The following is a 196,158-nucleotide window of genomic DNA, read 5'->3' as shown; positions in this document are numbered from 1 at the left end:
ACTGACAACTGGATCAAAGCTCATGTCCAGATGTTTGATTTCTTTGGCGGTGTCACACCTATGCTCGTTTCTGATAACTGTACAACCGCAGTGAATCATAAAAAGAGTGACTGGTACAACACTGCCTTAAACACAACTTATCATGAGATGGCAGAACATTACAATCTTGCCATCCTTCCAGCCAGAGTCCGGAAACCCAAGGATAAACCGAATGTAGAGGGAGCAGTAGGAAAGATATCCACATGGATAACAGCAGCCCTTCGCAATGAGCAGTTTTTCTCTCTTGCAGAATTGAATGCCTCAATCCGTGAAAAACTGGATGCCTACAATGCTCGTAAATTCCAGAAAAAGGAATGTAGCAGACTCAGTTTATTTCTTGGGGAAGAAATGCCATTACTGGCTCCGTTGCCTGCTACACCTTTTGAACTGGCTGAGTGGAAACAAGCCACCGTCCAGTTTAACTATCACATCGCAGTAGACAGAATGTTCTACTCCGTGCCTTATCAGTATATCAAAAATAAGGTTGATGTGCGTATAACAGATACAACGGTTGAAATATTTTATAATCACAATCGTATTGCCTCCCACAGACGACTCTATGGAAGAAGCGGTCAATATTCTACAGTGACAGAACATATGCCACAGGAACACCAGAAATATCTGGAATGGAATGGTGACCGATTCCGTAAGTGGGCTGATTCGATTGGAATTAACACAAGTAAGGTTGTCAATGCGATACTTACCTCCGGCAGAATTGAACAGCAATCCTACAGAAGCTGCATGGGATTATTGAAACTGGCAGAAAAACATTCGCCAGAAAAACTGGAACAGGCCTGCGCCACGGCGCTCTCTTATTCCGGTAAACCCAGCTATAAAAGTATCAAAAATCTATTGGTTGCAGCAAAGGATGAACCTGATACCGGATCAGAATCATCTCAGGCAGTAAAACCACACGGCATAACCAGAGGAGCCAGATACTATGGAGGTAAACAATCATGACAAATCAAAGTACAATCGATAAACTTATTGAAATGCGTCTGACTGCTATGGCAGATGCATTCCGTATCCAGATGGATGATCCTGCAATGAAGGAAGTTCCATTCGAAGATCGGTTCGGTATGCTTGTTGATGTCGAATATAGCAACCGCAAAAACAATCGTCTGAAAAGGCTGATCCGCCAGGCTGAGTTTGAACAGCCAGATGCCAGCATTGCAGCGATTGATTACCATTCTGGACGAAAGCTGAACAAAGCACTGATCAACCGTCTGGCAACCTGTGAATACATTACAGAATACCGGAACATCTTTATTACTGGAGCAACCGGAAGTGGTAAAACTTACATGGCCTGTGCCTTTGGCATGGAAGCATGCAAGCACTATTACTCAGTACGGTATGTACGACTTCCTGATCTATTATTGGACTTACAGGCTGCCAGGGACAATGGAACTTTCTCGACTGTCCTGAAGAAATACACCAAGCCAATAGTACTGATCCTTGATGAGTGGCTGCTTCTTAAACTGACAGAAGCTGAAGCCAGAAATCTTTTTGAACTGATACATAAAAGACGTAAAAAATCTTCAACAATCTTTTGTTCTCAGTTCCGTGAAAGTGAGTGGTACCAGCAAATCTGTGATGGTGAAAGTACTCTTGCCGATGCCATCATGGATCGCATATCGTATGATTCCTATAAGATCGATATTGAAAGTGTTGACCCAGCTAAAGATCTCTCTATGAGAGAAGTATATGGACTGGACCCAGCAATGGCAAAGTAACTTAATAAAAAAATGGGGTGGCTCCGTTAGTCCGGACAGGTGGCTCTCGCCACACCGGACTGGCGGCTCTGCCGCACCGTAATATTCACTCATTCACCAAAGAATGTACAAAAATTATTTGAAAATATTTTAAAATAGGAGAAAAAGGTATGAAAAAAATTGCTGTAATATTATTGATGAGTACAACATTTATTTTAGGTGGTTGTAATTCTTCTAAAACAAACGTAAGAGTTACTTCTACGATAGCTACTGTTACCAGACCCGAAGAGACAGAAAGCGAACCTACATCAGAAGCTGATAAGGAAATTATTGAACACAGAGAAGGATGTACATTTAGAAGTAGTATTTGGGGTGATGATACAGACACAGTAAAAAAATATGAAACCAAAATAAACTTGGAACCTACAGAGGACGGAGGACTTTTTGGAGAAACAACCGTAAGTGGATATGATGCTTATACATTTTATCGTTTTGAAAATGAAAAATTATATGAGGGTTTGTATTTATTTAATTTGAATTATACAAGTGGAGGACAATTTATAACCGCTTATAATTCATTGAAAAATTCCCTTATTCAAAAATATGGAACGCCTAGTATAGATACAATTATGCCTAATGAAAAAGAAAGCCTAATTGAACACGCCGGTCCTTCAAAAGCATTAGAATATGGATATGTTGTATATACAGCAACTTGGGAAAAAGATAATACATCAATTATGCTTACAATGTCGAGTCAAAAGTACAAAGTAGGTATGGTAATACAATATCGTGATATAAATTACAAACCAGATGTAAATAATTCTGGATTATAAATAAAAGACCTACCGTTTTTATCATTTATTTTTATGATTTAGAACGACAGGTCTTTTATTTTTGCCTAAATATATAGTATAATAAAATATATGGTTTTCTTGACCATAATCTCCTTTTTATACATATAAATCAACTTCCAATTCATTGAGAATTGTCCATCCGATTTTATATTTAATTAGGATTTAAAATTTAATAAAAGGAGCGATATTATATTTTGAAAATACCATTTTATAAAGAAAGAAAGGTACTAACAGATGAAAATAAAAAACTTATAGCTTCATGCTTTTTAAGTTCATTTTTTACAGCAATATTTAACAACGGCTTTGAATGCATTTTAAGTTTTTTAAAACATATAATATCATACTCAAGATAACCATTACGCCTCGGTATTCACAATGCCGGGGCTATTTTTATATATTTAGTCGATAACAATAGCTTAAAAATTTACTTTACGAATTGAAGGTGAAAAATCAAAAGCGTTGCAATTCTTACGAATTTTTTGTATACTGTAAATAGTCTTTAAAATCAGAGAACATATGTTCTCTGAGAACGTTTTATGGAAATGGGAGGCTATGATTTGTGGCTGATTCAGTAAAAAAACAGCAGGGAAGAACGGGTAAACCGGGAAGACCTAAGGGAAGTACGACAAAAAAAGAAACCACAGCAGGAAACAGCAGAAAACGATCCACGGCATCCGGCACAAAAAGAAGTTCCTCAAGACAGGCGCCGGAAGCGGTTTATGAAGAAGACGATTTAGGGTTTATGAGGGCAGAAGTGATCATTATCTGTTCTTTTGCCGTTGCCATCCTTTTATTTTTAAGTAACTTTGGTTTATGCGGGATCGTAGGACAGATCCTTAAGGGGATACAGTTAGGACTGTTTGGCATCCTGGGATATCTTTTACCGATCCTGATCTTTGTAGGAACCTGTTTTCATTTATCAAATCAGGGAAATATCCATGCAGCTATTAAATTAGGAGCTGTGATCGGGGCGCTGATCACTCTTTGCGGACTGTTCCAGTTGCTTTTTGGAAGGATGCCTCAGGGCGGATCTGTAATGCAGATCTATGCAGATGCTTCGAATGGAGGCGCCGGAGGCGGTCTGGTAGGCGGAGCGCTAGCTATGGCTCTTATGTTCTTTGTTGGAAGAGCAGGCGCTTATCTGGTATTTTTAGTAATCCTGATCCTGTGCATGGTATGTATAACAGGTAAATCCTTTGTTTCGGCAGTTAAGCAGGGCAGTGGACGGGCTTATCAGTATGCAAGAGAAGATATGGACCGTAGAAAAGAGATCCATGCCCAGAGAGCAGAAGAGCGTAAACTGTTAAGAGAAGAACAGAGAGTACGTGGTGTCAACTTAAATGCCACCAGACTGACGGCTGTAGATGAAGGCAGACGCCCTGTTCCGGAAGATGCAGAATACGATGAGGAAGCCTTTGAGCGGGAGTTTGGTACAAAGCAGCAGGCTGCTAAACCTGAGATGGATGAGATCCCGGAGGAAAAACCGGCAGCTACAGGAAAGAACCGGGTAGTCTATGAGGAAGAAGAGGAGATCCCTTCTCCAGCAGACGAGTTCAGGGGCAAGATCCAGATGCCATCCGGCTATGAGAAAAATAAGGATGAAAAGGATGAGACAGAGGCTCTTGCTGATGAGTTAGAACAGCAGTATGAGACGATCCACGTTCCAAAAGATCGACGGACCTTAGAGGAGATGGAGATACCGGCTCCTGATGTGATCCCTGCCGGACGGCCCACTGCCTGGGAGCAGAAAGTATCTGCTGTGTCTGAACATGCGATAAAAGAAGAGGAAGAACCCCTTCCAAAAGAAATACAGAGAGTTCCTGTTGAGGAACCGTTGTGGGATGAAGATCTTCCGGAAGAAACAGTCAGTCTGGCTGATCTGGAGGAAGAGAAAAGAGCAGCTGAGAAAGCAACGGAGACACCTATATACAACAGCGGAAAAGCTGAATATGAGGAAAAATCTCACATAAATGATGAGAAAAAACCTCAAACGCAAAGAGACTTTGAACAGTCAGAAGACTGGGAAGAGATCACAGAAGAGCCAGAGGAGTCCCCCTGGGATCCAAAACTGGATGAGAGTGTTTCTCCTGATCCACTGGCTGCTGCTTCCGGTTCCATCTATGTACCGGAGGAGAAAAAGCAGATAGTGACAGCTTCCGGAAAAGTGATCGAAGCAGAAACAGATCTGTTAAAGAAGAAGCTGGAAAGCACCCGGGCGGCAGAAGCTGCTGCATCTGTGCCAAAGGCAGATCCTTTTATGGCACCTCGATCTTCCAATGAAAAAGTACGGATCACTCCGCCTTCAGAAGAAGAGTCATCTGAGGCAGTTGCCAAAGAGATCGCAAAACAGGAAGTAGAAAAAGAATACATATTCCCGCCAACGGATCTTTTAAAGAAACCGGTGAGAAATAATAATGCCTTCTCAGAAAATGAATATAAGGCAACTGCTATTAAACTGCAGCAGACGTTACACAACTTTGGTGTCGGTGTTACGGTTACCAATATCAGCTGCGGTCCTTCTGTTACCAGATATGAATTACTGCCGGAACAGGGGGTAAAGGTAAGCAAGATCGTAGGCCTTACAGATGATATCAAGTTAAGCCTTGCAGCTGCGGATATCCGTATTGAGGCGCCGATCCCGGGAAAATCTGCGGTGGGTATTGAAGTTCCGAATAAGGAGAACAATATCGTATACTTAAGAGAACTTCTTGACTCCGACTCTTTTAAGAACCATAAATCCCGCCTTGCCTTTGCAGTAGGTAAGGATATCGGCGGACAGGTAGTTGTTACAGATATTGCCAAGATGCCACACCTTTTGATCGCAGGTGCTACCGGTTCTGGTAAATCCGTCTGTATCAATACCCTCATCATGAGTATTATCTTTAAATCCGATCCAAAGGATGTAAAGATGATCATGGTAGATCCGAAGGTAGTAGAGTTAAGTGTATACAATGGTATCCCTCATCTGCTGATCCCGGTTGTTACAGATCCGAAAAAGGCATCCGGAGCATTAAACTGGGCAGTTGCGGAGATGACAGACCGATATAAGAAGTTTGCAGAATGTAATGTAAGAGATTTAAAGGGATACAACGAAAAAGTAGACAAGCTGACGGATATTCCAGATGATAAAAAGCCAAAGAAACTGCCTCAGATCGTTATCATCATCGACGAGCTGGCAGACCTTATGATGGTTGCGCCGGGAGAGGTGGAAGACTCTATCTGCCGTCTGGCACAGTTAGCCCGTGCGGCCGGTATCCATCTGGTAATTGCAACCCAGAGACCATCTGTAAATGTCATCACCGGTCTGATCAAGGCCAATGTACCATCCAGAATTGCCTTTGCGGTTTCTTCCGGTGTAGACTCCCGTACCATTATTGATATGAACGGTGCGGAAAAACTGCTTGGAAAGGGCGATATGCTCTTTTATCCTGCAGGTTTCCCGAAACCTCAGCGTGTTCAGGGCGCCTTTGTCTCTGACGAAGAGGTAGGACGGGTAGTAGAATTTTTAACAGAACAGGGAATGACTGCCCAGTATAATGAAGATGTGATCAGCCGTGTGGCTGCGCCTTCTTCGGATGGAGGCAGTTCCTCAGCCGGACGGGATGAATATTTTGCCCAGGCTGGTAAATTTATTATTGAAAAAGACAAGGCATCCATTGGTATGCTGCAGAGAGTCTTTAAGATCGGTTTTAACCGGGCGGCCCGTATTATGGACCAGCTGGCAGAAGCCGGAGTTGTAGGCGAAGAAGAAGGAACCAAGCCGAGAAAAGTATTAATGAGCCCGGAGCAGTTTGAAGAACTGCTTGAACAGGGCAGATAATATCATTATCATATCATTATTCATCAAGGAGGAAGTACCTATGAAAACAGATATTGAGATCGCACAGGAAGCGGTAATGAAGCCAATTAAGGAAGTAGCAGCATCTTATGGTATTGGAGAGGATGATCTGGAGCTTTATGGAAAATATAAAGCAAAACTTTCAGATGAACTCTGGGAGAAAGTAAAAGGACGTCCGGACGGCAAGCTGGTCCTGGTAACAGCCATCAATCCTACACCGGCTGGTGAGGGAAAGACTACGATTACTGTAGGTCTGGGAGAAGCTCTTGGCAAGATGGGCAAAAATGCCATCATCGCCTTAAGAGAACCATCCCTTGGACCGTGCTTTGGCATCAAAGGCGGAGCAGCAGGCGGCGGCTACGCACAGGTACTTCCTATGGAAGATCTGAACCTTCATTTTACAGGTGACTTCCATGCGATCACATCTGCAAACAATCTGCTGGCAGCTCTTCTTGACAATCACATCCAGCAGGGAAATGCACTTGGCATTGATCCAAGACAGATTCTCTGGAAACGCTGCCTGGATATGAATGACCGCGTTTTAAGAAATGTAGTAGTAGGTCTTGGCGCAAAGGCTGACGGTATGGTACGTGAAGACCATTTTGTTATCACTGTTGCATCTGAGATCATGGCCATCCTCTGTCTTGCAAATGATATGGAAGACTTAAAAGACCGTCTTGGCAAGATCATCGTTGCCTACAACTTTGCAGGAGAGCCTGTAACTGCAGCAGATCTTCACGCAGTTGGTTCTATGGCAGCTCTGTTAAAGGATGCTTTAAAGCCAAATATGATCCAGACCTTAGAGCATACAGGTGCTTTAGTACACGGCGGACCATTTGCAAATATCGCTCATGGCTGTAACAGTGTACGTGCTACAAAGACAGCGTTAAAACTTTGTGATATCGTTGTTACAGAGGCTGGTTTCGGTGCTGACCTGGGTGCAGAGAAATTTATGGATATCAAGTGCCGCAAAGCAGGCATCCATCCAGATGCAGTTGTATTAGTAGCAACCGTAAGAGCATTAAAATATAATGGCGGTGTTCCAAAAGACCAGCTTTCCGAAGAAAATCTGGATGCATTAAAGAGAGGTATTGTAAACCTTGAAAAGCACATTGAAAATATCCAGAAATTTGGTGTTCCGGTAGTTGTTACCTTAAATTCTTTCATAACCGATACAGAAGCTGAGTATGCTTATATCAAGCGCTTCTGCGAGGACAGAGGCTGTGAATTTGCCTTGGCAGAAGTCTGGGCAAAGGGCGGCGAAGGCGGCATGGCCTTAGCTGAGAAGGTATTAAATACCCTGGAAAATAAGAGGGGTGACTTTAAGCCACTTTATACAGATGAGATGCCATTAAAAGATAAGATCGGAACCATTGCTTCTGAGATCTACGGAGCAGATGGCGTATCTTATGCACCGGCAGCTTCCAAGGCATTAAAGCGCATTGAAGAAATGGGCTTTGGCAATCTGCCTGTATGTATGGCAAAGACCCAGTATTCCCTGTCTGATGATCAGACAAAGCTTGGAAGACCGGCTGGCTTTACTATTAATGTAAGAGACGCCTATGTCTGTGCCGGAGCTGGCTTTGTAGTGGTTCTTACCGGTTCCATCATGACTATGCCGGGACTTCCTAAAAAACCGGCTGCAGAAGGCATTGATGTGGTAAACGGAAAGATCACCGGCCTGTTCTAAAAGTGGATCCCCCTTTTTGGGGGATCACCGGCAAATATAGCAGAAACAAGAGGTTTAAAACATGATTTTTCGTGATTGGCTGAAAGAACTTGACTATACGCTGCTTCAGGGAAGCGTAGATGTAGAAACAGAAGATGTGATCTATGATTCCAGAAAAGCAGCGCCTGGAAAGGTATTTGTAGCAATGAAAGGGATCCGGGTGGATGGACACAGTTTCATTCCCCAGGTGTTAAAAGCAGGTGTGCGTGTCCTGGTAACAGAAAGACCGGTGGAAGAAGAGCTGAAAAACAGCGGCCTCTCTGAGGAAGAATTAAAACAGGTAACAGTGGTCATGGTAGAAGAAGGCCGTCATGCCCTGGCTCTTTTATCAGCTGCCCGTTTTGACCATCCGGCTAAAAAGCTGGTAATGATCGGTGTAACAGGAACCAAGGGAAAGACCACCACTACCCATATGATCCGTGCTATTTTACTGGCTGCAGGAAAGAAAGTGGGTATGATCGGAACCACCGGTACTGTGATCGGGGATGTGGTGACCCCTACCTTAAATACCACTCCGGAGTCTTATGAACTGCACCAGGCATTTGCGCAGATGGTAGAAGCCGGCTGTGAGTATGCAGTGATGGAAGTATCCTCACAGGGTATTAAAATGCATCGTACAGATGGGCTGTATTTTAACTATGCCATCTTTACCAATATTTCCCCGGATCATATTGGACCGGGAGAACATGCGGATTTTGAGGAATATCTGTACTATAAGACCAGATTGTTAAATATGTGCGGTATTGGTCTTGTAAATAAAGATGATAAACATGCACCGCAGATCATAAAGGCAGCAAACTGTGAACTTTATACTTACAGTGAAGAAAGCAAAGAGGCTGATTTTGTGGCATCTGATATCCGCTATGTATCCCAGCCTGATTTTGTGGGAACAGAGTTCCACATTTCCGGTAAATATGATATGGAAGTAAGACTGGGTATCCCCGGTCTCTTTAATGTGGTAAATGCCCTGGCGGCTGTCAGTGTATGCAGCTTTTTGGGACTGGATCAGGCGCGGATCAGCCATGCCTTAGAAAATATCCGTGTAAATGGCCGTATGGAGATCGTCTATACCAGCGAAAGATGTACAGTTCTTGTGGATTACGCCCATAATGCAGTGAGCATGGAAAGCCTGTTATCCACACTCCGGGATTATAAGCCAAAACGTCTGGTATGCGTGTTCGGCTGCGGTGGAAACCGTTCTAAGGACCGCCGTTATTCCATGGGAGAGATCGGCGGAAAGATGGCAGATCTGAGTATCATTACAGCAGATAACTCCCGCTATGAGAAAGTAGAAGATATCATTGCGGATATCCGCGGAAGCATTGAAAAGACAGGCGGAAAGTTTATTGAGATCCCGGACCGCAGGGAAGCCATCCGCTATAGCATCCTTCATGCACAGCCGGGAGATATGGTAGCTGTCATTGGAAAGGGACATGAGGATTATCAGGAGATCAATGGTGTCCGCCATCATTTCCTGGACCGTGAAGTGATCGAAGAAACAGTAAAAGAACTGGGAGAGAAGGCATAAAGATGAAAAAGATAACAGCAAAGGCTCTTGCGCAGGCAGCAGGAGGCGTTCTGGCCCATGAGGGAAATGAGCCGGTAGCAGAGCATATCAGCCTGGATTCCAGAAAAATGGCAGGAAATGACCTGTTTGTCCCTATTATCGGCGAGCGGGCAGACGGACATGATTATATCTGCATGGCCATCGGAAATGGCGCAACCGTTGTATTTACCAGCCGTCATAAAACCGAAGAGGAAGTACAGGAAGCCATTCTTACCCAGTGTAAAGGTGACAAAGAAAAAGAGACAGCTGCAAAGGCAGCTGCCTGGATCTGCGTTCCTGATACCAGAAAAGCACTTCAGGATTTTGGAGCTTATTGCAGAAGAAACAATCCGATCCCGTTAGTTGGCATTACCGGAAGCGTAGGAAAGACAACGACCCGTGAAATGGTAGCGGCTGCTTTAAGTGCAGGTTTCCTTGTATACAAAACACCTGGAAACAGCAACAGCCAGGTAGGTGTTCCTATTACTGTTGCGGAAATTCCGGAAAATGCAGAGATCGGCGTGATCGAGCTGGGAATGAGTGAGCCGGGAGAAATGACCCGTATTGCAAATGTAGCCCAGGTAAACTGTGCGGTTATGACCAATATTGGAGTAGCCCATATTGAACAGTTAGGCTCTCAGGAAAATATTTTAAAAGAGAAACTGCATATCCAGGATGGAATGTCTGAAAAGGGAACTCTGTTCTTAAATGGAGATGATCCCCTTCTTAGAGATGTAGTTCCGGAAGGCGGCAGAAAAAAGGTTCTGTACGGACTTTCTGAAGGCTGCGATTACAGAGGCGAAGACCTGCACTTAGAAGAAGGTTATCCTGTATTTACAGCAGTTCATGGAGATGAAAAAGTACAGCTGCGTCTTCAGGTCATGGGTGTTCATATGGTACAGAATGCCCTGGCAGCTCTGGCAGTAGCAGGAGAATACGGTATTTCCATGGAAATGGCAGCAGAACCGCTGTGCCGTTTTGAAGGCTTTAAGGGACGTCAGCAGATCGTACATCTGAATGGTGTCACTGTGATCGATGACAGTTATAACGCAAGCCCGGTTTCCATGAAAGCGGGGATCGAAGTACTTGGCTCTTTGCCATGTGAAGGAAAGCGGATCGCTGTTCTTGCAGATATGAAGGAATTAGGACCGGATACTGTAAAATTCCATCAGGAGGTAGGTGCTTTCTTAAAAGAGCATCCTGCAGATCAGGTAGTTTTATATGGTGAACTGGCAAAAGAGATCGGTGCCGGTTTAAAGGCAGCCGGTGGAGATATTCCTCTGACAGAAGTAAAAAGCCTGGAAGAACTGGAACAATGGTTGGATGACCATGTAGCTTTCGGGGACTGCCTGCTGTTTAAGGGGTCCAACAGTATGGGACTTTCTAAGGCAGTAGCATATATGAAAGAAAAGTAAGCAGAATAAATATCCGTCTGCTTTTGCAGGCGTGGTTTCTAAACGCGATATTTAGGAAATATGATAGTATTATAAGGAGAAGTTATTTATCATTATGGAATTAACAAGAGAAAACTACAACGAAACAGCAAAGGAACTGCTTACATTTTTACAGAACAGCCCTTCCTGCTTCCATGCAGTGAAAAATGTAGTAGATATGCTTACAGCAGCCGGTTTTACAGAGGTGAAAGAGGAAGAAAGTTGGAAACTTGAGGCTGGCGGCCGTTATTTTGTGACCCGCAATCAGTCTTCTGTGATCGCATTTAAGGTACCGGGAAAAGATTTTAAGGGCTTTCAGATCATAGCAAGCCACAGCGATTCCCCAACCTTTAAGATCAAGGAAAATCCGGAGATGGAAGCAGCTCACTGCATCAAGTTAAATGTAGAAAAATACGGCGGCATGATCTGCGCACCATGGTTTGACAGACCATTATCCATTGCCGGAAGACTGGTAGTTTCTGAGGGAAGCCGTCTGGTATCCAAGCTGGTAAATGTAGACCGTGATCTGGTGATGATCCCAAATCTGGCCATCCATATGAACCGTCAGGTAAATGACGGCTATGCTTACAATGCACAGAAGGATATGCTTCCTGTATTTGGCAGTCTGGAAGCAAAGGGAACCTTCATGTCTCTGATCGCAGAAGCTGCAGGTGTAAAAGAAGAGGATATTTTAGGACATGATCTGTTCTTATACAACCGTCAGCCAGGAACTATCTGGGGCGCAGATGAGACCTTCCTTTCCTGTGGAAGACTGGATGACCTTCAGTGTGCCTTCTCTTCCGTAAAAGCAGTGATCGAAGGAGAAAACAGCTCCAGTATTTCTGTAGCAGCTATCTTTGACAACGAAGAAGTAGGAAGCGGTACCAAGCAGGGCGCAGACTCTACTTTCTTAAAGGATGTTTTAGAGCGGATCAACGACAGTTTAGGACGTACCAGAGAGCAGTATCTTATGGCAGTTGCTTCCAGCTTTATGATCTCTGCAGACAACGCTCATGCAGTACATCCAAACCACGCAGATGTAGCAGACCTAACCAACCGTCCGGCTATTAACGAAGGTATTGTAATTAAATACAACGCAAACCAGAAGTACACCACCGATGCTGTATCCGCAGCTGTTTTCAAAGCATTATGCAAGAAAGTACAGGTTCCGGTACAGACCTTCACCAACCGTTCTGACATTGCAGGCGGTTCCACATTGGGAAATATCTCCAATGCCCATGTTTCCTTAAATACCGTAGACATTGGACTTCCTCAGTTTGCAATGCATTCTCCTTATGAGACGGCAGGCGTGAAAGATACCTGCTATCTTATCAAGGCAGCAACCGAATTTTTCAACAGCTGTATTGTAGCTGAGGGAAATGGAAATTATAGTCTGGGTGAGTAAGAGACAACTCCTCTGTTGGGAAAGGTAAAATAGAATAAATTCAAAAAAGCAGGGCATTCTATAAATAGGAGGCCCTGTTTTTGTATGTAAATGCGCATGGCCACTTCAGCCTCTTGGGGACTACCCTGGTTCTCGCTCGGCTCCCCAGGGCTTTGCCCATCTGCGCCCGTCAGGGCGCGGCCTCACTTCTACTTGAAAAAACTTCCCTATAAGCCACATTGCGTTTGCCACCCAACTATGCTAAAATATTAACGGTTAGAAATGACTAACTAATGTGAAATGATCATGGCTAAGTCCCCCGGTATGACCTGCCGGGGGAAAACTCCGTTGCCAGAAAGGACAAAATTATGAAGCATTTGGAAATCGAAAAAGTAATCGGAAGAGAGATCATTGATTCAAGAGGTAATCCTACTGTAGAGGCAGAAGTTTATCTTACAGACGGAACGGTAGGCAGAGGAACCGCACCAAGCGGCGCATCTACAGGTGAGTTTGAAGCACTGGAGCTGCGTGACGGTGACAAGAGCCGTTTTGGCGGAAAAGGTGTTTTAAAGGCAGTTGAGAATGTAAATACCGTTATTTCACAGGTATTAAAGGGAATGGATCCTTCTGATGTTTATGCAGTAGACCGTGCTATGATCCAGGCAGACGGAACAAAAGATAAATCAAATTTAGGCGCAAACGCTATTTTAGCTGTATCTATCGCAAGTGCAAGAGCAGCAGCAAATGCACTGCAGATCCCGCTGTACCGTTTCCTTGGCGGAGCAAACGGAAACAGACTTCCACTTCCTATGATGAACATCTTAAACGGCGGCGCTCATGCAGCAAATACCGTAGATGTGCAGGAATTTATGATCATGCCGGCAGGCGCTCCAAGTTTCAAAGAAGGACTGCGCTGGTGTGCAGAAGTATTCCATGCATTAGCTGCCTTATTAAAGGAGAGAAAACTGGCAACTTCTGTTGGTGATGAGGGCGGTTTTGCACCAGACCTTGGAAGTGATGAAGAAGCCATCCAGTGCATCTTAGAGGCAGTAAAACGTGCAGGTTACGAGCCGGGAAAAGACTTCGTACTGGCAATGGATGCAGCTTCCAGTGAGTGGAAGGGCAGTGTAAAGGGCGAGTACATCCTTCCTAAGTGCGGAAAGAAGTTTACTTCCAAAGAACTGATCGCACACTGGAAAGATCTGTGTGAGAAATACCCGATCTACTCCATCGAGGATGGTCTGGATGAGGAAGACTGGGAAGGCTGGCAGTTAATGACCAAGGAACTGGGCGACAAGGTTCAGTTAGTTGGTGATGACCTGTTTGTAACCAATACAGAGCGTCTGTCCAAGGGCATCAGCCTTGGCTGCGGCAACTCCATTCTGATCAAGTTAAACCAGATCGGCAGCGTTTCCGAGACTTTAGAGGCTATTAAGATGGCTCATAAGGCTGGCTATACAGCAATCGCATCCCATCGTTCCGGTGAAACTGAGGATACCACCATTGCAGACCTGGCTGTTGCGTTAAATACCTGCCAGATCAAGACCGGTGCTCCAAGCAGAAGCGAGAGAGTTGCCAAGTACAATCAGCTGCTTCGTATTGAGGAAGAATTGGGTGCAGCTGCACAGTTCCCAGGCTTTGGCGCTTTTAATACAAAAAGATAAATACAGCCGAAACAGTATATAAACGAACTGATACAGATAGGTACTTGTTTTACAGATAAAGAGTGTGCTAGAATAAAAGCCGGACTGGCTGAAAGCCAGCAGACAAAAGATAAAAGTTGAGGTAGTTCTTATGAGTTTTTCCGGCTTATTTCAGACACAGGGAATGCTGTTTCTGCTTTTGCTCATCGGGTATATTTTCGGGAAGAAGGGACTGGCAGATGGCACAGGCAAAAATCTGCTGACTGATCTGGTGATCTATGTTACTCTTCCCGGAAGTATTATCAAATCCTTTCAGATCGAGTTTAACCACCAGATCCTGATTGCCTGTATGACCATTGCTATTGCGGGGATCGTAATACAGACAGGAAGCTCTGTTCTTGGAATGTTTCTTTATAATCACTATGGAGACAGCAAAAAGAAAGTGCTGCAGTATGCCACCATCTGTTCCAATGCGGGAATTCTGGGAAATCCTATCGCGGAAGGGATTTTCGGACAGATGGGAATGATGTATGCGTCCATTTATGTGATCCCACAGCGTATTTTTATGTGGTCTGTAGGTCTTACTTATTTTACAGAGGCACCGGATAAGAAAACGCTCTTTAAAAAAGTAGCCACACATCCATGCATCCTGTCTGTATTTATCGGATTTTTCCTGATGGTAACACAGATACAGCTGCCGGAAGTACTGAACGTGACCATAAAAAATATTGCCGGTGCAAATACATTTCTTGCAATGGCACTGGTGGGCGTGATCTTATCCAGGGTAAAAATGAAGGAACTGGTAGATCGTGATACTATCTACTATGCATTTATCCGTCTGGTATTCATACCCCTTCTGGTGTATGTTGGATGCAAACTGGCTGGTTTAGATGATCTGGTAACAGGTGTATCTGTAGTTTTAGCGGCAATGCCTGCAGCCAGCACAACAGCGATCATAGCGTCCAAATATAAAAAGGATGAGAAATTTGCTACCCGGTGCGTAGTGTCTTCCACACTGCTTTCACTGGTAACAGTACCTGTATGGTGTCTGTTTTTAGTATAATTGGATATGGAACGTGAAAAAAGCAGCGTACCTGTTAATCTTAGGAAAGATCCATAAGACTAGGTATGCTGCTTTTAGTTTATATGTTCACAATACGCATTCAGCGCAGCCATATTTATTTGCTGGCTTTTTCTATTAGATTTTTAAATAAGCCACGCATTCTTGGTTCGCTGTCCTGAAGCTCTTCCGGATGCCACTGCACCAGGATAAACTGTCCGCCATCTGTTTCCATTGCTTCGGGAATTCCATCAGCTGTATGGGCGGTAATCTTCAGACCTTTTCCAGGTTCTTTTACGCACTGGTGATGCATGGTGTTGGTATACACCGGTTCTGCACCTAAAATAGAAGCTAAATGGCTGTCAGCATCCATGGTAACCTGATGGATCAGATAATCGCGGTTCTGTTTCTGGGAATGGAGCATATGGTCCTGGTTCTTATAGGAAAGATCCTGATAAAGACTGCCACCAAAAGCTACGTTTACAAGCTGCAGTCCACGGCAGATGCCAAGGACCGGCATTTTATGCTCTAAGGCATAGTTTGCAGCATGAATCCAGAAACGGTCCATGGCAGAGTCCAAAGAACCTAAAAGGGGAGATGGATCTTCGCTGTAAAAACGTGGATCCACATCTACTCCGCCTGGGATCAGAAGTCCGTCACACATGGCAAGAACCGGATCCATATCTGCCGGATCTTTTAAAACAGGCAGAAGAATGGGGATGCCTCCTGCATTTTCCACACCTGCACAGTAAGCATGATTTACATAGTCAGCAGGCACCGGAGCCGGGCCGCCGTTATTTGACATATGGGCACCAAGGATGCCGATGATCGGTTTTTTCATTTGTATATATCCTCCTGGGTAGTATTTTTCAATGCACTGATTTATATTTTACACTTATTTTGTGAAAAATAGAAGTAATTTATAATTGACTAACCGGCTGATATGGGAATACAATATTGGTACAACAAAGGAAATTAACTGACAATATTAGTTATGAATAACTTAAGTTAGTCAATATTAATTGATTTAGGGGGCATATATATGCAGGCATTAACAGAAATAAAGCCTGGAGAGAGCTGTACCGTTAAATGGATGGTGACAGGCGCAAGGATAGCAGAATGGATGGAAAAACATAGTATTACAGAAGGGAGCCGGATCCGGGTCATACAAAACTGTATGGGGGATCTGATCATTGGAACTGAAAAGGAGAAAGTAGCGGTAGGAAGAGAGATTGCTTTTAGGATAAAGGTATAAAATTCATGTAAAGAAGAGGTAAAAGACAGGACAAAAAATGTAAGTTATTGAGAAATGTTGGAATTGACTAACTGTGGGTTGATTTGTTAGAGTATCAAATGAAAAAAATAAATTATAAAAACACCTGATAATTAAGGAGGATAAAAATATGATGTTAGATATCGGTAAAGTAAAGAAGATTGGTTTATTCGCAAGTGGTGTACTGTTCGGTACAGCTGGTGTTAAGGTTTTAGGAAGCAAGGACGCTAAGAAGTTCTACATCAACTGTCTGGCAGCTGGCCTTCGTGCTAAGGACTGCGTTATGACTACTGCAACCAACATCCAGGAGAATGCAGAAGATATCCTTGCAGAAGCTAAGGAGATCAACGAGCAGAGAAACAAGGAAGAAGTTTTCGAGGATGAGAGCCAGGCAGAAGAGTCCTTCAATGAAGAAGAAGCAGCAACCGCTGAGGCTTAATTAAAAACTAATCGGGGCCTGGGGAGAAAAACTTCCCGGGCTTTCTTTTACAGGGAGCGATATACGTATGAAATTTTCTATTAAACATGAGATTAACGGAAGAGTCCGTATCCATGTATTTCAGAGAGGCGTTATGAGCATGCGCCAGGCGGATCTGCTTCAGTACTATCTGGAAACACTTCCGGGAGTACTGAATGCGAAGGTATATGAAAGAACCGCAGACGCAGTTATTGTTTATAAAGGTGACAGAGTGGAGATCCTGGAAGGAGTCAGGACCTTTTCTTATGATAATGAGGAATTAGAGGAGATCGTACCGGTAAACAGCGGACGTGAATTAAACAGAGAGTACCAGGAAAAGCTGTTTAAGCATGTAGCTGTACGTATGGTTACAAAGACCTGTTTCCCATTCTGGCTAAGAGCAGTTTATACCACAGCAAAAGCCATCCGTTATGTATTTAAGGGTATCCGTTGTCTCTTAAAGGGCAAACTGGAAGTAGAAGTTCTGGATGCAACTGCTATTACCGTTTCTATTATAAGAAGTGACTTTAATACAGCCGGTTCTGTTATGTTCTTACTGGGAATTGGCGAGCTGTTAGAGGAATGGACCCACAAGAAGTCTGTTGGCGATCTGGCAAGAAGCATGTCCTTAAATATCGAGAAGGTATGGCAGAATGTAGATGGCACAGAAGTATTAGTTCCTGTATCCAATATTAAAGAGGGCGATCTGGTAACCGTTCATGTTGGAAATGTGATCCCGTTAGACGGTGAAGTTGTAACCGGTGAAGCTATGGTAAACCAGGCTTCCATGACCGGTGAGTCCGTTCCTGTAAAGAAGGAAGCCGGCTCTTATGTATACGCAGGAACAGCCGTAGAAGAGGGAGAGATCACTCTTAAGGTAAAACATGCAGCTGGTTCCACCCGTTTCGAGCGCATTGTACAGATGATCGAAGACTCTGAAAAGTTAAAATCTTCTGTAGAAGGAAAGGCTGCAAGCCTGGCAGATGCCTTAGTTCCGTGGAGCCTTGGCGGTACTGCTCTTACATGGCTGCTGACCCGCAACTCTACAAAGGCACTGTCTATCCTGATGGTAGACTTCTCCTGTGCATTAAAGCTTGCAATGCCATTATCTGTTCTTTCCGCTATGCGTGAGGCAAACAGCCATCACATTACTGTTAAGGGCGGAAAGTTCTTAGAGGCTGTATCTGAGGCGCACACCATCGTATTTGACAAGACCGGTACTCTTACAAAGGCAGAGCCGGTACTGGCTGATATTGTTGTGTTCAATGATATGACCAAGAATGAGATCTTAAGAATTGCTGCCTGCCTTGAGGAACATTTCCCTCACTCCATGGCAAATGCAGTTGTAAAAGAAGCAGTAAACAGAAAACTTGTCCATGAAGAAATGCATTCCAAAGTTGACTATATCGTAGCTCACGGTATTGCAACTTATGTAAATGGCGAGCGTGTTGTTATCGGAAGCCATCACTTTGTATTTGATGATGAGCAGTGTATCATCCCGGATGAGCATAAACAGGCATTTGATGAACTGCCTCCATATTATTCTCATCTGTATATGGCGATCGGCGGAAAGCTGGCAGCTGTTATCCTTATTGAGGATCCTCTTCGTGATGAGGCAAAGGATACCATTGATGCATTAAGAAGCCTTGGTATCAAGAATATTGTTATGATGACCGGCGACAGCGAGAGAACCGCAAGAGCCATTGCTGAAAAAGTTGGCGTTGACCAGTACTTCTCCGAGGTACTTCCGGAAGACAAGGCTGGCTTTGTAGAGCGCGAAAAGGCTTTAGGTCACAAGGTCATTATGATCGGTGACGGAATTAATGACTCACCTGCACTTTCTGCTGCTGACGTAGGTATCGCCATCAGTGAAGGCGCTGAGATCGCAAGAGAGATCGCAGATATTACCATTTCTGAGGAAAATCTGTACCAGCTGGTAACATTAAAGGCGATCAGCAATGGTTTAATGAAGCGTATCCATGGAAACTACCGCTTTGTGATCGGATTTAACCTGGGACTGATCCTTTTAGGTGTTGCCGGTGTGATCGCACCTGCTACCTCTGCGCTGCTGCACAATACATCTACACTGGGCATCAGCTTAAAGAGTATGACCAACCTGTTAAATGAACAGGAAAAAAGAAAAGAATATGAAGAGGCAGAGGCTTAATAAATAAAGATCTGTCTGGCAGAGACCGGAATGGAGTATTAGAAATAATACTTTGTTCCGGTCTTTTTTTGTGCCAATGATGTGCGTGCTCGCTTTTCCCGGATTTTGATCTGTATAATTTGCCTGCTGATAACACATTCTAAAGAAAAGAGGTTTGCAGAAAAGAAAGGCAGATGAATGGATATGGAGCAGAAAAAGGGAAGAGCCAGCATTTTATTTGAGCATCCACCGGTTATCAAAAGTGTAGGAACAGTGTCAGGTACCAGGGAAGGACAGGGACCTTTGGGACGCTTCTTTGACAGTGTGGAACCGGATGATAAGATGGGAATGGAAAACTGGGAAGAAGCGGAAAGTGCCATGCAGGAAAAGGCAGCAGGTCTGGCTTTGAAAAAAGGAAAGCTGACAGAGCAGGAGATGGATTATTCGTTTGCAGGAGATCTTTTAGGGCAGCTGATCGCTACATCCTTTGGTTCCGGAAGTCTGCATGTGCCATTATTTGGCCTGTATGGCGCCTGCTCTACTATGGGAGAAGCTTTAGGTCTTGGGGCAATGACCGTAAATGCAGGATACGGAAAAAATGTCCTTGCCATGGCATCCAGCCACTTTGCAACAGCAGAGAAGGAATTCCGTTTTCCTCTTGCCTATGGAAACCAGCGGCCTAAATCAGCAACCTGGACTGTAACCGGCTGCGGGGCGGCGGTAATAGGGAAACATGGGGAAAAGGGAATTGCCCAGATCGCAGGGATCACTACAGGGCAGGTAGTAGATGCCGGGGTCAGAGACTCTATGAACATGGGTGCTGCCATGGCACCGGCGGCCTTTCATACGGTAATGCAGAATTTAAAAGATCTGGAGATCACAAAAGAGCAGCTGGAAGGTGGCTGGTACGACAAGATCATTACCGGGGATCTGGGAAAAATTGGAAAACAAGCATTGGCAGATCTTTTACGGAATGAGGGTCTGGAAGCGGAAGGATTTTTAATGGACTGCGGCGTAGAAATCTATGACAACCAGAAACAGGATACCCACGCAGGAGGAAGCGGCTGTGGCTGCAGCGCCTTAGTCCTTGGGGCTTTGATCCTGCCAAATATCCAGGCTGGTATCTGGAAACGGGTACTTTTTGTCCCTACAGGAGCCCTGCTTTCTACTGTCAGCTTTAATGAAGGCCAGACCATACCGGGGATCGCCCATGGGGTGATACTGGAACGTATGGGAAAATAAAATTTTTGTACGAAGGCAAAAGATGTAAAAATAGATAGAAGTATGAAAGGCAGGATGTGAAAATGGATTATATAAGAGCATTTCTTGCAGGAGGTGTGATCTGTGCCCTGGTGCAGATCTTAATGGAAAAAACAAAAATGATGCCCGGCCGTATTATGGTCCTTTTAGTAGTATCCGGTGCGATTTTAGGTGCCATCGGTATCTACGAGCCCTTCAAAGAATGGGCCGGAGCAGGCGCCAGCGTTCCTCTCTTAGGCTTTGGAAACACCCTGTGGCAGGGGGTGAAAAAAGCGGTAGGAGAGGACGGTATCCTGGGCGCTTTTAAAGGCGGGCTTACGGCATCCTCCGGCGGTATTACCGCAGCCCTTGTGTTTGGATACCTGGCATCGCTGGTATTTAAGCCAAAGATGAAGTAAAGAGTGGATCAGATCAAAAAAACAGGGACTATTGTGTTATCAAATACAACAGTCCCTGTTTTTGCGCAGTCAACAGATCACGGTTTTATGTTTGCAGTTTAAAAGCTTAATGTTTGGCTCCCGGTCCTGTATATTCCCATTCCGGCGCAGTGGTAGGCTGATAGCCTGGTCCTACAGGCACTACGGTTGCTTTGGTAGGAGCCGTGGTTTCATCGCCGGAATTATCATTATCTTCAATGGTAGGAGAGATGATGGTGGAATTGCGGCCGTGGATGTTACAGTAACCTGGGATGGAGAAAACAGAGTCATCCGTAGCCAGATCCTCTTCACCTTCCGGAAGTACCATACATACCTTGGTGGTCTTGGTCGGGCAGTATTCGGTGGAACGTTTTCCGGACTCTGCACATACGGTTACTGCCACATGTTTGTCGCAGACTTCAGTAGGAGCCGTTCCTTTTGCAAAATATTCAGTGTAGACAGCATCTCCTCTTGGATCATGGTCACATACGCCGGATACAGCACGTTTTCCGGATTTGCGGCAGATCTCAGCAGTCTCCACACTGTCAGGAACCGTAAATCCGGGATCTTCCAGACCTTCATGTACCCGGTTCATGATATTGCGCCAGATATCTTTGTGGAAAGAGGTTCCGCCGTTGTCCACGCCGCCATGCTTTAACTTCTGGTTGTTGTCACAGCCGCCCCATACACCGGCAGTGTAATAAGGGGTAAAACCTACGAACCATACGTCATTGTTGCTGGTGGTGGTACCACTTTTACCTGCTGCAGACATACCTGTAAGGGCTGCACGGGTACTGGTGGAGTTAATGGATACACCGGAGCGGGCAAATTTCCTGTTTGCTTTCATGGACTCTGACATGGCATCTGTTAACAGGAAAGCAGTGGAGTCCTTTAATACCTGCTTGGTCTCCGGTTCATTGTCGATCAGCACCTTGCCATCGTGGTCTAATATCTTTGTGAAAAATCTTGGGGTGGTGTAAACACCGCCGTTTGCAATAGCTGCATAAGCAGCAGTCAGTTCCATGTTGGAAACACCTTTTGTAATACCGCCTAATGAGAGAGCAGCGCCCAGATCATCCTTGGTAAGAGAAGTAATGCCTAGGTTTTCTGCATATTCCACACCAAGCTGGGGAGTAACAGTTTCCATTAAAGTACGGACTGCTACAATGTTCATGGAGTAGATAATACCTTCACGGATGTTGGAATAACCGGTAAATCCACGGCTCTCTCCCCACCAGTTGCGGAAAGTTTTAGTGCCAATGGTATAAGGCGCGTCATAGTAAACGGTTCCCAGGGTGGCTCCGCAGGTATCAATAGCAGGAGCAAATGCAGTAAGTACTTTAAAAGAAGAACCTGGCTGGCGGTAAACATTGGTAGCACGGTTTAAGGTACGGCTGGCTGTTTTCTCGCCGCGGCCGCCGGAAAGGGCTTTTACCTCACCTGTGTGCTGATCCATGATAAAGAAGGATGCCTGAGGCTGCAGAATCAGGTTCTGACGTTCTGCGATCACATCATCCCCGTCTTTTAAAAGCCATTCTTTGTACCGGTCAATATCTGCCTGGACTTCTTCTTTGCTGTTGTAAAGTCCTTCGAAAGAAGTGTCTCCTAAAGTGTTCTTACGGTAGGCACGTAAATTTTCTTCTGAATAATGCTGGGTAGTGCCATCTGCATGGTTGACAGAAAGACGGTATTCCACAGAGTATTTAGCGACTGTATAATTGCCTGGATCATTGACTTCTTCATCTACGATTGCCTGGATCTTCGGATCCTGGGTGGTGTAGATCTTAAGTCCGCCGGAATATACCAGATTGCTTGCCTGGCTTTCGGTGTAGCCTAATTTCTTCATTAAGGCTTCTGTCACCTGTTCGATCAGTTCGTCTGTAAAATAGCTGTAGTGGGAGTTGGTCTCCTTGGTAGCGGTATTTACATTCTGGATCCGGTCATATACATCATCAGAAAGAGCATTTTCCATATCCTGTTTGGAGATATAATTCTGGTCTACCATGTTCTGAAGGACGATCTGACGTCTTGTATTGTTGTTTTCAGGATTGGTAATGGGATTATATCGGGAAGGATTGGAAGTGATAGATGCAAGGACGGTACACTCTGCAAGAGTAAGGTCAGAAACTTCTTTATTAAAATACCGCCGTGCGGCAACCTTAACTCCCAGGGTATTGCTGCCCAGGTTAATGGTGTTCAGATAGTTGGTGATAATAGTTTTTTTTGTTTCTTCTTTGTTTAAACCGGAATTTTTTTCCAGCTGGACTGCCAGGTACTGTTCCTGGAGCTTTCGCTCAATACGGGCGCCCCAGCTTGTCTCCATACCGCCGGAAAAAATATTATTTTTGATCAGCTGCTGGGTAATGGTACTTCCACCGCCGGAATAATCATCACTGACTACGCCTTTTACAGCTCTGGCAATGGAACGAAGATCAATGCCGTCATGGGTCCAGAAACGGGAGTCTTCAATGGCAACAAAGGCATTGACCAGATTTTCAGGAAGTTCTTCGTAAGTGGCTGACTCACGGTTGGAGCCGCTGGTAACAAGAGTTTCTGTCAGATTTCCATCTGCATCATAAACCGTAGTAGCAAAACGGTCCGGCTGGATGTTCATAATATCCACAGAAGGGGCATTATCAATAATACCCTTGATCATTCCGAAACCAACTGCAGCACCTGCAACTGCCAGGAAAAGGAACAGGATAAAAAATGCCTTGAAAATATTAAAAACAAGTTTGGATGTGTACTTTCCGGTCTTAGATGAAAGGGACTTAAGCCTTCGCTCAGTCTCATATTGTCCGTAGTTCATATAGTCTCCTTTACGCAGTGTGTCGGCATTTTGAACAGAAAATAGCCGATTAAACTCCTACGATTATACAACAATTTTCAGAAAATGAAAAGGGGGATACTAATAGCCGCTTGCAAGAGTGGGATAACTATATTATGATGATACCAGGGACAAAAGGTCGTAAATCCGATGCAAGCTTGCTTGCAGGAGGATTTTTGAACTTGGGTCCCGCCAAAAACATGAGTAAGAAGCCATTTTTTGAAGAAAAATGAGCGGATTACGAATGTTTTTATAAATGTTTTTATAAGGAGCGTATAAAGTGGCGGAAAACTGTAAGATTATATATAAGGAAGGAATGGGAGAACTGGTGGAGAAAAAATCCCGGTTCATTGCCCAGATACGGCCTGTAAAGTCAGAAGAAGAGGCTTTGGCCTTCGTAGAAGAGACCAGAAAGAAATACTGGGATGCAAGGCATAACTGTTATGCCTATATTCTTAAAGGAGAAGGGGCAACGCCTACAGCAAGATGCAGCGATGACGGAGAACCTTCCCAGACAGCGGGAAAACCTATGCTGGATGTGCTTATGGGAGAAGGACTGATGGACGTGTGTGCTGTAGTCACCCGATATTTTGGGGGCACACTTCTTGGCACAGGGGGCCTGGTAAGGGCTTATTCCGGGGCAGTAAAAGAAGGTCTTGCAAATGCACAGATCCTGGAGAAAAAACAGGGAGTGCGTATGGAAGTGATTACCGATTACAATGGAGTGGGAAAAATCCAGTACCTTGCAGCCCAGGAAGGCATTGACACACTGGACAGCCAGTATACAGATAAAGTGGTATTTATCTTTTTAGTGCCGGGAGAGCAGGAAGAAAGTTTTAAGGCCAAGCTGGTGGAAAGCACAAACGGCAGGGCAGTGATCCGCACAGACGGGGAAGTGTACTATGGAAAGTGCGGGGGAGAACTAATATTGTTATAAAGTACAAAGAAAATACAATGAAAAAATCCTTGCAATATGGAGTATGGAATGCTATACTACAAAATTGTGGCTGAGACAAAAAGATTCGTATATATAAAAGGAAGATAATCACTATGAAGACAAAAAGAGAAGATGTAAGAAACATTGCCATTATCGCCCACGTAGACCATGGTAAAACAACTCTGGTAGACCAGCTGTTAAAGCAGAGCGGTGTATTCCGTGCCAACCAGGAAGTTCAGGAACGTGTAATGGACTCCAACGATATTGAGCGTGAGAGAGGTATCACCATCCTTTCCAAGAATACCGCTGTATACTACAAAGATACAAAGATCAATATCATCGACACACCAGGACATGCAGACTTCGGCGGTGAAGTAGAGCGTGTACTTAAAATGGTAAACGGTGTTGTACTGGTAGTGGATGCTTACGAAGGTCCTATGCCTCAGACAAAGTTCGTGCTTCAGAAGGCTCTGGAATTAGACCTTTCCGTTATCGTCTGCATCAACAAGATCGACCGTCCGGAAGCAAGACCGGCAGAGGTTATTGATGAGACTCTGGAACTGATGATGGATCTGGACGCTTCTGATGAGCAGTTAGACTGCCCATTTATCTATGCATCTGCAAGAGCAGGTTTTGCAAGATATGAATTAGATGATACCAACAATGATATGGAACCTCTGTTTGAAACCATCGTTAAGCATATCCCGGCTCCGGAAGGTGATCCGGAAGCTCCAACCCAGGTTCTGATCAGTACCATTGACTACAATGAGTTCGTAGGACGTATCGGTGTTGGTAAGATCGACAACGGCAGCTTAAAGGTAAACCAGGAATGTGTTCTGGTAAACCATCATGATCCGGATAAGTTCAAAAAGATCAAGATCGGTAAGCTGTATGAGTTCGATGGCTTAAAGAGAGTAGAAGTACAGAAGGCAGAGATCGGTTCTATCGTAGCTATCTCCGGTATTGCAGATATCCACATTGGAGATACTATCTGCTCCCCTGAAAATCCGGAAGCGATCCCATTCCAGAAGATCTCCGAGCCGACTATTGCTATGTATTTCATGGTAAATGACAGCCCGTTAGCCGGACAGGAAGGTAAATTCATCACCTCTCGTCACTTAAGAGACAGACTGTTCCGTGAGTTAAATACAGACGTCAGCCTTCGTGTAGAGGAAACTGACTCTGCAGACTGCTTCAAGGTATCCGGTCGTGGTGAGCTGCATCTGTCCGTTCTGATCGAGAATATGCGTCGTGAGGGATATGAGTTCGCAGTAAGTAAGGCAGAAGTTCTTTACAAATATGACGAGCGCAACCGCAGATTAGAGCCAATGGAATTAGCTTATATTGATGTTCCGGAAGAATACACCGGTGTTGTTATCCAGAAGCTGACCTCCAGAAAGGGTGCTCTTCAGGGTATGAGCCAGGCAGCTGGCGGCTATTCCAGACTGGAATTCTCCATTCCTTCCAGAGGCCTGATCGGCTACAGAGGCGATTTCATGACTGATACAAAGGGTAATGGTATCTTAAATACAATTTTCGACGGCTACGCTGAGTACAAAGGTGATATCGCATATCGTCAGACCGGTTCCCTGATCGCATTTGAGGCTGGTGAGTCTATTACTTACGGTCTGTTCAATGCACAGGAGAGAGGTACTCTGTTCATCGGACCTGGTGTTAAGGTATATTCTGGTATGGTCATCGGACAGAGCCCGAAGGCTGAAGACGTTGAGATCAATGTCTGCAAGACCAAGAAGCTGACCAACACACGTTCTTCCAGCGCTGATGAAGCATTAAAGCTGACTCCGCCTAAGATCATGAGCCTGGAGCAGTGCCTGGACTTCATCGATACAGATGAACTTCTGGAAGTAACCCCAGAGAGCCTGCGTATCCGTAAGAAGATCCTGGATCCAACTCTTCGTAAGAGAGCTTCTTTCAAAAATAAGTAGAAATATATGCGAGCCGCCTGCGTAAGCAGGCAGTAGAGCGCGTAGCGCGGGGCTCGTGAGTAATATAATACCCAACTGAGGGAGTAGTGGCACTGCCTGTAAGGGCAGTGTGACAAGTCAACATACTGGTCAAGGACCTGGCTTGTCTTAAATAACGAGACTCATGTATGGCTTATTTGCCATACATGATGTCTCGTTTTTTAATATGATAATACAGGGTCCCAAGTTCAAAAATCCGATGCAAGCTTGCTTGCAGGAGGATTTTTGAAGATTGCGTGAGTGCGAAGCACGGAGCAATCTGGTATTATTGATAACAATAAAATACAAGGAGAAGAAAAATGAAAGACGCGTACACCAAAACCCCTGAACAGGTACTTTCAGACCTGCATTCAGACGGAAGCGGCGGCCTGACAAAAGAACAGGCAGAGCAGTCCCGCAAAAAGTATGGTTCCAATACCTTTATCCGGGAAAGTCATGAATCCCTGCTTAAAAAGATCTGGGATGCTTCCACAGAGCCTATGCTTTTGATGCTGATCTTTGCGGCAGTGATCACCTTAGGAGTAAATATTGCCCGCTATATGACAGGTGGAGAATATAACTTCCTGGAATGCGCCGGTATTTTCGCGGCGATCGCATTATCTGTAGTGATCACTATTGTTACAGAGGGAAAAAGTGCCAAAGCTTTCGAGGCATTAAACCGCATCAATGAAGATACACTGGTAAAAGCATTAAGAGATAATTCTCCCCAGCTGATCCCGCAGAAGGACATTGTAGTAGGTGATATCCTTTTAGTAGAAACGGGAGATAAGCTGGTAGCAGATGCAAGATTATTAGAGAGCAATGACCTCAGCACCGATGAGTCTTCTCTTACAGGAGAAAGCCTTCCTGCAGCAAAAGAGGCAGATTACGTCTGTCCCCAGTCCACACCTGTGGCAGAGCGCAGAAACATGCTGTATTCCGGCTGCTTTGTATCAAGCGGTACAGGAAAAGCAGTGGTAACTGCAGTAGGAAACAATACAGAGTTTGGACAGATCGCAAAAGAATTATCCTCAATTGAAAAAGACACCACACCTCTTCAGGAAAAACTGGACCGTCTGGGAAAAGTGATCACAGTTTTAGGCGCTACAGCAGCCTTTATCGTATTTGCCATCCAGATCATCGGTTTTGCCATGTCCCATACCATGAACTGGGAAACAGTGTCTGATGCTTTTATCACCAGTATTGTCCTGATCGTAGCAGCAGTTCCGGAAGGTCTTCCTACCATCGTGGCTGTATCACTGGCATTAAACATTATTAAAATGTCCCGTGAAAATGCTCTGGTAAAGAAGATGATCGCCTGTGAGACTGTCGGCTGTATTAATATCATCTGTTCCGATAAAACAGGAACTTTAACAGAAAATAAGATGACCGTACAGCAGATCTACGCCAAAGGAGAACTGTTAGAGCCTGAGAAGCTTACGGACGTCTGTCTTTTGGAAAACTTCTGTATCAACAGCAATGCCAATGTGACGATTGAAGACGGAAAAGACAGCTTTATCGGAAATCCTACGGAATGTGCTCTTTTAGTAGCAGCCAGAAAAGCAGGCTGGGATTATACAAAGAAAAGAGAAGAGACAGATATTGCCCACATTTTCCCATTTTCTTCCCAGAAAAAGGATATGAGTACGATCCTGCGTACAGCAGAAGGTTATATGCTTTATGTAAAGGGAAATCCGGAAAAGATCATGAACCTGTCGGTTAATCTGTCTGATGAAGAGAAGAATGCACTGGAAGAAAAGATCACTTCTTTCCAGAGCCGCGCAGGACGTATCCTTGCTTTTGCACATAAAAAGCTGGATCAGTACACCGGGGAAGAAACACAGGAAGAACTGGAAACAGACCTGATCTATGATGGTTTCGTTGTTATTTCCGACCCATTAAGCCCTGATGTTTATGGTGCCATCGGCCGCTGCCGCAAAGCAGGTATTGAAGTAAAAATGCTTACCGGCGACAATATTTTAACTGCAAGAGCTATTGCAGATGAGCTTCACATGCTGGATGCAGACCACATTGCAGTAGAGGCATCTGAGATCGAAAACATGTCCGATGAAGAACTGGCACAGGCACTTAAAAAGATCCAGGTTATTGCCAGAAGTACCCCTCTTGTAAAGATGCGTGTGGTAAAAGCATTAAAGGCACAGGGAAATGTAGTGGCAGTAACCGGTGACGGTATCAATGATGCCCCTGCTATCAAGAATGCAGACGTAGGTATTGCCATGGGTATTGCAGGTACAGAAGTTACCAAGGAAGCCAGCGATATTGTCCTTTTGGATGACTCCTTTTCTACCATCATGAAGGCTGTGCAGTGGGGACGTGCTATTTATGAAAACTTTAAGCGCTTTATCCAGTTCCAGCTGACTGTAAACGTATCATCTGTAGTAGTTGTAGTCTGTTCCATTTTAGCAGGCTTTGAAACACCATTTACAGCTCTTGAACTGTTATGGATCAACATTATCATGGACGGTCCGCCAGCGCTGACCTTAGGACTGGAACCCATCCGTGATGATATTTTAAATCATCCGCCTACAAGAAGAGATGAAAATATTATTTCCAGGTCCATGATCAGCCGTATTTTTGTAAACGGTATTTTTATCTCTATTGTATTTATGCTCCAGCATTTTACTAACTTTTTAGGGGCAGCGCCGGAACAGGAGTCAACTGTATTATTTACCCTGTTTGTAGTATTCCAGCTGTTTAATGCTTTTAACTGCCGTGAACTGGACCGCACACCAATGTATAAGAACCTGCTTAATAATAAGCTGATGCTTGGCATATTCTTACTGGTCCTGATCCTTCAGATCATCATTACACAGGCCGGAGGCGCTGTATTTGAGACAGTTCCCCTGTCTGTAGGATTGTGGTGCAAGATCTTAGGTGTATCCTGCAGTGTGATCGTACTGGACGAGATCTGGAAATTATTTGAAAAATAAATATTGTTAGGAAATCATATGTAAGATCCACCGCTGTTTCTCCTGTCGTTTTATGTCGGAAAACAGAGGTGGATTTTTATGCATATCCGGTCTATTTCTTTTCATCTTTTCATAAATTATCTATGTAGGTGTCCAAAGGTACATGGCCCCCAAGATACCGGATTGCTACGTGCGTTGCACTCACGCAATCCTAAAAACATTCGTAATCCGCTCATTTTTCTTCAAAAAATGGCTTCTTACTCATGTTTTTGGCGGGTCCCAAGTTGATAAATCCTCCTGCAAGCAAGCTTGCGTCGGATTTCCCACCTTTTGACCCTGGTATCATAAAATAAAAATGGAAAAGAAGAGGAGAAGTACTATGACAGAAAAAATGATCGAAAACAACAAGGTAAGTGTGATCGGAGAGATCGTATCAGATTTCACATTCAGCCATGAGGTCTTTGGAGAAGGCTTTTATATGGTAGAATTATCTGTCAACCGTTTAAGTGAACAGGCGGATATCATTCCTTTAATGGTTTCTGAGCGGCTTGTGGATGTACATAAGGACTATAAGGGCTGTACCATGGAAGCCGTTGGCCAGTTCCGTTCCTATAACCGTCACGAAGGTACTAAAAACCGCCTGATGTTATCGGTATTTGTACGTGAGATCCATTTTATGGATGAATTTACCGATTACACAAAGACGAACCAGATCTTCTTAGACGGCTATATCTGCAAGGCGCCGATCTACCGCAAAACACCTCTTGGAAGAGAGATCGCAGACCTTCTTTTAGCTGTAAACCGTCCTTATGGAAAATCAGATTATATCCCTTGTATCAGCTGGGGCCGTAATGCCCGTTTTGCTTCTGGCTTTGAGGTTGGAACAAGGGTCCGTATCTGGGGAAGAGTCCAGAGCCGGGAGTATACAAAGAAGATCACGGAGACAGAATGTGAGAAGCGTATTGCTTATGAAGTATCCATCAGCAAGCTGGAGTGTGATGAATTTTAAATAAATTTTCATATTTAGGCAGGAAAATCTTCTGGAAATCGTAAGAAATATTTGCATTATTACATAAATTGTGCTAGAGTGGTTTTGAAAAATGCTCACATGAGAGAACAGACATGAGGTGCAGAATGATGAAAGAAAATCTGATACAGGTGATCTGCGGACCTGGAAAAGGAAAGACCGCAAGTGCCTTAGGACGAGGTGTGACCGCTCTTTTAAAAGGGAAAACAGTCATCATGGTACAGTTTTTAAAGGGTTCCATGGAAACAGAAGGTATGGAGATCGTAAAACGACTGGAACCGGAGTTCAAATTATTCCGATTTGAAAAATCACCCATCTTTTTTGACCAGCTTTCAGAGGAAGAAAAGGACGAAGCAAGGATCAATATCCGCAATGGTTTGAATTTCGAAAAAAAGGTACTGGTTACAGGAGAGTGCGATATCCTGATCCTGGATGAGATATTGGGGATCCTGGATGAAGGCATTATTTCATTGGAGGAGTTAAAGGCGCTGATCTGTCAGGCAAGACAGTCCGAAGCAGAACTGATCATGACAGGAACCGTTTATCCTCAGGAATTAGATGAGTACGCAGACGAGATCACCAAGGTTCAGACACGTTATGAACACTGTGAGGGTTAAATATTTACAGTTGACATCTGCAACTGATAATGCTAATATTAAGAACATAAAACAGAGTAGAGGTTGCGCTGATCAAAAGTAACCGGCCGGATGTGACAGGCACAGAAGAAGGTCTGGTGAAAGGGAAAAGCGCCGAAGAAAAGAGGAAACCTGAAAGAGTCTTTTCTGGGCACAAGGTTAAGAACTTTGTGACTGTCATCCGGGTGGATGGAGAGCTACCGAAAGAGCAGATTCGTGAAGATGCGAAACCGTTGGAAGAGCTGACATTTACCTCAGCCCTTCCTTTTCTTTTGATGTGATCACCAGATTTTTCCAGATCACGTCGCGATAGGAACACTCTGGTGGATCCGGGGACGCGTACTGCGTGTTTCCAACAATTTTACTATATTTAGGAGGAGAAAAGACATGGCAATTTATGAAGGCGCCGGTGTTGCACTGATCACACCATTTAAGGCAAATGGAGAGGTTAATTACGACAAGTTAGAGGAGATCGTAGAAGAGCAGATCGCAGGAGGTACAGATGCCATTGTTGCCTGCGGTACAACAGGTGAAGCATCTACCATGACCCATGAGGAGCACTTAGACGTTATCAAGTTTGTATGTGAAGTTACAAAGAAGCGTATTCCTGTAATTGCTGGTACAGGTTCTAACTGCACAGAGACTGCTATTTATCTGTCCCAGGAAGCAGAGAAGAATGGTGCTGACGGTCTGTTAGTAGTATCTCCATATTACAATAAGGCAACCCAGAAGGGTCTGATCGCACATTTTTCCTCAGTTGCAAATTCCGTAAAGATCCCAATGCTTCTTTACAATATCACCGGAAGAACCGGTGTGACCATCCAGCCTGCTACCATCGCTCATCTTTGGAAAAATGTAGATAATATCGTTGGCGTAAAAGAGGCTAATGGTGATTTCTCTGCTACTGCAACTTTAATGAACTTAACAGACGGCGGTATTGACTTGTACTCCGGAAATGATGACCAGATCGTTCCATTATTATCCTTAGGCGGAAAGGGTGTTATCTCTGTATTATCAAATGTAGCTCCTGCTCAGGCACATGAGATCTGTGCAGCATATTTTGCCGGTGATGTAAAGCGCAGTGCAAAGCTTCAGTTAGATGCGATCCCACTGATCCATGCTTTATTCAGCGAGGTAAACCCGATCCCTGTTAAGGCAGCTATGAACCTGTTAGGAAAAGAAACAGGACCTTTGAGAATGCCTCTTACTGAGATGGAACCTGAGCATCAGGAAGTTCTTAAGAAGGAATTACAGGCATACGGACTGCTGTAAGGAGAAAACTATTCTTTAGGGCAGCAGGAGAAAGGGAAGAAAAATGGTCAGAGTCATCATGCATGGCTGCAACGGCGTTATGGGCCAGGTCATCACCGGAATGGCAAAGGATATGGAAGGGCTTACCATTGTTGCAGGCATTGATCTTAAAAATGATAAAGAAAATGGATATCCGGTCTATGCATCCTTAGAGGAATGCAAAGAAGAGGCAGATGTAGTAGTAGATTTTGCTTCTCCAAAGGCAGCAGACCATCTTATGGATTTCTGCGCAGAAAAGAAGCTGGGACTGGTACTTTGTACTACTGGGCTTTCTGAAGAGCAGATCAAAAAAGTAAAAGAGACAGCAGAAAAGACAGCAGTACTGCGTTCTGCCAATATGTCTTTAGGCGTAAACCTTTTATTAAAACTGGTCCAGGAGGCAGCGAAAGTACTGGCTAGTTCCGGTTTTGATATTGAGATCGTGGAAAAGCACCACAATCAGAAAAAGGATGCTCCAAGCGGAACTGCCCTTGCACTGGCCGAGTCTATGAACGAAGCTTTAGGCAATCAGTATCACTATGTATATGACCGCAGCAGTGTTCATGAAAAGAGAGATCCAAAGGAGATCGGTATTGCATCTGTCCGCGGCGGTTCTATTGTAGGAGATCATGATGTGATCTTTGCCGGAAAAGATGAGGTCATTACCTTTAATCATACAGCGTATTCCAAGGCTATTTTCGCAAAAGGCGCTCTGGAAGCAGCAAAATTTTTAGCTGGAAAAGAGCCGGGATTATACGACATGAGTGACGTAGTGCAGCTGTAGATTTTGTCTGGAAAAATTTAACACTATAAAGCATTCTCTGATGTTACATACTAATAGCAGGTAAACGAAAGGAGAATGTTTTATGAAAAAGATCAGACCGTTTTTATTTGTATGCATGTTTGTGCTTTTGTCTCTTTCCCTTACTGCCTGTGCAGGAAGAAAAAATGGCAATATGAATGGGACGGAGCAGAACAGTGCCACTTCCTCGGCGGCTTCTGAGACTGGAAATGGAACAGGAGCAGGAACCGGGGAAAATGGCATGAATGGAGATACCGCATCCGGCTGGGGCGAAGGAGAAAATGGCACCATGACCGGCGGCACCAATGGAGAGATCGAGACTACCGGAGAAGGGCTGCTCGATGATCTTACAGACGATCTGAGCCGTGGCGCTTCCGATGCAGCAAGTGATGTGGAAGGCAGGTAACTTATGTGATCAATGAGCGTGCAAAGGCACACTTGTCATATGCGCTGCAGTGATGACTGTCAGGAGAAAGATGAAAATTCTTTTTCCTGGCAGTTTTTTGCTTTTTTTTACAGCCTGTTTTACTCTTGAAGGAACGATAAAAATTTTCTATAATAAAACTGGAGTGCGTGGGAAAGGACTCCCATGAAAAAAAGAAAAGCAGTGAAACAATTAAAGAAAATGCGAAAGGCAGGGGTGAGAGCCTGGAAAAAGAAGAAAAAGAAAGGTAAAATGTTAGCTTTCTTTTTATTTCTGACACCTTTTCTGTTTTCAACCTCTGCCACAGGGCAGGAGAACTGGCAGGGGCTTTCTGTGCCATGGCCGGGAAAAGAGAAGATCCTGGAATACCTGATCCAAAAAGAAGTAGTCCGGGAACAATATGTATTGGAAAAATCTGGAAAAAAACAGGATGATGATACAGCAAATCCGGTTTTAAAAGAAGGCGCTGCTGTTTATCTGAAAGAAGGAAAAGTGTTATTTTTCAAGATCCGGGAGGAGAAAAAACAGACTGATTAGAACAGAGGGAATTTATTCATTAGGAATTTTAATGATCCTGTTGCTTGTATTCACAGAAAACGTGTATTATAATTTCTACTGAAAATGACTTCTTTTATCGTTATGACTTATAAATGACAAGACTGTGATAAAAGGCGAAAGCGGAAAGGAAAGACCAATGAACCAGAATCAGATGGACTTTGATATCAGAGGAGATGAAGTGCGGGAGGAATGTGGTGTTTTCGGCATTTATGATTTTGACGGAAATGATGTTGCCTCCACAATTTATTATGGCCTGTTTGCTCTTCAGCACAGAGGACAGGAAAGCTGCGGTATTGCAGTCAGTGATACAGAAGGCCCAAAAGGAAAAGTAAGTGCGCATAAGGGAATGGGTCTTTGCAACGAAGTATTTACACCGGATGTGATCGAACCACTTCATGGAAATATCGGTGTAGGCCATGTAAGATATTCAACAGCAGGAAGCAGTACCAGAGAGAATGCGCAGCCTCTGGTATTAAACTATGTAAAAGGAACCCTGGCGTTAGCTCACAACGGAAACCTGGTCAATGCACCGGAGCTGCGTCATGAATTAGAATACACAGGCGCTATTTTCCAGACTACCATTGACTCTGAGGTCATTGCGTATCACATTGCAAGGGCGCGTATCCATACACCAACCGTAGAGCTGGCAGTGGCAGAAGCTATGAAAAAGATCAAGGGAGCATATTCCCTGGTGATCATGAGCCCAAGAAAGCTGATCGGAGCCAGAGATCCATTTGGATTTAAGCCTCTCTGCATCGGAAAGAGAGATAATGCCTATATTCTGGCATCTGAGACCTGTGCTTTAGAGACTATCGGTGCAGAATTTATCCGTGACGTAGAGCCAGGTGAGATCGTTACCATTACAAAGGACGGCATTGCTTCTAATAAAGAACTTTGCTTTACAGATCATGCAAAAGAAGCAAGATGTATTTTTGAATATATTTATTTTGCAAGACCGGACAGTGTATTTGACGGTGTAAGCGTATATCATTCCCGTATTCAGGCAGGCCGTTTTCTGGCAATGGACTCACCGGTAGATGCAGATCTGGTAGTGGGCGTTCCGGAGTCCGGAAATGCAGCAGCCCTTGGCTATGCAATGGAGTCAGGTATTCCTTATGGAACTGCTTTTGTAAAGAATTCCTATGTAGGAAGAACTTTTATCAAGCCAAAACAGAGTAGCCGTGAATCAGCGGTCCGCATTAAATTAAATGTATTAAAAGAAGCTGTGGCAGGAAAACGTGTGATCATGATCGATGACTCTATTGTCCGTGGAACTACCAGTGCCCTGATCGTAGGCATGTTAAGAGACGCAGGAGCCAAAGAAGTCCATGTGCGCATCAGTGCGCCGCCATTCCTTCATCCATGTTACTTCGGAACCGATATCCCGTCAGAAGACCAGCTGATCGCTCATAACCGTACAGTAGAAGAGATCCGTGAACTTTTAGGGGCAGACAGCTTATCCTATCTGGCTTTGGACCGTCTGTATGAAATGGCAGGAGGAAAGGCGATCTGTACTGCATGTTTCAGCGGGGATTATCCGATCGAGCCGCCAAAAGAAGATATCCGCGGCAGCTATGAGAAGTAGATGGTTGTTTAGAAAACGCAGATATGTTATACTGTAACGAGTGCAGGGGAAAACAAGCGGCTGCGAAGCAGACATTTGTTTTTCACAAACCGTTAACGAATGAACCGTCTGCGGAGCAGACAGTAGAGCGCGTTAGCGCGGGGTTCATGAGTAAAAAAAGCCTACTAAGCAGGCACAGGAGGAAAAACCAATGAGTAATGATAAATACGTAAGCCCTCTTTCTGAGCGTTATGCAAGCAAAGAGATGCAGTACATTTTTTCACCGGATATGAAATTCAAGACCTGGAGAAAACTCTGGATCGCGCTGGCCGAGACAGAGAAAGAACTGGGATTAAATATTACACAGGAGCAGATCGACGAGCTGAAAGCCCATGCAGATGACATCAATTATGATGTTGCAAAGGCAAGAGAAAAAGAAGTACGTCACGATGTTATGAGCCATGTGTACGCATACGGCGTACAGTGCCCGAAGGCAAAAGGCATTATCCATTTAGGCGCTACCTCCTGTTATGTAGGAGACAATACAGATCTGATCATTATGACTGAGGCTCTGCAGTTAGTCCGCAAGAAATTATTAAACGTACTGGCTGAACTGGCTAAATTTGCAGATAAGTACAAAAATCAGCCAACACTGGCATTTACCCATTTCCAGCCTGCACAGCCTACAACTGTAGGTAAGAGAGCAACCTTATGGATGATGGAATTAAAGCTGGATTTAGACGATCTGGAATATCTCATCGGTTCTATGCGTCTGTTAGGTTCTAAGGGAACCACAGGAACCCAGGCAAGTTTCTTGGAGCTGTTTGACGGAGATCATGAAAAATGCCGTCGTTTAGATCAGCGGATCGCAGAGAAAATGGGATTTTCCGGCTGCTATCCTGTATCCGGACAGACCTATTCCAGAAAGATCGACAGCCGTGTGCTCAGCGTTTTAGCAGGTATCGCACAGAGTGCTCACAAGTTCTCCAATGATATCCGCCTTCTGCAGCACTTAAAAGAAGTAGAAGAGCCATTTGAAAAGCACCAGATCGGTTCTTCCGCTATGGCATACAAGAGAAACCCGATGCGCAGCGAGCGCATTGCTTCCCTGTCCAACTACGTAATGAGCGATATGATGAATCCAATGTTAGTTGCTTCTACCCAGTGGTTTGAGCGTACTCTGGATGACTCTGCAAATAAGAGACTGTCCGTACCGGAAGGATTTTTAGCTATCGATGGTATCCTGGATCTGTACTTAAACGTAGTAGACGGACTGGTAGTATATCCAAAGGTAATTGAGAAGCACATGATGGCAGAGCTTCCATTTATGGCAACAGAAAACATTATGATGGATGCTGTAAAGGCAGGTGGAGACCGTCAGGAACTTCATGAGCGTATCCGTCAGCTTTCCATGGAAGCAGGCAGAAACGTAAAAGAAAAGGGTGAGGACAATAATCTGTTAGAGCTGATCGCAGCAGATCCTGCATTCAACCTGTCCTTAGAGGATTTAAAGAAGGCTATGGAGCCATCCCGCTATGTAGGACGCGCACCAAAGCAGGTAGAAGAGTTCTTAGAGGAAGTCATCAACCCGATCTTAAAGGAAAACGAAGAAGTTCTGGGAATGACTGCTCAGATCAATGTATAAAAGATCACAAATTTGAAATAAATGGACGAAGGGGGCTGGAGCGAAAGCATTCAGCCCCCTTTTAATAAGCACAGGGATCCTGCGCTTTATGCAAGGGGAATTTTATGAATATCAATCTGGAATACTACAAGGTATTTTATTATGTATGTCAGGAAGGCAGCCTTACGGCAGCGGCCCAGAGACTTTGCATTTCCCAGCCGGCAGTAAGCCAGGCAGTGCGTCAGCTGGAAAAAGAGGCGGGAACAAAATTATTTTCCCGTACTTCCAAAGGGGTGCTCCTTACAAGAGAAGGAGAACTGTTATACCATTATGTAAAAGGCGGGGTAGAACAGCTGCTAGAAGGCGGACGGATGCTTAAAAGAATGCTGGATATGGATATGGGAGAGGTGCGGATCGGTGCCAGTGACATGACACTGCAGTTCTTTTTACTTCCTTATCTGGAGCAGTTCCACAAAGAATATCCGAAGATCAAGGTGACAGTGACCAATGCGCCGACTCCGGAGACCATCCGCTGCCTGGAAGAGGGCAAGATCGACTTCGGTGTGGTAACAACGCCATTTTCAGGTCATGGAGCTATCCACAGTACAGAGGTAAAGCCGATTGATAATGTATTTATTGCAGGAAGCAGCTTTAAAGAATTGCAGGGGAAAGAGCTGGACTATTCCATTCTCTGTGATCTTCCCTGTATCTTCCTTGAAAAAAATACCAGCACCCGCCTGTTTATGGATCAGTTTTTATCCCAGAAAGGCATTGAATTAAAGCCGGAATTTGAGCTGGCTACCAGTGATATGATCGTACAGTTTGCCAGGCGGAACATGGGCGTTGGCTGCGTGATGGAAGGCTTTGCAGAAGAAGCAATAGAGCGGGGAGAAGTATTTGCCCTTTCCTTTAAGGAAAAAATGCCGTCCCGTTCCATCTGTCTGGTAACAGGAGAGTCGGGGTTAATGTCCATGGCGGGAAAGCACCTGTTGGAACTGCTTACAGGGAAATAAGAAAAATAGATAGCGGATACAGATAACATAAGCTGATATTATGACATTCATAATAAATAATCACTTTACTTATAGCCTATAATATAGTAAAGTAAAAGAAGATTGATTATTTATTATGATACTGGGCTTATGCCCCAAGGAGGAATTTACGTATGGTTAGAGCAATTGTAGGTGCTAACTGGGGAGACGAAGGAAAAGGCAAGATCACAGATATGCTTGCAAAAGAGTCTGACATTATCATCCGTTTCCAGGGCGGAAGTAATGCAGGTCATACCATTATCAATGATTATGGTAAATTTGCGCTTCATCTTCTTCCATCTGGTGTATTCTATCAGCACACTACCAGCATCATTGGAAATGGCGTTGCATTAAACATCCCATATCTGATCAAGGAGATCCAGTCTATCGTAGACAGAGGCGTTCCGAAGCCACACATCCTGGTTTCTGACAGAGCACAGATCCTGATGCCTTACCATGTACTGTTTGATACTTATGAGGAGGCTCGTCTGGCTGGTAAGTCCTTTGGCTCCACCAAGTCCGGAATTGCTCCATTCTATTCTGATAAATATGCAAAGATCGGCTTCCAGGTAAGCGAACTCTTTGATGATGATTTGTTAAAGGAAAAGACAGAGAGAGTATGCGAGATCAAGAACGTACTTCTTGAGCATCTGTACCACAAACCTCTGTTAGATCCAAAGGAACTGTACGATGAGTTAGTAACCTACCGTGAAATGATCCGTCCATATGTATGTGACGTATCTGCATATCTGCACAATGCCATTAAAGAAGGCAAGAAGATCCTGTTAGAGGGACAGTTAGGTTCCTTAAAGGATCCGGATCACGGAATTTACCCAATGGTAACTTCTTCCTCTACACTGGCTGCTTACGGTGCTATCGGCGCAGGTATCCCACCATATGAGATCAAGGATATTACTACTGTTGTTAAGGCATACTCCAGCGCAGTTGGCGCAGGCGCATTTGTCAGCGAGATCTTCGGTGATGAAGCAGAAGAGTTAAGAAACCGTGGCGGTGACGGCGGCGAGTACGGCGCTACTACCGGACGTCCAAGAAGAGTAGGCTGGTTCGATGCAGTTGCTACCAGATACGGCTGCCGTATCCAGGGCGCTACTGAAGTGGCCTTCACAGTATTAGATGTACTTGGCTACTTAGATGAGATCCCGGTTTGCATTGGCTATGAGATCGACGGCGAAGTGACCAGAGACTTCCCAACTACTGCAAAGCTTGAAAAGGCTAAACCGGTATTTACCAAGCTTCCAGGCTGGAAGACAGATATCCGCGGAATCAAGAACTACGCAGATCTTCCAGAGAACTGCCGTAAGTATATTGAGTTTGTAGAAAAAGAGATTGAAGTACCGATCACAATGGTATCTAATGGCCCAGGCCGTGATGATATTATCCTTAAATAAATGAACGGAAAAAACAGGCGTATCCGAAAGATCAGGATGCGCCTGTTTTTTAATAACATTCTATAACTCCCCCAGCTTTGCCAGGCTGCGCCACTCCTTAGGTGTGACGCCGGTACACTTTTTAAAAATAGAGATGAAATAGCTTACATCGTTGTAGCCTGCTTTGGCAGCAATATCATTGATCCGCATATCCGTAAGCCGTAAAAGCTCCATGGATTTTTTTAAACGCAGGTCTAAAAGCAGTTCGCTGAAGGACTGTCCTGTATTCTTTTTGATGAGGCGGGACAGATAAGCGGCGCTGTAGTTCATAGACTGGGCCAGCATATCAAGAGAAACATTCTGCTCCAGATTCTGTTCCAGATAATCAGTAATGCGTTCTGCAATCCCGTCTCCAAAAGAACTGGATCCTGTCTGGATCAGAGACTCTAACAGGGAAAGAGATTCTTTGGACAGTGTTTCCATACTTTCACAGCGGAATAAATGTTCGATAGCATCATATTCATTTTCAGAACTGTTAATATAACTTTCGGCAAAACGGTATGTAAGCACAACAAGATTGATCAGCGTTTTTTTAATATAAGAAAAGTCACCGTGGGCAGACTGGAGCAGTTCATCAAAAAACTGCCGGAAGGTCTGTTGTAATTCTTGTTTCTGATTCTGAACAATACATTTCTGTATTTTCTTTTCATACATGGTCAGATTGAAAATATCATGATCCTGTTTTTTCTGTATTTCCGAATACATGATCAGGGAATTTCCACCTAAAGCGCTCCGGCAGTTAAGGGCCTGGACAGATTGCTTTTTTAACTGATGAAGCATAAAAATATCAGAACTTGGAAGGCTGATGCCAAAAGAAATATGGAACCCCAGTTCCTGCAGCGTTGTCTTCTGGAGCATTTCGCACAGGTGTAAAGAGGCAACCTCACAAAATTCAGGGGAATGCTTTGCATTAAAACAAAGGATACAGCTGATAATATCAATGCCCTGGGCAAGATAAACTTCCGGTTCCATTCCATTTAACAGCTCTTTGATCTGGGCATAGAGGGCAATATCTAAGGAACTTCCGGGAAAGTCACTTTGGGTGGAAATGACCACATAAAGAGCATCCCTAATGTTGCAGGCAGCTATTTTTTCTGAATAATCCCCAATACGTCCCTCTAATAGATCCTGGTAGATCTGCTCTGTGAGAAGAGGAGAGATGAGCTGAAGCTTTTCCTGGATGTATGTCTGCTGTCTGCGCCTGCTTTCCAGGTTATCTAAGGAATGGATACAGGAAAGGAGGGCGGATTCAATATCTTCAAATCGGAATGGCTTTAAAAGGTACTGGCGGATTCCAAGTGATAAAGCCTGTTTGGCGTATTCAAATTCTGCATAGCCGGTTAAAAGTATGATCTCTGTTTCCGGGGATCGTTCTTTTACAGCTTTGGAAAGCTCCAGGCCGTTCATCCCCGGCATACGTATATCGCTGATCAAAATATCCACTTTTTCTGATTCCAGAGTATGCAGTGCATTTAAGCCGTTTTCTGCAAAGCAGGTCACACAACACTGGTGATCAGACCATGGAAATGTTTTTAAACTGTCAAGTACGATAGGTTCATCGTCTGCGATCATTATCTTATACATACATATTTCCTCAAATTCTTTACTGCTTTTCTTTTTCTGCCTTCTCAACATGAAGAGGCATGCGGATGATAATAGTGGTTCCTTTTCCTGGATCAGACAGGATCTTTAAGCCAAAATCCGTTCCATACAGAAGCTGGAGCCGTTTGTGGACACTGGAAAGTCCAAAGCTGCCTTTCGTGCCTGGAGGCGGATCTAAGGCCTTTTCTATCTGGGCCCGTGTCATTCCCACACCATTATCATGGATCATAAAGAGGACGGTTTCTTCCTCATCATTTAAGATCCCGCTTATTTTTATAGTACCGTTTCCATTTTTTTCTTCCAGACCATGGATAAAGGCATTTTCCACAATAGGCTGAAGAATAAGTTTGGGGATCATAACAGGCATAAGTGCCGGTTCTACAGCAATATTTGCCTGTATTTTATCCCTGAAGCGGGCTTTCTGTATCTGTATATAATCACGGATATAAGACAGTTCCTGGGAAACAGTTATATAAGGATCAGTGTTTCCCATAGATGCACGCAGGAGAGAGGCCAGAGAATAGGTAGTATCAAAAATAGCATCGTTGCCTGCAAGTTTTGCCTGCCAGCAGATGGTATCTAAGGTATTATAAAGAAAATGTGGATTCGTCTGTGCCTGCAGGGAAGCATATTCTGCTTCCTTGCGCAAAAGCTCTGCCTTGTATACAGTCTGGATCAGGGAATTGATCTTCTGGATCATGTGATTAAAACCGGTATTTAAGTCGTTAAATTCATTTTTTGAAATGCCTTCTGCCAGATTAACGGAGAAATCGCCTTCTGAGGCTTTTTTCATGGCAGCTGTTACTGTATGGATTTTTTCAGCAAAAGAGCGTGAAAGCCTGTAGGAAATAAATATTGCCACAGCAGATACTAAAAGTACGCCTGTAATAACAGAAAGAGCCAGTTTTCGTACCTGGGCATGCAGGTCAGAAACTGAAATGATCCCCAGGGATTTCCAGCCGGTCTTAGGAGAAGTAGTATAAAAATACTCATAATCCACAGAGCCGATCTTACGGTTAAAACATCCATTTGTGCCGGTAAGAAAAGGATCAAGATCTGTAAGGAAAGAAGGATCCACTTCTTTGATATTAATAGGCTGGTTTTTGGAATCTAAGATAAGGGCAAATCCTTTCTCATCAAAATGGATATTCTTTACCAGATTGTCAATATAGCTGCTGTAGAGAGAAATATATAAGGTGCCCATATGATGAAAATTCCTGGTACTTTCAATGGGCCGTATCATCTGGATGATCTGTTGCCCGGTATCACTGCGCCAGGTAATTGAGGATATATCAGTCAGGTCAGAAGCTGGGTAAAATAGATCCTCTGTATCCGGATCCAGCCTGGCAGGTACACGAAAAAGGGTATTATTGTCTTTAAATGAAGCAGCGGGGCGGATGGTAATATCCCGCATGGATGCATAGTCATATGTAAGGATCATATTTTTTTCCAGCTGATAGCTGTCCACCCGGCTGATAGACTGGCCGTTTGACAGATTTTCCAGTGCATTCTGGATATAGTTATTATAAGAAATGGAAAGAGAGGTATTTTCAATCTGTACTAATAACTGATCCAGGTTGTCAGACAACTGCTGGATGGATTCTGCTGCATAGGAACTGGATTTCTGGTTGATAATCCGGGAAGCTAACAGATAACACCAGAAGGAGATCACAGAAAGCGGTATCACAGTAAAAATAAGAAACCAGATTAAAAGCTGTTCCTGGATCTTGCGGTTTTTCATTTTATGTCCTCCTGTCATAGTCATAGAAAATTTCCAGTTTAAGAATAGCACAAACAAGAAAAAAAGTATGCAGGTTTTTCATAACGTGTCATATTACCCATATTATATCAGATTCTTTATATTGTTTTTAAATCCATGGATATGATACCATAAAGTCATCAGAAATGAAGCAAATAAAAGCAAAAAACGAAGTAAAAAAAGCAAAAACGAAAGGAAAACAGGAAGGAGAAGAAGTTATGAAAAAAAGAAATTGGGTGATCATGATGTCAGCAGCGGCTCTTGCTATGGCAAGCGTGACCGGATGCTCTTCACAGAATGGGGGAGAAACAACTGCCAAGGCGGAAAATGCAGGTGGAAGTAAAGATGGGGCTTCTGCTGATGGGGTAAAGGAGATCACTATGTGGTATCAGGAAAATAAGACCATGATACCTGCTTTTGACCAGAGAGTAGAAGATTTTAACAAGGAATATGAAGGGAAATATCATCTGACCATTGAGTATATTCCAAGAGGTTCTTCTTATGCTTATGAGGATAAGGTAAACTCAGCAGCTGCAGCAGGGATACTTCCGGATCTTCTTTCTTTAGACGGTCCAAATGTTTCTAACTATGCAGCAAACGGAATTATTGTTCCGATCACCAGCTATGTATCAGAGGAAAGCAAAAACGACATGCTTCCGTCAACAGTATTACAGAATACATACCAGAATGACATGTATACAGTCAGCTTCAATGAAGCAGTCAGCCTGTTCTATTACAACAAAGATGTATTTGAGGAACATGGCTTCCGTATTCCGGAAGGAATTGATGATGCTTACACACTGGATGAAGTGTATGAAATGGCAAAAGAAGTTTCCACTCCTGAAATGGTAGGTATTAAGATCATCATGAATAAGGGCGAAGGCCTGATCTACGGTTTATCCCCATTATTTGATTCAGCAGGTGCACCGTTAGTCAGTGAAGATGGTTCAAAGGCAGATGGCTACATCAACAGTGAAAAGAGTGTGGAGACTGCTGTTAAGCTTCAGAAATTCTTTGATGACAAGCTTGCCAATATTGATCCTACACCTACTGAATTCCAGGATCAGAAGGCAGCTATGTGGATCGCCGGAAACATCAATCAGGTCGTTCAGTTTGATGATTTCCCGGATCTGCATTGGGGAGCAACCTATCTGCCAAAAACAGGCGATCATGTAGTTTCCAACTGCGGAAGCTGGACATTGGGAATTTCTAAAGACTGCAAGGATCCGGATGCAGCTTATGTGGCACTGGAATTCATGACTAATTCTGAATCTACCAGACTTTACGGTGAGGTAGGAGGATATCCGCCTGCAAGAAAGTCTGCTTATGAAAATAATACCCAGTGGGATGAATATCCATACAGTCTTGCAAAAGAGCAGCTTTTTGAGGCGGCTGTTCCAAGACCAAAGACACCAGTTTATACTGTATTGACTTCCAAGTTTGCAGAGGCAATGTTAGATATTTTTACCGGTTCTGACGCAAAGGAATCTCTGGATGCAGTGGCATCTTATGTAGATGATGAATATGCAAGAGTGAAGGATTCTATAAAATAGCAAGTATGAAATAGCAGTAAATGGGATGCCTTCTAAAAAGAAGACATCCCATTCTGGTAAAGGGCATTTGTAAAGGAGGAGTATTGTGAGATATAAGATCGATTCCGGAAACAGTACCAGAATTAATATTACAGGAAGAAGAACAGGGGAGCAGCCAGGCTGTGTTCGCATCTTCCACAAAGGACAGTTGTCAGAGGAAGCATATTACAAATTTTCCGGTTTTGAAACTTTTTTATTTATCTGGGAAAAAGAGCAGGAATATGAGGTGGAGATCAGTGAACTGGAGGTTTCTTTAGCCTATTCTTACTGCCCTGATTGTGTGCTGGAGCAGGGAGTAAGATTTATAGAATTTAAAGATAAGGCGTATTTTTATACAAAAGATAATTTAAAAGATGCGCTGACGCAGGATTACAGAAATACTTTCCATTTTTCTCCTTATAAAAACTGGATGAATGATCCAAACGGTCTTTGCTGGTTTAAGGGATATTATCACCTGTTTTATCAGTACAACCCTAATGGTCAGGAATGGGGAAATATGCACTGGGGCCATGCAGTGAGTAAAGATCTTCTTCACTGGGTACATCAGCCGGTTGCAGCTTATCCGCAGATCGAGTTAAATGGCTGCGAAGGAGAATACAGGGGCGGAGCTTTTTCTGGAAGTGCAGTGATCGAAAAAGATGTGATGCATTTATTTTACACCAGGCATTTCGGAAAAACAGACCGCAGCTGGCAAAGACAGTGGCAGGTAACAAAACAAAGCAAGGACGGCGTTCATTTTACTCATGAAGAATGTGCTGTGTGGGGAACACCAGAAGGTGTTACCTGGCATTTCAGGGATCCTAAGGTTGTTCAGATAGAGGATAAGTGGAATATGATCATTGCAGGTAGCTGTTATGACCGTCCGGCAGTATTCCGTTATGAATCAGATGATCTTAAAAGCTGGAAATATGCCGGGATCTTATATGGGGAAACAGATCCCCAGTACGGTATTGCAGAGTGTCCGGATTTCTTCTATTTAGATGGAACATGGGTTTTGATCGTCAGTTATATTTATGCAGACGGGCGTAAAGATGGACGAGATGTAGTATGGTATACAGGAACTTATAAAGATGGAAAATTTGATCCGGAAAACAAGGGTCTATTAGATGAAGGAAAAGATTATTATGCTCCGCAAAGCTTTGAAGTGGAAGGAGAGCGTATAAGTGCCGGATGGAACTGTCACAGGCTGGGGCAGCATATAGCACAGCCGGGAAGTGCCAACGGCAGCTTAAGTCTTCCGAGAAAATTAGCAGTAAAAAATGGAAAACTATACTCACAGGTAATCCCACAGATCCAGGAACTTTTTACAGAAAAAGCAGAAAACGGGCCGTATTTCCTTTCAATGAGAAAGACAAAAGAAATAAAGGAAAGTACAGTTCTTTCTCTGGCTGGATCACCGGCAGGAAAGGTAAATCTGTATATTGGTGAAACTGCTTTAAAACTTACTCTTGAAAAAGAAGATACAGATGCAAAAGATCAGGCACTTCCATTTGTATGCCAGATACAGACAGATCAACCGGTAGAAGAAATAACTGCATATGTAGATAAAGCGATCATAGAGCTGTTTATCAATGACGGTGAACAGGCATGTACAAGAAGATTTTATCTTCCAAAAGCAGTTTTAAGACCTGTAGAAGAAAAGACAGGTGCATGGAGTATTGATATAAAGGGAATGAGATCCATCTGGTGATCCAATCCGGTAAAAGAAGGGAGATATTATAATGAGGGGCAGAAGAAAAAGCTATGCTTACTTTTTCATCCTTCCAGGCTGTCTGATCCTGCTGATGTTTACCATCCTGGCAGCGGCTCTGGCATTTGGATTTAGTTTTATGGATTTTAACCTGCTGCGGCCAAAGGATGCAGCCTTTGTAGGATTTGAAAATTACATCCGCCTGTTTCAGGATGCCAGTTTTTTAAAGGCAATGAAAAATACACTGTATTTTGCAGTTGTTGTAGTTCCTTATCAGGTTACACTGGCATTTGGTCTGGCACTTTTAGTACGTGAAAATATTAAAGGCATTGGAATTTTCCGGTCTGCCTATTTTTCACCGTTAGTAACATCCATGAGTGTTATCGCTATCCTGTGGACCTTTATTTACAATCCAAATCCAACACAGGGCCTTTTAAATGCTATTTTAACAAAATTCGGCCTTCCGGCCTGCGATTTCCTGCGAAGTGCTGATACAGCCATGAATTCCATTATCTTTATGTCAGGCTGGCATGCAGCAGGACATCAGATGATGATCCTTTTGGCAGGTCTTCAGGCAATCCCGGAAGATCTTTATGAAGCAGCTTCCATTGACGGGGCCGGTGCATTAAAAAAGTTTCTTTATATCACAATTCCAGGTATTAAAAATGTGCTGATCTTCGTAGTTATGATGACGACGATCGCTGCCATGAAGCTGTTTACACAGCCTTACATCATGACTAACGGCGGTCCAAAAGAGTCTACTATGACACTGACCTATTATCTGTATCGCCAGGGCTTCCAGTACCGTAATATGGGATATGCTTCTGCAGTTTCAGTTATTTTCTTTATTGTAGTAGTAGGTATTTCAGTTGTAGTAAAGAAGCTTATGAAAGCAAGATAGGAGGATAAACAGATGAATAAGAATAAAAAATATTTTCTGATCTATGTAGTCAATATCCTTCTGGGACTTTTGTATATTTCTCCCCTGATCTGGATGGTGGTATCTGCATTTAAACCGGAAAACCGTATTTTTGCAGATATGTCCAAAGGACTGGCAGCCTTCTGGCCTGCAGGAGCGACCTTAGATAATTTTAAAGAAGTCTTTGTACGAAGCAACATGCCCCGCTATATCCTGAACAGTGTTACTTATGTTACGATCCTTGTGTTTTTAAGCATGGCAGTAAACTCTGCCTTTGGTTATGCACTTGCAAAATTTGAATTTAAGGGTAAAAATGTGATCCTTACAGTGGTATTATCTTTGCTGGTACTGCCGTTGGAAAGTATTTTGCTATCTTTGTTTTTCATTGTAAATAAGCTGGGATGGGTGGATTCCTATCTGGCACTGATCATTCCTTTTATTGTAAAATGTTTTGACGTATACCTGTTCAGGCAGTTTTTCCTGGATGTGCCGGATGATCTGATCGAAGCAGCAGAGATTGACGGAGCCGGACCATTTAAAACCTTTTTACAGGTCATCATACCGGTATCCAAGCCTGTTTTTGCTACTGTCTTTATTCTGGATTATGTGGCTTACTGGTCCGACTTTATGTGGCCTCTGCTTGTTATCACTGATGCAGGAAAAAGGACGGTACAGCTTGGTATTCAGACATTTTTTACAGAACCTCCGGTTTATTATGGTCCTATCATGGCTGCGCTGACTATTGCATCTGTGCCTATGATCATTATGTTCCTGTTTTTACAGAAATATTATGTGCAGGGAATTTCTACCAGTGGTATTAAAGGTTGACAATATCAAGGTTGATAATATTAAAAAGTCAAAAAATATAAAAAAAGGTCTGCTGATGATATTTTATCAAAAGCAGACCTTTTGCATTAAAAATTATAAATAAATTCAGGATCTGGTACACTTTTTCATAAATAACTGGCCCGGCATTGCAGACGAGAGGCTGGCTATTTTTTTAATGATGTATCAGATGTATCCTTACTGTCATCTTTTTTTAACACCCGTGTCATCAGTCCCATAGCATAAAACAATACGGAAATAAACACGATAGAGAAAATAACTGCCATCAGCTGATTGGCCGGGGCGCCGGTTATTGCAAGTACAATGGCTGCAATAAAAAGGCCTGCTAATAATATTACCATAAGGGCAGCTGATATCCGTTTTAATTTCTTCATGGATTTTTATAACTCCTTTTTATTCTGCCAGTTCTTCCCATTTCTCATAGAGAACTTCCAGTTCTTTCTGGATGGACTCTTTCTCTTTGTTCAGTTCCATAAGGCGGGAAACATCAGTATATACATCTTCCTGGGAGAGGAGCTCATCGATCTCCCCGTCTCTTGTTTCCAGTTCGTGGATCTTGTCCTCCACCTTTTTCAGTTCATTCTGGCGTTTGCGAAGACGGGCCTGCTCCTCTTTCTGGGCTTTCCAGTCCATTTTTCCGTCAGCTAAAGAGCCTGCAGCGGAGGCGGTCATAGGTGCCTGGGAAGAAGCGGAAGATACGCCTGAAACAGCGCTGACACTCTGTGCCTGTGTGCCATTTGCACCGGCTGTACGGTTATTTCCAGCTTCAGCCATCTGCCTAGCGGCAAATGCAGCTTCTACATCCTCTTTCTTTTCCAGATAGTAGTCATAATTGCCGATATAGTTGATAAATGAACCATCCGTCAGATCCAGGATACGGGTAGCAGTACGGTTGATGAAATAACGGTCATGGGATACGTACAATACCGTTCCTGTATAGCGGTTTAATGCGCTTTCCAGGATCTCCTTGGAAGTAATATCCAGATGGTTGGTAGGCTCGTCAAGAAGCAGGAAATTGGCATCAGAGAGCATTAATTTCGCAAGGGAAACACGGCCTCTTTCACCGCCGCTTAAGTCACGGATCAGCTTAAATACGTCATCTCCTGTAAACAGGAAAGCAGCCAGTGTATTGCGGATCTGGGTGTTGTTCATGTTTGGATAGGTATCCTGGATCTCCTGGAACAGGGTTTTATCCATATGCAGTACCTGATGCTCCTGATCATAGTAGCCGATATGCACCTTGGAACCTAAACGGATCTGACCGGAATCAGCAGGGATAATGCCATTGATGATCTTTAAAAGAGTGGTCTTTCCGGTACCATTATTTCCAATGATAGCAACACGTTCCCCCCGCTTGATCTCAAAGTCCACATTGGTAAATAAGGTCTGTGTGTCAAAGGATTTGCTTAAATCTGTAACGGTCAGAACATCATTTCCGCTGACCACATCCGGCTCTAAGCGGATATCCATAGAATCATTTGCCTGGGTAGGCTTTTCTAACCGCTCGATCTTATCCAGCATTTTTTCACGGCTTTCTGCACGTTTAATGGATTTTTCACGGTTGAAAGATTTTAACTTGGCGATAACAGCCTCCTGATGGCGGATCTCCTGCTGCTGGTTTAAATAGGCACGGATGGCAGCATCGCGTAGCATGGCCTTTTTATCGCTGTAGGCAGAATAATTGCCTGAAAATACAGTACAATGCCCCATGTCCAGCTCAATGATCTTTGTTACCACACGGTCCAGGAAATACCGGTCATGGGCAACGATGATCACAGCACCGCTGTAGTTTCTCAGATAAGTTTCTAACCATGCGATGGACTCCATATCCAGGTGGTTGGTCGGCTCGTCAAGGAGCAGGATGTCCGGTTTGGTAAGGAGCAGTTTGCCTAAGGAAACACGGGTCTTCTGGCCGCCGGAAAGAGCAGTGATGGGTTTGGAAAACTCATCCTCTGTAAATCCAAGTCCCTTTAAAACGCCGGTGATCTCGCTCTGATAGGAATAGCCGTCTGCCATTTCAAATTCATGGTTTAAACGGCTGTATTCAGAAAGCTTGGTCTCTAATTCATCACCGGAAGCGGATTTCATTTCCAGTTCCAGGCTGCGAATGCGGGCCTCCATCTGGATCACCGGCTTTTTCACCTCTAAAAGTGCATCGTAAATAGTCTCGGCTCCCTCTAAGTCCTGGTGCTGTGCCAGATAACCGATGGAAGCACCTTTCGCCCAGGTAACAACGCCATCATCAGCGTTCAGTTTTCCGATAAGCACTTTTAAAAGAGTGGACTTGCCGGCACCATTAATGCCTACAATGGCCGCCTTTTCGTGGTCTTCTATATGGAAGGAAACCTGCTTTAAAATGTCATTTTCCCCAAATGACTTGCAGATATTGCTGCAGGATAATATCATGATAAACTCCTTAAAAACGTAGTAAAAATGTAGTAAAATTAAGTATTTTCCCGACAAAATGAGCCGGTTCGCACCAAACAGTATAATATAGGAAAATAATTTTTTCAAGAACATACTGAAAAACAGATTTGACATTTATTTAACGTCTGATTATAATGGATACTAGAGTTATCATACCCCGATAATGCAAGGGGGTGAATCATGAACAAGAAGGAGAGGGTTAAAATGGAACGCAAAGAGATATCAAAAGCAGTAATTTCAAGACTGCCCAGATATTATCGCTACCTTGGCGAGCTGATCGAGGAAGGAGTAGAGCGTATTTCTTCTAATGAACTGAGCAGCAGAATGAAGGTAACGGCGTCTCAGATCCGTCAGGACCTTAACAATTTTGGTGGCTTTGGCCAGCAGGGCTACGGATATAACGTAAAATATCTTTATTCAGAGATCGCAAAGATCCTTGGAATTGACCGTCAGCACAATGTGATCATCATTGGTGCAGGTAATCTGGGACAGGCCATTGCCAATTATACGAATTTTGAGCGGAGAGGATTTGTTATCAGAGGAATGTTTGATATCAATCCAAAGCTGATCGGACTGGTGATCCGCGGCATTGAGATCCGTTCTGTGGATGATCTGGAAACCTTTATCAGGGAAAATAATATCCAGATCGCAGCACTTACCATTCCAAAGACAAAGGCTCCGGAGATTGCTGACCGATTGATCAAAGCCGGCATCAAGGCAATCTGGAACTTTGCCCACACAGATCTGGTAGTGCCGGATGATGTAGTAGTAGAAAATGTACACTTATCAGAGAGTCTGATGCGTCTGTCTTACCGTGTGTGCAACATGCAGGAAAAGTCTGATGCAGAGGATACAAAAAAAGAATAAAAAGAGAGTAAACGTGATGATACTGGGAGTAGGAACGGATCTGGTGGAAATTGACCGTATGAGGAAGGCCTGCGAAAAAGAACATTTTGTGTCACGCACATTTACAGAGGCGGAAAGCCGGCAAGCAGGAGGGTCTGCCTCTAAGCTTGCCGGCTCTTTTGCTGTAAAAGAGGCGGTAGCCAAGGTGTTTGGCACAGGTTTTCGCACCTTTATGCCGGGAGATATTGAGGTTTTGCGGGATGAACTGGGAAAACCCTATGTACGTCTTTATGGTGGAGCTTTAGAACAGTTTGAAAAAATGGGAATGGAGCAGATCCATGTTTCTATTTCCAATACAAATGGACTGGCAATGGCTTTTGCAGTAGGAGAAGGAAGAGGAGAGCAGAAAAAATGAGGACTCTTTTATTAGGAAGAAAAATGAAAGCAACGGATGCCAAAACCATTCAGGAGATCGGTATTCCGTCTATGGTATTAATGGAACGGGCGGCTATGGCAGTGGCTGCAGAGGCAGAAAAGGCAGCAAAAAAAGATGAGATCGTCTGGGCTGTGTGCGGCAGTGGCAATAACGGAGCAGACGGTATTGCAGCGGCCAGAATGCTCCATTTAAAAGGCTATCCCGTATGCATTTATATGGCAGGGGATGAAAACAGAGGAACAGTGGAATTAAAAACACAGCTTTCCATTGCCCGAAAACTGGGAATTTCTGTAAAACCATGGCAGGAGATCGAGACAGAAAAGAAAGGAAAACACTGTTGCGTTATCATTGATGCAGTATTCGGAGTAGGTCTTGGCCGTCCGGTAGAAGGAAATTATAAAAGATGTTTAGATGACCTGAACCAGATAAGAGAACAGGAGCATACTTTCTGTGTGGCAGTAGACATTCCTTCCGGTATCCACGCAGATACAGGCGCTGTTATGGGAACTGCTTTAAAAGCAGATGTGACTGTGACTTTTGGCTGGGAAAAAATGGGAACTGCCCTTTACCCGGGAAGAAGTTATGCAGGAAAAGTGCTGGTAAAAGATATCGGCTTTCCTGAAATGGCATTAGAAGGGGAAGCGGAAGAAGGCGGCAGACCGGAACGGGCTTTTGCCTATGAAAAGAAAGATCTTTGCCACATTCCTGAAAGAAAAGCAGACTCCAACAAAGGAACTTTTGGAAAAGTGCTGATCGCAGCGGGAAGTGCAGGTATGTGTGGTGCTGCCTATTTAAGTGCCCTTACTGCCTACAGAGCAGGAGCCGGACTGGTAAAGATCCTCACAGTAGAAGAAAACCGTCCCATCCTTCAGGGACTCCTTCCGGAGGCGATCATTGCATCCTATACTCCGGATCAGCTTCTTCAGGGAAGAGAAGAATTTAAAGAAATGATCGAGGAACAGATGAAATGGGCAAGTGTAGTGGTTTTAGGACCGGGACTTGGAAGTGAGCCTTATGTAGAATATCTGGTAGAGGATATACTTACCAGTGCCTATGTTCCGGTGATCCTGGATGCAGATGGGTTAAATACCATTGCATCCCATCCTTATCTTACTTCTTATTATACAGAAAATATTATCATTACCCCACATCTTGGTGAAATGGCAAGACTTACAGGACAGACCATCAGCCAGCTAAAAGAAGATCTGGTGGGAGCAGCCAGTGCTTATGCATCCCGGTATGGAGTTACCTGCGTATTAAAGGATGCAGCTACGGTAGTTGCAGGCCAGGAAGGCGGCCTTTATATTAATACCAGCGGCTGCAGTGCCATGGCAAAAGCCGGTTCCGGGGATGTGCTTACCGGTACGATCGCGGGACTTTTAGCAATTGGCATGGAAGAGGAAGAAGCAGCCCGCATGGGTGTGTATGTTCACGGTCTGGCAGGAGAGAAAGCAGCCGGGGCAGGAAGCCACAGTCTGCTGGCCACAGAATTATCCCAGGCAGTAGGGGATGTTATGGACGAGGCAGTGAGACGCAATGGGTAAACCGTACCAGTTGCAGCAGAATAAATATGTTGGCAAAAACTGATTGAATGACTGGGAAACCTTCTTGAAAAATGCGGCGTATGGTGTATAATTAAAGCTTAGCGCACTTTAGTGCGTTTTCAGAAAGAGATCGTTTAGGAAGGCATGAATACGCCGGGAGGAAATAAAACATATATGAGACCTTACAGCAGAGTATATGCAACAGTAAACCTGGATGCTGTTGCTTCTAATATGAGATCCATGCGGGACAATCTGCCTGCATCTACCCTGATCATGGGATCGGTGAAAGCAGATGGCTATGGACATGGAAGCGTTCCTGTGGCAAAAACCATTGAACCTTATGTGTTTGGATATGCAGTAGCTACTATTGATGAGGGCATCATCCTTCGCAGACATGGGATCAATAAGACCATCCTTATTCTGGGTGTGACCCATGAGTCACGCTATGAGGATCTGCTGCGCTACGATATCCGCACTGCCATGTTCCAGTATGAAAAAGCAAAAAAACTGTCAGACCTGGCATTAAAACAGGGCAAAAAGGCAGTGGTGCATCTGGCACTGGACACAGGTATGAGCCGGATCGGTATGAAAGCAGACAGAGAACATGCAAAAGAGGCAGCAGCCATTGCAGCCTTAGAGGGCATTGAAGTAGAAGGTCTGTTTACCCATTTTGCAAGAGCAGATGAGACAGATAAATCCGCTTATGAAGAGCAGTACCGCCGTTATAAAGAATTTTTAGGCTACCTTAAGGAACTGGGGGTAAAGATCCCGATCCGCCACTGCTCCAACAGTGCCGGTATCGTTGAGTCATTAGAGTCCAATCATATGGATATGGTAAGAGCCGGTATTGCCATTTATGGCATGTATCCTTCTGATGAGGTAGATCATAACAGCGTAAAACTGACACCAGCTATGGAGATCAAAAGCTGCATTACCTACATCAAGGAGATTGAAGCCGGTACAGCAGTCAGCTATGGCGGCACCTTTGTGGCAGACCATACCATGAAAGTAGCAACCATTCCTGTAGGTTATGGAGATGGTTATGTCCGTTCCCTTTCCGGAAAAGGAGATGTGCTGATCCACGGCAAGAGAGCAGCTATTTTAGGCCGTATCTGCATGGATCAGTTTATGGTAGATGTAACAGATATCCCGGATGTACAGGAAGATGATGAAGTTACCCTTTTAGGCAGTGACGGGGCTGAATGCATTACGATGGAAGAACTGGCAGAAAAGTCCGGCGGTTTCCATTATGAAATGATCTGCGATATCGGAAAACGTATACCGAGAGTTTACTTAAAAGACGGAAAAGTAGTGGGTACCAAAGATTATTTTGATGATGTATTTAAGGGATTTGAGTAATTTTCAGTAGGTTACAATAAGTTTTTTAATATTAAATTCGTGATATACGGGTAAACAGGCTCCGGAAAGCATTTCTCCTCATATGATAACAGTAGTGTATACATTTTAAAAATGTGTCAATACTAAGGGTAAGAATATGACGGAGAGTGAAGGCTGTGATCATCAGACGCGGAGATATTTATTACGCAGATCTAAGACCTGTTGTAGGGTCTGAACAGGGCGGTGTGCGGCCGGTCCTTATCATCCAGAATGATGTGGGAAACCGGCACAGTCCGACAGTGATCTGCGCAGCGATCACATCAAGGATGAACAAGGCGAAGCTGCCTACCCATGTAGAATTAAACAGGGGAAGCTGTGACATGATACGGGATTCCGTGATCCTTTTAGAGCAGGTCAGGACCATTGACAAGCAGAGGTTAAAGGAGAAGATCTGTCACATTGACGGAGAACTGTTACAGAAGGTAAATGAGGCATTAATGATAAGTCTGGAACTGCATACATAGGCTGTGAGTGGTACAGTCCTGCTTTTCCAGGCTGTTCTTATGTAAAGACAACAACAGATAATGGAGATAAAAATGGGAGGAATATTAAAAAGTACCTGGGAAATGCTTCATGACGGGCGCTTCTTAAAAAAGGCACTTATGATCGCATGCCCGGTGGCACTACAGGGAATGTTAAATACCATTGTAAATATGGTAGATACCCTTATGATCGGAGGACTGGGATCAACAGCGATCGCAGCCGTTGGACTTGCAAATAAGGTGTTTTTCGTGTTTTCACTGCTGGTTTTTGGAATTGTCAGCGGCGGTGGTATTTTAGCAGCCCAGTTCTGGGGCAGCGGTGATGTGAAAAATATCAGGAAGGTTTTAGGACTTTGTGTGATGCTTGCTATGGTGGGAGCCATGTTTTTTGTGGTCCCGGCCCTTACGGCTCCCAGAATGGTCATGAGGATCTTTACCACCAGTGAGGGAAGCATTGAACTGGGGGCAAAGTATCTTCGGATCGCAGCTTTAAGCTATCCGTTTATTGCGCTTACCAATGTATATGTGGCAATGCTTCGCGCTACCAATAAAGTAGTATTTCCGGTGATCTGCAGCTGTATTGCCATTGTTGTTAATATCTGCTTAAACTATGTGCTTATTTTTGGAAAGTTTGGCGCACCGACCATGGGCGTAGCCGGTGCTGCCTGCGCTACACTTACTGCCAGATGCATTGAGGTGACTCTGGTACTTTTCTATGTATATGGGAAGAAACTGCCTCTTGCCTGCGGACCGAAGGGAATGTTTGGCTGGCATAAGGCGTTTATCACTCAGTTTTTGGAAACATCCGCCCCGGTCATTGCAAATGAATTTATGTGGGGACTGGGCACTACCATGTATTCCCTGGCGTATGGACGTATGAGCGATGACGCAGTGGCAGCTATTACTATTGCAACCACCATTCAGGACATTGCGGTGGTATTATTCCAGGGCTTAAGCGCAGCCACAGCAGTTATCCTGGGAAATGAACTTGGTGCTGGTAAGTTAAAACGTGCAGAAAAATATGCTACCCAGTTTTTTATCCTGCAGTTTATTGTTACTATAACAGCAGGGGTGTGTCTGATACTTGGAAGGTGGAAGATCATCGGTATTTACAGCATTACACCGGAAGTAGCCATGGATGTAAGCCGGTGTCTGCTGGTATTTGTTGCTTATATGCCTGCAAAGATGTTTAACTATGTAAATATCGTAGGTGTACTGCGAAGCGGTGGTGATACCAGGATGTGCCTGTTCCTGGATACCAGCGGTGTATGGTGCATTGGAGTTCCGCTGGCGTTTTTAGGCGCATTAGTATGGCATCTGCCTATTTACGGGGTCTATGCCCTTGTTATGTCAGAAGAAGTTTATAAGCTGATCCTGGGCTATATACGCTACCGTCAGAAAAAATGGCTTAAAAATCTGGCGATCCAGGTCTGATTTTATCTTGTCAGATAAAAAAAATCGTGTTAGTATAGAAAAGATGTAATATCAGAGATGATATTGTAAAATTTCGTAAACGAAAGAAACAAGAAATAAAGAAAGGGTGTTATACCAATGTCAGGACATTCAAAATTTGCTAATATCAAACACAAAAAGGAGCGTAACGATGCTGCTAAAGGTAAGATCTTTACTGTGATCGGCAGAGAGTTAGCAGTAGCTGTAAAAGAGGGCGGACCAGATCCGGCAAACAACAGCAAGCTTCGTGATGTTATTGCAAAGGCAAAAGCAAACAACATGCCAAACGATACCATTGACCGTGGAATCAAGAAGGCAGCAGGCGATGCAGCTTCCGTAAACTACGAAACACTTACATACGAAGGCTACGGCCCAAGTGGTGTTGCTATTATCGTAGATACTCTGACAGACAACAAGAACCGTACTGCAGCAAATGTCAGAAGCGCATTTACAAAGGGCGGCGGCAACGTAGGAACTCCAGGAAGTGTTTCCTATATGTTCGATAAGAAGGGTCAGATCATCATCGACAAAGAAGAGTGCGAGATGGATGCTGACGAACTGATGATGGCTGCATTAGATGCGGGCGCTGAGGACTTCTCCGAGGAAGAAGACAGCTACGAAGTAATCACTGCACCAGATGATTTCAGTGCAGTACGTGAAGCATTAGAAGCATTAAAGATCCCGATGATGGAAGCAGATGTTACCATGATCCCACAGACATGGGTAGAGCTTTCCAATGAAGATGATATTAAGAAATTAAACCGTATCCTGGATCTGTTAGATGAGGATGATGACGTTCAGGCTGTATATCATAACTGGGATGAGTGATTAAAAACGTTTTAGCACATATAAAACTCTTTCCTGCCGCAGGCTTTTTGCGGTGGGAAAGGGTTTTTTGCGCCTGTGGCTGCACTTGACAATGACTGGTTTTTCCTATATAATACACTGAATGTGTGGGGTATTTTAAGAGATACTGAAGACATTTTTCGTGAAACAAAAACAGGGACATGAAAGGTGCAGATAACGCATAGATTGCAATGGGCAGATTAAAAGATGCCCCTGAATGCATGTTGTAAGCAAATAGCAAAAGGAAGGAAGCAGGAAAAATGGCAGACAAGAAACACATTTTGACATATGCCGGACTGAAGCAGTACGAGGATGAGCTGCAGAACCTGAAGGTAGTCAGAAGAAAAGAAGTAGCTCAGAAGATCAAAGAGGCAAGAGAGCAGGGAGACCTTTCCGAGAACGCTGAGTACGATGCAGCAAAAGATGAGCAGAGAGACATCGAGCTTCGTATTGAAGAGCTGGAAAAACTGTTAAAGAACGCTGAAGTTGTTGTAGAAGAAGAAATCGACGTAAACAAGATCAACATCGGCTGCAAGGTAAAACTGTTGGACGTAGAATATGACGAGGAGATGGAATTCTATATCGTAGGTTCCACTGAGGCAAACAGCCTTCAGAACAAGATCTCCAATGAAGCTCCTGTAGGACGCGCTCTCATCGGCAAGTCTGTAGGAGATGTTGTAGACGTAGAAACACAGGCTGGAATTATTCAGTACAAGGTACTGGAGATCCAGAGAGTATCATAGTTAAATTTAAAACTTTATCACAAAGGAGCAAAAAAACGTGGGAGAGCAGCAGAAGTCAAATCAGACAGAGCAGGATTTAAACCATGTACTGAAGGCACGCCGTGACAAGCTGGCAGAACTTCAGGCAGCTGGAAAGGACCCTTTCCAGATCACAAAATATGATGTAACTGCCCACAGCATGGATATTAAGGAACATTATGAAGAGTGGGAAGGAAAAGAAGCAAGCATTGCCGGACGTTTAATGTTTAAGCGTGTTATGGGTAAGGCTTCTTTCTGCAACATTCAGGACCTGAAGGGAAATATCCAGGTTTATGTGGCAAGAGACAGCATCGGTGAAGATGCATACAAAGATTTTAAGAAAATGGATATCGGTGATATCGTAGGCGTAAAGGGAAAAGCATTCACCACAAAGACCGGTGAGATCTCCGTTCACGCAGACGAAGTGACCCTTCTTTCCAAGAGCCTTCAGGTTCTTCCGGAGAAGTTCCATGGTCTGACTGATACAGATATGCGTTACCGTCAGCGTTACGTAGACCTGATCATGAATGCAGAAGTAAAGGATACTTTCGTAAAACGTTCCAAGATCTTAGCTGCGATCCGTAAATACTTAGGTGGCGAAGGCTTCATGGAAGTAGAGACTCCTATGCTGGTTGCAAATGCAGGCGGCGCTGCTGCAAGACCATTTGAGACCCATTTCAATGCTCTGAACGAAGATCTGAAGCTGCGTATTTCCCTTGAGCTTTATCTGAAGCGTCTGATCGTAGGCGGTCTGGAGAGAGTATACGAGATCGGCCGTGTATTCCGTAACGAAGGTCTTGATACAAGACATAACCCGGAATTCACCCTGATGGAGTTATACCAGGCATATACTGATTACCACGGCATGATGGACTTAACAGAAAATCTGTACCGTTTCGTTGCACAGGAAGTTCTTGGAACTACCAAGATCGTTTACAATGGCATTGAAATGGATCTTGGAAAGCCATTTGAGCGCATTACCATGGTAGATGCTGTTAAGAAGTATTCCGGTGTAGATTTCAATGAGATCCACACTCTGGAAGAAGCAAGAGCCGTTGCAAAAGAAAAGAATATTGCATTTGAAGAGCGCCACAAAAAGGGCGATATCTTGAACCTGTTCTTCGAGGAATTCGTAGAAGAACATCTGTTACAGCCAACCTTTGTTATGGATCATCCGGTAGAGATCTCTCCATTAACAAAGAAGAAACCGGAAAATCCAGACTATGTAGAACGTTTCGAGTTCTTCATGAACGGCTGGGAAATGGCAAATGCTTACTCCGAGTTAAACGACCCGATCGATCAGAGAGAGCGTTTCAAAGCACAGGAAGAACTGTTTGCTGCCGGTGATGAAGAAGCAAACCACACAGACGAAGACTTCTTAAACGCACTGGAGATCGGTATGCCTCCTACAGGCGGTATCGGTTTCGGTATCGACAGAATGTGCATGCTGCTTACCAACTCTGCAGCTATCAGAGATGTCCTGCTCTTCCCAACAATGAAGTCGTTAGAAAAGTAAGAACCCAGTAAAACCAAGGGTTTCAGCACTTGGATGTACTAAAATATATAGTTGGTCAAGGGGTTTTGACCAAGATTTGACCAATTTTTGGCATAGTCAAAAAAAGATTAGTACAGGTTAGTACAGATTGCTTAGTCTGAAAAATTAAAGATTGTATTACTTAGAGGACATTTTCTAAAGAAATTTAGAAGATGTCCTTTTTTGCGTTATAGGAACAATTGAAATACCGAAAGGAGAATAGCATGGAACACACAAAGGCATATCAGGAATTTAAGAAGAATGGTAATACAAAGTTTGTAAGATATAGCGAAGGAGCAGAAATGTATCATATGGGCGTATCAAAGTTTATGCAAATGGCTAAGGATGCCAAAGCAATCTATAAGTTAGGTCAGTTAGTGCTTGTGAATTTAAAAATATTTGATGAGTACATTGAGACATTCCATATAGTTGATGATGAATTTTATAAGTAGGTGAAAAGGATGGTAACACAATTACAGCCGGATGTTAGGGCTTATCTTCATGGTGGGGAGGTAATAAAAAGATACATAAGGGTCGAAGAGGTGGCTCATGAATATGGATTAAGTGTTGAAGAAACTGAATATATTGCTAAGGCGGCAGGTTCTTTATACAAGCTTACCCATATTCATTTAGTAAAAAAGGAAAGGTTTGATGAGTTTATGAAACACATATACAAAGTGCCTGGAACAAATAAACAGATAATTAAAAAGTTTGCGAGAATTGGAGAAGCTTCAATTATATACAGTATTGGCAGACATAGATTTATCGAGTTGGCTAGAGCAGCAGGTGCAACATATAAAATAAATGAGGGAACAGGGGGGACTGTGTTAATCAATTTGGAAATATTTGATAATTATATGGAGCAATTCAGACAACCTGCAAGACCTTTGAAAGAGCCGTTATATGGGCAGGAAGAAGGTGAATTGAATGAGTAACTCATATAAGTTCTATTCAGATACAAAAGACATTATGAAAAAATATGTAAATGCTACTGAGGGTGCCATTATTTATGGCATAAGTAAATCAAGGATTATGGTTTTGGCTTCTGAAGCAGGGGCAGTGTATAAGGTTGGAAATTCAGCGTTGATTAACACTGATATCTTTGAGATGTATTTGGAAAAATTTAAGGAACCAACAAGACCATTGCCCAAGCATATTTGGAATAAATTGTTAGGTGAAGAAAAAAGACCGCAATAGTACCTGTTTTGATAAAAAAGACCCGTGATTGTCACTTTCGGCATTATAGAAACTAATGTAATATATGGACATTCCAAGAAAAACTTGGGATGAACAATTTAATAATCAGTTACAGATTTGCAAAGTAGTTTGCACTGCAGAGTATCTGTAGGTAGTAAATTTACGGGGCATGTACCTGGAAGATGAAAGTCACAGCTATCATATTAGTAGCCTGATGGATCGAAAGATGAAGGGTGAGAAGTTGGATGGAAATCTGGAAAAAGGATTCGGCATGTTGCGTAAGGATAATCAACCACAGAGGGCGAGAAGTTTGTCCTTATCCTCAAAAGGCTAAAAGAGGAGATAGTGCTTCTGATAATTCAGAAGGGCGTCGTGAAACACATTTTGTGGCTCGTCTGTAACTCCCGGAGGTGAGAACACCTCTTTGTACACGGGGCGATATAGGAGTCTAGAAGACTGGCGTGTACCTACATGCTTAGCATTAAGCATAGCCATGTAGACTATATCACTTCCAAATTCAAATTTTGTCTATATGGCAACTAATTTGAAGGAGGATAAAGTGATGATGGGATTTAGCATAGCATTTATAATTATTGTTCTTATCGTATTGTATTCATTAGCAAGGACAGCAGGTGAGTCGGACAGGATATTGGAAAATATAAGAGAGCAATCACTCCTTGGAAGGGAGGAGAGCTCTGGTGGGAACAGTTGAAAAAAGAGATAAGCATAAGAAACGCAGGTTTGTATCTCCAGAAGAAAAGCTTGAAAGAGAATTAAAAGATTGTATGCATTGTAGATTCTTCTGGGGACATAACAACAGATGTGCCAATGGAACATGTTGTAAACCATCTAAGAAAAAAGAACAGAAACTTCCGACGGAATGTGTCGGATGTCCATATTATCAAGGGAATGGTTATTGTTTTCCTTGTATGCGAAAGCTGATAGGAAAGTAGGTGGTTAAGATGTTCAAGTGGCTGTTTAAGGAGAAAGGATGTGCAAAACATATGAATAACAAGTTAGAAGTAATCGGCATTGATCATGGTTGGTCAATGATGAAAACAATTTCTCAGGTATTTGTCACAGGAGTTAAGGAGATTACAACAACTCCGGCACTTTTCGGCGATGTACTTGAGTATGAAGGAAAGTTCTATAAGGTTGGAACTGTGAGGCAGGAAGTAAAGGATACAAAGGTCGAAGATGACAGCTTTTATCTTCTCACTCTTGCAGCAGTTGCTAAGGAACTTAAAAGAAGAGGTCTTGCAGAGGCAAAGGTATTCCTTGCAGTAGGACTTCCACTTACAAGGTTTGGTGCAGAGAAGAATGATTTTATCAAGTACCTGACAAAGAATAAGCGTGTAAGCTTCAAATATGAGAATGAGCCGTATTATATTGAAATGGATGATGTGGCAGTATTCCCTCAGTGTTATGCAGCAGTAGTGGACAAGATTCCTACAATGGCAAAGAAAACGCTGATAGTAGATATCGGTAGCTGGACAATCGACATTATGCCGGTAATCAACAAGTCACCGGATGAATCAAAGTGTGTGACGATACCAAAAGGTCTTATTACCTGTATGCGTTCTATCAATGAACAGTGTGTAAGACAACTTAACGGAGAGGTAGACGAGTCAGAGATACAGAACATCATGCGATATGGCAGGTCAGATATTGATGATGAATACTTTGCCATTATCAAGGCAGAGATAGAGGATTTTGTTGATAAGGTATATAACTCAATTCGTGAGTTTGGGTATAACTTAAAGACTACACCGATTGTATTTGTCGGTGGCGGGGCAGTTGTGATGAAGAATTTTGGTAGCCATGATGCCAAGAACATTTCCTATAACCTTGATGTAAAGGCAAATGCAAGAGGATATGAGCAGCTTGCCACGATGGGGCTTAAAAGCACTAAGCGATTATCATAAGGAGGCAGATGATGGGAAGAAGACTTGAATATGAAGTAAAAACTTCTGTCCGCCTCAACATGAGCAATCCTCAGCATGTGAAAATCAATGATGTGATTCAGAACCTTGATCCGAAGATTTTCAAATCTAAGAACCAGTTCATTATAGATGCGATTCAGTTCTACATTGATAATTATGGAAAAGAAACTTTTGTTATCAAGAAGAAGGAAAAAGAGAGGGCTGAATATATCCGGTCAGAAGATATTGATGACATTAAGGAAGAAGTCATTGAAGCAGCAACCAATGAGGCTAGGAAAGAGGTCATAAGGCTGTTAGGCGGAGTGATATCCGGGATGAATGTTGGTCAGCCGGTAATAATGCAGGCAGCCAATAGTGAAGCACAAGAACCTACAGAAGATGTTATGGACGATGCAGATGTTGCAGGACTTGCAATGGGATGGATGTCGAAAGGAGACTGATTATTATGAGAAGAGTTATGGGAGCCGTAGGAACAGTAATTTTAGAGATATTCAAGTGGATATTAAGGATAATTCTTGGAGCTTTGAAGCTGGTCTTAGGACTTGCCAAAATAATTCTTCTTCTATTCGCTATGGTGGTAAGGGTATTTCTTTCATTCGTAAGAATGGGCACATTTTGAGAGGAGGTGAGCATATATGCAGGCAAAGGGTTTATTCTTGAATTATAAGAAAGACAGACGACTTATGCAGTATTTCTTTAAAATAAGAGAGCTGGTATAATGAAAGGAGTTTAAGATGCACAGAATACGGGACAGTCCGATGTGTCCCGTGCATTACAGATAAATAGTTCACCGCAAGGGTGGATGGCACGGAACACAAAGCCCGTCCCTCTTGCGGAGAAGGGATGGGTGATTACTATGAAGAAGATAAGTATTATCTTATTATCCGCAGTACTGGTCTTTTCAATGGCTGCCTGTAATGGTGGTAAGGAAAAGGCTGATAATCAGACAGAGAAACAGACGGAAAGCGTAAAGCCAACTGAAGAAGTAGCAATGGCAACGGAAGCTGTCACAGAGGTCACAACCGAAGCTGGAAGTGATGAGACAGAGAAAGATATTGCCGAGGCTAAAGATTCAGAAGAGAAGACTGATAAAGAAGATAACCGATCCGCAGATAATGAAACTGCTTCAAAGCAGGAAGAAAAGCCAAAGCAGAATGACGAGCCGGAACAGAAAGCTCCTGTAAATGATAATGAGGAAGCTGGCGGAAATCAGAGTAATGCAGGTAATGGTGGTCAGACTACAGACAGTCCGAAAGACAATGTGAGCAACCCACAGCCTGCATCCGTGGCATACAGTCCACAGAATGTTGTGTCACTTGCAACAGCAAAGTGTCAGGCAGGAGGAATGATTACCACACAGCAGAATTTACAGAACCATTTGAATGATGGCAGTATCACGCAGGAAGAGTACAATGAGTATTATCCTTACGATGGTATGGAAGGCTCTTATTATAGTGTGTTTGTAGAGACAGACCTTAACAAAGCAAGTACCATTGATGGACAGCGGTTATCATCTGAGGATGCAATCGCAGAATATATTGCAAGTATGTTACTTTTGGAAACAGATCCGGTATTCTACATCAGTTATGATGGAGTTTACACGACAGGCGGCACAGACTATTACGAGTTTCGATGTCACAGATAAATAAAAACGAATAGAAGCAGAAGGAAGAAAGATGTAAGCCATAAACTTATGTCTTTCTTTTTTTATGCGTAAATTAAGGAGGAAAGAGCACATGAAACAGAAACTAAAGCGTTTTATGGCAGGATTTATGGCTATGCTCACACTGGTTGGAACACTCTTTACGAATGGTACAACAGCATTTGCAGCCAGTCCGCAGGCAAATATTGCGTTCTGGAATGCATCAGTCAAAAATTCCGGAGAAGTAAGTGAGCTAAAGCCCGGATTTAATCATGGCAAGATTCTGTATTCAATTCTTGACGGAAATTCGGCATATTGTATGAATTTCGGATTAAGAGCAGATGGCGGTCAGCTTATGAACAGCTACGATGATGCAAGCACATCAATGTCAGCACAGCAGAGAAAGCTTTTAAGTTACTGCCTTTATTATGGGTTTAACAGTACACAAAAGGCGGCACCAAGCAACAGCCAGTGTGATGAGTATATCGCAACTCAGGCAATGGTATGGGTAATTGTAGCAGATATTTTTGGAACTGGAAGTGGTGATTCGGCAGCGAGAAAGCTCTGCAACACAGCACCAAGTCCTGATTCTTCATACAGTTATTATGAGAGACTCAGGGACAATATCAGCAGCTCCTACAATGCAACACTTCCAAGTTTTGCATCACGCAGAACCAGTGAGGCACCAACTTATGAGCTGAAGTGGAATGAGGGAAGTCAGAGATTTGAAACAACATTATATGACAGCAATGGTGTTTTATCGGATTTTGATTTTGGCATCAGCGGATATTCTGTTGATAAGAATGGCAACAGTATTACCATATCTTCAACGAGTGTGAATACTACAGCTACAACAGGAACATTCACATCCAATGCAGGCAAGGTTGAGACAACATCAAGCTGTGTATTCTGGCTTACAGGAAAGAGCGGATATCAGGAGTTTATTTCTGAAAGACCGACAGCAGATCCTATCAAAGCCTATATCAAGGTCAAGACAGAGAACATCGGATATGGTGAGCTTACAAAGACAGACGAGTCAAGCGGAGTGAAGCTTTCCGGTGCAGTCTATGGAATCTATTCTGACAGCGGATGCACAAACAGAGTACAGACCATGACAACAGATGGAAACGGATATGCAAAGTCAGCTGCACTTGTTGCAGGCACTTATTATGTAAAAGAAATTACCGCACCAAAGGGATATGTCCTTTCCGGTAAGGTTCATACACTTACTGTAAAAGCAGGACAGACAACGGGAATCTCTGCAACAGATAAAGAGCAGCTTGGAGCAATCACAATCTACAAAGAGGGTGAGGTGCTTAGCTCATGGAATGGAAGCAATTTCACCTATGAGAAAAAGAAGCTTTCCGGAGCAGCATTCAAGGTAACTGCCGGGGCAGATATCTACAAGGCAGATGGTACAAAGGTGTATAGTGCTGGCGATGTTGTAGCAGAAAGCCTAACAACAGGAACTGACGGACAGGTGGTATTATCTGACCTTCATCTTGGAACTTATGTGATTACTGAGATTAAGAGCATTGACGGATATACAATCAATACCACACCTCAGACAGTAGCAGTTGAGTATAAGGACCAGACTGTGACAGTCCAGTATGAATCAACTACGATTGAGAATACAAGACAGAAAGCGGATGTATCTGTCGTAAAGAAGGACTCTGACACAGAGAACCCTCTTGATGGCGGCAAGTACACACTTTATGCCGGAAATGACATCAAAAACTATGCCGGACAGGTTATTGTGACAAAGGGTACAGCTCTTGAGACAGTAACTACAGGTGAGGACGGAAAGGCAAGCTACAGCGCGGATTTGCCAATCTCTAACGGATATTATGTATCAGAGACACAGGCACCATATGCGTATATCAGAAACAGTAAAGATGTTTACAGCTTCAATTTCAATGTATTACCTGAAACACAGGCAAAGGCATCATTCAGTCATACATTTGTGAATGACAGAACGACAGCAAAGATTCATATCTACAAGGTAGACAAGGAATCAGGCAAGGCAGTTGCCCAGGGAGATGCAAGCCTTGAAGGTGCAGTTTATGGTCTTTATGTAAGAAACGATATCGTGCATCCGGACGGAGCAACAGGAGTCGTATTCAAAGCAGGTGACCTTGTAGCAACACTTACAACAGATAAGAATGGAGAGGCAGAGGTCAATAACCTTTACCTTGGAAATTATTATGTAAAGGAAATCACTCCATCAGAGGGGTATCTCTTAGACGAAGAGGAACATGATGTGGTATGTGATTATGAGGGAGACCTTGTAGCAGAGGTATCAAGAAGTACAACTTCAGCAGAGCAGGTAATCAAGCAGCCATTCCAGCTTATCAAGGTATCTGACAATGGCGATGATACTGAAGCAGGACTGCTTGCAGGTGCAGAGTTTACAGCTTATTTGAAATCATCTTTACCTGTAAAGGCAGATGGAAGTTATGACTTTGACAAGGCATCTCCGGTTGTAATCGGGGAAAACGGAGCAACAACAATCACATCCGATGACAAGGGGCATGCAGTTTCCATTGCAATTCCTTATGGAACTTATGTGGTAGTTGAGTCAAAGACTCCGCATAACATGAAGACGATCAAGCCATTTGAGGTAAAAATCAGCGAGAACCATCCTGACAAACCTCAGACATGGAGAGTATTCCTTGACAGGGAGTTTACTGCAAAGCTTCGTGTAATCAAGAAGGATTCCGATACAAAGCAGACAGTACTTGTGCCAAATGCAGAGTTTAAAATCTTCAATATTGATAAGAACGAATATGTAAAGCAGTACACAACTTATCCGTCAAAGGTAGAGCATACTTCATTCTTTACTGATGAGGACGGAGATTTAATCTTACCGGAGGCACTTAAAATCGGTAACTACCGCATTGAGGAAGTGTCTGCACCATTTGGATATGTTGTAAATGATAAGTATGTCAACATCTCGGTTGATACTGATACAGCATTTGAGACAGATGGTGATACAAATGATGCAATCATCACCGTGGAATATTCCGATGCCCCTGCAGTCGGAGAGCTGACTGTAGAAAAGAAGGGAGAGGTACTTGACGGATTCAAGGGTGGACTTCTTGCAAGCTCATATGAGAAAGAGTTTGTTTATAAGGAAGGCTCACTTGCCGGAGCAAAATTCAAAGTTTATGCTGCGGAAGATATTTACACAGCAGACAACCAGAAGGATGCAGACGGAAACCGCATTAAGTATTACAGCAAGGGAGACCTTGTGACAACTCTTACAACTGGCAAGGATGGAAAGGCAACAGCAAAGAATCTTCCTCTTGGACAGTACAGAGTTGTGGAAGTGGAAGCTCCATACGGATATGTATTAAATCCGAATGAGCAGAAAGTGACATTCACATATGTGGATGATAAGACACCTGTTATCAAGGAAAGCCTTACTTTCTCAGATGACAGACAGAAGCTTGATATGTCAGTGACTAAGCTTGATGCAGAAGATAACACACCGATTGCAGGTGCAGTATTTGGTCTTTATGCAGATGAGGATATCAAGAATGCTGATGGCAGAGTTATTATCGAGAAAGGCACACTTCTTGAGAAGGCAACATCTGATGAGAATGGAAAGATTGCTTTTGTTAAGAATTATCCATTTGCAAAATATGTTGCAAGGGAGCTTGTAAAGCCTGCTGGATATGTGACAAATGAGGAAGCAGTAAACTTTGATACAAAATATCAGGGACAGGATGTTAAGACTGCTGTATATAACAGCGAGTATAAGAACACTCCTACAACCTTTGAGTTTACAAAGACAGATATCACAAGCGGTGCAGAGCTTACAGGTGCAACACTTACTGTACTTGATAAGGATGGAAATGTGGTAGACACATGGACATCTGATGCTAAGGAAGCACATGTAATCAAGAGACTTGTAGTTGGAGAGATTTACACTCTTCGTGAGGAATTTGCTCCTTACGGATATCTCAAGGCAGCAGATATCCAGTTTACAGTTGAGGACACAGGCAAAGTGCAGCATGTAGAGATGAAGGATGAAGTTCCTACAGGTTCCATCGTTATCAATAAGGACGGCGAATTTGTAACAGATACCACTCTTATGAAGGGGTACTGGTACGACTTTATCTTCAATTTCTTCAAGGACAGCCTTGCAGGAGTAACTTTTGATGTATATGCAAAAGAGGATATCGTAAGTGCTGACGGACTTGACACTGTATATCATAAGACAGGAGACAAGGTGGCAACCATCGTGACAAATGATAAGGGTATCGCAAGAATTGATGACCTTCCACTTGGCAGATATTATCTTGTTGAGACAAAGACCATTGATGGATTTGTATTAGATGATACACCGATTGAAGCAGACCTTTCCTATATCGACCAGAATACAAAGGTTGTGTTTGCAGGAATGGATGTGACAAATGAGCGTCAGAAAGTGCAGATTACTGTAACCAAGACTGATTCAGAGACTAAGGAAGCACTTGAGGGAGCAGTATTCGGTTTATTTGCGAAAGAAGACATTGTGAACAAAGATGGCAAGGTAATCGTAAAAGCTGATACACAGATTGAGAGAACAGTAACAGGCAAGGATGGAAAGGCTGCATTTACCTCTGACCTTCCGCTTGGACAGTATTATGTCAAAGAGATTGAGGCCCCAAAGGGCTATGTGAAGTCTGATAAGATTTTTGATGTGGATGCTTCATATCAGGGAGATAAGGTAAAGGTTATCGAGTTTGAGGCAGCATTTGAAAATGTACCTATTAAGGTAGAAATTTCAAAGACTGATATCACAGGAGAGAAAGAGTTGCCTGGAGCAAAGCTTTCAGTAATTGATGCTGATGGAAAGCTTGTAGAAAGCTGGACATCTGAGGCTGGAAAGACTCATATGATCGAAAGACTTCCTGTTGGAAAGTACACACTTAGAGAGGAATCTGCACCATATGGATATAAGGTGGCAAGTGATGTAACCTTTGAAGTAAAGGAGACAGCAGAAATCCAGAAGGTATCCATGAAGGATGAGCAGGCAGTCGGTAAGATTGTCATTGAGAAAACTGACAAAGTAACCGGAAAGCCGATTGAGGGTGTTGTATTTGAAGTAAGGGATAAGGACGGAAAGGTGCTTGATACACTCACTACTGACAAGAATGGTCATGCAGAGAGCAAGGAGCTTCCTATCTGTACTTACAATGAGGATGGATCATTCAAAGAAGATATCCATTATACAGTTCTTGAGACTAAAGCAGCTGACGGATATATCCTTGATGGAACAGCTCACGATGTAACACTTCGATATGATGATAATGCACCGGATGTTGTTGTAGCAACTCTTAAGCTTGTCAATGTACCGACAGAGCCTAAGCTTCCACAGACAGGCGACAATGCAAATCCGCTTCTTTATCTTGGAATTGGTGCACTTGCACTTATTACAGGTGTTGGAGTCGGACTTCGTGGAAGAAAGAAAAAGAATAAACAGTAACAATTAACCTTGCGGGGAATGTAAGCCAGTGACTTATGTTCCCTGCTTTTTTAGATTAAGGAGGAACCGTAATATGATGAATTACGAGATTTTTAAGGAAGTAGTAAAAGAAAAGTTTATGGATTATATGCCTGAGAGGTTCAAAGGAATGGAGCTTGTGGCAGAACCCGTGGAAAAGGTGAATGTGACTCTTGATGGCATCATCTTAAGAGAGGAAGGCAGGAATATTTCGCCTACGATTTATATCAATGACATGTATAAGAAGTATCAGGACTGTGGTGATCTTGAGGAAACACTTATGGCTGCATGTGACTTTATGGAAAGGGCATATGAGCAGGTTCCGGTTGTTGATGTGGACAGTATTATGAAGGATGCTAACGAGAAGATTGTATTCCAGCTCATCAATACAGAGCAGAATAAGACATTTTTGGAACAGGTGCCGCACAGAGAGTTCCAGGATCTTTCTATTGTGTATAAGGTAATAATCAGTGCAGATAAGGATGCGGTACAGAGTTCAAAAATTACAAATGAATTTGCGAAAAGACTTGGAATGAGCGAGGAACAGCTCTTTAAGTATGCAGCGGAAAACACAAGAAGACTCTTCCCACCTGTCGTTCGTAGCATGAATGACATTATGAGAGAAATGTTCGCAAGGGATGGGATGCCTCAGGAGATTGCAGATATGATGATAGCCGAGATTCCACCGGAGCAGACGATGTGGGTGATTTCCAATGAAAAGGGTATCAATGGTGCAGCATCCATGCTTTATGAGAATGAGCTTCATGAGCTGGCAGAGAGTTTAGAGAGTGACCTTTATATTCTCCCTTCGAGCGTGCATGAGGTTATTGCAGTATCTTCAGATATGGGAAGCCCTGAGATGCTTGCACAGATGGTAGTCGAGGTAAATATGCAGGAGGTATCTTTGGACGAGAGACTTTCCAATCAGGTATATCACTATGATAAGGATTTAAGAAAACTCACCCTTGCAACTGATACACCGAACAAGAGACTTGATGGTATCGTTGCAGAATCTCCCCTTGTATATGATGCGAAGGAAAAGTCCAGATAGGAGGCAGTTATGGAGCAGGAACTTACAATGGAAGAACTCATTGCTCTCATAAACAGCCAGAAAGGTGACTTTGTTATCCGTGTCGAGTTTGGAGAGGAGGCGGTGTCTGATGCCAAAGAAGAATGACTTCAAGCTTGATGTGGTTTCGGTAAGACTTGTAAAGGATGCTCCGATTTATTCGGAGCATACCTTTAACAATCCGGCGGATATAGCTGCTGTCATGGGAGACTGTATGTGCCAGTTTGACAGGGAAGTAGTGTGTGTGGTCAATCTAAGGTCAGATTTAAAACCTATCAATGTGCATTTTGCAAGTGTTGGCTCTTTAAATGAGGCAATGGCACATCCGAGAGAACTGTTTAAATCAAGTATCTTAAGCAATGCCGCAAGCATGATGTTAATCCATTGTCATCCATCCGGGAACGTATTCCCAAGCAAGGCAGACACGATGATGACGGATCGCATGAACAAGCTGTGTGAGCTGATGGGAATACCTCTCATTGACCATATCATAGTCGGTGGTGACAATCGTGAATTTTTCAGTTTCAGGGAAAAAGGCATGATTGATAATCCTAAGATTACCCTGAGCACGGATTACCGGACACTTGATATCAAGTCACCGCTTGTAGCAGAGCAGGGAAAGGCAAGGTGAAAGCATGGATGGAAGATTTACGGATGAAGAGCTTGCCATAGCAAAGAGTGTTGACCTGTGTGCAGTTGCAGAAAGCCTTGGGTATACAGTAAAGAGGATTGGCAAATACCACACTTTAAAGGAGATGGATTCCATTCGTATCTATAACAGAAGCCATTGGTACAGATGGTCAAGGCAGTTTGACAAAGGCAACAATGGCGGCTCACAGATAGATTTCTTACGGGTATTTTGTGGAATGAGTGTAAAAGAGGCTGTGTTCTGGCTTTTAGATTTTGCAGGATACAGAAGAATCGAGAATCCTGTAAAGCAGCCACTTGTTCATCAGGTATCGCAGAAGCAGGCAGAGGAGAGAAAGCCGTTTGTCCTACCGGAACCTGCAGGAGATAATTCCTATCTTATTTCATATCTGAATCAGGAGAGAGGAATCAGCAGAGCAGTCATAGATCTGTTTTTAAAAGATGGACTGATTTATGAGAGCAGGCATTACCACAATGTCGTTTTCAAAGGAAATGATAAAAATGGAGTGACAAGATTTGCAAGTATGCGGGGAGTGTTTGATAAGCAGGGTAAGCCATTCAAGTGTGATGTCACAGGAAATGATAAGAACTATGGATTTAATGTGGTAAATGAGAACAGTACAGAGCTTGTAGTATTTGAGGCAGCAATCGACCTTATGAGTTATGTTGATATCTTCACGGATTATGAATCAAATAAGCTGGCACTTGGAATGCTTGCAGATGCACCACTTGAGACATTTCTTCGGGAACATCCGCAGATTACTTCCATCCGGTTCTGCCTTGATGGAGATGAGCCGGGGAGAAAAGCAGCTACTGAACTTATGAGAAAGTATTATGAGCTTGGATATGAGGTAGAAGACTGTCCGCCTCCAGCCGGATATAAGGATTACAACGAGTGGCTTGTGGCTGCAAAGCTTAATCTGAACCAGATGAATCAGAGAGCAGATGAACCAGTCAGGGCATGAGAAATCGGATTTTGATGTGTGGGGGCAGAAAGCGCCCCCAAAACAGCAAAGTGGGGGCAGAAAGCGCCCCCAAAATGTCAAAGTGGGGGCAGAAAGTGCCCCCACAATTTGGACACGACAAAATCCGGACTGAAGTAAAAATAAAAGTGGGGGCGGAAAACGCCCCCAAAATAACAAAATGGGGGCAGAAAGTGCCCCCAAAGTAGCAAAGTGGGGGCAAAAAGCGCCCCCACTTTCATAAACAGAGGGTTTTAGGGAGATTTTCTCCCTAACTAGATGGCATTAGGACAGAGATGTCTCTAATGCGTATCTAGCCGTAAACCTAAGAGATTCAGACAGGCGTGTGGGTGGAAGAGATATACAAAACACGGATAAGGGAGGTGCAGGAAAGCAATGGATAAAGAACTTACAATAATCGCAGAACCAGAGGAACTTATTGCCTGGGCAGACACATTTGATATCTTACTAAACCCTTCGATAGAAGATGCTGCAATTCTGCTTAACTATATGGAAGGACATGATTATGCCATTGGCATAGATTCAGATGGGAAGATGTACAGGCAGGATATTGCTGAAGAGAATGGCGAGATAGAACCATATTCGATTGATGATGTTATAGATATTGTCTGTGAATGGAACTATGAACTGATACTTGATGCGGAAGCACACAGGAGTGATCCAAAGGATTTTAACGACTATAACGAGTATCAGAACAAGTATGAAAGTCTGAAAGCAGATGAAAAGAGACTGGACAGATTGTTCGACAAGACCAGTCATGGTAAGGAGCTTATAGCAGTTGCCACAGAGCTTGCAGACAGGGTTATTGCCCAGCTGGGTAATAAAGAACTTGAAAAGGCTGCTGTAACAGTAGCAGAAGGAATAAGAGAATACAGTACGGGTAAGAGAGGAAGGTGATCCTATGGCAGATAAAGTTCATTGTATAAGGAAAACACTAAGACTTATGCCACAGGAAGCGAAAGTGCTTTCTGATAAGGCAAAGGCTAATGGAATGAATGAAGCCGAATATATCAGGCTTCTAATCAGTCAGAAACCAAATGATTATCTGGAAGTAAGGAAACTTCTTAAAGAGCTTATCAATGAGGTAAACCGTATCGGCATTAACATCAATCAGATTGTATTTAACAGTAATGCTCAGATATATTCCAAGAAAGATAAGGAACAGCTTGTGGCATATATGAAAAAGCTGAATCAATCTGTCAGCGAGGCGGTGGTAAAGATTGGCAATCAGTAAGATACTTCACATGAAGGACAGCGGGAATTCTTTTCATGCAAGGCATTTAAAGCGGGCACTGGATTATGTAATGAATCCTGAGAAAACGCAGGGAGGAAGACTTGTGGGAGCCATAAACTGCCAGGCAGATATGGCTTTTGAACAGATGATGGATACAAAGAAGAAGTTTGGAAAAACAGACAAGCGACAGGGGTATCATATCATTCTTTCTTTCAAAGAGGATGAGGTGGAACCAGACAGGGCTTTTGAGATAACACAGAAGTTTGTAGCAGAATATCTTGGTGATGCCTATGAAGCGGTATTTGTGGTTCATGATAATACAGACCATGTTCATTCACACATTGTATTTAACAGTGTAAGCTTTGTGGATGGGAAAAAGTATCGCTACGAGAAAGGTGACTGGGCAAAGTATATCCAGCCGATTACCAATAAGCTGTGTCAGGAGTATGGTCTTTCCATTATAGATGTGGAGGATGGCAGCAAAGAGAAACAGCACGAGAATTATAAGGATTGGAGCGAATATCGTGAAGGCAGCTTTGTGTGGGCAGATATGATAAAAAGAGATCTTGATGCCTGCATTTTACAGGCAAATGATTTCAGTGGATTTCTGGAGCTGCTGTCGGAAAAAGGATATGAGGTCAAGCAGGGAAAGTATCTGGCAGTCAGACTACAGGGGATGACAAGATTCAGAAGATGTAAGACTCTTGGCGAGAATTATTCACAGGAAGCTATTGTGGAGCGTATTGCTAAGGAAGATTTATCCTTTTACCAGTCACAGAATGAGGAAAGGCAGGCAGCGATAGTAAAGTGCTATGTCAAAAGATACCGCAGGGCGAAGATGTCAGGCTTGCAGAAAAGATATTATGCAAAGCTTTACCGGATTGGAAAGCTGAAAAAGAAGCCATATAGTCAGGTATGGAAGTATAAGGATGATATCCGAAAGATGCATAAGCTACAGGAGCAGTATCTATTTTTGGTAAGGCATAAGATTGAGAGTGCGGAAGAACTTGTATCGGTACTTGATAATCTGACGGATAAGAAAAAAGAAGCATCAAAGGAAAAGAGTAAGACCTATAAGGCTAAGGAAAGATTCAAAGATATTTTTGACAAGGCAGAACAGATCCGGGGGCTTGATGATGCGGAATCGTGTTATCAGAGTGGGGATACCTTCTTTGAAGACGAGCACAATGCATGGGAAAGGCTTAACACTGAGCTTCTGGCACAGGGATATAGTGTGGAAGAGGTCGAGAGTCTTAGAAAAAAATATGAGAGCAAGTATGCACAGGACTGTAAGGCAGAACGGGCGGTATCAAAGGAACTTAGCCTTGGAAGATCAATATGGAAGGAACTTACTGTATCAGCTTCGGCAGAAGAGAAGCAGTATGACAAAGAAACAATAAGAGACAGAAAAGAACAGCCGGTACATTAGGCTGTTTTTTTAGTGGTTAGGAGGCATATATGGAAGAAAAAAGAGAGCCATTAAGTGAAATGGCGATTGAGAGAAAGATACAGATTCTTCGTAATAAGCATATGGACAGTGAGGTTATTGCTCTTGTCAAAAGCGATTATGAATATGGACTGACTGATGATGAAATCGGTCTGTATCTTAAAAAAAGTTATGACATTGAGCAGATGAGGGTGTTATCAAAATGTCTGCATAAGGGTGTATCAGAAGAGTTGTTAACGCTGCTGAAAGATAGCAGGATGGCAGCACCTAAGATGCAGACAGCATTGGATTACTATGAAAAAGGTGTGCCGATTGATGCAATCAGAGAGGTAGTCCAAAAAGATGATACAGCAGTAAACATGCGCAGGATGTTTGATGTGGTATTAGATAAGCTTAATAAAGCCAAAGAGCAGATACCACAGGATTTAGAGTATGTGAAAAGTCTTGTAGCTCAGATGGATGAAGTGGTGGAAAAAATCAATCACCAGAATGAAAGGTATGATGCCCTGAATAAGAAGCTTTCTGAAATAGAAACTTCCAAAGATGACGAGGAAGTCAGGGAGCGTCTGGTCAAGGAGAATCAGGATAAGGATGCTCTTATCAACAGTCAGCAGAATGAACTGAATAAGGCAAGCAGTACGATTGCAAGGCTCAGGGATGATATTGAGAAAAAGGATAAGGAGATGAAGCGTATGGGAGACAGAATAGAGTCATTGGAAGATAAGATCATAAGTGTTGCCATAGAGAATAAGAAAGGGGCAGAAAGTAAGGCAGAGCCGCAGGAAAGCCAGTCCGTACCACAGGCAGAAAAAAAGATGGTTGATACAGTTGCAGTTCCGCAGAATATGCAGGCTGTGGCAAACGGGATTCCGGTCTATTATCAGATTCCGGTAGTTGATGGTACTGGAAATGTGGTGCAGAGACTTCCGATTGAGCGAAGTGTGAGAAAGAGCAGCAACAGCGGAGTGGCAAGTCTTTTTGCAAGACTGTCATTTAAGAAAAAGTCAAGAGCAGACATTGTAAAGCTGGTTGCATCGGGAGACCTTGTTCCGGCGCAGCTTGTGCAGATTAAGAGTGCAATAGAAAAGGGACTTACTGAGTCACAGCTTGTAGAGCTCATAAACAACAACATTTCAGCGGAAAAGATGAAGGAGATCATTGAGATTGCTGTGCTTGAAAACAGCATGGCAGATTAGGAGGAACTTATGAATTTAGCAGTAGTAAATGAAGCAGTAACAGAGATGAATGGTGTGGAGCATCAGTTTACAGAGGAAGAGAAAAACTTTGTTGTCCAGTTCGCATTCAGAAGTGGCAGCAAGGAAGACACGATTTCTCTTATTGAAGCTTTGGCACATTCAGCGGATAAGGCTGAGTCGGACGAGATTATGGTCACATACAGGTCTAAATATGATATGAAGCCTGCATGGGTGGAACAGGTGGAAAACCTGCTTGTGGCACTTGAAATGTATCGTATCGAGGAGGAGAAAGCAATCAATCATCTGGCAGATATTTTGACTGCTTATGGTATTGATGTATCAGCCGAGGAAATCCGTACTACAGAGACAGAAACGCTTAAAACAACAGTCAGAGAGAAAGTGGAGGTGCGATAATGGCAGAAGAGATTCAGGAAGCGGTGCAGATCATCCGTGTAGCTTATGATGGCATTGAGATTGCCATGAAGGTAGGAAGCGGCGGCATTGCTGCCATGCAGAAGGCAATAGATTTCTTAAAAGGGATGCTTGATTATGAAAAGTCACTTGGCAAGACATCCATGAGAAAGCTGATCTTAAAAGGTGGCGATTTACAGGTGTTGCAGTTTAATACCGAAGATATGAAAAAGGTTGAAAAGATGGCAAAGAAGTATGGAATCCTGTATTCGGTACTTCCAGACTGTAACAGGAAAGATGGACTGAGTGAGGTAATCTTTCATACAGAGGCAGTTCCCCGTGTGAATATGATGATACAGAAGCTCAAGTTTGGTAAGATTGCCACATTTGACGATTATCTGAAGAATGGAGATGAAAAATCCCTTGGCAAGCTGATGGATTTTTTGAAGAAACAGCAGGGAAACGAGAAAAGCCACACGATAGAAGGGGATAGGGTTAATACCGCTATTGACGGACTGATCGAAAAGGTCGGAATGTTTGCAATGGAAAAGAAAGCTATCAGTGTGGATCAGGTCAAGGAGAATTTCAGTATCAATGGTGAGCAGGCTGAAAGTGTTATCAAACAGCTTGAGACAATCGGTGTGCTTGGAAAGAAAAATGAGGATGGCACCCATACAGTCATGATGGACAAGGATGCATTTATCAACCGTGTCAGAGGCTATCAGGACCTTGCTGAGAGAATGAGGGCAGTTGCAGCATCAAAAAATGCGAACCTGTCAGATGTGACAATCAGCAAGAAGCTGATTATCGAAGAAAATGACCATGCTGTTAAGACCAGAGTTCCCGGCACATGGGGAGAAGAGGCAAGATATGTATGGCTCCGTAAGGAAAACATCATGGAGATTCATGGTGGAAAGACAATGCTTACCTTCCTTGATTCCACCAAGGATTATAAGCTCTACGATGAGCAGAATCGTGTGGTGACAACCCAGAAAGGAACCGAGCTTTATACTCACTACGACAAGGTGGAGTCATCTGTCAGGGAGCGTTACGAGAAAGTGCAGAAGCAGCAGAAAAAGACCACACAGAAGAAAACTGTTACCACAAAGAAAGCGAGGTAGCAGCCTATGCAGACAACAAAGAAAAAGCCGTCACTGATATTCATCCTTGTGGGTGCAGTGTTAGCAGGGTATCTTGGTTATCTGATAAATGGTGCGTGGACGGAAGGGATTGCCTTTAATGAATTTATGGACAGATTCAATGAAGTATGTGCTGTTCCTTTTGCCAATTATTACAATTCCAATACAGTAAAAGCAGTAGCCATTGCATTAGGTATCTATGCGATGGCTATTGTCATGTATTACACCAGTCAGAGAAACTATATGCCTGGCAAAGAATTTGGTACGGCAAGATTTGAAAATCCGAAGCAGGTCAACAAGATACTTGCAGATAAGGATGAAAATTTCAACCGGATACTCAGCCAGAATGTGAAGATGTCGCTGGATTTCAGGAGACTCAAGCTCAATGGAAATATCCTTATCTGTGGTGGTTCCGGAGCAGGAAAAACATTTTATGAAGTAAAGCCGAATCTTATGCAGATGCCGCATAACTGTTCCTTTATCTGTACCGATCCAAAGGGAGAAATCCTTAGAAGCTGCGGGCAGATGTTAAAAAATAACGGATATAACCTGAAAGTCATTAATCTGTTAGAGATGGATAAATCAGACTGTTACAATCCATTTTCCTATATCAGAGAGGAAACAGATGTGGTCAAGCTGATTACAAACCTTATCAGCAATACGACACCAAAGGGAGCGACACCAAGTGATCCGTTCTGGGAAAAAGCGGAAGGATTGTTCTTACAGGCTATCTTTTATTATGTGTGGCTGGAGGTACAGCCGGCAAAGAGAAACTTTGAGACAGTACTGAAGCTTCTTGGAGAAGCAGAAGTGACAGAGCAGGGAAAGGCATCGAAACTGGATGTGCGAATGAAGTTCTTAGAGGAGAGTTCTCCACTTGGAGCTAATCATCCGGCAGTAAAACAGTACAACAAGTGTATGAGAGGTGCAGGAGATACCGTCCGTTCCATTATCATCAGTGCCAACTCAAGACTTGCATTTCTTGAGAATAAGCAGGTTTTACGATTACTCTCAAAAGATGAGCTTAATCTGTCAGATATCGGTATTGGAGTGAATGGGGATGGAGAGACAAAGACAGCACTGTTTTGTGTAATCCCGGATAGTGACAAATCCTATAACTTTATTATTGGACTACTTTATACGCAGATATTTCAGGAATTGTACTATCAGGCGGATTTTAACTGCGGTGGCAGACTCCCGATTCATGTGACATTTATGTTAGATGAATTTGCGAATGTTGCATTGCCAGATGATTTTTGTTCGCTGCTTTCTACAATGCGAAGCAGGGAAATTTCCAGTATTATCATCATACAGAACTTTGCCCAGTTAAAGGCACTTTTCAAGGATACTTGGGAAACCATTCCAGGCAACTGCGATACTTTCATCTATCTTGGAGGCAATGAGCAGAGTACGCACAAGTATGTCTCGGAACTGCTTGGAAAAGGCACGATTGATAAAAAATCAAGCGGAGAGACAAAGGGGAGGCAGGGAAGCTCGTCAAGAAATTATGATGTTTTAGGCAGGGAACTGTTTACACCCGATGAGGTAAGAAAGCTGGATAATAAGAAATGTATTATTTTTATCCGTGGATTTGATCCTATCATGGACAACAAGTTTATTCCATTTAATCATCCGATGTTTAACCAGACAGCAGATGGCAAGGGAGAGCCTTATGTTCACGAGATAAGAGGAGCAAATAATCTTATCGGTCCGCCATTTGAGATTCTTTCAGACAAGGCAGTTAAGTATTATGAAAAACTGAAGGATAAGGGCGAGAATGTGTATATAGATTCTCTAACCTATGAGCAGTTTATGATGCTTGGCGATGTGGAATTAAGCAGAAGATTCTCCATGCAGGATGAAGCAGAGCAGAAAGCAAAGATAGACAGGGAACAGGCAAATGAGCTTGAGTATGTCGATGAATCACAGAAAGCAGATAGTACAGCAACTGCCAGTGGTTCTAGTGGAAACGCTGGTGGTAAGCCTGTAAGGAATCCTGAAAGGGAAAAGCCTAAGTGGGAAGATACTATTACAAACCGAATGCTTCATTGGTCATATACACCTGAGCAGAAAGAGGAGCTAAAGATGGCACTTGCGGCAGGAATTCCTAGAGCAACGATACTGACTTATTTCTATCCAGAGGTAACGGTGGAGAAGATGAGTTCTTATCGAAAGAAGCAGTAAGTTATCGCATAGGCACAGAAGTTGTGGTATACTGTGTCTATGTGAGATTAAAGAAACTTACAAATCGGTAGTTGACAAGGAGTTTTGATAGCGTGAAAAAAATATTTCTTAAAATTGTGATAGGGGTTGTTCTTGTTTGTATTTTATTTGTTTGTTTTCTTTATACGAACAATGAGATCGGCGTGACTTCATCTAAGCTGGAGACAGATATTCGTTCGTCGCAGAAGATTAAGGATGATTGGACGGTCGATGGAAGCGTTTCCAGCACGATGGCTGCATATATTTCTTACCCTCAGGATTTGAGTGACCATTCTTTTTCCGTCTATGTCAACCGCCCTGGTCTTTCCTTTGGATACTTTTTCCGTGGGGGTGGAAAACTTTCGGGGGTTCAAAGAGGAATTGCCGAGTACACTGTAGAAGGATATAATGAGCGAGCATTTATTTCTATGAATCAGCAACAGGTAACACAGCTTGAAATAGATGACGGCAACACAATTCAAGTGCTTGACATTGACAGCAATAAACCTTTTGCGATTGTTTTGCCTATAAATGCGGGAACCATTACATTCTATGATGTGAATGGCAATACTGTGGAATACTGGAACAATTCTCTTTGACAACTTCAAGTTTGTCTGACTGATAAATAATTTAATAACTGTTTTACAAAGCACTTTAGCCAATAATAGGTTAGAGTGCTTTTTTCATGCCATAAAAGGAGGTGGTTGAAGCACAACGCATCGGGGAAAGCCCGATTAATCTTTACAACAGGCATTGCCTGATAATCATATAGTAAAAAAACAAAGACAGAGAGGAATGTATATATTCCATTCGGAAATCAGCCGGATTGGAATGTGTACATTCCTTTCTGGCTTTTTCCATATCTGTCACACATCAAGAAAAAGGAGATTTTTATCATGAGAAAAGAACAGATTACAGTAACTAACAATTCAGTCTGCAATAGTGCAGAAAACAAGGGTTTGGAGGGAAAAGGCATGAAGAGAAGATTACTTCATTTTAAGAAAAGAATGGTTCCGGCAGTATCCGGAGCACTTATGGGAGTAATGCTTATGAGCACTACTTGTTTTGCAGCAGGTACAGGTACTTCCGCAGTAACACAGCCGCTTGAGAATTTAAAGACACTTATCATTGCAGTCATTGGTGCGGTTGGTGTCATCATTCTTGCAAAGAATGTTATGGAGTTCGCACAAGCCTACCAGCAGCAGGATTCATCTACCATGAACTCCGCTCTGAAAGGAATTGTGGCAGGTGTCATGATGGCTGGTATTTCAACAGTTCTGACATTCTTAGGCTTCTAAGATTAGGGAAATGCATTTCCCCTTTTAGTAAAAGGAAAGAGGTGAATAACAAGTATGGATATTTTTAAGCTTGGTGATAAGATCCTTGCACTTCTTGAGGCAGTGTTTGGGTTTTGGAACAATCAGATATCCCTGGTCTTTGCAATGCTTGGACAGTCACCGGTCAGTTTCAAGGGCGGAGGTCCCTGGGCAGTCATTGAGGGTATAGAGCCGGTCTTTGTAGCGGTCGGCTCTTCCCTCGTTGTGCTGTTCTTTGTTATCGGTTTCTGCTCGGAAAGCATAGATGTAAAAGATGAGATGAGGTTTGAGTCTATATTTCGTATGCTTATCCGACTGGGACTTGCAGAATGGTTTGTTGCAAATAATGTCACGATTATGAAAGCGTTTTTTACTTCCATAGGAAATCTGGTGGGACTTATATCTGCGGGGACAACGACGCAGCTTGCCATTGACAGTACACAGGCAGACATCATTAAGGGACTCGGATTTGGTGAGAGTCTGGTAATGCTGATACTTACAGCTTTGCTTGCAATCATCATTATTATCTGTGGATTCTTTATCATTTACACAGTGTATTTCAGGTTCTTAAAGATACTGATTATTGTGCCGCTTGGTGCGATTGCATGCTCCACAATGGCAGGAAACAGAATGGTCAGTCATACAATGGCTACCTACTGCAAATATTTTCTTTCGTGTGTATTCGAGGCAGTAACGATGGCACTTGCAATTGTGGTATGTAATGCATTTATCAATGCAGGACTTCCGGCATTTACAGGAAGTTACGCTGACTGGGCACAGACGCTTATTTATTTGTGTGAAATGACATTTACGATAGCAATGACTGTTGGAAGCGTGAAGGGTGCACAGACACTTACAAGCAAGGCATTTGGATTATAGAGGGAGGCAGAAATGGATAATGAAAAGAAACAGGTTACTTATAATTCAAGCATAACCGGAGAAACGCAGGTGACATTTGATATCCAGCAGTATATGAATAACAGGGCAATGTTTATCGGTCTTATGTGTAATGAAGATGGATATGAGGAGCCTTTTGGGGATGTGACTGTGAATTTGTCGGTTGCAGCACCAAATTACTGCGGATATCTGAATGTGAATGACATGCCGGATATTGAAAAGTTTATTACAGACAATGACCTTGGAGAGTTTACAGGATTCACGCAAAGGAGCGGTTTCTGCGAATATCCGCTTTATCTGTTCAATGTGGATAAGCTTAGGGAACTGTGTCCGGATGGAATGGATAAGTATGAGGCGAATATTGGAATGACAAGAAAGCCGGAAACAAAGGATTTATCAAGATAGGAGGTAGGGACAATGGTAATCGAAGTAAACAAGGATATTGACCGCTATCAGGAATCGGTTGCGATGGGACTTACTGCAAGGCAGCTTATATTTTCCATTGCAAGCGTAGTGGTCGGTGGCAGTATTGTCCTTCTTCTTTACAAGTATATCGGTCTTACGGGTTCTGCTTATGTGGCAATTCCATGTGTGGCACCGATTGCTCTTGGCGGATTTTATTCCTTTAATGGGATGAATTTCTACGAGTATATGGGAAAGAAACTGCATTTTATGTTTGGCAACAGGGCGCTTACCTATGTATCAACAGAGGGAGAACCTGCAATAAAGCAGTTAGAAGCAGAACAGAATGAACAGGTAAAGAAGAAAGGCAGAAAGGCAGAACAGGAGACTGTAACAGCTGATTCGGCTGTAAAGAAGCAGGAGGAGTTTGAAGCAATGAAGAAAAAGACGAGAAACATGCTGCTTGGACTTGTCGCAGTCATTGTGGCGGCAGTAGCAGGCATTGCAGCATATAAGGCAATGCATTAGAAACGAATAGTATCTGACCGCAAGGTCGGGAACATAGCCCGCAGGGTGAAGTTCCCGGCGGGCTTTCATTATAAGAAAGCGAGGTTAGAGACATGGGTTTATTTACAGACGGATTTAAGTTATTAAAGAAGGCGAGTGAGCCTTTGTATAAGACACCTAAATCCATTCAGGAAACCATAGAGATTATGGCGGTGGCTGAAAATGGCATTTTTGAAGTAAGCAAAAATAAGTATTCCAAATGCTACCGCTTTCAGGACATCAATTACACGACAGCAACCGAGGATGAGCAGATCGGCATATTTGAGAGATACTGTAAGTTCTTAAATTCGCTGGACTGTAATTATAAGATTACGATCAACAATAAGAACAAAAACATGGATGAACTCCGTGATAAGGTTCTGATTGCTGAGAAAAACGATGGCTTCAATAATTATAGAAGTATCTACAATGACATCATTGAGGAGAAGATTATTGAGGGCAGACAGGGGATTGAGCAGGAGAGATACCTGACAATCACGATTGAGAGAAAGAACTTCGAGGAGGCAAAGGCACAGTTTGCAACCCTTGAGGCAACGATACACAAGGCTTTCATTGAGCTTGGTGCGGAGATTGTACCACTTAATGGCAATGAGAGACTGAAAGTGCTCTATGACTATTATCATCTTGGAGATGAGGGCAGCTTTGATTTTGATATCAAAAAGGCTAAGAAGGTCGGGGCAGATTTTAGAAATGATCTATGTAATGGAATGGTGAAATATTTCCCGGACCATTTTGAGGATGAGAGTAAATTCTGCAAGGCACTTTTTATCAAAAAGTATCCGAGCAGTTTGTCAGACAGATTCATCAATGAGATTACTTCCCTTCCGGTTCATTCCATCACGAGCATTGATGTGGTGCCCGTACCAAAGGATCTGACCACAAAGGTGCTTCAGAAGAAATACCTTGGTATTGAGTCGGATATCATTAAGCAGCAGAGAGTCCGTAATAAGAATAACGATTTTTCTACGGAAATCTCATATGCCAAGAGAACGGAGAAAAAGGAGATTGAGGAAATCATGGATGATGTCCGTGAGAATGACCAGTGCCTTTTCTTCGTGGGAGTAACCATTATTCTTATGGCAGAAAGCAAGAAGGAGCTTGAGAGTGTATGTGAGACAGTAGAGACTATCGGAAAACGTAACAGCTGCACGATTGACACACACTACTTAAAGCAGAGGGAGGCACTCAACACAGCACTTCCGATTGGTGTAAGACAGGTGGAGACAATGCGTACACTTCTTACCCAGTCACTTGCGGTGCTTATGCCATTTAATGTGCAGGAATTAAATGACAGCACAGGGAACTATTATGGCATCAACCAGATCAGCAAGAATGTGAATATCGGTAACAGAAAGAAGCTTATCAACGGAAATGGCTTCGTTTTCGGAGTGCCTGGTTCCGGTAAATCCTTCTTCTGTAAGATGGAGATGGGCAGCGTATTCTTGTCGGGTGATGATGAAATAATCGTTATAGATCCAATGAACGAGTACTTTGATATAGCTGATACTTATGGTGGAACAGTGGTAAATATGTCTACCTACACGGATAACTATGTGAATCCGCTGGAGATGGATGTATGGAGCCTTGATCCGAATGATTCCAAGGGAATGGTTAGAGAGAAGGGCGAGTTTATGCTTGGACTTTGTGAGCAGTGTATCGGGGACAGTTTAAATTCAAGACAGAAGTCAATCATCGACCGCTGTGTGAGAAAATTGTATATCGACATTGCAAGGAGCAAAGAGAAGTATATCCCTGTAATGAGTGATTTCTACGATATCCTTATGGCGCAGCCGGAGGACGAGGCAAAGGACATTGCATTGTCACTAGAGCTTTTCGTAAATGGTTCACTTAACATCTTCAATCACCAGACAAATGTGGATGTGGATAACAGATTCACAGTATATGGCATCAGGGACTTAGGTACAGAGCTTAGTCCTATCACAATGCTTGTCATGATGGAGTCTATTCAGAACAGGATTGTTGAAAATGGCAAGAGAGGCAAGGCAACATGGCTCTATATTGATGAGTTCCATGTCCTGCTTAATTCCGAGTATTCTGCAAAATATCTGCAGCAGCTCTGGAAGAAAGTAAGAAAGCAGGGAGGACTTTGTACCGGTATCACGCAGAATGTCGTCGATCTGTTGCAGAACTATACAGCAACCACAATGCTTGCAAACTCTGAGTTTGTGGCACTCTTAAAACAGGCGAATACAGACAGTTCCAAGATGGCGGAAGTTATCGGGGTATCAGAGGCACAGCTAAGATTCGTAACCAATACTGCATCGGGAATGGGACTTATCAAGTGTGGTTCTGTGGTGATTCCATTTGATAATCAGATTAGTAAGGATACAGATTTGTACAGGCTGTATAATACCAACATTCATGAGAAGATTGCGGAACAGAAGAAAAAAGAAGCAATGCTGCAGTGATAACAGATGAATTTTTATAGAATCTATAGTATAATCAAGAGGTCGGATGAATATCCGACCTTGATGATAATAAATTAGATATTCCCTGTTTTTAAGAAAAAAGCATATAAGATTCGATATGAAAAATAAATAAGGAAGCAGTTCTAAAATGTATCATTTGTACCGGAGAACATGTGGCTGGATTTTAAGATATGCATATCGTACACTTTGACGAGAATATGTTGATTGGGGATGCAGCAGCGGACCTGGATGCATTTATGGAAATGTATGGTGTGGAAGCAATTTCCAAGGAATATTTGTAATTATTAGGGAAAAGAAAATTGAATTTGCTAAAGGAGGTGGTAAATATGTGGTGGTCTATTGGTGGTGGAATCATAATCTTTGCGTTAGGTATGTTTATCTTCTTAAAGCCGGGCTTAATATGGAAATTAACAGAAAAATGGAAATCTTATTGTGCAGATGAACCATCTGAGTTTTACTTGAAAACAACAAAAATAGGTGGTATTCTATTTGCCTTATTTGGAATTATTATGATTATGCTTCCGGTTATTTTGGAGTAATAAATTCAAGTTTGGAGAATTGAGAAAATCGGAAGTTGTGAACTTAGAATTAGAGGTGTTGAAAATGAAAATAATAATTATATTTATTGATTTACTGATGGCAACTGTTCTCTTTTTTGTTGGAAGATTTTTTATCAAATCAAGGAATACAGAAAGAAGTGTGCTGTTTTTATCAGGAGATTATACTGGATTAAATACAGAGAAAATATGCAGAGTTACTGGAAAACGGATTAAGACATGGGCAATGCTCTTTTGTCTTGGCGGTATAATTGATTTTATCAAGCTGGGCGCAGGAATAATAATAGTTTCCGTTTTTTTTATTATCTTACTTGTATTTCATTTAGTTGATATGACTATAAATCGAGACAAGTACCGGGTATAAATTCAAGTTTGTGATGGTAGATAATATGGAATGGTTTAATGTTTTTGGGCTGATTTTTATTGCAGTCATTATGATACCCAATGTTGTATTTGCGATTAAGTGCAAAGATGGATTTGATAATAAGTGGAACAATAAATATGTTGAGGTCACAGAACAAGTAGGGAGATTGGGTTGTTTCGGATTCATGATAATCAATATTCCGGGAACTTGGTTCGGGTGGTGGTCTGACGAAACATTTGCAGTATATCTGATTGTAGATACCATATTGGTAATGCTTTATTGTGCTATTTGGATTATATGTTTTAAGAAAAACAGCATTTTCAGAGCATTAGCACTTTCTATTATTCCTTCAATGTTGTTCTTATTTAGTGGGATTATGAGTAGGTCAGTGCTATTGATTATTGCATCAGTATTATTTGCACCAAGTCATATTGTGATTTCATATAAAAATGTAAAATGATATTTACAAATTTGAATTTGGAGGGGCAACATGAATTCTTATAAATTACTCTTTGATTGGCAAATTTCTATGCCAGATAACTGGCAAGGCGAATACGATAAAGAGAGTGGTCAGTACATTTTTTATCCTGACAATAGTGATTTGACAATTCGTATAACACCGTTCCACGCAGAAAGGGATGGTATACTTGCACCAAGAGAAGTAATGGAAGATGCTTATATCAGAACAGTGCCAGTATCTGCAAGACAGCGAAATTTAGATTTCTACATTCCAAGCGGATTTGAAGCAAAGATATACGACGATGTATTAACGGAAGATAGCAACACTATTTATGTTGTTTATGTAGGGTATTATTCTGCGGGTGAATTATTGTCTATCAGCATATGGAGTACCAACAGAGATGAAGGTGAACAAGCCTTAAATGTTCTTAATACGATAAGGAAGTAAGCAATCGCCAAATCCCAGTTTCATGTTGCTTTTAATAATTGAATATTGAATGATTTTACATAGCCGTTAAGGAGTAATTTTTGCTCCCTAGCGGCTTATTTTATTTTTCAAAGTAGGAGGTGAGAAAATTGAAAATTAGAAAGGTTGATGACAAACCGATGGTCATTCACACCAAGGAGAAAGCCAAGATTCATGCCCACGAACCGAAGGGAGCCAAGATTAAGGGGAGTAACATCTATACAGTAGAGAGAGGTCCTAAGACAGCTGGTGCAAAGGTAACTGATACGGATAGAAAGAAGTCCTATCGAAAGAGTACCATTCATCAGTCAGAATCGAAGAATAAGGGACTATCAAGATTTAAGCGAAACCTTAAAGAATCCAACACTTCCATCAAGACCAAGAACACGAATCTTCACATTGCAGGAAGAACTGGAGCACTTGCAGCCGGGGCAGTAACAGAGCAGGTAGAAGGTGGGCATGAGGTATCGCAGGCAGCATATCTTGCATATGAAGCAAGCCGCCCTGTTACCGGAACTGCTTCTAAGGGTGCTGCACTTTTCAGGAAAAAGGCGGCAGCCGAGGCAAAGAAGCGTATCAAGAAGGTAGAGGCAGGAAAGAAGCTGGCAAAAAAGACAGCAAAGAAAGCTGCCAAAGATACAGCCAAGACTGTAGCTAAAGAGACGGCAAAAGAAACAGCAAAGACTACTGCTAAGGTTGCAACGAAAACTGCTACAAAGGCAGCTGCTACAGCGGCAGGAACAGCGGTTGCACCGGGAGCAGGCACGGCAATCGGCATGGCAGCCGGATATGCGGCAGGTGCGTCCATAGAGGTCAAGGATGAAAAAATGACCAACCGGAGCAGGAAGATAAAATTCTTTCTGGATAAGATGAAAGCACAGGAGAATCAGACAGACAGCGTGGCAAAGCTGGTAAAGGATCTGATTGTGCGAAAAGCGATTACCTGGGTAAAGGCAGCGGCACCGATTGTTGGATTGGTGCTTTTATTACTTGTTCTTGTAGTTGCCATGATTGCGGTTCCGGTTATAGCGGTGATAGCAATCCTTTACAATTCACCATTTGCTTTATTTCTGCCACCACTTGAATCAGGAGATACCGTGCAGACAGTAACGAGTGCTTATGTGCAGGAGTTTAACCGGGATGTGAACACGAAGGTTAATGAGCATACCGGATATGATCTTGGAGAGCTTGTATATGTGGACTATGAAGGTATGGAAGAAAACCCAAGCAATTACTATGATATCATGGCAGTCTATATGGTCAAGCATGGTGTCGGAGATACTGCAACAGTCATGAATGATACTTCTAAAGGCTGGCTGCAGGCAGTTGTAAATGATATGTGTTCATACACCACAAGCACCGGAACAAAGGATGTGGAAGAAACGGATGCAGACGGCAATGTGACTACTGTCACGAAGTCTGTTCTGTATGTGAATGTAACGCTGAAATCGTACAGGGATATGATTTCGGTCTATGGGTTTAACTCTGATCATGTGGAAATGCTTGAGCAGATCATGAGTCCGGAGTTTATGGGACAGCTTGGATATGCCGGAAGCGGAAGTGGCGGCGGAGGCGGAAGTCCGGGAGTAAGCTCCATGACTGAGGATGAAATCAATGCCATCCTAAACGAAATTACAGACAGCAGGCAGAAAACAGTCTGCTCCTATGCACTTCACAGAGTTGGCTTTCCTTATAGTCAGGATTTAAGAGACAGCGGTAACTATTATGACTGTAGTTCCTTAGCCTATTATTCATGGAAAGATGCAGGCGTGGATATTAGTTACGGCGGTGCAACCACAGCGGCAGCGGAGGCACAGGGACTGGATGAAGCCGGAAAGACAGTCGCCTTTGATGAGTTACAGCCGGGAGACCTTATTTTCTACAGTTTTACAAGCAACGGAAGATATAAGAACATCAGCCATGTGGCAGTATACGTCGGAAATGGCAAGGTGGTAGAGGCGCTTAATGAAAGTCTTGGTGTGGTCTACAGGGATGTGGCAAGCACAGGAAAGATTGTTGTGATAGGAAGACCATAACAGGAAATTTGCAGAGAGGGCATAGTCTCTCTCTGAGACTGGAGGTAAGAATGGATTTAAAAGATATGATACTGGTAACAGAAAACGACAGGGGAACAGAGACAAATATGCTGATGACTCTGGATGATTATAAGAGTTTTATAGCAGTTGATGACATGTCAGAGCTTGCAGACAATTTGTTGCAGCTTGGAAGAACACTTGGTGAAGCAGATAACTTCGCAGAGTATTACAGGGCAGCAAATGTAACTGTATCTGCGAGATTCTGTCTGGATGATATTCAGCTGGGGCACTTTCTTCAGGGACTTTATAACGATTCCAAAGAATTTCGGTTTGATAAAGAAGCCAGTTCTTCTGAATGTGTTGCAAAGCTTAAGGAGATTGGAATGACCGATAAGGGCTGGGTGGATGATTTTAACCTGCATTATGAAAGTGTGGACAGATCATTTGAAAGGGGACAGACATTTCATAACTTCAATGACCATGATTACATGGTGCTTGAAGCATTATCACCAAGGAATCTCGTGGTGATGGATATGAAGTCAGGTTCTCTTACAATCGCCCTTGGTGCGACAGAGTATAAGCGTTATCCGAAGGATGAGAAGCCTACAAAGGACAATACCACAATCGGAGTATCGTGGGAGCATGGCATTTATCTCGGTTCCACACTCTCAACCACGAATTTCAAGGCATACAAGAGGGAGTATGGCACACCGGAAAAGATAGAGGATATCTATGATTACAGGGCAAAGCTAAAGCAGAAGTTCTATTTTTATCAGGATATGTCAAAGGATGATGATGTGCCAAAGAAACTGCAGAATGATTTCCTTCACCAAATGTATGAGGATTTTGGAACGATTGAAGAGGATTGTTTTTACGACAGGCTGGAAGATGGAAAGTACGATGAAGGCTTTAAGGAAAGACAGGTAAAGGAAGAAAAGAGCCGGTGATGAGATTTTTACAGGAGGCGATATCATATGGAACAGGAATTTGATGTTGAGATAAAAGAAGTGCTTTCACGAGTACAGAAAGTAAAGGCAGAGTCGCTTGACGATGCCATCAATAAGGCAATGGATATGTATTATGCAGAGCAGATAGTCCTTGGAGCAGAGGACATGAAGGGAGTTGATTTTGCACCTATCAGCGAAGGTCAGCTCCCTTCTTCATTAAAAAAAAACGGAGGAAAAGCAAGATGAAAAGTGATTCAACAACAGTAATTAAGAACATGGAGTTTTTAGTAAAGGAACTTCATAAGGAGTGGGACAGATCGGGTGCTTCTAAGGCATCCGTTATTATTTCCCTTGAGGAAGTAGATGGTATCAATGATAAGTTAAAAGAGATTATCTATCAGACACAGAAGTCAGTCGATGAGGATGAGCTGACCTTTAAACAGAGCATTGCAAAGTCCAAGGAGTGCTATGTGCTTCTTCGTGTGGTGCGTAAGATTGCAAAGAAAAAGGATAAATGCGAAAAACAGGCAATCGACAATAAATTTGCAATCGAGCTGGATAAGGATGAGTTAAAGCTATTTAAGGGATTGTTTGCAGAGATGTTTAAGTAGAGGAGGACAAAGGTATGGGCGTTGATATGAAGGTCAAAGCGATATACGATTCTGAAATTGGTAACATCACAAGATCAGAAAAGAACTGGAAGGATGTGTTAAAGGTCGCAGGTCAGTTATACCGCTATGAATTTGACAATATCGTTATGGTAACAGCTCAGAGACCTCCGGAAAAAAGCACACTCATGGCAGATTATGATACCTGGAAAAAGGTGGGAAGATATGTAAAGCGTGGTGCGAAAGGCTGCGCCATCTTCCCGTCAAGGGCACTGAATCCACGCATGAGGTATATCTTTGATATCAGTGATACCGGAGGGAAGAATGTTAAGTTGACATGGGACCTTGAGGGAGAAAATCTTAAAGATTATGTGGATTTTCTTGTGTCAGAAGGTCAGATTGAGCAGTACGATAACAGCGACAGGGAGTCTCTAAAAAATATATTAAAACAGTTTACAGGAACAGATGTTTGGTTTATAATAAAAGAAGAGTTCGGAGACCGAATGACCGAGCTTATGCAGCTATCAGGTAGTGTGATAAAGGAAGAAAGTAAGAAACGCAATGGCTTACAGCAGGAAATGGACATGGAGCAGCTTGTATATGCAAGTGTCATGTATGCTGTAGGGACGAGATGCGGATTTGACTTATCTGTGCAAGAACAGGATTTTAGTCAGATCGTAAATATCAAAGACGAAGAGATCATTTACCGTCTTGGTTCCATTGTATGCGATGTCTCCTGTAGTGTTCTTAGAGAATTTAGTCGTAACTTAAAGGCAATCGAGAGCGAAAGGAGAATTGGATATGTTAGAAGAAATGACTTACAAGGAAGTGGATGGACTGCTTTATCCGCAGATAGAGATGCCGGACGAGATGGAGGATCTCACGAAGCTGGGCAAATACGGAAGGATGGCGATGAACTATCTAAAGGAGAACGAGCCGGCAAGATACAAGACGCTGATGAGATTCGGGAAGATGTACGAGAAGATGTCAGCGGTAGAGGCGGAAGCGAATCAGCTGTACGACCAGTTAGAGATGCAGTATCTGGCAAAGCACAAGCCACAGAATCCGTCATCGACAATGGAGATGTGGAAGATAAGAGAGCAGGCGAAGATGCAGGCAGAGGAAGTGGTACTGAATCAGATAGTGATGCGATTCCACTAGAATCTGATGATACAGAACTGAATAGGGAACTTGATGAAATCAATTCATTGGGTGTTAGTAAGGAAGCCGAATATACACAGGCTTCCTTTTTTTTCGACCAGAACGGGCAGGCAAGCATTGGCACCATTCATACTGAGGACGAAAACAATAATCAGTTTATGCGTCAGTTCGAGCAGGACAGAAAAGCTGCATTAGCAGGTAAATACAATTACCTGAATCCCAAAAAGTCTGCAACAGTACCAAGTGAGTATATCAAACAGGTGCTTATGAGAGGTACAGGTTTTATCGGTGGTAAGGGCAGGGTATGCAAGATTTTTGAAACAGAGATTGATGCAGGAACCAGAGCAAAGCGTATCAAAGCAGAATATGGTCAGGGAGGTGCAGGCTGGCCGGTTGACGGACTAGGACTGCACGGATATGACACATTTCATGGGAATGGACTGCGTTTTCAGTGGCGAGATGAGGATGGAGAGGTTGAAGGATATGTTTCGTGGAAAGATATCGAAAAAGAGCTTGGTGTACTTATTCTTACAGGGGAATACCAGCCTGAGACACCTCGTATTGATGAGCTTGCGATGGACGGACTCCGTGAGGATGATGAGGTCATTGATGCCGAATACCGGGAAGTGGAACCGGAAGGGGCAGAATCAGAGATTGATGATTATGCAATACCGGATGAGCCGGAGAGCTATGCTTCTAACAGAGATTATGTAAGTGCAAAAGGCATGACACCACAGGAAGCTGCCGATGAAGACCGCATGGTAACACAGGCAGAATATGGTGCCGAGATAGAAGCTGAAACATCTGAAAAAGATCCATCAGAGCTTAAGTATATTACACCGATTGATTATGCCAAGCGTATTGAGGAGCTTGATGAAGACCTGCGTGATGCGGCGGAGATTCTTGTAACAGATTGCAGCTGCTACACTCCGTTTAGGGCATTCCTTATGGATGTGGTGCAGTCTGATTTTGCATTTATGCCAAATAAACTTGACCTTATCAGGGATATTGCATTAGGGACAGATAATGCAGAAAGAAAGGCATATTCCAACAATAAGTATGGTCTTGTGGAGTACTCAATCAGAAGCGGTTATGTGAAGATCAGCTATAAGAACAGGAATGGTGTGCGTAAGGAAGGTGCACTCGACTGGCGTGAGTTATACGAGATTTTATCCTATATGGTAAAACAGCCATTTTACTGCGGAGAAGACCAGAAGAAGTATTATCAGGAGACAAAACAGAAGGCTGACAGGGATAAGATGAATCCGGTCTATAAGAGATTCTTTGATATCGAGGATAGTGTAAAAGCCAATCGTCTTGAAACCAGGGAAAGAGCAATAGCGAATGGCTGGGAAACCAAGATTGATGAGAATGGACATGTGGTTTCAGATGATGCAGTACAGAAAAAACACAACTTCCACTACAACCTCTGGGAAATGGAAAAAGGCGGAGCTAAGACCAGATACCAGTGGAATATGGATGCAATCCGCACTCTAAAGCAGATTGAATCAGAAAACAGGCTTGCCACACCGGGGGAGCAGAAAGTTCTGTCGAAGTTTGTCGGATGGGGCGGACTGTCACAGGCATTTGATGAGGAAAACGCAGGCTGGAGCAAAGAGTATGCAGAGCTTAAAGAACTTTTATCTGATGAGGAATACAGTGCGGCAAGGGCAACAGTAAATAACGCCTTTTACACTTCACCGGAGATAGCCATGTGCATGAATTCGGCACTTGTCCAGTTTGGTTTCAGAGGCGGCAATGTATTAGAGCCATCCATGGGTATCGGTAACTTCTTTGGAAGTATGCCGGAAACAATGCATGAAGCAAAGCTGTATGGAGTGGAGCTTGACAGCATTTCAGGAAGAATTGCAAAGCAGCTTTATCAGAATGCCAATATCAGTATCACAGGATTTGAGAATACCACATATCCGGATAACTTCTTTGATGTAGTTGTCGGAAATGTGCCATTTGGTGATTATAAGGTTTTTGATCCGAAGTACAACAAGTATAACTTCCGTATCCACGATTATTTTCTGGCAAAAGCACTTGATCAGGTAAGACCGGGAGGCATGGTTGCGGTGATTACCACAAAGGGAACACTTGATAAGGCAAATCCTACTATCCGAAAGTATCTGGCTGAAAGAGCAGAGCTTGTGGGAGCGATAAGACTTCCGAATACTGCATTTAAAGATAATGCAGGAACCGAAGTGACAGCAGATATCCTGTTTTTGCAGAAAAGGGAGAGAAAGATTGATATTGAGCCGGACTGGGTACACCTTGGTGTAACTGAGAATGGCATTGCAGTCAACTCTTATTTTGCAGAGCATCCGGAAATGATGCTTGGATCTATGGAATATGACACAAGGATTTACGGACAGGACAGCAGATACACAGTCTGCGTGAATGATGATGAGAACTTCAATATTTATGAAGCATTAAACAAAGCTATCGGTAATATCAAAGCCCAGATGACAGATTTTGAGAGAGTGGCAGATGAGGCGGAGCAGACGGAGGAAGTTATCCCGGCTGATCCGGATGTGAGAAACTACACTTACACATTTTTTGAAGGAAAACTCTATTACAGGGAAAATTCCGAGATGGTAAGAAAAGAAGTATCACAGACTGCCGAGGAGCGAATCAGAAGCCTTGATGAAATCAGACAGATAACAAGAGATCTGATTGATATCCAGATGGATGGCTGCAGCGAGGAGGAGCTTTCTGATAAGCAGAGACTTCTTAATGTAAAATATGATGCCTTCGTAAAGCAGTATGGAGCCATTACTTCAAAAGCAAACAGAATAGCTTTCAGAGATGACAGCGATTACCCACTTCTTTGCAGTCTTGAAGAAGTAAATGAAGACGGGGAGGTGAAAAAAGCGGATATGTTTTATAAGCAGACGATTAAGGCAAAGACTGTCATAGACAGGGTTGAGACTGCTGTGGAAGCATTGAATGTATCCGTCAATGAATTTGGATATGTAAATCTTGCCTATATGCTCTCTATCTATGAGCCGGATATTACTAATGTAAAGGAAGAACTTGCAGAAAAGTCCGGGCAGACAGCTGATGAGATAACATTTAGTGATGATGCTTTGGCAGAGCTTAGAAGGGCAGTTCTTGTGGAAGAGCTGGATGGATTGATTTTCCTAAATCCCGACCGCTACAACGAGAACAATCCCGACATCGGCTGGGAGACGGCAGACGAGTATCTTTCCGGCAATGTGAGAGACAAGCTTCGTGTAGCAAAGGCTATGGCAGCGGATACAGGCAATCCGCAGGCAGAAAAATTTGCAGGCAATGTGGCAGCACTTGAAAAGGTACAGCCGGAGTGGATTGAAGCCTCGGATATTGATGTAAAGATTGGCACGACATGGATTGAGCCGCTTGATTATGAGCAGTTTATCTATGAGCTTCTCAATACACCAAGACGGGCAAGGGCAGTCAGAAGCCAGTTTTACAATACAGGCATTCAGGTACACTTAAATAAGATGAGCATGGAATGGTTCATCGAGAATAAAAGCATGGATAAGCATTCAGTGGCGGCTACTAAGACCTATGGTACAAGCCGCATGGATGCTTATTCTATTTTTGAGGATACGCTGAATCTAAAGACAGTAACAGTCAGGGACAGGATTGATGACGGTGATGGCAGGTATCATTACGAAGTCAATAAGAATGAGACAATGCTTGCAAGGGAAAAGCAGAACATGATCAAGGAGAAGTTCAAGGAGTGGCTGTTTGCAGAGCCGGAGCGAAGACAGAAATATGTGGAGTATTACAACGAGACATTTAATAACATCCGCCTGCGTGAGTATGACGGAAGTCACTTACAGTTTCCGGGAATGAATCCGGCGATTGAGTTAAAGCCACACCAGAAAAATGCGGTGGCAAGAATTCTTCTTGGGGGAAATACTCTGCTGGCACACTGTGTCGGTGCCGGAAAGTCATTTGAGATGATGGCTGCCTGCATGGAGCAGAAGAGACTTGGACTTGCCAATAAGACAATCATGGTTGTACCAAAGCCGCTTATCGGTCAGACGGCATCAGAGTTTTTAAGGCTTTATCCGTCAGCAAATATCTTAGTTGCCACGGAGCGTGATTTTGAAAAAAGCCGCAGAAAGCAGTTCGTATCAAGGATTGCAACTGGTGACTATGACTGTATCATCATGTCACACTCACAGTTTGAGAAAATCCCAATCTCCGCAGAGAGAAAGGAGCGAATGCTTAACGAGCAGATTGATGAAATCAGCTATGCGATTGATGAGATGAAGGAGCGTAACGGAGAGCGATGGACTGTAAAGCAGATGGAAAGCCAGAAGAAAAAACTGGAGGAACAGCTGAAATCCTTGTCAGATGAGAGCAGGAAGGATGACCTTATTACCTTTGAGGAACTGGGTGTAGATTCTATTATGGTAGACGAAGCACATAATTTTAAGAACCTTGCGATTTTTTCCAAGATGAATAATGTGTCAGGTATCAGCAGTAGCGGAGCTAAGAAGTCAACGGATATGCAGCTTAAATGCCAGTATTTGTCTGAGATAAATGATGGCAGGGGTATTGTGTTTGCAACAGGTACACCAATATCCAATACCATGTGTGAGATGTATGTCATGCAGCTTTACTTACAGAAAGCGGCACTTGAAGAGATGGGGATTTATCACTTTGATTCTTGGGCAGCAAACTTTGGTGAAGTGACAACAGCACTTGAGCTTACTGTAGAGGGAAGCGGATTTCGTTTTAAGAGCAGATTTAATAAGTTTACGAATCTGCCGGAGCTTATGAATATCTTCCGTGAGGTAGCAGATGTGCAGACCGCAGACATGCTTGACCTTGATGTGCCAGCTCTCCGTGGCGGCAAGCCTATTATAGTGGAGTCGGAGCCTGACTGGTATGTGAAGCAGGTCATGGAAGACTTTGTTGTGAGGGCAGAGCGTATCAGAGGCGGTGGAGTTGATCCAAGCGTGGATAACTTTCTAAAGATTACCCATGAGGCAAGACTTCTTGGAACGGATGCCAGACTGATTGATAAGGATGCGCCGAACAATCCGGATGGAAAACTCAATAAGGTAGCGGAGAATGTATGGAAAGAATATGAGAAAGGAAATGCTGATGGTCATATAGGCTGCCAGCTTATTTTTTCGGACATCGGCACACCGGGACCAGATAAGGACTTTACCATCTACGATTATCTGAAAGAAACACTGATCCAGTATGGTATTCCGGCAGATGAGATAGCTTTTATTCATGATGCCAAGACGGATGCACAAAGGGACGCACTTTTTAAGGAGATGAGGACAGGTAAAAAGAAGGTTCTTATCGGTTCAACGGACAAGTGTGGAACAGGTGTCAATGTGCAGACACACCTTGTTGCAATGCATCATGTGGATTGCCCTTGGAAGCCTTCTTCTATTGAACAGAGGGAAGGACGAGGCATACGACAGGGTAATGAAAATGAAGAGGTGGCAATCTACAGATATGTCACCAAAGGGACATTTGATGCATACAACTGGTCGCTTGTTGAAAATAAGCAGCGATTCATCAGTCAGGTCATGACAAGCAAGGCTGTAAGCCGAAGCTGTGAGGATATCGACGAGGCAACACTTTCCTATGCAGAGATTAAAGCGGTTGCCACAGGCAATCCTTTAATCAAGGAAAAGATGGAGATTGACAATGATGTCCAGAGATTAAAGCTCTTAAAGGCATCCTATGACAATCAGAGATATGGCTTGCAGGATAACTTTATGATTAAGTATCCGAAGCTGATTAAGACAGCAACAGAAAAGCTTGCCAATGTAAGAGAGGATGTAAAGGCAAGGGATAAAGAGCTGATTGATAATCCGGAATTTGCCATTACCATAGGCAAAGTAACTTACACAGAGCGTGTGGATGGCGGAACGATGATGCTTGAAGCAATCAGTAAATGTAAGACCGGAGAGACAACTGTAATCGGTAAATTCCACGGATTTGAGCTGCTTGTGGAAAAGAACTTCCTTGGCATCAATTATATGGTGCTTCGTGGAAAGACAGAGTATAAAGCAGAGCTTTCCACAAGTCCTGTCGGCAGCATGGTGAAGCTGGAAAACCTGTTCAATGGACTCCATGAGAACATTGATTTCTTTGAAAAGAAGATTGAGCAGTACCAGAATGACCTTGAAGCATCAAAGGCAGAGTATGACAAGCCATTTGCATACAGCAAGGAACTGGAAGAAAAGCTGTCAAGGCAGTGTGAACTGAATGCCCAGCTTGACCTTGAGAACGCAAAGGCTGTGGATGCAGACCTGAGCGGACCGGAGGAAGAAAGAGAAGCAGATGACAGGATGGAATCTGCAGCAATTGTAGCAGAGGATAAAGGTGCTTATCCAGCCGACAGAGAGGGCAGAACACGATAGGAGAGTGAATAATATGAGCATAAGAAAAGTGGTCGCAGGACTACTGATTGCAGCAGGGATTGCCATTATGGCAGTCCCTTTTTTCTGGCGGACAACCGGAGAAAAACAGACAGAACAGCTCATAAGTGAATTTGAGCAGACATTGGAGGATGATTACGATGAAGAAACAGATGTGGAGGAAGAGCAAACCTCCATTAGTAAAGAGGATGAAGCCATTCTTAAAGAAGGCGGTGTTATCGGCATCATTGAGATACCGGGCTTAGATATCAGGTATCCGGTAATGGAAGGAACCACAAGTAAAGTGCTTAATGCAGGGATTGGTCATATAGAAGAGACTGCAGGAATCGGAGAAAGTGGCAACTGTGTATTGTGCGGTCATAATGGCAGCAGATATGGCACATTTTTTACACCACTAAGTCAGATATCCATAGGTGATGAAGTAATGATAACCGACAAAAATGGGCTGAAGCATATCTATGAGGTAATAGAGACAGAGGTAGTAAATCCGTATGATAACAGCATCAAGACACAGGGTACAGAAAAAGAATTAACTCTTTTTACCTGTTCCCAGAAAGGAACCATGCGTTTTGTGGTCAGGTGCATTTATAAGGAGGCGGTGATGGATGAATAAGAGATACCGATTAGGTGAGATAGAAGAGGCAGTAGCAGAAATGGAAGAGCTAATTGACATCGAGGATGATATTGCTGAGATTGATGATGACTTTCAGATAGTCGTAAGCGGCTGGTCTGTGTATGTCGAAAGCCTGAATCTGACACTCAGACAGGGAATAGCCTGTGTATGGGATGCAGAGGAAGGATTATTTATGCCTGATTTTGATGTGACTATCGTGTATGAGGGGAACATTGAAACACAGGAGTGGCTCTATTACGAGCAGGATGGAATGGTCGTTACACTTGGCAACTGGCTTAATGGCAGATTGTCTTGTGAACAGATAGAACAGCTTTGGTGTGAGCTTATCATACCGGAGCAAAACAAAGAACAAAAAGAAAGCGAGGAATAGCATATGAAGTATTCAATTAAAGTAAACGAAGTAAGAGCAAAAGAGGGCAGCAACATCAAAGGATTTGCAACAGTAGTATTTGGTGATTCATTTAAGATTACCAATATTGCAATCCTTGAGAATAAGGATAAGGGAGAGCTTTTTGTATCAATGCCAAGATACCGCTCCAATGAGCGTGATGAAAGCAACGGTGTGATCTATAAGGATGTGTGCAATCCTATCACAGCAGAGTTTCGAGAGGAACTCTATACCAATATCCTTGATGCCTATGCAAGAATTAAGGAACCGGAGAAAGAGGAGACACAGAAGCAGGAGCGTACACAGGAAATGCCGGAGTTTTCCGTAACTGTAACACCTTATGAGAGGGAAGGTAGTAACATCAAGGGACTTGCACGCATTTATTTTGAAAACAGTTTCATCGTAAATAACATCAATATCGTGCAGGGCAAAGAGAAAATCTTTGTATCAATGCCTTCTTATAAGACAAAGCAGGTGGACGAGCAGGGCAAGCCAATCTACCAGGATGTCTGCTATCCGGTCACAAAGGATTTCAGGGAAAAACTCTATAATGAGATTATCTCTGAATATGAGAAAGCAAAGGATAAGAGCAACGAAAATGCAAGAGAGAGTGCAGAGAAACATCATGGCAATCCCGATAAAGAGAAGGACAAAGAGGCGACGCCCTTTCGATAATCAGTAATCAGAGTACAGGGGCGGCCAAGGCTGCCCCATTTACAGAATGGAGGAAACAGAATGGATATGGAAGCAGGAAAAACACTTACCAATGAGGAGGTCATAAGAGAACTTCTCGACTTATTAAAGAAAAATGCCATGAAAGAGCAGGCAAACGATGTATTTGAGATATGCAGCTATGTGGATGGACTGGAGAAAAAGATTGATTCCATGACGGAAGAACTCACCAATATGCAGAACCAGATCAAAGAAATGCAGGAAGATACTCTTGTCAATAATGCTAAAAAGGGCTTGACAAATAAAGGGTTAAGGAATATAATTAGATTCAGTTTTATACAAGGAGTTAATAAATATGCGGCAAGGTATTCTTAAATAAACTGTCAATTTGATAGTGGGAACAAAAAGTAGCAGTCCCGTTTCACTTTTAATATGGGGCTTAGTTTTTTGTACCCAGTTTAAGAATACTTTTATCATGTAATTTTATATGCCCGAAAACATATAAGTGTTTTGGGGCTATTGGAGTTATTTACCCAGTGATAGGAGTATTTATCACTGGGTATTTTTATGCCCTTTTTTGGGTGTTGATAGGAGGAAAATCACATGAAAATAATTAACTTAGGCATTCTGGCTCACGTTGACGCAGGAAAGACAACATTAACGGAAAGTTTATTATATACCAGTGGTGCAATTGCAGAACTAGGGAGCGTAGATGAAGGCACAACAAGGACAGATACAATGAATTTGGAGCGTCAAAGGGGAATCACTATCCAGACAGCAGTGACATCTTTTCAGTGGGAGGATGTAAAAGTCAACATTATAGATACGCCAGGCCATATGGATTTTTTGGCGGAAGTATACCGTTCTTTATCCGTTTTAGACGGAGCAGTATTATTAGTTTCTGCAAAGGATGGCATACAGGCACAGACCCGTATACTGTTTCATGCACTACAGACAATGAAGATTCCGACAATCTTTTTCATCAATAAAATTGACCAAGAGGGGATTGATTTGCCAATGGTATATCGGGAAATGAAAGCAAAGCTTTCTTCGGAAATTATAGTGAAGCAAAAGGTTGGGCAGCATCCCCATATAAATGTAACGGACAATGACGATATGGAACAGTGGGATGCGGTAATTATGGGAAACGATGAACTATTAGAGAAATATATGTCAGGGAAACCGTTTAAAATGTCAGAACTGGAACAGGAAGAAAACAGGAGATTCCAAAACGGAACGTTATTTCCCGTTTATCACGGAAGCGCTAAAAACAATCTGGGGATTCGGCAGCTTATAGAAGTGATTGCCAGTAAATTTTATTCATCAACGCCTGAAGGTCAATCTGAATTATGCGGGCAGGTTTTTAAGATTGAATATTCAGAGAAAAGGCGGCGTTTTGTTTATGTGCGTATATATAGCGGAACATTGCATTTGAGGGATGTTATTAGAATATCTGAAAAAGAGAAAATAAAAATCACAGAGATGTGTGTTCCGACAAACGGTGAATTATATCCATCCGATACAGCCTGCTCTGGTGATATTGTAATTTTACCAAATGATGTTTTGCAGCTAAACAGTATTTTGGGGAACGAAATGCTGTTGCCGCAGAGAAAATTTATTGAAAATCCTCTCCCTATGCTCCAAACAACGATTGCAGTAAAGAAACCTGAACAGCGGGAAATATTGCTTGGGGCACTTACAGAAATTTCAGATGGCGACCCTCTTTTAAAATATTATGTGGATACTACAACGCATGAGATTATACTTTCTTTTTTGGGGAATGTGCAGATGGAAGTCATTTGTGCCATCCTTGAGGAAAAATATCATGTGGAGGCAGAAATAAAAGAGCCTACTGTTATATATATGGAAAGACCGCTTAGAAAAGCAGAATATACCATCCACATAGAAGTCCCGCCAAATCCTTTCTGGGCTTCTGTCGGGTTGTCCATAGAGCCGCTCCCTATTGGAAGCGGAGTGCAGTATGAAAGCAGAGTTTCACTTGGATATTTAAATCAATCGTTCCAAAATGCGGTTATGGAGGGGGTTCTTTATGGCTGCGAGCAGGGGCTGTATGGATGGAAAGTGACAGACTGTAAAATCTGTTTTGAATATGGATTGTATTATAGTCCTGTAAGTACCCCCGCAGACTTTCGGCTGCTTTCCCCTATCGTATTGGAGCAGGCTTTAAAAAAAGCAGGGACAGAACTATTAGAGCCATATCTCCACTTTGAAATTTATGCACCGCAGGAATATCTCTCACGGGCGTATCATGATGCTCCAAGGTATTGTGCAGATATTGTAAGTACTCAGATAAAGAATGACGAGGTCATTCTGAAAGGAGAAATCCCTGCTAGATGTATTCAAGAATACAGGAACGATTTAACTTATTTCACAAATGGGCAGGGAGTCTGCTTGACAGAGTTAAAAGGATACCAGCCAGCTATTGGTAAATTTATTTGCCAACCCCGCCGCCCGAATAGCCGTATAGATAAGGTTCGGCATATGTTCCACAAGTTAGCTTAACAGCTTGCAAAAGTCATATAAAATGAGATTTGAAAGGATTAGAGACTAATTATGATGAAATGCGAATGGATATTGTGTCCTGTTTGTGGGAGCAAAACCCGTAATAAAATTAGGAAGGACACTGTTTTGGAGAATTATCCCCTTTATTGTCCAAAATGCAGACAAGAAAGATTGATTAAAGTTGACAACTTGAAGATAACTGTCATCAAAGAGCCAGACGCTTAAGACGCAGAGCCGATTATTTTTGTAATATATTAGAGCATCTAGAAGAAACTATTTATCAAATTTTATGAAAAGGAATGAGCATATGTTTGGAGAAACATTGCATTGCGGTGAACTTATAAAGAGACTTAACGATGCACTTGGAAGAAAGGCTAATAATACGTTGATGTGCAATGATGTCACCCTTTCGCAGATTAAGGTCCTCGCAACTATCAGCGAGGCAGCCGATGAGACGATAACGCTAAAAGAACTTGAAAAGCATTTTGAAGTTAAACAGGCAACGATGGCAGGAATTGCTGCACGTCTGGAAAAAAATGGGATGATAGAGGGGTTTTATGATTCAAATGATAAAAGAATCAAACATGTAAAGCTCACGGCAAAAGGTGAGGAGATATGCAAGACGGCAAGAGCTTCAATGGATGAAAATGAGAGGGAACTTTTAAAGGCACTTAATGATGATGAAAAAGGACAGCTTAGAAATCTTTTGCAGAAAGTATATGACAGTATCAAGTCATGCTGACTGTAGACTTATAAGGTGAATTTAATCGAAGGGAGAATGATAAAAATATGATAAAAACATTAGCAAAATGTATGGGCAAATATAAAAAAGAATCAATTATAACGCCAATATTTACTGCAGTTGAAGTTTTTTTGGAAATTCTTATTCCATTTATAACAGCCTCAATAATTGATAAAGGAATACAGGCCGGAGATATGAGAAAGGTTGGTATTTATGGTGGAATAATGCTTATTATAGCATTTTTGAGCCTTTTTTGTGGTATACAGGCAGGAAAGTATGGGGCGGCAGCATCAACAGGATTTGCGTGTAATCTGAGAGAGAAAATGTATGAAAATATACAGACATTTTCATTTTCTAATATTGATAAATTCAGTACAGCAGGTCTTGTAACACGTATGACAACTGATGTAACTAATGTACAGAATGCTTATCAGATGATAATAAGGAGTGTTGTGAGAGCACCTCTCATGATGATTTGCAGTATTACAATGTGTGTAATAATAAGTCCGAGATTAAGTATTATATTTCTTGTTGCACTTATATTTTTAGGATTTGTACTTTTCTTTATTATATATAAAGTAACACCGGTTTTTACATCAGGTTTTGAAAAATATGATGAACTCAATGCGAGCGTTCAGGAGAATATTTCAGGAATCCGTGTTGTTAAGGCATTTGTATGTGAGGAGCATGAAAATAAAAAGTTTAATAAAGCGGCAGATAATCTTTATAAAACATTTGTTAAAGCCGAGTCATTTCTTGCATTTAACAATCCGACTATGATGCTTGTTGTATATGGATGTATTGTTGCATTGTCATGGTTTGCTTCACATTTTATTGTGTCGGGTTCAATTACAACTGGTAATCTTACATCAATGTTCAGTTACGTAATGAACATGCTTATGGCACTTATGATACTTTCAATGATATTTGTAATGGTTTCAATGAGTGCGGCAAGTGCAAGGCGTATTTCAGAAGTTCTTAATGAAAAAGCGGACCTTGCCAATCCGGAAAAACCTTATGAAGAAGTGGAAGACGGAAGAATCGATTTTAATCATGTTAATTTTTCATACAGAAAAAACAGTACAGAGGATACTTTACATGATATTGATATTCATATTAATGCAGGTGAGACAATTGGTATTATTGGTGGTACAGGATGCGGAAAATCAAGTTTTGTGAGCCTTATAAGCCGTCTTTATGATGTTACTGAAGGTTCTGTATGTGTTGGCGGAAAAGATGTAAGAACTTATGATATGGATGCACTCCGTAATCAGGTGGCTGTAGTATTACAGAAAAATGTCCTGTTTTCAGGAACAATACTTGACAATCTCAGATGGGGTGATGACAATGCTTCATATGAAGATTGTGTTGAGGCATGTAAACAGGCATGTGCTGATGAATTTATCGAGAGAATGCCTAAGAAGTATGATACATGGATAGAACAGGGCGGTACTAATGTTTCAGGTGGTCAGAGACAGAGACTCTGTATTGCGAGAGCATTGCTTAAAAAACCAAAGGTTCTTATTCTTGATGATTCGACAAGTGCTGTAGATACTGCAACAGACGCAAAAATCAAACAGGCATTTGCCCAGAAAATTCCGGGAACAACAAAGCTTATAGTTTCGCAGAGAATTTCAAGTATTCAGGATGCCGACAGAATTATTGTTCTTGAAGATGGAAAAGTCAGTGGCTTTGATACACATGAGAATCTTATGGAAAATAACAAAGTTTACCGCGAAATCTGTGAAGTTCAGATGCAGGGCGGCGGCGATTTCGACGAATCGGCAGAATAGTGAGAATAGGAGGAAGACATGAAAAATAAAAATGAGAACAAAGAGAAGAATCCGCTTTTATTATTAAAAAGACTTCTTTCTTATATAGTAAAAAATTATAAATTGGCATGTTTCATGGTGGTCGTTTGCATATTGGTTTCGGCACTTACGACATTATGTGGAACTTTATTTATACAGAAACTTATTGATAATTACATTGTGCCTCTTACCCAGATGGCAGTTCCTGATTATTCACCGCTTGCACAGGCTCTTTTAAAACTTGTAGCAATATTTGCAGTGGGTGTTTTATGTTCCTACGGATATAACAGAATTATGGTAAATGTTGGTCAGGGTACTATGAAAAAGCTCCGTACAGAGATGTTTACTAACATGGAATCACTTCCAATCAGATATTTTGATACACATGCACATGGAGATATAATGTCGGTATATACAAATGATATTGATACATTAAGACAGCTTATAAGCCAGAGTATTCCACAGGTTCTTAATTCACTTATAACACTTGTATCAACATTTGTAAGTATGATAGTTCTTGATATACCACTTACAATTGTATCTGTTATTATGGTTGCAATTATGCTTTTTGTGACATCAAAGCTTTCCGCTGCATCTGGCAGATATTTCATTGAACAGCAGAAAGATATCGGTAAAGTAAATGCTTATATTGAGGAAATGATGGAAGGGCAGAAGGTTGTTAAGGTATTCTGTCATGAGCAGGAAAGTCTTGAACAGTTTAAGCAGATTAATAACAAGTTAAGAGAAAGTGCCAACAATGCTAATAAAATTGCAAATATTACAATGCCTATTAATGAAAATATAGGAAATATAAGTTATGTTTTGTGTGCACTTGTAGGTGGTGTGCTTGCATTAAGCGGCTTTTCAGGACTTACAATTGGTACACTTGTAGCATTTCTTTCATTAAACAAGAGTTTCACACAGCCTGTAACAGAGATAAGCCAGCAGGTAAGCAGTATTGTAATGGCTATGGCAGGTGCCGGCAGGGTATTTGACCTTTGTGATGAAGTACCAGAGACAGATGAAGGTGATGTTGAACTTGTAAATATATGTTATGATTCAAATGGTGAAATCCATGAAACTGAAGAACTGACAGAGATGTGGGCATGGAAAAAACCAAATGCTGCAAACAAAGATGAAATGTATACAAGACTTCAGGGTGATGTTACATTTGATGGAGTTGATTTTGGATATAATCCTGACAAAATCGTGCTTCACGATATAAAAATGTTCGCAAAACCTGGTCAGAAGCTTGCGTTTGTAGGTTCTACCGGTGCCGGAAAGACAACAATTACCAACCTTATTAACAGGTTTTATGATATACAGGATGGTAAAATCCGTTATGATGGAATTAATATTAATCATATTAAAAAAGACGATTTACGCCGAAGCCTGGGCATTGTTTTACAGGATACCAACCTTTTTACAGGCACGATTATGGACAATATCAGATATGGAAGACTCAATGCAGCTGATGAAGAATGTATAGCTGCCGCAAAGCTTGCTAATGCTGATGGATTTATAAAAAGACTTCCTGATGGTTATAACACAGTGCTTACCGGCGGTGGTGCGAACCTTAGTCAGGGACAGCGTCAGCTTCTTGCAATAGCGAGGGCGGCAGTTGCAGATCCTCCTGTTCTTATTCTTGATGAGGCGACTTCTTCTATTGATACACGTACAGAAAAACTTGTACAGCGTGGTATGGATGCACTTATGACAGGAAGAACTTCATTTGTTATCGCTCATCGTCTTTCTACGGTACGGAATGCAGACTGTATTATGGTTATGGAACAGGGAAGAATTATTGAGCGTGGTACACATGACCAGCTTATGGAAGAAAAAGGCAGATACTATCAGCTTTACACAGGAAAGTCAATCAGTGCGTAAGATTTTGATTAATTGGTATTAAATAAACATTTCAAAAACACGGGGTATAAAAATATGAAATATGCTTATATTAACGGAAAAATACTTGACGGAACCAAAGATATGCAGGTAAAAGAGGGCTTCGTCATACTTACGGACAATGATAAAATTGAGGATATTGTCAAGGCAGGCACGGATTTGAATGGATATGAAAAAGTTGATTTAAAACGCAGATATATTATGCCCGGTCTTATAAATATGCATGTTCACCTTGCAGGTAATGGCAAGCCGCAGAAAAAACAGCGTGATAATGAGAAACTTGTAAAAATACTTATGGGAAATGCACTTATGCGTTCAATTGCATACGGTATGGTTGCCGGATTTGCAAAAACAGAGCTTATGAGCGGTGTGACAACAATAAGAACGGTTGGCGGACTTGGAAGTTTTGATACAAAATTAAGAGATGAGATTAATGCAGGAACAAAGATGGGACCTAGAATACTTGCCGCTAATGAAGGGATTTCCGTGCCTGGCGGACATATGGCTGGCTCTGTTGCTGTTGCGGCGGACAGTATAGATACAGCCTTAAAACATCTGGAGCAATCGGAAAAAGAAAAGGTTGATTTGATAAAGCTTATGATTACTGGCGGCGTAATGGACGCAAAAGAAAAAGGTGTTCCGGGTGAACTGAAAATGTCTCCGGAAATGGTAAAGGTAGTCTGTGACAAGGCACATGAAAATGGCTATTTAGTTGCTGCACATGTCGAATCTCCGCAGGGGGTGCGTGTTGCTCTTGAAAATGGTGTTGACTCAATTGAACACGGTGCAAAAATTGATGATGATACAATTAAGTTATTCAAGGAAAGAAAAGCATTTCTTTGCACAACAATTTCGCCTGCACTTCCGTATGCATTGTTTGATCGTTCGATTACCAACGCAACTGAAGTTGAACAGTTTAACGGAAATGTTGTGTTTGAGGGAATAATTGCATGTGCGAAAGCGGCACTTGAAAATGATATACCTGTCGTTCTTGGCAATGATGTCGGATGTCCGTGGATTACACAGTATGATTTCTGGAGAGAATTGTATTATTTCCACAAATATACGGGCGTTTCCAATGCGTTTGCACTGTATACGGCAACCGCAAGAGCTGCCGAAATGGCGGGAATCGGTGATATTACCGGTACGCTCGAAAAAGATAAATGTGCAGATATGATTGTAACCGAGGAAAACCCACTCGATGACCTCAGAGCATTACGACATGTAAAAATGGTTGTCGCAAGAGGAACGATTATGGAAAATCCTAAAGTTAAAATAAATAAGCGTGTCGAGACTGAACTTGATAAATTCCTATAAAAAAACCCCGCTGCGGCGGGGCTTTTTTATTCATATAAACACATATAATTTGTCAAATACTCTGTTATAATTTCTCCATAATAATTGTTCATCTGCAATTTCGCATAGATAAAAGGTTTTAATAAATAACGGATTATGATACATATAACAGGACAAATAAAAATCCAGTTTTTATTAACTAGGGATGTTGCCACTCCTTTACTCCATTGTACTGGAATTTCTGTCGGCAACTTAGAATAAGACAAAGCCCCAATAATCAAGCATAGTGCGGTAATCATAGTCCAGGTAAGCATACTTCCCCATATATACAAAAAGCTGACTGAATCCAGTTTGAAAACAGTTCGATTATCTTTCCAATAGTCATGAAAATCTGTTACATACTGTTCTACCTGTAATTTTTCATAACTAATACTTCCTTCATCCAGCATTTTTTCGCACATGAGTTTCGCCTTATTCAAATCAGTAATCTGATTTTTTAATACTTCCTTTTGCTTCTCAAGCATTTCCTGCAATGTTACTTTTTCGGATATAATATTTCGTATATCTTCAATAGAAATTCCCAATGTACGTAGATATGCAATCTTCTTTATATTTTCCACATCATTTTTAGAATAATCTCTATAACCATTACTTTCATTTCTCGAAGGCTCAATAAGTTTTTCCTTTTCATAAAAACGGATATTAGAACGGGATAAACCTGTTCGCTCTTCTACGTCTTTTATAGTCATATTATGCCCTCCTTTCGAGCAACTCTATTTTACTTAATAATAAGCTATAAACAAGGTTTACAGTCAAGCATTTATCAAAAAAACTATAGTTGTTGATAAGGACATGAAAAGCTGTCCAAAATAGAAGGTGAACCGGATTGCTGCTCCGACTCAATCTTCCACATGGAATACATCTTCCACCAGCATATTAAAGTACTTTGATATCCGCAGCATAAATTCGGCAGATGGGGTGCTGTCCCCACGCTCTATCCTGCCGACAGTTTTGGTGCTGTATCCAATAGCAGCGGCAAGGTCATCCTGGTAAATGCCTCGCTGTTCACGTATTTCTCTTATATTATTGGTAACCGCCATAAAAATCCCTTCTTTCAGTTCTATAGATATTTTCTTATTGTCAATTATGCAAAATAATGTGTCCGATAAAAATGACTTGCAATTTTATCGGCAATGTCCTGTAATAGCACAAGCATCAGATTTTCCAAGAACTTTTCCAAATATGTCTAAGCGGTCATTTTCACTAACCTTGATAGGTGCATACTTTTCATTGAGTGAGATAAGGAAAATTCCTTCTTTATCGTTTTGTAATTTCTTAATATAGGCTTCTCCGTTTAGAGCGAAGATGCCGATTTCTCCATTAGCAACAGATTCCTGCTGTAATATCCATGCAATCTGACCATCGTGGAATTCTGGTTCCATACTGTCACCACTAATACGGACACCGAAAGTAGTATCTTCTGGCAGGATAGATTCATCTATGCGTACAGTCTCTTTCGGTCCATCTACAAGGAAGTTACCGGTTCCGGCTGATACAGCATTTTCAAAAATATCAATGCTACGGAATGGAATTATCTTAGCAGTCTGCTTTTCATACATTCCGGATGCGTGGAGCAGATTGATATAATCCATAGCTTTTTCCCTGCCTTCATCAGTTAGTGATGAGAAAGGATCGGCAGGATTTACTCCAAAATATGCCTCATACATGTTAGTAATACCAAGGATTCTACACACTTTGTAAAATATGGTAACGCTTGGTTCAGCAAGATTTCTCTCCCAGTTGGATATGGCTTTATAGGAAATGGTAATGCCTTCCTTTGCCAGTTCATCAGCGAGATCCTGTTGGAGCAAGCCTTTCTTTTTTCTATATGTTGAAATGATTTCTCCGATTGAGTACATACATACGCCTCTTTTCTTTCATTTTGTTGATTTCTAATGTCTCTTTTCACTCCATAGTATATAGCAACAGTACCAATTATTCAAGCTAAAAATCCAATATAATGAGAAAAAGGACACATGTGTCCGTTGACAGTCGATTATTCTTGGGGTTATACTATGCCCTGTAAGAAACATTACCCATATACTTGGACTAAAGTTATGGTAATGACAGATTAAATGCAGGAGGTGATGCAGATGGGAGACAGGGTAATACTTCATTCAGATATCAACTGTTGTTATGCTTCGATTGAACATCTGCATCATCCTGAGCTTGCAGGAAAGCCATTGGCAGTAGGCGGCGACCCGGAGGCAAGACATGGGATTGTCTTAACAGCTGACTATATTGCCAAGAAGTACGGTGTGAAAACAGGAATGGCACTCTGGCAGGCAAAGCAAGTCTGTCCGGACATAACATTTGTTTCACCAAGAATGGACTTATATCTTCGGTTCTCAAGGATGGCGCATGAGATATATGCAGAATATACGGACAGACAGGAGCCATATGGGATTGATGAGTGCTGGCTTGATGTTACAGGGAGCAGCTCCCTTAAAGGGGATGGATTGCTCATTGCACAGGAAATCAGCAGGAGAATGAAGTCAGAGCTTGGCATCACAGTAAGTGTTGGTGTTTCTTTCAATAAGATATTTGCAAAGCTTGGTTCAGACTATAAGAAGCCGGATGCAATCACAACTATGTATAAGGGTGAGTTTAAGCAGAAGGCATGGTCACTTCCGGTGGCAGATCTTCTATACGTTGGCAAAAGTACGAACAGAAAGCTTGCATTATTTGGTATCAAAACCATAGGTGATCTTGCAAGGGCAGATGAAGATGTGCTTAACAGTCACCTTGGAAAGAGGGGCAGTATCTTATGGTCGTTTGCTAATGGCTATGATGATTCACCTGTCAAGCTGGAGAATACCCACGCTCCAATCAAATCGGTGGGAAACAGCATAACGACGCCAAAGGATTTAGTATGCGATGAGGATGTAAAGATTGTTCTTTATATTCTGGCTGAGAGTGTTGCAGCAAGACTTCGTGAGAATGGATTCCGGTGCAGAGTGGTTGAGATAAGTGTCAGGGATAATGAGTTATTCTCTTTTACCCGTCAGAAAAAGATTGACCATGCAACGAATATCACCGGAGAGATAGCTGCATATGCTTATCAGATATTTAAGGAAAACTATAACTGGAGCAAGCCAATCCGCAGTGTTGGTGTCCGAGGTGCAGACTTAGTAACAGATAATTATTGGGAACAGATTGATTTATTCTCAAGTGTGGAGAAGCGTGAAAAGCAGATGAAGATGGATTCAGCGGTGGATGAGATACGCAGAAGATTTGGATTTTACAGTATCCAGAGGGGACTCATGTACCGGGACAGGATTCTATCGGCAGTCAATGCAAAAGAAGAACACACAGTACATCCACATGGGTACTTTTCAGGTTAGCAACGAGAAGTGCCAATAGAGTAAAGAAGAGGGAGGCGGAACATGAGCGAAGCAGCAAGAATTAATCTGGTAGACAGAGCACCATTGACGGAGAAGCAGCAGAATGTGTATGAAAGCATTATGCAATATCAGCGTGTGAATGGCTATGCTCCTACTATCAGGGAGATATGCAAGATGGTAGGGGTGGCATCGACTTCAAGTGTTTATGCACATCTGAAAATATTAGAAGAAAAAGGCTATATAGCAAGGAAGATGGATGCTTCCAGAGCAATAGCAATCTTGTAAGGAAGGTGATTACATTGAGCAATAAGGTATATGTTGATGTACTTGCAGAGTTTTCAAGGGACGGACTGCTCATTCCAAAAGAGATAACATGGGAAGATGGCAGAAAGTATGAGATTACACGAGTAAAAGACAAGCGCAGAGCTGCCAGTACAAGGGCTGGTGGCGTTGGAGAGCGTTATACCTGCGTGGTAGATGGAAAGGAAATATTCCTTTTCTATGAAGATAACAATATGTGGTTTATGGAAAGAGCCGGAGCCTGATGTGATTGTGTGCTTACAGCACAATTCATATCAGTTGGCTTTAGATCAGCAAAGCCGGGGAATGTGCAGACATTCATCGGAACTCTCGGCAAAAGGCTTGCAAAGGTGATTTCCCTTTCCTTTACGAGTACAGAATTGTAGATTGATGATTTTGTATGAATAAGGAGCGAACTGAATTGAACAAAGAAAATGTTATAGAAATTAGATGTAAAAAATGCAACAAGTTAATGATGGAATATTTTGTATGCGGTGATGATTCCACTGTGGCACTTCAGAATATTGGAATTAAGTGTGACAGATGCAAGCGAGTGATGATACTCAAGAAGTATTCCGAGGGAATGATGAAGGAACATTCTGAGAATGGAACTTTCAGAATATAACGATTGAAAATTAAATTATAGCCCACCTGATAAGGGCACATCAAAAGATGGAAGCACCAGAGACGCAGGGGAAACGAACAGTATTTATGATACTGGTTTCCTCGTGCGTCTTTTTGTGCTGTAAAGGTAATCCGACTTGTTCGTTTCCAAGGGCGGCAAGGAGGATTTATGAGCAGTAAAGCACAGGCAAGAGAAAAGGATTATGAGAGAGGATTACGAATTGCTGATAGAAGAAAGGCGATTGGATTGTCACAGGATGAGTTAGCTCATAGAGCTGGCATAGGCAGACAGGCATTGTCGGCTATTGAAAATGGTGGAGATTTTAAGACAAAGACATTAGATAGTCTGGCAATCGTACTAGGTGTATCTGTTGATTTCATTATGTATGGGGAGAATGAAGAAAAATCAGAACTGTTATCTGAGGCAATGGATGTTCTTTCAGATATGGATGAATTGCAGATAAGACAGTGCCTTGCAATGATGAAAGCGATGAAAAGAGTGTCAGTTGAAAAGTGATTGTCGTGTTTACACGACATAATTGTCGCCTGTACACGGTCGGCAATTAAGGTGTGGCAGATTACAATATACTTGTGCTTGAGATACAGCACACCACGAGAGTGGAGGCGCCAAAACTCTCCAATACGAAATCGTAAAGGAGATAACAAAATGAAAAAAAGAGATTTTAACTTAGTAGGAAACGAAGGTACAGATAATCAGGAGCTTGCAAAGGGTATTGCATTTGTAAAGTCACGCAGAGCGGAACTCAATGTAGTCCAGATGGTTGAAAGTATGCGTGATCAGGCAATACCTAATGGAGTAATAATAAATGATGCGTATTGTGATCGCTCAATGACAAGGGACTATGACAGAGAAGCACTGAATGCTTTCTTTGCAACACTTAAAGAGGGATATTTTGAGGTTGTAGTAGTCAGAAGCCTGAATGAGATCACCGATGATATTTATGATCTGGAGGAATTTGTGAAGACCATCACAGATATGGGCATATGGCTCTATTCTCTTGAAGTCGGTCCGGTGCCAATTACTGTATCTCATGCAGAGGACTTTGGATGCTAATGGAGTCCTTTGGTAGATCGACAACAGAAAATCATTCCGGTCGGGACAAACAAGTCCCGGCTGTGAAGGATTGCAGATTTACGCAGACTGCATTCGGAACAGTAGTACATGATTCGAGAGGGAAGTGGCTTGGTCAGTATGAAACAGAAGATGCAGCTGTAGAGATGTTAAGAGAAATGGCAAAGGACGATGGAGGATATAGCGATGAAATATGATGGTTATCAAGTTGGAATCGTGATTAAGTCGTTACGAATCCAAAGAAATCTTACAAAAGAAGCCCTTGCTGCTGAGCTTGGTATTAGTGAGTCAACTATCAAAAAGTATGAGAATGGAGAACGTGCATTAAGTATCACAAATCTATTTAAGATAATTGATTATTTCAAAGTAGATGCCAATACAATCCTGAATGTGGCAGAGGGTAAGAAAGAAAATTCAATAGACTCTAGGTTGGAATTAATGGATTATAGCAGGAAGGCATATTTTCAAAAGATATTTAACGAGATGCTTGATAATGCAGAGATGCTTGTTTCATAGGAGGTTTGGCTATGAGAAGAAAGAAAAAGACGATTGAATGTATAGAGTATCTGTCAGTAAGTGCACCATTGGATAAAGTGGATCGCTTAGAGGACAAGCAGAGTAAATATATTCATGAGTATGTAAAAAATAAAGAATACATGATTGTTGGCACTGAACGCCGACATGGATTTTCACAGAAAGATGTGGACAGACAGTGGCATCAGATTGTGGATAAGATTAGAAAAAAGCAGGTAGATGGTGTAATAGTCGCAAACATGAGTGTTATTACAGACAACCTTATTGATGCATTTATAAAAATAGCACAGGTTCAGGATGCAGGAGGAATTATTGTTACAGTAGATGATGGCAGACTGGCTATGCAGTTAAGGGGGTTTTAGGTTATGAATAAGAATAAAAAACGATATGACAAATATAAAAAATTTGACGTTGTATATGCAGACTTTGGTCGTAACCCACATGGAGTACAGGGCGGAATCAGACCTGGAATTGTGGTATCGTGTGATGCAAGTAATCATGGTGGTGCACCTCAGATTTCAGTTGTTCCATTATCATCAAAATTGAAAGATAATCCTGTGCATGTGATAGTTGAGCCTTCAGAAATAAGAGGGTATGCATTGAGCAATAGATCTGATTTTATGCCGGAGGATATTCAGACCTTGAATAAGGGCTGTGTTCGTTTTAAGTCGGGATATATTCCGGGAGAATCAGAGATTAGGGAAGCAATGGATAGAGCAATGATTATGCAGTTTAATCTGTTACCAGTAGCACGTAAGATGGTATTAGAGGAATTGGAGATGAAACAAAATGGATAGCAGAACAAGGAAAACAAATAATAAGAGATTTGTCAGATATCCAGAGGGTGCAGAGATGTACTCAATGAGTTTATCAAAGTTCCAGCAGTTAGCTAAGGATGCGAAAGCATGTTATAAGATGAATAGACTGGTGCTTGTGAACCTTGATATTCTTGATGAATATCTGGAGACATTTCATATAGAAGACGAGGAATTCTACAAATAAATTGAAAAGAATATGAAAGAGTATGCATTAATATACTTGACTTTATGTCCGACATAAAGTATACTATGTTCAGATGGAGGTGATATATTGGCAAAGATGGGACGACCAAAGGCTGAAAATCCTGCTGATAAGAGGATTACAATCAGACTGAATGGTGAAGAACATGAATTGCTGCTTGAATACACCAAAAATCATAACATGACTATGACGCAAGTAGTTAAAATGGCAGTGTTAGAGAAACTAATGGCTGACCAGAAGTAATGCAGGCTCTTTTCTTTTTGAGAAAGGAGAAAAGATGGCTTGTAGAAAAGATGGTAAAGGAAGAGTATTACGAAAAGGAGAGCATTATCGTAAAACTGATGGTAGGTATTCATATATTTATACTGATCCATTGGGAAAACAAAGGACGATATATGCGAAATCTCTTGTAACACTTAGGCAGAAAGAAGACGAACTTGTTCGTGACCAGATGGACGGGTTAAATGTATATGTTGCTGGAAGTGCAGATGTAAATTTTTTGTTTGATAGATATATTTCTACCAAGACGGAGTTGCGAAGCACTACAAAAGCAAATTACTTATATACATGGGAACATTTTATCAGGGATACTTTTGGAAAGAAAAAGATTAAGGATGTAAAGTATTCTGATGTCTTATTTTTCTATACGGATTTGATTACGAACAAAGGATTGCAGGTAAATACTTTGGAGAGTATCAATACTGTATTGCGACCTACATTTGAGCTGGCAGTACGAGATGATATAATAAGAAGAAATCCTGTAGATGGAGCTTATGCCGAGGTGAAAAAAAGAAATGGTGGTGCTAGAAAGAGTCGAAGAGCACTGACAGTAGAGCAGCAGAGAGAATTTATTGATTATGTTGCGAAGAATCCGTTTTTCTTCCATTGGTATCCGTTTTTTGTATTTCTGCTTGGAACTGGATGCAGAATCGGTGAGGCAATAGGCATCAGATGGGACGATGTTGATATGAAGAAACGAACAATCAATATTAACCATAGTCTTACTTATTACACAAGATCTGACAATTCATTCAAGTGTGAGTTTAGGGTTTCAGAACCTAAAACAGAAGCAGGAATAAGGACAATTCCAATGATGGGACCGGTGTATGAAGTGCTCAAGTCTGAATACCAGCGTCAGCAGGAAGAAGGTTTTTGTGTTGCAGAGGTTGATGGAATGACAAACTTTATATTTACTAATCGGTTTGGAAATCCACATAATCCGCAGGCAGTAAATCGTGCAATCAAGAGAATCGTTGATGCTCATAATGCCGAAGAAGAGGTAGAGGCAAAGAAAAAGAAGAGAGAACCTATAATGTTGCCCAGGTTTTCATGTCACATTTTTAGACACACATTTGCTTCAAGGTTTTGTGAGAACGAAACCAATGTAAAAGTTATTCAAGAAGTAATGGGACATGCTGATGTCAGCACAACCATGAACATTTATGCGGAGGCAAATCCAGAGGTTACTAGAGAGGCTTTGGAGAAACTTGCCAAGAACATGGATGTATTTTAGAAACAACGATATAATATAGAAAAGAGTCCTCTGATTTGAGGACTAGGCAATTGACCAAAAAAATTTAATATGACTAATATATGACCAAAAAAGACTGCAAATTTGGTTATTTTAGTACAGCTTGCTAAAGAAAATATTGTAATGATTTAAAGAAATGTAAATCATCTTACAGCTCTTTACAGCAGGAGCGAAAAAGCTCCCAACCATGAAGACACAGGGCGCTGCAAAGAATGAAGCAAACAATGCAGCACAGGCAGCTGGTGCAGCAGAAGCAGGCGCAACTGCTGGTGACAACAATGGTTTCTTTACACCAAACGAGAAGATCGACTTCTCCAAGGTAAAAGTAGAGCCATTATTTGAAGAGCAGGTTGACTTTGAAACCTTCTCCAAGTCTGATTTTCGCGCTGTAAAGGTAAAAGCCTGCGAAGCAGTAAAGAAATCCAAAAAGCTTCTTCAGTTCACTCTGGATGACGGAACCGGCACAGACCGTACCATCTTAAGTGGTATCCATGCTTACTACGAGCCAGAAGAACTGGTAGGGAAGACTCTGATTGCCATCACCAACCTGCCACCAAGAGCCATGATGGGAATTGAGTCCTGTGGTATGCTCTTAAGTGCAGTATGTGAAGAAAACGGCGAAGAGAAGCTGAATCTGCTGATGGTAGATAACCATATCCCGGCAGGTGCAAAGCTGTACTAATCATACAATAAAGCAATTTGTGCAAAACGTGTATAAAAAACAGGGGGCTGTCGCACTAAATGAAAATTAGTGTGGCAGCACTTTTTTTGAAAAAATTTAAGAGCCCGGCTTCGAAAAGTCGGGCTCTTGGTGTAAAATTAATGTATGACCAAACACATTAAATTACAGAAAGATTATACCGCATCTTGCCTGTACTATCAAATTAAACTTCCTTTGGATATCGAAAAAAACATTCCATCAGATGATCCGGTCCGCCTGCTGAGTACTTTTGTGGAGGGAATGAAGCTCTCAGATCTTTATAATACTTATGGAAAGATCAAAAAAGATCAGGTTTCGCCGAAACAGTTGTTGAAAATCGTTATCTATGCAGGAATGAACCGGATCTATTCCAGCCGCGATATCGAGAAATCGTGTAGACAAGATATCAATTTTATGTATCTTCTGGAGGGAAAGCCGTTTCCGAATCATGCGACTATTGCGCGGTTCATCTCACTGCATCTGTCCCAATGTTCCTCAAACATTCTCGCAGAAGTTTCAAATATCTTATACGAATTAGGAGGAATTTCTGGAAGACATATATTTATTGACGGCACAAAAATTGAGTCAGCTGCTAACAGATATACATTTGTCTGGAAAAAGGCCGTTACCAAAAATCAGACAAAACTGTTTGCAAAGATTATAGAAGACATCAATGGAACAGCGTAATAAAACACTGTATGTTTCAAAAACCATGAAACAGAAAAGGGCAGAAGATTTTGAACGCATAACCAGTCCATACGGAATTCAACTTAGAGTGAATCGAAGTATACAGGCAGAAAGGTCCTTCGCTTCTGTAAAACAGGATATGGAATTCAGACGATATATGTACCGCGGAAAAGAAAACGTCACTGCACAAAGTGTCATTCTTGCAATCGCACACAATATCAATAAACTACATAATAAAATACAGTCTGAAAAAACAGGACAGCATCTGTTTAGGCTGAAAGAAACAGCATAAATTTAGATAATTCAAAAAAAGAAAAAGAAATCCCAGGCTTTCTTCAAAGAAGGTCTGGGTAAGTATGCTCAAAATCAATAACGGGTAGAGAAAAGAGCTAATTCTAACTATAAAGTCTTACTTTTCGGGGTCACCTCATAGAGTTTAATCGGAGAAGTGCATTTTTCTACATTTTTTTATAGGCGTTACCCCATTCGACCATTGAGTCGAGAATCGGTTTCAAAGTAAGTCCAAGTTCGCTGAGACTGTACTCAACTCTTGGTGGAACCTCCGGGTAAATTGTGCGAATAATGAGACCATCATTTTCCATGGAGCGCAAACTATCGGTGAGAACTTTCTGACGGATTCCTTCAAGATTTTTCTTTAATTCATTGAATCGCCAAGGGCGTTCCAGCAAATTTCGGATAATCAGTAATTTCCATTTACTGCCAATGAGCGAAACTGTGGTTGCAACCGGACATTCCGGTAATTCTTCTTTTGTTAACATGTGATCGCCTCCTTATATAATATCCTTTTTTATTGTTATATTTAATTTTAATTTAACAATAAAAAAGAAGCAATAGGTTACAAAAAAGTAACTAGGGTTACCTTTTTATGCCTATGTAATAAAATTGTGCGTACTTTTGCCGGTTAAAAATTCTTGATATTATAATCTTGCAACAAAGATAACAACAAACAAAAATATCAGGAGGTAACAAAATGGCATTATCAAATCTTTTCGGATGGAAAAAATCAGAAACAGAAGCTGGTTCAGCATGCGGAGCAGCGTGTGGAGCAGCAGACAAACCAGCGGAGAAACCGGCAGCATGCGGAACAGCATGTGGAGCAGCAGACAAGCCGGAAGGCTCAAATCGTCCGGGGGACGATTGCTTTGAGCGGACCGGAGCGGAGCGTAGACAACCAGCAGCGTGCGGAACAGCATGTGGAGCAGCAGACAAGCCGGAAGAAAAATCAGCAGCATGCGGAACAGCATGTGGAGCATCTGACAAGTAAAATAAGTTAAGGAAGGAGTTGGATAGGATGAGTCAGTATTTTTCTTTTCAGTGGCATATTACAGATGAATGTGATCAGCGGTGTAAGCATTGTTATATTTTCTCAGGCGAAGGCTGTAAGGAATTAAAGTCTATGACATGGAAGCAGATGACAGAGGTAGTAGCAAACTGTGAGGATTTCTGCAAAGTATATGGCAGAGTACCATATTTTTATATTACCGGCGGAGATCCTATCCTTCATCCGGACTTCTGGAAATTAATGGTATTACTGAAATCGAAAAAGATACCTTTTACCTTAATGGGAAATCCATTTCATTTGAACGACGAAATTTGCAGAATGTTAAAGGTTTGTGGTTGTGAGAAGTATCAGATGTCCCTTGATGGAATGAGAGAAACTCATGACTGGTTCAGAAAGCCGGGAAGTTTTGATCTGACGATTGAGAAAATCGGATGTCTGAACAGAGCAGGAATAAAAAGTGTAATTATGAGTACGGTATCCAAAACAAATATGGATGAGATACCGGATATTATTGATGAAGTTGTAAAAGCGAAAGTAAAGGTTTTTGCATTTTCGCGCTATGTGCCTACAGGTGGTGAAGTTGACACAAGCATGACACAGGAAGAGTACAGAAAACTTCTGGAAGTCTGCGATGCAAAGTATAAGGCATATGAAAAGGCAGGATGCGAGACCTATTTCAATAAAAAGGATCATTTGTGGACGCTGTATGAATATGAAACGGGACAGTTTAAGCTTCCTGAGAGTACAGAGGCAGGAATGATCTATGGTGGCTGTAACTGTGGAAACTGTCATATTACCATATCTTCCAATGGAGATATTATGGCATGCAGAAGGGTAACTGACAGTAAAGTGGCCAATATTTTTGAAGACCGGCTGGCAGACGTCTGGATCTGTCAGATGGAAAAATACAGAGATTACGATAAATTTGTAAAATGCAGCAAATGTGAACTTAAGGCATGGTGTCGTGGATGTCCGGCAGTTGCCAATGGAACAAGCGGTAACTTTTACGGGGCGGATCCGCAGTGCTGGAAAACAAGAAATGAGATTACCGGGGAGGTGCTTACATGTTAATAGATATCATCAAAGCAAGGCATTCCATTCGGAAATATACCGGTGAGCAGATAAGACGTGATGACCTGGAAAAGATTCTGGAAGCCGGAAATTTTGCACCGAATGCCGGAGGCGGACAGAGAAGTATGATGGTTGCGATACATAATAAGGAACTGGCAGCTTACGTGGGAAAGTTGAATATGGCAGATTTTGACCGTTCACACCTGGCAGGTAGTTTTGTCTCAAAGGAGCAGCCAAGCACAATTGATGATCCAACTATAAAAAATGGGTTTTATGATGCGCCTACGGTTGTGTGTGTATTCTGCCAGAATAATTTTCTCTTCAAGACAGCAGATGCCTTTTGCATGATGGAAAACATGATTCTGCAGGCAACAGAGCTTGGAATTGCATCATGTATTATCTCAAGAGGCTATGAAACATTTGATTCAGAAGAAGGAAGAAGACTGATGAGCGAATGGGGAGTGCCGGAAGGATATGCATGCCAGGGATTTGTTATATTAGGATATATAGACGGGAAACAGCCGAAAAGTAAGCCAAGAAAACCGGGAAGAATTAAAATTGTAGAATAGTATTGGATTTATTGAAAAAAACACTTGATTATATGGAGAGGTGGAGAACAGATGGATTTAGCAACATGTCTGAAAAAAATGGAATTGGTGGGAGTGCTTGCATTCGCAACAGTGGACAGTGAAGGGGCACCACAGATACGGAATATCAGTGCGATTCATTATGAGCCGGATGCACTCTATTTTTTCACCGCCAGAGGTAAAAATTTTTGTAAAGAATTAATGGAAGATGGCAGGGTTCAGATTCTTGTTTATACCAAATACAAAGAAATGATTCGTTTGTCAGGAAAGGCTTACGCAGTAGCAGAGAATGAGCAGAAAAAATGGATGGATATCGTTTTTGAAGAACAGCCATATCTTGCCAATGTATATCCGGGGGATACAAGAGAAATCGGAATTATTTTCTGTATTGATCAGGCGGAAGTGGAGTATTTTAATCTTGGCGTAAATCCAATTTTCCGGGAGACATATATTCTGGGAAATGCTAGTGTAAAAGAAAAGGGATATTACATAACAGAATCCTGTATCGGCTGTGGCACATGTATGAAACATTGTCCACAGAAATGTATTGAGAAGGGGACACCTTTTGTCATCCGGCAGGAGCACTGTCTGCACTGTGGAAGCTGTTATGAAAAATGTCCGGTGAAAGCGGTGATCAGGAAATGAATCAGGATGACAGAAGAAAATATTTAATTGAAGGATTGTTGAAAGAGCGGCCGGAATATGAGAACATGCAGATTCCATCAGATGCAGGCAAGCAGAAAATACTGCTCCGATCGCTTATGAATATAAGAATGCCGAAGAAAATGGATTATGCATTTTTGCAGATTCAGGATGCGTACCTTTCGGAAGAAAATGAGAAGAAAGGGATTGTCACATTGGCAGATATCAGGGAGGCACAGCCTGATCTTTATATCTGGAAGGGCGATATTACAAGACTTAGAGTGGGAGCAATCGTAAATGCAGCCAACAGCGGCATGACAGGCTGCTATCAGCCCTGCCATAATTGTATTGATAATTGCATTCATACCTATGCAGGAATTCAGCTTCGAAACTATTGCAATAATATGATGATAGAACAGGGACAGGAAGAACCGACAGGGCAGGCAAAGATCACCCCGGCATTTAATCTGCCCTGTGATCATGTGATTCATACAGTTGGCCCAATCGTACAGGGAAAGCTGACAAAGGAACATGAACGTTTACTGATATCCTGCTATGAATCGTGTCTTAGGATAGCTGATGAGAATGAGGTAAAGAGTATTGCTTTTTGTTGTATTTCAACCGGTGTGTTTATGTTTCCGAATAAAAGAGCTGCTGAGCTTGCAGTACAGACAGTAAAGCAATATAAAGAAAAGACAAAATCAAAGATAAAGGTGATATTTAATGTTTTTAAAGAGGAAGATGAACGACTCTACAACCAGTTACTCAGATAAGATATTACAGATAAAAGAAAAAATTGAGGAAGCAGAAGCAGTTGTAATTGGGGCTGGTGCGGGATTTTCCACATCAGCCGGTTTTGTGTATAATGGAGAAAGATTTGAAAAATATTTTTCGGATTTCAGAAAGAAATATGGATTTTCCGATATGTATTCAGGAGGCTTCTATCCATATAAAACATTGGAAAAACACTGGGGATACTGGTGCAGATATATCTATATTAATCGATATATGGATGCACCAAAACCGGTATATCAGAACCTGTATGATCTGGTAAAAGAAAAAGATTATTTTGTACTGACGACAAATGTGGATCATTGTTTTCAGAAAGCAGGATTCGCTAAAAACAGAATCTTCTATACACAGGGAGATTACGGCTTGTTTCAATGTAGTGAGCCTTGTCATAAAGAAACCTATGACAATGAAGAAATCATAAAGAAAATGGTGCTGAGTCAGGGATTTCAGATGAAAGACGGGGAACTGCAAAAACCGGAAGACGGAGAAATAAAGCTTACGGTTCCGACGGGTCTGATTCCATATTGCCCGCGCTGCGGTAAGCCGATGAGTATGAATCTCAGATCTGATCAGACATTTGTTGAAGATGAGGGATGGCACTGGGCAGCAGAACGGTACGAGAAATTTATACAGGATCATAAAAAGCAGAAAATAGTGTTTCTTGAACTTGGTGTAGGATATAATACCCCTGGTATTATAAAATATCCGTTTTGGCAGATGACAAACACATTTCAACATGCATTTTATGTGTGTCTGAACCAGGGTGAAGCATATGCACCGGAAGAAATAAGGAAAAAATCTGTCTGCATGAATGAAGATATTGGAGAGATCCTGAAAGAACTGTAGACTTGTGATAAAGGGCGGCTGTGAACAGAGTGAATAGTGACAAGAGAGGGGATGATAAAATGATAATACAAACAGGAATGAGAACAGATATACCTGCATTTTATTCAAAATGGTTTTTGAATCGGATAAAAGAGGGATATGTATGCGTGAGGAATCCCTATAATCCAAAACAGGTGACGAAATACAGCCTTTCACCAGAAGTTGTGGATCTGATCGCATTCTGCACGAAGAACCCTCTTCCAATGCTGCCGTTTCTTGATGAGTTAAAACCGTATGGTCAATACTGGTTTGTAACAATTACACCTTACGGACGGGATATTGAGCCAAACGTTCCGGATAAAGAAACTGTGATGGAAGGTTTTAAAGAATTGTCGGATGTCGTGGGCGCAGACAGTATGGGATGGAGATATGATCCGATTTTTATAGATAAAAAACATTCTGTGGAGTGGCATATATCTGAATTTGAAAAAATGGCTGAAATTCTTGCTGGATACACAAAGACTTGTGTAATCAGCTTTATAGATATTTATAAAAAGGTGGAACGCAATTTCCCAGAAGCAAAATCGGTACGGGCAGAAGACAGGGCTGTGATAGGAAAAGCATTTGTAAAAATAGCGTCAAAGTATGGAATGGTGTTAAAGCCTTGTGCAGAAGGAGAAGATCTTGCAAAATATGGTGCAGATTGCTCCGGATGTATGACTGTTCATACATTTGAGACAGCTCTCAATAGCAGACTGGAAGTTCCAAAGAGAAAGAAAAATCAGAGAAATGGGGAATGCGCATGTCTTTTGGGGACAGATATAGGTGCCTATGATACTTGCGGACATTTATGTAAATACTGTTATGCGAATGTAAATCCGGTTTTGGTCAAAGAAAATATGAGAAAGCATAATCCGGACTCTCCGTTTTTAATTGGTGGATATATGCCAGGTGATATTGTTTGTGAGGCAATTCAGAAAAGCTGGATTGACAGACAGATTCGATTGGAGTTTTAGAAAAGGTCAGGTGTCGTCTGTCAGCGCATGAAATTATGAAAATAGATTGCGAATCGCCTGCGTAAGCAGGCAGTAGAGTGCGTCAGCGCGGGGAACCTGAGTATAAGATATGATAAAGTAGGTGATTGCGAAACTCAAACCTGTGAATGAGCGTTTCAGGCTTCGAATGTATTTGTGGCAGTTGATTTTATCAGCAAGAACAACGGTAATGAGTTGGGTGATTCCTGTAAGGATGAGATCTGCATGGAGTGTTTCATTCTGGGTTCGGCGCCCGGCGAGGCAGAGATGCTCTTTGATGTGATAAATCCCTCGCTCAACAACAGTTCTGATTTTGTATGTATTATCCCATTCTTCGGTGCCACGGATTGCTCCAGGATAAGCACGGAGATCTTTTTCGGGATAAATATAGACCATACGGCCACATCTTGAAGTGGTACAGGGATTTTTACAGCAGCATTGTCTGTGAGCCCGCCGGATGGATTTGTCATAGATCCAATTCATTTTGGGACAGACAAATTTATATCGAACAACTCCGTTTTTGGTTTTGGAAGTACATTCGTATTTCATGGGAAACGTAGCATCGTGTGGACAGCAGGGAATGCCATTTTCATTTATTGTATAATCCGGATTTTTAAGGCCGGATCGTATATTAAGTGGAATGTATGCTTTCTGAAAATGACGTTTTTCGCCAAAAGTATTTCCGGAAAGAAGGGCTTTGTAAAGTTCCATGGCATCAAATGCAGCGTCTCCCAGAAATGTTTTGGGATTGATCAGAGGATGTTTTATGAAAAGGTCCTTCAGAGTTGGGATTAAAAGCCTTGAATCATGGACGCTTTTATCTTCATCTGGAGAATCCGATTTCTTTTGTACAAGAATCTCAGGATGGGAAGCCAAAAAATCTTTGTTGTAAAACGAAATGTGGCGAATAATTCCCAGACCATTTGTGATGATGCCAAAGACGTAACAAAAATGACTATTGATGTATAGCTGTTTAAATTCAGGATTGGCAGAGGCGTGGGAAGGCATGGAACCATAAGCAGCTTTATAAGGATCATAGGATTTCCCTAAGGCACGAGATTTTGCAAAAGTCTTAAGCTGCCTGATAATACGGTTAGCATACTTGGGATTGTTTTCTGTAACAAACGCTTCGATGCCAGAAGAATCAAAGATGGTCATGTCCGCTTTAGCAGAATCGATGGCCTGGCAGACTGGTTCTGTGATATCAACGAGGTTATCGAAAACAAGCTGCAGATCATCTAAAAAATCCTGTTTAAAACGGGTGATCTTAGAGGCATCAGGAACTTTGGTAAAACCACAAAAATCACGAAGAGGTTTTGAGTAAGCAAGAAAAGTTAAAAGAAGCCTATTATACCATATCCGGTGAGGAGTTATTTTTATTTAGGTAACAAAAAATGCCGCATTTCTGCGGTTTGTGGTGTTTCGCAAACGCCTAATTCGTTTTAAAGGAAAGAGGAATATCAATTGGGAAGAAGTTGAGCAGTATTTAAAAGAATACATAGGAGATTGCTATGAAGTAGTCGAAACCTCGGATCAAGTCTATATTGGTTCAGATTTTCCAGGAGAATTAAAAGGATCTGAAGATACCAAAAGATTATATGGAGCGAATGCGAAAGCAAAGGCTAATGCTACCCAGGGAATTCCTATGCTTCTTCAATGTGCTACGAATAGACGATGGCAGGAAAACTTTAAAGGAAAGCATAATGTTGATGCAAAGTTTGGCTGGTATAGGTTTACGACAAGGTTTGCACTCCCAGTATATAACAATGATACTGGAGATCTTGAAAGGAGGGCTACCGCAATCCCACTGGCTTTAGACGGTGGGTTAAGGTAGCCCAAAATGGAAAATTGTTATATACTTGTGGTATGGGAACATGGAAATCAAAAAACAGACACAAGTACATGGAAACTGACAAAGACCATATTCATTATATGATAGAAACAGAACCGGCAATGTCTGTTAGTAGGATTGTAAACCTGATGAAAAGTTATACGACATATCATATATGGGAAAGCTATCCGAATTACTTACGGAAATATTTTTGGAAAGAACATATCTTTTGGACAGATGGATATTTTGTCTGCAGCGTAGGAAATGTATCAGAAGAAATGCTAAAAAGGTATATAGAAGACCAAGGTTAAGGAGGTGGCAGCAGATGTTAAAAGCATATAAATACAGAATATATCCCAATAATGAGCAGAAGACACAGATGGCAAAGACATTTGGCTGTTGCCGTTTTGTGTATAATCAGACACTGGCATACCGGAAAGAAGTATATGAGAAAGAGAAAAAATCAGTTAGTAAAACTGACTGTAACAATTACTGCAACAGACAATTAAAGAAAGAATATGAATGGCTGAAAGAAGTGGATAAATTTGCTCTGACAAATGCGATTTACAATATGGATGCCGCATACCGGAAATTTTTTAAGGAACATGCAGGTTATCCGAAATTTAAGAGTAAACACGATAATCATAAGTCATATACAACAAATTTTACGAATGGCAATATAACAGTAGATTTCGAGGGTAATAGAGTAAAACTGCCTAAATTAAAAGATGTAAAAGCAAAACTGCATAGAAATTTTAGCGGGCAGATAAAATCGGCAACGATATCACAAGTTCCCAGTGGGAAATATTATGTATCAATTTTAGTGGAAACAGAACATATGGAACTGCCACATACAAATCAAAATACAGGAATAGATTTAGGTATTAAGGAGTTATGCATTACTTCTGAAGGAAAGAAATACGTTATGCCTGCTGCTTAATTGTCATGAATGGTAATCCTCGTAAGGAAGTAATCGCCTTGGGACAGACATATTTTGCAATGAAGACATGACAGCAGGAATTGATTGATGAGTATGAGCAGTTGAGTGAGGACCAGAAACGTCTTGCAATCAGAAATGAAATCTGTGAACATAATAAATCATTGGCGGAAACGGCAAAAAATGCAGGAGATGTACATTTTCAGGTTGGACAAAAGGTCCGTCAGACAATAAAAGAATTAGGCGGAACTATGCCGGAAGATTTACCGATACCGCAAAAGAGTATTAAGCAGATAGAAAGAGAAGAAGCAAAACGATTAGAAACCACAGATTAATCAATTAGCATTATGAAAGTATCTGAAAATTAAATTGGAGAAATTTCACGGCATCTTCTTTATGACAAACCTTCTCTCATAAGGTATAATACTAAGCAGAGTATTTTTGTTTTGCTCATTGCGCTATGAGAGGAAGATTTTACAATGGATGCGAATGCGATCAATGAATTAAAAAATGGCTTAAGTGCCGCTTATATAAATGGCTCTTTGGCGGCAAATCTGGTATACAAGCCGGCATTTATTTCGAATAATCCGGAAGAAGGAAAGAAGGTTATTTCATCTGTAGAGGATGAATTGCTGCGCTGTGAAGAATTTCAGATCAGTGTTGCATTTATTACGTTGGGAGGAGTTACACCGCTCCTTCAGACGTTAAAAGAGCTTGAGAAAAAGGGCGTTAAGGGACAGATCCTTACGACTAATTACCTGGATTTTAGTGAACCGAGAGCTCTTGAGAAACTCAATGGATTGAAAAATATTACATTGAAAATGTATGATGTGGAAGCGGCTGGGAATGGCTTCCATACGAAGGGATATATTTTCAAAAAAGAAGAGATTTATCGGATCATCATCGGAAGTTCTAATATGACAAGTGCTGCGCTGACTGTAAATAAAGAGTGGAATACAAAATTAGTCTCGACAGAAAATGGTGAGGTGGCAAAAGAAATCGTAGAAGAGTTCCAGAAACTTTGGGACAGCGAGAATGCTTTGTTGTACGATGATTTTTATGAAGTCTATAAAGAACGCTACAATATTATAAAACATCAGCGGGAAATTGCAAAAAGCGAAGAGATTCCGTCTCTGGAACAATATAGATTAAAGCCAAACTCTATGCAGGAGCGATTTATCGCGAATCTGCGAAAAATTCTGGAGCAGGGAGAAGAGCGGGCGCTGTTGATCTCTGCTACTGGTACGGGAAAGACCTATGCATCTGCCTTTGCAATGCGAGAACTTGGATTTAAGAGAGTATTGTTTTTAGTTCATCGCGGCCAATTGGCAAGACAGACAAAAAAATCTTATGAAAAGGTGTTTGCAAAGTCAGTTTCTTTGGGATTGGTGGGAGCTGGATATCACGAATATGATGCGGACTATGTGTTTGCAACGATACAGACTTTGAACCGAGATGAGCATTTACTTCAGTATGATAAGAATGCGTTTGATTGCATTATTTTAGATGAAGCCCATCATGTTCCTGCAGATACATATCAGAAAGTAATGAAACATTTCACTCCAAAACTTTGGCTTGGAATGACTGCAACTCCGGATAAGCGAGATGATAATATTGAAGGCAGAAATGTTTATGAGCTATTCGATCATCAGATTGCATATGAGATTCGATTACAGCAGGCAATGGAAGAAAATCTCCTTTGTCCATTCCACTATTTTGGAATCACGGATTTAGCAATTATTGGAGATGATGAAGAAGCTAGTCGTGACTTTTCCGTGCTTACCAGTGATGAACGAGTAAAGCATATTATTAATGAAGCGGATTATTATGGATATAGTGGTGACAAGGTTAAAGGGCTGATTTTCTGTAGTAGCATCAAAGAAACGGAGGAACTATCAGAAAAATTTAATCATATGATCAATCCGTCTACAGGACAGAAATTTAGAACGATTGCGCTGAATGGAAGTGCCTCTGAACAGGAACGACAGAATGCATTTGAGAGACTTGCCATGAATAAAGAAGATGCAACAGCAGATCATGAGCCATTGGATTATATTTTTTCTGTTGAAATACTAAACGAAGGTGTAGATATTGTTGAAGTCAATCAGGTTATTATGCTTAGGCCAACACAATCGCCAATTGTATTTATCCAACAGCTTGGAAGGGGCTTACGAAAAGCATATGGAAAAGAATATGTGGTAATTCTTGATTTTATTGGAAACTATAATAATAACTTTATGATCCCGATTGCATTATCAGGAGATAGAACTTACAATAAAGACAATATCCGTAGATACATCATGGAAGGTGGAAGAGTGATTCCGGGGGCATCTACAGTGCACTTTGATGAGATTAGCAGAAAGAGAATTTTTGTATCTGTAGATAAAGCGAATTTTAGCGATATAAAGCTTATAAGAGAGAATTACACGAATCTGAAGAATAAACTTGGACATATTCCTAGATTACTCGATTTTGATGATTACGGAGAGATGGATGTTATCAGAATTTTTGATAATAACAGTCTTGGATCATATTACAAATTTTTAGTGAAGTATGAGAAAGAATACAAAATTCGTTTATCAGAAAATGAGGAGAAAGTAATCGAATTTGTTTCGAAAAAGTTAGCAAATGGGAAAAGAATCCAGGAACTTAGAATGTTAAAGAGGATGCTTGCATATGCAAGAGGAAGTTCAAAACTTGGTTTGTTTGCGGGTCTTTCTGAAGATATGAAGGAATATGGGAAAATTGTTAGTCAGAATCAGAAGGAAAACATAGTGAATGTTATGACGAATGAATTTCCTGCTGGTTCAGGAAAGAAGACATATTCTCAGTGTGTATTTATTGAAGATGATGGAACTGATTATAAGCCAACAAAAACCTTTATGCAGATGCTGTTAAATGATAAGTTTTATGAAATGCTTCAGGAACTTGTTGAGTTTGGTATTCGTCGTTATGAAAGAAATTATAAAAATACATATAAGCAGACGGATTTGGTTTTATATCAAAAATATACGTATGAGGATGTCTGCCGCCTTTTAAATTGGGAACAGAATGAAGTGCCATTAAATATTGGTGGCTATAAGTTTGATAAAAAAACGAAAACATTTCCGGTATTTATCAATTATGATAAATCAGAAAATATCAGTGACACTACTAAATACGAAGATCATTTTATACCGGGATCTAGAGATCGGCTGATTGCTATTTCAAAGTCAGGAAGAACTTTGAAATCAGAGGATGTGCAGAACTTTTTGAAGGCAAAGGAACGTGGCATTCAGGTAGAACTCTTTGTGAGAAAAAATAAAGATGATAAGATTTCAAAAGAGTTCTATTACCTTGGACATATGACAGCAAGTGGAAATACTAAGGAATTTACTATGGTAAATACAGAGAAGACTGCAGTAGAAATCGAGTGGATTCTAGATGTTCCAGTGCGAGAGGATATCTATGAGTATATTGTAAATTCGTAAATGGAGGAAATTATGAAAACAATAAGAGTGGTTGCAGCTGTTATAAAAGCTGTTAATAAAGACGGAGAACCAATTATTTTTGCTACACAACGAGGATATGGTGCGTTAAAAGACGGCTGGGAATTTCCTGGAGGGAAGATTGAAGTTGGCGAAACACCACAGGAAGCATTAAAGCGTGAAATTATGGAAGAGCTTGATACAGAGATAGAAGTTGGAGAATTAATAGATACGATTGAGTATGATTATCCAGAATTTCATCTTTCTATGAATTGCTTCTGGTGTGAAGTAATAAACGGAGATTTGGTGCTGAAGGAACATGAGGCTGCAAAATGGCTAACTATGGCTCAGCTAAATGATGTAGAGTGGTTGCCTGCTGATATTACATTAATAGAAAAGATAAGAAGTGTTTTGACGTAGATGAATCAAAAATAAAAAAGTGAGGTGGTGAGTATGGAAAAAGGTATTTACAAACACGCCGGAAAGATCAGAGATTATAACATAACCAAAAAAGAGTGGGTGCTTGATGGAGCAACTGTTATATATGGAAGTGCTTCAGAATTGAGAGCAACCCTTGAATATGATTTTTCACAGGAGAAAAATTTTAGTTATAAATATCTTTCGATGGACGAGATTATTCATCATCTTGCGGTATTTATTTCAAATTTATGGCAGATCCATATTTTTGGAGAAGGCAATACGAGAACAACGGCAGTGTTTTTCATCAAATATTTGAGAATACTTGGTTTCTCTGCAACCAATGATATTTTTGCGGAAAATGCATGGTATTTTAGAAATGCGCTTGTCCGTACAAATTACACGAATCTGCAGAAAGGTATTCATGAAACAACAGAATATCTTGAAGTATTCCTCCGAAATCTACTTTTAAATGAGAAGAATGAGCTCCATAATCGCAATCTTCACATAAGTGGACTTTTAAATGAAGAAAAAGTGGACATTGGAAATGTAAAAGTGGACAGGTGCTTCCAAACTTCTTTCTAATTTAGTGCAGGCGGATATTATTAGACCGGTACCTGGTTATGGAAAAGGAAAGTATAAATTTAAAAAAGTAATTTAAACGAAGTTTTAAAGGATATGATCATAAGACATTATTCGCAAGATATCCTGGGGACTTAATATTTTGCCGCAATATATCCAAACAAAATTGATATATTGCGGTAAAATGTTTATAATTTGCGGATATTGAAAGGGATATTGCAGTCGGCAGGATGATCTGCAAATTAAATCAATTAAAATACAAAAGGATGGGGCACACACAATGAACACAGCAAGCAAAACAAGAATGACAGAAGGAAGCATCTCCCAAAAGATCATCTTTTTTGCCATTCCACTGCTTTTAGGAAACCTGTTTCAGCAGCTGTATAATACGGCGGATTCACTGATCGTGGGGAATTTTCTTGGAAGTAATGCACTGGCGGCGGTCAGCTCATCCAGCAATCTGATCTTTTTAATGGTTGGATTTATTAATGGTATTGCAATGGGAGCCGGTGTTGTCATTGCAAGGTATTATGGGGCGAAAAACAGTGACAACCTGCACAAGGCGATCCATACCACAGTGGCTTTTGGTTTTGTGGCAGGAAGTGTGCTGACTGTAGTGGGTATGTATTTTGCGCCGAAGATCCTGGTTTTGATGGGAACGCCGGCAGAGGTGCTTCCTGAGTCAGTGGCATATTTTCGCACGTATTTTGCAGGCTCCCTTGGAGTTGTTATGTACAATATTTTTGTAGGAATTTTGCAGTCTGTAGGTGACAGCCGTCATCCGCTGATCTATCTGATCTGTTCTTCCTGCATCAACGTTGTGCTGGATATATTTTTTATTGCAGGTCTTGGCAAAGGTGTTGGGTCAGCGGCCCTTGCGACAGCTATTTCCCAGTTTACAAGTGCGATCCTTTGTATGATCCATTTGATACGGACAAAAGAAGAGTACCAGCTGCAGGTTGGTAAGATCCGTTTTGATGGACCGAGTTTGAGCCAGATCATTCAGAATGGTGTACCTTCCGGCTTCCAGAACTCTGTGATCGCTCTTGCAAACGTGTTTGTACAGTCAAATATCAACGCATTTGGAAAAATGGCAATGGCAGGCTGTGGCTCATATTCTAAAATCGAGGGATTTGTATTTCTGCCTGTAACCTGTTTTAATATGGCACTGACCACTTTTGTCAGTCAGAATTTAGGTGCGAAGCAGTATGACCGTGCAAAAAAAGGGGCATGGTTTGGTATCCTTTGTTCTATGTCCATTGCGGAACTGATCGGCTTTGCAATTTACGCAGTATCTCCGGTTCTGATCGCAGCTTTTAACAGCGACCCGGAGGTAGTCCATTATGGCGTTATGCAGGCAAAAACCATTTCGCTGTTTTATTGTGTGCTGGCTTTTTCACATTGTATTGCAGCTGTGCTCCGCGGTTCAGGAAATGCTTCTGTTCCTATGGTAGTTATGCTTTGCGTATGGTGTTTATTCCGTGTAAGTTATATTACAGTGGCAGTCCATTTTATCCCGGATATCCGTATGGTATTCTGGGCGTATCCTCTGACCTGGAGCATCAGTTCTGTTATTTTCCTGTATTTGTTTCTCTGTGGAAAATGGATCTATGGTTTTGAAAAAAATGCAAAGACCTGAATATCTGGATATAAGATATGAATGAAATTTATAAATAAGTATGTTATACTAACAGACAGGTTCAATATTCTATGAAACAGGATGCATGAAACGCGAATATAAATAATAAAGGAAACAACAATACATGAGCAACCAAAGAAATATAATCGTCATCGGAGGCGGTGCCGCAGGTATGATCGCGGCTATTGCAGCAGCAAAGGAAGACTGTGCAGTAAGCCTCTATGAAAAAAATGAAAAGCTGGGCAAAAAGATCTTTATTACAGGAAAAGGCCGCTGCAATGTGACAAATGCCGGTGATATGGACGAGCTGTTTGCAGCTGTGATCACCAATAAGAAATTTATGTTCAGCAGCTTTTACGGCTTTACCAATGAAGATATGATGCAGTTTCTGGAAGATGCAGGACTGCGCCTGAAAACAGAGAGAGGAAAGAGGGTATTCCCTTTATCGGATCATTCTTCCGATGTGATCGCAGCCTTAGATCGCACATTAAAGAAAGAAAATGTAAAAGTATATCTTCGCAAGGAAGTAAAAGGTTTAAACTTTATAACAGAAGAAGATAAGACCATCTGCAAAGGCATTTTCCTGGAAGAAAATGGAAAAAAGACAGCTGTGGATGCGGATTGCGTCATCGTAGCAACCGGCGGAATGTCTTATCCATCTACAGGATCCACAGGAGATGGTTATCAGTGGGCCCAGGCTGCAGGACTTAAGGTAACAGCCCTTTCACCAGCCTTAGTGCCATTTGAGACAGCAGAGCTTGAGATTGTAAAATCCCTTCAGGGCCTTTCTCTTAAAAATGTGGAAGCTACTGTATCTAACGGCAAAAAGGAACTGTACCGTGACTTTGGGGAAATGCTGTTTACACATTTTGGAGTCAGCGGCCCTCTTATGTTAAGCGCCAGTTCTTTCTGTGCCAAGGCCATTGCCAAGAACCTGTTAAAGCTGTCTATCGACTTAAAACCGGCTCTTACAGAGGAACAACTGGATGAGCGCATTTTAAGGGATTTTGCAGAGGCAAAGAATAAACAGTTTAAAAACAGCTTAAACCATTTATATCCTGCCAAATTGGTCCCTGTGATCATAGAGCGCAGTGGCATTGACCCGGATAAGCAGGTAAATGAGATCACCAAAGAAGAACGCCGCCGCCTGGTAGAAACTACCAAAGCGCTGACGTTCACACTGACAGGGCTTCGGCCGTTTAAAGAGGCTATTATTACACAGGGCGGCGTAGATGTAAAGGGGATCAATCCGTCTACTATGGAAGCGAAAAAGGCAGAAAATCTGTACTTTGCAGGAGAAGTCCTGGATGTGGATGCAGTGACCGGCGGATTTAATCTGCAGATCGCCTGGTCTACCGGCTGGGCAGCGGGAAAGGCGGCAGCGGAGAAGATACAGGAAAGCTAAACAAAATTAAATAAAACAGACAGATCGCCAGACAGGCGGTATTGCTATATGAAAGTTAAAGGAGAACACCCAGATGAACCATTTTAATATTGCAGTAGACGGACCTGCAGGAGCAGGAAAAAGCACCATTGCAAAGCTGGTGGCAAAGGAACTTGGCTTTGTATACGTAGATACAGGGGCAATGTATCGCGCTATGGCCCTTTATTTCTTAAGAAAGGGCGTAGATCCAAAGGCAGCAGAAGAGATCGAGCGCTCATGCCCGGAAGTAGATGTGACTATCCGTTACCAGGACGGTGTGCAGCAGGTACTTTTAAATGGTGAAGATGTTTCCGGCTTGATCCGTACAGAAGAAGTAGGAAACATGGCATCTGCAGTATCCGGCTATATGCCTGTAAGAGAAAAACTGGTAGAGCTTCAGAAACAGCTGGCAGCAAAGGAAAATGTGATCATGGACGGAAGGGATATTGGTACCTGTGTTCTTCCAGATGCACCTGCAAAGATCTATCTTACAGCTTCTGTAGAGGTAAGAGCAGCTCGCCGTTATAAGGAATTGTTAGAAAAAGGAATGAAAGCAGATTTAAAAGAGATCGAAAAGGACATTGAAGACAGAGATTACAGGGATATGCACAGAGAACATTCTCCGTTAAAGCAGGCAGAGGATGCAGTGTTGTTAGATACTTCTTCTATGACTCTGGCCCAGGTAGTAGAAGAGATTTTAAAGATCGTCCGTGAAAAGGGATACAAAGCAGACGGAGGACAGGCATAATGGAGCGCCAGGTCATTGTTGCTAAAAGTGCAGGTTTTTGCTTTGGAGTAGAACGGGCAGTAGCCCGGGTCTATGAGCAGATCCAGGCTGTAAAAGAGGGAAAAGCCCAGGGTCCCATCTATACCTATGGTCCCATCATCCACAATGAGGAAGTAGTCCGTGATCTGGAAGAAAAGGACGTCCAGGTATTAGATACGGAAGAAGACCTTGAAAACCTGCCGGAAGGTCAGGGAACCGTGATCATCCGTTCTCACGGAGTCAGCCGTCATGTTTACGATATCTTAAATTCCCGTGGGGTAAATGTGGTAGATGCCACCTGCCCTTTTGTAAAAAAGATCCATAAGATCGTAGATGAACATTCGCGGGCCGGAGAGGCTGTTATCATCATTGGAAGCCCGGTGCATCCGGAGGTGGAAGGTATCCGGGGCTGGGGCAATGGTGACACTGTTGTTGTGGAAAATGAGGCTGATGCAGAAGATTATAACCTTCCAGAGGGCAAAAAGCTATGTATCGTATCCCAGACGACATTTAATTACAACAAATTTCAAGAATTAGTTGAAAAAATTTCAAAAAAGGGTTATGATAGTAGTGTTTTAAATACGATTTGCAATGCAACACAGGAAAGACAAGTGGAGGCAGCCCGGATAGCATCTTCGGTGGAGGCTATGATCGTCATTGGTGGCAGACATTCTTCCAACACCCAGAAGCTTTACGAGATTTGTCTCAAGGAATGTAAAAATACATTTTACATTCAGACACTCGGCGATTTAGATCCTGACAGTGTATCTTCTGTGCGCAGCGTAGGTATTACAGCTGGGGCATCCACCCCAAAAAAGATTATTGAGGAGGTTCATACCAGAATGGCAGAGCAGAGTTTTGCAGAGTTATTAAAGGAAGAGGAAGAATCCACCAAACCAATACGTACAGGAGAGATAGTTACCGGTCAGGTCATCGAAGTTAATAAAGATGAGATTATTCTGAGCATTGCGGGCAACAAGTCTGAGGGTGTTATCACCCGTGACGAGTACAGCAATGACAATAGTGTAGATTTAACTACCAAGGTACAGGTTGGTGAAGAAATGGAAGCTAAGGTTATCAAGCTGAACGATGGTGTTGGCATGGTATCCTTATCTTACAAGCGTATGGCAGCTGACAGAGGCAACAAGCGTCTGGAAGAAGCATTTGAAAATCAGGAAGTTCTGACTGCGAAAGTAGCTCAGGTATTAGACGGCGGTTTAAGCGTTGAAGTAGAAGGCTCCAGAGTATTTATCCCAGCAAGCCTTGTATCTGATACTTATGAGAAGGATCTTTCCAAGTACGCAGGACAGGAAATCCAGTTCGTAATCACTGAGTTCAATCCTAAGAGAAGAAGAATCATTGGCGACAGAAAGCAGTTGTTAGTTACTGAAAAGGCTAAACTGAAAGAAGAACTGTTCTCCAAGATCCAGGTTGGTGATAAGGTAGAAGGAACTGTTAAGAACGTAACAGACTTCGGCGCATTCATCGATTTAGGCGGAGCTGATGGTCTCCTTCACATCTCTGAGATGAGCTGGGGCCGTGTTGAAAATCCTAAGAAGGTATTCAAGTCCGGCGATAAGGTAACCGTTCTGATCAAAGATATCCAGGGCGAGAAGATTGCATTAAGCTTAAAGTTCCCAGAGGCTAATCCATGGGCACATGCAGCTGAGAAGTATGCAGCAGGCAGCGTAGTAACCGGTCGTGTTGCTCGTATGACTGACTTTGGCGCTTTCGTAGAGTTAGAGCCAGGCGTTGATGCACTGCTTCATGTATCCCAGATCTCCAGAGAGCACATCGAGAAACCAGCTGATGTATTAAAGATCGGCCAGGAAATCGAAGCTAAGGTTGTAGATTTCAACGAAGATGATCACAAGATCAGCTTAAGCGTAAAGGCTCTTCAGGCAGCTCCTCAGAACGAAGATGTTGCTGACGTAGATATCGATTCTTACGCAAAGTAATAACTGAATGTAAATGATGAAAGGGCAGTTCCTTGCGGGGCTGCTCTTTTTGTTTTGCATTTTGGAAAAACAGCCGACAGCAGGTGCCGTCTCAGTGTTTCCTGAATGATTTCCTGTAAAAAGGGCATACTTCTTATAACAGACCAATGAAAATACATCACGTATTAAGGAGTATAGACCTATGGGAAAGTCAAAAAAGAAAAAAGAATTTGATGTCCATAATATGACACCGGATGAACAGTTAAAATTTGAGATCGCCCAGGAACTGGGATTAGATGAAAAAGTATTGCAGAAAGGCTGGAAAAGCCTTACTTCCAAGGAAAGCGGCCGCATTGGAGGGATGATCACCGGCCGGAAACGGCAATTAAAAGAGGAAGCATTGAAAGAAAGCTGAAAATCCAGTATACTGATACCAGAATGTAGGAAAAGCTGGTGATCAGAATGAAACTATATGTTCTGATCCGGATTTGATCCAAGAAGGTACAGGTAGCAGGATGAAATATGCAGTGATCTGTTTTACAGAACGAGGCGCCTGGGTTTGCAGGCGTCTTTTTCATAAATTAAAAGAAACGGGCGAAGAATGTGAAGCGATTATTCCCAAGCGTTTCTTAAGGGAAGAGTGGAAAAAAGAAGGACTGAAAGAACGGGAAGAAGAGTCTTTATCCCAATGGACAGGCAAGATGTTTGCAGAAAAGCGTGCAATGATCTTTGTAAGCGCCACAGGTATTGCAGTGCGGGCTATTGCGCCATGGATCAGGGATAAGATGACTGATCCGCCGGTAGTTACAGTGGATGAAGGAGCGCAGTTTGTGATCCCCTTGCTATCAGGGCATGTAGGCGGGGCCAATGAACTTGCAAGGCACATTGCAGACTGGCTGGAGGCAGTGCCTGTGATCACGACAGCAACGGATGTAAATGGGAAGTTTGCGGTAGATCTGTTTGCGTCTGCCTATCATATGACGATCACAGACCGGAAAGAAGCGAAGAACATATCAGCAGCAGTATTAGAAGGAAAGCAGATCGGTGTTTTCAGTGATCTTCCAATAAAAAAATTGCCAGACGGCTTTGTGATGGATAGATGGTGTGAAGAAAATATTTGTATCACAGTAAAGGATCCTTCTTTTCCGGAAAAAAAAGCTTCTTATTTGCGTCTTGTTCCCAGGGCGGTTGTCCTTGGTGTTGGGTGCCGCAGGGGAACAGATCCGGAATTTATGAAAGAAAAAGTTTTTGCCTTATTAAAAGAACATGGGATCGATCCGGCCGCTGTGAAAGCTATTGCTTCTGTAGATGTAAAACAGGATGAACCTGCGGTATTAGACTTAAAACAGCTATTTGACGGAGAATGTTTACATCAACCCTGTGAGCAGCGTTTCTATACGCCAGAGCAGTTAAATCAGGTTCCAGGCGATTTTAAAGAGTCTGCCTTTGTAAAAAAACAGATCGGGGTAGGAAATGTATGTGAACGGTCGGCCTGCGCAGCAGGTGGGAAATTGTTGGTTGAAAAACAGGCAGGCGATGGGATCACTTTAGCTGCTGCACTGGAATGGCAGGGTGAACTTGATTTTTCAAAAGGGTTTGGAACGACTGTGCGGGGGAAGGAATGTTTATGGGACCGAAATACTCAGTTTTATATTTTAAAGAAAATTTAATGCAAAGAAAGAACCAGATGAATGACAGGCTGCAGAAAATGTTGTTGAAGAAGTATGCTTTGACCAAAAATCAACGTTATCTTGCCTGATTAGAGCAGCAGTCCCAGATGCATATTTCCACCATAGACAGTCTGGCATATGATCTGTTTAAACGGTTTGGAACCGATGTTGGTTTTGGAAGAGATCTGAGCATTAAAAATCTGGAAAGGGATAGAAAGTAAGTGAATACAAAGTATGAAAGACCGGAAGAGCTGTGAATGGGAGTCACAGCTCTTCCGGTTCTTATATTGTTATGCAGATAAAAAGATATTAATTCGACAATATCAACGTCCTAAGCCCATCCGTACTTGACGGCCCGTTAAACATATATAATGTATAAGATCCGCCGGTCTTTAACGCTGCTGAAGCTGCTGCAATGGCATTATTGTTGTTAAATGCATTGGTGCGGAATACGTAGATGGAATACCAGCCGGATGCGAAACTGGAGAACGGGGTTACTTCCTGGAAGCGGACGTTGGTGAAGGTGCGGTAGGAATTGCCGCGGTTTTCTAAAGCTACATCAAAAGGCCCAAGGTCCGGGGAAAGGTTGCAGGCACGGATGCAGGCAGTGCCGGATGGTCCGTTGCAGGAAAGGTCGGATATTTCCATCAGATCCAGCCCGGTGCTGGTATTGATGATCGCAACGGTAGAGGCAGAACCGGCACGGATGGTGATCATTTTCTGGATATAGATATAACCGTTAGTGCCGGATACTGTAACCGTCTGGAAGCCGGAGGCTGCCTGTACATAGCTGGTGAGATCCCCGTTATCCAACTGCTCTCCAATGCGCCAGTTTCCTAAAGATACGTTAAATGCCGGATAACCGGAAGAAGCATTTAAAATGCGTACCCGGCCAAGGCTTGAGGAGGTAGTGCAGTTGTAACAGGGGAAACTGATACCTGGGAGAACGGTAATGGAGCCATTAGACGGGAAGACAGGACGGTATACCGGTATCTGGGAATTCCCCGGCTGTCCCATACCGCCAGATGGACGGTTGTAATTAGGACCATTGTATACAGGTCCGCCCTCTCCTGGATTTGGCAGGGGGATAACAGGAACAGAACTCAGATCATCGCCGAACGAGCCGTTTCCGCCGGAGCCATTATCCATGGGATCATTATTCATGGAACCATCATATACAGGTCCGCCTTCTCCAGGGTCCGGCAGAGGAGTTACAGGAATATCTTCTTCATTTGTCTGAGCTGCTTTTACCATGGAAATGGCTTCAGAAGCAGGATTTAACTTAGAATTAGTCATAAGAACCTCACAATCATTCTTTCCCTATTAGTGTATTCTTAAAAGAAAAAATGGGTGCAGAAAGCCGTAAACAGCCAAACTGGCATTTCAGGGCCGGGGATGTCATATAATAAAAGGAAAAGGCTCCGGGAGAAACGGTATGAGAGAGGACAGAAAACGGGCAGCAGTGGAAGCTCTTGGACTTCCAAGAGATGTAATACTGGGGGATGTTCTGCTCCATTTTACAGGTCCTTATGAAGTAGTAGCGGAAAATTTCAGGAGCCTTCTTATCTACACAGATACGTATGTGAAAATAAAGGCAGCAGGCTGTATGGTAGTGTTTAAAGGGCCTCATCTGGAGATAGAGACTTATACGGAAGATGCTTTAAAGATCAAGGGACAGATACGATCGGTAGAGTTTGATGATCTGTTATCAGAAAGGAGGGTGGAGGGATGATCCGGTATTTTTTTCGCCTTTTAAAAGGTTATGTAAGAATACAGATCAAAAGCATCAGCCCGGAATATTTTCTGGAACGGTGCAGGATAAACGGGATATTTTTCTGGGAACTGGTATGCTTGAAAAAGGGAGAGTACCAATGTTCCCTTTTTTTAAAGGATTTTTACCGGTTAAGGGGCTGCGCCAGAGGTAAGGGTGTCCGCCTGCGTATCTGCGAACGCCGGGGACTGCCGTTTTTTCTTCAGAGAAACCGGAAACGATGGTATGCGGCAGCAGGTCTTTCCAGTTTTTTCCTTTTGCTCTATATTATGTCTTTGTTCATATGGGATATCCATTTTCAGGGCAATCACCATTATACTGCAGATACATTGGTGCGCTATCTGGATACACAGGATGTGCGCTATGGGATGAAAAAGAAAAAGATAAACTGTGAGGAGCTGGAAGCTGGGATGAGGGAAGCGTTTCCTAAGATCACCTGGGTATCGGCCAGAGTATCCGGCACCAGGCTGGTGATCCAGATCAAGGAAAATAAGATCATACAGGCTAAAACAACGGTAAAGGAAGATCCCTGTGATCTGGTTTCAGATGTAACTGGCACGATTACCTATATCATGGTGCGCCAGGGAATTCCTAAAGTGAAAAAAGGAGAAGAGATCCAGCAGGGACAGGTCCTTGTCAGTGGCCGTGTTCCTGTGATCGGGGATGATGAGCAGGAGATATCTGCTTTTTATGTGCAGTCACAGGGGGAGATACTGGCAGAAACAGTAGAAACTTATGAAAAAGAACTGCCTCTGACCCGGGACGTGCGTTATCCTACAGGAAGGAAACGCTATGGTCTGCGCCTGATCGCAGGTCCTTTTTCCTTTTCATTTCTTATGCCTGAATGTTTGATCCCTGAATTGGGGAAAAATGGAAATAAAGAAAACTGGGATTACACCGCAGATATGATCCAGTTAAAGCTGTTTTCAAATTTTTATCTGCCGCTTTTTGTGGGAAAGATAGCAGGGGAATATATGACGGTTTACGAGAAAGGTTATACAAAAGAAGAGCTGGAACAGACAGCTTCAGAAACAAATCGGCAATTTGTTGAAAAATTAAGGGAAAAAGGGGTACAAATTCTTGAAAATAATGATAAAATAGAAAAGAATATATCTGGTTACAGGATCAGCGGAACGCTAAAGGTAATAGAGCCTGCGGCAGTCAGCGTCCCTGTTTCTAAAACTCAAGGAGATTAAACAGACGGATGAGTGTAATTGAAACCATGATCGACATTCCGGCAGAACATGAGAGAAATGTCTGCGGGCAGTTCGATGCATATTTAAAGAAAATAGAACGGACCCTTCATGTGACCATGATCGCCAGGGACGGCGAGATCAAGCTGATTGGTCCGGAAAAGACCATTGGTCAGGCAAAAAGCGTATTTAATAACCTGATCCAGCTTTCCATGCGGGGGAATACTATTACCGAGCAGAATGTGGACTATGCCCTGTCTCTTTCCTTTACGGAAAATGATGACCAGATCTTGGAGATCGATAAGGACATTATCTGCCGTACCATTATGGGAAAGCCGGTAAAGCCAAAGACTTTAGGCCAGAAGCATTATGTGGACTCCATCCGCAAGAAGATGATCGTATTCGGCATTGGACCGGCTGGTACCGGTAAGACCTATCTTGCCATGGCTATGGCCATCCAGGCTTTTAAAAACGGGGAAGTAGGCCGTATCATCCTTACAAGACCTGCGATTGAGGCAGGAGAAAAGTTAGGTTTTCTTCCAGGTGACTTACAGAGTAAGATCGACCCTTATCTGCGCCCGTTATATGATGCCTTATATCAGATCATGGGAGCGGAAAGTTATCAGCATAATTCCGAAAAGGGTCTTATTGAGGTAGCACCTCTTGCATACATGAGAGGACGTACCCTGGACAATGCATATATCATCTTGGATGAGGCACAGAATACCACACCGGCCCAGATGAAGATGTTCTTAACAAGAATTGGTTTTGGCTCCAAGGTCATCATCACCGGAGACCAGACCCAGAAAGACCTTCCTTCCGGTGCAACTTCCGGTCTGGATACAGCTTTAAAAGTCCTTAAAAACATTGACGATATTGGTTTCTGCTATCTGACCAGTTCTGACGTAGTCCGTCATCCTCTGGTACAGAAGATCGTCAAGGCATATGATGATTATGAGAAGAAAACAGCGTCAAAGACCGCCAGAGGGGAAAGAAAAACTCCGGCAGTGAAAAATACACGAAAGGGGAATAATCGGTAATGACAGTTTCCATTGAGTATGAAGCAGAGAAAAAACTGGATCTTCCCTATGAGAAGATCATAAAGGAGATCGTAGAGGCGTCTCTTGATTTTGAAAAATGCCCTTATGAGGCAGAGGTGAATGTGATTCTGACAGACAATGATGCCATCCAGGCCATCAATAAAGAGTACCGTCAGATCGATGCGCCTACGGATGTGTTGTCTTTTCCAATGGTTGATTATGAGAAACCTTCTGATTTTGACCATGTGGAAGATGCAGTGGAAGATTATTTCAATCCGGAAACAGGAGAACTGATGTTGGGGGACATCGTGATCTCTGTAGACAAGGTGGAGGAACAGGCTGAAAAGTACGGTCATTCCCAGACAAGGGAATTAGCATTTTTAGTAGCGCACAGTATGCTTCATTTATGTGGATATGACCACATGGTAGATGAAGAGCGGCTGGTTATGGAAGACCGTCAGAGACAGATACTGGACACAAGGGGGTACACCAGATGAAAAAAGGGAGCAGAAGTAAAAAGGCAGTACGAAGGAAAATGATGTTAGGAACGATCCTTTGCATAGCGGCGCTGTGCGCAGGATGCGGGAAGAAAGCGTCAGAAGAAGCAGCACAGACGCAGGTTCCCACAACACAGGAAACAACCACTCAGGCAGCCACTTCTGCTCCCAAAATCCTGATCCAGTCGGATGAGGAACAAAAGGAAGAAACGAAAGATTTGCCGGACTATAACTTACCAGAAGAACGGGAAGAAAAAGACGGCATGATCCGAAGCTTCCTTACAGGTCAGATGGTACCGGTAGAACAGGCAAACCGTCGTCCTATCGCTATCATGATGAGCAATGACAAAGAGGCAAGACCTCAGTACGGTATGAACCGGGCCGGTGTGGTCTATGAGGCACCGGTGGAAGCGGAAATGAACCGCTATATGGCAGTGATCGAGGATTATGATGATCTGGACCGCATTGGTTCAGTGAGAAGCTGCCGTACCTATTATACTTATTTTGCAAGAGAGTTTGATGCGATCTATGCCCATTTTGGCCAGAGTACCTTTGCAAAGCCTTATCTTAATAATGTGGATAATATCAATGGTCTGGATGCTATTGGAAATACTACGTATTACAGAAGCAAGGATAAACATTCTCCTCACAATGCCTACACAAGCGGAGACCGTCTGAAAAAGGCGATTGCGACTTTAGGCTACAGTACAGAGTATGATGAGTCTTATACGGGGCATTATCTTTTTGCCAGAGATGGCGTGGAGATGTCTTTAGACGGAAAACCAGGCGTGATGGATGCTGCCCATGCAAAACCTGGATATACTATGAACAAGCCGGATTTTGTGTATGACAGCAGTGATGGCCTGTATCACAGATACCAGTATGGGGATGTACACCGCGGAAGTGAAGGCCCTGTAGCAGTGAAAAATGTGATCTTCCAGTACTGTCAGAGCGGTTTCTATGCCTCTACCCAGTATTTGAACATCAATGTACATACCGGTGAATACGGGTATTATATCACAGACGGAAAAGCCATCCCTATCACCTGGGAGAAAGACGGGGAATTTGGTGTGACCCATTATTACGATCATGACCACAATGAGATCGTATTAAATCAGGGAAAGACCTGGGTCTGCATCATCCCTACTAAAGACTTTGATAAGTCTGAAATTAAATAAAAAACGTGGCGATACACGTTTTAAGTAATAAACATGGAGCACAGTAGAAGATAAATGAAAGCAGTACAGGGAAAAAAGAAAAATAAGGCAGCAAATTTCGTAATACAGGGAAGTATCCTGGCTATGGCCGGTATCCTGGTGCGTATTATCGGTATGCTTTACCGTATGCCTTTAAATGATATTATCGGAAAGCAGGGAAATGGATATTATACATCTGCGTATAATGTATACAACATTCTTCTGATCCTTTCCTCTTACAGTATGCCGGTGGCTATCTCAAAAATGATATCCGCAAGGCTTGCAAAAGGAGAATATGAGAACTGCCGCCGCATCTTAAAGGCAGGCCTTCTCTATGCAACAGTTACCGGCGGACTTGCAGCCATTATTCTTTGGTTTGGTTCTGACTTCTTTGCAGGACTGATCAAGACGCCTTATTCCAGTTACGCCTTAAAAACACTGGCACCTACCATCTGGATCATGGCGTATCTGGGAGTTTTAAGAGGTTATTTCCAGGGAACAGGAACCATGATCCCTACTGCGGTTTCACAGATCTTAGAGCAGATCGTTAATGCCATTGTCAGCGTAGTTGCAGCGGGACTTTTATTCCACGTAGGAGAAGGGATGAATGCGGCCCAGGGAGCAAAGAATTATTCCTATGCGTTAGGTGCTGCAGGCGGAACCATTGGTACAGGTGCAGGCGCTCTTACTGCATTTATCTTCTTTATCTTCCTGACAGCAAAAAGCGGCCGTTCTGTTTTAAAACAGCGTATTGCGACAGAGGAGTTATCAGAAGAAGCAGCGAAATATGCAAGAAGAAAGCGGACACGCTATAGAAAACTGATCTATGCCCTGACGATCACAGTACTTCCTATTGTAGTCAGCAGCGGTATTTATAATTGTTCCAATGTAGTGGACAACTTCCTCTTTGGACAGGGAATGGACAAGTTAGGATACAGCGGGGAAGAGATCGCTGTATTCTGGGGAGCTTTAGGACAGTATCAGCTGTTATTTAATATTCCGGTAGCTGTTTCTAATGCCCTTTCTTCCTCTCTGATCCCGTCTCTTACAAGAGCGGTATCTGCAGGAGACAGGGAACAGACTTTAAAAAGGATCGCAGCAGCAGTACGTTTCTCTATGCTGATCTCTATCCCGGCAGCAGTAGGTATTGCGGTTTTAGCAGATCCTGTGTGCAATCTGCTGTTTATCAGCGAAGATAACAGTCTTTTAATTAAGCTGACTATGGCAGGTTCTCTTGCGGTTGTATTCTTCTCTCTGTCCACAGTGACCAATGCAGTGCTTCAGGGATTAAACCGTATGGAAGTGCCGGTACGCCATGCAGCTGTTTCGCTGGTGATCCATGTGGCAGTATTGTGGGTACTTCTTATGGTATTCCATATGGGTATTTATGGTGTTGTATTTGCAAACATTGTATTCGCCTTTGTAATGTGCGTTTTAAATGCCCGTACTATTGCAAAGCATGCAAGATATCGTCAGGAGTATAAGAAAACATTTGTACTTCCGGCGATCAGCGCCTGCGTTATGGGCGGGGCAGCCTGGGGTGTATACAAGGTTCTTACCTTTATCCTTCCGGCAGCGCTTCTAAGAGGACGTTCCGGCAGAGCGATCGTGGTATTCCCGGCAGTGGCAGTAGCAGCTGCTGTTTATGCAGTACTTTTAGTGGGACTTAAGGCAATTGATGAAGAAGAACTGCGGGATATGCCTATGGGAACAAAAATGATCCGCATTTTAAAGAAAGTAAGATTACTGTAAATGGTATTGCAAACAGTGCCAGGACATGTTTAAAATGGTCTATTATGGCAGATACTATTTCTGAAAAGGTCAGTAAATGAACGTATATGACTTGATACAGGAGGTAGTATCCATGAAACATTTTTTATTTGCCCTGGGACTGTTCAGTATATCAGCTGTAGTATCGGTTCTTGTGATCTACGGGGCGGCACGTTACCAGATGAGGGAAGAAGCGCCGGTACCTAATACAGTGATCGAAACAGAAAGTGTGAATGAAATGGAAGGAAGGGCAGCTGCCAACCAGGAGAGCATTACTCCGGTAAGTTCCCGGTATTTTCTCGTCAGTGAGTCCGGTTTCCTTCTTGTATTTTGCAGTGATAAAAGCACCGTCTGTCTGTACACCCATATTCCGGTAACTGATTTCCCGGAAAGTGAAAGAGCCCGACTGATGGAAGGCATCTGGTTTTCAGATATGATGGACGTATACCATTATCTGGAGTCGTATACAAGTTAAAACAGGAGTTAAAAAATATGAAGAAAAGAGTAGGAATTATTGGCGGTGGCGCATCCGGGCTGGTGGCTGCTATAGGAGCAGCCCGAAACGGGGCGGAAGTGACTGTCATAGAACATATGGACCGCGTGGGAAAAAAGATCCTTTCTACAGGCAACGGCAGGTGTAATCTTACCAATTACAAAATGGAAGAAGACTGCTACCGCTGCGGCAGGAAGGATTTTCCTATGCAGGTAATAAGGGGCTTTGATGTAAAAGAGACGCTGGATCTCTTTATGGGACTGGGGATCGTTCCAAAAGACAGAAACGGTTATGTTTATCCTAATTCCGACCAGGCTGCTTCTGTTTTAGATGTGCTAAGGACAGAATTAGAGAGACTGAAAGTCCGTATCCTCCTTTCCTGTCAGATCGAAAAGATCGAAAAAAAGAAAAACGGTGGCTTTCTTGTACATACAGATCAGGGAAAGGTAGAAACAGATGCCCTGATCCTTGCGGCTGGTTCCAAAGCAGCGCCTTCTACAGGTTCAGATGGCAGTGGTTACGAATATGCCAGACAGTTAGGACATTCTGTGATCAAGCCACTTCCGGCTCTGGTCCAGCTTCGCTGTCAGGGAAATTTATACAAACAGATGGCAGGGATCCGCACGGAAGCAGAAGTGAGATTGCAGGCAGACGGTATTACCCTGGCAAGTGACAGAGGAGAGCTGCAGATCACAGATTACGGTCTTTCCGGTATTCCTATCTTCCAGGTAAGCCGTTATGCCGCAAGGGCGTTAGATGAAAAGAAAAAGGTAAGAGTTTATGTGGACTTTATGCCGGGCTGGGATGATAATGAAAGTTTCCGGCTTTTAAAAAAAAGAGCCCTTTTGCTGGCTTACAAACCGGCAGAAGAACTGTTTACAGGAATGTTAAACCGCAAACTTGCCCAGGCTCTTTTGAAACTGGCAGGCATTGATCCAAATACGCCCTGTGGCTCTTTAACTGGAAAACAGTTGGAAAAGATCCGCAAAGAATTAAAAGAATATGAAGCAGTTGTCATGTCCGTTAATCCTTTTGCCAATGCCCAGGTGTGCTGCGGCGGTGTAGATGCTAATGAGGTGGATGGAACTACTATGGAGTCAAAGATCTGTCCGGGGCTTTATCTGGCAGGGGAGATCCTGGATGTGGATGGTATCTGCGGTGGCTACAATCTTCAGTTTGCCTGGTCCAGCGGCATGATCGCAGGAAGATGTGCAGCGGGAAATGCCGAGAAGAAGAGTATAGAGAAGAAAAGCATAGAAAAGAAAAATATAGAAAAAAAGAGAAACATAAATAAGAAACCGATGGAAAAGAAACCTGTTAAAAAGTACGCAGAGAAGAAATATACACAGAAAACCAGGAGGACTGCAAGAACATGATACGTATCAGTCAGTTAAAAATGCCTCTGGGACATACCAGAAAGGACCTGCTTTTAAAGGCGGCAAAAGAACTTCGTATCCAGCCTGAGATGATAAAAGAAGTAGAACTGATCAAACAGTCTGTGGACGCAAGAAAAAAGCCGGAGATCCATTATAGTTATATTGTAGATATTGCTTTAAAAAGCGGTGGCAGAAAAGAAGAGGAGCGCATTGTAAAAAAGAAAAAGGACAGAAATATTACAGTTCATGAGGAAAAGCCCTATTCTCTTCCTGAATGTGGAAATGAGCCTTTAAAATATCCTCCTGTGATCATTGGAATGGGACCTGCAGGACTGTTTTGTGGCCTTGCCCTTGCAAGAAAGGGGTACCGTCCCATCCTTTTAGAACGGGGAGAAGATGTAGATACCAGAACAGAGCGGGTGGCAAAATTCTGGAAAACGGGAGAGTTGAACCCTTCATCTAACGTACAGTTTGGAGAAGGTGGTGCAGGTACTTTCTCCGACGGAAAGCTGAACACCCTTGTAAAAGATACCTTTGGAAGGAACAGGGAAGTTTTACGTATCCTGACAGAGTTTGGAGCAGACCCGTCCATCTGCTATGCCAATAAACCTCATATTGGAACGGATGTGTTAAGCCATATTGTAAAATCTATCCGAAAAGAGATCGAAAGCCTGGGAGGACAGGTCCGTTTCTTAAGCCAGGTAACAGATTTTGAGATAACAGAAGGGAAACTGACGGCGGTTACTGTAAATAATACAGAACGGATCCCGGTACAGGCAGCAGTTGCAGCGATCGGCCACAGCGCCAGAGATACCTTTGAAACTCTTTATGGAAAACAGGTATCTATGGAAGCAAAGCCATTTGCTGTAGGTTTCCGTATCCAGCATCCACAGACCATGATCAATGAAAGCCAGTATGGAATGGCAGAATGCAAAGAATTAGGACCTGCAAGCTATAAGCTGACAGCACAGACTTCTTATGGAAGAGGTGTGTATTCTTTCTGTATGTGCCCCGGCGGCTATGTAGTTAATGCTTCTTCTGAGGAGAAACGTCTGGCAGTAAATGGAATGAGCTATCATGACAGAGCAGGGGAGAATGCCAACAGTGCTCTGATTGTCACAGTAAATCCTGAGGATTTTTCTCACGATATTAAAGGCCGGGAAGAGGTACATCCTCTGGCAGGTATTCATTTCCAGAGAGAGCTTGAGGAAAAGGCATATGAGGCAGGAAATGGAAAAATACCGGTTCAGCTGTATGGAGATTTTAAAGACGGAAAAATCTCAGAAAAATTTGGCAAAGTTCACCCGGCTTTCTGCGGAGAATATCAATTTGCAGACCTGAGAAAAATCCTCATAAACGAACTTTCTGAAGCATTCATAGAGGGAATGGAAAGTTTTGGCAAAAAGATCAAAGGATTTGACCGCCCGGATGCAATTTTAGCAGGTGTGGAAAGCCGTACCTCCTCTCCTGTGCGTATTCCAAGAGGAGAGACATTAGAAAGTTCTGTCAGGGGTTTATATCCCTGCGGGGAAGGCGCCGGATATGCAGGCGGTATTACTTCCGCAGCTATGGATGGTCTTAAGGTAGCGGAAGAACTGATCAGAAGATACAAATTGACGGAGTAATAAAATTGGTGTAAGATAGTGGAAAAGTCCAGTCCTGCGCTGATTTATGTGATAAGATGTGTTGCAAGCTTGCTTGCAGAAACAGCTTATTGCAGAAATCAGCATATGCTTGACAAAGCATGCTTCTTGGTTTCATGGAACATGAAGCCAAGAAGATAGGCAGGACGAAACCTATGCAGAAGGGAGCTGACAGAAGATACCTATGGAAGCTACAAAACGTAACAGTTTAAAAGATAAAAAAAGAATTGTAATAAAAATCGGTTCCTCTTCCCTGACCCATCCGGAAACGGGAGAACTGAATTTAACAAAGATTGAGAAGCTGATCCGTGTGCTCAGCGACCTGAGGGGCGAAGGCAAAGAGGTAGTCCTTGTTTCTTCCGGTGCTATTGCAGCAGGCAGACAGGCTTTTGGACATCATAAAAGACCGGACAGTTTAGCGGAAAAACAGGCTTTTGCAGCAGTAGGACAGGCCAGACTGATGATGGTCTACCAGAAGCTTTGCAGTGAGTATAACCAGACAGCGGCCCAGGTCCTTTTGACAAAGGATACTATGGTCAATGACAGTTCCCGCTATAACGCACAGAACACCTTTGATGAACTGCTGCGTTTAGGTGCAATCCCTGTTGTAAATGAAAATGATACGGTATCTACCTCTGAGATCCCTTATGTGGACAGTTTCGGTGATAACGACCGCCTTTCTGCTATTGTTGCAGCTCTCATCGGAGCAGACCTTCTGATCCTGCTTTCTGATATTGACGGCCTTTATACCGATGATCCAAGAAGCAATCCGGACGCTAAATTTATCAGTCTGGTGCCGGAGATCAGCCAGAAGTACTTAAATATGGGAAAAGAGACTTCCGGAAGCAGTGTGGGAACCGGCGGAATGTCAGCAAAACTGGCAGCAGCCCGCATTGCCACAGACAGCGGAGCTGATATGGTGATCGCCAATGGTGACCAGGTAGATGTGATCATGGACATTATGAGTGGAAAAGAAAAGGGAACTTTATTTTTAGCTCATCCTAATCTGGACTTTGATCTGATGCATTATCTGAATAACGAGTATTAAAATGCTGTGGCAGAACTACAGCAATATCATTAAGGAGTAAAATTATGGACTCAAGCAAGATCGACAGAATTAACGAACTTTATCATAAATCCCAGTCTGTAGGCCTTACAGAGGAGGAAAAAACCGAGCAGGCAGCTTTAAAAAAGGAATATCTGGCTGCCATCCGTGCGAATTTAAGAAGCAGTTTAAATAATATCTCTATTAAAGAGAAAGATGGTTCTATTACAGACCTGGGCAAAAAATACGGTGGCATCAAGGAAGTATAAGCAGTATAAAAAAATCCGAGAGTATATTTATAGCCAGAAGGAGAGATGGTTATGACACTGGAAGAGATCGGAAGCCGCGCAAAAGCTGTTTCCAGAACATTAAATAACTTAGGTTCAAGAGAGAAAAATATAGGACTGGAAGAAGCAGCCAGAGCCCTGTTAGAGGGAGAAGATGAGATCCTGGCAGCGAACCAGGCAGATTATGAAAAAGCAGAAAGTTCCGGCATGAGCAAAGGCATGTTAGACCGTCTGGCTTTAAATCCGGGACGGATCCAGTCTATGGCAGACGGCCTTTTAAAAGTAGCTGCCTTAGATGATCCGGTAGGAGAAGTGATCTCCATGAAACTGCGTCCAAATGGGTTAAAGATCGGCCAGAAGAGGGTGCCTTTAGGTGTCATTGCCATGATCTATGAGGCCCGTCCTAATGTAACAGCGGACGCTTTCGGCCTCTGCTTTAAATCTGGAAATGCAGTGATCTTAAAAGGCGGCAGCGATGCCATTGAGTCTAATAAAGCGATCGCAAAATGGCTGCGCACTGGTCTTACCAGAGCCGGACTTCCAGAGGATGCCCTGCAGCTGATTGAAGATACCAGCAGAGAGACTACAAAAGAACTGATGCGTTTAAACCGCTATGTGGATGTGCTGATCCCAAGAGGCGGCGCAGGACTGATCCGTTCGGTAGTGGAAAACAGCACCGTTCCTGTGATCGAGACAGGTACTGGAAACTGCCATATTTTTGTAGATGAGACGGCTGATTTTAATATGGCATTAGATATTATCTATAACGCAAAAACACAGCGCATTGGTGTATGCAATGCCTGCGAGTCCCTGATCGTCCACAGAAAGATTGCGGACCAGTTCCTTCCACTTCTTAAAAAGCGTCTGGCAGAAAAAGAGGTAGAAGTAAGAGCAGACGAGGCAGCCAGAGCGGTTGTACCGGAATTTACTCCTGCAACAGAAGAAGACTGGGGTACAGAATATCTGGACTATATCTTATCTTTAAAGATTGTAGACTCTGTAGAAGAGGCCATTGAACATATCAATAAATACAATACCGGACATTCTGAGTCTATTATCACATCGGATTATTTTAATGCCCAGAAGTTCTTAGACGAAGTAGATGCTGCAGCAGTGTATGTAAATGCATCCACCCGTTTTACAGACGGAGAAGAATTCGGCTTCGGGGCAGAGATCGGTATCAGTACCCAGAAGCTTCACGCCAGAGGCCCTATGGGCTTAAAAGAACTGACTACCACCAAGTATATCATCTATGGTGATGGCCAGATCCGTTAGGTATAGAAAAGAAAGAAGAGGAAACCACCAACATGTCAGAAGAAGAAAAGAAAGGCCGCAATCGGAGAAATTCCGAGGAAGAGCCGCAGGAGGAGACCAGTCTGGGAAAAGAGATCTTAAGCTGGCTTCAGATCATTGTGGCTGCGGTAGTCATTGCTTTTGTTTTAAATAATTTTGTCATTGCCAACAGCCGCATCCCAACCGGATCCATGGAAAATACCATTATGTCCCACAGCCGTGTGATCGGCTCCAGATTGTCTTATATAAAAGATGATCCGGAAAGAGGAGATATTGTGATCTTCCGTTACCCGGACAATGAAAAAGTATATTATGTAAAGAGAGTCATTGGACTTCCGGGAGAGACCGTTGAGGTGAAGGATGGAAAGGTCTATATCAATGGTTCTGATACACCTCTTGATGAGCCTTATCTGCCGGAGCCAATGGAAGGTTCCTACGGACCTTATGAAGTGCCGGAGGGCTGTTATTTCATGATGGGCGACAACCGGAATAATTCCCTGGATGCCCGTTTCTGGGATAATAAATTCGTTGCCAAGAACAAGATCGTGGCAAAAGTGCTGTTCTGTTATTATCCATTTAACAGGATAGGAAAAGTAAACTAATTACAGAAAGCAAAGATACAACTGGCTGGGTGATATTCTGCCCGGCCTGCTTGTGTGTTTTAGATAAAGAAGATTTTTAGATAATTGAAAGGTGAATTTAAAGGAGATCTATATGGAAAATAAGACCCCATTTATGACGGAGATACCGGAACAGGAACCACAGCGTCAGCAGTATTTTATGGCTCACGCAAAGGAACAGTTACACATTTTAGAAGAAAACCTGGGCAGACCTCTTACCTGCTGTATTAATACCTTTGGCTGCCAGATGAATGCAAGAGACTCTGAAAAACTGTTAGGTATCTTAGAGACCATTGGCTACCAGGCAGTAGAAACAGAGGATGCAGACTTTGTTCTTTATAATACCTGTACAGTCCGTGAAAATGCAAATCTGCGTGTTTACGGAAGACTGGGCCAGTTAGGTGCCAGAAAGAAAAAACATCCACACATGATGATCGCTCTCTGTGGCTGCATGATGCAGGAAAAGGAGGTAGTAGAAAAGATCAAAAAGACTTACCGTTTTGTTGATCTTATTTTCGGAACCCATAACATTTTCAAGCTGGCAGAATTAGTAAGCCTGTGTCTGGAAGAGCGTTTAGAGGAACTGGAAGCCCAGGGCCGGGAAGACAAGAAGCCAAAGCACAAAATGGTAGTGGATGTATGGAAAGATACAGACCAGATCGTAGAAGACCTGCCGGTAGAGCGAAAGTATTCCTTTAAATCCGGTGTCAATATCATGTTTGGCTGCAATAATTTCTGCAGCTACTGCATCGTACCATATGTACGTGGCCGTGAAAGAAGCCGCAGACCAGGTGAGATCATTGGTGAGATCAAAAATCTGGTGGAAGACGGCGTAGTAGAAGTTATGCTGTTAGGTCAGAATGTAAACTCCTACGGAAAAGGACTGGATGAGCCTTTAAACTTTGCTGAACTTCTGGAAGAAGTAGAAAAGATCGAGGGACTGGAGCGCATCCGTTTCATGACCTCTCATCCAAAGGATCTTTCTGATGAACTGATCGAAGTGATGGCAAAATCAAAGAAGATCTGCCGCCATCTCCATCTGCCTTTACAGTCCGGTAGCAGCCGTATTTTAAAGGCCATGAACCGCCGTTATACAAAGGAACAGTATCTGGCACTGGCTGAGAAGATCAAAACAGCTATTCCGGACATTTCATTGACAACGGATATTATTGTAGGTTTCCCGGGAGAAACAGAGGAAGACTTTCAGGAGACCTTAGACGTAGTAAGAAAAGTACGCTTTGACAGCGCCTTTACCTTTATTTATTCCAAACGTACCGGTACACCGGCAGCTGCTATGGAAAACCAGGTACCGGAAGATGTGGTAAAGAACCGTTTTGACCGCCTGTTAAAGGAAGTTCAGGATATTTCTGCTGAAGTCTGTGGAAGAGATGTACACACCGTTCAGACTGTCCTGGTAGAGGAAGTAAACGACCATTCACCGGAACTTGTAACTGGAAGAATGTCAAATAATACCATTGTACATTTCCCTGGAGATGCATCTCTCATTGGAAAGCTGGTAGATGTATACTTAGAGGAAAGCAAGGGCTTTTATTATATGGGACGGCTGAACCAGTAATCTGATGACCCGCCCATACCTGTATTTTTACAATTATGACAGACAAACGGACAGATAGAAAGGTTACAGTTTGGCCATGGGTTGGTTTGTATGAACTGTAACAGATGGACAGATACACATAGAAGAGAGGAACACCATTGGAAATCGATTATTCACAGCTGTCTCCCATGATGCAGCATTATATGGAGACAAAAAAAGAGTACCCGGACTGTATCTTATTTTACCGCCTGGGGGATTTTTACGAAATGTTCTTTGATGACGCACTGAAAGCATCCAAAGAACTGGAGATCACACTGACAGGTAAGGAATGTGGTTTAAAAGAACGTGCGCCTATGTGCGGCGTACCTTTTCACGCGGTAGACTCCTATCTTTACCGCCTGGTACAAAAGGGCTATAAAGTTGCTATTGCAGAGCAGATGGAAGATCCCAAGCTGGCAAAAGGACTGGTAAAACGAGAGGTGATCCGTGTGGTAACACCGGGAACCATTACCAGTGCCCAGGCTTTGGACGAGACAAAAAATAACTACCTGATGGGCATTGTATATCTGGACAGCCGTTATGGTATTTCCACAGCGGATATCAGTACCGGTGAGTTCCTGGTAACAGAGGTGGAGTCAGACCGGGAATTATTTGACGAGATCAATAAATTTTCTCCCTCTGAGATCATCTGCAACAATGCCTTTTATGTATCCGGTGTAGATCTTGACGAGTTAAAGAACCGGTATCAGGTGGCGATCTCTGCTCTGGACAGTCATTTCTTTTCAGATGAGTCCTGCAAAAAGGTATTAAAAGAACATTTTAAAGTAGGTTCCTTAAGCGGACTGGGACTGGATGATTATCCTACCGGTGTGATCGCAGCAGGTGCTGTGATGGAGTATATGTATGAGACCCAGAAGAGTACCCTGGAGCACATTACAACCATAACCCCATATTCTACCGGCCAGTACATGGTCATTGACACTTCTACCAGAAGAAACCTGGAATTGGTGGAGACTATGCGTGAAAAGCAGAAGAGAGGAACTCTTTTGTGGGTGCTGGATAAGACCAAGACAGCTATGGGAGCCAGACTTCTGCGCAATTATATTGAGCAGCCTCTGATCCACAAGAATGAGATCCTGCGCCGTCAGGATGCAGTGGAAGAACTGAATATGAATTATATTTCCAGAGAAGAAATCTGCGAATACTTAAATCCGGTGTACGATCTGGAGCGCCTCATCGGCCGTATCAGCTATAAAACAGCCAATCCAAGGGATCTTCTGGCATTTAAGACTTCCCTGGAAATGCTTCCTTATATCAAAAAGCTGTTAGGAGAGTTTCAGTCAGATCTTTTAAAGGAATTAGAGTCAGAATTAGACCCATTAGAGGATATTTATGAGCTGATCGGAAAAGCCATTGTAGACGATCCGCCTATTACCATCCGTGAGGGCGGCATGATCCGAGAAGGCTATGATGAAGAGGCAGACCGCCTGCGCCATGCAAAGACAGAGGGCAAGACCTGGCTTGGTGAACTGGAAAACAGGGAAAAAGAAAAGACCGGCATTAAGAATTTAAAGGTCAAATTCAACAAGGTATTTGGCTATTACTTTGAAGTCACCAACTCCTTTAAAGATATGGTTCCTGATTATTTTGTAAGAAAACAGACCCTGACCAATGCAGAGCGTTTTACAACAGATGAGTTAAAGCAGTTAGAAGACGTGATCATGGGAGCTGAGGAAAAGCTGGTATCTTTGGAATACGATCTGTTCTGTCAGGTCCGTGACTCCATTGCAGCCCAGGTAGTGCGGATCCAGAAGACTGCAAAAGCCATTGCAGGTATTGATGTATTCTGCTCCTTATCTTCCGTTGCAACCAGACGGAACTATGTAAAACCTTCTATTAATGAAAAAGGCGTCATCCAGATCAAAAACGGCCGTCATCCGGTGGTAGAGCAGATGATGCGGGATGACCTGTTTGTGGCAAATGATACTTTCCTGGATAATGGAAAGAACCGCCTTTCTATTATCACCGGCCCTAACATGGCAGGTAAGTCTACCTATATGAGACAGACGGCCCTCATCGTGCTGATGGCCCAGCTGGGAAGCTTTGTACCGGCCCAGGAGGCAAATATCGGTATCTGCGACCGTATCTTTACCAGAGTAGGCGCTTCTGATGACCTTGCAAGCGGCCAGAGTACCTTTATGGTGGAGATGACCGAGGTTGCCAATATCCTGCGAAATGCCACCAGAAACAGCCTGTTAGTCTTAGATGAGATCGGCCGTGGAACCAGTACCTTTGACGGTCTTTCTATTGCATGGGCCGTAGTAGAACATATCAGCAATACAAAGCTGTTAGGCGCAAAAACCTTATTTGCCACCCATTACCATGAACTGACAGAGTTAGAGGGAACCATTGCCGGAGTAAAGAATTATTGCATCGCTGTAAAAGAACAGGGAGATGATATCGTATTCCTGCGCAAGATCGTCCGTGGCGGCGCTGACAAGAGCTATGGTATCCAGGTAGCAAAGTTGGCAGGTGTTCCGGACTCTGTTATTTCCAGAGCAAAAGAGATCGCCAGTGAGCTGACGGAAAATGATATTACAGCAAAGGCAAAGGAGATCGCCTCAGTCAGCGCCAATGTGGTACAGCACAAGGCAGTTCCAAAGCCGGATGAGGTAGATATGCAGCAGATGTCTTTCTTTGATACTGTAAAAGATGATGATATCATCAAAGAGCTGGACGGACTGGAACTGTCTACCATGACACCGATTGATGCCATGAATACCTTATACCGCCTTCAGACCAGGCTTAAGAACCGTTGGAAGGAGAATTTATGAATTTCCATATATTAACATTATTCCCTGATATGGTGGAAAATGGTTTAAAGACCAGTATCACCGGCCGAGCTATTGAAAGCGGCGCCATTTCCGTAGAGGCAGTGGATATCCGGGATTATACAACTGACAAGCACAGACATGTAGATGATGCCCCCTATGGGGGCGGCGCCGGAATGGTGATCCAGCCGGCACCTGTGTGTGATGCATACGAGGCTCTTTGTAAAAAACTGGGAAAACGTCCAAGAGTGATCTATATGACTCCACAGGGTCGTGTGTTTAACCAGTCCATTGCAGAAGAACTGGCAAAAGAAGAAAATCTGGTATTTTTATGCGGCCACTATGAGGGCATTGATGAGAGAGCGTTAGAGCTGATCCAGGCAGAATATCTGTCTGCAGGTGATTTTGTCCTTACAGGAGGAGAACTTCCTTCTATGGTGATGATCGACTGTATTTCCCGTCTGGTACCGGGCGTGCTGGGAAATGGGGACTCCGCAGAGGTAGAGTCTTTTTACGACAATCTGCTGGAATATCCTCAGTACACAAGACCGGAGGTTTATGAGGGAAAGCCTGTGCCGGAAGTCCTTCTTTCCGGACATCATAAAAATATTGAAAGCTGGCGCAGGGAGCAGTCCATCCGCAGGACTCTGGAAAGACGGCCGGATCTGTTAGAAGATGCATCCCTTACATTAAAGGAGCAGAAGTTTTTAGACAGTCTTTTAAAAGAGCAGGGAGAGAGCCGGTTAAAAGAGTTAGAACAGCTGGTAAGAGAAGCAGTAAAAAGCGATGAAACTCCTGGAAGCGACCGGGAATATTACCAGCAGATGAAGAAAGTAAAAAAACTTCTCAATGAAAAAAAGGCTACCTTACAGGAACTGAAAGGCTATTATAAGGTTCTTGGAGCGTTAAAACAGGAAATATAAGTTATATTAAGATTTAAGGAGATTGTGAGAAATGGATCCATCAGGCAATACGATTGTCCTGCGTATCATTATTATTGTTATTTTACTGGCGTTATCTGCGTATTTTTCCTCTGCGGAAACAGCACTTACCATGGTAAATAAGATCCGTATGCGTACCCTTGCTGACGACGGAAACAAGGCGGCGGCCTGTGTTTTAAAACTTCATGAAAATAAAAGCAAGATGTTAAGTGCCATCCTCATTGGAAATAATGTGGTAAACCTGTCCACTTCCTCTATTATGACCATTCTGGCAGCTGATATTTTCGGAAATGCAGCTGTTGGTATTGCTACCGGTGTGCTTACGATCCTGATCCTGATCTTTGGTGAGATTACACCAAAGACCATGGCTTCCTTAGAGGCTGACAAGATCGCAATGAAAAGTGCAGGAAACATTTATCTTTTAATGACGATCCTTACACCTGTGATCTGGGCGGTCAATAAGATGTCAGGCTGCATCCTTCGTCTGCTCCATGTGGATCCCAATAAAAAGACGGATGTCATGACAGAAGACGAGCTTCGTACCATTGTGGCAGTGGGTCATGAAAAGGGAGTTATTGAGACAGATGAAAAGAACATGATCAATAATGTGTTCGACCTGGATGACTCCGTTGCAGGGGATATTATGGTTCCCCGTGTAAATATGACCTTTATTGATATTGACGCAAGCTATGAAGAACTGATGGAGAAATTCCGCAAGACCCGGTATACCCGTTTCCCGGTTTATCAGGACAGCAAGGATAATGTAGTAGGAATTATCAATATCAAGGATCTTTTACTGGAAGAAGAGGGAGAAGTCTTTTCTATTAAAGACCACCTGAGAAAGCCGCTGTATACCTTTGAGGCAAAAAAAGTTTCTGAGCTGATGCTGGAAATGCGGAAAACTTCCAATAACATTGCTGTAGTCTTAGATGAATACGGAACCACAGCAGGCCTGATCACGTTAGAGGATATCCTGGAGGAGATCGTAGGCGATATCCGTGATGAATATGATGCTGACGAGGAAAAGGATTTTGTAAAACTGGGTCACGGCGTTTATCTGGTAGACGGTGCCATGAGCCTGGATGATGTAAATGACAGACTGGGACTTTCCCTGTATTCTGAGGATTACGACTCCATTGGCGGTCTTATGATAGAAAAATTAGACCATATCCCGGTCCAGGGAGAAGTAGTGACAGTAGGAAATATCCGTCTGTCCGCCCACAGGGTCAATGGAAACCGTATTAAGAAGGTCTGTATCCAGATTTTAAAGACAGATGGAAAATCCGGGAAAGAAGAAGGAAAAAACAGCGAAAAACAGTAAAAAAACGTAGAAAAGTGCTTGCATTTAGCAGGAAACTATGATAATATTAATTCGTTGTGACAAGAATAGATGGTCCTCTGCTACTGAAGTATTATGAACGGGATTTTATGATACAGAGTATTAAGAACATCCAATAGATGAAGGAGGTTCACACCATGAACGAAATTATTAAGAATATCGAAGCAGCACAGTTAAAAGAGAACGTACCTAGCTTTAATGTTGGTGATACTGTAAAGGTATACAACAAGATCAAAGAGGGTAACCGCGAAAGAATCCAGATCTTTGAAGGAACTGTTATCAAGAGACAGAACGGCGGAGCTAGAGAGACTTTCACAGTAAGAAAGAATTCCAACGGTATCGGCGTTGAGAAGACCTGGCCATTACATTCCCCAAGCGTTGACAACGTAGAAGTTGTTCGTAAGGGTAAAGTAAGAAGAGCAAAACTGAACTACTTAAGAGACAGAGTAGGTAAGGCTGCTAAGGTAAAAGAGTTAGTTAAATAATTGAAGTAAGAATGATCAAAAAGGGGCAATGAAAATTGCCCCTTTTTAGCTCGTAATGTACTCTCGGAATCTTTTTGTACTTGATTTTGCGAGAAGATTTTTTGTCAGTTGTGCCCAAATTTTTGAGGCGTACGCGGTGTGTACGTTGATAAAATTCGGGTGCGACTGGCGGAAAATCGGCCGCAAAGGCAAGTGCATGAAAGACTCCGAGAGTACATCATATAAGACAGGTTGCAGACAGGTTTATTTTTCGGGGGTAACAGTGGATTTCTATATTAATGATGATACAGCCTGGCTGCGAAAAGCTGTAGGCTGGGTAGTGAATATTGTGGTAGCCATCGCCTGCGGCTGGTTTTTAGTTTATGGATTTGGAGAGCAGATCCTTATATCCGGCAATTCCATGCAGCCCCAGTTAAGTGCCCGGGATGTGGTCCTTATGAACCGTATCACCTATGTAACAAGAGATCCGGGACGCTTTGATGTGGTGGTATTTAAGAGGGAAGACGGAAAGAAAAATGTAAAACGTATTATCGGTCTTCCGGGAGAGACGGTGCAGATCAAAGATGGTCTTGTATATATTAACGGGGAAGCTTTAAAAGAAGATAAAATGGGGGAAGTATCCCTGGCAGGAAGAGCGGCAGAACCGGTGCGTTTGGGAGAAAAGGAATATTTTCTTTTAGGAGACAACCGCAGCAGCAGTGAGGACAGCCGTTTTCCAAATATTGGAAATGTAAAAAGAGAACAGATACTGGGCAAAGTGTGGTTTCGCATGCTTCCGCTGCTGAAGCTGGGCTTTGTATCGTAAAGGAGTTAAATAGTATGAATATACAGTGGTATCCAGGTCATATGACCAAGGCAAGAAGGGCAATGCAGGAAGATATCAAGCTCATCGACTTAGTGATCGAGCTGGTGGATGCCAGAGTCCCTTTTTCCAGCCGTAACCCGGATATTGATAAACTTGCAGCAGGAAAGGCAAGAATGGTCCTGTTAAATAAGGCAGATCTGGCAGATGAGGCAGAGACCCGTAAGTGGGCTCAGATGTTTGAAGACATGGGGATCCATGTAGTAAAGATCGATGCCCGTAACAAGGGAACCTTAAAGCAGGTACAGGCTGCCCAGCAGGAAGCATGTAAGGAAAAGATTGAAAGAGACAGACGCAGAGGTATTTTAAACCGCCCGATCCGTACCATGGTAGTAGGTATCCCTAACGTAGGAAAGTCTACTTTTATCAATTCCTTTGCAGGAAAAGCCTGCGCAAAAACAGGAAATAAGCCTGGTGTTACCAAGGGTAACCAGTGGATCCGTTTAAATAAGACTTTGGAGCTGTTAGATACCCCTGGTATCTTATGGCCACGTTTTGAGGACCAGCAGGTAGGTCTGCACCTGGCTCTCATTGGTTCTATTAATGATCAGATCTTAAATAAGGACGAACTGGCTTGTGAACTGATCAGCCTTTTGGAAAAAGATTATCCACAGGTGGTAAAAGACCGCTTTGGCATTGAAAATGTGGAAGAGGACCGTGTGAAAGTATTAGAAGAGATCGCAAGAAGCCGTGCCTGCCTGATGAAAGGCGGGGAATTAGATCTTGCGAGAGCTTCTGCATTGCTTTTAGATGATTTCCGCGCAGGCAAATTAGGTCGTATCAGCCTGGAAAAGGCAGAGGATTACAAAGACAGGATCAAGGTGAAATAAATGGTCAGAGAGTTAAAAGGGGAAAAACTGGAAAAAGAGCTTTTAAGGCTGGAAGAAATGAAAGCCTATGAAAAAGAAAATGCCCAGTATGAGTTGATCTGTGGTATTGACGAAGCCGGAAGAGGACCTTTAGCAGGTCCGGTAGCGGCAGGGGCTGTTATCCTTCCAAAGGACTGTCAGATCTTATATCTGAATGACTCTAAAAAGCTTTCTGAAAAGCGCAGGGAAGAGTTGTTCTTGGAGATCAAGGAAAAGGCTCTTGCCTGGAGCGTAGGAATTGCCACACCGCAGCGCATCGATGAAATCAATATCCTGCAGGCTACCTATGAGGCTATGCGTGAGGCAATCAAAGGACTTGGCGTACAGCCGGGACTTTTGTTAAATGACGCTGTGACCATTCCCGGGATTGAAATTCCTCAGATCCCTATTGTAAAAGGCGACGCAAAAAGTGTATCTATTGCAGCAGCCAGCATTTTAGCCAAAGTTACCAGGGACCATATGATGATGGAATATGATGAGATCTATCCAGGCTATGGCTTTGGAAAACACAAAGGATATGGCACAAAAGCACATATCGAGGCATTAAAGACACTTGGCCCATGTCCTATCCACAGAGGAAGCTTTATCGGCCATTTTGTTGAAGTATAGGGGAAAATATAAAAGATTTGATGAATAAAAGAAAAATTGGCAGCCGTTACGAAGAAGCAGCGGCTGCTTTTTTGCAAAAACAGGGATTTCGCATTTTAGGGAAAAACTTCCGCTGCAGACAGGGGGAGATCGATCTGGTGTGCAGGGAAGGAAAAGAACTGGTATTTACAGAGGTAAAATACAGGTCCGATGCATCCTGCGGTTCACCTTTTGAGGCAGTAGATTTTCGCAAGCAGGAGAAAATACGGCGCACAGCCCTGTTTTATCTGTGCCGCTACGGCTATCCGGAAAATACGCCCTGCCGTTTTGATGTGGTGGGAATAACCGGAAGTAATATACAGCTGATACGAAATGCTTTTTAAACAAAGTATCCTTGTAAAGGATCTTTATATTGATTTATATAGAAAAGAGGCAGACAGATGATCCCATGGAACTATAAAAATGAGAAGAATATATTTATACAAAGGGAAGAAAATGGGGTTCCCTATCTTTCTTTTGCTGCCTTGGAAGAGACAGGCCTTGTGGTAAATGGATTTTCCACCCGTTTAGGAGGGGCAAGCAAGGGAAAATATGCTACTATGAACTTTGCCTGGAATAAAGGAGATGATCCGGCTGATGTGCTGGAAAACTACACCCGTATGGCAAAGGCATTGGGAGTTGACAGGGACCGTATGGTGGCATCCCAGCAGACCCATACCACCAATGTGCGCCTTGTGACAGAAGAAGACGCTGGAAAAGGTGTAGTGAGAGAACGGGATTACACAGATGTGGACGGACTGATCACCAATGTGCCTGATCTTACACTGGCAACCTTTTATGCAGACTGTGTGCCTTTGTATTTTGTGGATCCGAAACATAAAGCCATCGGCCTTTCCCATTCCGGTTGGCGGGGCACTGTAAACAGAATGGGACAATGTACCATAGATGCCATGAAAAAAGCCTTTGGAACCAGCCCTAAGGATCTGATCATCTGCATCGGGCCAAGCATCTGCCAGGACTGTTTTGAAGTAGGAGAAGAAGTGGCAGAGGCATTTATGGAAAGTTTTAAGCCGGAGTGGCACAATGAGATCATTGCCCCTGGAAAACGTCCGGACAAATACCAATTAGATCTGTGGCGGGCCAATGAGATCATTTTTATGGAAGCCGGGGTAAAGCCGGAAAATATCCACACTACCAATATCTGCACCATGTGCAACCATGAATATCTCTTTTCCCACCGTAAAGTTGGAAATGAAAGAGGCAATATGGGTGCTTTTCTGTGCCTTAGGTGATGTATTTTTTAAGGAAATGTCCTGGAATACTTGACCCTTATCGTGGAAAATGGTATAAAACAATAGGATAAAGGACTATTATTAGGACTATTAGGACCATTATAGGACAAAGGAGTATGCTTTCATGGCTAATAATTTTGTATTCAATGACTCTCTTCCAGTAGCACCTTTAAAGTTAGCTGCACTGGAAAGCTGCAAGGACTTTGCATCTAAGGTAGATTCTCACATCGTTCAGTTCCGCCGCAACGATATGGAGGAATTAAAGCGCCGCAAGGCAGATCTGCATTATCGCGGTTATGATGTGGACTCTTATCTGTTGGATTTTGAGTGCCCGAGATTTGGTACCGGTGAGGCAAAGGCAGTGATCAATGAGTCTGTCAGAGGTACAGACATTTTTGTAATGGCAGATGTAATGAACTACAGCATTCCTTACACTGTTTGCGGCTACACCAATCACATGTCACCAGATGACCATTTCCAGGATATGAAGCGTGTGATCGGTTCCTGCGTGGCAACTGCGCACCGCGTAAATGTAGTTATGCCTTTCTTGTATGAAAGCCGTCAGCATAAGAGAAGCAAACGTGAATCCTTAGACTGTGCTATGGCATTAGAAGAGTTGATCCAGATGGGCGTTGAAAACATTATTACTTTTGATGCTCATGACCCAAGAGTACAGAATGCCATCCCGCTGTACGGATTTGACAACTTCATGCCAACTTATCAGTTTGTAAAGACACTGTTTACTCATGATAAGACCACTCAGATCGACAAAGATCATCTGATGATCATCAGCCCGGATGAAGGCGCTATGAACCGTGCTGTATACCTGGCAAACAACCTGGGAGTTGATATGGGTATGTTCTATAAACGCCGTGACTACTCCAAGGTAGTAAACGGACGTAACCCGATCGTTGCACATGAATTCCTTGGTTCTTCTGTAGAAGGAAAGACCGTTCTTATCATCGACGATATGATCTCCTCCGGTGAGAGCATGTTAGACACCTGTAAGGAATTAAAGGAGAGAAAGGCAGCAAAGGCGATCGTATGCTGCACCTTTGGTCTGTTCACCAATGGTCTTGAGAAGTTTGACGAATATTATGAAAAGGGATATCTGGACTATGTAATTACCACCAACTTAAATTACCGTCCAAAAGAACTTTTCGACCGCAAGTGGTATCTGGAAGCTGATATGAGCAAGTACACTGCAGCAATCATCAACTCCTTAAACCACGACCGTTCCATCAGCGCATCCCTGTCTCCAACAGACAAGATCCAGAAGCTGGTACAGAGACGCCACAATGGGGAGATCTAACGACCCATCTGCGACAGCAGGCAGTGGAGCGCGATAGCGCGGGGGTCGTGAGTGTATATACTAGCAATCATCATGCCGCAAAACAGAGGGTAAATCTGCTTTGCGGCATTTTCGTGCTGTAAATCTGGTTTACAAAACTTTCTAAAATTGTTATGATGTAATGAGCGAAGGGAAAAATAAGCGACGCCGAAAGGTGGCATTTATTTTTCACGAGCCATTAACGAAGGTTCTGCCTGCGACAGCAGGCAGTGGAGCGCGTCAGTGCGTGAACCTAAGTGAACTAACGAAATACACAGAGGTTATATGAATATGAATAAAAAACTGGAAGGACATCCGATCTCAAAAGTAGATCCGGGTTCCATTGGAGAGGAACTGGAGCTGGAGCCGGGAGACAGGGTCCTTACCATCAACGGAAATCCCGTTGAAGACATTTTTGACTACGAATATTATGTAAACAGCCCGTCTATGACTATGGTGGTGCGAAAGGCCAACGGGGAAGAATGGGAACTGGATATAGAAAATGATTATGAAGATCTGGGACTGACTTTTGAAAATGGTCTGATGAGCGATTACCGTTCCTGCAGCAACAAATGTATTTTCTGCTTTATCGACCAGATGCCGCCGGGAATGAGAGAGACCCTTTATTTCAAAGATGATGATACCCGTTTATCGTTCCTTCAGGGAAATTATGTTACACTGACCAACTTAAAAGATAAAGATGTAGAGCGTATCATCCGCTTCAAACTGGCGCCCATCAACATTTCCGTACAGACGACCAATCCGGAACTGCGGTGTATGATGCTGCACAACCGGTTTGCGGGACGGGCCTTAAAGATCATTGACCGCTTATATGAAGCGGAAACTCCTATGAACGGCCAGATCGTTCTCTGCAAGGGAGTAAATGACGGGGCAGAGCTGGAACGTTCCATCAGTGACCTGTCCAAATATGCCCCTGTTATGCAGAGCGTTTCCGTAGTTCCTGTAGGACTTTCCAAATACAGAGACGGCTTATATCCATTAGAGCCTTTTACAAAAGAAGACGCCTGCGCTACTATTGATATGATCGAACGGTGGCAGAAGAAGATCTACGCAGAACACGGGATCCATTTTATCCATGCCAGCGATGAGTTTTATACACTGGCAGAAAGGGAACTGCCGGAGGAAGAACGCTATGACGGCTATATCCAGCTGGAAAATGGCGTGGGAATGCTGCGTCTTATGGCTACAGAGGTAGCAGATGCCTTAGACAAGGTAGAAGGAAATGACGAACCGGGACTGGTATCCCTTGCAACCGGCCGTCTTCCTTATCCTTATATGGAAAAATATGCTGGATGGATCCGGAAAAAATTCCCAAACAGGACCATCAACATTTATCCCATCCGGAATGATTTTTTTGGGGAGCGTATTACGGTTTCAGGTCTGATCACTGCAAAAGACCTGATCGCCCAGCTGAAGGATAAAAATCTGGGAGAATATCTCCTTCTTCCTATTAATATGTTCCGTATCGGTGAAACTGTATTCTTAGATGACTTAACAGCAGAAGATGTAGAAAAGGCTTTACAAGTTAAGATACGTATAGTAAAATCAGACGGGCAAGATTTTGTCCACGCTATCCTTGATCCATCTTCAGAGCCGGAGCCTGAACCAAAGGAAGAAGGGCTTCCTGGAGAAGAATATGGTTATGAAGGCTATGAGTTAGATGAGATATGGGAAGATGAGGATGAGTATATAGAGGACGATGAAACAGAAAGTGAAAGATAATAAGGTCGTCGGCAGCTGTGAATGCTGCGGAAACTATGTATATGATGAAGAAAATGAATACTATGTCTGCGAAGTAGATTTAGATGAGGACGATATGGTGCGCTTCTTAAAAGGAGATGTGAGAGCCTGCCCTTATTACCAGTCAGATGACGAGTATAAGATCGTGCGCAAACAGATATAGTGGTGATAAAGCGCAGGCAAAGCATGGCGCTTGACAAAGTAAGGAGGAAAACAATTGAGTAAACCGGTAGTGGCCATTGTAGGAAGGCCAAACGTTGGAAAATCCACCCTGTTCAATGTAATTGCAGGGGATACTATTTCCATTGTAAAAGATACACCAGGTGTTACCAGAGACAGAATTTATGCAGACTGTACCTGGCTGAACATGAACTTTACACTGATCGATACAGGTGGTATTGAGCCTGACAGCAGCGATATCATTCTTTCACAGATGAGAGAGCAGGCGGAGATCGCGATTGCTACTGCAGACGTGATCGTATTTATCGTAGATGTACGTCAGGGTCTGGTAGACGCTGACTCGAAGGTAGCAGATATGCTGCGCAAGTCCCACAAGCCAGTGATCCTGGCTGTAAACAAGGTAGACAGCCTTGCAAAATTCGGCAATGATGTATATGAATTCTATAATTTAGGTATCGGTGATCCGATCCCCGTATCCGGTGCTTCCCGTTTAGGTATCGGCGATCTGTTAGATGAGGTAGTAAAACATTTCGATGCTTCCCAGATGGAAGAAGAGGAAGATGACCGTCCAAGGATCGCAGTAGTAGGAAAACCAAATGTGGGTAAATCTTCTCTTATCAATAAGCTGTTAGGTGAGAACCGTGTGATCGTTTCCAATATTGCAGGAACCACCAGAGATGCAGTAGATACAGAGATCATCCACAATGGTGTTCCCTATGTATTTATTGATACAGCAGGACTGCGCCGTAAGAATAAGATCAAAGAAGACCTGGAGCGCTACAGTATCATCCGTACTGTAACAGCAGTAGACCGTGCGGATGTAGTCATTATTGTAATTGATGCAAAAGAGGGCATCACAGAGCAGGATGCAAAGATCGCAGGTATTGCCCATGAACGTGGAAAAGGTATCATTGTTGCTGTAAACAAGTGGGATGCCATTGAAAAGAATGACAAGACCATTTATCAGTATACCAATAAGTTAAAAGAAACTCTCTCTTTTATGCCATATGCAGAGTATATCTTTATCTCAGCAGAAACAGGCCAGAGACTTCCAAAACTGTTTGAACTGATCGATGCAGTGCGCCAGAACCAGAATATGCGTGTAGCTACCGGTGTGTTAAATGAGATCGTATCCGAGGCAGTTGCCATGCAGCAGCCACCGTCTGACAAGGGTAAGCGCTTAAAGATCTACTATGTGACCCAGGTCGCTGTAAAGCCGCCTACATTTGTAGTCTTTGTAAACGACAAGGAACTGATGCATTTCTCTTATACCAGATATATAGAGAACCAGATCCGCAATGCCTTTGGTTTCAGAGGTACATCTTTAAAATTCATTATCCGCGAGCGGAAAGATAAGGATAAATAGTTAATAAATAGACAATGTAGATCAGCAGGGCCTGCTGCACACAGCTTTTAAAAACAGCTGGCGCAGCAGTCCCTGAATTGCGTTTTGGTTGCAAAAGCAAATGTGCGTATTACACGGACAAATATCTATGCTAAAAAGTGTAAAAACATGTGAAAACGCAAAAAATAAAATGTGATAAAATTACATAAGGGGTATGAAAATGGAACGTCTTGTATGTTTGGCAGTGGGGTATCTGTTTGGTATCTTCCAGACTGGTTATATTTATGGAAGGGTCCACGGGATCGACATCCGCAAATACGGAAGCGGAAATTCCGGCAGTACCAATGCGCTGCGTGTAATGGGAAAGAAAGCAGGCCTTACTGTATTTTTGGGAGATTTCTTAAAAACAGTGATCCCCTGTATGGCAGTGCGCTTTGTTTTTAAAGACCAGCCGGACTATGCATATGTGTATATGCTTTATATTGGTTTAGGAGTTATCTTAGGACATAATTATCCTTTTTATCTGCATTTTAAAGGCGGAAAAGGAATTGCGGCAACAGCCGGTATCATTTTCTCAATTGACTGGAGACTGACTGTTTTATGTCTGGCGGTATTTGTACTGATCGTGGCTGTAACACGTTATGTTTCTTTAGGTTCCCTGGTGGTTTCTGTGATCCTTCTGGCATGGAATATCTACATGGGAAGATGCGGAGCTTACAGTTTAAGCGCTATTTCTTCTATAGAATATAGCGCAGTGACAGCAGTGATCGCTGCTATGGCATTCTGGCGGCACAGGGCAAATATCGTCCGTCTGATCCATGGAAATGAAAATAAGATCGGCGCAAAAAAATCATAAAAAATGGCAAAGGATGGTGGGGTTATGGCATCAGTTGGAGTAATCGGATCAGGAACATGGGGAACATCACTGGCGATCCTTTTAAACGGAAATGGTCATAAAGTGCAGCTCTGGTCAGCAGTTCCCGCAGAAGTGGAAAGTTTATCAGTAAACAGAAAGCATCCCAATTTAGGAGATACGCCAATACCGGAAGCAATTGAGATCACCGGTGACTTAAAGGCGGCTATGAAGGACAAAGATCTGTTGGTCCTGTCCGTGCCATCTGTCTACGTGAGACAGACAGCAGCAAAAATGAAACCATGGTTAAAACCAGGTCAGATCGTTACAAATGTAGCAAAGGGAATTGAAGAGGCAACTTTAAAAACTCTTTCAGAGGTCATTGAAGAAGAACTTCCAGAAGCAGAGGTAACCGTCCTTTCCGGACCGAGCCATGCAGAAGAAGTGAGCAGAGGTCTTCCTACCACCTGTGTAGCAGGCGCTCACAGCAAGGCAGCAGCAGAATATGTGCAGAGTTTATTTATGAGTCCTGTATTCCGCGTATACACGAGTCCGGATATGTTAGGCATTGAGCTGGGCGGAGCATTAAAGAATGTCATTGCCCTGGCGGCAGGCACGGCAGATGGTTTAGGATGTGGGGATAACACAAAGGCAGCCCTGATCACCAGAGGTATTGCAGAGATCACCCGTTTAGGAACGGTTATGGGCGGAAAGCCGGAGACCTTCTCAGGACTGACTGGTATCGGCGATCTGATCGTTACCTGTGCCAGCATGCACAGCCGTAATCGCAGGGCAGGTATCCTCATCGGCAAAGGCTATACCATGGATGAGGCAATGAAAGAAGTAAAGATGGTAGTGGAAGGCGTTTATTCTGCAAAGGCAGCTTTAAAGCTGGCAGAAAAATACCATGTGACCATGCCCATCGTAGAACAGGTGAATGAAGTTTTATTTGATGGCAAGTCTGCAAAAGATGCCCTGGCAGAGCTGATGCTGCGGGATAAGAGGATGGAAAATACCTGTCTTGTCTGGGATAAGGAATAACTCCCATAACTACAGGTTATGAAACAACCTATCCTTCTCATATTTTTTTATAAAAAGGTATTGACAAGGCAATAGTCAGTTTTTATAATGTAAAAAGTTTAAGAACAAATGTATCTGTATGAAAGACATATCAGATACAGTCATGTGAGGAGGAAACTATTATGAAAAAAAGATTCTTAAGCGCTGGTTTAGCAGTAGTTATGGCAGCATCTTTAACCGCATGCGGCGGCTCTGACTCCGCATCTACCACAGCAGCAGCTGCTGGTGAAAGCAAGGCAGAGGGAGAAAGCGCAGCAGCAGGCGAAAGCAGTGCAGCAGCAGATGGCGCTGTATTTAAAATCGGTGGCATCGGCCCTGTAACCGGTGGTGCAGCAGTTTATGGTCTGGCTGTACAGCATGGTGCAGAAGTTGCTGTTAAGGAGATCAACGAGGCTGGCGGTATCAATGGCGCACAGATCGAATTCCAGTTCCAGGATGATGAGCATGACGCAGAGAAGTCTGTTAATGCTTACAATACTTTAAAAGACTGGGGCATGCAGGCTCTGGTAGGAACTACTACCTCCGCTCCATGTATCGCAGTTGCTGATAAGACCGCAGCTGATAATATGTTCCAGATCACTCCATCCGGTTCCGCAGTAGAGTGTGCCGCAAATCCAAACGTATTCCGTGTATGCTATTCTGACCCGGCTCAGGGTACTGCATCTGCTAAGTACATTGGTGAGCACAAACTGGCAAGCAAGGTTGCTGTAATCTATGACAGCTCTGATGTATACTCTAGCGGTATCTATGAGAAGTTTGCTCAGGAAGCTCCAAACCAGGGCCTTGAAGTTGTTGACGCAGAAGCATTTACCGCAGACAGCAACAAGGATTTCTCTACTCAGTTACAGAAAGCAAAAGAGTCCGGCGCAGAGCTGGTATTCTTACCAATCTACTATACAGAGGCTTCTCTGATCTTACAGCAGGCTAATACCATGGGCTATGCTCCACAGTTCTTCGGATGCGATGGTATGGATGGTATCTTACAGGTTGAGAACTTTGATGTAAAGCTGGCAGAAGGACTGATGCTGTTAACTCCATTTGCTGCAGATGCTACCGATGATCTGACAGTAAACTTTGTAAAGAGCTACGAAGAAGCATATGGCGAGACTCCAATCCAGTTCGCTGCAGATGCTTATGATGCAGTTTACATCATCAAGGCTGCTATGGAAGAAGCAAATGTAACTCCTGATATGTCCGCAAGTGATATCTGCGACGCTATGGAAGGCGTTATGACCCAGATCAAGGTAGACGGTCTGACCGGTTCCAACATGAGCTGGACTGAAGACGGCGAGCCTGAGAAGGATCCTAAGGCTGTTCAGGTTGTAGACGGCGCTTACAAGGCAATGGAATAATCAATTTCAGAAGGTTTAAAATCTGATCAATAACCCAAAGGAGGGTTGTCGTTAAGACAACCCTCTTGGTTTTATAGGGGAATTTAAACTTTCAATATTTAATGAAGAGGTGTATGTATGAGCTTTATCAACTATTTGATCAATGGCGTCAGCCTGGGCAGTGTATATGCGATCATCGCACTGGGATATACCATGGTTTATGGTATTGCGAAGATGCTGAATTTCGCTCACGGTGATATTATTATGATAGGAAGCTATGTTGTGTTCGTCACAGTCAGCTCCATGGGGCTTCCGCCTATGTTAGGCGTCCTGCTGGCAGTAGCAGCATGCACATTGTTAGGTGTTGTCATTGAGCGGGTGGCATATAAGCCATTACGTAGTGCGTCACCTCTTGCTGTACTGATCACAGCCATCGGTGTCAGCTACCTGCTCCAGAACGTAGCACTGCTGATCTTTGGCGCGGATACAAAATCATTTACTTCTGTTGTAAAGATCCCGGCATTAAAGCTGGCAGACGGCCAGTTAAATATTACCGGCGAGACCATTGCAACCATTCTTTCCTGTATCGTGATCATGGTATGCCTGATGGCATTTATTAACCGTACAAGAGCAGGACAGGCTATGTTAGCTGTTTCAGAAGATAAGGGTGCGGCAACCTTAATGGGTATCAATGTAAACGGAACCATTGCTTTAACTTTCGCTATCGGTTCTGCACTGGCAGCCATTGCAGGTGTGCTGTTATGCTCCGCTTATCCGTCCTTAACCCCATATACAGGTTCCATGCCAGGTATCAAGGCATTCGTGGCAGCAGTATTTGGCGGTATCGGATCCATCCCAGGCGCTTTTATCGGAGGCGTTCTCTTAGGTGTGATCGAGATCCTTTCCAAGGCGTATATTTCTTCCCAGCTTTCAGATGCCATCGTGTTCTCAGTACTGATCATTGTACTGTTAGTAAAACCCACCGGTATTCTTGGCAAGAAGATCAGTGAGAAAGTGTAGGTGCGGGTATGAAAAGTAAAGCAAAGCAGAAGACATTTATCAACAATATGATCACATATGCCATTGTGGTTGTGGCATATATCGTTGTTCAGATCTTAATGGGCACCGGACATATGTCCAGCCTGATGAAAGGACTTTTAGTTCCTTTCTGTATCTATGTTATTATGGCAGTTTCCTTAAACCTGACAGTAGGTATCCTGGGTGAGTTAAGCCTTGGACACGCAGGTTTTATGTGCGTAGGCGCTTTCGCCGGAGCGTTGTTCTCCAAGTGCATGAAGGGCTCTATGAATCCGACGGTTTCTCTGATCATTGCAGTAATCATCGGAGCGGTAGTAGCAGCTGTTTTCGGTATTCTCATCGGTATCCCGGTACTCCGATTAAAAGGTGACTACCTGGCTATCGTAACTCTGGCGTTTGGTGAGATCATTAAAAATATCATCAATGCTGTATATCTGGGAAGAGATGGTTCCGGCTTCCATATTTCTTTAAAAGACTCCATGTCCTTAAATATGGATGCAGACGGCGAAGTGCTGATCAAGGGTGCCCAGGGTATTACCGGTACACCTCAGGCAGCAACTTTTACCATTGGTGTGATCCTGGTACTGATCACTTTATTTATTGTAATGAACCTGGTCAATTCCCGTACAGGCCGCGCTATCATGGCTATCCGCGATAACCGTATTGCAGCAGAGTCTATTGGTATCAACATCACAAAATATAAACTGATGGCATTCAGTATTTCCGCAGGTCTTGCTGGCGTGGCAGGTGTTCTCTATGCACACAACCTGACAACACTGACCGCTCTGCCAAAGAACTTTGGTTATAACATGTCCATTATGATCCTGGTTTATGTAGTTCTTGGCGGTATCGGAAGCATCCGCGGTTCTGTGATCGCTACCGTTATCCTGTATCTCCTTCCAGAGATGCTCCGAGGACTGAGCAATTACCGTATGCTGATGTACGCCATCGTGCTGATCTTAGCGATGCTGTTTAACTCTGCACCTCAGTTTGTAGTTATTCGTGAGAGAATGTTTGCAGCATTAAAGGGAAATAAGAAACCGGCAAAGGAGGCAAAATAATATGGCATTACTGGAAGTAAAGAATTTAAGTATATCCTTTGGCGGCTTAAAGGCAGTTGATAATTTCCATATCAACATTGAAAAGGGACAGCTGTATGGACTGATCGGACCAAACGGTGCCGGAAAGACCACCATTTTCAACCTTCTTACAGGTGTATATAAGCCAAATGCAGGAAGTATCGTTTTAGACGATGTAAATATTACCGGAAAAAGTACCATTGAGATTAATCAGGCCGGTATTGCAAGAACCTTCCAGAATATCCGTCTTTTCAAGGATATGTCCGTTCTTGATAATGTAAAGGCAGGACTTCACAATCATCATAAATATTCTACAGTAGAAGGTATTTTCCGTCTTCCGAGATATTTTAAGATTGAAAAAGAGATGGACGAAGAGGCCATGAACCTGTTAAAGGTATTTGACCTGGATAAGGAATGTGATTTTAAGGCTTCCAACTTACCTTATGGTAAGCAGAGAAAGTTAGAGATCGCAAGAGCCCTGGCAACAGAGCCAAAGCTCCTTCTGTTAGATGAGCCGGCAGCGGGCATGAACCCTAACGAGACAGCAGAACTGATGGATACCATCCGTTTTGTACGTGACAATTTTAACATGACTGTACTTCTTATTGAGCATGATATGAAGCTGGTAAGCGGTATCTGCGAGAAGCTGACCGTTTTAAACTTCGGACAGGTCTTAAGAGAAGGCGCTACCAGTGATGTACTGCATGATCCGGAAGTTATCAAGGCATATCTGGGTGAATAAGGAGGAGAGATAGTATGGCAATGCTTGAAGTAAAAGACCTGGAAGTATACTATGGTGTGATCCAGGCTTTAAAGGGAATCTCCTTTGATGTAGACCAGGGAGACATTGTAGCGCTGATCGGTGCCAATGGTGCAGGAAAGACCACCACTTTGCATACCATTACCGGCCTGTTAAACGCAAAAGCAGGAAAGATCATTTACGAGGGAAAAGACATTACCCACATTCCGGGCTATAAGCTGGTAAGTATGGGAATTGCCCATGTTCCGGAAGGACGCCGTGTATTTGCGACCCTTTCTGTTTTACAGAACCTGATGATGGGCGCTTATACCCGCAGGGATAAAAATGAGATCGAAGAAACATTAAAGATGATCTATAAACGTTTCCCACGTCTGGAAGAGAGAAAGAATCAGTTAGCAGGAACCTTATCCGGCGGCGAGCAGCAGATGCTTGCTATGGGCCGTGCTCTTATGAGCCATCCGAAGGTAATGGTATTAGATGAGCCGTCTATGGGACTTTCACCTATTTATGTAAATGAGATCTTTGATATTATCCAGCAGATCAACAAAGACGGCACTACGGTCCTTTTAGTAGAGCAGAACGCAAAGAAAGCACTTTCTATTGCTAACAAGGCATATGTTCTGGAAACAGGAACCATTGCCCTTTCCGGCGATGCAAAAGAACTGATGAATAACGACCGTGTAAAGAAGGCTTATTTAAGCGAATAAAGATCATACCCTCTTGCATATGTTATATAAACGTGCAAGGGGGTATTTTTATGGACAATTTTAATGTATACAAGGATATTCAGGCCAGAACAAAGGGAGAGATCTACATCGGTGTGGTGGGACCGGTGCGTACAGGAAAGTCTACCTTTATCAAGCGTTTTATGGAGCTGGCTGTGCTTCCGGCTATGGAAGATGAAAGTCTAAAGGCAGTAAGTACCGATGAACTTCCCCAGAGCGCAGGGGGAAAAACGGTGATGACAACGGAACCGAAATTTATCCCCAAAGAGGCGGTGCAGATCACTTTGGGAGACGGGATCCAGGCGAAAGTGCGCCTCATCGACTGTGTAGGCTATATGGTAGACGGGGCTGCAGGCCATGTGGAAAATGGGGAAGAGCGGATGGTGAAAACGCCCTGGTCTGAAAAAGAAATCCCCTTTACCCAGGCGGCCCAGATCGGCACCAGGAAAGTCATAGGGGATCATTCTACCATTGGCATTGTAGTGACTACGGACGGCTCTGTTGGGGAATTAAAGCGCTCTGCCTATATAGATGCGGAAAAACAGACTGTAGATGAATTGAAAAAGCTGGGGAAGCCATTTATCCTTCTTTTAAATTCTACGAAACCCTATTCAGATGAAACCTTAAAGCTGGCAGAACAGCTGGCAGCTGATTATGGGGTGACAGTTCTTCCCGTCAGCTGCGAGCAGCTGAAAAAAGAAGATATTTTCCATATTCTGGAAAGTGTTTTAAAAGAATTTCCTGTTACGCAACTGGATTTTCATATTCCCAAATGGCTGGAAGTCCTTCCGGCTACCCACTGGCTTAAAACCCAGGTGATCGATATGGCAAGGGAACTTTTAAAGAAAGTCAGCCACATGAAAGATGCAGCTTCTCAGATAAAGACATTTGGCGGCTCATCAGGACCTGTGGAAAAGATCACGATCGAAAAAATGGAAATGGCAGACGGTACCGTATCCTTACAGGTACAGATGGATGACAGCTATTATTATCAGATATTAAGCGACTATGTAGGACTGCCTATAGAAGGTGAGTACCAGCTGATGCAGACTTTAAGCACTTTAGCAGGTATGCAGAAAGAGTATGATAAAGTAAAAGAGGCCCTGGCCCAGGCCAGATTAAAGGGATATGGGGTCATGATGCCTCAGAAAGATGAGATATTATTAGATGAACCGGAAGTGATACGTCATGGAAATAAGTACGGCGTGAAAATGAAGGCCCAGGCGCCCTCTGTAAACCTGATCCGGGCCCAGATCGAGACCGAGATCGCTCCTATTGTGGGAAGCGAGCAGCAGGCAAAGGACCTGATCGCATACATAAAATCCAGTTCCAAAGACAGTGAAGAAGGCATCTGGAATGCCAATATCTTCGGCAAATCCATTGAACAGATCGTAGAAGACGGCATCCAGGCCAAGATCTCCCAGATGACCGATGAGTGCCAGCAGAAATTGCAGGATACACTGCAGAAGATCATTAATGACAGTAATGGGGGGATGATCTGTATTATCATATGACACACCAGGGGACAAAACTCAAAAATCCGATGCAAGCTTGCTTGCAAGAGGATTTTCGAGCTTGGGACCCGGTGGCATATGCGTAGTAAGCGACATTATCAGAAAACTTGTCTAATTTATGCAAAATAACTGAAAAAGTTTGCAAATAAACATGCAAATGTGCTATACTAGAGTCAGCAAAAACGAGACCCTTATAATAACAATAAAAAGGGGCAACAGAGGGGAGAATGCTTATGAAACTGACCTTTATCGGAGCAGACCATGAAGTTACAGGCAGCTGTCATTTTCTGGAAGTAGGAGATACAAAAGTCCTTATTGACTGTGGTATGGAGCAGGGGAACAATCCTTACCAGAATGCGGAACTTCCGGTCAGTTACAGCGACATTGACTACGTATTTCTGACCCACGCCCACATTGACCATGCAGGCATGCTTCCCTGGATCTATGCCAGAGGATTTAAGGGGCAGATCATAACCACCTATGCGACTGCAGACCTGTGTGGCATTATGCTTCGGGACAGTGCCCACATTCAGGAGATGGAGGCAGAGTGGCGCAATCGTAAAGCACGCAGAGCCGGCAAAACAGAGGTAGAAGCCCTTTATACCATGCAGGATGCAGAAGGAGTTCTGGGCCATTTTGAAGGTGTGGCTTATGGACAGAAGTTTAAATTAAACGAAAACATCACCCTGCGTTTTACGGATGTAGGCCATCTTCTTGGTTCAGCCTCTATTGAGATCTGGGCGACAGAAGGGGATGAACAGCGAAAGATCGTCTTTTCCGGTGATATCGGAAACAAGAATAAACCGCTGATCCGGGATCCCCAGTATATTTCTGACGGCGATTATGTAGTGATGGAGTCCACCTATGGAAACCGCTATCACAAAAAGGGCGAAGACCATGTAGTAGGTCTGGCCCGTATCATCCAGCAGACCTTAGACCGCCAGGGCAATGTAGTGATCCCGGCCTTTGCAGTAGGCAGGACCCAGGAACTTCTTTATATGATCCGCCATATTAAGGAAGAAAAGCTGGTTACCGGTCACGATGGCTTCCAGGTATATGTGGATAGCCCGTTGGCAGTAGAAGCTACCCATGTATTTAAGCAGAATATGGTGGAATGCTATGACGAGGAGACAAAGGCGTTGGTAGAACGGGGTATCAACCCAATTGATTTCCCGGGATTAAAGCTTTCCGTTACCAGTGAAGAGTCAAAAAATATCAACTTTGATATGACCCCGAAGGTGATCATTTCCGCAGCAGGTATGTGTGATGCCGGCCGTATCCGCCACCACTTAAAACATAATCTGTGGAGGGAAGAATGCAGTGTGGTATTTGCCGGATACCAGGCAGAAGGAACCTTAGGCCGTCTGCTTCAGGATGGTGCCCCTGCTGTAAAGATCTTTGGTGAAGAGATCGATGTGAAGGCGCATATTGAGACTTTGGATGGTATCAGCGGCCATGCAGACAGAGACGGCCTTCTTACCTGGGCTGCAGCCTTTGAACAAAAGCCCAAATATGTATTTGTAGTACATGGAAATGACGAGTCCTGTGAGTCTCTTACGGATGCTTTAAATACCCAGCTTGGCCTTACAGCAAAAGCACCTTATTCCGGTTCGGAATTTGACCTGATAAAGGGTGTATGGATCAAGGAGACCGAGCCTGTTCCGGTAGAGGCAGAAACTCAGGCAACCAGAAAGGCAACAGGCGTTTACACCAGACTGGTGGATGCAGGACAGATGCTTATGGATGTGATCGCACGCAACCAGGGCGGGGCAAATCAGGATCTGACCCGTTTTACAGAGCAGATATTAGCTCTTTGCGAAAAATGGAACCGATAAACAACAGGAGTACAGAGAAAAATGACAGAAGTAAAGATCTACACAGATGGATCAGCAAGAGGAAATCCAGACGGACCGGGAGGTTATGGAGTGGTCATGCATTATGTGGATAAAAATGGCCAGTTACATGAAAAGACCTTATCTGCAGGTTACAAAAAGACCACCAATAACCGTATGGAGTTAATGGCAGCCATAGCAGGCTTGGAAGCTTTAAATCGCCCCTGTAAGATCGAGCTGTATTCAGACTCGAAATATCTTACAGATGCCTTTAACAAAAACTGGATCAGCGGCTGGATCGCCAAAGGCTGGAACCGGGGCAAAAGCGGACCGGTGAAAAACATTGACCTGTGGAAGCGCCTTTTAAAGGCAAAAGAGCAGCATCAGGTCACATTCATCTGGGTAAAAGGCCATGCCGGACATCCACAGAATGAGCGGTGTGACCAGCTGGCTACTACAGCGGCAGACGGAAATAATTTAATAGAAGATGAGGGCTTATCCTTATGATCCATGGGGCTGTTTCAACACAGCCCCAATTTTTACGCAAATCTTACAAAATATTACTCCTTTCGAATTTGTATTCACAAGCACCTGATTTTGTGGTACTGTATGACTGGAAAACATTACTCTTTATCAGGGATGTGAAAGAATGAAAGACAGAAGGATATGGGTCATCATCGGTTGTATCCTGGTAGTAGGGATCGCCATTACCAGCTATACAAGTTCCGTTGTAAAAAAAGTCCCACAGGAACAGAAAATACAGGTTCTTTCTGAGACCACGGCTGAAACAGCAGTGGATAGTGACTCTGCGCCTTTGCAGGCAGTCCCCCGGGAAGCACAGGCAAAAATGAAAGCAGGTGATCCGGAACAGACAGAGGCAGCGGGTGCCGGGATACGTTCTGAGAAAGAAACAGAAGCCAGGACGGCAGAGGAAACAGAAGAAAGCAATTCCTCAGAAGATCAGGTGCAGGTCCAGGCGGCAGATCCTCCGGATGAAGGTTTGGAGCCGGTTTTACATGATGCAGAACCGGAACAGGAAAGCTATACAGACCGCCTGAGAAACTTAGACAGCCAGATCCAGAAAATGCAGGAACAGGAAACAGACTCCAATGTTTATTCCGCTAAAACTTCTGCAGAAACCCAGTTGAAAATGTGGGATGGGGAATTAAGCACTGTATACAATGCATTATTAGAAGCCCTTCCCCAGGAAGAGGCCCAAAGCCTTGCAAATGAGGAAAGAGACTGGCTGAAAAAAAGAGAGTCAGACGCAGCTGACAGCTCCGGAAAAAGCGGAAACAGTTTAAGTTATGCCTCAAGCATGGTCAATCAGACCAGAGAGAGGGCCTATGAGCTGGCAAAACGGTGTGATGCACTGGCAGAAGAAAATTAAATAGAGATCTGTTACAATGAAAAAATGACTCTGGACATAGTTCCGGAGTCATTTTCTCTTGCTAATTCAGCGCTTATATGGTAAAATTCCGATTATGAGTTTATATACATGGTTTGTTTTAGGAGGGCATTCACAGGCGAAGTCTGTTCTGCCCGGATTTTTGCTGTCCTGAAATATTTACTGAAAAACCCTAAATCAAATTTATATAATGGAGGAAGAAAAAAGTGAAACAACCACAGTACCGCGGAGTGAACGAGCTGCGCCGTATGTTCCTTGAGTTCTTTGAGAGCAAGGGTCATCTGGCTATGAAGAGCTTTTCACTTGTACCGCATAATGATAACAGCCTTCTGCTGATCAACTCCGGTATGGCACCTTTAAAGCCTTACTTTACCGGACAGGAGATCCCGCCAAGAAGAAGAGTGACCACCTGCCAGAAATGTATCCGTACAGGTGATATTGAAAATATTGGAAAGACCGCACGTCACGGTACTTTCTTTGAGATGTTAGGAAACTTCTCTTTCGGTGATTACTTCAAGACAGAAGCGATCCACTGGTCCTGGGAATTCTTAACAGAAGTAGTCGGACTGGATCCAGACCGTCTGTATCCATCTGTTTACCAGGATGATGATGAAGCATTTGATATCTGGAACAAGGAGATTGGTATTGCACCAGAGAGAATTTTCCGTTTTGGTAAGGAAGACAACTTCTGGGAGCATGGTTCAGGTCCTTGCGGCCCATGTTCTGAGATCTACTACGACAGAGGCGAAAAGTACGGCTGCGGCAAGCCAGGATGTACCGTAGGCTGCGAGTGCGACCGTTACATCGAAGTATGGAACAACGTATTCAGCCAGTTTGATAATGACGGTCATGGCCATTATTCCGAACTGAAGCAGAAGAACATTGATACAGGTATGGGTCTGGAGCGTCTGGCAGTTGTTGTCCAGGATGTAGACTCCCTGTTTACTGTAGATACCAACAAGGCTCTGTTAGACAGAGTATGTGCTCTTTCTAACAAGGAATACCAGAAAGACCATGAGACCGATGTTTCCCTTCGTATTGTTACAGACCATATCAAGTCCTGTACCTTCATGATCTCTGACGGTATCATGCCTTCTAATGAAGGAAGAGGCTATGTCCTGCGCCGTCTGCTGCGTCGTGCGGCACGCCACGGAAGAAAGCTTGGCATCGAAGGCAAGTTCCTTGCAGAGCTTTCCAAGACTGTAATCGAACTTTCCAAGGACGGATATCCGGAACTGGAAGAAAAGCAGTCCATGATCTTTAAGGTACTGACGGAAGAAGAAGATAAGTTCAATAAGACTATTGACCAGGGTCTTGCTATCTTAGCTGAAATGGAAGATGCTATGGCAGCTGCCGGTGAGAAGACTCTTTCCGGTGAGAATGCATTTAAGCTGTATGATACTTATGGTTTCCCTGTAGACCTGACCAAGGAGATCCTGGAAGAAAAGGGCTGCACCGTTGATGAAGAAGGCTTCGCAGCAGCTATGAAGGAGCAGAAGGATAAGGCTCGTAAGGCTCGTAAGACTACCAACTACATGGGCGCAGATGTAACTGTATATCAGTCTATTGACGCTGCGATCACCTCTGAGTTTGTAGGATATGATAAATTAGATGTAGACTCCAAGATCTCTGTTCTGACTACAGAAGATGAGATCGTAGAAGCTTTAACAGATGGCCAGAGAGGAACCATTATCGCAGACCAGACCACATTCTACGGAACCATGGGCGGCCAGCAGGGCGATAAGGGTACCATCCACAGTGCAAACGGTGAATTTAAGGTAGAAGAGACCATTCATTTACAGGGCGGAAAGATCGGCCATGTAGGTGTTATGACTAAGGGAATGTTAAGCGTTGGCGAGACAGTTACCTTATCTGTATGCCCGAAGAACCGTGCATTAACAAGCAAGAACCACAGTGCTACCCACTTACTGCAGAAGGCACTGCGTACTGTATTAGGAAGCCATGTAGAACAGGCTGGTTCCTATGTAGATGCAGGACGTCTCCGTTTTGACTTTACCCATTTCTCTGCTATGACTCCAGAGGAGATCAAAAAGGTAGAGGATATTGTAAATGAAGAGATCCAGGCTGCGCTTCCAGTTGTAACAGAAGTTATGACTATAGATGAAGCAAAGAAGACCGGTGCTATGGCACTGTTTGGTGAGAAGTACGGCGAAAAGGTACGCGTTGTAAAGATGGGAGATTTCTCCACAGAGCTTTGCGGTGGTACCCATGTAGCAAATACAAGCACCATCGGATACTTCAAGATCCTTTCTGAGGCAGGTATCGCAGCCGGCGTAAGACGTATTGAGGCTCTTACCTCTGACGGTCTGATGAAGCATTATGCAGAAGTTGAAGCAGAGCTTCACGAAGCAGCTAAGGCAGCTAAGACAACTCCTGCAGCTCTTACAGCTAAGATCCAGTCCCTGTTAGACGAGATCAAGGCATTAAACTCTGAAAATGAGAAGTTAAAGAGCAAAATGGCAAATGACTCCTTAGGCGATGTATTAAGCCAGGTAAAAGAAGTAAATGGCGTTAAGGTACTTGCTTCCAAAGTAGCTGATGTAGATATGAACGGTCTTAGAAATCTGGGTGATCAGTTAAAGGATAAGATCGGTGAAGGTGTGGTTGTGATTGCTTCCGTTATGGACGGAAAAGTAAGTCTGATGGCAACTGCAACAGATGAGGCTCAGAAGAAGGGCGCTCATGCAGGCAACCTGATCAAGGCTATTGCTGGTCTTGTAGGTGGTGGCGGCGGCGGCCGTCCAAACATGGCTCAGGCAGGCGGAAAGAACCCGGCTGGTATTGAAGAAGCCTTAAAGAAAGCCGTAGAAGTAGTAGAAGAACAGACCAAATAAGCCTGTTTGAATAAAAAGTGCAAAAAACGCAGAAAAATATAAAATTTTTCTTGACGTATGGGAATTTTATGCTATAATCATAGCAGTGCTAAAAATACCCAAACAGTTGTATTATGCACAATTACACAACTGGAGGGAGGTTAGGTGTGAGCGATGTCAAACGTAATTGTTAAAGATAACGAGAGCTTAGACAGTGCTTTACGCAGATTTAAAAGAAACTGCGCAAAGGCTGGCATTCAGCAGGAAATTCGTAAAAGAGAGCATTACGAGAAGCCAAGCGTAAGACGTAAGAAAAAGTCTGAAGCTGCTCGTAAGCGTAAGTACAACTAATTCTCGCACGGAATTGGTTCACTTGAAGTAAAATAAATCGGCCGGTCGTCAGGTTTGCCTGATGGACCGGCTGTTTTATTTTTGTATAAAGTTTTGATTTATGCCCCGCCATCTGACGGGGCATGCTTAGCTATTTTACTTCTTTTAAGTCACATCTCGGTGAAGCTACCAGGGAGTAGTTAGTATGATAGATTACAAATCCCGGTGCAGCTCCTGCCACTTTCTTAATGTTCTTCTTCTGGATGTAGTCGATCTCAACCTTATCATTTTCACGGCCTTTGGAATAATAAGCTGCTAAAGCACCAGCTTCTTCAAAGACCCGGTCTGGCAGATCTGCCTGCCCGTTGCTCTTTACGATCGCATGGGAGCCTGGAATACCTTTTGCGTGGAACCACCAGTCGTTGCCGCTTGCCACTTTGAAAGTAAGCTCTTCGTTCTGATAGTTGTTCTTTCCTACGAAAATATCATATCCGTCAGAAGAAATATAATGGAAAGGCTTGCTTGTGATCTTTGGCCGCTTTTCGTTGGCACGGCGTTTCTTCACATAACCAAATTCCATTAATTCTTCCTTGATCTGCACCAGATCATTTTCCTCTAAGGCAATATCAAGGGCAGAACTTACAGACTCCAGATGGTCAACTTCGGCTTTGGTTTCCATGGTCAGCTGGCTTAAGGCTTCATAAGTACGTTTTAATTTATTATACTTGTCAAAATGCTTCTGGGCATTCTCACGGGCTGTCAGCTGCGGGTCTAATGGGATCGTGATCTCTTCATTATCATAATAATTAATACATTTAAAAGATTTTTCCCCACCCTTTAACTCGTAACCATAGGTGTTTAACAGTTCTCCGTAGATCCTGTATTTTTCACGCTTTTCGGTATCTTTTAACTGCTTTAACTGCAGGTCGTATTTTTTGCAGCTGCGCTCTAAGGCAGTCTGAACAATACGGCGCAGGTCAGAAGATTTCTGACGGATACGGGTAATGGTATCTCTGGAGGCGTAATAATTTTCCAGGAGAGTACTTATAGACTCAAACGTTTCCCTGCGGTATCCCTTTCCTTCATAGCAGGTCAGGGGAACAGAAGCATATTCTACAGGTGTATCCCCGTCATATACAACGGCAGGGCTGAAACGTCCTTCTTTGACATCCTCCATCATCAGCTGGAATGTATGATACAGATGAGTCAGTTCCGGGTCTGTCAGTTCGCCGGCGCTTCGGTCGGAGTCGATGGAAGCCAGATGGCAAAGTTCCTCCGCAACAATAGGGCTGATGCCGGTAAGGTGACCGTATAATGCTTTCTGCACAGAAGTAGGAGAGGATAAAATACAGCTGCGGAACACAGTTTCTGTAACGGTCAGAGGATTTTCCTTTGCAATGGTCTGCGGAATAAAATATTCCCGTCCCGGAAGCACTTCACGCACAGAACTCATGCTGGCAGATACATGCTTGATACTGTCAATGATGGTTCCATCTTCCTTACAGAAAATAATATTACTGTGTTTTCCCATGATCTCTACGATCAGGCGCTTTTTGCACAGATCCCCCAGCTCATCTAAATGTTCCAGCTCAAACTCTAAAATACGTTCCAGACCCGGCTGCTTTACAGAAACAATGCGGGCGCTGCCAATATGCTTTCTTAAAAGCATACAGAAATTAGGCGCAGTGAGAGGGCTGGTCTTATTATTTGCAGTAAGATAAATAAGAGGAAGACTTGCGCTTGCAGAGATCTGCAGCCGGTAGTTTTCTCTGTTGTTTTTTATAGTAATAAGCAACTCATCCTTTTCCGGCTGGGCGATCTTTGCGATCTTCCCGCCTTCTATGGTATGGGCAAATTCCCATCTTAAGTTTGCTATGGTAATACCGTCAAATGCCATGTATATTCACTCCTGTCGATCAAAAATAGGCAATACTGTATGAAACAGACTGCTCTTATAAGGATACCACATTTTCTTTCATTAGAAAAGTATTACAACAATATGGAAAAACTGCTGTACACTGGAAAAAAATAACCTATAATAAAATGTAAAAGTTCTGTAAATGCTTTCATTAATGCGTATTGGAGGAATTTCCTATGAATAATTTTATACAGCATGTGACAGGGCAGCTGGTGTGGTTGGGAGAACACAGAGGCCTGTTTTTGCTGTTGATCGTAGAATTGTTTGCCGGTGTGTGTTTACTCATCGGTTTTTTTCAGTTAAAGATCAAAAAACAGAATGAAGCCGCAGGGGTGTTTAAAGGCGGTTCTGGATCCTTTGGTGTACCGGGAAACGGAGATCCGGTAATGATACTTCGCTGTAAAGATCTGTATCCTGTATACATAACAGAAAGCTTTGAACAGCAGCTTGACGTTACCGGTGATGACATAAAAACAGATATAGGTATATTTTTGGATAAAGTAGGTTCGGGAAAAGACTGGAAGCTGTGGAAAAAGTATCGTTCCTGGGATGGAAAACAGCCCTTTACTTCGGATTTTTATCTGGAGAGAATGAAAAGCTGGTACAGACTGGAGATTACCCGCAGTAAGGACGGTTTATATGATACATTCCAGTTCCGTGATATAACAGAAGATAAGAAAGAACTGGAAGCTGCAAAAGAACAGTTAAAGATCGCGGAAAGCGTAAGCCAGTCAAAGACAGAATTCCTTTCCAGTATGTCCCATGAGATCCGTACACCGATAAACTTACTTTACGCATAAAATTAAAAGGCCCAGTAAATCTCTATGCTTTCATCTTCTTTGATGATGATATGGTCAATAAGGGTTTGACATAACTGCCTGAGTTCTAAGGTAGACATATCTTCGAGCACAGCCAGAGAAAGTACTTCTTTTATATAATCAACATCAGGTTGACTTCCAGAAAGACGATCAATTTCATTCTGGATAGAATCACGCTCACAGTATAGCTGCTTCATCTGATCGTCAATATCATCATCTTCAATATTTCCCAAGGAATATAACTTAATGGTCCGCTGAATCCGTTTCTGAATTTCGGAGAAGCGATTATTTAAGGTTTGTAATTCATTATTGATAGATGTCTGAGGTTTGGAAACCTTTTCAAAATATGCTGGATCTGTCTGTATTTTACGGATTTCTTCGATAACAGCTGCATCCAGTTGCTCTACGCGGATATTGGGGGCGGTACAGGTTTCTTTTTTCTCGCGCCAGTGATAGGCTCTTTTTTTACATCTATAATATTTTTTACGATATCCTTTTGCACCAACATAAAAGCCTGAGTATTCTGATCCGCAGAGGGCACAGTGACATAAACCTGAAAGCATGTAGGCAACAGGCTGATTTTTCCTGTGATTTTTCTGATAATCATCAGAAATTTGTTGTAAGCGCTTTTGAACGGCATCAAAGGTTTGCTGGTCGATTAATGGATCATGAATTCCTGAGACATAATCATCCCCGTTTTTAATCATCCCTATGTAAATAGGGTTATGCAACATTTTAGACACAGTTACATAACCGGCTTTATATGCGCCGTATTTGTGAGTATAACCGGCGGCAGCCATCATTCTGGTGATCTGTATGAACGAATGCCCTTCCAGAGCCAATGAAAAGACTTTGCGCACCTGCATAGCCTCATATTCATCAGGGATTAAATTACCATCAACTGAGGTATAGCCAATAGGAACGTTGCCACCACCGTGCCACTTGCCCTGTTTAGCGCGGCCCTCACGTCCCATAGCCATACGTTCCTTGATCTGTTCACGTTCCAGCTGGGCGAAGACAGATAAGATGCCGATCATGGCTCTGCCGAAGGGTGATCCAGTATCAAAATTTTCGTTCATGGAAATAAAGCTAATGCTATTTTTCAAAAATACATCCTCAATGATATAGAGGGTGTCTTTCTGGGAACGTGAGAGACGATCCAGTTTGTATACCACTACAATATCAAAGCGTTTCCGTTCACAGTCCTTAAAAAGACACTTTAAAGCGGGCCTGTTGGTATTGGCTCCAGAGAACCCCGGATCTGTGTAGATGTTTCCAATGGTCCAGCCGTGAGCCTCACAGTATTTTGTCAATCTTTCAGTTTGTTCAGGAATGGAAAAACCTTCTTGAGCCTGTTCCTGGGTAGATACCCGGACATAAATAGCTGCTTTTTTCATAAGAGTACCTCCAAAAAGGGTATAAAAAATACACCTCTTGTGCAGGTGCCACTGAAATGGTATAATCTGGAATGGAGTGGATTATATCTTTCAGTATACCTGATAAGAGTGATCTATGTTAAAGCGGTTCCTGTTGGCGCAGGGATCGCTTTTGTTTTCATAGTTAATTTTTGCTTTCTAGTTGTTGAACTTCTTTAGAATATTGATCAACTAATTTTAAAAACTCAAAATACCAATCAGGCACTTTATACTTTCTGGCTTTGTATGGAATGCATCGTTCGCATGGAGCATATTTCTGCGCAGCAATAAAAAGGTGGATAGGTTTTGTTGCTTCAGAACAACCAAACTGTCGATGATAACATTTACCGTTGCGAGAAATATAAACCCGCATATGTTTTTCGACAGTGGGCTGGACATAATAATGAGGTAAATAATTGCTGTCAAATGTAACCCCGCTTGGTACCCCGGCTTCATATAAAAGTTCCTTGGGGAAAGGGAGTGCATCAACCGTAAGTGTTTGTAACTGATTTTGAAAAAATTGATTTTGTTCTTCCTGCTGAGTTAAAGCACATACTACTTTTTGAGTTGCATTTTGAGCCTTTGCAAGATCAGTTTTTAAAATATCAATTTGAAGTTGTAAGGATTCTATTTCATGGATTTTTACAAGTTTTTCATACTCCACGGAATGTAAGTAATCCTTTGTATTTTTTAATTCTTGTTGTAAAGCAGAAATCTCAGTTCTTAATTCATTAGAAGTTTGAATTAATTCGTTTTTTTCGGATTCCATTTGATTAATCTTCTGAACCCAGTTAGTGCTTTTTAAAGCAGTGTACTCAGATTCAATGTCCTCTTTTTCTTTGCACACTACAGATAATTGCAAAGAATGTTTTTTATTAATCTTAAATAAGTAATAAAGAATAAGAAAAATGAGGATACTAAGCACACATACCAATATTTTAAATCCGAATAGTTGATTTTTATTATTTGTCCATTCAATTTTACTGGGAGAAGAATTTGCGGTTTCTTTGTAAGAAAGAGATTCTGCCGGTGGAGCAGAGGTTTCAGATGAAACTACGTCTTCGGATTGAGTGGGCATATATGGACAGATGCCATTAGGATGCAAGTGGGCTGGTTTACCGTGATGATAATGATAGGTTCCAGTATTGTGATCATAATGACCGCCATGTGAATCTGTTCGCCCGGGATGCCCAAATACATTATATGGAACAAATAATAAAATACAGGAAACGAAATAAATTAACATTAGATATCTTTTATGTCTCATAACATTTACCTATATTATACTGGATTATTATTTATCTTTTTTGTTTATAATATCGTTATAGGCACTAAAAAAGTGTAATAATACAAGAAAGGAAATAACCACATATATAAAAGGCTTAATTCCATATGGATTATAACCAAAAAGAAAAGAGCCTAAAAACAAATGACCAATGGAAAGGTAAGTTGCTTCCCCAAGAGGATTTCCAACACTACCTAGCAGTTCTTGTAATAATTCTACAATTTTACTCATGTAAACTCCTTTTATAAATGTAATGAAAGGATTAATTGATTGACAGGCACGATTAGCTATAATTTATACGTATTACGAGTGGAGAGAAAGTTGTCTATTAGAAAACTTTCAGAGTTATCTGGAATAAGTAAATCACAGATCAATAATATTGAAAATGGAAAGCAACACCCAACAGTGTATACACTGTGTTGTCTGGCAGAGGCACTGAACGTACCGCCATATGATCTGTTTACCTATTGTCCACCATAGTGGACAAATCGTCATAAACCCACACAAACCTTGCTTTCTAAGATATAATTGCTTTAACAGACAAACTACTGTAGAGAAAGGAAGGTACATATGAATAATAATGTTAATGTCAATCATGTGAAGCAATTTTTGATCCGGAATATAAGCTATATGGATCAGTTGGATACCTTATTTCTAAAACAGCTGTTTACACTGGTAAAAAGGTATCTGGAGAGAAGAGGGCGTTAGCCCTCTCTTTTTTTGTTTAAATTCTTCAAAATATTATCAGCAAGCTCATTAATTGCCTGCTTTGAATTTGGACTTAGTGACTGGTAGCTTTTCATTATTTCAACAATAACGTTGAAAAATGGTTCTTTATCTGGATCTAATAGAGTTGCGACAATAGCTGCAGTTTCATCTTCTTCCGGAAGATCCAGAAACATAGGTCCAACACCGGTTCGGAGCCAGTTTTCATTAACATTGAAAGTTTTGCATACTAAAGAAACAACGGCATCACTAGGAGAACGCTTACCAGTTTCGTAACATGCAACGTTGTTTCGCACAATACCTAATTTATCAGCAAATTCCTGCTGAGTTAAATCTAACGTCTGACGTAAAGATTTAAATCTTTTGTTCAAGATGATCACCCCTTTCATGATTTCAATATATATCAAAAATGTGGCATTGTCAACAAAAAGTAGCAATGCCACAAAAATATATTGACAAAAGTCGCATAGCCACATATAATAGTGGCATAGCAACAAAATAACGAAAGAAAGGAGTACATGAGCATGGAAGAAAAGAAAAACCAGATGATCGTAGAAATGGTGGAGAAGCTCAGTAAAATGGACAGCAATAGCCTGACCATAATGAAAGCTTCTGTAGATATCCTGGCAGCAAAAGAGCGCCTGGATAAGGAAGAGGTGAAAACAGCATAGGAAGGAGAGATATGAAAGTTATCAACATTTCTGCCCGGACAGGAAAAATTATAGAGGATATGTCTTCTATAAAACTGCCGGAAGGACATCCAGCTTATGAAGTGATCTTAAGAGCGTGGGAAAATATTCGGAATCGAGAGAAAGAAAAGAAGGGAGCATAAAAAATGGATACAGATTATTACAGACGGCTGTTTCACGGAGCCAAGGAAGCATGTGAGGATTGGAAATATCGTTGTTGGATTCTGGAGGCAATCACATTTTTTTCCATATTATGTAACATTTGGCAGGCGAGCCGATGAGGAAGTGGAATAAATGCCGCAAATGTGGCTGCTTTCTGGATCCGGGAGAAGGAAGTATCTGCGATGATTGCAGAAGAGCACAAGAAAAGGTAAAGATAGTACCGACCATTCAGGAACATGGTGGACAGTACCGGTTGTTTTTGAAACCAGATAAAAAAGAATAAAGCCCTGGTATGGGATTGGAGAACCGGGGCTTTACTCAATATCAAAAATCATGCAAGGAGATTATACCATCCAAAGAGCTGGATGTGCAAGTGAAATCTAATGAAAAAAGGAATAATAACAGAATATAACGAGTATTGCCTGTTTTGCGGCAGACCAGTTGAGGCTAAACATCATCTGATCGGAGGCCCGAACCGAAAAAAGGCAGAGGAAGACGGACTGAAAATCCCGTGCTGCAATAACTGCCATAACATAGGAGATGTGCTTACGCGGATCCATGGAAATCCAATGGCAGAGATGATGTCCAAGATGATGGGACAACTTGCCTGGGAGAAACGTGCGGTTGCAGGCGGAAAAACAGAAAAAGAAGCCAGGGAAGCGTTCCGTAGCAGATACGGGATCAGCTACCTGTAGGAGACTATATGGAAGATCATAAGGTTAGAGCAGAATATAGAGAAAAAGGCAGAAAAAGAAAAGAAGCGGAATTGATCGACATGGAAAAGCACCCATCACCGATGGGTGAAAGCTTCAGAAGACCGGCATACGCTGGAACGGCACTGTGTCCGGATCCAACCCGTAGAGGGAAACAGTTGGTATCTCGTCCTAAAAAGGACTGATACATATAGAAACTTGTGGTCAGCAGAATATGTCACTACCCAATCTATTATACCCAGTATACTACTGACCGAAAGGGCCGGGAACCTATCAAATGTCCTCCAAATCCCGGCCCGAAAGGAGGGACCATGTACAACAAAGGAAGGAAAACAAATGAATATAAAAAGAGATAAAACCTATCAGGCCAGGATGGATGGCCTCAAATATGCCCTGGAAATAGTAGAAAGGGGCGGGATAGAAGAATTAAAGAAGGAGATCAGGGTTAGAAATGCCCAGTTCATTCCGCTGGAAGTATCGGCAAAAAAGGCGAATGAGATAAGCTAGGTCTTGGCACACAGAATATTAGCGACATTTACCCCAACGGTGATGTTTTCGCTGAATCAGGAGTTCCACTTTGGAAAGGACAGGCTGCTGAGGTGGAAAGATGCTTTTATTAATCTGTGCAACATGATGGATGCAATAGACCCGTTTGGTTGCCAGTATGAAACAGCCAGGGACTATGCGGAAGTTTTAAAGCAGAAATATGGTATTGAATTTGATTGGGACAGCATCGATGAGGTTATCGGACTGAACCAGAAAAAGCGAGGGCAGATGTGTGATATTGATTATGTAATTAGCTTCCTGGAAGAAAAAGGCCAGAAGAAAGCAGCGCAGTTGATCCGGGAATATGGAAAAAGATAAAGGAGACAAAATGTATTTGAAAAAAACAGAGCTGGAACAGGCTTTGAGAGAAAATATGCAGTCAACGCTTGAGAACTATGGCGGAGACAGCATAGCAGAGGATGCCATTTGCTTTTGCTATGATTCAATGCTGGCAGTAATTAAACAGCTGGCAAAAGACAAGAGAGAGATAATGTCAGAGGAAGAATTGGTGCTATTACTCTGCATTGTGCAGGATGATACGCGCCATCAACATCAAGATCTTGAAATATGTAAGCTGCATGGTCTTGATGCAGCAGAAACAGTGAAAAGCCGTATTGCTAAAAATGAGGCGCTTGAAAAGAAACTTAAACAAATGATTGCGGAGGAGACCCGATGAATGACCCAAAGAAAGTATCTGTCCCGGTCTGCTGCATCTGCCAGAAGGTGATCAATGGAGATGCAGAGTGGATCAGGACAAAGAGAGGGACTGTATTGTACATGCATAGAGAGTGCGTGAGGAAGGAAAGAAATGGAATCAGTACAGGAACGGATGCAGCGGTTAGGAACGAAAAATAAGATTGCTTATTTTATCGCAAAAGAAAAAGAGCCGTATGAATTTAAAAGGCGATATGCAAGGATCCGTGCAGAGGAATTCGCCAGGGAATGTGATGGGCGGGAACTCAATTATCACGTATCAGTTGGCGGACTGGATAGCATTGTACTGTATTTGTTTTTGCATGAGATTTGCGGTATTGATGCACCGGGAGTTAGTGCATCATCTCTGGAAGATAAATCTATTCAGAGAGTACATAAAGCACTTGGGATTATCAATGTTCCGCCGTTAAAGCGGAAAGATGGTAGCTTCTGGACAAAAGCAAAAGTAATACAGGAGTTTGGCTTTCCGGTCATATCGAAAGAAGTTGCTGCCAAAATAGAACTGTTGCAGAATCCGTCTGAAAAGAATAAAACGGTTCGCCATGCGATTATCACTGGTGAGACGGGAGCTTATGGAGGCTGGCAGAAAAATTCAAAGATGCAATTAAAACAGCGCTGGTTAGAGCTGTTTGGCGGTTATGAAAATGAAACAGAGGGCTGCGACTTCCGGAAACCGGACTTTTTGGTATCTTCCAAGTGTTGTTATTACCTCAAAGAAAAAAATTGTGATGACTGGGGAAAAGAACATAACAGCGTACCTTATCTGGGACTTATGGCATCAGAGGGTGGTCGTAGGGCAAAAAGTCTGAGAATGAATGGTTGCAATTATTTTGGAGCGTCTACGATCAGGTCAGCACCATTTGCAATCTTCGGCCGGCAGGACATTTTGACGTTGGCATTAGAGATGGACAAGCTCTGGAAGGACGGTCTGAAAGAAAAATACCGTCAGAAGTTATTAACAGTTGGAAAGATTGCTGAATGTTTTGTAATGCCAGACAGTATTATTCCGGAAATTTACGGAACCATAGAACGACAGCCGGATGGTACCCTCTATACCACAAAAGCTCAGCGGACCGGTTGCAGCATGTGCGGGTTTGGAATCCACATGGAAAAGCGGCCACACCGGTTTGACATGCTGTATAAGAGCAATCCAAAGGAATGGGACTATCTAATGTTTCATCTTTGTAAAGATGCAGAAGGAAAAGAATACGGTTGGGCGAAAGTCCTGGATTATATCGGTGTCGGTTGGGACCCGACCACAATCGGTGGAAACTGTAAGGGCCAGATGAGCATTTTTGATATGTAAAATTTCGGTTTGAAAGAATAGGTTAAGCTATTATCTCGTGATTTTCTACCATGTTTCAAAAGATAGTCACGAGATATCAGGAGGAAGAATGGTTACAGTAACGATGGAAGCTGAAAAAGAAACAGCAGTATTGAAAGGAAAGACAGCACTGGGGCTTACAATTGCCGATGGAAAAGGAGGCTTAATTCTTAATGCCACTTGGGAAGGTGAACATTTAGAGATGGATGAGGCTATAGCCGTGCTTGACTGCATGATTGAAAAGCATGTAAAAGATATGTTCTCTGATCCGAAAGCAAGGATCACCATATGTGCGCATATGATTGGCTTTTTAACAGATATCCAGAAAGAAGAGATATCGAAGCTCTTGAAGGAAAAACCTTCAGATAGGAGATAGGATGGAAAAGGTATATAACACGATCTGCGAAGACTGCGGAACTGTATTTAAAGCTAAAAGTAAGAGAGCTTTTTTATGCCCCAAGTGTGTAAAAAGGCGGATATCTGAATCTCATAAAAACAAAAATTAAGATTGGAGGATGATAGCAGTGGGAAGATATGATAAAGACATAGAAGAGAATCCGTATCTCGGCGAACATAGCAAATTTACCATGCAGTTTGCAAGAGATCATGGAATTACGATGGAAGAAGCGTATAAACATCCCGTGGTAAAGGCTCATAAAGAAGATTTGAGACATTTGACAGAATGTTATAAATTCGCGAATGGGAATATGAGGTTAAATTAAGATTTTAGGCGAAAAATTTTAATAAAAGATTTTTCCAGAAACTTATGTTAAAGAGATTTTTAATTAAGATTTGGAGGGAGAAATGAAGAGTATACAGTTGTATGTGTGTGAGCATTGCGGAACGAAGTATAAAGACAAAAATGAGTGCAAGAAATGTGAGAGTAACCATAGGGCTGCGCTGGAAATCCATGATATGAGGTTCCATGCTTGCAAAGATAGTGATAACTATCCTGATAAGGTAGAACTGAAAATGGCTGATGGCAAGATGATTTGGTATCATCGGTAAATTAAGATATACCGGGAGGTTTGATTACACCTCATGATAAAACTCACGTATCATAGGATAAATGGTCTTATATTTCTCATAAACAGGTTTATAGGCTTTTACAGCATCCGGGTCCGGTTCCAGTACGGTGCAGCCGCCTTTTTCCTCTAATACATGGATAAAGGACTGGTAATCCGGGATAATGTTTTCGGCCAGGAAAACGCTTGATGCAATGGCAAGTGCGGGCAGTAGGTCCGGGTCTTTGTAGACGTGGACGGGAAGGCCCATTACATTGCTTAAGATCTGGCACCAGGCAAGTTCTCTGGCTCCGCCGCCGATGATGGAAAGCTTTACAGCCGGGCAGATAAAAAGTTCCAGGCCGTGGCGGATGGAAAATGCCACACCCTCTAGTACGCTTCCAGCCATGTCTGTGGCAGAGGTATCCTGGCTTAAGCCAAGGAAAG

The 196,158-nt window shown here is 42.7% G+C and carries 187 protein-coding genes, 4 pseudogenes and 1 riboswitch; of the genes and pseudogenes, 173 read left to right on the top strand and 18 right to left on the bottom strand.

The features are described 5' to 3' along the window. From DW251_RS18270 to DW251_RS08645, 10 genes and pseudogenes are all read left to right on the top strand, one after another. Window positions 1–999: pseudogene (locus DW251_RS18270) on the top strand (IS21 family transposase); the annotation flags it as partial. Next, complete coding sequence (gene istB / locus DW251_RS08685; RefSeq protein WP_118213352.1) at window positions 996–1,772, top strand: IS21-like element helper ATPase IstB; 777 nt, start codon at window positions 996–998, stop codon at window positions 1,770–1,772. The pseudogene DW251_RS18270 and the gene istB, both read left to right, overlap by 4 nt. A 149-nt stretch (window positions 1,773–1,921) precedes the next feature. Beyond that, entirely contained in the window at window positions 1,922–2,584 is a 663-nt protein-coding gene (locus tag DW251_RS08680) for a hypothetical protein (protein ID WP_118300787.1), read from the top strand. Between the two features lie 580 nt (window positions 2,585–3,164). After that, entirely contained in the window at window positions 3,165–6,425 is a 3,261-nt protein-coding gene (locus DW251_RS08675) for a DNA translocase FtsK (RefSeq protein ID WP_118300786.1), read from the top strand. Window positions 6,426–6,465: 40 nt separating this feature from the next. After that, complete coding sequence (locus tag DW251_RS08670; protein ID WP_118300784.1) at window positions 6,466–8,133, top strand: formate--tetrahydrofolate ligase; 1,668 nt, start codon at window positions 6,466–6,468, stop codon at window positions 8,131–8,133. A gap of 61 nt (window positions 8,134–8,194) precedes the next feature. Next, complete coding sequence (locus DW251_RS08665) at window positions 8,195–9,700, top strand: UDP-N-acetylmuramoyl-L-alanyl-D-glutamate--2,6-diaminopimelate ligase (protein ID WP_021871347.1); 1,506 nt, start codon at window positions 8,195–8,197, stop codon at window positions 9,698–9,700. Between the two features lie 2 nt (window positions 9,701–9,702). Continuing rightward, window positions 9,703–11,133, top strand: coding sequence for a UDP-N-acetylmuramoyl-tripeptide--D-alanyl-D-alanine ligase (gene murF, locus DW251_RS08660; RefSeq protein ID WP_021871348.1), 1,431 nt, complete (start codon window positions 9,703–9,705; stop codon window positions 11,131–11,133). A 94-nt stretch (window positions 11,134–11,227) separates the two neighbouring features. Next, on the top strand, window positions 11,228–12,556 hold the full coding sequence (locus tag DW251_RS08655) for a M18 family aminopeptidase (RefSeq protein WP_021871349.1): 1,329 nt from the start codon (window positions 11,228–11,230) through the stop codon (window positions 12,554–12,556). Window positions 12,557–12,903: 347 nt separating this feature from the next. After that, window positions 12,904–14,199, top strand: a complete 1,296-nt coding sequence (eno, locus tag DW251_RS08650) for a phosphopyruvate hydratase (protein ID WP_021871350.1) — start codon at window positions 12,904–12,906, stop codon at window positions 14,197–14,199. A 130-nt stretch (window positions 14,200–14,329) separates the two neighbouring features. Further along, window positions 14,330–15,241: an AEC family transporter gene (locus DW251_RS08645; RefSeq protein WP_021871351.1), complete on the top strand. Its 912-nt coding sequence runs from the start codon at window positions 14,330–14,332 to the stop codon at window positions 15,239–15,241. 115 nt (window positions 15,242–15,356) lie between these two features. Here DW251_RS08645 and DW251_RS08640 read toward each other — a convergent pair whose 3' ends face one another. After that, window positions 15,357–16,079, bottom strand: a complete 723-nt coding sequence (locus DW251_RS08640; RefSeq protein ID WP_118300782.1) for a gamma-glutamyl-gamma-aminobutyrate hydrolase family protein — start codon at window positions 16,077–16,079, stop codon at window positions 15,357–15,359. 201 nt (window positions 16,080–16,280) lie between these two features. On the opposite strand from DW251_RS08640, the gene DW251_RS08635 reads away from it, so the two are divergent. The 5 genes from DW251_RS08635 (at window position 16,281) to spoVAE (ending at window position 20,772) form a co-directional block, all read left to right on the top strand. Beyond that, window positions 16,281–16,493 carry a FeoA domain-containing protein gene (locus DW251_RS08635; protein ID WP_021871353.1) on the top strand — a complete coding sequence of 71 codons (213 nt, stop codon included), beginning with the start codon at window positions 16,281–16,283 and terminating at the stop codon, window positions 16,491–16,493. A gap of 151 nt (window positions 16,494–16,644) precedes the next feature. Continuing rightward, window positions 16,645–16,950: a DUF6110 family protein gene (locus tag DW251_RS08630; protein WP_118300802.1), complete on the top strand. Its 306-nt coding sequence runs from the start codon at window positions 16,645–16,647 to the stop codon at window positions 16,948–16,950. A 67-nt stretch (window positions 16,951–17,017) separates the two neighbouring features. Next, window positions 17,018–19,135 carry a heavy metal translocating P-type ATPase gene (locus tag DW251_RS08625; RefSeq protein ID WP_118300780.1) on the top strand — a complete coding sequence of 706 codons (2,118 nt, stop codon included), beginning with the start codon at window positions 17,018–17,020 and terminating at the stop codon, window positions 19,133–19,135. A gap of 183 nt (window positions 19,136–19,318) precedes the next feature. Beyond that, window positions 19,319–20,356, top strand: a complete 1,038-nt coding sequence (locus DW251_RS08620; protein WP_118300801.1) for a stage V sporulation protein AD — start codon at window positions 19,319–19,321, stop codon at window positions 20,354–20,356. Between the two features lie 62 nt (window positions 20,357–20,418). Further along, entirely contained in the window at window positions 20,419–20,772 is a 354-nt protein-coding gene (gene spoVAE / locus DW251_RS08615) for a stage V sporulation protein AE (protein WP_021871357.1), read from the top strand. Window positions 20,773–20,878: 106 nt separating this feature from the next. On the opposite strand, the gene DW251_RS08610 is transcribed toward spoVAE, so the two are convergent. Further along, window positions 20,879–23,599, bottom strand: coding sequence for a transglycosylase domain-containing protein (locus tag DW251_RS08610; RefSeq protein WP_118300778.1), 2,721 nt, complete (start codon window positions 23,597–23,599; stop codon window positions 20,879–20,881). 298 nt (window positions 23,600–23,897) lie between these two features. Here DW251_RS08610 and DW251_RS08605 point away from each other — a divergent pair, with 298 nt between their 5' ends. From DW251_RS08605 to DW251_RS08540, 13 genes are all read left to right on the top strand, one after another. Then, a complete protein-coding gene (locus DW251_RS08605; RefSeq protein WP_118300776.1) occupies window positions 23,898–24,554 on the top strand; it encodes a YigZ family protein in 657 nt (218 codons plus the stop codon). Window positions 24,555–24,667: 113 nt separating this feature from the next. Continuing rightward, window positions 24,668–26,500, top strand: a complete 1,833-nt coding sequence (gene typA / locus DW251_RS08600) for a translational GTPase TypA (RefSeq protein WP_021871360.1) — start codon at window positions 24,668–24,670, stop codon at window positions 26,498–26,500. Between the two features lie 338 nt (window positions 26,501–26,838). Further along, entirely contained in the window at window positions 26,839–29,469 is a 2,631-nt protein-coding gene (locus DW251_RS08595) for a calcium-translocating P-type ATPase, PMCA-type (RefSeq protein ID WP_118300774.1), read from the top strand. A 358-nt stretch (window positions 29,470–29,827) separates the two neighbouring features. After that, the gene (locus tag DW251_RS08590) at window positions 29,828–30,457 is read left to right on the top strand and encodes a single-stranded DNA-binding protein (protein WP_021871362.1); all 630 of its coding nucleotides are present in this window, start codon (window positions 29,828–29,830) and stop codon (window positions 30,455–30,457) included. Between the two features lie 125 nt (window positions 30,458–30,582). Continuing rightward, on the top strand, window positions 30,583–31,092 hold the full coding sequence (locus DW251_RS08585) for a cob(I)yrinic acid a,c-diamide adenosyltransferase (protein ID WP_118300772.1): 510 nt from the start codon (window positions 30,583–30,585) through the stop codon (window positions 31,090–31,092). Between the two features lie 49 nt (window positions 31,093–31,141). Then, window positions 31,142–31,318, top strand: a riboswitch (Lysine riboswitch). Between the two features lie 179 nt (window positions 31,319–31,497). After that, window positions 31,498–32,382: a 4-hydroxy-tetrahydrodipicolinate synthase gene (gene dapA / locus DW251_RS08575; protein WP_118300769.1), complete on the top strand. Its 885-nt coding sequence runs from the start codon at window positions 31,498–31,500 to the stop codon at window positions 32,380–32,382. A gap of 43 nt (window positions 32,383–32,425) precedes the next feature. After that, the gene (gene dapB / locus DW251_RS08570; protein WP_021871365.1) at window positions 32,426–33,184 is read left to right on the top strand and encodes a 4-hydroxy-tetrahydrodipicolinate reductase; all 759 of its coding nucleotides are present in this window, start codon (window positions 32,426–32,428) and stop codon (window positions 33,182–33,184) included. A gap of 82 nt (window positions 33,185–33,266) precedes the next feature. Further along, complete coding sequence (locus DW251_RS08565; RefSeq protein ID WP_118300767.1) at window positions 33,267–33,608, top strand: hypothetical protein; 342 nt, start codon at window positions 33,267–33,269, stop codon at window positions 33,606–33,608. Between the two features lie 183 nt (window positions 33,609–33,791). Beyond that, a complete protein-coding gene (locus DW251_RS08560; RefSeq protein WP_021871367.1) occupies window positions 33,792–34,163 on the top strand; it encodes a hypothetical protein in 372 nt (123 codons plus the stop codon). A 157-nt stretch (window positions 34,164–34,320) separates the two neighbouring features. Then, window positions 34,321–35,769, top strand: coding sequence for an amidophosphoribosyltransferase (purF, locus tag DW251_RS08555; RefSeq protein WP_021871368.1), 1,449 nt, complete (start codon window positions 34,321–34,323; stop codon window positions 35,767–35,769). Between the two features lie 190 nt (window positions 35,770–35,959). Then, window positions 35,960–37,393 (top strand): adenylosuccinate lyase, encoded by a 1,434-nt coding sequence (purB, locus tag DW251_RS08550; protein ID WP_021871369.1) that lies wholly within the window; start codon window positions 35,960–35,962, stop codon window positions 37,391–37,393. 104 nt (window positions 37,394–37,497) lie between these two features. Then, window positions 37,498–38,385, top strand: a complete 888-nt coding sequence (locus DW251_RS08545; protein WP_021871370.1) for a LysR family transcriptional regulator — start codon at window positions 37,498–37,500, stop codon at window positions 38,383–38,385. A gap of 152 nt (window positions 38,386–38,537) precedes the next feature. After that, window positions 38,538–39,812 carry an adenylosuccinate synthase gene (locus DW251_RS08540; RefSeq protein WP_118300765.1) on the top strand — a complete coding sequence of 425 codons (1,275 nt, stop codon included), beginning with the start codon at window positions 38,538–38,540 and terminating at the stop codon, window positions 39,810–39,812. A gap of 60 nt (window positions 39,813–39,872) precedes the next feature. Here the strand turns inward: DW251_RS08540 and DW251_RS08535 are convergent, their stop codons facing one another. After that, window positions 39,873–41,435 (bottom strand): response regulator, encoded by a 1,563-nt coding sequence (locus DW251_RS08535; protein WP_182433600.1) that lies wholly within the window; start codon window positions 41,433–41,435, stop codon window positions 39,873–39,875. A 19-nt stretch (window positions 41,436–41,454) separates the two neighbouring features. After that, entirely contained in the window at window positions 41,455–43,194 is a 1,740-nt protein-coding gene (locus tag DW251_RS08530) for a sensor histidine kinase (RefSeq protein WP_182433599.1), read from the bottom strand. 236 nt (window positions 43,195–43,430) lie between these two features. On the opposite strand from DW251_RS08530, the gene DW251_RS08525 reads away from it, so the two are divergent. The 4 genes from DW251_RS08525 to DW251_RS08510 all read left to right on the top strand — a co-directional run bounded on the left by DW251_RS08525 (window position 43,431) and on the right by DW251_RS08510 (window position 48,241). Further along, window positions 43,431–44,765, top strand: coding sequence for an extracellular solute-binding protein (locus DW251_RS08525; RefSeq protein WP_118740777.1), 1,335 nt, complete (start codon window positions 43,431–43,433; stop codon window positions 44,763–44,765). 85 nt (window positions 44,766–44,850) lie between these two features. Beyond that, window positions 44,851–46,494: a glycoside hydrolase family 32 protein gene (locus tag DW251_RS08520; protein WP_118300758.1), complete on the top strand. Its 1,644-nt coding sequence runs from the start codon at window positions 44,851–44,853 to the stop codon at window positions 46,492–46,494. A gap of 31 nt (window positions 46,495–46,525) precedes the next feature. Continuing rightward, window positions 46,526–47,395, top strand: coding sequence for a sugar ABC transporter permease (locus tag DW251_RS08515; protein ID WP_118300756.1), 870 nt, complete (start codon window positions 46,526–46,528; stop codon window positions 47,393–47,395). A gap of 12 nt (window positions 47,396–47,407) precedes the next feature. Continuing rightward, entirely contained in the window at window positions 47,408–48,241 is an 834-nt protein-coding gene (locus tag DW251_RS08510) for a carbohydrate ABC transporter permease (protein ID WP_021871377.1), read from the top strand. Between the two features lie 164 nt (window positions 48,242–48,405). On the opposite strand, the gene DW251_RS08505 is transcribed toward DW251_RS08510, so the two are convergent. Then, window positions 48,406–48,633 (bottom strand): hypothetical protein, encoded by a 228-nt coding sequence (locus tag DW251_RS08505; RefSeq protein WP_021871378.1) that lies wholly within the window; start codon window positions 48,631–48,633, stop codon window positions 48,406–48,408. Between the two features lie 19 nt (window positions 48,634–48,652). Continuing rightward, window positions 48,653–50,665, bottom strand: coding sequence for a ribosomal protection-like ABC-F family protein (gene abc-f, locus DW251_RS08500; protein WP_118300754.1), 2,013 nt, complete (start codon window positions 50,663–50,665; stop codon window positions 48,653–48,655). A gap of 225 nt (window positions 50,666–50,890) precedes the next feature. On the opposite strand from abc-f, the gene DW251_RS08495 reads away from it, so the two are divergent. The 54 genes and pseudogenes from DW251_RS08495 (at window position 50,891) to DW251_RS08225 (ending at window position 109,216) form a co-directional block, all read left to right on the top strand. Further along, window positions 50,891–51,553, top strand: a complete 663-nt coding sequence (locus tag DW251_RS08495) for a redox-sensing transcriptional repressor Rex (RefSeq protein WP_021871380.1) — start codon at window positions 50,891–50,893, stop codon at window positions 51,551–51,553. Window positions 51,554–51,569: 16 nt separating this feature from the next. Continuing rightward, window positions 51,570–51,947 carry a holo-ACP synthase gene (acpS, locus tag DW251_RS08490; protein ID WP_021871381.1) on the top strand — a complete coding sequence of 126 codons (378 nt, stop codon included), beginning with the start codon at window positions 51,570–51,572 and terminating at the stop codon, window positions 51,945–51,947. Continuing rightward, on the top strand, window positions 51,944–53,512 hold the full coding sequence (locus tag DW251_RS08485) for an NAD(P)H-hydrate dehydratase (RefSeq protein WP_118300752.1): 1,569 nt from the start codon (window positions 51,944–51,946) through the stop codon (window positions 53,510–53,512). The genes acpS and DW251_RS08485 overlap by 4 nt, the downstream gene beginning before the upstream one ends. A gap of 174 nt (window positions 53,513–53,686) precedes the next feature. After that, window positions 53,687–54,871, top strand: a complete 1,185-nt coding sequence (gene alr / locus DW251_RS08480; RefSeq protein WP_118300799.1) for an alanine racemase — start codon at window positions 53,687–53,689, stop codon at window positions 54,869–54,871. 155 nt (window positions 54,872–55,026) lie between these two features. Further along, window positions 55,027–55,374 (top strand): type II toxin-antitoxin system PemK/MazF family toxin, encoded by a 348-nt coding sequence (locus DW251_RS08475; protein WP_021871384.1) that lies wholly within the window; start codon window positions 55,027–55,029, stop codon window positions 55,372–55,374. 72 nt (window positions 55,375–55,446) lie between these two features. Further along, window positions 55,447–56,826 carry an MATE family efflux transporter gene (locus tag DW251_RS08470; protein WP_021871385.1) on the top strand — a complete coding sequence of 460 codons (1,380 nt, stop codon included), beginning with the start codon at window positions 55,447–55,449 and terminating at the stop codon, window positions 56,824–56,826. A gap of 117 nt (window positions 56,827–56,943) precedes the next feature. Beyond that, window positions 56,944–57,672 (top strand): YebC/PmpR family DNA-binding transcriptional regulator, encoded by a 729-nt coding sequence (locus DW251_RS08465; RefSeq protein WP_021871386.1) that lies wholly within the window; start codon window positions 56,944–56,946, stop codon window positions 57,670–57,672. 278 nt (window positions 57,673–57,950) lie between these two features. Further along, window positions 57,951–58,433 (top strand): transcription elongation factor GreA, encoded by a 483-nt coding sequence (greA, locus tag DW251_RS08460; RefSeq protein WP_021871387.1) that lies wholly within the window; start codon window positions 57,951–57,953, stop codon window positions 58,431–58,433. Window positions 58,434–58,470: 37 nt separating this feature from the next. Continuing rightward, window positions 58,471–59,967, top strand: a complete 1,497-nt coding sequence (gene lysS / locus DW251_RS08455) for a lysine--tRNA ligase (RefSeq protein ID WP_118300750.1) — start codon at window positions 58,471–58,473, stop codon at window positions 59,965–59,967. A gap of 242 nt (window positions 59,968–60,209) precedes the next feature. Beyond that, window positions 60,210–60,437 (top strand): DUF6462 family protein, encoded by a 228-nt coding sequence (locus DW251_RS08450; RefSeq protein ID WP_117813372.1) that lies wholly within the window; start codon window positions 60,210–60,212, stop codon window positions 60,435–60,437. Window positions 60,438–60,446: 9 nt separating this feature from the next. Then, window positions 60,447–60,920, top strand: a complete 474-nt coding sequence (locus DW251_RS08445; protein WP_117813370.1) for a DUF6462 family protein — start codon at window positions 60,447–60,449, stop codon at window positions 60,918–60,920. Then, window positions 60,913–61,182, top strand: coding sequence for a DUF6462 family protein (locus tag DW251_RS08440; protein ID WP_173863481.1), 270 nt, complete (start codon window positions 60,913–60,915; stop codon window positions 61,180–61,182). The genes DW251_RS08445 and DW251_RS08440 overlap by 8 nt, the downstream gene beginning before the upstream one ends. Window positions 61,183–61,744: 562 nt before the next feature. Then, complete coding sequence (locus tag DW251_RS08435) at window positions 61,745–61,894, top strand: hypothetical protein (protein WP_015567903.1); 150 nt, start codon at window positions 61,745–61,747, stop codon at window positions 61,892–61,894. Further along, window positions 61,881–62,135, top strand: coding sequence for a hypothetical protein (locus DW251_RS08430; protein WP_004611518.1), 255 nt, complete (start codon window positions 61,881–61,883; stop codon window positions 62,133–62,135). The genes DW251_RS08435 and DW251_RS08430 overlap by 14 nt, the downstream gene beginning before the upstream one ends. Window positions 62,136–62,186: 51 nt before the next feature. Continuing rightward, a complete protein-coding gene (locus tag DW251_RS08425; protein ID WP_050755693.1) occupies window positions 62,187–63,107 on the top strand; it encodes a ParM/StbA family protein in 921 nt (306 codons plus the stop codon). An 8-nt stretch (window positions 63,108–63,115) separates the two neighbouring features. Next, window positions 63,116–63,565, top strand: a complete 450-nt coding sequence (locus DW251_RS08420; RefSeq protein WP_004611520.1) for a hypothetical protein — start codon at window positions 63,116–63,118, stop codon at window positions 63,563–63,565. 5 nt (window positions 63,566–63,570) lie between these two features. After that, window positions 63,571–63,744, top strand: coding sequence for a hypothetical protein (locus tag DW251_RS08415; RefSeq protein WP_182433597.1), 174 nt, complete (start codon window positions 63,571–63,573; stop codon window positions 63,742–63,744). Between the two features lie 237 nt (window positions 63,745–63,981). Then, complete coding sequence (locus tag DW251_RS08410) at window positions 63,982–64,770, top strand: hypothetical protein (RefSeq protein WP_226801079.1); 789 nt, start codon at window positions 63,982–63,984, stop codon at window positions 64,768–64,770. A gap of 91 nt (window positions 64,771–64,861) precedes the next feature. Then, complete coding sequence (locus DW251_RS08405; RefSeq protein WP_182433596.1) at window positions 64,862–70,240, top strand: SpaA isopeptide-forming pilin-related protein; 5,379 nt, start codon at window positions 64,862–64,864, stop codon at window positions 70,238–70,240. A gap of 73 nt (window positions 70,241–70,313) precedes the next feature. Next, window positions 70,314–71,309 (top strand): DUF5688 family protein, encoded by a 996-nt coding sequence (locus DW251_RS08400; protein WP_118300744.1) that lies wholly within the window; start codon window positions 70,314–70,316, stop codon window positions 71,307–71,309. A 109-nt stretch (window positions 71,310–71,418) separates the two neighbouring features. Further along, window positions 71,419–71,958 carry a JAB domain-containing protein gene (locus DW251_RS08395; RefSeq protein ID WP_004611525.1) on the top strand — a complete coding sequence of 180 codons (540 nt, stop codon included), beginning with the start codon at window positions 71,419–71,421 and terminating at the stop codon, window positions 71,956–71,958. 4 nt (window positions 71,959–71,962) lie between these two features. Continuing rightward, window positions 71,963–72,940 (top strand): DUF3991 and TOPRIM domain-containing protein, encoded by a 978-nt coding sequence (locus tag DW251_RS08390; RefSeq protein ID WP_118300743.1) that lies wholly within the window; start codon window positions 71,963–71,965, stop codon window positions 72,938–72,940. A 393-nt stretch (window positions 72,941–73,333) separates the two neighbouring features. Next, window positions 73,334–73,855, top strand: a complete 522-nt coding sequence (locus DW251_RS08380) for a multidrug transporter (protein WP_118300739.1) — start codon at window positions 73,334–73,336, stop codon at window positions 73,853–73,855. A gap of 4 nt (window positions 73,856–73,859) precedes the next feature. Then, window positions 73,860–74,192: a plasmid mobilization relaxosome protein MobC gene (mobC, locus tag DW251_RS08375; protein WP_118300737.1), complete on the top strand. Its 333-nt coding sequence runs from the start codon at window positions 73,860–73,862 to the stop codon at window positions 74,190–74,192. Next, window positions 74,179–75,621, top strand: coding sequence for a relaxase/mobilization nuclease domain-containing protein (locus DW251_RS08370; protein WP_347474643.1), 1,443 nt, complete (start codon window positions 74,179–74,181; stop codon window positions 75,619–75,621). Before mobC ends, DW251_RS08370 begins: the two co-directional genes overlap by 14 nt. Window positions 75,622–75,650: 29 nt before the next feature. After that, the gene (locus DW251_RS08365) at window positions 75,651–76,835 is read left to right on the top strand and encodes a hypothetical protein (RefSeq protein ID WP_118300735.1); all 1,185 of its coding nucleotides are present in this window, start codon (window positions 75,651–75,653) and stop codon (window positions 76,833–76,835) included. A 9-nt stretch (window positions 76,836–76,844) separates the two neighbouring features. Beyond that, window positions 76,845–77,249, top strand: a complete 405-nt coding sequence (locus tag DW251_RS08360; protein ID WP_006858865.1) for a hypothetical protein — start codon at window positions 76,845–76,847, stop codon at window positions 77,247–77,249. Then, window positions 77,249–78,367, top strand: a complete 1,119-nt coding sequence (locus DW251_RS08355) for a PcfB family protein (RefSeq protein WP_004611534.1) — start codon at window positions 77,249–77,251, stop codon at window positions 78,365–78,367. The genes DW251_RS08360 and DW251_RS08355 overlap by 1 nt, the downstream gene beginning before the upstream one ends. A gap of 6 nt (window positions 78,368–78,373) precedes the next feature. Next, the gene (locus DW251_RS08350; RefSeq protein ID WP_118300733.1) at window positions 78,374–80,569 is read left to right on the top strand and encodes a VirD4-like conjugal transfer protein, CD1115 family; all 2,196 of its coding nucleotides are present in this window, start codon (window positions 78,374–78,376) and stop codon (window positions 80,567–80,569) included. A gap of 92 nt (window positions 80,570–80,661) precedes the next feature. Beyond that, on the top strand, window positions 80,662–81,186 hold the full coding sequence (locus DW251_RS08345) for a hypothetical protein (protein WP_006060469.1): 525 nt from the start codon (window positions 80,662–80,664) through the stop codon (window positions 81,184–81,186). Window positions 81,187–81,483: 297 nt separating this feature from the next. Beyond that, a complete protein-coding gene (locus tag DW251_RS08340) occupies window positions 81,484–81,885 on the top strand; it encodes a hypothetical protein (protein WP_044986705.1) in 402 nt (133 codons plus the stop codon). Window positions 81,886–81,939: 54 nt separating this feature from the next. Further along, on the top strand, window positions 81,940–82,782 hold the full coding sequence (locus DW251_RS08335; protein WP_004611540.1) for a hypothetical protein: 843 nt from the start codon (window positions 81,940–81,942) through the stop codon (window positions 82,780–82,782). Between the two features lie 12 nt (window positions 82,783–82,794). Further along, complete coding sequence (locus DW251_RS08330; protein WP_006858871.1) at window positions 82,795–83,205, top strand: DUF4313 domain-containing protein; 411 nt, start codon at window positions 82,795–82,797, stop codon at window positions 83,203–83,205. A 12-nt stretch (window positions 83,206–83,217) separates the two neighbouring features. Next, on the top strand, window positions 83,218–83,730 hold the full coding sequence (locus DW251_RS08325) for a PrgI family protein (RefSeq protein ID WP_118173456.1): 513 nt from the start codon (window positions 83,218–83,220) through the stop codon (window positions 83,728–83,730). A gap of 92 nt (window positions 83,731–83,822) precedes the next feature. Next, window positions 83,823–86,198: a VirB4-like conjugal transfer ATPase, CD1110 family gene (locus DW251_RS08320; RefSeq protein ID WP_118300731.1), complete on the top strand. Its 2,376-nt coding sequence runs from the start codon at window positions 83,823–83,825 to the stop codon at window positions 86,196–86,198. A 347-nt stretch (window positions 86,199–86,545) separates the two neighbouring features. Continuing rightward, window positions 86,546–86,758, top strand: coding sequence for a DUF6199 family natural product biosynthesis protein (locus DW251_RS08315; protein ID WP_117874782.1), 213 nt, complete (start codon window positions 86,546–86,548; stop codon window positions 86,756–86,758). A gap of 64 nt (window positions 86,759–86,822) precedes the next feature. Continuing rightward, on the top strand, window positions 86,823–87,140 hold the full coding sequence (locus DW251_RS08310; RefSeq protein WP_005611085.1) for a hypothetical protein: 318 nt from the start codon (window positions 86,823–86,825) through the stop codon (window positions 87,138–87,140). A gap of 25 nt (window positions 87,141–87,165) precedes the next feature. After that, window positions 87,166–87,600 carry a hypothetical protein gene (locus DW251_RS08305; protein WP_015567814.1) on the top strand — a complete coding sequence of 145 codons (435 nt, stop codon included), beginning with the start codon at window positions 87,166–87,168 and terminating at the stop codon, window positions 87,598–87,600. Window positions 87,601–87,630: 30 nt separating this feature from the next. Beyond that, a complete protein-coding gene (locus DW251_RS08300; protein WP_117874784.1) occupies window positions 87,631–88,047 on the top strand; it encodes a hypothetical protein in 417 nt (138 codons plus the stop codon). Between the two features lie 119 nt (window positions 88,048–88,166). Beyond that, on the top strand, window positions 88,167–90,101 hold the full coding sequence (locus DW251_RS08295) for an NlpC/P60 family protein (protein ID WP_347474642.1): 1,935 nt from the start codon (window positions 88,167–88,169) through the stop codon (window positions 90,099–90,101). 50 nt (window positions 90,102–90,151) lie between these two features. Continuing rightward, window positions 90,152–91,048, top strand: coding sequence for a hypothetical protein (locus tag DW251_RS08290; RefSeq protein ID WP_117874786.1), 897 nt, complete (start codon window positions 90,152–90,154; stop codon window positions 91,046–91,048). 27 nt (window positions 91,049–91,075) lie between these two features. Continuing rightward, window positions 91,076–91,294 carry a DpnD/PcfM family protein gene (locus DW251_RS08285; RefSeq protein WP_117477949.1) on the top strand — a complete coding sequence of 73 codons (219 nt, stop codon included), beginning with the start codon at window positions 91,076–91,078 and terminating at the stop codon, window positions 91,292–91,294. Next, complete coding sequence (locus DW251_RS08280; RefSeq protein WP_117477950.1) at window positions 91,291–91,659, top strand: hypothetical protein; 369 nt, start codon at window positions 91,291–91,293, stop codon at window positions 91,657–91,659. The genes DW251_RS08285 and DW251_RS08280 overlap by 4 nt, the downstream gene beginning before the upstream one ends. A 14-nt stretch (window positions 91,660–91,673) precedes the next feature. After that, a complete protein-coding gene (locus tag DW251_RS18595; protein ID WP_118300729.1) occupies window positions 91,674–99,206 on the top strand; it encodes a helicase-related protein in 7,533 nt (2,510 codons plus the stop codon). Window positions 99,207–99,219: 13 nt separating this feature from the next. Next, on the top strand, window positions 99,220–99,837 hold the full coding sequence (locus DW251_RS08270; protein WP_117477952.1) for a class D sortase: 618 nt from the start codon (window positions 99,220–99,222) through the stop codon (window positions 99,835–99,837). Next, entirely contained in the window at window positions 99,830–100,228 is a 399-nt protein-coding gene (locus DW251_RS08265) for a hypothetical protein (RefSeq protein ID WP_117477953.1), read from the top strand. Before DW251_RS08270 ends, DW251_RS08265 begins: the two co-directional genes overlap by 8 nt. Window positions 100,229–100,231: 3 nt before the next feature. Continuing rightward, the gene (locus DW251_RS08260) at window positions 100,232–100,921 is read left to right on the top strand and encodes a SpoVG family protein (RefSeq protein ID WP_117477954.1); all 690 of its coding nucleotides are present in this window, start codon (window positions 100,232–100,234) and stop codon (window positions 100,919–100,921) included. A gap of 60 nt (window positions 100,922–100,981) precedes the next feature. Continuing rightward, window positions 100,982–101,218: pseudogene (locus DW251_RS08255) on the top strand (DUF6674 family protein); the annotation flags it as partial. Window positions 101,219–101,521: 303 nt separating this feature from the next. After that, the gene (tet(O), locus tag DW251_RS08250; protein WP_117477955.1) at window positions 101,522–103,441 is read left to right on the top strand and encodes a tetracycline resistance ribosomal protection protein Tet(O); all 1,920 of its coding nucleotides are present in this window, start codon (window positions 101,522–101,524) and stop codon (window positions 103,439–103,441) included. A 51-nt stretch (window positions 103,442–103,492) separates the two neighbouring features. Continuing rightward, window positions 103,493–103,666 carry a cysteine-rich KTR domain-containing protein gene (locus DW251_RS08245; RefSeq protein WP_002779755.1) on the top strand — a complete coding sequence of 58 codons (174 nt, stop codon included), beginning with the start codon at window positions 103,493–103,495 and terminating at the stop codon, window positions 103,664–103,666. Window positions 103,667–103,748: 82 nt separating this feature from the next. Further along, window positions 103,749–104,183, top strand: coding sequence for a MarR family transcriptional regulator (locus tag DW251_RS08240; RefSeq protein WP_158550875.1), 435 nt, complete (start codon window positions 103,749–103,751; stop codon window positions 104,181–104,183). Between the two features lie 47 nt (window positions 104,184–104,230). Continuing rightward, entirely contained in the window at window positions 104,231–105,976 is a 1,746-nt protein-coding gene (locus DW251_RS08235; RefSeq protein ID WP_118300727.1) for an ABC transporter ATP-binding protein, read from the top strand. Window positions 105,977–105,994: 18 nt separating this feature from the next. After that, window positions 105,995–107,881, top strand: a complete 1,887-nt coding sequence (locus tag DW251_RS08230; RefSeq protein WP_117761253.1) for an ABC transporter ATP-binding protein — start codon at window positions 105,995–105,997, stop codon at window positions 107,879–107,881. A 54-nt stretch (window positions 107,882–107,935) separates the two neighbouring features. Continuing rightward, window positions 107,936–109,216, top strand: coding sequence for an amidohydrolase family protein (locus DW251_RS08225; protein ID WP_117529001.1), 1,281 nt, complete (start codon window positions 107,936–107,938; stop codon window positions 109,214–109,216). A gap of 26 nt (window positions 109,217–109,242) precedes the next feature. Here DW251_RS08225 and DW251_RS08220 read toward each other — a convergent pair whose 3' ends face one another. The 3 genes from DW251_RS08220 to DW251_RS08210 all read right to left on the bottom strand — a co-directional run bounded on the left by DW251_RS08220 (window position 109,243) and on the right by DW251_RS08210 (window position 111,114). Beyond that, window positions 109,243–109,944 carry a MerR family transcriptional regulator gene (locus tag DW251_RS08220; protein ID WP_243034904.1) on the bottom strand — a complete coding sequence of 234 codons (702 nt, stop codon included), beginning with the start codon at window positions 109,942–109,944 and terminating at the stop codon, window positions 109,243–109,245. Window positions 109,945–110,094: 150 nt separating this feature from the next. Further along, window positions 110,095–110,295 (bottom strand): helix-turn-helix transcriptional regulator, encoded by a 201-nt coding sequence (locus tag DW251_RS08215; RefSeq protein ID WP_004611564.1) that lies wholly within the window; start codon window positions 110,293–110,295, stop codon window positions 110,095–110,097. Window positions 110,296–110,379: 84 nt separating this feature from the next. Further along, entirely contained in the window at window positions 110,380–111,114 is a 735-nt protein-coding gene (locus DW251_RS08210) for an XRE family transcriptional regulator (RefSeq protein ID WP_117482444.1), read from the bottom strand. Window positions 111,115–111,348: 234 nt separating this feature from the next. Here DW251_RS08210 and dinB point away from each other — a divergent pair, with 234 nt between their 5' ends. From dinB to DW251_RS18590, 15 genes are all read left to right on the top strand, one after another. Next, a complete protein-coding gene (gene dinB / locus DW251_RS08205) occupies window positions 111,349–112,599 on the top strand; it encodes a DNA polymerase IV (protein WP_117570083.1) in 1,251 nt (416 codons plus the stop codon). A gap of 42 nt (window positions 112,600–112,641) precedes the next feature. Then, the gene (locus DW251_RS08200) at window positions 112,642–112,884 is read left to right on the top strand and encodes a LexA repressor (RefSeq protein WP_077326115.1); all 243 of its coding nucleotides are present in this window, start codon (window positions 112,642–112,644) and stop codon (window positions 112,882–112,884) included. A 5-nt stretch (window positions 112,885–112,889) separates the two neighbouring features. Next, window positions 112,890–113,144, top strand: coding sequence for a hypothetical protein (locus DW251_RS08195; protein WP_077326113.1), 255 nt, complete (start codon window positions 112,890–112,892; stop codon window positions 113,142–113,144). Window positions 113,145–113,320: 176 nt separating this feature from the next. Then, a complete protein-coding gene (locus DW251_RS08190) occupies window positions 113,321–113,524 on the top strand; it encodes a hypothetical protein (protein ID WP_243010316.1) in 204 nt (67 codons plus the stop codon). Window positions 113,525–113,692: 168 nt separating this feature from the next. Beyond that, on the top strand, window positions 113,693–114,040 hold the full coding sequence (locus tag DW251_RS08185) for a helix-turn-helix transcriptional regulator (RefSeq protein WP_117627420.1): 348 nt from the start codon (window positions 113,693–113,695) through the stop codon (window positions 114,038–114,040). Between the two features lie 150 nt (window positions 114,041–114,190). Further along, window positions 114,191–114,598, top strand: coding sequence for a recombinase family protein (locus DW251_RS08180; RefSeq protein WP_117613586.1), 408 nt, complete (start codon window positions 114,191–114,193; stop codon window positions 114,596–114,598). Between the two features lie 204 nt (window positions 114,599–114,802). Continuing rightward, a complete protein-coding gene (locus tag DW251_RS08170; RefSeq protein ID WP_158564467.1) occupies window positions 114,803–115,132 on the top strand; it encodes a helix-turn-helix transcriptional regulator in 330 nt (109 codons plus the stop codon). An 11-nt stretch (window positions 115,133–115,143) separates the two neighbouring features. Next, window positions 115,144–115,512 carry a recombinase family protein gene (locus DW251_RS08165; protein ID WP_118300726.1) on the top strand — a complete coding sequence of 123 codons (369 nt, stop codon included), beginning with the start codon at window positions 115,144–115,146 and terminating at the stop codon, window positions 115,510–115,512. Between the two features lie 3 nt (window positions 115,513–115,515). Next, entirely contained in the window at window positions 115,516–115,947 is a 432-nt protein-coding gene (locus DW251_RS08160) for a type II toxin-antitoxin system PemK/MazF family toxin (RefSeq protein ID WP_117477963.1), read from the top strand. Further along, on the top strand, window positions 115,940–116,152 hold the full coding sequence (locus DW251_RS08155) for a DUF6462 family protein (RefSeq protein WP_117477964.1): 213 nt from the start codon (window positions 115,940–115,942) through the stop codon (window positions 116,150–116,152). The genes DW251_RS08160 and DW251_RS08155 overlap by 8 nt, the downstream gene beginning before the upstream one ends. A gap of 96 nt (window positions 116,153–116,248) precedes the next feature. Continuing rightward, entirely contained in the window at window positions 116,249–116,413 is a 165-nt protein-coding gene (locus DW251_RS08150) for a DUF6290 family protein (protein ID WP_227081569.1), read from the top strand. A 34-nt stretch (window positions 116,414–116,447) separates the two neighbouring features. Further along, entirely contained in the window at window positions 116,448–117,683 is a 1,236-nt protein-coding gene (locus DW251_RS08145; RefSeq protein WP_117613589.1) for a site-specific integrase, read from the top strand. 205 nt (window positions 117,684–117,888) lie between these two features. Continuing rightward, a complete protein-coding gene (locus tag DW251_RS08140; protein ID WP_118300724.1) occupies window positions 117,889–118,383 on the top strand; it encodes a hypothetical protein in 495 nt (164 codons plus the stop codon). Window positions 118,384–118,527: 144 nt separating this feature from the next. Next, a complete protein-coding gene (locus DW251_RS08135; RefSeq protein ID WP_347474641.1) occupies window positions 118,528–119,088 on the top strand; it encodes a transposase in 561 nt (186 codons plus the stop codon). After that, the gene (locus DW251_RS18590) at window positions 119,075–119,380 is read left to right on the top strand and encodes a transposase (protein ID WP_347474640.1); all 306 of its coding nucleotides are present in this window, start codon (window positions 119,075–119,077) and stop codon (window positions 119,378–119,380) included. Before DW251_RS08135 ends, DW251_RS18590 begins: the two co-directional genes overlap by 14 nt. A gap of 166 nt (window positions 119,381–119,546) precedes the next feature. Here DW251_RS18590 and DW251_RS08130 read toward each other — a convergent pair whose 3' ends face one another. Beyond that, complete coding sequence (locus DW251_RS08130) at window positions 119,547–119,867, bottom strand: helix-turn-helix domain-containing protein (RefSeq protein ID WP_118300722.1); 321 nt, start codon at window positions 119,865–119,867, stop codon at window positions 119,547–119,549. A 212-nt stretch (window positions 119,868–120,079) separates the two neighbouring features. Here DW251_RS08130 and acgA point away from each other — a divergent pair, with 212 nt between their 5' ends. Genes acgA through DW251_RS08095 form a run of 7 tightly spaced genes read left to right on the top strand, consistent with a single transcriptional unit; the run spans window position 120,080 to window position 125,324 of the window. Further along, window positions 120,080–120,373, top strand: coding sequence for an ACGX-repeat peptide (gene acgA, locus DW251_RS08125; protein WP_118300720.1), 294 nt, complete (start codon window positions 120,080–120,082; stop codon window positions 120,371–120,373). Window positions 120,374–120,400: 27 nt separating this feature from the next. Then, the gene (gene acgM / locus DW251_RS08120; protein ID WP_118300718.1) at window positions 120,401–121,462 is read left to right on the top strand and encodes a radical SAM/SPASM domain protein, ACGX system; all 1,062 of its coding nucleotides are present in this window, start codon (window positions 120,401–120,403) and stop codon (window positions 121,460–121,462) included. Further along, window positions 121,456–122,031 carry a nitroreductase family protein gene (locus tag DW251_RS08115; protein ID WP_118300716.1) on the top strand — a complete coding sequence of 192 codons (576 nt, stop codon included), beginning with the start codon at window positions 121,456–121,458 and terminating at the stop codon, window positions 122,029–122,031. Before acgM ends, DW251_RS08115 begins: the two co-directional genes overlap by 7 nt. Before the next feature lie 51 nt (window positions 122,032–122,082). Continuing rightward, window positions 122,083–122,694 (top strand): 4Fe-4S binding protein, encoded by a 612-nt coding sequence (locus DW251_RS08110; protein ID WP_118300714.1) that lies wholly within the window; start codon window positions 122,083–122,085, stop codon window positions 122,692–122,694. Continuing rightward, complete coding sequence (locus tag DW251_RS08105; RefSeq protein WP_118300795.1) at window positions 122,691–123,464, top strand: protein-ADP-ribose hydrolase; 774 nt, start codon at window positions 122,691–122,693, stop codon at window positions 123,462–123,464. The genes DW251_RS08110 and DW251_RS08105 overlap by 4 nt, the downstream gene beginning before the upstream one ends. Further along, window positions 123,433–124,329 carry a Sir2 silent information regulator family NAD-dependent deacetylase gene (locus DW251_RS08100; protein ID WP_347474639.1) on the top strand — a complete coding sequence of 299 codons (897 nt, stop codon included), beginning with the start codon at window positions 123,433–123,435 and terminating at the stop codon, window positions 124,327–124,329. The genes DW251_RS08105 and DW251_RS08100 overlap by 32 nt, the downstream gene beginning before the upstream one ends. A 29-nt stretch (window positions 124,330–124,358) precedes the next feature. Beyond that, the gene (locus DW251_RS08095; protein WP_347474638.1) at window positions 124,359–125,324 is read left to right on the top strand and encodes a DUF1848 domain-containing protein; all 966 of its coding nucleotides are present in this window, start codon (window positions 124,359–124,361) and stop codon (window positions 125,322–125,324) included. 291 nt (window positions 125,325–125,615) lie between these two features. Here DW251_RS08095 and DW251_RS08090 read toward each other — a convergent pair. After that, window positions 125,616–126,692, bottom strand: a pseudogene (locus DW251_RS08090) (ISNCY family transposase); the annotation flags it as partial. Between the two features lie 67 nt (window positions 126,693–126,759). Between DW251_RS08090 and DW251_RS17800 the strand changes: the two are divergent. From DW251_RS17800 to DW251_RS08025, 13 genes and pseudogenes are all read left to right on the top strand, one after another. Next, window positions 126,760–127,176: a hypothetical protein gene (locus DW251_RS17800; protein ID WP_147352224.1), complete on the top strand. Its 417-nt coding sequence runs from the start codon at window positions 126,760–126,762 to the stop codon at window positions 127,174–127,176. Between the two features lie 32 nt (window positions 127,177–127,208). Continuing rightward, window positions 127,209–127,484 carry an IS200/IS605 family transposase gene (tnpA, locus tag DW251_RS08080; protein WP_118300711.1) on the top strand — a complete coding sequence of 92 codons (276 nt, stop codon included), beginning with the start codon at window positions 127,209–127,211 and terminating at the stop codon, window positions 127,482–127,484. A gap of 14 nt (window positions 127,485–127,498) precedes the next feature. Next, window positions 127,499–128,113, top strand: a complete 615-nt coding sequence (locus DW251_RS08075; RefSeq protein WP_021871213.1) for an RNA-guided endonuclease TnpB family protein — start codon at window positions 127,499–127,501, stop codon at window positions 128,111–128,113. After that, window positions 128,095–128,445: pseudogene (dinD, locus tag DW251_RS08070) on the top strand (DNA damage-inducible protein D); the annotation flags it as partial. The gene DW251_RS08075 and the pseudogene dinD, both read left to right, overlap by 19 nt. 144 nt (window positions 128,446–128,589) lie before the next feature. Next, window positions 128,590–131,580, top strand: a complete 2,991-nt coding sequence (locus DW251_RS08065; protein ID WP_118300709.1) for a DEAD/DEAH box helicase — start codon at window positions 128,590–128,592, stop codon at window positions 131,578–131,580. Between the two features lie 12 nt (window positions 131,581–131,592). Then, window positions 131,593–131,997 (top strand): (deoxy)nucleoside triphosphate pyrophosphohydrolase, encoded by a 405-nt coding sequence (locus tag DW251_RS08060; protein ID WP_021870038.1) that lies wholly within the window; start codon window positions 131,593–131,595, stop codon window positions 131,995–131,997. A 33-nt stretch (window positions 131,998–132,030) separates the two neighbouring features. After that, window positions 132,031–132,579, top strand: coding sequence for a Fic family protein (locus DW251_RS08055; protein WP_347474637.1), 549 nt, complete (start codon window positions 132,031–132,033; stop codon window positions 132,577–132,579). Window positions 132,580–132,856: 277 nt separating this feature from the next. Next, window positions 132,857–134,215, top strand: a complete 1,359-nt coding sequence (locus tag DW251_RS08050; protein WP_118300707.1) for an MATE family efflux transporter — start codon at window positions 132,857–132,859, stop codon at window positions 134,213–134,215. Between the two features lie 124 nt (window positions 134,216–134,339). Next, entirely contained in the window at window positions 134,340–135,620 is a 1,281-nt protein-coding gene (locus DW251_RS08045; RefSeq protein WP_118300705.1) for an NAD(P)/FAD-dependent oxidoreductase, read from the top strand. Between the two features lie 73 nt (window positions 135,621–135,693). Then, window positions 135,694–136,386 (top strand): (d)CMP kinase, encoded by a 693-nt coding sequence (cmk, locus tag DW251_RS08040; RefSeq protein ID WP_021870042.1) that lies wholly within the window; start codon window positions 135,694–135,696, stop codon window positions 136,384–136,386. Continuing rightward, window positions 136,386–138,362 carry a bifunctional 4-hydroxy-3-methylbut-2-enyl diphosphate reductase/30S ribosomal protein S1 gene (locus tag DW251_RS08035; RefSeq protein ID WP_021870043.1) on the top strand — a complete coding sequence of 659 codons (1,977 nt, stop codon included), beginning with the start codon at window positions 136,386–136,388 and terminating at the stop codon, window positions 138,360–138,362. Before cmk ends, DW251_RS08035 begins: the two co-directional genes overlap by 1 nt. A 181-nt stretch (window positions 138,363–138,543) precedes the next feature. Then, on the top strand, window positions 138,544–138,756 hold the full coding sequence (locus DW251_RS08030; protein ID WP_021870044.1) for a small, acid-soluble spore protein, alpha/beta type: 213 nt from the start codon (window positions 138,544–138,546) through the stop codon (window positions 138,754–138,756). Window positions 138,757–138,856: 100 nt separating this feature from the next. After that, window positions 138,857–140,011 (top strand): cobalt-precorrin 5A hydrolase, encoded by a 1,155-nt coding sequence (locus DW251_RS08025; RefSeq protein WP_118300703.1) that lies wholly within the window; start codon window positions 138,857–138,859, stop codon window positions 140,009–140,011. 309 nt (window positions 140,012–140,320) lie between these two features. Here DW251_RS08025 and DW251_RS08020 read toward each other — a convergent pair whose 3' ends face one another. Next, window positions 140,321–141,307 carry a DUF4397 domain-containing protein gene (locus DW251_RS08020; protein ID WP_118300701.1) on the bottom strand — a complete coding sequence of 329 codons (987 nt, stop codon included), beginning with the start codon at window positions 141,305–141,307 and terminating at the stop codon, window positions 140,321–140,323. Window positions 141,308–141,446: 139 nt separating this feature from the next. Between DW251_RS08020 and DW251_RS08015 the strand changes: the two genes are divergently transcribed. From DW251_RS08015 to rpsU, 40 genes are all read left to right on the top strand, one after another. Beyond that, on the top strand, window positions 141,447–141,743 hold the full coding sequence (locus DW251_RS08015; protein ID WP_118300699.1) for a YabP/YqfC family sporulation protein: 297 nt from the start codon (window positions 141,447–141,449) through the stop codon (window positions 141,741–141,743). Further along, a complete protein-coding gene (locus tag DW251_RS08010; protein ID WP_118300697.1) occupies window positions 141,740–142,978 on the top strand; it encodes a sporulation protein YqfD in 1,239 nt (412 codons plus the stop codon). Before DW251_RS08015 ends, DW251_RS08010 begins: the two co-directional genes overlap by 4 nt. Before the next feature lie 8 nt (window positions 142,979–142,986). Further along, window positions 142,987–144,015: a PhoH family protein gene (locus DW251_RS08005; RefSeq protein ID WP_021870050.1), complete on the top strand. Its 1,029-nt coding sequence runs from the start codon at window positions 142,987–142,989 to the stop codon at window positions 144,013–144,015. Continuing rightward, entirely contained in the window at window positions 144,015–144,512 is a 498-nt protein-coding gene (ybeY, locus tag DW251_RS08000; RefSeq protein WP_021870051.1) for an rRNA maturation RNase YbeY, read from the top strand. The genes DW251_RS08005 and ybeY overlap by 1 nt, the downstream gene beginning before the upstream one ends. Then, on the top strand, window positions 144,509–145,690 hold the full coding sequence (locus DW251_RS07995) for a DUF3048 domain-containing protein (RefSeq protein ID WP_347474636.1): 1,182 nt from the start codon (window positions 144,509–144,511) through the stop codon (window positions 145,688–145,690). The genes ybeY and DW251_RS07995 overlap by 4 nt, the downstream gene beginning before the upstream one ends. Window positions 145,691–145,744: 54 nt before the next feature. Beyond that, complete coding sequence (locus DW251_RS07990) at window positions 145,745–147,460, top strand: polysaccharide biosynthesis protein (RefSeq protein WP_021870053.1); 1,716 nt, start codon at window positions 145,745–145,747, stop codon at window positions 147,458–147,460. A gap of 112 nt (window positions 147,461–147,572) precedes the next feature. Continuing rightward, a complete protein-coding gene (locus DW251_RS07985; protein ID WP_021870054.1) occupies window positions 147,573–147,953 on the top strand; it encodes a hypothetical protein in 381 nt (126 codons plus the stop codon). Window positions 147,954–147,970: 17 nt separating this feature from the next. Then, window positions 147,971–149,347, top strand: a complete 1,377-nt coding sequence (locus DW251_RS07980; protein WP_118300696.1) for an NAD(P)/FAD-dependent oxidoreductase — start codon at window positions 147,971–147,973, stop codon at window positions 149,345–149,347. Beyond that, entirely contained in the window at window positions 149,344–150,972 is a 1,629-nt protein-coding gene (locus DW251_RS07975) for an FAD-dependent protein (RefSeq protein ID WP_118300694.1), read from the top strand. The genes DW251_RS07980 and DW251_RS07975 overlap by 4 nt, the downstream gene beginning before the upstream one ends. 202 nt (window positions 150,973–151,174) lie before the next feature. Next, window positions 151,175–152,038, top strand: a complete 864-nt coding sequence (gene proB, locus DW251_RS07970) for a glutamate 5-kinase (RefSeq protein WP_021870057.1) — start codon at window positions 151,175–151,177, stop codon at window positions 152,036–152,038. Window positions 152,039–152,082: 44 nt separating this feature from the next. Further along, window positions 152,083–152,304, top strand: coding sequence for a DUF896 domain-containing protein (locus DW251_RS07965; protein WP_021870058.1), 222 nt, complete (start codon window positions 152,083–152,085; stop codon window positions 152,302–152,304). Window positions 152,305–152,355: 51 nt separating this feature from the next. Continuing rightward, the gene (locus tag DW251_RS07960) at window positions 152,356–153,597 is read left to right on the top strand and encodes a glutamate-5-semialdehyde dehydrogenase (protein ID WP_021870059.1); all 1,242 of its coding nucleotides are present in this window, start codon (window positions 152,356–152,358) and stop codon (window positions 153,595–153,597) included. A gap of 32 nt (window positions 153,598–153,629) precedes the next feature. Beyond that, on the top strand, window positions 153,630–154,217 hold the full coding sequence (lepB, locus tag DW251_RS07955; protein WP_021870060.1) for a signal peptidase I: 588 nt from the start codon (window positions 153,630–153,632) through the stop codon (window positions 154,215–154,217). Window positions 154,218–154,329: 112 nt separating this feature from the next. Continuing rightward, window positions 154,330–155,811, top strand: coding sequence for a tRNA (N6-isopentenyl adenosine(37)-C2)-methylthiotransferase MiaB (gene miaB / locus DW251_RS07950; protein ID WP_118300692.1), 1,482 nt, complete (start codon window positions 154,330–154,332; stop codon window positions 155,809–155,811). Between the two features lie 167 nt (window positions 155,812–155,978). Beyond that, window positions 155,979–158,624 carry a DNA mismatch repair protein MutS gene (mutS, locus tag DW251_RS07945; RefSeq protein WP_118300789.1) on the top strand — a complete coding sequence of 882 codons (2,646 nt, stop codon included), beginning with the start codon at window positions 155,979–155,981 and terminating at the stop codon, window positions 158,622–158,624. Beyond that, window positions 158,621–159,544: a tRNA (guanosine(37)-N1)-methyltransferase TrmD gene (trmD, locus tag DW251_RS07940; RefSeq protein ID WP_021870063.1), complete on the top strand. Its 924-nt coding sequence runs from the start codon at window positions 158,621–158,623 to the stop codon at window positions 159,542–159,544. The genes mutS and trmD overlap by 4 nt, the downstream gene beginning before the upstream one ends. A gap of 31 nt (window positions 159,545–159,575) precedes the next feature. Then, window positions 159,576–160,883 carry a hemolysin family protein gene (locus DW251_RS07935; RefSeq protein ID WP_118300690.1) on the top strand — a complete coding sequence of 436 codons (1,308 nt, stop codon included), beginning with the start codon at window positions 159,576–159,578 and terminating at the stop codon, window positions 160,881–160,883. 155 nt (window positions 160,884–161,038) lie between these two features. After that, a complete protein-coding gene (gene rplS / locus DW251_RS07930) occupies window positions 161,039–161,386 on the top strand; it encodes a 50S ribosomal protein L19 (RefSeq protein ID WP_021870064.1) in 348 nt (115 codons plus the stop codon). Between the two features lie 262 nt (window positions 161,387–161,648). Beyond that, window positions 161,649–162,191 carry a signal peptidase I gene (gene lepB / locus DW251_RS07920; RefSeq protein ID WP_118300688.1) on the top strand — a complete coding sequence of 181 codons (543 nt, stop codon included), beginning with the start codon at window positions 161,649–161,651 and terminating at the stop codon, window positions 162,189–162,191. Between the two features lie 14 nt (window positions 162,192–162,205). Further along, on the top strand, window positions 162,206–163,078 hold the full coding sequence (gene ylqF, locus DW251_RS07915; RefSeq protein ID WP_021870066.1) for a ribosome biogenesis GTPase YlqF: 873 nt from the start codon (window positions 162,206–162,208) through the stop codon (window positions 163,076–163,078). Further along, window positions 163,079–163,726: a ribonuclease HII gene (locus DW251_RS07910; RefSeq protein ID WP_118300686.1), complete on the top strand. Its 648-nt coding sequence runs from the start codon at window positions 163,079–163,081 to the stop codon at window positions 163,724–163,726. It abuts the gene before it with no gap. A gap of 20 nt (window positions 163,727–163,746) precedes the next feature. Then, on the top strand, window positions 163,747–164,088 hold the full coding sequence (locus DW251_RS07905; protein WP_021870068.1) for a YraN family protein: 342 nt from the start codon (window positions 163,747–163,749) through the stop codon (window positions 164,086–164,088). A gap of 57 nt (window positions 164,089–164,145) precedes the next feature. Then, complete coding sequence (gene pgeF / locus DW251_RS07900) at window positions 164,146–164,997, top strand: peptidoglycan editing factor PgeF (protein ID WP_118300684.1); 852 nt, start codon at window positions 164,146–164,148, stop codon at window positions 164,995–164,997. A gap of 124 nt (window positions 164,998–165,121) precedes the next feature. Continuing rightward, complete coding sequence (locus DW251_RS07895) at window positions 165,122–166,309, top strand: ribose-phosphate pyrophosphokinase (RefSeq protein ID WP_021870070.1); 1,188 nt, start codon at window positions 165,122–165,124, stop codon at window positions 166,307–166,309. Window positions 166,310–166,618: 309 nt separating this feature from the next. Further along, window positions 166,619–168,070 carry a DUF512 domain-containing protein gene (locus DW251_RS07890; protein ID WP_021870071.1) on the top strand — a complete coding sequence of 484 codons (1,452 nt, stop codon included), beginning with the start codon at window positions 166,619–166,621 and terminating at the stop codon, window positions 168,068–168,070. Then, window positions 168,048–168,251, top strand: coding sequence for a DUF6472 family protein (locus tag DW251_RS07885; RefSeq protein ID WP_021870072.1), 204 nt, complete (start codon window positions 168,048–168,050; stop codon window positions 168,249–168,251). The genes DW251_RS07890 and DW251_RS07885 overlap by 23 nt, the downstream gene beginning before the upstream one ends. 54 nt (window positions 168,252–168,305) lie before the next feature. Beyond that, complete coding sequence (gene der / locus DW251_RS07880) at window positions 168,306–169,634, top strand: ribosome biogenesis GTPase Der (RefSeq protein WP_021870073.1); 1,329 nt, start codon at window positions 168,306–168,308, stop codon at window positions 169,632–169,634. 199 nt (window positions 169,635–169,833) lie between these two features. Further along, entirely contained in the window at window positions 169,834–170,469 is a 636-nt protein-coding gene (plsY, locus tag DW251_RS07875) for a glycerol-3-phosphate 1-O-acyltransferase PlsY (protein ID WP_021870074.1), read from the top strand. Between the two features lie 24 nt (window positions 170,470–170,493). Further along, a complete protein-coding gene (locus tag DW251_RS07870) occupies window positions 170,494–171,507 on the top strand; it encodes an NAD(P)H-dependent glycerol-3-phosphate dehydrogenase (RefSeq protein ID WP_021870075.1) in 1,014 nt (337 codons plus the stop codon). 161 nt (window positions 171,508–171,668) lie between these two features. Further along, window positions 171,669–172,898, top strand: coding sequence for an ABC transporter substrate-binding protein (locus tag DW251_RS07865; RefSeq protein WP_021870076.1), 1,230 nt, complete (start codon window positions 171,669–171,671; stop codon window positions 172,896–172,898). 117 nt (window positions 172,899–173,015) lie between these two features. Next, entirely contained in the window at window positions 173,016–173,897 is an 882-nt protein-coding gene (locus tag DW251_RS07860) for a branched-chain amino acid ABC transporter permease (protein WP_021870077.1), read from the top strand. An 8-nt stretch (window positions 173,898–173,905) separates the two neighbouring features. Continuing rightward, on the top strand, window positions 173,906–174,976 hold the full coding sequence (locus DW251_RS07855; RefSeq protein ID WP_118300682.1) for a branched-chain amino acid ABC transporter permease: 1,071 nt from the start codon (window positions 173,906–173,908) through the stop codon (window positions 174,974–174,976). A 1-nt stretch (window position 174,977) separates the two neighbouring features. Further along, a complete protein-coding gene (locus DW251_RS07850) occupies window positions 174,978–175,736 on the top strand; it encodes an ABC transporter ATP-binding protein (RefSeq protein ID WP_118300680.1) in 759 nt (252 codons plus the stop codon). Between the two features lie 14 nt (window positions 175,737–175,750). Further along, a complete protein-coding gene (locus DW251_RS07845) occupies window positions 175,751–176,461 on the top strand; it encodes an ABC transporter ATP-binding protein (RefSeq protein ID WP_118300678.1) in 711 nt (236 codons plus the stop codon). Between the two features lie 50 nt (window positions 176,462–176,511). After that, window positions 176,512–177,993, top strand: coding sequence for a stage IV sporulation protein A (gene spoIVA / locus DW251_RS07840; RefSeq protein ID WP_021870081.1), 1,482 nt, complete (start codon window positions 176,512–176,514; stop codon window positions 177,991–177,993). A 233-nt stretch (window positions 177,994–178,226) separates the two neighbouring features. Continuing rightward, window positions 178,227–179,828, top strand: a complete 1,602-nt coding sequence (locus DW251_RS07835; RefSeq protein WP_347474635.1) for an MBL fold metallo-hydrolase — start codon at window positions 178,227–178,229, stop codon at window positions 179,826–179,828. A 21-nt stretch (window positions 179,829–179,849) separates the two neighbouring features. Then, window positions 179,850–180,332 (top strand): ribonuclease HI, encoded by a 483-nt coding sequence (gene rnhA / locus DW251_RS07830; RefSeq protein WP_021870083.1) that lies wholly within the window; start codon window positions 179,850–179,852, stop codon window positions 180,330–180,332. A gap of 142 nt (window positions 180,333–180,474) precedes the next feature. Continuing rightward, window positions 180,475–181,215, top strand: a complete 741-nt coding sequence (locus DW251_RS07825) for a lysozyme inhibitor LprI family protein (RefSeq protein WP_021870084.1) — start codon at window positions 180,475–180,477, stop codon at window positions 181,213–181,215. A 224-nt stretch (window positions 181,216–181,439) separates the two neighbouring features. Next, the gene (gene alaS / locus DW251_RS07820; protein ID WP_118300677.1) at window positions 181,440–184,088 is read left to right on the top strand and encodes an alanine--tRNA ligase; all 2,649 of its coding nucleotides are present in this window, start codon (window positions 181,440–181,442) and stop codon (window positions 184,086–184,088) included. A 153-nt stretch (window positions 184,089–184,241) separates the two neighbouring features. Further along, window positions 184,242–184,418 (top strand): 30S ribosomal protein S21, encoded by a 177-nt coding sequence (gene rpsU / locus DW251_RS07815; protein WP_003504099.1) that lies wholly within the window; start codon window positions 184,242–184,244, stop codon window positions 184,416–184,418. Between the two features lie 130 nt (window positions 184,419–184,548). Here the strand turns inward: rpsU and DW251_RS07810 are convergent, their stop codons facing one another. Further along, complete coding sequence (locus DW251_RS07810) at window positions 184,549–186,294, bottom strand: NFACT RNA binding domain-containing protein (protein ID WP_021870086.1); 1,746 nt, start codon at window positions 186,292–186,294, stop codon at window positions 184,549–184,551. A 197-nt stretch (window positions 186,295–186,491) separates the two neighbouring features. On the opposite strand from DW251_RS07810, the gene DW251_RS07805 reads away from it, so the two are divergent. Continuing rightward, window positions 186,492–187,115 carry a hypothetical protein gene (locus DW251_RS07805; protein WP_118300675.1) on the top strand — a complete coding sequence of 208 codons (624 nt, stop codon included), beginning with the start codon at window positions 186,492–186,494 and terminating at the stop codon, window positions 187,113–187,115. Between the two features lie 2 nt (window positions 187,116–187,117). Here DW251_RS07805 and DW251_RS07800 read toward each other — a convergent pair whose 3' ends face one another. From DW251_RS07800 to DW251_RS07790, 3 genes are all read right to left on the bottom strand, one after another. Continuing rightward, a complete protein-coding gene (locus DW251_RS07800; RefSeq protein WP_118300673.1) occupies window positions 187,118–188,530 on the bottom strand; it encodes a recombinase family protein in 1,413 nt (470 codons plus the stop codon). Window positions 188,531–188,693: 163 nt separating this feature from the next. After that, on the bottom strand, window positions 188,694–189,815 hold the full coding sequence (locus DW251_RS18585; protein ID WP_118300671.1) for a YHYH domain-containing protein: 1,122 nt from the start codon (window positions 189,813–189,815) through the stop codon (window positions 188,694–188,696). A gap of 27 nt (window positions 189,816–189,842) precedes the next feature. Beyond that, a complete protein-coding gene (locus DW251_RS07790) occupies window positions 189,843–190,064 on the bottom strand; it encodes a hypothetical protein (protein WP_118300669.1) in 222 nt (73 codons plus the stop codon). Between the two features lie 339 nt (window positions 190,065–190,403). Here DW251_RS07790 and DW251_RS17930 point away from each other — a divergent pair, with 339 nt between their 5' ends. Beyond that, window positions 190,404–190,541 carry a hypothetical protein gene (locus tag DW251_RS17930; protein WP_182433595.1) on the top strand — a complete coding sequence of 46 codons (138 nt, stop codon included), beginning with the start codon at window positions 190,404–190,406 and terminating at the stop codon, window positions 190,539–190,541. On the opposite strand, the gene DW251_RS07780 is transcribed toward DW251_RS17930, so the two are convergent. Continuing rightward, window positions 190,538–190,930, bottom strand: coding sequence for a helix-turn-helix transcriptional regulator (locus DW251_RS07780; protein ID WP_118300666.1), 393 nt, complete (start codon window positions 190,928–190,930; stop codon window positions 190,538–190,540). The two genes, DW251_RS17930 and DW251_RS07780, sit on opposite strands and share 4 nt — an antisense overlap. Window positions 190,931–191,083: 153 nt before the next feature. Between DW251_RS07780 and DW251_RS17925 the strand changes: the two genes are divergently transcribed. From DW251_RS17925 to DW251_RS07745, 10 genes are all read left to right on the top strand, one after another. Then, a complete protein-coding gene (locus tag DW251_RS17925; RefSeq protein WP_182433594.1) occupies window positions 191,084–191,230 on the top strand; it encodes a hypothetical protein in 147 nt (48 codons plus the stop codon). Window positions 191,231–191,241: 11 nt separating this feature from the next. After that, window positions 191,242–191,391: a hypothetical protein gene (locus tag DW251_RS17920; RefSeq protein ID WP_182433593.1), complete on the top strand. Its 150-nt coding sequence runs from the start codon at window positions 191,242–191,244 to the stop codon at window positions 191,389–191,391. Between the two features lie 134 nt (window positions 191,392–191,525). Next, window positions 191,526–191,693 (top strand): hypothetical protein, encoded by a 168-nt coding sequence (locus DW251_RS17915; RefSeq protein WP_182433592.1) that lies wholly within the window; start codon window positions 191,526–191,528, stop codon window positions 191,691–191,693. A 100-nt stretch (window positions 191,694–191,793) separates the two neighbouring features. Then, a complete protein-coding gene (locus DW251_RS07775; protein ID WP_118300665.1) occupies window positions 191,794–192,105 on the top strand; it encodes a hypothetical protein in 312 nt (103 codons plus the stop codon). Window positions 192,106–192,113: 8 nt separating this feature from the next. Then, the gene (locus DW251_RS07770) at window positions 192,114–192,308 is read left to right on the top strand and encodes a hypothetical protein (protein WP_118300664.1); all 195 of its coding nucleotides are present in this window, start codon (window positions 192,114–192,116) and stop codon (window positions 192,306–192,308) included. Window positions 192,309–192,459: 151 nt separating this feature from the next. Continuing rightward, complete coding sequence (locus DW251_RS17910) at window positions 192,460–192,630, top strand: hypothetical protein (protein ID WP_182433591.1); 171 nt, start codon at window positions 192,460–192,462, stop codon at window positions 192,628–192,630. A 3-nt stretch (window positions 192,631–192,633) separates the two neighbouring features. Next, window positions 192,634–192,987 (top strand): hypothetical protein, encoded by a 354-nt coding sequence (locus DW251_RS07765; protein ID WP_118300663.1) that lies wholly within the window; start codon window positions 192,634–192,636, stop codon window positions 192,985–192,987. 16 nt (window positions 192,988–193,003) lie between these two features. Continuing rightward, complete coding sequence (locus DW251_RS07760; protein ID WP_147352223.1) at window positions 193,004–193,345, top strand: hypothetical protein; 342 nt, start codon at window positions 193,004–193,006, stop codon at window positions 193,343–193,345. A 132-nt stretch (window positions 193,346–193,477) separates the two neighbouring features. Next, entirely contained in the window at window positions 193,478–194,689 is a 1,212-nt protein-coding gene (locus tag DW251_RS07750; RefSeq protein ID WP_118300660.1) for a hypothetical protein, read from the top strand. Window positions 194,690–194,777: 88 nt separating this feature from the next. Then, on the top strand, window positions 194,778–195,083 hold the full coding sequence (locus DW251_RS07745; RefSeq protein WP_118300659.1) for a hypothetical protein: 306 nt from the start codon (window positions 194,778–194,780) through the stop codon (window positions 195,081–195,083). A 656-nt stretch (window positions 195,084–195,739) separates the two neighbouring features. Here the strand turns inward: DW251_RS07745 and DW251_RS07730 are convergent. Next, window positions 195,740–196,158: FGGY-family carbohydrate kinase (locus tag DW251_RS07730; RefSeq protein WP_243034903.1), on the bottom strand; the 419-nt coding region annotated here is incomplete at its 5' end.

The organism is Clostridium sp. AM22-11AC (assembly GCF_003473545.1).
In the GTDB taxonomy this organism is placed as follows: Bacteria; Bacillota; Clostridia; order Lachnospirales; family Lachnospiraceae; genus Enterocloster.
The sequence above is the reverse complement of the archived record's forward strand: the minus strand, read 5'-3'. Positions and strand labels throughout refer to the sequence as shown.

Excerpts from the sequence above, each read along its gene's own strand:
- DW251_RS08655 (WP_021871349.1), top strand. The coding sequence starts at position 11,228 with ATGGAATTAACAAGAGAAAACTACAACGAAACAGCAAAGGAACTGCTT.
- DW251_RS08055 (WP_347474637.1), top strand. The coding sequence starts at position 132,031 with ATGGAAAAAGGTATTTACAAACACGCCGGAAAGATCAGAGATTATAAC.
- cmk (WP_021870042.1), top strand. The coding sequence starts at position 135,694 with ATGAACCATTTTAATATTGCAGTAGACGGACCTGCAGGAGCAGGAAAA.
- DW251_RS07985 (WP_021870054.1), top strand. The coding sequence starts at position 147,573 with ATGAAACATTTTTTATTTGCCCTGGGACTGTTCAGTATATCAGCTGTA.
- DW251_RS17915 (WP_182433592.1), top strand. The coding sequence starts at position 191,526 with ATGAGGAAGTGGAATAAATGCCGCAAATGTGGCTGCTTTCTGGATCCG.
- DW251_RS07980 (WP_118300696.1), top strand. The coding sequence starts at position 147,971 with ATGAAGAAAAGAGTAGGAATTATTGGCGGTGGCGCATCCGGGCTGGTG.
- DW251_RS08450 (WP_117813372.1), top strand. The coding sequence starts at position 60,210 with ATGGAACACACAAAGGCATATCAGGAATTTAAGAAGAATGGTAATACA.
- istB (WP_118213352.1), top strand. The coding sequence starts at position 996 with ATGACAAATCAAAGTACAATCGATAAACTTATTGAAATGCGTCTGACT.
- DW251_RS08180 (WP_117613586.1), top strand. The coding sequence starts at position 114,191 with ATGAAAAAAAGAGATTTTAACTTAGTAGGAAACGAAGGTACAGATAAT.
- DW251_RS08265 (WP_117477953.1), top strand. The coding sequence starts at position 99,830 with ATGAATAAGAGATACCGATTAGGTGAGATAGAAGAGGCAGTAGCAGAA.
- DW251_RS08315 (WP_117874782.1), top strand. The coding sequence starts at position 86,546 with ATGTGGTGGTCTATTGGTGGTGGAATCATAATCTTTGCGTTAGGTATG.
- DW251_RS08300 (WP_117874784.1), top strand. The coding sequence starts at position 87,631 with ATGAATTCTTATAAATTACTCTTTGATTGGCAAATTTCTATGCCAGAT.
- spoVAE (WP_021871357.1), top strand. The coding sequence starts at position 20,419 with ATGGATTATATAAGAGCATTTCTTGCAGGAGGTGTGATCTGTGCCCTG.
- DW251_RS08270 (WP_117477952.1), top strand. The coding sequence starts at position 99,220 with ATGAGCATAAGAAAAGTGGTCGCAGGACTACTGATTGCAGCAGGGATT.
- DW251_RS08415 (WP_182433597.1), top strand. The coding sequence starts at position 63,571 with ATGAGAAGAGTTATGGGAGCCGTAGGAACAGTAATTTTAGAGATATTC.
- rpsU (WP_003504099.1), top strand. The coding sequence starts at position 184,242 with ATGTCAAACGTAATTGTTAAAGATAACGAGAGCTTAGACAGTGCTTTA.
- DW251_RS07860 (WP_021870077.1), top strand. The coding sequence starts at position 173,016 with ATGAGCTTTATCAACTATTTGATCAATGGCGTCAGCCTGGGCAGTGTA.
- DW251_RS08630 (WP_118300802.1), top strand. The coding sequence starts at position 16,645 with ATGTTAGATATCGGTAAAGTAAAGAAGATTGGTTTATTCGCAAGTGGT.
- proB (WP_021870057.1), top strand. The coding sequence starts at position 151,175 with ATGGAAGCTACAAAACGTAACAGTTTAAAAGATAAAAAAAGAATTGTA.
- DW251_RS08025 (WP_118300703.1), top strand. The coding sequence starts at position 138,857 with ATGAAATATGCAGTGATCTGTTTTACAGAACGAGGCGCCTGGGTTTGC.
- DW251_RS07775 (WP_118300665.1), top strand. The coding sequence starts at position 191,794 with ATGAAAAAAGGAATAATAACAGAATATAACGAGTATTGCCTGTTTTGC.
- acgM (WP_118300718.1), top strand. The coding sequence starts at position 120,401 with ATGAGTCAGTATTTTTCTTTTCAGTGGCATATTACAGATGAATGTGAT.
- DW251_RS08005 (WP_021870050.1), top strand. The coding sequence starts at position 142,987 with ATGAGTGTAATTGAAACCATGATCGACATTCCGGCAGAACATGAGAGA.
- purB (WP_021871369.1), top strand. The coding sequence starts at position 35,960 with ATGAGTAATGATAAATACGTAAGCCCTCTTTCTGAGCGTTATGCAAGC.
- DW251_RS08200 (WP_077326115.1), top strand. The coding sequence starts at position 112,642 with ATGAGCGAAGCAGCAAGAATTAATCTGGTAGACAGAGCACCATTGACG.
- DW251_RS08330 (WP_006858871.1), top strand. The coding sequence starts at position 82,795 with ATGGATAATGAAAAGAAACAGGTTACTTATAATTCAAGCATAACCGGA.
- DW251_RS08640 (WP_118300782.1), bottom strand. The coding sequence starts at position 16,079 with ATGAAAAAACCGATCATCGGCATCCTTGGTGCCCATATGTCAAATAAC.
- DW251_RS08060 (WP_021870038.1), top strand. The coding sequence starts at position 131,593 with ATGAAAACAATAAGAGTGGTTGCAGCTGTTATAAAAGCTGTTAATAAA.
- miaB (WP_118300692.1), top strand. The coding sequence starts at position 154,330 with ATGGAAAATAAGACCCCATTTATGACGGAGATACCGGAACAGGAACCA.
- DW251_RS08310 (WP_005611085.1), top strand. The coding sequence starts at position 86,823 with ATGAAAATAATAATTATATTTATTGATTTACTGATGGCAACTGTTCTC.
- DW251_RS08155 (WP_117477964.1), top strand. The coding sequence starts at position 115,940 with ATGGATAGCAGAACAAGGAAAACAAATAATAAGAGATTTGTCAGATAT.
- typA (WP_021871360.1), top strand. The coding sequence starts at position 24,668 with ATGAAGACAAAAAGAGAAGATGTAAGAAACATTGCCATTATCGCCCAC.
- DW251_RS08525 (WP_118740777.1), top strand. The coding sequence starts at position 43,431 with ATGAAAAAAAGAAATTGGGTGATCATGATGTCAGCAGCGGCTCTTGCT.
- DW251_RS08665 (WP_021871347.1), top strand. The coding sequence starts at position 8,195 with ATGATTTTTCGTGATTGGCTGAAAGAACTTGACTATACGCTGCTTCAG.
- DW251_RS08400 (WP_118300744.1), top strand. The coding sequence starts at position 70,314 with ATGATGAATTACGAGATTTTTAAGGAAGTAGTAAAAGAAAAGTTTATG.
- DW251_RS08210 (WP_117482444.1), bottom strand. The coding sequence starts at position 111,114 with ATGTACTCAATCGGAGAAATCATTTCAACATATAGAAAAAAGAAAGGC.
- DW251_RS08065 (WP_118300709.1), top strand. The coding sequence starts at position 128,590 with ATGGATGCGAATGCGATCAATGAATTAAAAAATGGCTTAAGTGCCGCT.
- DW251_RS08220 (WP_243034904.1), bottom strand. The coding sequence starts at position 109,944 with ATGACTATAAAAGACGTAGAAGAGCGAACAGGTTTATCCCGTTCTAAT.
- DW251_RS07975 (WP_118300694.1), top strand. The coding sequence starts at position 149,344 with ATGATACGTATCAGTCAGTTAAAAATGCCTCTGGGACATACCAGAAAG.
- DW251_RS07855 (WP_118300682.1), top strand. The coding sequence starts at position 173,906 with ATGAAAAGTAAAGCAAAGCAGAAGACATTTATCAACAATATGATCACA.
- DW251_RS08010 (WP_118300697.1), top strand. The coding sequence starts at position 141,740 with ATGATCCGGTATTTTTTTCGCCTTTTAAAAGGTTATGTAAGAATACAG.
- DW251_RS08535 (WP_182433600.1), bottom strand. The coding sequence starts at position 41,435 with ATGTATAAGATAATGATCGCAGACGATGAACCTATCGTACTTGACAGT.
- DW251_RS08495 (WP_021871380.1), top strand. The coding sequence starts at position 50,891 with ATGGAACGCAAAGAGATATCAAAAGCAGTAATTTCAAGACTGCCCAGA.
- DW251_RS07895 (WP_021870070.1), top strand. The coding sequence starts at position 165,122 with ATGGCTAATAATTTTGTATTCAATGACTCTCTTCCAGTAGCACCTTTA.
- DW251_RS07750 (WP_118300660.1), top strand. The coding sequence starts at position 193,478 with ATGGAATCAGTACAGGAACGGATGCAGCGGTTAGGAACGAAAAATAAG.
- mutS (WP_118300789.1), top strand. The coding sequence starts at position 155,979 with ATGATGCAGCATTATATGGAGACAAAAAAAGAGTACCCGGACTGTATC.
- DW251_RS08625 (WP_118300780.1), top strand. The coding sequence starts at position 17,018 with ATGAAATTTTCTATTAAACATGAGATTAACGGAAGAGTCCGTATCCAT.
- DW251_RS08365 (WP_118300735.1), top strand. The coding sequence starts at position 75,651 with ATGGAAGAAAAAAGAGAGCCATTAAGTGAAATGGCGATTGAGAGAAAG.
- DW251_RS08445 (WP_117813370.1), top strand. The coding sequence starts at position 60,447 with ATGGTAACACAATTACAGCCGGATGTTAGGGCTTATCTTCATGGTGGG.
- DW251_RS08140 (WP_118300724.1), top strand. The coding sequence starts at position 117,889 with ATGAAGACACAGGGCGCTGCAAAGAATGAAGCAAACAATGCAGCACAG.
- DW251_RS08350 (WP_118300733.1), top strand. The coding sequence starts at position 78,374 with ATGCAGACAACAAAGAAAAAGCCGTCACTGATATTCATCCTTGTGGGT.
- DW251_RS17920 (WP_182433593.1), top strand. The coding sequence starts at position 191,242 with ATGAAAGTTATCAACATTTCTGCCCGGACAGGAAAAATTATAGAGGAT.
- purF (WP_021871368.1), top strand. The coding sequence starts at position 34,321 with ATGAACCAGAATCAGATGGACTTTGATATCAGAGGAGATGAAGTGCGG.
- DW251_RS08110 (WP_118300714.1), top strand. The coding sequence starts at position 122,083 with ATGGATTTAGCAACATGTCTGAAAAAAATGGAATTGGTGGGAGTGCTT.
- DW251_RS08130 (WP_118300722.1), bottom strand. The coding sequence starts at position 119,867 with ATGTTAACAAAAGAAGAATTACCGGAATGTCCGGTTGCAACCACAGTT.
- DW251_RS08230 (WP_117761253.1), top strand. The coding sequence starts at position 105,995 with ATGAAAAATAAAAATGAGAACAAAGAGAAGAATCCGCTTTTATTATTA.
- DW251_RS08290 (WP_117874786.1), top strand. The coding sequence starts at position 90,152 with ATGGATTTAAAAGATATGATACTGGTAACAGAAAACGACAGGGGAACA.
- DW251_RS08670 (WP_118300784.1), top strand. The coding sequence starts at position 6,466 with ATGAAAACAGATATTGAGATCGCACAGGAAGCGGTAATGAAGCCAATT.
- acgA (WP_118300720.1), top strand. The coding sequence starts at position 120,080 with ATGGCATTATCAAATCTTTTCGGATGGAAAAAATCAGAAACAGAAGCT.
- plsY (WP_021870074.1), top strand. The coding sequence starts at position 169,834 with ATGGAACGTCTTGTATGTTTGGCAGTGGGGTATCTGTTTGGTATCTTC.
- DW251_RS08185 (WP_117627420.1), top strand. The coding sequence starts at position 113,693 with ATGAGCAGTAAAGCACAGGCAAGAGAAAAGGATTATGAGAGAGGATTA.
- DW251_RS07905 (WP_021870068.1), top strand. The coding sequence starts at position 163,747 with ATGAATAAAAGAAAAATTGGCAGCCGTTACGAAGAAGCAGCGGCTGCT.
- DW251_RS07770 (WP_118300664.1), top strand. The coding sequence starts at position 192,114 with ATGGAAGATCATAAGGTTAGAGCAGAATATAGAGAAAAAGGCAGAAAA.
- eno (WP_021871350.1), top strand. The coding sequence starts at position 12,904 with ATGAAGCATTTGGAAATCGAAAAAGTAATCGGAAGAGAGATCATTGAT.
- ybeY (WP_021870051.1), top strand. The coding sequence starts at position 144,015 with ATGACAGTTTCCATTGAGTATGAAGCAGAGAAAAAACTGGATCTTCCC.
- lepB (WP_021870060.1), top strand. The coding sequence starts at position 153,630 with ATGTCAGAAGAAGAAAAGAAAGGCCGCAATCGGAGAAATTCCGAGGAA.
- DW251_RS08325 (WP_118173456.1), top strand. The coding sequence starts at position 83,218 with ATGGTAATCGAAGTAAACAAGGATATTGACCGCTATCAGGAATCGGTT.
- DW251_RS08440 (WP_173863481.1), top strand. The coding sequence starts at position 60,913 with ATGAGTAACTCATATAAGTTCTATTCAGATACAAAAGACATTATGAAA.
- DW251_RS08465 (WP_021871386.1), top strand. The coding sequence starts at position 56,944 with ATGTCAGGACATTCAAAATTTGCTAATATCAAACACAAAAAGGAGCGT.
- DW251_RS18585 (WP_118300671.1), bottom strand. The coding sequence starts at position 189,815 with ATGAGACATAAAAGATATCTAATGTTAATTTATTTCGTTTCCTGTATT.
- DW251_RS08410 (WP_226801079.1), top strand. The coding sequence starts at position 63,982 with ATGAAGAAGATAAGTATTATCTTATTATCCGCAGTACTGGTCTTTTCA.
- DW251_RS08395 (WP_004611525.1), top strand. The coding sequence starts at position 71,419 with ATGCCAAAGAAGAATGACTTCAAGCTTGATGTGGTTTCGGTAAGACTT.
- DW251_RS07800 (WP_118300673.1), bottom strand. The coding sequence starts at position 188,530 with ATGAAAAAAGCAGCTATTTATGTCCGGGTATCTACCCAGGAACAGGCT.
- DW251_RS08245 (WP_002779755.1), top strand. The coding sequence starts at position 103,493 with ATGATGAAATGCGAATGGATATTGTGTCCTGTTTGTGGGAGCAAAACC.
- DW251_RS08620 (WP_118300801.1), top strand. The coding sequence starts at position 19,319 with ATGGAGCAGAAAAAGGGAAGAGCCAGCATTTTATTTGAGCATCCACCG.
- DW251_RS08380 (WP_118300739.1), top strand. The coding sequence starts at position 73,334 with ATGGATAAAGAACTTACAATAATCGCAGAACCAGAGGAACTTATTGCC.
- DW251_RS08170 (WP_158564467.1), top strand. The coding sequence starts at position 114,803 with ATGAAATATGATGGTTATCAAGTTGGAATCGTGATTAAGTCGTTACGA.
- DW251_RS07865 (WP_021870076.1), top strand. The coding sequence starts at position 171,669 with ATGAAAAAAAGATTCTTAAGCGCTGGTTTAGCAGTAGTTATGGCAGCA.
- DW251_RS08320 (WP_118300731.1), top strand. The coding sequence starts at position 83,823 with ATGGGTTTATTTACAGACGGATTTAAGTTATTAAAGAAGGCGAGTGAG.
- DW251_RS08390 (WP_118300743.1), top strand. The coding sequence starts at position 71,963 with ATGGATGGAAGATTTACGGATGAAGAGCTTGCCATAGCAAAGAGTGTT.
- DW251_RS07835 (WP_347474635.1), top strand. The coding sequence starts at position 178,227 with ATGAAACTGACCTTTATCGGAGCAGACCATGAAGTTACAGGCAGCTGT.
- DW251_RS08035 (WP_021870043.1), top strand. The coding sequence starts at position 136,386 with ATGGAGCGCCAGGTCATTGTTGCTAAAAGTGCAGGTTTTTGCTTTGGA.
- dinB (WP_117570083.1), top strand. The coding sequence starts at position 111,349 with ATGGGAGACAGGGTAATACTTCATTCAGATATCAACTGTTGTTATGCT.
- rnhA (WP_021870083.1), top strand. The coding sequence starts at position 179,850 with ATGACAGAAGTAAAGATCTACACAGATGGATCAGCAAGAGGAAATCCA.
- DW251_RS07990 (WP_021870053.1), top strand. The coding sequence starts at position 145,745 with ATGAAAGCAGTACAGGGAAAAAAGAAAAATAAGGCAGCAAATTTCGTA.
- DW251_RS08225 (WP_117529001.1), top strand. The coding sequence starts at position 107,936 with ATGAAATATGCTTATATTAACGGAAAAATACTTGACGGAACCAAAGAT.
- tnpA (WP_118300711.1), top strand. The coding sequence starts at position 127,209 with ATGGGAACATGGAAATCAAAAAACAGACACAAGTACATGGAAACTGAC.
- DW251_RS07935 (WP_118300690.1), top strand. The coding sequence starts at position 159,576 with ATGGATCCATCAGGCAATACGATTGTCCTGCGTATCATTATTATTGTT.
- DW251_RS08335 (WP_004611540.1), top strand. The coding sequence starts at position 81,940 with ATGGATATTTTTAAGCTTGGTGATAAGATCCTTGCACTTCTTGAGGCA.
- DW251_RS08540 (WP_118300765.1), top strand. The coding sequence starts at position 38,538 with ATGGTTAGAGCAATTGTAGGTGCTAACTGGGGAGACGAAGGAAAAGGC.
- spoIVA (WP_021870081.1), top strand. The coding sequence starts at position 176,512 with ATGGACAATTTTAATGTATACAAGGATATTCAGGCCAGAACAAAGGGA.
- ylqF (WP_021870066.1), top strand. The coding sequence starts at position 162,206 with ATGAATATACAGTGGTATCCAGGTCATATGACCAAGGCAAGAAGGGCA.
- DW251_RS08360 (WP_006858865.1), top strand. The coding sequence starts at position 76,845 with ATGAATTTAGCAGTAGTAAATGAAGCAGTAACAGAGATGAATGGTGTG.
- DW251_RS08405 (WP_182433596.1), top strand. The coding sequence starts at position 64,862 with ATGAAACAGAAACTAAAGCGTTTTATGGCAGGATTTATGGCTATGCTC.
- DW251_RS08590 (WP_021871362.1), top strand. The coding sequence starts at position 29,828 with ATGACAGAAAAAATGATCGAAAACAACAAGGTAAGTGTGATCGGAGAG.
- DW251_RS08160 (WP_117477963.1), top strand. The coding sequence starts at position 115,516 with ATGAATAAGAATAAAAAACGATATGACAAATATAAAAAATTTGACGTT.
- dapA (WP_118300769.1), top strand. The coding sequence starts at position 31,498 with ATGGCAATTTATGAAGGCGCCGGTGTTGCACTGATCACACCATTTAAG.
- DW251_RS08240 (WP_158550875.1), top strand. The coding sequence starts at position 103,749 with ATGTTTGGAGAAACATTGCATTGCGGTGAACTTATAAAGAGACTTAAC.
- DW251_RS18595 (WP_118300729.1), top strand. The coding sequence starts at position 91,674 with ATGGGCGTTGATATGAAGGTCAAAGCGATATACGATTCTGAAATTGGT.
- DW251_RS08510 (WP_021871377.1), top strand. The coding sequence starts at position 47,408 with ATGAATAAGAATAAAAAATATTTTCTGATCTATGTAGTCAATATCCTT.
- mobC (WP_118300737.1), top strand. The coding sequence starts at position 73,860 with ATGGCAGATAAAGTTCATTGTATAAGGAAAACACTAAGACTTATGCCA.
- DW251_RS08680 (WP_118300787.1), top strand. The coding sequence starts at position 1,922 with ATGAAAAAAATTGCTGTAATATTATTGATGAGTACAACATTTATTTTA.
- DW251_RS07825 (WP_021870084.1), top strand. The coding sequence starts at position 180,475 with ATGAAAGACAGAAGGATATGGGTCATCATCGGTTGTATCCTGGTAGTA.
- DW251_RS07890 (WP_021870071.1), top strand. The coding sequence starts at position 166,619 with ATGAATAAAAAACTGGAAGGACATCCGATCTCAAAAGTAGATCCGGGT.
- DW251_RS08505 (WP_021871378.1), bottom strand. The coding sequence starts at position 48,633 with ATGAAGAAATTAAAACGGATATCAGCTGCCCTTATGGTAATATTATTA.
- DW251_RS08165 (WP_118300726.1), top strand. The coding sequence starts at position 115,144 with ATGAGAAGAAAGAAAAAGACGATTGAATGTATAGAGTATCTGTCAGTA.
- dapB (WP_021871365.1), top strand. The coding sequence starts at position 32,426 with ATGGTCAGAGTCATCATGCATGGCTGCAACGGCGTTATGGGCCAGGTC.
- rplS (WP_021870064.1), top strand. The coding sequence starts at position 161,039 with ATGAACGAAATTATTAAGAATATCGAAGCAGCACAGTTAAAAGAGAAC.
- DW251_RS08585 (WP_118300772.1), top strand. The coding sequence starts at position 30,583 with ATGATGAAAGAAAATCTGATACAGGTGATCTGCGGACCTGGAAAAGGA.
- DW251_RS08020 (WP_118300701.1), bottom strand. The coding sequence starts at position 141,307 with ATGACTAATTCTAAGTTAAATCCTGCTTCTGAAGCCATTTCCATGGTA.
- DW251_RS08515 (WP_118300756.1), top strand. The coding sequence starts at position 46,526 with ATGAGGGGCAGAAGAAAAAGCTATGCTTACTTTTTCATCCTTCCAGGC.
- DW251_RS08215 (WP_004611564.1), bottom strand. The coding sequence starts at position 110,295 with ATGGCGGTTACCAATAATATAAGAGAAATACGTGAACAGCGAGGCATT.
- acpS (WP_021871381.1), top strand. The coding sequence starts at position 51,570 with ATGATACTGGGAGTAGGAACGGATCTGGTGGAAATTGACCGTATGAGG.
- DW251_RS08420 (WP_004611520.1), top strand. The coding sequence starts at position 63,116 with ATGATGGGAAGAAGACTTGAATATGAAGTAAAAACTTCTGTCCGCCTC.
- DW251_RS08045 (WP_118300705.1), top strand. The coding sequence starts at position 134,340 with ATGAGCAACCAAAGAAATATAATCGTCATCGGAGGCGGTGCCGCAGGT.
- DW251_RS07885 (WP_021870072.1), top strand. The coding sequence starts at position 168,048 with ATGAAACAGAAAGTGAAAGATAATAAGGTCGTCGGCAGCTGTGAATGC.
- DW251_RS17925 (WP_182433594.1), top strand. The coding sequence starts at position 191,084 with ATGGAAGAAAAGAAAAACCAGATGATCGTAGAAATGGTGGAGAAGCTC.
- DW251_RS08425 (WP_050755693.1), top strand. The coding sequence starts at position 62,187 with ATGAATAACAAGTTAGAAGTAATCGGCATTGATCATGGTTGGTCAATG.
- DW251_RS07845 (WP_118300678.1), top strand. The coding sequence starts at position 175,751 with ATGGCAATGCTTGAAGTAAAAGACCTGGAAGTATACTATGGTGTGATC.
- DW251_RS07870 (WP_021870075.1), top strand. The coding sequence starts at position 170,494 with ATGGCATCAGTTGGAGTAATCGGATCAGGAACATGGGGAACATCACTG.
- abc-f (WP_118300754.1), bottom strand. The coding sequence starts at position 50,665 with ATGATATTATCCTGCAGCAATATCTGCAAGTCATTTGGGGAAAATGAC.
- DW251_RS08635 (WP_021871353.1), top strand. The coding sequence starts at position 16,281 with ATGCAGGCATTAACAGAAATAAAGCCTGGAGAGAGCTGTACCGTTAAA.
- DW251_RS17930 (WP_182433595.1), top strand. The coding sequence starts at position 190,404 with ATGAATAATAATGTTAATGTCAATCATGTGAAGCAATTTTTGATCCGG.
- DW251_RS08050 (WP_118300707.1), top strand. The coding sequence starts at position 132,857 with ATGAACACAGCAAGCAAAACAAGAATGACAGAAGGAAGCATCTCCCAA.
- DW251_RS08565 (WP_118300767.1), top strand. The coding sequence starts at position 33,267 with ATGAAAAAGATCAGACCGTTTTTATTTGTATGCATGTTTGTGCTTTTG.
- DW251_RS08305 (WP_015567814.1), top strand. The coding sequence starts at position 87,166 with ATGGAATGGTTTAATGTTTTTGGGCTGATTTTTATTGCAGTCATTATG.
- DW251_RS07965 (WP_021870058.1), top strand. The coding sequence starts at position 152,083 with ATGGACTCAAGCAAGATCGACAGAATTAACGAACTTTATCATAAATCC.
- DW251_RS08485 (WP_118300752.1), top strand. The coding sequence starts at position 51,944 with ATGAGGACTCTTTTATTAGGAAGAAAAATGAAAGCAACGGATGCCAAA.
- DW251_RS17910 (WP_182433591.1), top strand. The coding sequence starts at position 192,460 with ATGAATATAAAAAGAGATAAAACCTATCAGGCCAGGATGGATGGCCTC.
- DW251_RS07960 (WP_021870059.1), top strand. The coding sequence starts at position 152,356 with ATGACACTGGAAGAGATCGGAAGCCGCGCAAAAGCTGTTTCCAGAACA.
- DW251_RS08100 (WP_347474639.1), top strand. The coding sequence starts at position 123,433 with ATGAACGACTCTACAACCAGTTACTCAGATAAGATATTACAGATAAAA.
- DW251_RS08075 (WP_021871213.1), top strand. The coding sequence starts at position 127,499 with ATGTTAAAAGCATATAAATACAGAATATATCCCAATAATGAGCAGAAG.
- DW251_RS07995 (WP_347474636.1), top strand. The coding sequence starts at position 144,509 with ATGAAAAAAGGGAGCAGAAGTAAAAAGGCAGTACGAAGGAAAATGATG.
- DW251_RS08610 (WP_118300778.1), bottom strand. The coding sequence starts at position 23,599 with ATGAACTACGGACAATATGAGACTGAGCGAAGGCTTAAGTCCCTTTCA.
- DW251_RS08560 (WP_021871367.1), top strand. The coding sequence starts at position 33,792 with ATGAAAAAAAGAAAAGCAGTGAAACAATTAAAGAAAATGCGAAAGGCA.
- DW251_RS08105 (WP_118300795.1), top strand. The coding sequence starts at position 122,691 with ATGAATCAGGATGACAGAAGAAAATATTTAATTGAAGGATTGTTGAAA.
- DW251_RS08435 (WP_015567903.1), top strand. The coding sequence starts at position 61,745 with ATGATGGGATTTAGCATAGCATTTATAATTATTGTTCTTATCGTATTG.
- DW251_RS08030 (WP_021870044.1), top strand. The coding sequence starts at position 138,544 with ATGGGAAAGTCAAAAAAGAAAAAAGAATTTGATGTCCATAATATGACA.
- DW251_RS07810 (WP_021870086.1), bottom strand. The coding sequence starts at position 186,294 with ATGGCATTTGACGGTATTACCATAGCAAACTTAAGATGGGAATTTGCC.
- DW251_RS07805 (WP_118300675.1), top strand. The coding sequence starts at position 186,492 with ATGAATAATTTTATACAGCATGTGACAGGGCAGCTGGTGTGGTTGGGA.
- greA (WP_021871387.1), top strand. The coding sequence starts at position 57,951 with ATGGCAGACAAGAAACACATTTTGACATATGCCGGACTGAAGCAGTAC.
- trmD (WP_021870063.1), top strand. The coding sequence starts at position 158,621 with ATGAATTTCCATATATTAACATTATTCCCTGATATGGTGGAAAATGGT.
- DW251_RS08355 (WP_004611534.1), top strand. The coding sequence starts at position 77,249 with ATGGCAGAAGAGATTCAGGAAGCGGTGCAGATCATCCGTGTAGCTTAT.
- alr (WP_118300799.1), top strand. The coding sequence starts at position 53,687 with ATGAGACCTTACAGCAGAGTATATGCAACAGTAAACCTGGATGCTGTT.
- DW251_RS08015 (WP_118300699.1), top strand. The coding sequence starts at position 141,447 with ATGAGAGAGGACAGAAAACGGGCAGCAGTGGAAGCTCTTGGACTTCCA.
- DW251_RS08645 (WP_021871351.1), top strand. The coding sequence starts at position 14,330 with ATGAGTTTTTCCGGCTTATTTCAGACACAGGGAATGCTGTTTCTGCTT.
- murF (WP_021871348.1), top strand. The coding sequence starts at position 9,703 with ATGAAAAAGATAACAGCAAAGGCTCTTGCGCAGGCAGCAGGAGGCGTT.
- DW251_RS07745 (WP_118300659.1), top strand. The coding sequence starts at position 194,778 with ATGGTTACAGTAACGATGGAAGCTGAAAAAGAAACAGCAGTATTGAAA.
- DW251_RS07790 (WP_118300669.1), bottom strand. The coding sequence starts at position 190,064 with ATGAGTAAAATTGTAGAATTATTACAAGAACTGCTAGGTAGTGTTGGA.
- DW251_RS07850 (WP_118300680.1), top strand. The coding sequence starts at position 174,978 with ATGGCATTACTGGAAGTAAAGAATTTAAGTATATCCTTTGGCGGCTTA.
- DW251_RS08470 (WP_021871385.1), top strand. The coding sequence starts at position 55,447 with ATGGGAGGAATATTAAAAAGTACCTGGGAAATGCTTCATGACGGGCGC.
- DW251_RS18590 (WP_347474640.1), top strand. The coding sequence starts at position 119,075 with ATGGAACAGCGTAATAAAACACTGTATGTTTCAAAAACCATGAAACAG.
- DW251_RS08280 (WP_117477950.1), top strand. The coding sequence starts at position 91,291 with ATGAAAAGTGATTCAACAACAGTAATTAAGAACATGGAGTTTTTAGTA.
- DW251_RS08595 (WP_118300774.1), top strand. The coding sequence starts at position 26,839 with ATGAAAGACGCGTACACCAAAACCCCTGAACAGGTACTTTCAGACCTG.
- DW251_RS08260 (WP_117477954.1), top strand. The coding sequence starts at position 100,232 with ATGAAGTATTCAATTAAAGTAAACGAAGTAAGAGCAAAAGAGGGCAGC.
- DW251_RS08285 (WP_117477949.1), top strand. The coding sequence starts at position 91,076 with ATGGAACAGGAATTTGATGTTGAGATAAAAGAAGTGCTTTCACGAGTA.
- DW251_RS07910 (WP_118300686.1), top strand. The coding sequence starts at position 163,079 with ATGGTCAGAGAGTTAAAAGGGGAAAAACTGGAAAAAGAGCTTTTAAGG.
- DW251_RS08340 (WP_044986705.1), top strand. The coding sequence starts at position 81,484 with ATGAGAAAAGAACAGATTACAGTAACTAACAATTCAGTCTGCAATAGT.
- DW251_RS08150 (WP_227081569.1), top strand. The coding sequence starts at position 116,249 with ATGGGACGACCAAAGGCTGAAAATCCTGCTGATAAGAGGATTACAATC.
- DW251_RS08530 (WP_182433599.1), bottom strand. The coding sequence starts at position 43,194 with ATGAAAAACCGCAAGATCCAGGAACAGCTTTTAATCTGGTTTCTTATT.
- DW251_RS08115 (WP_118300716.1), top strand. The coding sequence starts at position 121,456 with ATGTTAATAGATATCATCAAAGCAAGGCATTCCATTCGGAAATATACC.
- DW251_RS08235 (WP_118300727.1), top strand. The coding sequence starts at position 104,231 with ATGATAAAAACATTAGCAAAATGTATGGGCAAATATAAAAAAGAATCA.
- DW251_RS08545 (WP_021871370.1), top strand. The coding sequence starts at position 37,498 with ATGAATATCAATCTGGAATACTACAAGGTATTTTATTATGTATGTCAG.
- pgeF (WP_118300684.1), top strand. The coding sequence starts at position 164,146 with ATGATCCCATGGAACTATAAAAATGAGAAGAATATATTTATACAAAGG.
- DW251_RS08145 (WP_117613589.1), top strand. The coding sequence starts at position 116,448 with ATGGCTTGTAGAAAAGATGGTAAAGGAAGAGTATTACGAAAAGGAGAG.
- DW251_RS08135 (WP_347474641.1), top strand. The coding sequence starts at position 118,528 with ATGACCAAACACATTAAATTACAGAAAGATTATACCGCATCTTGCCTG.